This is a genomic window from Corallococcus macrosporus (assembly GCF_017302985.1).
GTDB classification, from domain to species: Bacteria; Myxococcota; Myxococcia; order Myxococcales; family Myxococcaceae; genus Corallococcus; species Corallococcus macrosporus_A.
Genome location: NZ_JAFIMU010000002.1, coordinates 745,256 through 975,941 on the forward strand (window position 1 = coordinate 745,256; position 230,686 = coordinate 975,941).

163 protein-coding genes and 1 pseudogene (2 of these 164 cut by a window edge) are annotated in these 230,686 nt (G+C 71.3%); 72 read left to right on the forward strand and 92 right to left on the reverse strand.

Annotated features, from left to right (window positions below; genetic code table 11):
* From JYK02_RS03505 to JYK02_RS03535, 7 genes are all read right to left on the reverse strand, one after another.
* On the reverse strand, positions 1–166 hold the start of the coding sequence (locus tag JYK02_RS03505) for a hypothetical protein (RefSeq protein WP_242588311.1). It extends 587 nt beyond the left edge of the window; only the first 166 of its 753 coding nucleotides appear in the window; its start codon is at positions 164–166; its stop codon lies beyond the left edge, outside the window.
* A 53-nt stretch (positions 167–219) separates the two neighbouring features.
* On the reverse strand, positions 220–2,652 hold the full coding sequence (locus JYK02_RS03510) for an ABC transporter permease (RefSeq protein WP_207048418.1): 2,433 nt from the start codon (positions 2,650–2,652) through the stop codon (positions 220–222).
* Between the two features lie 187 nt (positions 2,653–2,839).
* Positions 2,840–5,635 (reverse strand): PQQ-dependent sugar dehydrogenase, encoded by a 2,796-nt coding sequence (locus tag JYK02_RS03515; RefSeq protein ID WP_207048419.1) that lies wholly within the window; start codon positions 5,633–5,635, stop codon positions 2,840–2,842.
* Between the two features lie 40 nt (positions 5,636–5,675).
* The gene (locus JYK02_RS03520) at positions 5,676–6,215 is read right to left on the reverse strand and encodes a hypothetical protein (protein ID WP_207048420.1); all 540 of its coding nucleotides are present in this window, start codon (positions 6,213–6,215) and stop codon (positions 5,676–5,678) included.
* 85 nt (positions 6,216–6,300) lie between these two features.
* Positions 6,301–6,837, reverse strand: a complete 537-nt coding sequence (locus tag JYK02_RS03525; protein ID WP_207048421.1) for a hypothetical protein — start codon at positions 6,835–6,837, stop codon at positions 6,301–6,303.
* Positions 6,838–7,031: 194 nt separating this feature from the next.
* Positions 7,032–7,586, reverse strand: coding sequence for a hypothetical protein (locus tag JYK02_RS03530; protein ID WP_207048422.1), 555 nt, complete (start codon positions 7,584–7,586; stop codon positions 7,032–7,034).
* Positions 7,587–7,664: 78 nt separating this feature from the next.
* Positions 7,665–8,903 (reverse strand): citrate/2-methylcitrate synthase, encoded by a 1,239-nt coding sequence (locus tag JYK02_RS03535; protein WP_347402416.1) that lies wholly within the window; start codon positions 8,901–8,903, stop codon positions 7,665–7,667.
* 173 nt (positions 8,904–9,076) lie between these two features.
* Between JYK02_RS03535 and JYK02_RS03540 the strand changes: the two genes are divergently transcribed.
* Both JYK02_RS03540 and JYK02_RS03545 read left to right on the forward strand, forming a co-directional pair.
* On the forward strand, positions 9,077–9,853 hold the full coding sequence (locus JYK02_RS03540) for a class I SAM-dependent methyltransferase (protein ID WP_207048424.1): 777 nt from the start codon (positions 9,077–9,079) through the stop codon (positions 9,851–9,853).
* A gap of 69 nt (positions 9,854–9,922) precedes the next feature.
* On the forward strand, positions 9,923–11,260 hold the full coding sequence (locus JYK02_RS03545) for an alpha/beta hydrolase family protein (protein ID WP_207048425.1): 1,338 nt from the start codon (positions 9,923–9,925) through the stop codon (positions 11,258–11,260).
* Here JYK02_RS03545 and JYK02_RS03550 read toward each other — a convergent pair.
* Together JYK02_RS03550 and JYK02_RS03555 are read right to left on the reverse strand one after the other, a co-directional pair.
* Positions 11,257–12,282, reverse strand: a complete 1,026-nt coding sequence (locus JYK02_RS03550; protein ID WP_207048426.1) for a prephenate dehydrogenase/arogenate dehydrogenase family protein — start codon at positions 12,280–12,282, stop codon at positions 11,257–11,259. The genes JYK02_RS03545 and JYK02_RS03550 overlap by 4 nt on opposite strands.
* 102 nt (positions 12,283–12,384) lie before the next feature.
* Positions 12,385–13,887: a hypothetical protein gene (locus tag JYK02_RS03555; RefSeq protein WP_207048427.1), complete on the reverse strand. Its 1,503-nt coding sequence runs from the start codon at positions 13,885–13,887 to the stop codon at positions 12,385–12,387.
* Positions 13,888–14,352: 465 nt separating this feature from the next.
* Here JYK02_RS03555 and fusA point away from each other — a divergent pair, with 465 nt between their 5' ends.
* Together fusA and JYK02_RS03565 are read left to right on the forward strand one after the other, a co-directional pair.
* Positions 14,353–16,458: an elongation factor G gene (fusA, locus tag JYK02_RS03560; RefSeq protein WP_207048428.1), complete on the forward strand. Its 2,106-nt coding sequence runs from the start codon at positions 14,353–14,355 to the stop codon at positions 16,456–16,458.
* 125 nt (positions 16,459–16,583) lie between these two features.
* Complete coding sequence (locus JYK02_RS03565) at positions 16,584–17,846, forward strand: sigma-70 family RNA polymerase sigma factor (protein WP_207048429.1); 1,263 nt, start codon at positions 16,584–16,586, stop codon at positions 17,844–17,846.
* 75 nt (positions 17,847–17,921) lie between these two features.
* On the opposite strand, the gene JYK02_RS03570 is transcribed toward JYK02_RS03565, so the two are convergent.
* Positions 17,922–20,084 carry a DUF4082 domain-containing protein gene (locus JYK02_RS03570; RefSeq protein ID WP_242588312.1) on the reverse strand — a complete coding sequence of 721 codons (2,163 nt, stop codon included), beginning with the start codon at positions 20,082–20,084 and terminating at the stop codon, positions 17,922–17,924.
* A gap of 146 nt (positions 20,085–20,230) precedes the next feature.
* On the reverse strand, positions 20,231–20,959 hold the full coding sequence (locus JYK02_RS03575) for a hypothetical protein (protein WP_207048431.1): 729 nt from the start codon (positions 20,957–20,959) through the stop codon (positions 20,231–20,233).
* A gap of 382 nt (positions 20,960–21,341) precedes the next feature.
* Between JYK02_RS03575 and JYK02_RS03580 the strand changes: the two genes are divergently transcribed.
* Both JYK02_RS03580 and JYK02_RS03585 read left to right on the forward strand, forming a co-directional pair.
* On the forward strand, positions 21,342–22,481 hold the full coding sequence (locus tag JYK02_RS03580; protein WP_207048432.1) for a glycosyltransferase: 1,140 nt from the start codon (positions 21,342–21,344) through the stop codon (positions 22,479–22,481).
* 20 nt (positions 22,482–22,501) lie between these two features.
* Positions 22,502–23,641, forward strand: a complete 1,140-nt coding sequence (locus JYK02_RS03585; RefSeq protein ID WP_207048433.1) for a glycosyltransferase — start codon at positions 22,502–22,504, stop codon at positions 23,639–23,641.
* A 507-nt stretch (positions 23,642–24,148) separates the two neighbouring features.
* Here JYK02_RS03585 and JYK02_RS03590 read toward each other — a convergent pair.
* Positions 24,149–25,393: a glycosyltransferase gene (locus tag JYK02_RS03590; RefSeq protein WP_207048434.1), complete on the reverse strand. Its 1,245-nt coding sequence runs from the start codon at positions 25,391–25,393 to the stop codon at positions 24,149–24,151.
* A 294-nt stretch (positions 25,394–25,687) separates the two neighbouring features.
* On the opposite strand from JYK02_RS03590, the gene JYK02_RS03595 reads away from it, so the two are divergent.
* The 5 genes from JYK02_RS03595 (at position 25,688) to JYK02_RS03615 (ending at position 33,847) form a co-directional block, all read left to right on the forward strand.
* Entirely contained in the window at positions 25,688–27,508 is a 1,821-nt protein-coding gene (locus tag JYK02_RS03595) for an aminopeptidase P family protein (protein WP_207048435.1), read from the forward strand.
* A 118-nt stretch (positions 27,509–27,626) separates the two neighbouring features.
* Positions 27,627–27,956 (forward strand): hypothetical protein, encoded by a 330-nt coding sequence (locus JYK02_RS03600; RefSeq protein WP_207048436.1) that lies wholly within the window; start codon positions 27,627–27,629, stop codon positions 27,954–27,956.
* Positions 27,957–28,027: 71 nt separating this feature from the next.
* Positions 28,028–28,390 (forward strand): hypothetical protein, encoded by a 363-nt coding sequence (locus JYK02_RS03605; RefSeq protein ID WP_207048437.1) that lies wholly within the window; start codon positions 28,028–28,030, stop codon positions 28,388–28,390.
* Positions 28,391–28,637: 247 nt separating this feature from the next.
* Entirely contained in the window at positions 28,638–31,991 is a 3,354-nt protein-coding gene (locus tag JYK02_RS03610; protein WP_207048438.1) for a Dauer Up-regulated, read from the forward strand.
* A gap of 242 nt (positions 31,992–32,233) precedes the next feature.
* Positions 32,234–33,847, forward strand: a complete 1,614-nt coding sequence (locus JYK02_RS03615; RefSeq protein WP_207048439.1) for a peptidoglycan-binding protein — start codon at positions 32,234–32,236, stop codon at positions 33,845–33,847.
* A 64-nt stretch (positions 33,848–33,911) separates the two neighbouring features.
* Here JYK02_RS03615 and JYK02_RS03620 read toward each other — a convergent pair whose 3' ends face one another.
* From JYK02_RS03620 to JYK02_RS03665, 10 genes are all read right to left on the reverse strand, one after another.
* Entirely contained in the window at positions 33,912–34,496 is a 585-nt protein-coding gene (locus JYK02_RS03620) for a TetR/AcrR family transcriptional regulator (RefSeq protein WP_207048440.1), read from the reverse strand.
* A 63-nt stretch (positions 34,497–34,559) separates the two neighbouring features.
* On the reverse strand, positions 34,560–35,753 hold the full coding sequence (locus tag JYK02_RS03625) for a toxin-antitoxin system YwqK family antitoxin (RefSeq protein WP_207048441.1): 1,194 nt from the start codon (positions 35,751–35,753) through the stop codon (positions 34,560–34,562).
* A gap of 93 nt (positions 35,754–35,846) precedes the next feature.
* Entirely contained in the window at positions 35,847–37,229 is a 1,383-nt protein-coding gene (locus JYK02_RS03630; RefSeq protein WP_207048442.1) for a hypothetical protein, read from the reverse strand.
* 132 nt (positions 37,230–37,361) lie between these two features.
* Entirely contained in the window at positions 37,362–38,591 is a 1,230-nt protein-coding gene (locus JYK02_RS03635) for a S8 family serine peptidase (protein ID WP_207048443.1), read from the reverse strand.
* 65 nt (positions 38,592–38,656) lie between these two features.
* Positions 38,657–39,586 (reverse strand): LysR family transcriptional regulator, encoded by a 930-nt coding sequence (locus JYK02_RS03640; protein ID WP_207048444.1) that lies wholly within the window; start codon positions 39,584–39,586, stop codon positions 38,657–38,659.
* A 24-nt stretch (positions 39,587–39,610) separates the two neighbouring features.
* On the reverse strand, positions 39,611–40,282 hold the full coding sequence (locus JYK02_RS03645) for an O-methyltransferase (protein WP_207048445.1): 672 nt from the start codon (positions 40,280–40,282) through the stop codon (positions 39,611–39,613).
* A gap of 83 nt (positions 40,283–40,365) precedes the next feature.
* Complete coding sequence (locus JYK02_RS03650; protein ID WP_207048446.1) at positions 40,366–42,522, reverse strand: M13 family metallopeptidase; 2,157 nt, start codon at positions 42,520–42,522, stop codon at positions 40,366–40,368.
* A gap of 113 nt (positions 42,523–42,635) precedes the next feature.
* Positions 42,636–45,101 carry a PQQ-dependent sugar dehydrogenase gene (locus JYK02_RS03655; RefSeq protein WP_207048447.1) on the reverse strand — a complete coding sequence of 822 codons (2,466 nt, stop codon included), beginning with the start codon at positions 45,099–45,101 and terminating at the stop codon, positions 42,636–42,638.
* Positions 45,102–45,219: 118 nt separating this feature from the next.
* On the reverse strand, positions 45,220–45,714 hold the full coding sequence (locus JYK02_RS03660) for a DUF2243 domain-containing protein (RefSeq protein WP_207048448.1): 495 nt from the start codon (positions 45,712–45,714) through the stop codon (positions 45,220–45,222).
* A complete protein-coding gene (locus JYK02_RS03665) occupies positions 45,711–45,911 on the reverse strand; it encodes a hypothetical protein (protein ID WP_207048449.1) in 201 nt (66 codons plus the stop codon). Before JYK02_RS03665 ends, JYK02_RS03660 begins: the two co-directional genes overlap by 4 nt.
* Before the next feature lie 172 nt (positions 45,912–46,083).
* Here JYK02_RS03665 and JYK02_RS03670 point away from each other — a divergent pair, with 172 nt between their 5' ends.
* Both JYK02_RS03670 and JYK02_RS03675 read left to right on the forward strand, forming a co-directional pair.
* Entirely contained in the window at positions 46,084–47,649 is a 1,566-nt protein-coding gene (locus JYK02_RS03670) for a CocE/NonD family hydrolase (protein WP_207048450.1), read from the forward strand.
* Positions 47,650–47,740: 91 nt separating this feature from the next.
* A complete protein-coding gene (locus JYK02_RS03675) occupies positions 47,741–49,348 on the forward strand; it encodes a hypothetical protein (RefSeq protein WP_207048451.1) in 1,608 nt (535 codons plus the stop codon).
* Positions 49,349–49,377: 29 nt separating this feature from the next.
* On the opposite strand, the gene JYK02_RS03680 is transcribed toward JYK02_RS03675, so the two are convergent.
* The 22 genes from JYK02_RS03680 to JYK02_RS03785 all read right to left on the reverse strand — a co-directional run bounded on the left by JYK02_RS03680 (position 49,378) and on the right by JYK02_RS03785 (position 71,418).
* A complete protein-coding gene (locus JYK02_RS03680; protein WP_207048452.1) occupies positions 49,378–49,809 on the reverse strand; it encodes an excinuclease ATPase subunit in 432 nt (143 codons plus the stop codon).
* Positions 49,810–49,825: 16 nt separating this feature from the next.
* Positions 49,826–51,064, reverse strand: a complete 1,239-nt coding sequence (locus JYK02_RS03685) for a beta-ketoacyl-ACP synthase (protein WP_207048453.1) — start codon at positions 51,062–51,064, stop codon at positions 49,826–49,828.
* Positions 51,061–51,792 carry a 3-oxoacyl-ACP reductase FabG gene (gene fabG / locus JYK02_RS03690; protein WP_207048454.1) on the reverse strand — a complete coding sequence of 244 codons (732 nt, stop codon included), beginning with the start codon at positions 51,790–51,792 and terminating at the stop codon, positions 51,061–51,063. The genes JYK02_RS03685 and fabG overlap by 4 nt, the downstream gene beginning before the upstream one ends.
* Positions 51,785–52,252, reverse strand: coding sequence for a hotdog family protein (locus JYK02_RS03695; protein ID WP_207048455.1), 468 nt, complete (start codon positions 52,250–52,252; stop codon positions 51,785–51,787). The genes fabG and JYK02_RS03695 overlap by 8 nt, the downstream gene beginning before the upstream one ends.
* A complete protein-coding gene (locus JYK02_RS03700) occupies positions 52,249–53,427 on the reverse strand; it encodes a beta-ketoacyl-ACP synthase (RefSeq protein WP_207048456.1) in 1,179 nt (392 codons plus the stop codon). Before JYK02_RS03700 ends, JYK02_RS03695 begins: the two co-directional genes overlap by 4 nt.
* A gap of 6 nt (positions 53,428–53,433) precedes the next feature.
* Positions 53,434–54,003, reverse strand: coding sequence for a DUF3261 domain-containing protein (locus tag JYK02_RS03705; protein WP_207048457.1), 570 nt, complete (start codon positions 54,001–54,003; stop codon positions 53,434–53,436).
* Complete coding sequence (locus tag JYK02_RS03710; protein ID WP_207048458.1) at positions 53,991–55,220, reverse strand: NAD(P)/FAD-dependent oxidoreductase; 1,230 nt, start codon at positions 55,218–55,220, stop codon at positions 53,991–53,993. The genes JYK02_RS03705 and JYK02_RS03710 overlap by 13 nt, the downstream gene beginning before the upstream one ends.
* Positions 55,217–57,514 (reverse strand): MMPL family transporter, encoded by a 2,298-nt coding sequence (locus tag JYK02_RS03715; RefSeq protein ID WP_207048459.1) that lies wholly within the window; start codon positions 57,512–57,514, stop codon positions 55,217–55,219. Before JYK02_RS03715 ends, JYK02_RS03710 begins: the two co-directional genes overlap by 4 nt.
* Positions 57,504–58,112 carry an outer membrane lipoprotein carrier protein LolA gene (locus tag JYK02_RS03720; RefSeq protein ID WP_207048460.1) on the reverse strand — a complete coding sequence of 203 codons (609 nt, stop codon included), beginning with the start codon at positions 58,110–58,112 and terminating at the stop codon, positions 57,504–57,506. Before JYK02_RS03720 ends, JYK02_RS03715 begins: the two co-directional genes overlap by 11 nt.
* The gene (locus JYK02_RS03725) at positions 58,109–58,528 is read right to left on the reverse strand and encodes an acyl-CoA thioesterase (RefSeq protein ID WP_120549231.1); all 420 of its coding nucleotides are present in this window, start codon (positions 58,526–58,528) and stop codon (positions 58,109–58,111) included. The genes JYK02_RS03720 and JYK02_RS03725 overlap by 4 nt, the downstream gene beginning before the upstream one ends.
* Positions 58,518–60,077 (reverse strand): HAL/PAL/TAL family ammonia-lyase, encoded by a 1,560-nt coding sequence (locus JYK02_RS03730; protein ID WP_207048461.1) that lies wholly within the window; start codon positions 60,075–60,077, stop codon positions 58,518–58,520. Before JYK02_RS03730 ends, JYK02_RS03725 begins: the two co-directional genes overlap by 11 nt.
* Positions 60,049–60,996, reverse strand: a complete 948-nt coding sequence (locus JYK02_RS03735) for an acyltransferase (RefSeq protein ID WP_207048462.1) — start codon at positions 60,994–60,996, stop codon at positions 60,049–60,051. Before JYK02_RS03735 ends, JYK02_RS03730 begins: the two co-directional genes overlap by 29 nt.
* Positions 60,993–61,730 (reverse strand): glycosyltransferase family 2 protein, encoded by a 738-nt coding sequence (locus tag JYK02_RS03740; protein WP_207048463.1) that lies wholly within the window; start codon positions 61,728–61,730, stop codon positions 60,993–60,995. The genes JYK02_RS03735 and JYK02_RS03740 overlap by 4 nt, the downstream gene beginning before the upstream one ends.
* Positions 61,727–63,430, reverse strand: a complete 1,704-nt coding sequence (locus JYK02_RS03745) for an AMP-binding protein (RefSeq protein ID WP_207048464.1) — start codon at positions 63,428–63,430, stop codon at positions 61,727–61,729. The genes JYK02_RS03740 and JYK02_RS03745 overlap by 4 nt, the downstream gene beginning before the upstream one ends.
* Complete coding sequence (locus JYK02_RS03750) at positions 63,423–63,974, reverse strand: hypothetical protein (RefSeq protein WP_207048465.1); 552 nt, start codon at positions 63,972–63,974, stop codon at positions 63,423–63,425. The genes JYK02_RS03745 and JYK02_RS03750 overlap by 8 nt, the downstream gene beginning before the upstream one ends.
* Entirely contained in the window at positions 63,971–64,231 is a 261-nt protein-coding gene (locus JYK02_RS03755; protein ID WP_120528038.1) for an acyl carrier protein, read from the reverse strand. Before JYK02_RS03755 ends, JYK02_RS03750 begins: the two co-directional genes overlap by 4 nt.
* A gap of 37 nt (positions 64,232–64,268) precedes the next feature.
* On the reverse strand, positions 64,269–64,532 hold the full coding sequence (locus JYK02_RS03760) for a phosphopantetheine-binding protein (RefSeq protein ID WP_207048466.1): 264 nt from the start codon (positions 64,530–64,532) through the stop codon (positions 64,269–64,271).
* Entirely contained in the window at positions 64,519–65,298 is a 780-nt protein-coding gene (locus JYK02_RS03765) for a lysophospholipid acyltransferase family protein (RefSeq protein WP_207048467.1), read from the reverse strand. Before JYK02_RS03765 ends, JYK02_RS03760 begins: the two co-directional genes overlap by 14 nt.
* Positions 65,291–66,034: a beta-ketoacyl synthase chain length factor gene (locus tag JYK02_RS03770; protein ID WP_347402417.1), complete on the reverse strand. Its 744-nt coding sequence runs from the start codon at positions 66,032–66,034 to the stop codon at positions 65,291–65,293. The genes JYK02_RS03765 and JYK02_RS03770 overlap by 8 nt, the downstream gene beginning before the upstream one ends.
* A 350-nt stretch (positions 66,035–66,384) precedes the next feature.
* Positions 66,385–67,044, reverse strand: coding sequence for a malonate decarboxylase holo-[acyl-carrier-protein] synthase (mdcG, locus tag JYK02_RS03775; RefSeq protein ID WP_207048468.1), 660 nt, complete (start codon positions 67,042–67,044; stop codon positions 66,385–66,387).
* Positions 67,045–67,310: 266 nt separating this feature from the next.
* The gene (locus JYK02_RS03780; protein WP_207048469.1) at positions 67,311–68,864 is read right to left on the reverse strand and encodes a DUF6541 family protein; all 1,554 of its coding nucleotides are present in this window, start codon (positions 68,862–68,864) and stop codon (positions 67,311–67,313) included.
* A 70-nt stretch (positions 68,865–68,934) separates the two neighbouring features.
* Positions 68,935–71,418 (reverse strand): ribonuclease H-like domain-containing protein, encoded by a 2,484-nt coding sequence (locus tag JYK02_RS03785; protein WP_207048470.1) that lies wholly within the window; start codon positions 71,416–71,418, stop codon positions 68,935–68,937.
* Positions 71,419–71,610: 192 nt separating this feature from the next.
* On the opposite strand from JYK02_RS03785, the gene JYK02_RS03790 reads away from it, so the two are divergent.
* Positions 71,611–72,246, forward strand: coding sequence for a helix-turn-helix transcriptional regulator (locus JYK02_RS03790; RefSeq protein WP_207048471.1), 636 nt, complete (start codon positions 71,611–71,613; stop codon positions 72,244–72,246).
* 48 nt (positions 72,247–72,294) lie between these two features.
* Here JYK02_RS03790 and JYK02_RS03795 read toward each other — a convergent pair whose 3' ends face one another.
* Positions 72,295–72,819, reverse strand: coding sequence for a phage tail protein (locus tag JYK02_RS03795; protein ID WP_207048472.1), 525 nt, complete (start codon positions 72,817–72,819; stop codon positions 72,295–72,297).
* A gap of 186 nt (positions 72,820–73,005) precedes the next feature.
* Between JYK02_RS03795 and JYK02_RS40330 the strand changes: the two genes are divergently transcribed.
* Positions 73,006–75,006 (forward strand): collagen-like protein, encoded by a 2,001-nt coding sequence (locus tag JYK02_RS40330; RefSeq protein WP_277991223.1) that lies wholly within the window; start codon positions 73,006–73,008, stop codon positions 75,004–75,006.
* A 27-nt stretch (positions 75,007–75,033) separates the two neighbouring features.
* Here the strand turns inward: JYK02_RS40330 and JYK02_RS03810 are convergent, their stop codons facing one another.
* Positions 75,034–75,543: a GNAT family N-acetyltransferase gene (locus tag JYK02_RS03810; RefSeq protein WP_207048473.1), complete on the reverse strand. Its 510-nt coding sequence runs from the start codon at positions 75,541–75,543 to the stop codon at positions 75,034–75,036.
* A 271-nt stretch (positions 75,544–75,814) separates the two neighbouring features.
* On the opposite strand from JYK02_RS03810, the gene JYK02_RS03815 reads away from it, so the two are divergent.
* The 3 genes from JYK02_RS03815 to JYK02_RS03825 all read left to right on the forward strand — a co-directional run bounded on the left by JYK02_RS03815 (position 75,815) and on the right by JYK02_RS03825 (position 78,944).
* A complete protein-coding gene (locus tag JYK02_RS03815) occupies positions 75,815–77,311 on the forward strand; it encodes a flavin-containing monooxygenase (protein ID WP_347402418.1) in 1,497 nt (498 codons plus the stop codon).
* Between the two features lie 91 nt (positions 77,312–77,402).
* Complete coding sequence (locus tag JYK02_RS03820) at positions 77,403–78,254, forward strand: hypothetical protein (RefSeq protein WP_207048475.1); 852 nt, start codon at positions 77,403–77,405, stop codon at positions 78,252–78,254.
* Between the two features lie 96 nt (positions 78,255–78,350).
* A complete protein-coding gene (locus JYK02_RS03825) occupies positions 78,351–78,944 on the forward strand; it encodes a hypothetical protein (RefSeq protein WP_207048476.1) in 594 nt (197 codons plus the stop codon).
* Positions 78,945–78,953: 9 nt separating this feature from the next.
* Here JYK02_RS03825 and JYK02_RS03830 read toward each other — a convergent pair whose 3' ends face one another.
* Positions 78,954–79,430 carry a DUF6321 domain-containing protein gene (locus JYK02_RS03830; protein ID WP_207048477.1) on the reverse strand — a complete coding sequence of 159 codons (477 nt, stop codon included), beginning with the start codon at positions 79,428–79,430 and terminating at the stop codon, positions 78,954–78,956.
* A gap of 93 nt (positions 79,431–79,523) precedes the next feature.
* Complete coding sequence (locus tag JYK02_RS40720; RefSeq protein WP_207048478.1) at positions 79,524–80,936, reverse strand: S41 family peptidase; 1,413 nt, start codon at positions 80,934–80,936, stop codon at positions 79,524–79,526.
* Between the two features lie 118 nt (positions 80,937–81,054).
* Between JYK02_RS40720 and JYK02_RS03840 the strand changes: the two genes are divergently transcribed.
* The 3 genes from JYK02_RS03840 (at position 81,055) to JYK02_RS03850 (ending at position 84,796) form a co-directional block, all read left to right on the forward strand.
* The gene (locus tag JYK02_RS03840; protein WP_431603466.1) at positions 81,055–83,091 is read left to right on the forward strand and encodes a carbon starvation CstA family protein; all 2,037 of its coding nucleotides are present in this window, start codon (positions 81,055–81,057) and stop codon (positions 83,089–83,091) included.
* On the forward strand, positions 83,088–83,288 hold the full coding sequence (locus JYK02_RS03845) for a CstA-like transporter-associated (seleno)protein (protein WP_207048480.1): 201 nt from the start codon (positions 83,088–83,090) through the stop codon (positions 83,286–83,288). The genes JYK02_RS03840 and JYK02_RS03845 overlap by 4 nt, the downstream gene beginning before the upstream one ends.
* 86 nt (positions 83,289–83,374) lie before the next feature.
* Positions 83,375–84,796 (forward strand): RICIN domain-containing protein, encoded by a 1,422-nt coding sequence (locus tag JYK02_RS03850; protein ID WP_207048481.1) that lies wholly within the window; start codon positions 83,375–83,377, stop codon positions 84,794–84,796.
* Positions 84,797–84,834: 38 nt separating this feature from the next.
* Here the strand turns inward: JYK02_RS03850 and JYK02_RS03855 are convergent, their stop codons facing one another.
* The 5 genes from JYK02_RS03855 to JYK02_RS03875 form a co-directional block, all read right to left on the reverse strand.
* Complete coding sequence (locus JYK02_RS03855; RefSeq protein WP_207048482.1) at positions 84,835–95,139, reverse strand: non-ribosomal peptide synthetase; 10,305 nt, start codon at positions 95,137–95,139, stop codon at positions 84,835–84,837.
* A gap of 12 nt (positions 95,140–95,151) precedes the next feature.
* The gene (locus tag JYK02_RS03860) at positions 95,152–96,390 is read right to left on the reverse strand and encodes an MFS transporter (RefSeq protein WP_207048483.1); all 1,239 of its coding nucleotides are present in this window, start codon (positions 96,388–96,390) and stop codon (positions 95,152–95,154) included.
* 94 nt (positions 96,391–96,484) lie between these two features.
* On the reverse strand, positions 96,485–97,561 hold the full coding sequence (locus tag JYK02_RS03865; protein ID WP_207048484.1) for an ATP-binding response regulator: 1,077 nt from the start codon (positions 97,559–97,561) through the stop codon (positions 96,485–96,487).
* The gene (locus JYK02_RS03870) at positions 97,558–99,027 is read right to left on the reverse strand and encodes an ATPase domain-containing protein (protein WP_207048485.1); all 1,470 of its coding nucleotides are present in this window, start codon (positions 99,025–99,027) and stop codon (positions 97,558–97,560) included. Before JYK02_RS03870 ends, JYK02_RS03865 begins: the two co-directional genes overlap by 4 nt.
* A gap of 227 nt (positions 99,028–99,254) precedes the next feature.
* On the reverse strand, positions 99,255–100,595 hold the full coding sequence (locus JYK02_RS03875) for an MFS transporter (RefSeq protein WP_207048486.1): 1,341 nt from the start codon (positions 100,593–100,595) through the stop codon (positions 99,255–99,257).
* Positions 100,596–100,762: 167 nt separating this feature from the next.
* Between JYK02_RS03875 and JYK02_RS03880 the strand changes: the two genes are divergently transcribed.
* From JYK02_RS03880 to JYK02_RS03895, 4 genes are all read left to right on the forward strand, one after another.
* Complete coding sequence (locus JYK02_RS03880) at positions 100,763–102,028, forward strand: serine/threonine-protein kinase (RefSeq protein ID WP_207048487.1); 1,266 nt, start codon at positions 100,763–100,765, stop codon at positions 102,026–102,028.
* 43 nt (positions 102,029–102,071) lie between these two features.
* Positions 102,072–103,151, forward strand: coding sequence for a PEGA domain-containing protein (locus JYK02_RS03885; RefSeq protein ID WP_207048488.1), 1,080 nt, complete (start codon positions 102,072–102,074; stop codon positions 103,149–103,151).
* Between the two features lie 79 nt (positions 103,152–103,230).
* The gene (locus tag JYK02_RS03890; protein WP_347402419.1) at positions 103,231–105,255 is read left to right on the forward strand and encodes a TonB-dependent receptor plug domain-containing protein; all 2,025 of its coding nucleotides are present in this window, start codon (positions 103,231–103,233) and stop codon (positions 105,253–105,255) included.
* Between the two features lie 71 nt (positions 105,256–105,326).
* On the forward strand, positions 105,327–108,272 hold the full coding sequence (locus JYK02_RS03895) for a DEAD/DEAH box helicase (RefSeq protein WP_207048490.1): 2,946 nt from the start codon (positions 105,327–105,329) through the stop codon (positions 108,270–108,272).
* Between the two features lie 9 nt (positions 108,273–108,281).
* Here JYK02_RS03895 and JYK02_RS03900 read toward each other — a convergent pair whose 3' ends face one another.
* From JYK02_RS03900 to JYK02_RS03920, 5 genes and pseudogenes are all read right to left on the reverse strand, one after another.
* Positions 108,282–109,034: a DUF5953 family protein gene (locus JYK02_RS03900; RefSeq protein WP_207048677.1), complete on the reverse strand. Its 753-nt coding sequence runs from the start codon at positions 109,032–109,034 to the stop codon at positions 108,282–108,284.
* Positions 109,031–109,957: pseudogene (locus JYK02_RS03905) on the reverse strand (DUF6310 domain-containing protein). The gene JYK02_RS03900 and the pseudogene JYK02_RS03905 overlap by 4 nt, the downstream one beginning before the upstream one ends.
* 8 nt (positions 109,958–109,965) lie before the next feature.
* Positions 109,966–110,367, reverse strand: coding sequence for an arsenate reductase ArsC (locus tag JYK02_RS03910; protein WP_207048491.1), 402 nt, complete (start codon positions 110,365–110,367; stop codon positions 109,966–109,968).
* 24 nt (positions 110,368–110,391) lie between these two features.
* Complete coding sequence (locus JYK02_RS03915) at positions 110,392–111,495, reverse strand: winged helix DNA-binding domain-containing protein (RefSeq protein WP_207048492.1); 1,104 nt, start codon at positions 111,493–111,495, stop codon at positions 110,392–110,394.
* Between the two features lie 23 nt (positions 111,496–111,518).
* The gene (locus JYK02_RS03920) at positions 111,519–112,481 is read right to left on the reverse strand and encodes a TIGR03885 family FMN-dependent LLM class oxidoreductase (RefSeq protein WP_207048493.1); all 963 of its coding nucleotides are present in this window, start codon (positions 112,479–112,481) and stop codon (positions 111,519–111,521) included.
* A 155-nt stretch (positions 112,482–112,636) separates the two neighbouring features.
* On the opposite strand from JYK02_RS03920, the gene JYK02_RS03925 reads away from it, so the two are divergent.
* Positions 112,637–114,301 carry an alpha-amylase family protein gene (locus tag JYK02_RS03925; RefSeq protein WP_207048494.1) on the forward strand — a complete coding sequence of 555 codons (1,665 nt, stop codon included), beginning with the start codon at positions 112,637–112,639 and terminating at the stop codon, positions 114,299–114,301.
* A 43-nt stretch (positions 114,302–114,344) separates the two neighbouring features.
* On the opposite strand, the gene JYK02_RS03930 is transcribed toward JYK02_RS03925, so the two are convergent.
* Positions 114,345–116,972, reverse strand: a complete 2,628-nt coding sequence (locus JYK02_RS03930; RefSeq protein WP_207048495.1) for a M12 family metallopeptidase — start codon at positions 116,970–116,972, stop codon at positions 114,345–114,347.
* 180 nt (positions 116,973–117,152) lie between these two features.
* Between JYK02_RS03930 and JYK02_RS03935 the strand changes: the two genes are divergently transcribed.
* From JYK02_RS03935 to JYK02_RS03965, 7 genes are all read left to right on the forward strand, one after another.
* The gene (locus tag JYK02_RS03935; protein WP_207048496.1) at positions 117,153–117,863 is read left to right on the forward strand and encodes a CPBP family glutamic-type intramembrane protease; all 711 of its coding nucleotides are present in this window, start codon (positions 117,153–117,155) and stop codon (positions 117,861–117,863) included.
* 50 nt (positions 117,864–117,913) lie between these two features.
* Positions 117,914–119,575 carry a DUF262 domain-containing protein gene (locus JYK02_RS03940; protein ID WP_207048497.1) on the forward strand — a complete coding sequence of 554 codons (1,662 nt, stop codon included), beginning with the start codon at positions 117,914–117,916 and terminating at the stop codon, positions 119,573–119,575.
* A 1-nt stretch (position 119,576) separates the two neighbouring features.
* On the forward strand, positions 119,577–121,574 hold the full coding sequence (locus JYK02_RS39465) for a HipA domain-containing protein (RefSeq protein WP_242588314.1): 1,998 nt from the start codon (positions 119,577–119,579) through the stop codon (positions 121,572–121,574).
* Positions 121,575–121,628: 54 nt separating this feature from the next.
* Positions 121,629–123,485: an OPT family oligopeptide transporter gene (locus JYK02_RS03950; protein WP_207048498.1), complete on the forward strand. Its 1,857-nt coding sequence runs from the start codon at positions 121,629–121,631 to the stop codon at positions 123,483–123,485.
* Between the two features lie 15 nt (positions 123,486–123,500).
* Positions 123,501–127,478: a serine/threonine-protein kinase PknK gene (locus JYK02_RS03955; RefSeq protein WP_207048499.1), complete on the forward strand. Its 3,978-nt coding sequence runs from the start codon at positions 123,501–123,503 to the stop codon at positions 127,476–127,478.
* Between the two features lie 119 nt (positions 127,479–127,597).
* Positions 127,598–129,151: a hypothetical protein gene (locus JYK02_RS03960; protein WP_207048500.1), complete on the forward strand. Its 1,554-nt coding sequence runs from the start codon at positions 127,598–127,600 to the stop codon at positions 129,149–129,151.
* A gap of 3 nt (positions 129,152–129,154) precedes the next feature.
* Positions 129,155–130,570 carry a serine/threonine-protein kinase gene (locus JYK02_RS03965; protein ID WP_207048501.1) on the forward strand — a complete coding sequence of 472 codons (1,416 nt, stop codon included), beginning with the start codon at positions 129,155–129,157 and terminating at the stop codon, positions 130,568–130,570.
* A gap of 7 nt (positions 130,571–130,577) precedes the next feature.
* Here JYK02_RS03965 and JYK02_RS03970 read toward each other — a convergent pair whose 3' ends face one another.
* The 5 genes from JYK02_RS03970 to JYK02_RS03990 form a co-directional block, all read right to left on the reverse strand.
* Positions 130,578–131,993 carry a sigma 54-interacting transcriptional regulator gene (locus JYK02_RS03970; RefSeq protein ID WP_242588315.1) on the reverse strand — a complete coding sequence of 472 codons (1,416 nt, stop codon included), beginning with the start codon at positions 131,991–131,993 and terminating at the stop codon, positions 130,578–130,580.
* A 90-nt stretch (positions 131,994–132,083) separates the two neighbouring features.
* A complete protein-coding gene (locus JYK02_RS03975) occupies positions 132,084–132,881 on the reverse strand; it encodes a ZIP family metal transporter (protein ID WP_207048502.1) in 798 nt (265 codons plus the stop codon).
* A gap of 104 nt (positions 132,882–132,985) precedes the next feature.
* Positions 132,986–133,966, reverse strand: a complete 981-nt coding sequence (locus tag JYK02_RS03980; protein WP_207048503.1) for a HEAT repeat domain-containing protein — start codon at positions 133,964–133,966, stop codon at positions 132,986–132,988.
* The gene (locus JYK02_RS03985; RefSeq protein ID WP_207048504.1) at positions 133,966–135,132 is read right to left on the reverse strand and encodes a HEAT repeat domain-containing protein; all 1,167 of its coding nucleotides are present in this window, start codon (positions 135,130–135,132) and stop codon (positions 133,966–133,968) included. Before JYK02_RS03985 ends, JYK02_RS03980 begins: the two co-directional genes overlap by 1 nt.
* Before the next feature lie 92 nt (positions 135,133–135,224).
* A complete protein-coding gene (locus JYK02_RS03990) occupies positions 135,225–135,770 on the reverse strand; it encodes a peptidase M23 (RefSeq protein WP_207048505.1) in 546 nt (181 codons plus the stop codon).
* Between the two features lie 279 nt (positions 135,771–136,049).
* On the opposite strand from JYK02_RS03990, the gene JYK02_RS03995 reads away from it, so the two are divergent.
* The 4 genes from JYK02_RS03995 to JYK02_RS04010 all read left to right on the forward strand — a co-directional run bounded on the left by JYK02_RS03995 (position 136,050) and on the right by JYK02_RS04010 (position 140,401).
* Complete coding sequence (locus JYK02_RS03995; protein WP_207048506.1) at positions 136,050–137,570, forward strand: M91 family zinc metallopeptidase; 1,521 nt, start codon at positions 136,050–136,052, stop codon at positions 137,568–137,570.
* A 10-nt stretch (positions 137,571–137,580) separates the two neighbouring features.
* On the forward strand, positions 137,581–138,252 hold the full coding sequence (locus JYK02_RS04000) for a hypothetical protein (protein ID WP_207048507.1): 672 nt from the start codon (positions 137,581–137,583) through the stop codon (positions 138,250–138,252).
* Between the two features lie 18 nt (positions 138,253–138,270).
* On the forward strand, positions 138,271–139,092 hold the full coding sequence (locus tag JYK02_RS04005) for a fused MFS/spermidine synthase (protein WP_207048508.1): 822 nt from the start codon (positions 138,271–138,273) through the stop codon (positions 139,090–139,092).
* Between the two features lie 109 nt (positions 139,093–139,201).
* Positions 139,202–140,401: an NAD(P)H-dependent flavin oxidoreductase gene (locus JYK02_RS04010; RefSeq protein WP_207048509.1), complete on the forward strand. Its 1,200-nt coding sequence runs from the start codon at positions 139,202–139,204 to the stop codon at positions 140,399–140,401.
* On the opposite strand, the gene JYK02_RS04015 is transcribed toward JYK02_RS04010, so the two are convergent.
* The 4 genes from JYK02_RS04015 to JYK02_RS04030 form a co-directional block, all read right to left on the reverse strand.
* Positions 140,398–142,020: a serine/threonine-protein kinase gene (locus tag JYK02_RS04015; protein WP_347402420.1), complete on the reverse strand. Its 1,623-nt coding sequence runs from the start codon at positions 142,018–142,020 to the stop codon at positions 140,398–140,400. The two genes, JYK02_RS04010 and JYK02_RS04015, sit on opposite strands and share 4 nt — an antisense overlap.
* Before the next feature lie 36 nt (positions 142,021–142,056).
* A complete protein-coding gene (locus JYK02_RS04020) occupies positions 142,057–144,201 on the reverse strand; it encodes a serine/threonine-protein kinase (protein ID WP_242588316.1) in 2,145 nt (714 codons plus the stop codon).
* A gap of 112 nt (positions 144,202–144,313) precedes the next feature.
* Positions 144,314–146,128, reverse strand: coding sequence for a serine/threonine-protein kinase (locus tag JYK02_RS04025; protein ID WP_207048510.1), 1,815 nt, complete (start codon positions 146,126–146,128; stop codon positions 144,314–144,316).
* 154 nt (positions 146,129–146,282) lie between these two features.
* The gene (locus JYK02_RS04030) at positions 146,283–148,118 is read right to left on the reverse strand and encodes a serine/threonine-protein kinase (RefSeq protein WP_207048511.1); all 1,836 of its coding nucleotides are present in this window, start codon (positions 148,116–148,118) and stop codon (positions 146,283–146,285) included.
* A gap of 252 nt (positions 148,119–148,370) precedes the next feature.
* On the opposite strand from JYK02_RS04030, the gene JYK02_RS04035 reads away from it, so the two are divergent.
* The 4 genes from JYK02_RS04035 (at position 148,371) to JYK02_RS04050 (ending at position 154,421) form a co-directional block, all read left to right on the forward strand.
* Positions 148,371–150,731 carry a GMC family oxidoreductase N-terminal domain-containing protein gene (locus JYK02_RS04035; RefSeq protein ID WP_207048512.1) on the forward strand — a complete coding sequence of 787 codons (2,361 nt, stop codon included), beginning with the start codon at positions 148,371–148,373 and terminating at the stop codon, positions 150,729–150,731.
* Between the two features lie 18 nt (positions 150,732–150,749).
* Positions 150,750–152,291, forward strand: coding sequence for an FAD-dependent oxidoreductase (locus tag JYK02_RS04040; RefSeq protein ID WP_207048513.1), 1,542 nt, complete (start codon positions 150,750–150,752; stop codon positions 152,289–152,291).
* Positions 152,281–153,387 (forward strand): alpha/beta fold hydrolase, encoded by a 1,107-nt coding sequence (locus JYK02_RS04045; protein WP_242588317.1) that lies wholly within the window; start codon positions 152,281–152,283, stop codon positions 153,385–153,387. Before JYK02_RS04040 ends, JYK02_RS04045 begins: the two co-directional genes overlap by 11 nt.
* Positions 153,388–153,515: 128 nt before the next feature.
* Positions 153,516–154,421 carry an NADP-dependent oxidoreductase gene (locus tag JYK02_RS04050; protein ID WP_207048514.1) on the forward strand — a complete coding sequence of 302 codons (906 nt, stop codon included), beginning with the start codon at positions 153,516–153,518 and terminating at the stop codon, positions 154,419–154,421.
* A gap of 10 nt (positions 154,422–154,431) precedes the next feature.
* On the opposite strand, the gene JYK02_RS04055 is transcribed toward JYK02_RS04050, so the two are convergent.
* On the reverse strand, positions 154,432–156,192 hold the full coding sequence (locus JYK02_RS04055; protein WP_347402421.1) for an RluA family pseudouridine synthase: 1,761 nt from the start codon (positions 156,190–156,192) through the stop codon (positions 154,432–154,434).
* A 281-nt stretch (positions 156,193–156,473) separates the two neighbouring features.
* Between JYK02_RS04055 and JYK02_RS04060 the strand changes: the two genes are divergently transcribed.
* From JYK02_RS04060 to JYK02_RS04085, 6 genes are all read left to right on the forward strand, one after another.
* Positions 156,474–157,172 (forward strand): hypothetical protein, encoded by a 699-nt coding sequence (locus JYK02_RS04060; protein WP_207048516.1) that lies wholly within the window; start codon positions 156,474–156,476, stop codon positions 157,170–157,172.
* 229 nt (positions 157,173–157,401) lie between these two features.
* Complete coding sequence (locus JYK02_RS04065) at positions 157,402–158,544, forward strand: FAD-dependent oxidoreductase (protein WP_207048517.1); 1,143 nt, start codon at positions 157,402–157,404, stop codon at positions 158,542–158,544.
* A 114-nt stretch (positions 158,545–158,658) separates the two neighbouring features.
* A complete protein-coding gene (locus JYK02_RS04070) occupies positions 158,659–160,275 on the forward strand; it encodes an LVIVD repeat-containing protein (RefSeq protein WP_207048518.1) in 1,617 nt (538 codons plus the stop codon).
* Between the two features lie 30 nt (positions 160,276–160,305).
* Positions 160,306–161,607: a glycoside hydrolase family 2 TIM barrel-domain containing protein gene (locus tag JYK02_RS04075; RefSeq protein ID WP_207048519.1), complete on the forward strand. Its 1,302-nt coding sequence runs from the start codon at positions 160,306–160,308 to the stop codon at positions 161,605–161,607.
* A gap of 129 nt (positions 161,608–161,736) precedes the next feature.
* A complete protein-coding gene (locus tag JYK02_RS04080; RefSeq protein WP_207048520.1) occupies positions 161,737–162,756 on the forward strand; it encodes a hypothetical protein in 1,020 nt (339 codons plus the stop codon).
* Between the two features lie 129 nt (positions 162,757–162,885).
* The gene (locus JYK02_RS04085) at positions 162,886–164,016 is read left to right on the forward strand and encodes a tetratricopeptide repeat protein (protein WP_207048521.1); all 1,131 of its coding nucleotides are present in this window, start codon (positions 162,886–162,888) and stop codon (positions 164,014–164,016) included.
* Between the two features lie 10 nt (positions 164,017–164,026).
* Here JYK02_RS04085 and JYK02_RS04090 read toward each other — a convergent pair whose 3' ends face one another.
* The 4 genes from JYK02_RS04090 to JYK02_RS04105 form a co-directional block, all read right to left on the reverse strand.
* Positions 164,027–166,537, reverse strand: coding sequence for a hypothetical protein (locus JYK02_RS04090; protein ID WP_207048522.1), 2,511 nt, complete (start codon positions 166,535–166,537; stop codon positions 164,027–164,029).
* A 109-nt stretch (positions 166,538–166,646) separates the two neighbouring features.
* Positions 166,647–168,794 carry an FUSC family protein gene (locus JYK02_RS04095; protein WP_207048523.1) on the reverse strand — a complete coding sequence of 716 codons (2,148 nt, stop codon included), beginning with the start codon at positions 168,792–168,794 and terminating at the stop codon, positions 166,647–166,649.
* Between the two features lie 151 nt (positions 168,795–168,945).
* Positions 168,946–170,022, reverse strand: a complete 1,077-nt coding sequence (locus tag JYK02_RS04100) for a hypothetical protein (protein ID WP_207048524.1) — start codon at positions 170,020–170,022, stop codon at positions 168,946–168,948.
* 133 nt (positions 170,023–170,155) lie between these two features.
* Complete coding sequence (locus tag JYK02_RS04105) at positions 170,156–170,716, reverse strand: DUF2378 family protein (RefSeq protein WP_120529154.1); 561 nt, start codon at positions 170,714–170,716, stop codon at positions 170,156–170,158.
* A 211-nt stretch (positions 170,717–170,927) separates the two neighbouring features.
* On the opposite strand from JYK02_RS04105, the gene JYK02_RS04110 reads away from it, so the two are divergent.
* From JYK02_RS04110 to JYK02_RS04120, 3 genes are all read left to right on the forward strand, one after another.
* Positions 170,928–172,373: a hypothetical protein gene (locus tag JYK02_RS04110; protein ID WP_207048525.1), complete on the forward strand. Its 1,446-nt coding sequence runs from the start codon at positions 170,928–170,930 to the stop codon at positions 172,371–172,373.
* 94 nt (positions 172,374–172,467) lie between these two features.
* On the forward strand, positions 172,468–173,334 hold the full coding sequence (locus JYK02_RS04115; protein ID WP_207048526.1) for an ATP adenylyltransferase: 867 nt from the start codon (positions 172,468–172,470) through the stop codon (positions 173,332–173,334).
* A gap of 64 nt (positions 173,335–173,398) precedes the next feature.
* Complete coding sequence (locus tag JYK02_RS04120; RefSeq protein ID WP_207048527.1) at positions 173,399–174,211, forward strand: SAM-dependent methyltransferase; 813 nt, start codon at positions 173,399–173,401, stop codon at positions 174,209–174,211.
* Here the strand turns inward: JYK02_RS04120 and JYK02_RS04125 are convergent.
* Positions 174,192–175,406, reverse strand: a complete 1,215-nt coding sequence (locus tag JYK02_RS04125) for an MFS transporter (RefSeq protein WP_207048528.1) — start codon at positions 175,404–175,406, stop codon at positions 174,192–174,194. The genes JYK02_RS04120 and JYK02_RS04125 overlap by 20 nt on opposite strands.
* Before the next feature lie 13 nt (positions 175,407–175,419).
* On the reverse strand, positions 175,420–175,956 hold the full coding sequence (locus JYK02_RS04130; RefSeq protein ID WP_207048693.1) for a hypothetical protein: 537 nt from the start codon (positions 175,954–175,956) through the stop codon (positions 175,420–175,422).
* Between the two features lie 146 nt (positions 175,957–176,102).
* Between JYK02_RS04130 and JYK02_RS04135 the strand changes: the two genes are divergently transcribed.
* The 4 genes from JYK02_RS04135 to JYK02_RS04150 all read left to right on the forward strand — a co-directional run bounded on the left by JYK02_RS04135 (position 176,103) and on the right by JYK02_RS04150 (position 179,580).
* On the forward strand, positions 176,103–176,615 hold the full coding sequence (locus tag JYK02_RS04135) for an RNA polymerase sigma factor (RefSeq protein ID WP_207048529.1): 513 nt from the start codon (positions 176,103–176,105) through the stop codon (positions 176,613–176,615).
* Positions 176,608–177,327, forward strand: coding sequence for a hypothetical protein (locus JYK02_RS04140; RefSeq protein ID WP_207048530.1), 720 nt, complete (start codon positions 176,608–176,610; stop codon positions 177,325–177,327). Before JYK02_RS04135 ends, JYK02_RS04140 begins: the two co-directional genes overlap by 8 nt.
* The gene (locus JYK02_RS04145) at positions 177,324–178,952 is read left to right on the forward strand and encodes a caspase family protein (RefSeq protein WP_207048531.1); all 1,629 of its coding nucleotides are present in this window, start codon (positions 177,324–177,326) and stop codon (positions 178,950–178,952) included. Before JYK02_RS04140 ends, JYK02_RS04145 begins: the two co-directional genes overlap by 4 nt.
* Positions 178,953–179,019: 67 nt before the next feature.
* The gene (locus JYK02_RS04150) at positions 179,020–179,580 is read left to right on the forward strand and encodes a sce7726 family protein (RefSeq protein WP_207048532.1); all 561 of its coding nucleotides are present in this window, start codon (positions 179,020–179,022) and stop codon (positions 179,578–179,580) included.
* On the opposite strand, the gene JYK02_RS04155 is transcribed toward JYK02_RS04150, so the two are convergent.
* Entirely contained in the window at positions 179,558–179,947 is a 390-nt protein-coding gene (locus JYK02_RS04155; RefSeq protein ID WP_277991257.1) for a beta family protein, read from the reverse strand. The two genes, JYK02_RS04150 and JYK02_RS04155, sit on opposite strands and share 23 nt — an antisense overlap.
* A 1,277-nt stretch (positions 179,948–181,224) precedes the next feature.
* Between JYK02_RS04155 and JYK02_RS04160 the strand changes: the two genes are divergently transcribed.
* Complete coding sequence (locus tag JYK02_RS04160) at positions 181,225–181,734, forward strand: formylmethanofuran dehydrogenase subunit E family protein (protein ID WP_207048534.1); 510 nt, start codon at positions 181,225–181,227, stop codon at positions 181,732–181,734.
* 5 nt (positions 181,735–181,739) lie between these two features.
* Here JYK02_RS04160 and JYK02_RS04165 read toward each other — a convergent pair whose 3' ends face one another.
* Positions 181,740–182,120 carry a DUF1304 domain-containing protein gene (locus tag JYK02_RS04165; protein WP_207048535.1) on the reverse strand — a complete coding sequence of 127 codons (381 nt, stop codon included), beginning with the start codon at positions 182,118–182,120 and terminating at the stop codon, positions 181,740–181,742.
* Positions 182,121–182,212: 92 nt separating this feature from the next.
* Between JYK02_RS04165 and JYK02_RS04170 the strand changes: the two genes are divergently transcribed.
* The 4 genes from JYK02_RS04170 to JYK02_RS04185 all read left to right on the forward strand — a co-directional run bounded on the left by JYK02_RS04170 (position 182,213) and on the right by JYK02_RS04185 (position 186,228).
* Positions 182,213–182,806 (forward strand): TetR family transcriptional regulator, encoded by a 594-nt coding sequence (locus tag JYK02_RS04170; RefSeq protein WP_207048536.1) that lies wholly within the window; start codon positions 182,213–182,215, stop codon positions 182,804–182,806.
* An 84-nt stretch (positions 182,807–182,890) separates the two neighbouring features.
* Positions 182,891–184,276: an ATP-dependent RNA helicase DbpA gene (gene dbpA, locus JYK02_RS04175; RefSeq protein ID WP_207048537.1), complete on the forward strand. Its 1,386-nt coding sequence runs from the start codon at positions 182,891–182,893 to the stop codon at positions 184,274–184,276.
* A 58-nt stretch (positions 184,277–184,334) separates the two neighbouring features.
* Positions 184,335–185,543, forward strand: a complete 1,209-nt coding sequence (locus tag JYK02_RS04180; RefSeq protein WP_207048538.1) for a tetratricopeptide repeat protein — start codon at positions 184,335–184,337, stop codon at positions 185,541–185,543.
* Between the two features lie 13 nt (positions 185,544–185,556).
* Positions 185,557–186,228 (forward strand): macro domain-containing protein, encoded by a 672-nt coding sequence (locus JYK02_RS04185; protein ID WP_207048539.1) that lies wholly within the window; start codon positions 185,557–185,559, stop codon positions 186,226–186,228.
* On the opposite strand, the gene JYK02_RS04190 is transcribed toward JYK02_RS04185, so the two are convergent.
* The 3 genes from JYK02_RS04190 to JYK02_RS04200 form a co-directional block, all read right to left on the reverse strand.
* On the reverse strand, positions 186,219–186,902 hold the full coding sequence (locus JYK02_RS04190; RefSeq protein WP_242588318.1) for an abortive infection system antitoxin AbiGi family protein: 684 nt from the start codon (positions 186,900–186,902) through the stop codon (positions 186,219–186,221). The genes JYK02_RS04185 and JYK02_RS04190 overlap by 10 nt on opposite strands.
* 128 nt (positions 186,903–187,030) lie before the next feature.
* Positions 187,031–188,284 (reverse strand): amino acid permease, encoded by a 1,254-nt coding sequence (locus tag JYK02_RS04195; protein ID WP_207048682.1) that lies wholly within the window; start codon positions 188,282–188,284, stop codon positions 187,031–187,033.
* Between the two features lie 89 nt (positions 188,285–188,373).
* The gene (locus tag JYK02_RS04200) at positions 188,374–188,907 is read right to left on the reverse strand and encodes a hypothetical protein (protein ID WP_207048541.1); all 534 of its coding nucleotides are present in this window, start codon (positions 188,905–188,907) and stop codon (positions 188,374–188,376) included.
* A gap of 95 nt (positions 188,908–189,002) precedes the next feature.
* On the opposite strand from JYK02_RS04200, the gene JYK02_RS04205 reads away from it, so the two are divergent.
* Positions 189,003–190,133 (forward strand): hypothetical protein, encoded by a 1,131-nt coding sequence (locus JYK02_RS04205; protein ID WP_207048542.1) that lies wholly within the window; start codon positions 189,003–189,005, stop codon positions 190,131–190,133.
* Here the strand turns inward: JYK02_RS04205 and JYK02_RS04210 are convergent.
* Complete coding sequence (locus JYK02_RS04210) at positions 190,117–191,166, reverse strand: GNAT family N-acetyltransferase (protein WP_207048543.1); 1,050 nt, start codon at positions 191,164–191,166, stop codon at positions 190,117–190,119. The two genes, JYK02_RS04205 and JYK02_RS04210, sit on opposite strands and share 17 nt — an antisense overlap.
* Before the next feature lie 220 nt (positions 191,167–191,386).
* On the reverse strand, positions 191,387–192,388 hold the full coding sequence (locus JYK02_RS04215) for an endonuclease/exonuclease/phosphatase family protein (RefSeq protein WP_207048544.1): 1,002 nt from the start codon (positions 192,386–192,388) through the stop codon (positions 191,387–191,389).
* A 307-nt stretch (positions 192,389–192,695) separates the two neighbouring features.
* On the opposite strand from JYK02_RS04215, the gene JYK02_RS04220 reads away from it, so the two are divergent.
* Positions 192,696–194,249: a DUF4153 domain-containing protein gene (locus JYK02_RS04220; RefSeq protein ID WP_207048545.1), complete on the forward strand. Its 1,554-nt coding sequence runs from the start codon at positions 192,696–192,698 to the stop codon at positions 194,247–194,249.
* A gap of 25 nt (positions 194,250–194,274) precedes the next feature.
* A complete protein-coding gene (locus JYK02_RS04225) occupies positions 194,275–195,159 on the forward strand; it encodes an EamA family transporter (protein ID WP_207048546.1) in 885 nt (294 codons plus the stop codon).
* Positions 195,160–195,175: 16 nt separating this feature from the next.
* Here the strand turns inward: JYK02_RS04225 and JYK02_RS04230 are convergent, their stop codons facing one another.
* From JYK02_RS04230 to JYK02_RS04240, 3 genes are all read right to left on the reverse strand, one after another.
* Complete coding sequence (locus JYK02_RS04230) at positions 195,176–197,875, reverse strand: DUF7507 domain-containing protein (protein ID WP_207048547.1); 2,700 nt, start codon at positions 197,873–197,875, stop codon at positions 195,176–195,178.
* 201 nt (positions 197,876–198,076) lie between these two features.
* Positions 198,077–199,267: a cysteine desulfurase-like protein gene (locus JYK02_RS04235; protein ID WP_207048548.1), complete on the reverse strand. Its 1,191-nt coding sequence runs from the start codon at positions 199,265–199,267 to the stop codon at positions 198,077–198,079.
* A gap of 41 nt (positions 199,268–199,308) precedes the next feature.
* The gene (locus JYK02_RS04240; protein WP_207048549.1) at positions 199,309–199,923 is read right to left on the reverse strand and encodes a CAP domain-containing protein; all 615 of its coding nucleotides are present in this window, start codon (positions 199,921–199,923) and stop codon (positions 199,309–199,311) included.
* 162 nt (positions 199,924–200,085) lie between these two features.
* Here JYK02_RS04240 and JYK02_RS04245 point away from each other — a divergent pair, with 162 nt between their 5' ends.
* The 4 genes from JYK02_RS04245 to JYK02_RS04260 all read left to right on the forward strand — a co-directional run bounded on the left by JYK02_RS04245 (position 200,086) and on the right by JYK02_RS04260 (position 203,685).
* The gene (locus JYK02_RS04245; RefSeq protein ID WP_347402422.1) at positions 200,086–200,556 is read left to right on the forward strand and encodes a putative toxin-antitoxin system toxin component, PIN family; all 471 of its coding nucleotides are present in this window, start codon (positions 200,086–200,088) and stop codon (positions 200,554–200,556) included.
* Between the two features lie 96 nt (positions 200,557–200,652).
* Complete coding sequence (locus JYK02_RS04250) at positions 200,653–202,056, forward strand: penicillin-insensitive murein endopeptidase (RefSeq protein WP_207048550.1); 1,404 nt, start codon at positions 200,653–200,655, stop codon at positions 202,054–202,056.
* 16 nt (positions 202,057–202,072) lie between these two features.
* Positions 202,073–202,786, forward strand: coding sequence for a purine-nucleoside phosphorylase (gene deoD, locus JYK02_RS04255; RefSeq protein WP_207048551.1), 714 nt, complete (start codon positions 202,073–202,075; stop codon positions 202,784–202,786).
* 11 nt (positions 202,787–202,797) lie between these two features.
* Positions 202,798–203,685 carry an alpha-ketoglutarate-dependent dioxygenase AlkB gene (locus JYK02_RS04260; protein WP_207048552.1) on the forward strand — a complete coding sequence of 296 codons (888 nt, stop codon included), beginning with the start codon at positions 202,798–202,800 and terminating at the stop codon, positions 203,683–203,685.
* Between the two features lie 643 nt (positions 203,686–204,328).
* Here the strand turns inward: JYK02_RS04260 and JYK02_RS04265 are convergent.
* Complete coding sequence (locus tag JYK02_RS04265) at positions 204,329–206,794, reverse strand: RIO1 family regulatory kinase/ATPase (protein WP_207048553.1); 2,466 nt, start codon at positions 206,792–206,794, stop codon at positions 204,329–204,331.
* 297 nt (positions 206,795–207,091) lie between these two features.
* Between JYK02_RS04265 and JYK02_RS04270 the strand changes: the two genes are divergently transcribed.
* Together JYK02_RS04270 and JYK02_RS04275 are read left to right on the forward strand one after the other, a co-directional pair.
* Positions 207,092–207,838, forward strand: coding sequence for a L,D-transpeptidase family protein (locus JYK02_RS04270; RefSeq protein WP_207048554.1), 747 nt, complete (start codon positions 207,092–207,094; stop codon positions 207,836–207,838).
* 64 nt (positions 207,839–207,902) lie between these two features.
* Positions 207,903–209,390 (forward strand): amidase, encoded by a 1,488-nt coding sequence (locus JYK02_RS04275; protein WP_207048555.1) that lies wholly within the window; start codon positions 207,903–207,905, stop codon positions 209,388–209,390.
* Between the two features lies 1 nt (position 209,391).
* Here the strand turns inward: JYK02_RS04275 and JYK02_RS40725 are convergent, their stop codons facing one another.
* On the reverse strand, positions 209,392–210,783 hold the full coding sequence (locus tag JYK02_RS40725; RefSeq protein ID WP_347402423.1) for a TonB C-terminal domain-containing protein: 1,392 nt from the start codon (positions 210,781–210,783) through the stop codon (positions 209,392–209,394).
* 128 nt (positions 210,784–210,911) lie between these two features.
* On the opposite strand from JYK02_RS40725, the gene JYK02_RS04285 reads away from it, so the two are divergent.
* From JYK02_RS04285 to JYK02_RS04300, 4 genes are all read left to right on the forward strand, one after another.
* On the forward strand, positions 210,912–214,172 hold the full coding sequence (locus JYK02_RS04285) for a tetratricopeptide repeat protein (protein ID WP_242588319.1): 3,261 nt from the start codon (positions 210,912–210,914) through the stop codon (positions 214,170–214,172).
* 46 nt (positions 214,173–214,218) lie between these two features.
* Positions 214,219–215,085 carry an NAD-dependent protein deacetylase gene (locus JYK02_RS04290; protein WP_207048556.1) on the forward strand — a complete coding sequence of 289 codons (867 nt, stop codon included), beginning with the start codon at positions 214,219–214,221 and terminating at the stop codon, positions 215,083–215,085.
* A gap of 156 nt (positions 215,086–215,241) precedes the next feature.
* Complete coding sequence (locus JYK02_RS04295; protein WP_207048557.1) at positions 215,242–217,260, forward strand: protein kinase domain-containing protein; 2,019 nt, start codon at positions 215,242–215,244, stop codon at positions 217,258–217,260.
* Positions 217,261–217,266: 6 nt separating this feature from the next.
* Positions 217,267–218,805 carry an adenylate/guanylate cyclase domain-containing protein gene (locus tag JYK02_RS04300; protein WP_207048558.1) on the forward strand — a complete coding sequence of 513 codons (1,539 nt, stop codon included), beginning with the start codon at positions 217,267–217,269 and terminating at the stop codon, positions 218,803–218,805.
* A 3-nt stretch (positions 218,806–218,808) separates the two neighbouring features.
* Here the strand turns inward: JYK02_RS04300 and JYK02_RS04305 are convergent, their stop codons facing one another.
* From JYK02_RS04305 to JYK02_RS04325, 5 genes are all read right to left on the reverse strand, one after another.
* The gene (locus tag JYK02_RS04305) at positions 218,809–219,489 is read right to left on the reverse strand and encodes a Crp/Fnr family transcriptional regulator (protein WP_207048559.1); all 681 of its coding nucleotides are present in this window, start codon (positions 219,487–219,489) and stop codon (positions 218,809–218,811) included.
* 418 nt (positions 219,490–219,907) lie between these two features.
* Entirely contained in the window at positions 219,908–222,343 is a 2,436-nt protein-coding gene (locus JYK02_RS04310) for a penicillin acylase family protein (protein ID WP_207048560.1), read from the reverse strand.
* Positions 222,340–223,746, reverse strand: coding sequence for an MFS transporter (locus tag JYK02_RS04315; RefSeq protein ID WP_207048561.1), 1,407 nt, complete (start codon positions 223,744–223,746; stop codon positions 222,340–222,342). The genes JYK02_RS04310 and JYK02_RS04315 overlap by 4 nt, the downstream gene beginning before the upstream one ends.
* Positions 223,747–223,838: 92 nt before the next feature.
* Complete coding sequence (locus JYK02_RS04320; protein ID WP_207048562.1) at positions 223,839–228,392, reverse strand: type I polyketide synthase; 4,554 nt, start codon at positions 228,390–228,392, stop codon at positions 223,839–223,841.
* Positions 228,385–230,686, reverse strand: partial view of a non-ribosomal peptide synthetase gene (locus JYK02_RS04325; protein ID WP_207048563.1) — the 3' portion only. 1,022 nt of this gene lie beyond the right edge of the window; the window shows 2,302 of its 3,324 coding nt (coding positions 1,023–3,324); its start codon lies beyond the right edge, outside the window — the gene reads right to left on this strand; the stop codon is at positions 228,385–228,387. The genes JYK02_RS04320 and JYK02_RS04325 overlap by 8 nt, the downstream gene beginning before the upstream one ends.

Below are 230,686 nucleotides of genomic sequence, written 5' to 3' on the forward strand. Positions count from 1 at the left end.
CCAGGTCATCCGGAATCGTGTCTGAGCCCGAGATGACAGTCGGGACGTTCTCGTGCGGCCATGGCCCGGGCGCCACAGCGAGGTCGAACCGGCCCTCCAGGATGGGCAGCTCGGAGCGGAGGAAGTAGTGGCGACGGCCCGCGCATCCCAGGGCCAGCAAGAACAAGAGGGTGCGGGTCCGTCGCAATCCGGGCATGGCTCTTTCAGGATAGCGGGCCGTCAGTCCGCGCGGAGCACGACCGCGGGGGGCACGTTCGCGGCCCTCCGCGCGGGCAGCAGGGCCGCGAGGAAGGCCACGGCTCCGAGCACCGCCACCACCAGTCCGTAGGTGAGCGGATCCGTGGGCCGCACCCCGTTGAGCAGGTGTGACAACGCGCGGCTGGCTCCCCACGCGAGCCCCAACCCCAGCACGAGCCCCACCGCCGTGAGCCGCAGGTAGTGGCTCAACACCATCCCCATGAGCTGGCCCGCTCGCGCTCCCAATGCCATGCGGATGCCCAGCTCGCGCGTGCGCTGCACCACCGCGTAGGCCACCACCCCGTAGAGCCCCACCGCCGCCAGCACCAGCGCCACGCCCGCGAAGAGGCTCGCCAGCAGCAGATAGAAGCGCAGCGGCGCCACCGTCGCATCCACCACCGACGCCAGCGTCCGCACGCTGCCCACCGCGAGGTTCGCGTCCATCGCGCGAACCTCCGTGCGCACCGCCCTGGCCAGCGCGAGCGGCTCCCCGGAGGTGCGCAGCACCAGCGTCATGTCCGTGGAGCGCGCCTGCTCATAGGGCACGTACACCTCCGGCGCGGCGGGCACCGCCAGCCCCTCCGTCGCCAGGTTCGCCACCACCCCCACCACCCGGCCCCCGAACGCGCCGTTGCCCCAGTCCATGTCCGTGTCCACGGTGCGGCCCAACGGATCCTCTCCCGGCCAGAAGCGCCGCGCCGCCTCCGCGTTGATCAACACCGCGCGCCCTCCCGCGCCCCGGTCCTCCGGCAAGAGTCCCCGGCCGCGAAGCACCGGCACGCGCAGCGCCTCCAGCGCCCCCGGCGTGACGATGCGGATGCTGGCCTGCCAGGGCTCCGTTCCCGGCGGCACCGGCCGCGTCGGATCGCGCACCGCGAGCGTCCAGCGCTTGCCCTCCATGGGCAGCGCGTTCACCACGCCCGCGGCCTCCACGCCGGGCAGGGCCCGCAGCCGCTCGAGCAGCGCGTCATAGAACGCCGCGGGCGCCGCGCCGCCAAAGGCATAGCGGATGGGCGGCAGGTCGAGCTTCACCGTCAACACGCCCTCGGACCGGAAGCCCGGGTCGATGCGCCGCAGGTGCACGAAGCTGCGCAGGAGCAGCCCCGCGCTCACCAGCAGCAGCACCGCCAGCGCCGTCTCCGCCACGATGAGCGCCGCGCGGGTGCGGTGGTGGTGCGCGGCGCCTCCCGCGCCCTCGCCCGTGGTCCTGAGCACGCGCGCCAGCTCCACCCGCGACGTCTGCCACGCGGGCACCAGCCCGAAGAGGAGCGTGGTGAACACCGACAGGCCCGCGGTGAACGCCAGCACCGTGCCGTCGAGCGACACCTCGTCGATGCGCGGAATGTCCCGGGGCCCGAACGCCGCCAGCGCATCCAGTGCCCACATGGCCGCGAGCAGCCCCGCCACGCCGCCCAGCACCGACAGGAGCGTGCTCTCCATCAGCAGCTCCCGCGCGATGCGCCCCCGGCTGGCGCCCAACGCCAGACGCACGGACGTCTCTCCCTCGCGCGACGCGGCCCGCGCCAGCAGGAGGTGCATGAGGTTGGCGCACGCGATGAGCAGCACCAGCCCCACCGCGCCCAGCATCAGCAGCAGCGAGGGGCGCACCGGGCCCAGCAGCACGTCGCGCAGCGGCTCCACGCTCGCGCCCATGTCCGCGTTCGTCGCCGGGTACCGCGCCGCCAGGCTCCGCGCCACCGCCGAGGCCTCCTCCCTCGCCCGCGCGAGGCTCACGCCCGGTGCCAGCCGTCCGTACACCTCCAGCCAGTGCGCGCCGCGCGCCTCCGGCTTCGTCATGGACTCGTCCTGGACCAGCGGCGTCCACAGCTCCGCGCGCGAGGGGAAGTCGAACCCCGGCGCCATCACGCCCACCACCGTCCACGGCAGGGGCCCGCCCAGGTTCAGCGTGCGTCCCAGCACGTCCGGGCTGCCGCCAAAGCGGCGCTGCCAGAGCGAATAGGACAGCACCGCGACCTGCGGCGCCCCCGGCGCGTCATCCCCCGCCTGGAGCGCGCGGCCCAGCTGCACCCGGGGCCCCAGCACCTGGAAGAACCCGGCCGTCACCAGCCCGGCCTGCACCTTCATGGGCGAGGCCTCCGTGCGGTCCGCGCCGAGCGTCACCATCGCGGGGGCCACGCCGATGAGCCCCTCGAAGGACCGCGTCTGTTCGCGCAGGTCCACCAGGTCCGGCGGCGAGGTGAGCCCCGCGCCCTGCCGGCCCACGCTGAACAGCCGCACGAGCCGCGCGTCGTCGTGCAGGGGCAACGGCCGCAGCAGCACCGCGTGCACCACGCTGAAGATGGCGACGTTGGCGCCGATGCCCAGCGCCAGCGTGGCCACCGCCACGACGGTGAAGGTGGGGCTGCCGCGCAGCCGCCGCAGCGCGAGCCGGAGGTCCTGGAGGAGGGAGGCCATGTCGGACGCCTTGAGCATGGCGCATGCCACGGGGGCCGGGACAGCCACTCCCGGGCGACAGGGGGATGAACCCCTCACGTCGCTGACCGGCGCTGGGAATCCGCATCCCGCATCCGGACACGCCGGAAGGAGAACGGGAGGGCGTCCAGCACGGGCGCCCTCCCGTTGTTGCGTCAGGAGCTGGGGCTCACTCCGCGCGCGACCGCTTGCGACGGGCCGCCAGCGCGGCGAGCGCCAGCCACGCGAGCGGGGCCACCGGGGCCGCACCGCAGCCGCAGCCGGAGTCCTCCTCGGGCAGGGGCTTGCTCGTGCCCGAGCCGGCATCCGTGCCCGAGCCGGCATCCGTGCCCGAGCCGGCATCCGTGCCCGAGCCGGCATCCGTGCCCGAGCCGGCATCCATACCCGTGCCGGCATCCGGCTGCCCCGGCTCGCAGCTTCCGTCCCCGACGCAGACCGTCGCCGTGGCCTCGGCCTGGGCGCCGTTCGTGTCCACCACGACGAAGCGCACGATGTGCGGGCCCGGCGTCAGGCCCGTGGTGTCCCAGCGGTTGTGCGTGCCCCCGAAGTGGAAGTGATTGTCCGAACGGACGTCCGTGTATTGCAGCGTGCCGTCCACGTAGAACTCGGCGCGGGTGCAGCCCACGTCGTCCACGCAGTCGCCGAAGAACTCCGCCATGGCGCCGGACACGCGCTCGCCCTGGGTGGGGCGGGTGAGGACGGCGCTCGGCGCCGCATTCGCCTTCGTGACGATGCTGAAGGTCTGCTCCGCGTCCGGAGGCACGCCATTGGCCACGCGCACGCGCACGTCCACCGTGCCCGCCGCCGGGGGCGTCCAGGTGATGAGGCCGGTGACCGGGTCGATGCTCATGCCCTGCGGCACCGCGCCCTCCAGCGAATAGGTGGGCTCCGGCCGGCCCACCGCCTCCACGTCGTAGCGGTACGCGATGCCCACCACGGCGGTGGTGACGGGCGTGGAGGAGAGGGCGGGCGCGAGCGGCTCGTCGTCCGCCTCCACGGCCTCCAGCGTGCGCGCGTCCAGGCCCGGCATGGCGACCGTGATGGTGGCCACGCCGTCCACGTTGTCCGCGTCCTGCGCGGCCTGGAGCGTGACCGTCTGCGCCGTGCTCCAGTTGGAGACGGTGAACGGGAGCGTGCCCCCGGAGGTCACGGTGACGTCCGTGTCTCCCTGGGTGGGCGCCAGGGTGACGGTGACGTTCGAAGAGGGCCGCGCGGACAGGGCCACGGTGAAGGTCGCGGTGCCTCCCTCGGGCACGGAGACCCGGGCGGTGGACAGCACCAGCCGGGGCGAGTTGTTGTCGATGGTGGTGGCCACCACCGCCTCGTCCGCCATCCCCTCCGAGGTCACGGTGAAGGTGGCGGTGTCCGCGACCGCGTCCGCGTCCTCCACCGCCTCGAGCAGGACGACCTGCGGCGTGCTCCAGTCCTGCGGAGAGAAGGTGAGGGTGTCACCGCCCAGGACGCGCAGGTCCTCGGAGCCACCCATGGCCCGGGCCACGCGCACCGTCACGGGCGCGGCCGGCGCCTGGGCCAGCCGCACGGTGAAGGTCGCGCGGCCTCCCTCCATCAGCCGCAGGTGGAGTCCCGACACGACCAGCTTCTGGACGGTCGCCGTGGGCGTCACCCGCCGCACCACACCGTTGGTGTACCCGAGCGCGTAGAGCGCGCCGTCCGGCCCCACGCTCAGGTCCACGTTGGAGGTGAACTCCTTCCCCCACTCGTCCACCGTCGCCACCGAGTCGTCGGCCGCGAGCGTGGCGCGCGTCACCTGCCCGGTGTTGAAGTCGCCGAAGAAGTAGTTGCCGCGGTACTCCGGCGGGAAGAGGGTCGCGTCGTAGAAGGTGCCGCCGGTGATGGAGCCGCCCAGCCGCTGCGTCGTCGCGCTGCCCCCGCCACTCGTCGCATCCGGCAGGCCCGGCTGGGCCACGGTGAACGTGGTGGTGCCGGGCGCGTTGTTGGCGCTGGCGACGTAGAGGGTGCCGTTGAAGCTCGAGTTCCCGACGCCCGCGACGGTGAGCCGCTCCCCCTTGCGGAAGCCGTGCGACTCCGCGGTGGTGAAGGTCGTGACGCCGCCGCTGCGCACCGCGCCCGTGGCGGTGACGGAGCGCGTCTCCGTCCCGTTGGTGCGGTACTTGATGACAGGGGTGATGTAGTCGTTCCCGAGCGGCTGGTTGTTCTCGTAGTCGTCGTAGCCGGCGTGGCTGCGCCGGTTCACGACGAAGACCTGCTCGTAGTTCGTGCCCACGCCGTTGACCCACATCCGGCCGTTTCTGGGCTGGAACGTGAAGGTGAACGGATTGCGGAGGCCGCGCGCCCAGACGTATTCGTTGTTGGGACCGACGCCGTCGTTGAAGGGGTTGTCATTGGCGGGCGTGCCGTCCAGGTTCGCGCGGCCCACCTTGGCCGCCAGTGACGTCAGGTCCGCGTCCACGCCGGTGCCGTTGCCCAGGTCGCCAATGGACCAGTAGAGCTTGCCGTCCGGTCCGAAGCCCAGCCCGCCGCCGTCGTGGTTCTCACCACGCGTGGGCAGCTTCGTGACGACCTCCGTGCGCGCGATGCCCGTGCCGTTGGAGTCCGTGTAGCGGACGATGCGCTGCTCGGAAGGGGAGACGGTGACGAAGAAGTAGACGTACCGGTTGACCACGTAGTTCGGGTCGAACGCGATGCCGATGAGCCCGCACTCACTGTTGGTGTGGACCGAGGGCTCCGTGGCGAACGTGCGGGTCACCAGCGTAGAGGTGCCCGGCTGCGTCTCCAGCACGCCGTCCTTCAGGGCCACCGTCCGCACCACGCCGTTCTTCAGCGTGATGAACAGGCGCCCCGAACCATCCGGTGCCCACGCCATGCCCGTCGCCGGCGTCAGTTGGTTGGACGAATAGTTCGTTTCCACGAAGCCGGGCACTTCCGCCCGGGCTGGCGAGGACAGCATCAGGAACAGCAGTGAGGCCATGAGGGGGGTCCGCATGGCTCTGAACCTACCGCACCCGCAGTGCAGTCCGAGGGCCCTACCGCGTCGCGGTGAAGTTCCGCTGGATGAGGCACTTCAAGGCCGTGTTCTCGGTGGAGACGAGCTCCAGCACGTACTCACCCTCGATGACCGAGCGGTCGGTGGAGGAGCTGGGCGAGGGCGCGGCCACCGTCGAGGTGATGCGGACGGTGCGATCGAGCTTCTTGTCCGTGAGGCGCTGCCCGACGGCGAAGTCGAGCTTCCGGGACGGCTCGCCCGAGTAGTAGGTCGACAGCGTGATGCCGTCGAGCGTCGCCGTGATGTAGCCATTGGCTTCTTCCAGCACGAGCGGCCCCTGGGGCACACCCGCGCCCCAGGTCTCGCATTGTCCGCCCGGAGGCGAGGGATCCGCGAACTGGAGCTGATAGGTGCCTCCGATGTCGCAGCCCTCTTCACAGTCCGGAACCGAGCTGCTGCCACAGCCCGGGTTCCCCATGCCGCTGCCCATCGTCATCATGCCCACGGCGAGCAGCACGGGGACGCGGAGGAACGTGAGGGCCTTCGGGGAACGGGCGCTGCGCGGGGACCTGGTGTGCATGGACGACTCCGGGTGGAAGCAGGGAGGCGTGAGGATAGCCCAGACGCCCGCACCCCTTCTCACCCGGAGTCCGTCGTGCTTCACGTCACAGCGTGACGCTGCCGGACACCACCTGGGTGAACTTGCAGGGGATGTCGCTGGAGAGCGTGGCGCAGGTGGACGGCTGCGCCGGGGTCCACGTGGTGGCGTTCAGCTTGATGGCCGCCTGAGCGCGCTGACGATAGACGCCCGGGACGTTGGGCGTGGGGTTCGCCGTCTGGCCGCCGAAGTCGGTGTTCGTCTCCGGCCAGCAGCTGCGGCTGCCCTCCACCGCCGTCCAGGTCACGGTGCCCGTGCTGCTCACCGAGCGCTTCTCCACGATGGAGCAGATGTAGATGATGGGGTAGTCCTGGTCGCAATCCCAGGCGGACGCCTGGGCGCTGATGGGACCGCCCACGTCGTACGTATAGGGCTTCGTCGCTTCCACCACGCACGTCGTGCCCGGGATGGCCTTCGTCACTTCGGACCGCACCTGCGCGACGTCGCCTCCGGCGGGGGCCGGCTCCTTCGCTTCCGGCGCGGGACCGCAGGCGCTGAAGGCAAGGGCCACCACGGCGAGGCTGTACGTCTTGAACTTGAACATGGGGGAGTGTCTCGGGGGATGAGAGGTCTGAACGCGCGGCCACCGCTCCTCGCTTGAATCCCATGCATGTCCATGGGTTCCATGTCAGGAACGATTAGCGCGCCAGAAAGGTAAAACCTTTCATCCCCTGTCGTCCACCCACGCGCCGTGCAAGGGCATGGGTGGACGCCCCGTGAAGTCACGGTGGGGTGACGTCAGGGCCTGCGGGACGCCACGCTGGGCGCGGCGGTCATGGCCTGGCTGAGCTTGCGGGTGCCGGCCGAGAAGGCGCCCCGTGCGACCTCCTGCCCGGAGGTGCTCAGCACCTGGGCGAACACACGGTCAAAGCCCTTCTTGAGTCCCATGGACTCGTGGGGTTCGCCCTTGGAGTCGGCGACCATGTAGAGCGACGTGTCCAGCTCCGCGGGAGGCGCCTCGCCCTTTTCACGGAAGAGGTCCTTCATGGCGGTGAGCGACTCGTTGTGGCTCTTGCGGATCTCCCCGCGCGCCATGCCCTTGAAGAGCCCCGGGACGTCGCGCAGGTCCACGTGGATGACGACGATGGGCTTCTTCTCACGGACTTCATAGAGGAACTGGGAGGCATGCTGGCGCAGCTCCTCCCGGGTGCCCTTGTTGGCGTACAGCACCAGGGTGGGGCGGCCCTGCCCGATGGGGACCTCCTTGCCGAACACGTCCTTGAGCTCAGAAGCGGTGGCCGGGAGGGCTCCCAACAATCCGAGCAGGCAGGTCAGCAGTGCGGTCTTCTTCATGCAGTGGCTCCAGAAGGTGAACAGACGCATTGGGTCCACCAACAGCGCCATGTCACTCCTGAATCCCCACGAATGGATTCAATCCTCCGGGGGCGATGAGGGGCCGACGAAGCGAGCCCTGGGGCGCAGCAGGTGTCCCTGCTCGCGCTGCTCCATCACATGTGCCACCCAGCCCGCCGCGCGCCCCACGGCGAACACCGTCGCGGCGGCGCCCTTGGGCAAGCCCAGCGCCTCCGCCAGCATCACCAGTCCCACCTCCATCGACGGCGCGGGATGTCCCCCGTCGCGCATCACCTCCACCAGCGCGGAGCCCACGCGGACCGCTCGCGCGTCCGGGCGCAGCTCCCGCGCGGCGAGGATGAGCGGGGGCGTGCGTGGATCTCCCTGGGGATACAGCCGGTGGCCGAAACCCGGCACCGCTTCGCCCCGTTCGAGGTACGTGGCCACCGCCTCCTTCGCCTGCTCCGGACGGCCCACCTCCGCGAGGAGCGCCTCCACCCGGTCGCACGCGCCCCCGTGTTTCGCGCCGGAGAGCGCCGCCATCGCCGCGCTCACGCACGCGTACAGGTCCGCGCCGGAGGAGGCCGTCACCCGGGCGGCGAACGTCGACACGTTCAGCTCATGGTCCGCGCAGAGCACCAGGGCCTGGTTCAACACGGCGGGAGCGTGTGATGAGCGGGCGTCCCACGCGCGCGCCAGCGAATCCGCCACCGTCCCTTCGCGCAAGGCGAGCTCCACGCGCTCCGGCGCCCGGGCCGCGCACACCCACGCCGCCAGGTGACGCAGCAGGCTCCGGGCCCGTGCGAGCTCCTGGTCCGGTGGCGCGGCGAAGCGCACCGTGTCCCGTGCGCCCAGCAGGGACACCAGCGTCGCCAGCACCTCCGCGGGAGGTGTGCCCTGGGGCAGGAGCGCCGCCAGCGCGGAAGGCGGGAAGGGCATGGGCGGCCTGGGCCACGTCGTGTCCCGCCGCTTCGGCAGCACGCCGGACCAGAGCAGCTCCGCCACGTCCTCGAAGGAGCACCCTTGCGTGGCCAGCTCCACCGCGGAGTGGAGTCCCCGGTACGCCAGGCCTCGCGCCTCCACGCGCGACACGGCCGAGTCGATGACGGGCTCCCCCCACAGCAGCGCTCCCGCCGCGACCGCCGCGTGTCCCGCTCTTGCGTCGTGGCGGACCTTCAGCCGCTCCAGGTCCGCGCGCGCGTAGCGGTTCTCCTTCGTTCCCGGCACCGGCACGCACCGCACCAGGCCCCGGCTCACGTAGGTGTAGAGCGTCGCGAGCTTCACGCCGAGCAGCGCCGCGGCCTCGCTCGCGGACACCAGGGCTTCCTCGCGCTCAGGTCGATGGTCGAATCGAGATTGAGAGCGTCCACCCCGGCGTCTATCCATGATCCACCCACCTCCTGGAAGCAGAGTGTCGACGCGGCGCGGACGCGCTGTCGACGTGTCTTTCCTCATGGATGCGTGGAGCCCCGGACACAGGAGGACATGCCATGCAGGTGGACTTTGGCCGCACGTCGGAGGACTACGCCCGGCACCGCGCCGGCTTCCCGGACGCCTTCTTCGAGCGCCTGCTGCGGGAGGGCGTCTTCCATCCTGGCCAGCGTGTCCTGGACCTGGGCGCGGGCACGGGCACGATCGCGCGGGGACTGGCGAGGCGCGGGGGCGACGTCACCGCGCTCGACCTCTCCGCGTCCATGCTGGACTCGGCCCGGCGGCTTGCTCACGAGGAGGGGCTGACCATCGACTTCCGCGTGGCGCCCGCGGAGCGGACCGGGCTGCCTTCGGGCGCCTTCGGGCTGGTGACGGCCGGCACGTGCTGGCACTGGTTCGACCGCGCCGCCGCGGCCCGCGAGGCCTTCCGGGTGCTGGCGCCCGGGGGACGGCTGGTCATCGCGCACTTCGACTGGCTGCCCTTGCCGGGCAACGTCGTGGAGGTCGTCCACACCCTCATCGACACCTTCAATCCCTCACAGGTCGCGCCCTACGTCAGCTTCGGGCACGACGCGGGCATCTACCCGCGCTGGTTCGCGGACGCCGCCTCGGCGGGCTTCACCGGCCTGGAGTCCTTCACCTTCGACACCGTCGTCCATTACTCGCATGAGGCGTGGATGGGCCGGGTGCGGGCCAGCGCGAAGGTGGGGCCGGTGCTGCCTCCGGACGCCGCCGCGCGCTTCGACGTCGCGCACGCGAAGCTCCTCGAGGAGCGCTTCCCGGACGCACCGCTCGCCGTGCCCCACCGCGTGTTCGCCTTGCTGGCCACGCGCTGAGCGGGTGACAGAAAGCATGGCCCCCGGTGTTCGACCCGCCAGCATCCACTTCGCTGGAGGTCACAGACCATGGGCATCTCATTGGACCGTCGCTCCCTCATCCAGGCCAGCCTGGGTTTGACCGGAGGGCTCGCGCTCCTCCGGGGCTCTCCGGCCAGCGCGGCGGGACGGCCGTCCACGAATGCTACCGCCGCCGAGGAGCCCCGGCCCTGGTGGGAGCTGGGGTTGATGGCGGACCCCATCATGGAGAGCCAGCTCCTGCACTTCCTGGCGGGGACCTACAGCGCCCAGTCGGACATCAGCGAGGTGCTGGACACCGCGACCCGCATCGTCGCGGGGGATGACTGGAGCTGGCCCAACGAGTGGGTCCGCACCGCCGACCGCATCCGCGCCATGGGCGACACGAGCCTGGCCCGCCGTCACCCCATCAGCGCGGGCAATGCCTACCTGCGCGCCGCCAACTACTACCGCGCCGCGCTCATCCACCACCCGGAGCCCACCCACCCGAGCGTGGTCGCCACCGGGCGCAAGGCGGTGGACGCCTACAACAAGGCGCTCCCGCTGCTGAGGATTCCGGGCACGCCCGTGCGCATCCCGTACGAGGGCACCACGCTGCCCGGCTACTTCTTCCGCGCCCCGAGCGCCCGGAGCATCGCGCCGCTGCTCATCTTCCAGCAGGGCCGCGACGCGTGGCCGGAGGAGTCCAAGTACGTCATCGACGCGGCGCTCGCGCGCGGCTACCACTGCCTCATCGTGCACGCGCCCGGCCAGGGCATGGCCATCCGCGAGCAGGGGCTGCCCTTCCGCCACGACTGGGAGAACGTCATCCGGCCGGTGGTGGACTTCGCGCTGTGCATCGCGGGCGTGGACTCGCGGCGCATCGCGCTCCTGGGCTGGAGCATGGGCGGCGCCCTGGTGCCGCGCGCCGCCGCGTTCGAGCGGCGCATCAAGATCCTCATCCCCAACCCCGGCGTCCTTAACTGGGGCGATTCCTCCTTCGAGCAGTTCAACATGTACTTCCCGGAGGTGATGCCGCTGCTCGACAGCGACCCCCAGGCCTTCGACGCGGCCATGGCGCAGCTCATGGAGCAGGTGTTCCTCTACCGCTGGTACATGAAGGACTCGATGTCCAAGCACGGCGTCAGCACGCCGTCGGCCCTGCTCTTCGAGCTGCGCCGGTTCAACAACGAGCCTGTCGTCCACCGCATCCGCTGCCGCACGCTGGTGATGGATGGCACCGCGGAGGCCTTCTCCCAGGGCCAGGCCCAGCTGCTCTTCGACGCGCTGGAGTGCCCGAAGGACTACATGCTCTTCACCGCCGGGGACACGGGGCTCTTGCACTGCCAGGAGGGCGCGCAGGCCGTCGCCAACCACCGGATGTTCGACTGGCTGGACGAGTACCTCTAGCGCAGACCGCTGCCCAGCACCGCGCGGAAGACGGCCTCCACCTCCTGCGCGTCGGCCCCCAGCTCGCGGGCCCACGCGCGGCGCACGGCGAGCAGCGCCTCGAAGAGCGCGGGCTCGTTGCCGGAGGCCTGCGCGCGGCGCTGACGGCGGGCCAGCTCCTCGCGGCGGGCGAGCAGCTCCACCAGCTCCCGGTCGAGCGCGTCGAGGTGCTCGCGCGGCTCCCGGGGCGCGGGAGCCGCGGGCTCCAGTCCAGGCACGGCGATGCCCGAGGCCCTGGGCTCCTCCACGGAGGGCGCGGCCTGCAGGTCGCGGTGGATGCCCTGGAGCGCCGCGAGCAGCCGCCCGCGTGCCTCCGTTGCGAAGGGGTTCTCCTGCTGGATGGCGTTGAAGAGGTGGCCCGCGTCCGCGCGCACCGTCTCGATGGTGCGCGACAGCGCCTTGAAGCTGGCCGGCGCGAAGGGCACGTCCGCCGCCGCGCCGGAGTCCACCATCCCCTTGGCCACGAAGAACGTGAGGGCGTGCGTGCGCGCCATCACCCGGTCATGGCCTTCCGGCGTCTGCTCGATCACCTCGCAGCCCAGCCCCTCGTAGAAGCGCCGCGCGCGCGGGGCCGCCTCCGGATGCAGCGGGTTGGGGCAGAGCACGACGCGCATGGGGCGCTCGGCCATGGCCAGGCTCAAGGGGCCGAAGAGTGGATGCGTCCCCACCCAGGGCACCTGCGTGCCCAGCACCTCCGTCAGCGCCTCCACGGGCTTCACCTTCACGCTGCCCACGTCCAGCACCAGGTGCTCCGGCCGCAGGTGGGGCTTGAGGGCGCGCAGCACGTCCTGCATCTGGGGCACCGGCACGGCCACCACGACCAGCTCCGCGCCCGCCAGCAGCTCCGGCAGCGAGTGCGCGCGAAGCGGCTGCGGGATGTCCGCCACCGGGTCCAGGGCGCGGTGCTCCACGCCCACCGCCTCCAGCAGTGTTCCCAGCGCGCGTCCAAAACGTCCGTATCCCACGAGGGCGACATGCGGCATGCGCCGGAGTCTACGCGGGCCCGTGGGGGGATGGACGACCGCCGGACCCCCCGTGAAGAGGGGCCCGGCGGGGGAGGACCTGCCGGGGTGGCAGGCCGGGGACTACCGGGCGCGGACCATATCCGCGGTGAGGCAGGCGTCGGTCTTCTCCGGGACGACGAAGAAGGGCTGCTGGCGGCTCAGGCCCTGCGTGGTGCCCAGCCAACCGTCGCCAATCTGGTTGGCGCCGTCGTACACCAGGGCCAGCCAGTCATGCTGCGACGCGGGGAAGAAGTCCACGCTGTCGGAGTCGCGGTTGAAGTTGTAGGCGAAGGACGCGGCCTGGATGACGCCGCTGCCGTTGATGTCCAGGTTCGCGCTCGCGGTGCCGGCGCGCTGCACGCCGTTGATGCGCACGCCGATGTGGGCCAGGTCCGCCTCCGTGGTGGGGGCGACGGGCGCGAAGGCGGAGACCTCGTTGACGGACGCCTCGCTGACGGACGCGACGCGCACGCGCGAGTAGTCCAGCACGCCGTCCGTACCGTCGATGCGCAGGCCGAAGGTCTGGTACTCGTAGTTCATCACGCTCAGGTAGTTGGGCTTGTAGTTGGCGTCGTCGTTGCCGCCGTGCCGCAGGCCGATGTTGTGCCCCAGCTCGTGCATGAGCGTGCCGGCCTGCTGCAGCTCCGTGCCGCCCGGCGTGGACCAGCCGCCCAGCGTCACGATGAGGTCATGGCCGGGGATGCCGCGCGACAGGCCGCTGGAGCTCGTCGTGCCGTAGGTGTTCGCGAACAGCGCGTAGTGGAAGAAGGGCGCCCGGCGCGAGGCGAAGTACTTGCTCTTGATGGTATCGACGCCCACCCAGCCGGTGTCCAGGTTGGAGATGACGTCCGCGGCGGCGATCTGCGAGTCCAGCACCAGGTGCAGCGCGATGCCCGTGGTGCCGTTGGGGTTGGAGACGGGCGCGTTGGCGAAGGCCGTCGTCACGCGGTCCAGCGCCGCCTGCGTGGGCTTGCGGTCCGCGTAGTAGTCCACCTCCACGAAGACGTCCTTCTTACGCGGATCCGCGCCCCAGTAGTGCAGGTCCACGCCGCCGTAGCCGTACAGCTCCGCGAGGTCGCTGATGCGGTCGCCGTCCGTGTCGGAGCTGTTGGGGTTGGTGCCGTACTGGGACTCGGCCGCGTCGCAGACGCCGTCGCTGTCGGCGTCCGGCGCGAAGAGCGCGCACAGGTACACGGGCTGCACGGCGGAGATGTCGTAGCTGTTCCCGTCCTGCGTCACCGTCTCGTACTTGGGCCGGTGGTAGACCGTGACGGAGCGGTAGCCCGTGCGCGAGTAGACGAGCCGCAGGGCCTCCTCGCCGGAGGCCGGCATGATGATCTGGATGTGGTCCTCGCCGTTGTGGTTGCCGTACGCGTCGAAGACGTAGAGGCCGGACGAGTCCGTCTTCTGGAACGTGGGGTTGGTCCCGCAGCCGTTGCCGGAGCAGATGCCGGAGGCGACGGTCACCGTCACGTCCTGCACGGCGCTGCCGGAAGCCGCATCGTAGATGTAACCGTAGACACACCCGTTCAGGCCGACGAGCGCCATGGACGCCGTCAGAAGGCTCTTGTGAAACGTGGACATGCTTTCCCCCTCGGAGGATTCAGGGGCTGGCGTCTGGCGCCAACCGCCACGTCTACGGCGCGCGCGGCGGATATTCTTTCCGGGGATTTATTTCCCGTCGGATTGACAGGCAGGGGGTCGTGTTTTACTTGTAAGGAGTCATGAGGCCCGTCTCCTTCACTGCCCTGCCGACCCTGAGCGCGTTCGCGCCGGCGGCGGACGTGCGCCTCGCCCCCCGTCACGAGGTTCTGCTCGATATTTGAGCAGGCGGACCGGAAGTCTCCGGTGCGCGCCGTGGCTGGTTGCCCGCGTGCCGTGAGCCCCGTCTCCGCCCGAGAAGTCCCCGGAGTGCCCTCGTGTGCCCTCGCGCGTCCCTGGACGCGTGCGCGCCTGAGGCCTGCCCCGGGCTGATTCCTCTCATCCAACCGGCGTCTCAATCCAATACACCCGCGGGCCTCGCTGCCCGGACGGGAACGGGAGTCTTCCATGTCTCGCACCACGCGCATCGAGCGGTACCGCAACATCGGCATCATGGCCCACATCGACGCGGGCAAGACGACGCTCACCGAGCGCGTCCTCTTCTTCACCGGCCGCATCCACTCCACGGGAGAGGTGCACACGGGCTCCACGGAGATGGACTGGATGGAGCAGGAGAAGAAGCGCGGCATCACCATCACGTCCGCGGCGACGACGGCCTTCTGGCAGCCGCGTCACGGGCGCGAGGCGGGCGTGCCCCACCGCATCAACATCCTGGACACGCCGGGCCACGTGGACTTCACCATCGAGGTGGAGCGCTCGCTGCGCGTGCTGGACGGCGCGGTGGCGGTGTTCGACGCCAGCCAGGGCGTGGAGCCGCAGTCGGAGACGGTGTGGCGCCAGGCGGACCGCTACGGCGTCCCGCGCATCGCGTTCATCAACAAGATGGACAAGGTGGGCGCGGACTTCGGCCTGAGCGTGCAGTCCATGGTGGACCGGCTGGGCGTGCGCCCGGTGGCCGTGCAGTGGCCCGTGGGCGACGGCGCGGACTTCCAGGGGCTCGTGGACCTGGTGCGCATGCGGATGGTGCGCTTCCAGGGCGACGACGGCGGCTTTGACGATGGCGCGCCCGTGCCGCCGGAGCTGATGGAAGCGGTGCGGCCGTACCGCATGCGCCTCATCGAGGAGTGCGCGGACGTGGACGCGGGCGTGATGGAGAAGTTCGTGGACGGGCGGGTGGAGGACATCACCGCGGAGGAGCTGGAGCGCGCGCTGCGCTCGGGCACCCTGTCGCGGACCCTGGTGCCGGTGCTGTGCGGGTCGGCCTTCAAGAAGAAGGGAGTGCAGATGCTCTTGGATGCGGTCGTCAGCTACCTGCCGTCGCCCGCGGACGTGGCCACCGTGGAGGGCTTTGCGCCCGTCACCGGCGAGCGCGTCAGCCGTCCGGTGTCGGACTCGGGTCCGCCAGCGGCCCTGGCGTTCAAGCTGATGAGCGACAAGGCCGTGGGCGGCATCGTCTTCCTGCGGGTGTACTCGGGCACGCTGCGCGCGGGCACCGTCCTGCTCAACCCCGTCACGGGGCGCAAGGAGCGGGTGGGGCGCCTGATGTTCATGCACGCCAACCGCCGCGAGGAGGTGGCGGAGGTGCACGCGGGCGACCTGTGCGCGGCGCTGGGGCTCAAGGGCGTGCGCACGGGCGACACGCTGTGCGACCCGGAGGCGCCGGTGGTGCTGGAGGCGTTGAACGTGATGGAGCCCGTGGTGCAGCTCGCCGTGGAGGCGCGCTCCCCCGCGGAGCTGCCGAAGTTGGAAGAGGGCCTGCAACGGCTGGCGGCGGAGGACCCGTCGCTGCGCCTGGGCGTGGACCCGGAGAGCGGCCAGGTGCTGCTGTCCGGCATGGGTGAGCTGCACCTGGAGGTGGTCGTGGACCGGTTGAGGACGGAGTTCGGCGTGGAGGCGCGCGTGGGACAGCCGAAGGTGGCGTACCGCGACACGCTCCGGGGCGCGGTGCGCCAGGAGTACCGCCACGTCCGCCAGTCCGGCGGGCCCGGACAGTACGCGCGCGTGGTGCTGGACGTGGGGCCGGCGCCGCGAGGGGCGGGGCTCGTCTTCGTGGACGCCACCAAGGGCGGCACCATCCCCCGGGAGCTGGTGCCCGCGATTGAAAAGGGCGTGGCCGGCGCCATGGCGCGGGGCGTGCGCGAGGGCGTGCCGCTGGTGGACGTGGAGGTGCGGCTGGTGGATGGGGACACGCACGTGAAGGACAGCACGCCGCAGGCGTTCGCGGTGGCGGGCTCGCTGGCACTCCAGGAGGCCGCCCGGCGCGTGGGCGTGCAGGGGCTGGAGCCGGTGATGGAGGTGGAGGTGGTGACGCCGGAGGAGTTCCTGGGCGACGTGCTGGGTGACCTGGCGTCGCGGCGGGGACGGGTGCTGGGGATGGAGGCGAAGGGCCCGGCGCGGTGCGTGTCCGCGCGGGTGCCCATGGCACGCCTGTTCGGCTACGTGACGGCGCTGCGCGGCCGCACGCAGGGACGCGCCCAGGCCAGCATGCGCCTGGGGACGTACGAGCCGGTGCCGGAGGCGGCCAGCGCCACCCACGCCGAGGCGCGGGCCTGAGGTGACGGCCCCGGGCTTCTCCCACGAGGGGGAGGCCCGGGGCCGTGTTGTTTCCTGAAGGGAAATCGCCCCCCGTGTCGATTTCCGGGGCGCCCATTCGACGTGCATTTGATTGAGTTCGCGCCGTGACGGTTTCCAAGGCGCAGGCCGCGGTGCACGCGGTGTGGAGAATCGAGTCCGCCCGGCTCATCGCCGGGCTTGCGCGCATGGTGCGCGACGTGGGGCAGGCGGAGGAGCTGGCGCAGGACGCGCTGGTGGCGGCGTTGGAGAAGTGGCCGGTGTCGGGCGTGCCGGAGAACCCGGGCGCGTGGCTCATGGCCACCGCGAAGCGCCGCGCCATCGACGAGATGCGCCGTCACAAGCTGCTCGCGCGCAAGCACGAGGAGCTGGGCCACGGGCTGGAGGAGGCGGAGGTGCCAGACCTGGACGCGGCCCTGGACGACGACGTCGGAGACGACCTCCTGCGCCTCATCTTCACGTCCTGCCACCCGGTGCTGTCCCCGGAGGCGCGCGTGGCGCTCACGCTGCGGCTGTTGGGCGGCCTGACGACGGATGAGATTGCCCGCGCGTTCCTGGTGCCGGAGCCCACGGTGGCCCAGCGCATCGTGCGGGCCAAGCGGACGCTGGCGGAGAAGGGCGTCCCCTTCGAAGTGCCCCGGGGCGAGGAGTTGGCGGCGCGGCTCGCGTCGGTGCTGGAGGTCATCTACCTCATCTTCAACGAGGGCTACGCCGCCACCGCGGGCGACGGCTGGATGCGCCCGGAGCTCTGCCAGGACGCGCTGCGCCTGGGCCGCATCCTGGCGGAGCTGGCGCCGGGTGAGCCGGAGGTGCACGGGCTGGTGGCGCTGATGGAGATCCAGGCGTCGCGGGCCCGGGCGCGGGTGGGGCCCTCCGGGGAGCCCGTGCTGCTGCTGGAGCAGAACCGCGCGCTGTGGGATCAGCTCCTCATCCGCCGCGGGCTCGCGGCGCTGGAGCGCGCGGAGAAGGCGGGCGCGGCGGGGCCGTACGTGTTGCAGGCCTCCATCGCCGCGTGCCACGCGCGGGCTCGCACGCCGGAGGAGACGGACTGGCCCCGCATCGCGGCGCTCTACACGGTGCTCGCGCGGCTCACGCCGTCACCGGTGGTGGAGCTGAACCGCGCCGTCGCCCTGTCCATGGCGTTCGGTCCCGCGACGGGCTTGGAGCTGGTGGATCAGCTCGTGGCCGAGCCGTCGCTCAAGCACTACCACCTGCTGCCCGCCGTGCGCGGCGACCTGCTCCAGAAGCTGGGACGTCTGAAGGAAGCCAGGGCGGAGTTCGAGCGGGCCGCGTCGCTCACGCGCAACGCGAAGGAGCAGGCGCTGCTGCGCTCGCGTGCCGCCGCGTGCGCGGGTGAGAAGCCGTCTTAGCCACGTCGCGGCACCCAGGAGCAGGGAGCGGCGGGCATCCGTGAAGCATGCCCGCCCTCCCTTCACGTCACGCGCTCAGGGGAGCGGCGACAGCTCCAGGTTGTCGAAGTTCGTGTCCCAGCCGTTGGACGTCTTCACGGTGAGCACCGAGCAGGGCGTAGTCCAGGTCGGCACCAGGTGCGTAATCGCCCCCGCCGTCAGGGGGAAGGTGATGGCGGGCTGGTCGAGGCAGCTCAGCGTGACCGTGGCGCCGGTGTCCCACGTGAAGGCATCCAGGCCCAGGACGCGCCGCTGGCCCAGGAAGGACAGGTTGGCCTGGGTGAGGCCGCCGCCGTTGAAGGAGATGCTCTTCGTGTCGAACCCGCCCCAGGGCGACGCGATGTACCAGCGGTTGAGGCCGAACTGGACGGGGCCGTGCGTGCCGTTGAAGGTCTCGTCCTGTCCGGGGAAGGTGTCGAAGGTGACGAGGTTGGTGGACGGGCCCACGGGGATGGGCAGCGCGTGGGTGTTGTTGCCGGGCACGAAGTCCGCCTGCGTGGCGGAGATGGTGGCCTGGCTGGTGAACGTCCCGGTGCCGAAGGGGATGGCCTCCACGTGGATGGTGAAGCTGCCGCCCGGCGGCAGGGTGGGGGCGCCGCACTGCAGGTCGCTGAAGAACCCGCAGTGGCTGCCGCTCATGCCCGGCGCGTTCGCGGAGTAGAAGAAGTAGTTCAGGCCCGCGGGGATCGGGACGTCGAGCACGACGTCCGTGGCGGTCGCCGGGCCGTTGTTCGTCACGGTGATGTCGTAGAGGAGCAGGTCACCGTTGGCGCCCGTACCGGCGGGGAACGACTGCGTCACGGCCAGGTCCGCCGTCGCGGGACCGCCCGGCGCCGAGGGGACGAACGTCACGTCCACCCAGAAGTTGGTGTTGAGCCACGCCTCCGTGGGGAACGCGCTGCCGTTGAGGTTGCGCACGCCGTTGCCGCCCGCCGCCACGGTGGAGGGCGCGTGCAGCGGGGGCATGTCCACGCCCGCGGTGCTGAAGTAGTTCGGGGTGATGGCGTAGCGCCCGCCCGTGGCGAAGTACGACACGACATAGGTCGTGTTCGCGGTCAGGCTCACCGGCGCGGGGAAGGACAGCTCACGCCAGCCGAAGCCCGTCTCCGCGGGCGTCGTCTCCGTGGTGGCCAGCAGCGTGCCGGTGGCGCTCCACAGGTGGCCCACGTGCGGGCCGTTGTCGGTGCTGCCCTTGTAGTAGCGGACCTTCGTCACCGTGCCCGCCACGTCGGTGCGGAACTTCACGCCGACCTCCGCGGGGGTGGTGTCGGCGTTCTCGAACTGCGGGTCGCCCGTCACGCTGTTCCACAGGCTGCAGGGGTTGCAGGCCATGTTCGCCAGCGTGGTGCCGAGGACGATGGTGGAGGACGGGCTGAGGTTGCCGGCGGCGTCACGTCCGCGCACGGCGTAGTTGTAGCTGGTGGAGGGCGTCAGGCCGGTGTCGCGGAAGCGCGTGGTGGTGCCGGGCAGCTCCGCGATGAGCTCGTTGTTGCGGTACACCAGGTGCCAGCGGGCGTTGCCCTGCGTCTCGCCCGTGCCGTCCACGGACGCGTACCAGGTCAGGTCGATGGCGGTCGGCGAGTTGGCCACGGCGGTGACGTTGGTGGGCGCGCGCGGGGCCGTGGTGTCGTTGGGCTGGAAGGCCACGTCCACCCAGTAGTTGCTCGCGTTGAAGGAGCTCGTCGGGAAGCCGCTGGTGCTGCCGTAGCGGTAGAGGCCGTTGCTGGTCGCCTCGGCGTGCAGGGGCGGCACGTCCAGCGCGGTGGCGAAGCCATTGCCCGTCACCGCGTAGTGCCCGGCGGGCGCGTAGTACGAGACGACGTAGTTCGTGTCCGCCGCGATGGTGACCGGCGTGGTGAAGCGCGCCTCCTGCCAGCCGGAGGCCGTCTCGTTCTGGAACGTCACGGTGGCCAGCAGCGAACCGGACGCCGTCCACAGGCTGCCGGTGTGCGTGCCCGTGTTGCCCGGGCCCTTGTAGAAGCGCACGCCCATGATCCGCCCGGGCGCGTCGCTGCGGAAGCGCACGCCCAGCTCCACCGCGCCGCTGTCGTCCGCGGCCGCGACGGCCGGGACCGCGGTGGTGCCCAGCAGCGACCGCTCACCGGCCAGCAGCGGCTGCGCGGCCGCCGTGGCCTCCGGTGTCTCCGGAGTGGCCGTTTCCGCGGGCGCACAGCCCGCCTGAATCCAGGTGATACCCAATACGAATGTCGTGACCCATCGTGATGCACGTCGAAGCACGTCGGACTCCTTGTCTGGGAAAGCCGGACGTGGGTTCGCACAGTGTCAACCTGGAATTCAAGTGTTCCATGAGTGGTCGACATTTCTTGCGTGGCTGACGCCGTGTCTCACGGTGCTCGCGACAATTCCGCCAGGAATTGAAACAACGCCGCCTGTTCGGATGGGAGGGCCAGCAACCATGTATGGCCCTGGCCCGGCACCTCGCGCGTCTCCAGTCTCAGCTCGGCCGTGCGCCAGGATTCACTCGCGGTCCTCCACAAGGGCGCGCTGCCATCCGTCTCACCGATGAACGACAGGATGGGCACCCGGGCATGCGCGGCGGTCCGGGGCGGGGTGTGTTCATCGCCTTGTGACAGACGCGGGGCGCCAGCGATGAGGACCAGCGCCCGGAAGGCCTCGGGACGCGCGGCCCACAGCTCCAGCGCCATCTGCGCGCCCGCGCTGAAGCCCAGGAGCACCGGCCGCTCCGCGTCCACGCCAGGGACCCGAGCCACTTCTGGCAGCGTGCCGAGCATCATCCGGTTCGCGTCCGCGCCGCTCCAGCCCTCCGCGTGCTGGCGGGGGAACGTCAGCAGCGCGAAGCCCTGATCCGCGAAGGCCCCGGCCAGGGGCTCCACCAGCGTCAGTCCATCCGAGCCTGTCGGATGCAGCCAGACCACCAGGCGGTGCGGGTGTTCCGGGGTGGCCTGCCCGGAGACGAAGAGGCGGTAGGGCAGTCCGTTGGCGGGAGCGCCCGTCCGCGTCGGAGAGGCCGTCTCCACGGGCGTCCCGGGCACGGTGGCGCACGCGGTGGCCAGGGCCATGGCCAGGAGGACACGGAGGGGCTTCAGGCTCATGCGGTGGGAAGCCTCCTGGCCGGGACGGACGCCTTCAGTCCAGCAGGGCTTGGAGGGTGCTCGCCAGCATGAGGAGGAGGATCCGCCACGCGACGCCCTTTCGCTTCCGGCCGCGTTGAACCCCCGTGACGTGCTCTTGCGCAGTCGTGATCGGGCAAATCCAAGCAGGGGCTCCGGTGGGGGCCCCCGGGGGCCTGTAGGCGTTGGAGGCACACGAGTCTTCCGCGGGACGGAAGCCTGGGGCAAACGGGCTGCTTCTCCTCTGGGAGATGCCGCGTCTTCACTCGTGGCGAAGGACCTTCCACTGCCGGACATCCGCGGGGGCGCCGGGCGCTCGCGGGGGGTTGTGGGCCTGGGGCGCGTGCCTAGCTTGCCGGCGTCCATGACGAACGAACTGCACCCGACGGCGCGGCCTACGCGCGTGGCTCACGTGATGTATGGCCTGGAGATGGGCGGACTCGAACAGCTGGTGGTCCGGCTGTCCCAGCATGGCCGCGAGCGGGGCATCGAATCCGTGGTGCTGGCCCTGGGGCCGGACGGTCCGGTGCGCGAGCTGCTCCAGCGCGTCAACGTCCCCACGGTGTGGCTGGGAGGCCTGGCGGGCATGACGCCCACGGCCATCCGCCGGCTGGCCCAGGAGGTGGACGCCTTTGGCGCCGACGTGGTCCACGGCCACGACGTGGGGCCCTGGCTCAACGCCGTCGCCACCCGGACGCTGCGTCCGCGCACGCCCGTGCTGGGCACCTTCCACCAGACGGTCGAGCCGCAGGGCAAGCTGCGCCCCGCCGCCATGGCCGCCGCGATGTTCACCCAGTCCCTGGTCGCGTGCGGCAGTGAAGTGCGCGCCAGCCTGGAGCGCTGGAGCCCGAAGCTGCTGTCGAACGTGGTCACCATCGAGAACGGCGTGCCGCTGGAGGTCGCCACGGGCGACGAGGCCCGCCGGGCCGCCCGTGAGCGCCTGGGCCTGCCGCAGGACGCCACCGTGGTGGGCTACCTGGGCCGCCTCTCCGAGGAGAAGGGCCCGGACCTCCTGGTGGACGCCTTCCTGCGCCACTTCGCGGACGCGAAGGACACGCACCTGGTGATGATTGGCCCCGGCCCGATGGAGGCCTCGCTGCGCGCTCGAGCCGCCGCGTCGCCGCTGGCCGGACGGGTGCACTTCACGGGCGCGCTGCTGGAGGCGAGCAAGCTGCTGCCCGCGTTCGACGTCTACGTGCAGCCGTCCCGCCGTGAGGGCCGCTCGCTGTCGCTGCTGGAGGCGATGGCGGTGGGGCTGCCTACGGTGTCGCACGCCATCCCTGCCATTCAGGAGGTGCACCGCGATGGCCAGACGGCGCTGCTCGTGCCGTCCGGAGACGTGGATGCGCTCGCGGGCGCGGTGAAGCGCCTGGCCCACGACGCGGAGCTGCGTTCGCGCCTGGGTGAGGCCGCGAAGCGCGAGGTGCAGCGCTACTCGCTGTCCACGATGGTGGACACGTACGCGAAGCTCTATCGGGGTGCCGCGGCTCGCGCGCAGGCGTGAGCGGCACGGGAGAACGACGGGTGCCGCACTCCACCATCCTCCATGTGCGCAGCACCTGCGGCCTGTACGGCGCGGAGCGGGCGCTGCTGTCGCTGGCCGCGTCGACGCCGCAGCCGTGGCGGGCGCAGGTGTGCAGCCTCGTGTCGCCCGGACGGGTGGACGTGTTGTCGGGCGCGGCGCGTGAGCAGGGGCTGGACGCGCTGACGCTGGAGGTGCCCGGCCGCTTCAGCGCGATGGCCGTGGCCACGCTCGCCTCGGAGGTCCGCCGCCGGGGCGTGGGGTTGCTGCACGCGCATGACTACAAGTCGCTCACGCTGGGCGCCGCCGCGAGCGCGCTCGCCGGAGTGCCGCTGGTGGCCACGTACCACGGAGACACCGGTGCCACGCCCGCGTTGATTGCCTACGAAGGGCTGGCGCGAGTGCTGGGCAACTGCACGAGCGCGGTGGCCGCGGTGTCGCGCGAGCTGACCGCGCGCCTGCGCCGCTACGTCCACCGCTCGCCGGTGGTCTACATCCCCAACGCGCTGCCTCTGTCGGAGCCGTGCACGGAGGAGGAGCGTCTCCAGGCTCGCGAGTCCCTGGGGCTGGCGCCGGAGGGGGCCGTCATCGCGCTGGTGGGCCGCCTGTCGGTGGAGAAGGGGCCGCAGGTCCTGCTGGACGCGATGCAGCGCCTGTCCAGGACACCCGGAGCCACGGTGCCCACGCTGCTGCTGGTGGGCGATGGTCCGCTGCGCGAGTCGCTGGAGGCGCAGGCGCAGGGACTGCCGGTGCGCTTCCTGGGATTCCGCTCGGAGGTGCGCAGCGTGTACGCCGCGGCGGACGCGGTGGTGATGCCTTCGCTGAGGGAAGGCATGCCGCTGGTCGCGCTGGAGGCGATGGCGCTGGGACGGCCCCTGGTGGCGTCCGGAGTCGGAGAGCTGCCCCACGTGCTGGGCACGGGGCGCGGGCTCGTGGTGCCACCGGGAGATGCGGGAACGTTGGCCTCCGCGCTGGCGGGGCTGCTGGCCGCGCCGGGTTGGAGGGCGCGGATGGCGCAGGCCGCGCGGGAGTACGTCGTGGCCCATCACGCGCCGGAGCGGATGGCGAATCGGTACATCGAATCGCTCTACCTGCCCGCGCTCATGGATCAGCCTCACGCCCAGGCGGCCGCCGCCGGGTAGGGCAAGCCCCTGGCATTCTCCTGCCTCGGTCGGGCCCGCGGTCGGTGCCCACCGCACCCTGCAAGGAGGCTCAAGCGGCTCCTGCCCCATCGGCGATGGCCCCAGGCTCCAGACCCGCATGCGGTCCGCCTTCCGCCCGGCCTGGCCCAACTGGTCCGACAGTCGGACCAGTTCGTGAGCCGCACGTCCAAACCGGTCGGGCTGTAGGACAGGTTCGTGCGCCGCTCGTCCAAGCCGGTCCGGCTGTAGGGCCAGTTCGGACGCCGCGCGTCCAAGCCGGTCCAGCTTTAGGACCAGTCCGTGAGCCGCTCGTCGAAACCGGTCAGGCTGTCGGACCAGTCCATGAGCCGCTCGTCGAAACCGGTCAGGCTGTCGGACCAGTCCATGAGCCGCGCGCCCAAACTGGTCCGACTGTCGGACCGGTTCGTGGGCTGGCCGGCCAGTGGTGCGTCACCCCGTTCATTCCTGTAGGCGTGCGGCGCAACCCCACCGCACGCCCGGGAAGGCTCAGGCGGCCTGCGTCCCCGAGGGCTTCTGCCCGCTACCGCCGGTGCCCGACGCGCTCAGGTAGAGGTCGCCCAGGCCCGCGCCGATGCCGTCCCAGGCGAAGGCCTCCGCCATGCGCCGGGCGTTGTCCGCGAGCTTCTTGCAGAGGGCCGGATCATTCCGCAGCCGGCGCAGCGCGGCGGCGAACTCCTGCGGGGACTCCGCGAGCAGCACGTGCTGCCCCTCCACCACCGGCAAGCCCTCCACCGCGAGGCGCGTGGCCACCACGGGCACTCCCGCCGCCGCGGCTTCCAGCACCTTGAGACGCGTTCCACTGCCCGCGCGCAGCGGGATGGCCGTCGCCAGCGCTCGCGCCAGGTACGGGGCCACCGACGGCACCGAACCCGTCACCACCAGCCGCTCGTTCTCCAGCGCGCGCACGGACGCGGGCGGACTGCGGCCCACCACCATGAGCTTGCTGGTCGCCAGGTCCGCCGACACCAGCGGCCACACCTCGCGCGCCAAGAGCAGCACCGCGTCTTCATTGGGCCACCAGTCCATGGAGCCCACGAAGACCAAATCGTCGCCCGCGGCCTCGCGGGGCGCGAAGTCCGGCAGCTTCACGCCGTTGGGCACCACGTGCACCCGCTTCGCCCCCAGCGAGCGCAGCTGCTGGGCGTCCACGTCCGAGCACGCCAGCACCGTGTCCGCCTGGCTCACGCACTCGCGCTCCAGCCGCTCCACCCGCTTGAACTGCCAGTTCAGGAACGCCCGCAGCGGCGGAGAGCTCAGCGGCGCCATCCGCGCGAGCAGCTGGCTCTCCACATTGTGCTCGTCGATGACCATGTGCGCGGCCGGGTTGAGCTTCCGCGCCAGCGGCAACAGCTGCGCCATGTGCAGGTGGTCGAAGTGGATGATGTCGAAGGGGCCGCGCTCCGCCAGCACCCGGCGCAGCGCGTCCTGCAGGCCCTGGCGCGCGAAGCGGACGTAGGTGAGCGGCGTGCCCCGCAGGAAGGCCCGCGTGCTGTTCAGCGTCTCCCGAGGCGCCACGCGCGGCAGGTCCACCAGGTGCAGCCTGGAGGCCGGCACGCCCAGCTCTCCCAGCCAGCGCTTGAAGCCCTCGGCGTCGTTGCCCGCCCGGTGCACCGCGAACACGTCGAGCTCGAAGCGCGAGGCAAGGGCACGCACCAGCTCGAGCGTGCGCAGGGTGCCGCCCGTATCCGAAGGCAGCGGAACGTAGGGAAGGATGGCGAGTACGCGTCGCACGGTGGAAAACCAGACCTGCTCAGGAGACGGGTGGACCTGGGCCGCGTGCTCCTCACCACGGCCACCGGCTTGGTAAGCACCTGCGCGCCATGGGCCCAGGGCCCCGCCGCGCTTTCCCGTCAATGGACAACAGATCGCGGATCCCCCACCCAATGGGATGCCGCACCGCGTCTTCCGAGCGACAGCAGGATTCCCGGGAGTCTGGGCCCAGGGGGCACCCGGTGTGCGAGGGCCTCGAAAAGGCGCGCCGTTTCCGGCATGAGGACGCCGAGCAGCGCAACGACGGAGGAAGCCATGGGCCTGGGGCAGACGCAGGGGGCCGCGGCGCGCGAGCGCATCGCGCGGCTGCGGCAGGTGATGCGGGAGCGCGGTGTGGCGGCGGTCTGGGTGCCGACGAGCGACCCGCACCTGTCCACCTACCTGCCGGGCCGCTGGAAGGGCCGGGAGTGGGCGTCTGGCTTCACCGGCTCGCTGGCCACGCTGGTGGTGACTGCGGACTACGCGGGCCTGTGGGTGGACAGCCGCTACTGGGACCAGGCGGACGCCCAGCTGAAGGGCAGCGGCATCGCGACGGTGCGTACGACGAACGCGCCCGGGCAGTCACACCTGGACTGGCTGGCCGCGAACGTGCCGCCGGGGCAGGTGGTGGCGGTGGACGGAGCGGTGCTGGGCCTGGGCCAGGCGCGCTCGGCGGCCACGCAGTTGTCGGCGGCGGGGCTGGTGCTGCGCACGGACCTGGACGTGGTGGCGGAGGCCTGGGCGGACCGGCCGTCCCTGCCCGCCGCACCCGTGTACTCGCACGCGCTGTCCCCGGTGTCGCGCACCGACAAGCTGCGGGCCGTGCGCGCGGAGATGGGCGTGCTGGGCGCGACGCACCACTTCATCTCCACGCTGGATGACGTCGCGTGGCTGACCAACCTGCGCGGCGCGGACGTGGACTACATCCCGGTGTTCCTGGCGCACCTGCTGGTGGAGCCCGGCGGGGCCCGCCTGTTCATCGGCGCGGGCAAGGTGCCGGACGCGCTGCGCGCCGAGCTGGAGGCGGACGGCATCACCCTCCATCCCTACGACGAGGCGGCCCGCGCGCTGGGGGCGCTGCCGGAGGGGACGCGGCTGCTCGTGGATCCGCGGCGCATCACCCACGGGCTGCGGCAGGCGGTGGGCAAGGGCGTGAGCGTGGTGGAGGGGCTCAACCCGTCCACCGTGGCCAAGTCGCGCAAGACGGACGCGGAGCTGGCGCACTTCCGCAACGCGATGGAGCAGGACGGCGCGGCGCTGTGCGCGTTCTTCGCCTGGTTCGAGTCCGCGCTGGGCCGCGAGCCCATCACCGAGCTGACCGTCGACGAGCGCCTCTCCGCGGAGCGGGCGCGGCGCCCGGGCTTCGTGTCGCTCAGCTTCTCCACCATCGCCGCGTTCAACGCGAACGCCGCGATGCCGCACTACCGCGCGACGCAGGCCTCGCACGCGACGGTGTGCCTGCCGGGACAGAAGCCGCGGGGCCTGCTGCTCATCGACTCCGGCGGGCAGTACACGTCCGGCACCACGGACATCACCCGCGTGGTGCCCGTGGGGGAGCCCTCGGCGGAGCAGCGGCGCGACTTCACGCTGGTGCTGCGCGGGATGATCAACCTGTCCCGGGCCCGCTTCCCGAAGGGGACGCGCTCCCCGAACCTGGACGCGCTGGCGCGGGCGCCGCTGTGGGCGGAGGGGCTGGACTACGGCCACGGCACGGGCCACGGCGTGGGCTTCTTCCTCAACGTGCACGAGGGGCCGCACGGCGTCTCCCCGACGATGCCCAATGACCTCACCACGGCGCTGGAGCCGGGGATGATCACCTCCAACGAGCCCGGCCTCTACCGCCCGGGCCGCTGGGGCATCCGCATCGAGAACCTCATCGCCGCGGTGCCGGACCAGAAGACGGAGTTCGGCGACTTCCTGCGCTTCGAGACGCTGAGCCTCTGCCCCATCGACACGCGGCTGGTGGAGAAGGCCTTGCTGTCGCGGGAGGAGACGGACTGGCTCAATGCCTATCACGCCACCGTGCGCGAGCGGCTCCAGCCCCACGTCGAAGGCGCGGCGCGCGACTGGCTGCTCCAGCGCACCCAGCCGCTCTGAAGCCACGCTGCTCACGGCCGGACGGAAGGACAGACACGGCCCTGGACGCGCTGGCCCGGCGGCGCGCATGCTGGGCCGCGCGGGGGGCCGGCCCCGCATGGGATGGGAAGGACTTCGCATGCGATTGACCCGAGTGCTGTTCCCCCTGCTGGCCATCCTCCCCCTCCTCGCCTGCGGCGACAGCGAGGGCGGGGTGGGGGAGAGCTGCGGCGATGAAGGCTGTGATTCCGGCCTCACCTGCCGCAGGGACTTCCCCGGCACCTTCTGCGCGCAGGACTGCACCGAGGAAGGGGCGGGCGGCGGCTGTCCGTCCGGCACGCTGTGCACGCGCCAGCTCGACACGCTGATGTGCTCGCCCGTCTGCGACTCCGAGTCCGACTGCCGCGAGAGCTTCGCCTGCAACGGCGTCAGCAACACGAACCTCAAGGCCTGTCAGGTCAAGCTGTAGGCCCCGGCCCCACGGACAGTGTCCGCTGGCGGGGAGTAGCCAGCCGCCGGGACATGGGATGGATTGGGCCCATGGCCTCGTCCCCGTCGTCCCACCGCTGGATGCTGACCGCCTTCCTCGTCTGGCTCCCCGGGCTCGTGCACGTCTTCCCGCTGCTGGGCGTCTACATGCTGATGTTCAACAAGGCCTACGCCCTGGCCTTGTTCGTCGGCTTCGCCCTCACCGGGCTCGCCCTGGGCCTCATCCAGGGGCTCACGCGCGGCCCACGGGCGCTGTGGGTCACCCCGGCGTCCTTCGTCGTGGGGTGGTCACCGCTGGCGCTGCTCATGGCCCTGAACGCCCCCTTCAACGTCGCGTGGACGCTGACCCTGTTCACCTCCGCCGGGTGCGTGGGCCTGGGGCAGTGGATGCTCCGCTCAGAAGACCGGGCCTGAGGCACCCCGGAGGGCATGACGCGGCCGGACAGGGGCTGGGCGGCTCCCGTGAAAATCCATAGCGTCCGCTATGCCTTCCCGCGTCATGCGGGACCTTCGCGATCCATGTAACCCGCGGAGCGGCAATGGCGTATCGCCTCCATCGCCCCGGGATTCGTGCGAACGCGGAGAAGCCAGCAACATTCGACGCGAAATGTAGAGAATCCCGAGGACTTTCTCGGTTCTTGAAAAGGTAGGAGTTCCGCCCATGTCCACCCCCATCGATAGTGCCGCCGCCGCCGCCGCCGCTGCTGCCCGTGCCGCCGCCGAAGCCGCCGCTCGCGCCGCCGCGGAAGCCGCTGCTCGCGCCGCCGCCGCCGCCGCGAAGGCCGCCGCCGAGGCCGCCGCGAAGGCCGCCGCCGAGGCCGCCGCGAAGCAGCAGGCGAAGCAGCCGTCGGTGAAGCTCTTCCAGCGGGACGAGTTCTCCTCAGGGGGCCCGCAGAACCGCAACGGGGTGAACCGGCTGACGGGGGAGACGACCTCGCCGTTCGCCACGCCGCTCACCTCCAATGGCAGCGCGCGTCCCGTCAGCGGCCCGGTGCAGCAGAACGTCGCGGCCCCGGCGGCGGACCCGAAGCCGCCCCACGCGGAGGCGCTGCCCGACAAGGCGGAGGACCTGCCCAAGCTCTTCCCGGAGCTGAAGGACAAGAAGAAGGAGGACCTGCAGAAGGCCTACGACTCGCTCAACAAGCTGGGCACCGGTTCCTTCTCGGAGAAGGCCACCGCCCTGGGCGAGCTGGCGTCGCAGTTCCCGGAGACGGTCCCCAACGCGCTGGAGCGCCTGGGCGTCAAGGACGACAAGCTGGCGAAGCTGGCCACCAACTCCGACGCGCTCACCTCCCTGGGCAAGCTGACGGACCCCAAGGCGAGCACCGTGGACAAGGCGCAGGCCGCCCTCACCCTGGCGAAGGCCACCGGTGACACCTTCGCGCCGGCGGACCTCAAGGGCGTGCTGGACACCACGCTCAAGGGCCTGCCCGCCGCGGAGAAGCTGGTGGGCGCCATCGGCAAGTGGACGGACCCCAACGCCTCCGCCACCGACAAGGCCACCGCCACGCTGGAGCTGGGCAAGGCGCTCAAGGACTTCGCCGGGGACAAGTTCCCGGCGCTCTCCAATGACCTGCGCAAGCTGGACGGGTCGCTGCGCGCCGCGGGCTCCGCCATCACCCTGGCGGACCCCAACGCCTCCACGCAGGACAAGGCGCTGGCCGCCGCGCAGTTGCTGGCGGAGGTGCCCGACCTCAAGAAGGACCTCAAGGCCTTCACGGAGGTCCTCAAGAACGCGGGCGTGAAGAACGCGCAGGACGTGGCCCAGCAGGGCACGCAGCTGGCCAACGTGAAGGTGAAGGGGCTGGATCCGCAGCTGGCCTCCAAGCTCACGCCGGATCAGCTGAAGAAGCTGGAGGCCGCGGCCACCAGGCTGGGCGGTCCGGAGTCGCTGGAGGGCGCGCTCAAGGGCATCAGCGACCCTAAGGCCCTGGACAACCTGGTGGGCCAGCTGGGCAAGGCGGACGCCGCGGCCGGCAAGCGGATGGTGAGCGCGCTGGCCGGCATGGAGCACAAGGTCCTCAACGAGGTCCTGTCGGATCCGAAGACCACCGAGCAGTTCGCGAAGCTCGCGGGCAAGCTGGATGACGACGCCGGCAAGGTGCTGTCCAAGCTGGTGACGGACATGGACTCCGGCGCGCTCAAGGCGCTGCTCAAGTTCACCGACGGCGTCGGCGCGGACGCGCTCAACACCACCGTGAAGGGCCTGGGGCCGCTGCTGGACAAGGCGGGCAGCAAGCTCGTGGGCCAGGGCCTCAAGGTGATGGACAAGGTGCTGGGCAAGATCGGCGTGGAGGTCACCGCCGACGTGGCCGGCAAGGTCTTCAAGAACCTGGCGAAGGTCGTCCCGGTGGCGGGCGCCATCCCCAACGCCATCGACGCGGTGAAGTACGAGAAGGAGTCGCTGGAGCTGCACGGCAAGAACAACGACCTGGGCTACTTCGCGCACACCGCCGCGGTGCTGAACACCGCGGACGGGGCCCTGGGCATCGCCCTGGACCTCACCGGCGTGGGCGTGGCCGTGGACGTGGGCGCCAGCGTGCTGCTGGGCGCCGCCGAGCTGGCGATGGACATCGGCTTCAGCCAGGAGAAGGAGAAGTTCGAGGCCGACCCCAAGGGCTACGAGGCCCCGGACTGGATGAGGGCCGTGAACGTGGCGGCCGCCGCCGCGCAGGGCCCCGCGGGCATTGCGCACATGGCCGCGTACTACGGGCCCGAAGGGGCCGCGCAGCTCATCCAGTGGGGCATCGAGAAGGGCGCGAAGGGCGCCGTGAAGGCCGCCGAGTTCGTCGGCGTGTCGCAGGCGGAGCTGGCCGGCGATGGCCTCAAGGGCGCCGCGAAGGTCATCCACAAGCTGGCGGACGTGGTGCGCAACCCGTCCAAGTACGGCGAGGCCGCGGCGAAGGCGGCCTCGGAGGCCTTCAACACCGCCATCGAGAAGGGCGGTGAGCTGGCGAAGGAGGCGAAGCAGGTCCTCGACGGCGTCATCGACGGGGCGAAGAAGCTGGGGGAGAAGGGGCTGGAGACGCTGAAGTACATCGCCCAGAACCCGGGCGAGGCCGCGAAGAAGGCGCTCGACGGCATCAAGAGCGTGGTGGACAAGGGCCTGGACCTGGCCACGGACGCGGGCAAGGCGCTCTACAAGCAGGCCGTCTCCACGCTCAACGACCTGAAGGCCGGCTACGACAAGCTCACCGGCGCCGCGAAGGAGAAGGCGAAGGAGCTCATCGACGGGGCGACGAAGCTCGTCTCCAACACGGTGAACAAGGCCAAGGAGCTGGGCGAGAAGGGCCTGGAGCTGCTGGCCTGGACGGCCCAGAACCCGGGCGAGGCCGCGGCCAAGGCGAAGGAGGCCATTGGCGACGCCCTGGCCAAGGGCGGCGAGCTGGCAAAGAAGGCCTGGGGCGCCGTGAAGGACCTGGGCGCCAAGGGCGCCGAGCTGGCGGAGGGCTTGGTGAAGGGCCTGGCCAACGCGGGCGAGAAGGCCGTGGAGACGCTCAAGTACATCGCCCAGAACCCCGGCGATGCGCTCGCCGAGGCTGGCAAGTGGGTGGGCGGCGCGCTGTCGGACATGGCCCGCAAGGGCGGCGAGCTGGCCACCAAGGCGGCCGGCGCCCTCAAGGACTTCATCGACAACCGCGTGACGTGGGCCACGGACTTCGCGCGGGATCTGCTCAAGGACGGCGTGGAGTCGTTCAAGAACGTCGCCAAGGCCTGGAAGGACAACCTCTCGGAGGGCGGCAAGGCGGTGCTCGTCGCCCTGGCGGACCTGCAGGACGCGGGCGTGGACGCGCTCAAGGACCTGGCCGGCGTGGGGGGCCAGCTGGCGGAGGCCGCCGTGGGCCACCTGGGCGACCTGGCGAAGAAGGGCATCGACGTCGCCAAGGACGCGCTGGGCGCGCTGGCGGACCTGCCCGGCGAGGTGGGGGACCTGGCCGGCGACGTCTTCAGCGGCGTGAAGGACTTCCTCGGCGACCTCGTCCCGGACGACATCCCGGGCATCCCGGGCATCTGATTCGCCGCGTCACGGACCTGTAGCAGCCGACGGGGTCTGTTCCTTCACGGGAACAGGCCCCGTCTGCATTTGAGGGGTCATTGTTACCCGGTCGTGACAAACCCACAGACAAGACAAGTTTGAGCGGAAAATTCCGAACTGGTTAAACTGCAAGATCTTTATTTCCGGATCTCGCGCAACTCGCCGGGAGACGCCTGGATAATCGGGGCAGGAATCACAGCCGCCACCGAGGAATCCCCCGCATGAGCCTCAACGCGACCACGTCCCAGCGCACGAACTCCGTCTATTCGAACCGTTCCCAGGCTGTGACGCCGAGCGCGGTTCGCAACGGCGCGAACCCCAACGCCATCCTGTCGCAGTACCAGCCGACGGGAGCCTCGGCGCGCACGGCGCGGCAGGACGGGTTGCAGCCCGGCGTGGCCGCATCGCAGAAGATGGCGCAGGCGGACCTGGGCCGGCTGCAGCAGTTCAAGGGCAACATCGAGGCGGCGGCGGCGAAGCACGGCCTGCCCCCCGCGCTGCTGGCGGCCATCGCGAGCCGCGAGTCCCGCGCGGGCGGCGCGCTGGACCGCACGGGCCACGGCGACGGCGGCAACGGCTTCGGCGTGATGCAGGTGGATCACCGCTACCACCAGACGCAGGGCGGCCCCACCAGCGCGCAGCACATCGACCAGGCGGCGGGCATCCTCAAGGGCTACCTCAACGACGTGAAGAAGGCGCACCCGGACTGGCCGGAGGCGCAGCAGCTGCGCGGCGCGGTGGCCGCGTACAACTCGGGCCCGGGCAACGTGCGCACCCTCCAGGGCATGGATGTGGGCACCACGGGCAATGACTACTCCAACGACGTGTGGGCGCGCGCGCAGGCGCTGGCGCCGCACTTCGGCGGTGCCGCGAACAGCACCGGCACCAACACCAACACCCCGACGCGCCCGTCGCAGACCGCCGACACCTTCGAGCCCTCGGCCACGCAGCGGCCGATGCGCTGGACGGCCGCGCCCTCGATGGACCAGGTGAAGGTGCGTGGCAACAACCTGCGCGAGGGCATGCAGGGCCCGGCGGTGAAGCAGCTCCAGCAGATGCTGGGCGTCCCGGCGGACGGCAAGTTCGGCCCCGTGACGAAGAAGGCCGTGGAGGACTTCCAGCGGGCCAACGGTGTGCGCGCGGGCAACAACCTGGGCCAGGTCGGCCCGGACACGCTCAACGCGCTGCAGGGCAAGCGCCCCGGTGGCACGAACACCACGGGCGGCACGAACTCCACCGGTGGCACGAACACCACGGGCGGCACGAACACCACGGGCGGCACGAACTCCACGCAGGGCACGAACAACAACGGCGCGGTGCTGGGCAACGGCGTCCGCATCGACACGAACAACGCCACGCTGAAGAAGCTGGCCACGTCGCGCCTGAACAACGGCCAGACGGGCTACTGCGTGCGCACCACGCTGGACAACATGAGCCGGCTGGGCATCCCGAACACGCCGGCGGCGACGGGCAACGACCCGAACAACCCCCGCGGCGGCATGGCGCAGATGCTGCGCAACGGCTGGGAGTCCATCCCGTTCCCGGGCGCGCAGCAGAAGGCCATCAAGAGCCCCTACGGCAACGCCACCGCGAACGTCGTGTCCGCGGACCAGTACCGCAAGCTCGTCGCGGACGGGAAGGTGCCGGACGGCGCCATCATCTTCCAGTCGCGCCACGGCTGGGACTACAGCGGCGGCTCCAAGGGCAACGACATGGGCATCGTGCGCAACGGCGGCAAGACGACCCACAACTACCAGGACATGAACTCCATCATCTACTCGGACTGCAAGGAGGTCGTCATCCTGGTCCCGAAGGGCGCCATCCAGCGCGACTGATGCGCGGATGAGCTGAGCCGTCCAGAAGCCCGGCCCGCGCAAGGTGACGCGGGGCCGGGCTTTCTCATGCGCGGTCGCCGGTCAGCAGCTCCGCGCCCAGCTTCTTCGCCGCGTCCAGGAACTCGTCTCCCAGCTTCGTGCCGCGCACCGCGCGCGACAGCGACAGCGCGCCGTACATGAGCGCGATGGCGGCCAGCGCCTTCTCCCGGCGCCGCGCCCCCAAGGGCAGCAGCTCCGCGTACGACTGGACGAACTCCTGGAGCTCCGCCTCCAGCGCGCCCCGGTAGGGCTCCCCCGCGCGCGACACCTCCGCGGCGATGCTGGGCAAAGGACACGTGGGCGTGACGGCGTCGCGGTGCTGGCGCGACAGGTAGCGCTGCAGGACCTTCAGCGCGGGCGCGTCCGGCGCGTCCTCCTTCGCCTTCTTCAGGAGCGCGTTCCACACCGTGCGCGCGGTGCCCCGGAGGGTCTCCGTGAACAGGTGCTCCTTCGAGTCGAAGTGCCCGTAGAAGCCGCCCACCGTGAGCCCGGCGCCCTTCATCACGTCCATGATGGAGCTCGCCTGGATGCCACGTTCCAGGAGCAACGTGGCGGCGGACGCGAGGATGGCGTCGTGCGACTTCTGCTTCTGCTCCGTCTTCTGGGTCATGATGGATGATGGCAGTAATATTGCCGTCATCCTCCGTCAAGGCGGCGCTCCCTCGCGCCCCTGCTACTTCTTCTTCTTGCGCGAGCCGTCCTCGTAGAAGGCCTCGTCCTCCACCAGCCCGCCGTCGGGTTCCCAGCGCTTGCGCTCGGTGACGCGGCCCTTCACCCACTGCGAGTCCTCGATGAGGGTGCCGTTCTCCGCCCACACCTGGCGGCGGCCTTCGGCCTTGCCCTTCACGTAGTGCTCGCGGCTCTCCGGTCCGCCGTCCGGGAGGAAGGTCTCCGTGACGCCATCGGAGTCGAAGCCGTTGTGGAACTCGCCTTTAATCAGGTTGCGCCGCTCGCGCAGGGAGCCGTCGTCCTCGAAGAAGGACTCCACCGCGCGCTCGCCCGTCACCACGAGCTCATGCTTGCGCTCGCCGTTCTGGAAGTACTCCACGCGCTTCACCTGCTGGCGGCCCTTCCAGGTGACGACCTGCTTCTTGCCGCCGTCGCTGAAGAACTCCGTCTCGTCGCCGTCCCGCTCGCCCTGGGCCCAGGTCGTGGAGCTGAGGGCCTTGCCGGCGGAGTACCGCGTGCTCACGCCGTGGAGCACGCCCGCGGAGAACGCGTTCGTCGCGGTGCGCTGCCCGTCCTTGTCGAAGAGCTCCGTCACGCCTTCGCGCCGCCCGTCCTTCAACTGGATGACGGCGCGCTTCTGTCCGTTCGGGTGGAAGAACACGAGCGGCGAGGGCCCCTTCCAGACGCAGTCCTTGAGGCCCGCCTCCCAGGAGGAGCGCAGGCCGCAACCCGCCTTGGTGAGCCGCCCCTCCTCGTCGTAGTCCGCGTAGGTGCTCTTCGCGTCGTCCGGCTGACGGTCCACGCGCCGGGACACCTTGCCGTTGGGGTGGTAGCGCAGCGACTCGCCCTGCTCGTTGTCGTCCACGTAATGGCTGGTCTCCACCAGCCGGCCGTCCTCGTAGCGCTTGAAGCCGCCGTGGCGCTTGCCGGCCTTGTACTCCTGCTCCACGGCGCGGCCGTCGGACCAGCGGCGCACCTCCCAGCCGTCCTGCTGGCCGTTCTTGAACGCGACGGTGTGCGTCTCCTTCTTCGTGTCCTCGTCCACGCAGCGCACGGTGCCGGTGAGCTTCGCGGTGGAGCTGCCGTTGTCCAGGTTGATGGGCTTGCCCTGGAACGAGCAGCGCTCGATGGCCCACGCGGGCGCGGAGAACAGGGGCACGGACAGCACGAGGAGACGCATCACGGAAGGCGCACGCATGGAGGACTCACGGAAGGGAAAAACGGCTTCCGGGCCCACACCCGCCACGAAGCGTGGCGAGGGGGCCCGGAAGGGGGCTGCGAGGAGAAGAGGCTACTCGAAGGTCCAGGCGAGCCGACCCGTCCCCGGGCCGATGCGGGTGTTGCCCGCCGCGATGTCGCTGCCGCGCACCCAGCCCGTCCTGCCGTCCATCGGGTCGGTGACCAGGTACTCGCGGTTGGCGCCCTGGCCGCGCACGTCGGACATCACCATCGCGTGGCCGCCACCGCCGCTCCATTGGACGGCGAAGGGCACGTCCACGCCGTCGCGCAGCAGCCGGTCCGCGCGGTCCAGCGCGCCCTGACGCGCCTGGGGCGAGTCGGGGATGGTCTGGGTCGCGTAGGTGCGGTTGCTGCTGGGGGAGACGCCCCGGTTGAACATGTCCCGCATCGCGTCCGGGGAGACGCCCAGGCTGTCGCCCGTGCCGCCCTGGCGGGGCCGCGCGATGCCGCCGTTGTTCTCCAGCACGCGCCGCTGCTCGCGGCCGATGTTCGTGTTCGCGTCCAGGCTGTGGATGGGCTCGCGGTGCATCCGGCGCGCGTAAACGGGGTCCGCGTCCGCGTGGGCGACCTGCGCCGCGGTGGGCGCGCACGAGTCGTCGAAGCGCTGCTGGAGCGCGCCCGCGCCCGCGTTCACGTCGATGGCGGTGGACTGGTTGATGAGCGTGGCGCGCGGCGTGCCCGCGATGTCCCGGGCGAAGCGCGTCACCTCGTCCATGTCCGAGGTCGTGTCGCCGAAGAAGTTGCGCACGCGGTCGAGCGCGCCGGGCGCCGTCATCTCCTGGCTGCGCGCCCCCACGGCCTTGAGGATGAGCGAGCGCTCCGTCTGCACGTCCGCGTTGGGCACCGGCTGGCCGTCGCGCGTGCCCGCGTTGCGCAGGGCGCCCTGGAGCGCGTTGAAGTCCTCGCCCGTCATGCCCACCATGGCGCTGGCCGCGGCGCGCGCCTGGGCCGGACCCAGGATGCCTTCCTGGCCCGCCGCGCCGGTGCCACGCGGCTCCGCCACGCCGCGCGTCAGCGTCTCCACCGTGTCCATGCTCAGCCGGGCCGGACGCGCGGCCTGCATCGCGGACAGGTCCAGGAACGTGCGCGTGGCGCGGTCCGCGTTGGGCGTGTTGAGGACGTGCTGGTTCAGGAACTGCGTGGCGCGCTCGCGCTCGGGCGCCGGCATCGCGGAGAGGCGGGCCTGGAGGGCGGTGTTCGTCTCCGGCTGCAGCGGCTCCGCGCGCGTGTTGGCGGCGGGCGCGGCCGGCTGCGTGGCGGGGGGCGGCGTCGCGCGCTGGGTGCGGCCGCGGCGGCCAATCTCGCCGCCGTCCGCCTGGAACGTGTCGTTCCTGGCGTAGCCCAGCGACGGAGCAATGGGCGCGCGCGGCGCGACGGGCTGCGACTCGGGCAGGCGCGTCTGCGGGACACCAGCGGCTGGAATGCGGACGGACACGGACTTCCCCCTCTGCACAAAACTGGAACCCCCGGATTGTCTCACGGGGGTGGGGGAAGTTGCGTCCGCGCCGGAAAAAACCTCCCGGCCTGTGTGTGCCGGAGACCTACCCGGCGTGAGGGCCGGGGAGGATCAGCGCGAGGCGACGGGCTGCGTCTCGGGCTTGGGCTCGACGGTGGCCTTGGCGGCGGCGATGGCGGCCTCGATGTCCAGCTTGCCGCCGGTGATGACCTTGCCCTTGAGGTCCGGGTCCTGCTGGACCGTCTTGAGGATGAGGTCACGCACCTGCACGGCGGTCAGGTCCGGGTTCTCCGCGAACATGCGCGCGGCGGTGGCGGCCACGGTGGGGGTGGCCATGGAGGTGCCGCTCATCTCCTCCCAGTCGTTGCCGGGCACGGTGCTGAGGACGTCCTCGCCCACGGCGGCCAGGTCCACCACCTTGTCGCCGTGCGACGAGAAGCGGGCCAGCTTGTCGTTGTTTCGGTCCATGGACGCCACGGTGAGGACGTTGGGCAGGTCCACGTTGGCGGGCATGTCCGGCACGTTGTTCATGTTGCTGCCGTTGCCGTTGGCGGTGGCGGCCAGCAGCAGGATGTCCGCGTCCGCCAGCTTCTGGATGGCGGCCTCCCAGCGCTTCTGGGACGCGGCGTCGCGGTAGGAGTCACCGAAGCTCGCGTTGGCGGCGCGGATGTTCACGCCGTGCTCGGTCTTCATCTTGACCAGGTAGTCCACCGAGCGCTCGAAGTTGGTGAGCAGGTCCGCGCCGTCGTACAGGCCGCCCACGCTGAGAATCTTCGCCTTGCCCGCGGCGATGCCGGTGTTGCCCTCGCCGTTGTCCTCGGCGGCGATGATGCCCGCCACGTGCGTGCCGTGGTCCGTGCCGTCGCCCTTGAACGGGTCGCCCTTGCCGGTGCCCACGTTGAAGCCGTGGATGTCGTCCGCGATGCCGTTGTTGTCGTTGTCGACGCCGTCCCCGTCCACCTCACCGGGGTTCGTCCACATCGCGTCGTCCAGGTCGGTGTGCTTGTAGTCCACGCCGCCGTCGATGACCGCGATGACCGGCTCGCCCGTGAGCTTGGGCTTCGGCTGCGACGGGTCCACCTTCTTCGCGTCGACGGCCTTGTTCGCGTCCGGCTTCACCGCGACGTTGGCGCCGCCGAAGGTGAAGGCCGACGCCGGCACGCTGGCGCCCGGGGGCGTGGGGCGGCCCGTCGGGCGGTCCACGAAGTTGGAGGGCCGCGCACCCTGGGTGTCGAAGCCGTCGCGCACCGTCAGCGGCTTCGCCTTGGGTGCCTGGGCGCGGGAGGTGTCCGTGCGGGCGGTGGGGGCAATGGAGGCGGGCGACTTGCGGTTGATTTCCATGGTGTTCCTCCGTGGGGGGATGCGGAGCGGACCTACCGACTCCCACATTGTCGCAGCGCGCTGTTTTAAGTTGCGCCTCCATGTTTTTTGGGAGGACGCACGGGCGCCTCGCAGAGTGCCTTCACTGTCCGCCGCAGCCAGACGTGCGCGGGGTCGTGGTCGAAGCGGGGGTGCCACGCCTGAGCGACGGTGACGCGCGGCAGGGGCAGCGGCACGGGGCGCTCCTTGACGGGCATCAGCGCCGCCACCGCGCGGGCGAAACCGCCGTTCACGACCGTGACGGCCTCTGTCTCCGCGACGAACGCCGCCGCGGCGAGCAGGTTGGGCACCACCGCCGTCACCCGTCGCGTGTGGCCGTGCTGCTCCAGCACGTCGTCCAGTGGGGTGCGCAGCTTGCCCCGCCGTGACACGCCGACGTGCTCGGCGCGGGCGAAGCGCTCCAGCGTCAGCCGTCCTCGCGCGAGCGGCGACGCCCGCCCCACCAGGCACATGAAGCTCTCCTCGCCCAGCTTCTGCACGCGGATCTCCGGCCCCAGCGCGCCCTGCACGCCGATGTCCAGGTCCACCTCGCCGTCGCGCAGGGACTCCACGTCCTCCGCTCCCTCCGGCACGAAGCGCAGCGTCACGCCGGGCGCTTCGGCGCGCGCCCGCTGGTGGAGCGCGGTGCCCAGCAGCGGGATGACGCCGTCGTTCACCCGCAGCGTCAGCGTGCGCGTCAGCGCTTCCGGTGCGGTGGGCGTGCCCGGCGCGAGCAGCGCGGTGGCCTCCCGCACCACGGCGCGCACCTGCTCCTGGAGCGCCAGGGCCCGGGGCGTGGGGACCAGCCCGCGCCCCGCGCGCACCAGCACCGGGTCTCCCAGCGCGGTGCGGATGCGGGTGAGCGTGCGGCTCATGGCGGGCGCGCTCAGCCCCAGCCGGTCCGCGGCGCGCGCCACGCTGCCCTCTCGCAGGAGGGCATCGAGCGCCACGAGCAGGTTGAGGTCCAGGTCCGCCATCCGGGCCATCCTAGCCGCGCGTCTTCACGCGGCGCGCACGGCGAAGAGGCAGTCGTCGTCCTCCCAGGGCAGGGGCACGGTGACGTAGCCGTGCTCCGGCCGCGCCAGGTGCGCCGCGAACGCCGGGCTCATCTTCACGTTGTCCGCGACCAGCAGGGCCCCGGGCCCCAGCTTCGGCTCCAGAAGCCGCAACAGCGGCAGGTAGAGCGGCTTCGCGCCGTCGAAGAGCACCAGGTCGATGCCGTCCGGCACGTCCGTGCGCAGCGTCTCCAGCGCGTCGCCCACGCGGAACTCCACCAGGTCCACGAGCCCCGCCTGGGTGAGGTGCTCCTTCGCGCGGCGCACCTTGGAGGCCTCGTACTCCGTGGTGATGATCCGGCCGCCGCCGCCGTCGCGCAGCGCCGCCGCCAGGTGCACCGTGGAGATGCCGAAGGACGTGCCGAACTCCACCACCGTGCGGGCGCGGCGCGCGCGGGTGAGCGCGTAGAGCAGCTGCCCCAGCTTCTCCGACACGGGCAGGTACGCCTCCGCGACGCTCGCGTAGAAGGCGCGGGGGTCGTTGTCCAGCCGGGCCCTGCGCTCTTCCGCGGGGAGGGCGCTGAAGGGCGCGAGCACGGCGGCGTCCGTCTTGCGCGCGTCCGCGAAGAGGTGGGTGAGCAGCGAGGCGACAGGGGGCGAATGCAGGGTCGTGGTCATGCCCCCACCGTGCGCCCGCGCCGCGCCATGCACCAGTGCACCGGACGCACGGACTTCGTGCGCCCGGTGCGGGGATGCTTCGGCTACCAGACCTTCACGCGCTGCTCCGGCTTCAGGTAGAGGCCCTGGCCGGGCTTCACGTCGAACGCCGGGTACCACGCATCCAGGTTGCGCACGGTGGCCGCGCGGTACATGCCGGGCGAGTGCCCATCCGTCACGAGCAGCCGGCGCAGCATCGGCTCGCGGAACTTGTTGCGCCACGCCTGGGCGAAGCCCATGAAGAAGCGCTGCTCACCCGTGAAGCCGTCCAGCGTGGGCGCGGGCTTGCCGTCCAGGGACATCTGGTAGGCGTCATGCGCGATGGACAGGCCCGCCACGTCGGCGATGTTCTCGCCCAGCGTCAGCTCGCCGTTCACGTTCATGTCGGGCAGGGGCTTGTACGCGCTGAACTGGGCGGACAGCGCCTGGCCCGCGGCCTTGAACTGCTCCAGGTCCTTGGGCGTCCACCAGTTGGCCAGCTTGCCCTTCGCGTCGAACTGCGCGCCCACGTCGTCGAAGCTGTGGACGATTTCGTGGCCGATGACGGAGCCGATGCCGCCGTAGTTCACCGCCGGATCCGCGTTCGGGTCGAAGAAGGGCGGCTGGAGGATGGCGGCCGGGAAGATGATGGAGTTCTGCTGCGGCGAGTTGAGCGCGTTGACCTCCTGGGGCGTCATGAACCACTCCTTGCGGTCCACGGGCTTGCCCAGCTTGGCCAGGTTGCGCTGGTGGTCGAAGAGCTCCGCGCGCTCCGCGTTGCCGAAGGCGTCGCCCTTCACGATTTCCAGACCGGAGTAGTCACGCCAGGTGTCCGGGTGGCCAATGCCCACCTGCACCGTGCCCAGCTTCTCCTTGGCGCGGGCCTTGGTCTCCGGCGACATCCACTCGAGCGCGTCGATGTGGCGGCCCAGCGCGGCCAGGATGTTGCGCACCATCACGTCCGCCTCGGCCTTGGCGGCGGGCGGGAAGTGCTTCTCCACGTAGCGCTTGCCCACGGCCTCGCCCATGGCGCCGTTGGTGAAGTCCACGCCGCGCTTCCAGCGCGGGCGCAGTTGCTGCGCGCCGGACATGGTGCGGCCGTTGAAGTCGAAGCCCGCGTCCACGAAGGGCTTGGACAGGACCGAGGCGTTGCGCAGGATGGTGTGGAAGGACAGGTAGTCCTTCCAGGCCTGGATGGGCTCGCTGCCCACGAGCTTCGCGATGCCGGTGATGGCGGACGGCTGCCAGACGATGAAGTCCTTCTGGGACGCGAGGCCCGCGCTGGCGAAGTACGCGGCCCAGTCCATGCCGGGCGCCTTCTTCGCGAAGTCCGTCTGCTTCCAGGGGTTGTTCACCTTGGCGACGTCCTGCGTGTCCTGGGCCGCCCAGTGGATCTGGGCAATCTTCTTCTCCAAACCGAAGATGGCGCGGGCCTTGGCCTCCGCGTCGGCGATGCCCGCGTTCTTCAGCTGGATGGCGATGTGCTGCTGGTACTTCTCCCGCACCTCTTTGAAGCGCGGCGTGTCCTTCAGGTAGAAGTCGCGGTCCGGCAGGCCCAGGCCACCCTGGAGGAGGTAGGCCGCGTAGCGGCTGGGGTCGTTCAGGTCCTCCGCCACCCACAGGCCCAGCAGGCGCTCCGTGGTGGCCTGCCCGGTGTTGAGCGGATCCACGTCGCTGCGCAGCGTGGTGCCCAGCAGCGAGGCCAGGTCCTTGCGGTTGGCGACCGCGGAGATGCGGTCCAGCTCCGGCTTGAGCGGCGTGGCGCCGCGGGCGTCGATGGCGGCCTCGTCGATGATGCTGGAGTAGAAGTCGCCCAGCTTGCGCTCCTCGCTGCCGGCGGGGGCGTCCGACTTCGCGGCGGCCTCCAGCAGCTCGCGCGTCTGCTGTGCGGCGTCATCGGACAGCCGCGAGAACATGCCGTAGGAGGAGCGGTCGGGAGGAATCTCCGTGTTGTCCACCCACTTGCCGTTGACGTAGCGGTAGAAGTCGTCGCCGGGCGCCACGGACGTGTCCATGCCCGGCGTGTCGACGCCGAAGCTCCCGTAGTGCGGCTTGGGAGCGGCGGGGGCCGCGGGCGCGGGGGCCGGGGTGGCGGCGGCCTGGGCCTGCGGCGGGGACTTCTCCGCGGGCGCGGTGGAGGCGCACGCGGTGATGAGCGCGGACGCACAGACGCCGAGCGTCATGCGCGCGGCGCCAAACGGCGGTCTGGAACGGAACGACATGGAGGCTCCTGGAAGTGCCCGAACGGGGTGGCGCACTCTGGCGCACGCGGGCCCGTCTCCAACAGCCCAAACGTCGGTTTCATCCCAGCCATTTCATTCCAGCCGCCCGGGCCCTAGCGATACCAGCGCAGGCCGGCCACGGCATCGCCCCCGTGCTCGTAGTACTCCATGACCACGGAGTGCTCGCCGGCGGTCATCCAGCGGCCCACGAAGTAGCTGGTGGTGGACTGGTCCTTCCACCCGTCGATGACGCGCGAGCCGTCCACGAACACCCGGACGCCGTCATCCGCCTGGGCGATGAAGTAGTACAGGTCCGACACGAAGTAGAACCGCCCCGTCCAGCGCACGGAGAAGTCGTCGGGCCCCACCTCCGGCACGGGGCTGCCCGTGCCCCAGAAGTTTTCGAGCGGCGCCGACTCGCATCGCACCCTCGCCGGGGAGCCCTCCAGGTCGCGGTTGCCGAAGTACTCCGCGCGGTACTGGCCGGGGGGGCACTCCAGGGGGGCGACGGGGTCGAAGAAGGCCGTGTAGCTGGCGCCGTCCGGGCCCACCTGGATGACGTGCTCCGCGGCACCGCCGTCGGACCACTCGCGGAACCCGAAGACGCCTTGCGGCGAGGGCGCGCGCAGGGTGTGCGTGGAGCCGACGATGACCGGGAGCACCCGGGGCGCCGGTGCGCTCGTGCCGTCGAACACCAGCTCCAGCCCCGGCGGTGACGTCTGGAGCGTCAGCTGCACGAGCAGCGGGTCCACGGTGATCATCCAACTGCTCGTCAGCCCGGTGGAGCTCATCGCGGTCAGCTTGAGATCGAAGTGCACCTCGTCGCCGTGGTCCGGCACGGTGAAGGATCCGGTCACGCCCGTGCTCGTGGAGTACGGGTGGGTGTGGCAGCCGCCCGCGGTGCAGTGGCGCAGGGTGACGGTCCACCTCAACCGGTCGCCGGGAATGGGGCCCTCGTTGGGGTCCACCGCCGAGCCCGAGTAGGTCACCACGTCGCCGACCTTGAAGCGGTACGTCGGCGGGGGCGACTGGATGGTCACGACGGGCAGCACGTTGCCCACGACGGTGCTCACCGCGGCGGAGTGGCTGCCCCCGCGTCCGTCGCTGACGGTCAGCCGGGCCACGTAGAAGCCGGCGGTTGTGTACGTGTGCTCCGGGGAGGGCAGCGTCGACACGGGGGAGTTGTCCCCGAAGTCCCAGCGGTACTGGAGCGCGTCCCCGTCCGGGTCGCTGGAGCCCGCGCTGGAGAAGCGCACGAGCAGGGGCGGCTGACCCCGGCGCGGCGTGGACGAGGCCACGGCCACGGGCGGCGTGTTGCCCGCCGTGTAGCGGATGCGGCGCAGCTCGCCGGCGACGACGTCCACGAAGAAGAGGTTGGAGTCCGGCCCGAAGCCCAGCTCCACCAGCCCGCCCACGCCGGTCGCGAACACCGTCACGCTGTCGGGCACGAGCTGATCATTCGCATCCACTCTCAGGGTTCGGATCCACTGCTGGCTGTAGTCGCCGAAGAAGTAGGCGCCCCGCCACGCCTCCGGGTACGCCATGCCGGTGTAGAAGCCGCCCCCCGTCGCCGTCTGTCCCACGCCGTGATCCCAGACATACAGCGGAGGCCGCACCGCGCCGGGCCCCCGGGCATAGAGCGCCTGACAGACGGACTTGGATTCGTAGCCGCGCTGGCGGAAGTTGCCCTCGTAGCAGGGCCAGCCCAGGTTCGCCCCCGGCGCCGCGACGTTGATCTCCTCGTAGGTGTTCCAGCCGACGTCGCCCAGGTAGGGCATGGAGGTGCCCGGGCGCAGGCTGAAGCGATAGGGATTGCGCAGCCCCAGCGCCCACACCTTCGAGCGGTTGGCCCCGGCGTCCCCGTTCCAGAACGGGTTCGAGCCCACGCCCGCGCCCGTGCGCGTGATGTGCAGGACCTTGCCCGCGAGGGAGTCCAGGCTCTGCGCCCGCAGGGCGTCGTCGTCCACCGCGTCGAAGCTGGCCGCGTCGCCCGTCGTCACGAAGAGGGTGCCGTCCGGCGCGAACCGGACGGTGCCCACGGAGTGCGAAGCGCTGTCCGAGGGAATGCAGTCCGCTCCCAGGGGAAGGTCGTTGCAGGAGGCCCCCACCGCGGTGCCGAGCAGGACAAGCTCGCTCGTGGGCGAGGCCATGTCGCCCACGGCGGTGTAGCGCGCCAGCCGCGCCGTCTTGGGGCCGGCGTCATCCGTGTCGTCGTCGTCATAGGTGTAGAGCAGGTAGACGAAGCCGTTGGTGGCGAAGGCCGGGTCCACCGCCAGCCCCAGCAGCCCGCGGTCATGGTGCGAGTTCACCCGGCCACGGATGTCGATGAAGGGCACGGGCTGGAGGACGCCGTCCTTGAAGCGCCGGACCACGCCCTCCTTCTCCGCGATGAGGAGGCTGCCGTCGGGGAGGTTCGCGAACGTCGTCGGGTATTGCAGGCCGGTGACGACGGGCTCGGAGGAGAAGCCCTCCGGGAGGGTGAGAGGCGCCAGGGGTTGGGCTCCGGCGAGGGACCCTCCACCCAGACAGAGCGCCAGCAGGACAACGAGGCAAGGCGGACAGCGTCGCGGTGACGGCATGGAAGGGTCCCCCGGGTGCGGGCCCGTCCCGCGAGGCGGGAAGCTGTCACTGCGCCGCCCGTTGGCCATCCGTCCCCCAAGACCCGGGTGGCTGTCCGCCAATGCGCGATGGCTCGGCCTACGGCGCGATGACGCCACCCCGGGGGATGACGTCCTCACGGCCCGCGCGGATCAGCGCGCCGCCCGCGAGCAGCAGGGCCAGCCCGAAGAAGAGGAAGCCCACGTCCCAGGCGGTCTGCGAGGGGCCGGTGCGCACGTGGTGCACGCCGAGGAGCTGGTGGTCGATGAGTCCTTCGACGACGTTGAAGAGGCCCCAGCCGCCCAGGAGGCAGCCGGCGAAGGTGCGCGTGGACCACGGCACGTCCGACCTGAGCCCCGCGCGCCAGAGCAGCACCAGGCCGCTGAAGGTCATGAGCCAGGTGAAGGCGTGAAAGAGGCCATCCCAGAACATATTCACCTTGGCGTTCACCAGCGTGTCCGGCGGCAGGTGGCTGGAGAGCATGTTGTGCCATTGGAGCAGCTGGTGCAGGAGGATGCCGTCGACGAAGCCTCCCAGCCCCACGCCCAGCATCACGCCCGCGGAGAGCAGCGGCCCCCGGTGCATCCGGCTCATCGCTCACGCCCCAGGAAGTGCAGCGGCACCACGACGCACAGGACGACGCCGAAGGGCAGCAGCGTGATGGCCAGCCGGCCCCAGAAGTGGTCGTTGAAGATGCCGGCCTGCACCGCGGGACGGCACGTCTCGCAGGCGAGGGCCGTGCCGCTCGTGAGCAGTGTGCTGGAGAACAGGAGGGCGCGGAGCCTTCGCATGCGATGTTCCTTGGTTCTGGCTACCGTAAGGGATTGAGCCAACCGGGAGCCGCATGACTCCAGCCGCGTGTCGTCCTGCATACACAGTCCATCCCGCGCGCCTTCGACATGCTGGGACAGAAGCTGCTTTGAAATGACAATCATCGCGCTTGGAATGGAAAGAGGTGTCTCAATGGCGTTGAAGCCCGCTGCGTGGTGCACGCGTCTGCCCGTGGTCCTGCTGCTCCTGCTGTTGCCGCTCACGAGCATGGCCCTGCCGACGACCGGCTTCCGGTTCGTCGACATCCCCATGAGCGACGGCACCGTGCTCAAGGCCAACTACATCGCGCCCACCACGCCGGGCCCGCATCCGGCGGTGGTCTTCATCTCGAGTTGGGGACTCAACGACCTGGAGTACCTGGCCCAGGCCAACGCGCTGGCGCAGAAGGGCTACGTGGCGCTGTCGTACACGCCGCGCGGCTTCTGGGCCTCCGGCGGCGGCATTGATACGGCCGGCCCGGCGGACATCGCGGACACCTCGCGCGTCCTGGACTGGATGGTCGCCAACACGACGGCGAATGGCTCGCGCATCGGGCTCGCTGGCGTCTCGTATGGCGCGGGCATCGCGCTCATCGCCTCCGGCTTCGATGCTCGCGTGAAGGCGGTGGCGGCGCTCTCCGGATGGTCGGACCTGGTGGCGTCGCTGTTCGGCGGCGAGACGCGGCGTCCGCAGGCGGTGGCGCTGCTCGACCTGGCCGCGACGCTGCTGGGCCGCCCCAGCCCGGAGCTGCGCACGACCATCAACAACTACTTCGCCAACCAGGACATCGAGTCCATCAAGGCCTGGGGCCGCGTGCGCTCGGCGGCCACGTACATCAGCTGGATCAACACCAACAAGCCCGCCATCCTGATGGCCAACGCCTACGGTGACAGCCTCTTCCCGCCCAACCAACTGGTGTCGTTCTACGGCCAGCTCTCCGGCCCCAAGCGGCTGGAGTTCGCGCCGGGTGACCACGCCGTCGTGGAGGCCACGGGCCTGCTGGGCCTGCCCAACCATGTCTGGGGCAGCGTGACGCGCTGGATGGACCAGTACGTCGCGGGCGTGGACACCGGCATCTCCCGCGAGGCGCCCGTCGTGCTGCGCACCTACGACGGTGACGTGGAGGGCTATGCGTCGTGGGCCCAGGTCTCGCGCGGCTCGCAGCGCTTCGGCCTGGGCGCCATCCGCCTGCTGGATGGCACGGGTACCCTGGGCGGCTCGCCCACCTTGAGCGGCTCGCGGGTCGTCTGGTCCGGCTTCGACACCTCCGCCGACGCGGGCGTGGCGCTCCTGACCAACGGGCTCCAGGCGCTGACGGGCATCCCGCCCGTGGTGTGGCTGCCGGGCGTGAACCGCCTCAACGCGGGCGTCTGGACGTCGTCGCTCACCACGAGCGGCGTCTCCATCCGTGGCTCGGCGGTCCTGCGCCTGCGCGTCACGCCCTCCACCGCGTCAGGCACCGTCGTCGCCTACCTGTACGACGTGGCCGGTGACTACGGCGGCCTCATCACCCACGTGCCCCTGAGCTGGAAGGGCGCGACGCCGGGCGTGCCGCTCGACCTGGACCTGGCGTTCCCCGCCACCGCGTACGACGTCCCCGTGCTGCACCGGCTGGCGCTCGTCGTGGACACGGAGGACCCGCTCTACCTGGACGCGAACAGCACGGGCGCGACGGTGTCGTTCGGCGGGCCGTCCTGGCTGGACCTGCCGCTGCGCTGAAGTCCTTGGCGCGGGGACGGAAGGGCGCGCGTGACAGGCGCCCTCCGTCGTTCCAGCGGGCCTGCCCGGTGTGTTAACGCTCCCGGCGCCCATGGGAACCGCCGTCTCGGAACGCACCCGCGTCGCCCTGCTCGTCCTCGTTGGCAGCGTGCTGGCCCTGCTGCTGTCGCACCACCCCGCCATCCTGTCCGGGCTGCGCCTGGTGCAGGGGGACGAGGGCGACGTGCGCTTCAACCACTACGTCCTGGAGCACGGCTGGCGCTTCGTGTCCGGCGACCCGGCGCACGCGCGCTTCTGGGATCCGCCGATGTTCTACCCGGAGCCCAACGTCGCCGCGTACTCCGACGTGCTCCTGGGCGTGGCGCCGTTCTACTGGGTGTGGCGCATCCTCGGCCTGGGCGCGGACCTGTCGTGGCAGGCGTGGGCGCTCACCATGGCCGTGCTGAACTACGCCGCGGCGGTGTGGCTGCTGCGGCGCGGGTTCGGCCTGCGCGCGTTCCCGGCGGTGGTGGGCGCGGTGCTCTTCACGGCGGGCGCGCCGCGCATCAACCAGCTCAACCACCCGCAGCTCGAAGGGCAGTTCTTCGCGCTCCTCGCCGTGGGCGCGGTGGTGGCGCTGACGCGGCCGGAGACGGACCGGCGGCGCGGGGTGGCGTGGGCCGCGCTGCTGGTGGGCGCGTTCGTGGCCCAGCTCTACGCGGGCTTCTACTGGGGCTGGTTCCTCTTCTTCTTCCTGCTCCTGGCGTTCATCGCCGGGCTCGCCTTCCGGGACACGCGCGGCCCACTGCTGACGGCGCTGCGCCGCCACCTCCCGGCGCTCGTGGGCTTTGGCGTCGTGGGGCTGGCGCTGCTCGCGCCGCTCGTTTTGCACTCGCGTCAGGCCATTGGCACGGTGGGCCTGCGCAGCTTCGGCGAAGTCTCACCCATGGTGCCGCGCATCTGGAGCTGGTTCTACCTGGGCCAGGACAGCTGGCTGTACGGCTGGACGAACGGCTTCTCCAAGTTCCAGCGCATGCCCGTGGCGTGGGAGCACCGGCTGGGCTTCGGCTTCGTCACGCCGGTGCTCGCGGGCATCGGCCTGTGGAAGGCGCGCTCACGGCCCGCCGTGCGGCTGCTGCTCGTCGTGACGGTGGCCACGGTGCTGCTCGCCTCGCGCTACACCGGCGGCGTCACGCCCTGGTGGCTCGTCTTCCACGGCGTGCCCGGAGCGGCGGCCATCCGCGCCCTGGCCCGCATCGGCATGTGGCTGCTGGTGCCCGCGGGCGTGGGGCTGGCGCTCTACCTCCAGCGGCAGTGGGACGCCGGCCGCGCGGCGCTGGCGGTGGGGCTGGGAGCGCTGTGCCTGCTGGAGCAGGGGCTCACGGGCCCCGTCTACGACCGGCACGAGGCCCGCGCGGACGTGGAGGCGGTGGCCGCGCGCATCCCGTCCGGCTGCGCGACCTTCTTCTACGCGCCGACGTCCGGCGAGTCGCAGGAGTGGAAGTACAACCTGGACGCCGTGTGGGCGTCCTGCGAGCACGGCGTGCCCACGGTGAATGGCTACTCCGGCAACTACCCGCAGGGGTGGAAGCTCCAGGACAACCGCCGCTTCAACCCGGAGGCCGCCGCGCGCATCGACCGCGACCTGGAGGCCTGGATGCGCTCGCGGAACCTGGCGCCGGAGAGTGTCTGCCGCATCGAGGTGCCGGCGCGGCGGTAGCGGCCGCCGCGCCCGGGCAGGACGGCGGACTACTTCGCGATGGTGGCGTAGTCGCCCTTGAGCGCGACGCCGGTGACGAAGCTGCCGGCGTGGCACTCAATCTCGGTGGCGCTCTTGAACTCCACCTTCTTGTAGTAGCTGACGATGTGGACCACCGCGTTGGCGCCGTTCTTCTTCGCGCCCTCCTGCAGTGCGATGAGCGCGGAGAGGGCGGCCCACTTGCAGGCGTAGTCGTCCGACTTGCCCACGCCGTTGGTCTTCTTGTTCGCGGTGTCGCTGCCCAGCGTCTTGAGCACGTTGGGCGTCTTCGCGCCCTCCATGAAGAACTTCACCGAGCCGTCCAGCTTCTGCTTGGCTTCCGGCAGGGCCATCACGTCCGCCAGCTTGATCTTCGTCACGTCGTCGCGCGCCAGGGCGGGGGTGGCGGCAATCAGGGCCAGCAACAGGAGGGCTTTCTTCATCGCGAGGTCTCCAGCGTCAGGGCCAGCGGCGGAAGATCAACGACGTGTTGATGCCGCCGAAGGCGAAGTTGTTGCTCATCACCAGGTCCGTCTGCAAAGCACGTCCCTCGCCCATGACATAGTCCAGCGGCGCGCACTTCGGATCCACGGAGTCCGCCGTCAGGTGCAGCGTCGGCGCGAACCAGTCCGAGCGCATCATCTGGATGCTCATCCACGCCTCCAGCGCGCCGCAGGCCCCCAGCGTGTGGCCCATGTAGCTCTTGAGGCTGGAGATGGCGACCTTCTCCCCGAAGACCATCTTCGTCGCCGCGCTCTCCGCCACGTCGCCCGTGTCCGTCGCCGTGCCGTGCGCGTTGACGTACGGAATGGCGGAAGCGGGCACGCCCGCGTCCTCCAGCGCCAGCCGCATGGCCTCCGCCATGGTGTCCGCGTTGGGCTGCGTGACGTGACGGCCGTCGCTGTTGGTGCCGTAGCCCAGCACCTCCGCGTGGATGGTCGCGCCGCGCGCCTTCGCGTGCTCCAGCTCCTCCAGCACCAGCGTGCACGCGCCCTCGCCCAGCACCAGGCCGTCGCGCTGGGCGTGGAAGGGGCGGGGGGACTGGTGCGGCGCTTCGTTGTGCTTCGTGCTGGTGGCGAACAGCGTGTCGAACACCGCCGCGCCCGTGGCGTCCAGCTCCTCCGCGCCGCCCGCGAGCATCGCCACCTGGCGGCCCAGCTTGATGGCCTCGTACGCGTAGCCGATGCCCTGGCTGCCGGAGGTGCACGCGCTGGACGTGGTGACGATGCGCCCGGTGACGCCGAAGAAGACGCCGATGTTCACCGCCGCCGTATGGGACATCATCCGCAGGTATGTCGTCGCGGTGATGCCCTCCGTCGTCTTGTGGGTGATCATCTTGCCGAAGTCGCCCATGTTCTCCGGCGTGCCCGCGGAGGACCCGTAGGCGATGCCCATCCTGCCCCCCTTCACCAGGGGGCTGCCCAGCAGGCCCGCGTCCTGGAGCGCCAGCTCGCTGGCCCGCGTCGCCATCAGGGCCACGCGGCCCATGGTGCGCGTCGTCTTGCGCGAGTACGTGGACGGCGGCAATTCAAACGGCAGGGCGGGCGCGCCCAGCCGCGTGTTCAGGCCTTCGTATTCCTTCCAGGGCTCCATGACCTGGACGGCGTTCTGGCGCGCACGCAGCCGCGCCTCGACCGTCTTCCAGTCGTGTCCCAGCGGGCTCAGCGCACCGACTCCGGTGACCACCACGCGCTTCATCCGATCATCCCCCCGTTCACCGAAATCACCTGCCGCGTGATGTAGGCCGCATCCTCCGCCATGAGGAAGCTCACCGCGGCGGCGACCTCCTCGGGCCTGCCCATCCGGCGGGCGGGGATGATCTTCAGCGCTTCTTCCAGCACTTCCGGAGGCACCATCTCCGTGTCGATGAGGCCCGGCGCCACGCAGTTGACGGTGATGTTGCGCTTGGCCAGTTCCACCGCCAGGGCCTTCGTCGCGCCGATGATGCCCGCCTTCGCGGCGCTGTAGTTCACCTGGCCGCGGTTGCCCATGAGCCCGGACACGGACGCCAGCGTGACGATGCGGCCCGGCTTCTTGCGGCGCACCAGCGGCATCGTGAGCGGGTTGAGCACGTTGTAGAAGGCGTCCAGGTTGGTGTGGATGACGCTGTCCCACTCCTCGGACGTCATGGCGGGGAAGGCGTTGTCGCGAGCGATGCCCGCGTTGCACACCACGCCGTAGTAGCAGCCGTGGGCCTCCACGTCGGCCAGCAGCGCGGCCTGCGTGCCCGCGCGGTCCGCCACGTCGAACTGGAGCACGCGCGCCTCGCGGCCCGCCTCGCGCACCTGCGCGGCCACGGCGTCCGCCTCGTCCCGCTTGCTGCGGCAGTGCACCACGACGTCGTAGCCGTCGCGGGCCAGGCGCAGCGCGATGGCGCGGCCGATGCCCCGGCTGGAGCCCGTCACCAGCACCGTCTTGTCACCCATCTGTGTTGCCCCTTCCCAGGTCCTGGCCCGGTTGCGGCTCGTAGACCGTCAGCGCCGCCGTGGCCACCTGCTCCGTCCCGATGCGCAGGGTGCAGTCGAACTGGCCCAGCCCATTGTCCGCGGAGAACTGGCGGTGGACCTCCACGCGCAGGGTCTCCCCCAGCTTGAAGACGGGGCGGCTGCACTCGTAGCGGCGCGTGCCCAGGAGGAAGCCCACCCGGGGCGTGCCGCCACGCCGGCGCGCGTGCCACCCGGCCCAGGCGGCCACGGCCTGCGCCATGTACTCGATGCCCACCCAGCCGCCCACGACGCCGTCGGAGAAGAAGAGGCTGTCCTCGCGCACGGTGACCTCCGCGACGAGCGAGTCCGTGTCGCCCTCCAGGGCGCGGTCGAGCAGCCGCATGCGCCCCTCGTGGGGCACCAGCGCCTCGATGGGCTCGTTGATGACGATGCGCATCATGCGCGCTCCAGCACGAGGGCCGCGTTGCTGCCCCCGAAGGCGAACGAGTTGCTCAACACGCGCTGCACCGGACGCCCCAGCGCCTCGCCCGGCTTCACCAGCGACAGCGCCGGCAGCGAGGGGTCCACGGCCCCGTCCCAGAAGTGCCCGGGCAGCCGGCCCTCCGGGTTGTCCACGAGCGTGAGGTACGCGAACGCCGCCTCCAGCGCGCCCGCGGCCCCCAGCGTGTGGCCGGTGAGCGGCTTGGTGGAGCTGGCCTTCACGTCCGGCCCCAGCAGCGCGTGCACCGCGCGGCTCTCCATGGCGTCGTTCTGCACCGTCGCGGTGCCGTGCAGGTTCACGTAGTCCACCTGCTCCGGCGAAAGGCCCGCGCGCTTCAGGGCCTCCTGGATGGCGGCGATGGCGCCCTTGCCGCCGGGCTCCGGCGCGGAGATGTGGTGCGCGTCGGAGGACTCGCCCCAGCCGGACAGGCGCACCGGCCCCGGCTCGCGCGTCATCAGGAAGAGCGCCGCGGCTTCACCGATGTTGATGCCGTGGCGGTGGACGCTCATCGGGTTGCAGCGCTCCTCGCTCACGGAGTCCAGCGCGCGGAAGCCCGCGATGGTGAAGCGGCACAGCGAGTCCACGCCGCCCGTCAGCACCGCGTCCACGGTGCCCGCGCGCAGCATCCGCGCCGCGCTGGACAGGGCCTTGGCGCTGGAGGAGCACGCGGTGGAGATGACGTAGGCCGGGCCGCCCACGCCCAGCACGTGCGTGAGCGCCATCGCCGGGGAGCCCAGCTCCTGCTGGTGCAGGTGGAAGCGCGAGGGCAACGCCCCCGTGGTCAGGTGGCTGACCATGGCGGTCTCGCTCTCACCGATGCCGGAGGTGCTGGTGCCCAGCACCACCGCCACGCGCGCGGGGCCGAAGCGGGCGAGCGCGGCGTCCACGGCGGGGCGCACCTGCTCCAACGCGGTGAGCAGCAGCGCGTTGTTGCGGCTGTGCTGCGAAGGGGGCAGGGCGTCCTGGGCCGCGAGCGGGGACGTGACGGCGCCCAGGTGCAGCGGGCGGTCCGCGTAGCCCTCCAGCGAAGTGACGCCGGAGACGGTGTCCGCGAACAGGGCGCGGGCCACCTCCTGCTTCCCGGAGCCCAACGCGCAGACGAGGCCCAGTTGATTGAGGAAGACAGGAGGCATGGGGTGTCACTCGTCCGCGCCGCGCGATTCGATGGTGAGCTGGTAGTGCTCGGACAGGTTGGTGAGCTGCGTGCGCCCTTCCCAGCGCGGTACGCCATCGTAGCGCACCGTCACCCATTCCCTGCCGTTCTTCGACAGGGAGCGGCGTCCCGGGCCATCCTCCAGCGTCCAGCCGGCGGGCAGGGCGGCGCGCACGGCGTCGGCCGGCCAGTAGACGAGCTGCACGTCCCGGAGCACCAGGGCGGAGTCGAACTGGGCGGGCAGACGGGAGTCCCGCTCCTCGTCCAGCTTCGTGCCGTCCCAACGCAGGGTGAGGATGCGCTGCCCCATGGCCAGCCCCGCCAACTGAAGCGAGGCCGGGTCCACTTCCATCAAGGCCTCCAGGGAGCGGGGGCCTCCCGGGTCCTGCTCGTGCGCGAACACCAGCCGCTGCGCCAGGCTCACGGACGCCCCGAAGGCGGCGGGGGCCAGGCGCAGCTCCGGCAGGGGCTCGCCAGGGGCGGCGGGCCTCGGCCGGGGCGTGCTGGTGCAGGCCACGAGGCCCGCGACGAGCAGGGCGGGAATCAGGCCGCGCACAGGGCCTCGAGCACGCCCAGGCGCCGCTTGCTCTCCGCGACGTAGGGGTTGTTCTTGTCCCACGCGTAGCCGGCGAGGATGGCGGAGATCATCCGGCGCACGTCCTCGGACGGGTTGGGGTGGAAGATGACGTTCTGGAAGCCGCCCTCGTACCAGGACTCCACGAAGGTGCGGAACGTGTCCACGCCCGCCTTGAGCGGCTTCGCGTACGCGGTCTCCCAGTCCACCTTCTCCCCCGCGAACTCCCGGGCGATGCAGGCCGACGCGAGGCTCGCGGACTTCACGGCGATGGTGACGCCCGAGGAGAACACCGGGTCCAGGAACTCACCCGCGTTGCCCAGCAGCGCGAAGCCCGGGCCCCACAGCGACTTCACGTTGGCCGCGTAGCCGGTGAGCTTGCGCGCGGGCGTGTCCCAGACGGCGTCCTTCAGGAGGTTCTGCAGCGACGGCGCCTCCTTGACGATGGCCTGCAGCCGCTCCGTGTCCGTGCCGGTGTACTGGTCCAGGTATTCCTTCTTCGCGACCACCCCCAGCGAGCAGCGGCCGTCGGAGAAGGGGATGGTCCAGTACCAGACGTGCACGTGCTCCGGGTGCGTGGTGACGCGGATCTTGTTCCGGTCGAAGGTGCCCGGCGGGACGTTGTCCACGACGTGCGTGAAGATGGCGCCGCGCACGGGGAAGTCCGACGGCGTCTCCAGGTTCAACAGGCGCGGCAGCACACGGCCAAAGCCGCTCGCGTCCAGGACGAAGCGCGCCTTCACGCGGTACGTCTCGCCTTCGGCAGAGCGCGCCGTCACCTCCGGCTGCCCGCTGGCGAAGTCCACGCTCAGCACCTCGTGGCGGAAGCGCACGGTGGCGCCCTTCTTCTCCGCGGCGTGGGCCAGGAGCTGGTCGAAGCGGGCGCGCTGCACCTGGTAGGTGGTGCCCCAGCCGGGGCTGAACTTGTCGCGGAAGTCGAAGTCCGTGTACCTGCCGGCGCGCTCGAAGGCCGCGCCGTTCTTGTACTGGAAGCCCGCCTCCACCACGTCCTGGAGGAAGCCGGCCTCCTCGATGTACTGCATGCTCTGCGGCAGCAGGCTCTCGCCAATGGAGAAGCGAGGGAACTGCTCGCGCTCCAGCACGAGGACGTCACGGCCCTGCTTGCGAAGAATGCCCGCCGCGACGGAGCCCGAGGGGCCCGCGCCAATGATGAGGATGTCCGTCGTTTCAGTTTTCATGTGTGGCTCTTCTGGGGTGGAAGTCGGAAACAGGGGGTGAGGATCCAGATGGTGACCTCGCCCAGCAGCATGGCGAGGCCGAAGGAGCGCAGCGCGGGCGTGGCGGACAGGCCCAGGAGCCCGAAGGACAGGAGCGTGCTCACGCCGGCCAGCGCCACCGCGAGCCACGCGGAGCCGTCACCGGGGTGCTCCAGCAGGAAGATGCCGTAGTCCACGCCCATGCCCAGCAGCAGCACCAGCCCGAGCACGGTGAAGAGCTGCAGCGGCGCGCCCACCCAGCCGAAGATGGCGAGCGTCAGGAGCGTGCCCAGCACGGACGGAATCCACGCGCGCCACGCCTGGCGCCCGAAGCGCGCCACCAGGGTGAGCAGCACCGCGATGTACCCCGCGACGATGAGCCCGCCCATGATGCGGCGGTAGCGGCTGAGCAGGCCTGAAATCTCCGCCGTCTTGTCCACCCAGCGGATGCCCTCCAGGCCGTGCGCCACCTCTTCCAGCCGGGGCAGCACCTTGGGGTCGTTGAGGCCGCGCAGCATGAGGACGCTGTACTGCGCCTTGCCCAGCGTCCCCAGCCACTGCTGCCGGATGGCGCCCGCGGCGGGGCCCGACAGGAAGCGCGAGGGCGTGAGCGGTTCAGGGGAAAACGCGGCGCGCTCGGGGGCCTCACCGGTGGAGGCGCTGACGGCGGCGACCGCCTGTCCCTCCGCGCGGGCGCTCAGGGCGGCGTCCTCGCGCTGCTGCGCCTCGGACGGGAGCCAGTCGGACACGGCGCGGTAGCCCGCGAACACCTTCTGGGCGACGAGCGCGTCCAGCTTCGTCTTGAGCAGGGCCTCGCGCGCGAGCACCTGCTCGTCGCTGTCGCCCTGCACGAGGAAGAACTGCGCCGGGCTGGGCAGCCCCAGCAGGCGCCCCAGCTCGCGCTGATCCGCGATGAGGTTGGGAGGCGCGCCCTGCAACTGGCGCAGGTCGTCGCGGGGCTCCAGCTTCCAGATGCCCACGGCCACCAGCACCGTCAGGACCGCGCCGGAGAGCCACCAGGCCGGGGTGGACGCGACGCGCGGCCAGCGGGTGATGGACGCGGAGAAGCGCTCGGAGAACGACGTGACGGGCAGGGCGCCCGTGTCCAGCGACGGGAACCAGCACACCACGGTGAGGAACGCGGCGGTGAGGCCGGCGGCGGAGAACACCGCCATCTGCCGCAGGCCCGGGAAGGGCGCGACGCCCAGCGCCAGGTACGCCACCACGCTGGTGACGAGCGCGAGCACCATGCCCGGCAACAGCGAGCGCATCACCGGCCCGCGCTCCGACGGGGCCTTGCCCTGGCGCGCGGCGAAGTAGTGGAAGCCGTAGTCCTCCGCCACGCCGACCAGGCTGGAGCCGAAGACGAGCGTGAGCAGGTGCACCCGCTCGAAGACGAGCGCGGTGACGGTGAGCGCCACCGCGCAGCCCAGCGTGAGCGACACGCCCACGAGGAGGATGGGCCGCAGCGAGCGGAAGGTGAGCCAGACGAGGAGGAGCACCGCCGCCAGCGACCCGAAGCCGATGGTGGACATCTCCCAGCTCGCCTGCGCCGCGGCGGCCTCCGCGTACAGCGGCACGCCCGCGGCGACGAGCCGCCCGCCGGGCACCGCGGCCTCCACCTTCGCCCGCGCCCGCTCCACCGCGGCGGTGACGCGCGAGCCGTCCCCCAGCGCGAAGGCGGACACCTTGCTCTTCCACGTGAGGAGCACCCACTCGCGGCCCTCGCCGGACAGCCACAGCCGGCCGTCGCGGGGACGGGCGGACGTCTCCGCCGCGCGGGCCTGCCACCAGTCCTGCCACAGGCCCAGCGGATCCGCGTTCCAGTCCGTCAGCCGCGCGCCCGCGGGCTGGTACAGCTTCATCAGCGCCGTGCCGCCCAGTTCCTCCGGCGTCGCGCGTGAGAGCCACTGGCGCTGCGCGGGCGTGAGCAGCCTGTCTCTGTACGGGCGGTAGAAGTCCACCGCCTGCTCCAGCGCGGAGGTGTCCACCACCGCCGGCTCCAGCAGGTCCGAGGACTCCGACAGCACGTGGCTCGCTTCATCCGCGGCGCGCTGAGCGGAGGGCCAGTCCTTCGCGCCCACCAGCAGCACCACCTGCCGTCCGGCATCGTCCGCCAGCTTGCGCGTGGCGGCGTCCACCTCCGGCGCCTGCTCGTCCTCCGGCAGGAGCGCGAGCACGTCGGTGTCCAGGCGCGCCGAGCGCCAGAACTGCACCTGGTGCACGCCCACGGCGAGCACCACCAGCGCCCAGAGGATGGCCAGCTTATTTGCCAAGGCGTTCCGCTTCCGTGGCGTCGGGGGGAGGCGTCTGTGCCAGCTGCTCGAACGTGATGACGCTGCTGTCGCCACGCGTCTCGTCCAACTGCACCTGGCGCACGTACCCGTCACCCTCCAGCCGGATGTGCTTGAAGACGCGCGCGAGCCCCGCGTCCGTGGGCGTCAGCTCCAGCTTCCAGCCGGCGGTGCCCACGAGCGCGCCCTCCACCTTGAAGCGCTTCTGGAGCGACGCGACGTCGCCGGACAGCAGCGCGAAGAGCAGTTCGTTCACCGCCGCCAGCGCGGGCTCCTTGGTGGAGTCCAGGTGGTACGCCGCGCCGCCCGCGCCCTGCTCGGCGCTCAGCGACTTGCGCGTGAGCGTCAGGGTGGAGGCGAACGGCGTGCGCGTGTTCCACAGCACGCCCTGGTCGCGCGCGAGGAGGAAGTCCCCCTTGGACACGAGCGGCTTCTTGAAGCCCGCCACGCTCTTCTTCTGTTCGAACTGGCCGCGCACCAGCGGCGCGTCCACCAGCCGCGCGCGCACGTCCTTCACCAGGTCCGCGGCGTGGGCGCTGACGGACAGGAGCGACAGCATCAACACGAGGAAGGGCTTCATTCCGGCCTCACTCCCAGCTTCTGCCAGAGGACTTCCGGACAGACGTATTCCATCTCACCTGTCTTCAACGACACGGCGACCTGGATGGTGTGGGCCTGGTTCACCTTGCGGCCGGTGTCCGCGTCGCGCAGCAGGTAGTCGAAGCGCAGCCGGTTCTCCCACTCGGTGATTTCGGCGCGCACGATGATGCGCTGCTTGTAGCGGATGGGGGAGACGTACTTGAGCTTCATCTCCACCACGGGCCAGCCGTAGCCGGACTCGCGCATCTGCGGCCAGTCGTAGTCGTGCTTGCGCAGGATGACGGCGCGCGCCAGCTCCAGGTACTTCACGTAGTGGCCGTGCCAGACGATCTCCATCATGTCGAGGTCGTGGAACGCCGGGTCAATCAGCAGCTCGCAGCTCAGGTCAGGCTTCATGCAGCCTCCACTCCCGGCGGCGGATGGCCGTGAGCAGGCCCTGCAGCTCGCCGTCCAGCGCGCGGTCCTCCACCAGCAGGGGGATGCGCGCCTCCAGGTCCGCCTGCATCGCGGCCAGGGCGGGGCCGGGCTTCGCGTCCGCGTCCAGCCGCTGGCGCAGGGTGACGCCCTGGCGCGCGGCGATGAGCATGGCCGCGGCCACCTGCTCCGTCAGCTCCAGCACGCGCAGGCAGTCGCGCGCGGCGATGGTGCCCATGCTCACCTTGTCCTGGTTGTGGCACTCGGTGGAGCGGGAGAAGACGGACGCGGGCATGGTCTGCTTCAGCGCCTCGGCGGTCCACGCGGAGACGCTGATCTGCGCCGCCTTGAGGCCGTGGTTGATGGCCGCGCGGGCACCCGTGGACGCGGAGAGGTTCGCGGGCAGCCCGTGGTTGAAGCGCGGGTCCACCAGCAGCGCGAGCTGACGGTCCAGCAGGTCCGCCACGTTGGCCACCGCGTTCTTCAGCCCGTCCATGGCGAAGGCGATGTGGCCGCCGTAGAAGTGGCCGCCGTGCAGCACCCGCTCTCCGTCGGGGTCGATGAGCGGGTTGTCGTTGGCGCTGTTCAGCTCGTTCTCGATGAGCGTGCGGAAATAGGGCAGCGCGTCCTCGAGCACGCCGATGACGTGCGGCGCGCAGCGCAGCGAGTACCGGTCCTGGAGCCGCTGCTCGTTGCGCGGCGGCCGGTCCGACACGAGGTCCGCGCGCAGCCGGGCCGCGACGCGCTGCTGGCCGGCGTGGGGCTTCGCCGCGAAGAGCGTCTCGTCGAAGTGGTGCGCGTTGCCGGCGCTCGCCAGCACGTTGAACGCCGTGAGCCGCGTGGCGAGCCGGGACAGGTACTCCGCACGCTCCCACGCCAGGCACGCCAGGGCCGTCATCACGGCGGTGCCGTTCATGATGGCCAGGCCTTCCTTCGGCCGCAGCTTGAGGGGAGCGATGCCCAGTTCCTTCAGCACCTGCGCCGCGGGCTTGCGCTCGCCCCGGTGCCACACGTCGCGCTCGCCGCAGAGCACCGCCGCCACGTAGGACAGGGGCGTCAGGTCGCCGGACGCGCCCACGGACCCCTCCGCGGGAATCATGGGGAGCACGTCGTGCTTGAGCAGCAGCTCCAGTTGGGTGAGCAGCGGCACGCCCACGCCGGAGAAGCCCTGCGACAGCGACGCCAGCCGCGTGGCCAGCACCGCGCGCGTCTCCTCGGGCGTGAGGAACCGGCCCGCACCGATGCCGTGGTACGTGTAGAGGTGGTGCGGCAGCTCCGCCACCAGCGCGGGCGGGATGGACACCGTCACGGAGTCGCCGTAGCCGGTGGTGACGCCGTAGATGACGCCGTCCTCCGCCAGCAGGCGGTCCAGGAACGCGGCGCCCTTGGCGATGCGCTGGCGGAAGGCCGGGGCCGTGCCCAGCTCCGCCGGGCGCTCGCGGCGCGACAGCGCGCCCACGTCCTCGAGCGTCAGCCGGGTGCCGTCGAAGCGGACCGGGGTGTCAGAAAGTTGGGGGCTTCGCGGAGACATGCACCTGATCCCAGAAGGGAAAGAAGTTGAACCAGTCGTAGGGGGCGCGCTTCAGCAGCGCCGTCACCCGGCCCGCGTAGTGCTGGGCACATTCAGTGAGCGCTGCCTCGCGCTTGCCCCGGGGCAGCACGACGCGCTCGAAGAGGCGCTCGAAGTGGATGGTGTAACCGTCGCCCTCATGGATGCAGCCCAGCAGGTAGAGCGGACACTTGAGCAGCGCCGCCAGCACGTACGGGCCCACCGGAAATGGCGCCGGGTGGCCGAGGAAGTCGACGCGCACGGTCTGCGCGGAATTCACCGGGATGCGGTCCCCCGCGATGACCACGAACTCGCCCGCCTCCACGCGCTCGTTCAGCGCGACGGCGGTGGCGGGGCCCATGTCGGTGACTTCCATCAGGCGGAAGTCGTTCTCCGGGTTGAGGCGCTTGAGCAGGCGGTTGAACTGCTCCGCGTGCAGCGTGTGCACCAGGATGTTGAGCTTCACCTCGCCCCGGCGCTCCGCCATGGTGCGGCACAGCTCCAGGCAGCCCATGTGCGCGGTGACGATGACGCCGCCCCGGCCGGACGTCGCAACCTGGTAGAACTCCTCGCGGCCCTCGGTGCGGACGCTCTCGAAGCGGTAGCGCCCGCTCACCGCGAGCAGCTTGTCCAGCATGGTCTCCGCGAACATCAGCACGTGGCGCACGCTGTCGCGCCAGCGGGGCGCGTGCCCCAGGGCCCCCGTCGCGGCCTGCATCCGCTCCAGGTATTCGCGCGACGCCTGACGCAGCGCCGGGCGCCGGAGCCAGTTCACCAGCACCACCGGGTAGAGGCAGACGCGGAACGGCCAGCGGCCCAGCAGCCGGTGGATCCAGTACAGGAGCCAGATGCCAGCGACGAAGGTGGTCTCCCCCATCTCCGCCCAGTGGCGGGACTTCATTTCGCCACCTTCCGCCAGAGGAGCACCGGCAGCCGCCCCAGCATCCCGAAGAAGAGCCGGGCGTGCATGCCGGAGATGCGCACGTTGTCCCAGAGCACGTCGAAGTGGGAGATGCCGTCGGTGGGGTAGCGCACCTGGGTGGGCTGATTGAGGATGTGCATGCCGCGCCAGAACAGGCGCACCAGCACCTCCACGTCGAAGTCCATTCGCTTGCCAATCTTCACCGAGTCGATGAGCGCCACGGTGGGCTTGAGCGGATACACGCGGAAGCCGCACATGGAGTCGCGGATGGCGAAGGACAGCGTGTTGATCCACACCCAGATGTGCGTGGCGTAGCGGCCGTACAGCCGGCCCTTGGGCACGGACTCGTCGTAGACGGGGGTGCCGCACACCAGCGTGTCCGGCTGTGCCTTCGCCAGCGCCAGGAAGCGCGGGATGTCGTTGGCGTTGTGCTGGCCGTCCGCGTCGATTTGCAGCGCGTGGCTGTAGCCCCGCTCCAGCGCCGAGCGCAGGCCCGCCATCATCGCGCCGCCCTTGCCCTCGTTCTGGGGCAGGCGGACCACGGCGACGTGCTCGCTGTCCTCGCGCGCCAGGCCGTCCAGCACCGCCGCGCAGCCGGGCTCGCTGCCGTCATCCACCAGCACGCAGGGCAGCCCGTGCTCGCGAACCGCCTTCACCACCGCGCCCACGGCCTCGCCGTGGTTGTAGACCGGAATCACCGCGCAGACCTTCATCCCGCCTGTCCCCCCAACACGATGCGGCCGCTGGCGTGCGAGCCCGCGGCCGACGTCAACTTGAACCCCAGCCGCCCGGACTCCTTCGCCCAGGTGAGCTCCACCGTCAGCTTCGTGCCGGGGGCAATGACCTGCTGGAACTTCAGCGTCTCCAGCCGCAGGAAGTCCGGCGGCAGCGCGAAGTGCTCGCGTCCCAGGAGGAGCGCCCACTCCAACTGCACGACGCCGGGCAGGATGGGCGAGCCCGGGAAGTGCCCGTCGAAGTACGGCGAGTTCGCGGGGACCTCCACTTCGAGCAGCGCGCGTTCGGCGGAGCGCTCCAGCACGCGGAACGGGGGACGCTTCGGGTCGAAGAGCGCGGCGAGCGCCGCCTCGGTGGATTTGCCCTGGGAGTTGACCGGCATGGCCTCCAGATACCGGAACCGGCGCGGCAAGGCACTGGACTCGAAATGCGGGGCCAGCTTCTCGCGCAGCGCCTGGCTCAGGGAGCGCCTGCCCCCCGCCTCCTGGAGCCGCCAGCCATCCGCGTCCGGCACGCCCACGACGGCCAGGATGACCCGGTGCCCCTCCGTGAGCGGCAGCACGCGCGCCTCGCGCAGGAGCCCTCCGGCCACCAGCGTCCGCTCCATGGCGGAGAGCGACACGCGCTTCTCCTCCAGCTTGAGCAGCCGGTCGCGGCGTCCCAGCAGCTCGAAGCCGCCGGGCACGGGCCGCGCGCGGTCCTCCGTGGTGAACCAGTCGTCCGAGGGCAGGTGCGGTGAGCGGACGCGGAGGGCGTCCTCGTCGGCGCGGACCTCCACGCCCGGCATCGTGCGCCACGACGCGGTGTCGTCCGTGTCGCGCCGGCGCCACGCGACGCCGCCTGTCTCCGAGCTGCCGTAGACCTCCACCGGCGCGCGGCCCAGCAGGTCTCGGCAGGACTCCAGCGCTTCGGGGGTGAGCGGCCCACCGGAGGAGAACAGCCCGCGCAGGTTCCCGCGCACGGCGGCCCAGTCCAGCGTCGGCGGCAGCCGCTTCAGGTGCGCGGGGCTGGCCACCAGCAGGCCCGGCCCGGTCTGGAGCGCGGCCAGGATGTCCTCCGGATAGGGCAGGGCGTTCGCGTCGAACGGACGGCCCGACGTCAGCGGCCACAGCACCCGGAACAGCAGGCCGTAGATGTGCTGGTGCGACACGGTGGCCAGCACCGGCACGTCCCCCACGTCCGCGTCGAACAGCGCGCCCAGCGTGGCCACCTCGGTGGACAGCTGCGACAGGCGCTTGGGGATGGCGGTGGGCTCCCCGCTGGAGCCCGACGTGTAGACCACCAGCGCGGCCAGCGAGGGCGGGAGCGGCTGGAGCGCGAGGGCGCTCTCATCGCCATCCGCGAGCGGCGTCAGGGCCGTCATGGCTTGGGGTGCCCGGCCGGCGAAGCCGTCCACGTGGGCCTTCAGCGCGTCCAGCGTGGCGGGGCGCGCGTCCGCGGGCAGGTAGACGCACGCGCCCGCGTGCCACGCGCCCAGCAGCGCGGTGGCGAAGTCGAAGGTGTCCTCGCTGAAGAGGGCGAAGCGCTGGCCGCCGTGCGCCGCGAAGGCCGCGCGCCAGCCGGCGACCCGGGCGCGGAACGCACCGAAGTCCCGCATGCCGTCCTCGCACCGCGCCACGGGGTACCGGGAAGGACGGCCGTGGGCGAGGAGGTGTTCGAGCGCGAGCGGCTCAGCCATGGGCGTGCCGTGCGCGCACCCGCTGCCGCACCACCCACTCGCCCGCGAACAGCAGGCCCATGAGGCCGTAGGCGATGAGGCCATTGTAGAGCGCCCAGGTCGCGTCGCTCGCGAAGAGCGCCGTGGTGAGCGCGAGCGCACCGTTGAGGACGAAGAAGCCGCACCACACCTGTGTCACCCGGCGCGTGTAGGCCACGCCGGACGGCGGCAGGTCCTTCTCCCGGATCCGCGCCAGGCGCTCGATGACGCTGGGCGGATACACCAGGCTGGTGAGGAATACGGTGAGCAGCACCGCGTTCACCAGCACGGGGTAGAGCTTCAGGGGCAGCGCGTTGTTGCCCAGCATGCTGGAGCCCGCGAGCACCAGGGCACCCACGGCGGCCGCGAGCCACATCTTCTCCCGCGTGGCCACCGCGCGCACCACCGCCATGGCCGCCAGGGGCAGCGCCATCCAGCGGGGCTCGAAGTGGCCCAGGCCCAGATAGACGAGCGGCGGGTAGGCGAGGCTCAAGAGCCCCAACAGCACCGGACGCAGACGCTTCACGCTGCCGCGGAGTCGCTGCCGAGCAGCCCGTACAGCGCGTCCACCACGTCCTGCAGCGTGCGCACCGAGCGGAACACCTCCGGCGGAACGCGCTGGCCGGCCACCGGCTTCAAGCGCACCAGCAGGTCGATGGCGTCAATGCTGTCGATGTCCAGGTCGTCGTGCAGCCGCGCCTCCGGGATGATGCGCGACGGCTCGATGTCGAAGGTTTCCTGGAGGATGGCGCTCAGGCGCTCGAACAGCTCGTGCTTCGTCATGGGGTGACTCCTCACTTTTGGGTTTTAGAAGGGAGCTTCAGGACCGGGTACGGTGGGTGCTGACGAAATCCGCGAGGGCTCGAACGCTGGCGAAGTGACGGCGATTCTCCTTGGAGTCGCTCGCCAGCACGACGCCATAGGACTTCTGCAGCGCGAGGCCGAGCTCCAGCGCGTCGATGGAGTCCAACCCCAGGCCCTCGACGAACAGCGGAGCCGCCGGATCAATGTCCTCCGGCTTCACGTCCTCGAGGTTCAGCGTCTCGATGACCAGCCGCTTTATTTCCTGCTCAAGCTCCAACATGCCCTTGGCTCCCCCTGGAGAAATGGTCGTGCAAACGGGTGGTGAGCTGGCGCGCGGCCTTCGCCGCCTCGCCCGCGTCCACGTCCTGGGACGACACGTGGATGTCGTCCTCGACGCGAATGACGTAGTGCATGGGCCTTTCGGGCACCTTCCACCAGGGCATGCCCTTGGTGAGGCCCCGCGGCTCGCACTGGATGATGACCGGCGTGATGTCGCAGGGGCCGCGCACCGCGATGTTGGCGGCGCCGCGCTGCAACTGCATGGTCCCGTCCAGCGGCGTGCGCGAGCCCTCCGGGAAGATGATGAGGTTGTTGCCGGCCTTCACGGACGCGATGCAGTCCTGGATGAGCCCGGGCCCGGAGTCGTTGCACAGGTAGCGCGTGGCCCGGATGGGGCCGCGCGTGAACGGGTTGTTCGCCAGGCTCGCCTTCACCACGCAGTCCGCGTTGGGGACCAGCGAGATGAGGAACACCACGTCGATGAGCGACGGGTGGTTGGCCAGGATGAGCAGCCCGGAGCGCGCCAGCTTCTCCACGCCCTGCAGCTCGTAGCGCAGCACGCCCAGAAAGCGCATGTAGCCGATGAAGAAGCGGAACGTGTGGTGCACCGCCAGCCGCGCCAGCCGCTGCTGCCGCTTGGGCTCCCGCACGAACAGCGCGAGCAGCGGGAAGTAGAGGAGGCGCAGCGCGAGCCCGCCCAGCCCGAAGGTGGCGAAGGACAGTCCGGTGGCGAAGATGCGCCACAGCCGGTTGAGCTTCTCAAGCATGGCGTTCCCACCGCCAGCGCCGGGCGCCCGCGGCGTGCTCCCACCGCGAGGCTCCGGAGACGAGGAAGCGCAGGGCGCGCAGGTCCGCCGGGAGCGCGTCGGGCTCCTGCCGCGTGACGGGCGCGTCGGAGGGAGTGGTCGCGCAGCCCAGGTGGATGGCGTCCGGGCCGGTGCTGGCGGACAGGAGACACGCCCACGCGTGGGGGAACGCCACGTCCCGGGAGAAGTGCTCCCAGGGGGTGGGCACGGGCTCGTCGTAGACGACGACCATCACCCGGGGGACGCCGTCGGACAGCAGGCCGCACGCCTCCGTGAAGGCGGCCTCCACCGTCTCCTCGCCCGCGGCGATGGCGCTGTACGAGGACGTGTCGCCCCGCGCGATGGAGTAGAGCGCGCCGATGGCGTTGTGCACCGACAGGCTGAAGGACGTGGGGGACAGCGGCTCCGAGCGCGCCAGCTGCGTCAGGAGTTCCACCGAGCGGGCCAGGTCCCCGTAACGCGACGCGAAGAGGACGGGCGCGTCCGGCGCGTCCACGTGCGCGTCATACGCCGTCTGCAACGCGATGCGTCCCAGCCGGTCCACCCGACGGCGCATCATCGCGGGCATCGCGGAGAGCGCGGGCGTACCGTCGGCCGGGAGCGGGTGAGGCGTCGCGAGCCACGTTTCCCAGGAGGCAGGGTTGACGAGGCCGGGGGCCCATGCGGCCCAGCGCTGTACGGAGAATCCCATCATCATCGTGACGGGAGGCCCCCAAGCGCTCCCAAAGACAACCTTTACCAAACCATTCACAGGGAGACAATTGGCCGCCCCGTCCAAGGGGCCCGGAAGCCAGGAGGCCGTCCTGCTGCCTGCCCTGCGGCCGTTGCAACCCCATGGACTTGTTGACGAAACGCGCAACGGCGGCTCCGGTTTCAGGTTCTTGCAGGTTTGTCCAGGGGTGACGCGCCCCGGTCCTCCCGCAGGTCTGAAAAAACCCTGTGAGGCATTCGGGGTGGCGGGTGGAAACGGGTCGTGGCCGCGCGCTGCGTGACGTGGCCGCGACCGCGTGTATTCACGCGGAGCGACACGCCGCCGGGGCCTGGGGGCTACGACTCCGTGGGGAAGAGGGCGCGCAGCTCGCGGAGCGTGCGGGTGGTGGCGCCCCGGGGACCGGTGACCCAGATGCGCTCGGGCTCCAGCGCCAGCTCGCGCCAGGACACGGCGCCGCCGTCGGGCAGCAGCACCTCGCCGTCCAGGCGCACCACCGAGTGGCGCCGGGACACCGCCTCCAGCCCGAACAGCAGCCGCTCCACGTCCGACCAGCGCGCGGGGGCGAAGAGCAGGTCCACGTCCGACAGCGGCCGCACGAAGGGCACGCCCGAGCGGTGCTGCCAGGCCAGCGAGCCGAAGACGCCCACCGTCAGGTCCAGCGCGGTGCCCAGGGCGGTGACGTCGTCCAGCGCGGGCCCCCAGGTTTCCGGGGCGGAGGGGCGCGCCTCCTCCACCGTGGGCGGCGGCAGCCGGCGCTCCACGGCGGGCAGGGCCAGGTGCAGCGACAGGTGGCGGCGGTCGGGCAGGGTGAGCGTCAAGCGCAGCTCGTCGTCCTTGTCCGGCATGTCCTGGCGGGCGACGGCGAAGGGCCGGCCCTGCTCCCGCCACGCGGTCGCGTGCACGACGACGTCCGGGAGCAGTGGGGTGCGCAGGTGCTCCGCCCAGCCGGCGCCCAGGTACACCCAGTCGTGCCGCACCGGACGTTCACCGTCCATCAGCGGGCGTCTCCTTGGGCCGGGTGGACCACGGGCTTCCTTCCGCGGCGCGGGACGGGGCCAACCCCCGGGGCTCGCGGTCGCGGAAGGGGAACGCAGGACGTCACTGCCCGATTCATTACCCGGATTCACGCGTCCGGTGGGGCCCAACCTGCACGACACGGCACGAGAGCGCCCGGTCCGGCGCCTCTCCCCGGAAATCCGGGTGGGAGCCGCGCGCACGCATGAGGGGTTCCCCTGAGGGCGCCCTGGCGACGTGAGGGGGGCTAGCGGGGCTTCTGGAGGATGGGGCTCACGGCGCTCACGTGCTGGCGGCGCATGTCGATGAGGATGTCGTAGTTGCGCGGCTCGGGGGCGACGGGGCCGGCGGCGAAGCGGTAGAGGCCGCTGACGTCGCGCTCCCGGGGAAAGCGCTCCTTCACCAGGGCCTTGAGCATCTCCTTGGCCACCCACTCCGCGTCCACGGAGACGGAGCCGAACTCGTCCAGGTAGTGGAACGGCGCGGTGGAGTCCGACTGCCGGGCGGTGAGGACGAAGACGCGGGGCTTGCGGTCCGGGACGACGAGGCTGGCGCCCTGCTCCATCAGCGCCAGCTCCCGGCCCTGGGGCAGGGCGAACAGCTCCAGGGACTGCTCGTGCGCGAGCAAGGCGCTGAAGGCGACGAACGCGGTGAGCAGCGCCGTGGCCATGCGCGGGCCGTGCTTCGGCCAGATGGTGCCCAGGTTCACCAGCGACGCGGCGAAGAACACCGCCCACACGCCGGTGAGCGCGTTGAGCGTGCGGTAGGTGGGCCACCGCTCCCCGGCGAGGAAGCTCACCGAGTACGCCGCGCCCGACAGCGCCACCAGCGCCAGCAGCCAGCGCCCCACGCCCCCCAGCCCCGAGCGGCGGCCCTCCACGGCGACGCCCACGCCCAGGAGGGTCAGCGTCAGCACCACCATGGCCCGGTAGCCGTCCATGTCGCCCACCGGCGCCTCGTTGAGCGCGGACAGCGCGAGCGCGTTGGGGAACACGTGCGTGAGCGCCCAGACGGTCTTGTCCACCCAGTGCTTCTCGAAGGTGAGCCGGGGCGAGGGCGGGAAGACGCCCGTCTTGAACAGCACCTGGGTGACGACGTACGCGAGCGCCAGACCGGCGCCCATCACCAGCAGGTGCTTGAGCATCCAGCGCGCGGTGGCCTTCAGCGACACGTCGCGGTGCACCACCAGCGACGCCGCCAGCAGCACCGCGGAGAACAGCCCGCTCACCTGATAGATGAGCGTCGCGGTGGCCATGCAGCCCACCGCGGCCAGCGCGAGCGGCCACCGGACGGGGGCGTCCTCCTGCGGCGGGCCCATGGCGCGGCGGGCGAAGGCGAACGCCCCCAGGCCCAGCATCAGCGCCACCGCCTGCGGCCAGCAGATGCCCCAGTTGGCGATGACCTGCGCGGACGGCGTCACCGTGAGGAACCCCGCCAGGAGCGCCGCGGAGCCCGTCCTCCAACCCTCCCTGCGCAGGAGCAGGAACACCGCCGCCGCGAGCACGCCCAGGCCCGCGACGCCCATGAGGCGCAAGCCCATCAATCCGTCGATGCCACCGGCCGCCTTCGCGGACGCCTCCAGCATCCAGCCATAGAGCGGACGGCCCTGCGAGGCGCAGACGCGCAGGATTTTCCCCGGCTCCTCGCGCGCCTCGCGGAGGATGGCGTAGTCGTCACGCAGGCCATAGCGGTGGATGACCGCGCTCCAGTAGATGAGCCAGGGAAGCAGGAGCAGCAGGGCCACGGTGCCGGGAACCACCAGCGCGCGCGGCGTGGGACGCGTCATCAACGAGAAGGCCATCGAGGTTGACGCAACGTAGCAGAACCCTCCCCACGCCTCCCGGAAGAACCGGGACACGACAACGTTCCAGTCATGGTGACAAGGGCGGGGCTCCAACCACCGGGGCGTCTTCACCGAACTCCGGGCCCGTGGGTTCCCGGATGACGTTGAGCACGGGCCGCGCGTCCGCGAGGGACGGGGTGAAGAGGGAGGGCTGGTCGGGGTCCGCGAACACCGTGGCGAAGTCCTCCGGGGTGAGGGCTCGCGCGAGCCGGGCCGCGAACGAGTCCTTGAGCAGGCGCACGTAGTACTCGACGTCGTAGTCGCGCGCGTCGTCGCCGGCCGGGTCGCCCGGGGCGGGCCGCGGTCCGGGTTCGCCGTCCTCCGCGTCCGCCTCCGGGAGCAGGCCCGCGCGGCCGCCGGTGGCGCGGTAGATGCGCACGCGCTCGCCCAGGGACCAGTGCTCGCGGCCATTGGTGAGCAGCGCTTCGTACGGCAGCTCCCGGCGCTGCTTGCGCGTGGCCAGGTACTGCGAGGGGGACTTGGTCAGCCGCACCTGCGCGGAGACCTCGAAGGTGGGCACCTGGCGGCGGCGCAGCGCCATCACCGCGTCCACGTAGGTGTCACGCACGGCGCGCACGTCGCCGGCCAGGAGGTGCTGGAGGGCGCGGCGCAGGAAGTCCTCTCCGTACGGCTCCGCGCGGCTGGAGCGGAATGCCACACCGCGCAGCAAGAGCGGCCCGGCGTAGGGCTGGAGCGCGTAGTTCTTCGGTTCGTGCGACAGCATGGCGGCGTAGCGCCCGTCGAACTCCAGCCGCACGCGCGGCGGCAGCAGGGCCGCGACCTCCGACACCACGCGGCGCTCGTCGGCCTCCGTCCAGTCCTCCGGCACCGCGAAGTAGACGCCGTCCGTGTCGGCCTCCAGCAGCGTCACGCCCCGGTGCGCCAGCTCGCGGCACAGCAGGCCCAGCAGCTCGCGCCCGCGCCGCGTCACCTCGTTGGCGGCGTGCACGTCGGAGAAGCGGGTGAGGCCCACCGCGCCCAGGTAGCCGTAGGCGGAGTTGATGAGGATCTTCATCGCCGCGGAGAACGCCTCGTGCGTGTGGCGCTCCGCAGAACGGGGTGGGGCCTTCTTCGCCTTCGCCTTCGCGTCCAGGCGTTGATCCACCAGCCGGTCCACCAGCGCGAGCAGCGCGTTCAGCCGGTCTCGCCGCGGGCCGATGCGGTACTCGCGCATGAGCGACGGATAGAGGCTGGCCACGTCCGCCTTCACCACGTGGCGCGCGACGCCGGTGGCGAACAGGTGCAGCGCCGCGCCGCTGTGGGACGTGCCGTCACCGGTCTCATGCGAGGGCAGCGCCGCGCCCGAGCGCACGTAGGCGCGCACCAGCAGCGGATCCAACACGCCCGTCGCGGGCCCCGCGTCCGCCAGCCGCTCGTAGCGCCGGGGGGCCATGCGCGCGAGCGCGAACGCCGCGCCGCCCAGCAGGTGCGCCAGCCCCGCGGCCTCCGTCACGTCCTCGCGCGCGTAGCGGCGCACGCGCTCGGGGTCCTTGAGGAAGACGTCATGGATGCGCGCGCCGGGGATGAGCTCGCGGTCGGGCCCGGACAGGCCCAGGTGCCGCGCCACCGCCTTGAGGCCATGGCCGGGCAGGTCGCGCGCGGAGAAGTCGTGGCGGCGCACGGCGTCCAGCGTGTCGATGAACTCGCGGCCGGGGACGGTGTAGCGCGCGCGGCGCATGGGGTCCGCGTCCCGGCCTCCGGGGCCCCGGTACAGCGCGGCGCCTCTCGCGGAAGGGCGGTGGCGCAGGCCCGGCAGCCCCGCGCGGCCCAGCGCCAGCGGCACGTTCAGCCGCTTCGCGCGCTGGTCCAGGAAGGGCAGGTCGAAGCCGTGCAGGTTGTGGTTCTCCACCACGTCGGGGTCGGCCTCGCGGATGCGCGCAACCAGCCGGCGCAGCAGGTCCGCTTCCCCTTCGTCGCCATCCGCCGTCACCTCCAGCGTCTCCGCGCGGCCGTCCGGGTCCCTCAGCGCGACCAGGAAGATGCGGTCCTTCGACGGGTCCAGCCCGGTGGTCTCCAGGTCGAACTGGAGCCGGCGCAGGTCGTCGAAGACGAGGTCGCGGAAGTACGTGCGCCCGGTGGCCACCAGGTACTGCTCCTCCGGAGGCAGCACCAGCGCCGCGGCCGGGCCCAGGTCACGCAGGTGGCCCACGCGTTGATCCAACCGCTTCGACGCGCCCTTGAGCACCGCGGACGCGAGCGCGCGGCCGTCCTCCGCGCTGACGACGAAGCGCAGCGCGCCGGGCCCCTCCAGCTCCCGGTACGTCATGGCTCCGGGCATGGGCGGCGCGCCCTCGGGCCGCAGCGCGTCGCCCAGGTGCTCCAGGTCCTGGAGCGACGCGAGCAGCACCCAGGGCCGGTACCTCGCGTCCTCGCGCAGCCGCGCGTGCGTGCCCGGCTGCCGCTTCCAGACGAAGGCGCGCCCATCCGGCTCCGCCCACACGGACACGATGCCCGGCGTGGGGTCCCATCCCCACAACCACTCGTCCTCCAGCGGATGGGGCGGCGGGACCATGGGCGGGGACTCGGGGGACGGAAGGCTTGGCGCGCGGACGCTGCTCCTGGCGCTCTTAGGCGCGCGGGTGCCCGCTTCGCAAGGGTGGGCGGACAGGAGCGGCGTGGCGCTGTCGGAAGGGCTTCGCATCGCTGGGGCTCGGCCCCAGCTTGAGGCGCATGGCTGACAGCGGTATGTCAGGATACAGCGGCCATGCAACGCACCGAGCGACTCTTCGCCCTCGCGGAGTACCTGAGGGGCCGGCGCACCGGCGTCACCGCGGAGGTGCTGGCCGAGCGCTTCAGCGTGACGGTGCGGACCATCTACCGGGACCTGGACGCCTTGCGCGCCGCGGCGCTGCCGGTGGGCGCGGAGCGGGGCCGGGGCGGTGGCTACGCGCTGGACCGGGGCTACAGCCTGCCGCCGGTGAACTTCACCGCGCGCGAGGCGGCGCTGGTGGTGGCGCTGGGCCGCTTCGCCATCGACATGCGGCTGCTGCCCTTCACGGGGACGCTGGAGTCGGCGCTCGACAAGGTCCGCTCCGCGCTGTCCACGTCCGCGCAGCGCGAGCTGCTGGCCCGGCTGCGCGAGCTGACGTTCCTGGGCGTGCCATCGCTGCCCACGCGCAAGCCCGTGCGAGAAGCACTGGAGCGCGCGTGGTTCGAGCGCCAGCCGCTGCGCATCACCTACGTGGACAGCAACTTCCTGGAGACGGTGCGCGAGGTGCGCGTCGAGTCCGTGGTGATGGACCGGCACGAGACGCGGCTGGACGCGGTGGACCTCGCGTCCGGCGAGCGGCGGCACTTCCGGCTGGACCGCATCACCCGCGCGGAGGTGGTGGGCACCTGAGCCGCGCGACCCCGCGCCGTCGCACGGGAGCGGGGCCGGCCGGGGCGGTCAGCCGTGCGAGGGGAAGATGCCCTCCATCGCGATGATGAAGTTCACGACCGTGTACGGGTTCTGGATGGGCACGGGCTGGCTGCCGCCGGCGATGCCCACGGACTGCGGGCCCATCACCGTGCTGGGGGTCGTGACGTAGGGCGTGGGGGTGGTGCCCGCGGGATAGGCGGCGAGGTACGCGCCCTCCGGGCTCTCCGTGTTGCCCTCCTGCATGCTGGCCATCAGCGGGTGGGTGTGCGCGGGCATCTGCGTGGAGATGAGCGTCACCGCCGGCGTGCCGGACGCCTCCCCCAGGGTGTGCGGTGCCAGGCCCGGGCCCTGGCCGGGAGCCATGGGGAAGCGGCCCCGCATGTCCGGCAGCGCGAACGTCGTCCTGCCGTCGCCGCCGTACGTCGTGCCCAGGATGGCGAAGAGGGCCTGGTTCTGCGCGATGGACAGCAGCGCACCGTTGCAAAAGGCCCAACCCCGCGGCGCGAAGTCGCCTCCAAACATCCGGATCTCTCCGAGGAACGGCTCAGACATGGTGCCCCCTGGTGTGACTGTGGGTGTTGGTCGTTGAACAGACCATGGGCGGCACCTCCGGTGAAAGAGCGCGGCGCGTCATCAGACAAACCAACCCTGCGTGTGCGAAGCTTCACAATCCGTAGCGGCCCCTTTTTCCTACGCCGCACGTCGCCGCACCGCTTGTCGTTGGGGAGGACCTGTTCCATGTCGCTTCGAGCCTTCATGCCCTTTCGTGGGGCGTTCTCTCGTTTTCGCGTGGTGTCGCTTTGCGCGACGTTGATGGTGTCCGCCTGCACGGAAGGCACGGGTGATGGCCCGGCGGGACCCGAGGGTCCTCCGGGGCCCGCGGGCGCGACGGGCCCCCAGGGACCGGCCGGCCCGCAGGGTGAGAAGGGCGCGACGGGCGAGCCCGGCCTGATGGGGCCCCAGGGGCCGCAGGGCCTGTCGGGTATGGGTGCTCCGGGTCCTCAAGGGCCGCAGGGCGTGCAGGGACCGGCGGGCGCGACGGGCCCCCAGGGGCCCATGGGCCTGATGGGGCCCATGGGGCCGCAGGGCAATGTGGGGCCGATGGGGCCCGCGGGCGCGAAGGGAGACACGGGCCCCGCGGGACCCAAGGGCGACACGGGCTCGACGGGCCCCACGGGTGACGTCGGTCCGGCGGGACCGGCGGGCGCGAAGGGAGACACGGGCGCGACGGGCCCCGCGGGCGCGACGGGCGCCACCGGTGCGACGGGTCCTGCGGGCGCGGTCGGTCCGGCGGGTCCGGAGGGGCCGAAGGGCGACACCGGCGCGGTAGGCCCCATCGGCCCTGCTGGCGCGAAGGGAGACACGGGCGCGACAGGTCCCATGGGCGCGACAGGCCCCACCGGTGCGACGGGTCCCGCGGGCGCGGTGGGTCCGGCGGGTGCGAAGGGTGACAAGGGCGACACGGGCGCGACAGGCCCCACCGGTGCGACGGGTCCTGCCGGCGCCGTCGGTCCGGCGGGCGCGAAGGGCGACACGGGCGCGGCGGGCCCCACGGGCGCCACGGGGCCTGCGGGCGCGGTCGGACCGGCGGGCGCGAAGGGAGACAAGGGCGACACTGGCGCGGCGGGTCCCACGGGAGCGACAGGGCCTGCGGGCGCGGTCGGGCCCGCGGGCGCGACCGGTCCGGCGGGGCCTGCGGGCGCGGCGGGCCCCACGGGCGCGACCGGTGCGACCGGCCCTGTGGGGGCGACCGGCCCCGCGGGACCGCAGGGACCGACGGGCGCCGCGGGTCCGCAAGGGCCGCAGGGACCGTCGGGCACGCAAGGGCTCTACGGTGATGGCTCGGCGGGCGCGTTCAACGTGGGCGTGGGGCAGACGGTGGATCTCACCAGTGCCTCGGCGGCGTCCATGCTGCCCTCGGGCTTCAACCTTCAGTTCACCACCATCAACATCGCGGGAACGCTCAGGGTCCCCAGCGGCACGGTGCTGCGCTCGACGGGAGACATCACCGTGAGCGGCCGGATTGACGTAGATCCAGGCGCGGAGGATGTCGGCAACGGCGAAGCGCCCACGGGTGTCGCCCGGACGGCGGCAACCAACTACAACGGCGGCGCGGGGCTGACGTCGTTCCAGGGTGCCCAGGTGCGCCGGGTTCAGTCGGCTTCGGGCGGAGCTGGTGCGCGCATCTACGCTGGTGCCGGAGGTGGCGCGGGCGGTGGCGCGCTGCTGCTGGCTTCGCGCAGCAACATCCGCATCGTCACAGGGGCCAACATCAACGCGAGCGGACAGGACGGCGTGAGTACAGCCGTTACGAACGTATCCGTTGTGGGCACAGGTGGAGGGGGGGGCGGCATTGTGTTGGTCGCGGCGAAGGGGAACATCACGCTTGGCGGCACCATCCGTGTTCAGGGCGGTAACGGCTCTAACGGCTATGATGGCAATGGCGGCTCGGGTGAAGGCGGAGGAGGAGGTGGTGGTGGTGGCATTGTTCACTTCATCTCCTCCACGGCCCCCAGTGTGACGGGCTCCGTGGTAACGGCGGGAGGCGCGGCGGGAGCCAACGATCTGGGTGTCAACAGCGCAGCTCCGGGTGGTGGTGGCGGTGGCAGCGGCGGCAACGGAGGCAACGGAGGTGGTACCGTCCCGACCACGACGACGATCGTGAACCCCTCCGCAGGCACGGGCGGCTACTTCCTCCAGACGATCGCCCCGGAGCCGGAGTCGCTGCTGGGCCTGTGAGCACGGGCCGTCACGGGACCGGCGTGCTCACCTGACGCCGGTTCCGGAGTCGCCCTCCGGAGCCCGCCACTCCAGCTCCAGGTAGGGCGACGTCGCGTCGCCTCCCGGCACGGGCGTGAAGCCGTGCCGGGTGTAGAGCCGCAGCGCCGGGTTGGCGCGCGTGACGTGCAGCCGCACGGGCACCCGCGCCCGCGCTGCCTCCGCTTGAAGCCCGTTCAAGAGCCACGTGCCCAGGCCGCGTCCCCGATGCGTGGGGAGCAGGGCCATGTCCACCAGCAGCACCTCCGTGGGCGTGCGCACGAGCCACTGGCGGCCCACGGGAGCCCCGTCCACTTCGACGAGGGCATGGCCCTCCGAGGGGTACTTCGCCGCGTAGTGGCGGGCTTGAGCCTGGTACTGCATGCGCAGGAACAGCTCCGCCTGCGCGGGCGGCCAGCCCCAGGCGGCCAGCTCCTGTTCGCGCGTGCTCGCGTAGAGCGTGAAGAGGAACGCGTCGTCCTGGGGCGTGACGGGGCGCAGACGTGGCGCGAGGGGCACGGTGGGTCCTTCCGCGTTGCCCGAGGGGCATCGATCCACGGACCATGGACCCTAGCGCATGCATCCTCCTCCCTGAGCCCCGCCGGCGCCCGCCCACTTCGAACTGGTCCGACAGTCGGACCAGTTGAAGAACCTCGGGCCGGGGGCCCGCTCCCTCCCCACGCCGGAAACCTGTCCGACCCGCAGACAGGTTGGGACCGCGCCGGGCGGGCGGTGTACAGCATGAAGAGAGGGGGGCCCGGTGCGCCCCCGTCGCCAGGAGGTCCCGCCGGTGTCGTCCCGTCTTCCTCAACACGTGCGCGTCGCCATCGTGGGCGCGGGCTTCGCAGGGCTGGGCATGGCCATCCGGCTGAAACAGGACGGCATCGACGACTTCGTCATCCTGGAGCGCGCCGCCGAGGTGGGCGGCGTCTGGCGCGACAACGTCTATCCCGGCATCGCGTGCGACGTGCAGTCGCTGCTGTACTCGTTCTCCTTCGCCCCGAACCCCGGCTGGTCGCGCGTCTACTCGCCCGGCTGGGAGATCCAGGCATACCTGCGCGACTGCGTTGAGCGCTTCCAGCTCACGCCCTTCCTGCGCTTCGGGCACGCGGTCCTCTCCGCGAAGTGGGACCCGGCGACGCGCCGCTGGGGGGTGGAGACGTCCCAGGGCACCCTCACCGCGGACGTCTTCGTGACCGCGGTGGGCGCGCTGAGCGAGCCCATCATCCCGCACCTGCCCGGCCTGGAGCGCTTCCGGGGCAAGGTGATGCACTCGGCGAGGTGGGACCCGGGCCACGCGCTGGCTGGACGCAACGTGGGCGTGGTGGGCACGGGGGCTTCGGCGGCGCAGATCGTGCCGGCCATCCAGCCGGAGGTCGGCCGGCTCGTCCTCTTCCAGCGTACGCCCGCGTGGGTGCTGCCCCGGGGGGACAAGCCCATCAGCGGCCCGCGTCGCGCGCTGTACCGGCGGGTGCCGGGCGTGCGGTGGCTCTTTCGCGAAGGGCTGCGCCTGTTGCGCGAGGCCCTGGCCGTGGGCTTCCAGCACCCGTGGATCCTCCGGCTCGGGCAGCGGTTCGCGCTCCGGCACCTGCGCCAGGTGGTGACGGACCCCGCGCTGCGGGACCGGCTCACGCCCCGGTACACCATGGGCTGCAAGCGCGTCATCGTCTCCGACGACTACCTGCCGGCCCTCACGCGCCCCAACGTGGAGGTCGTCACGTCCCCCCTCCGCGAGGTGCGCGAGGACGCCGTCGTCACCGGGGACGGCGCCGTGCACCCGGTGGACACGCTCATCTTCGGCACCGGCTTCCAGCCGACGGACATGCCGCTGGGCCACCACATCCAGGGGCGTGAGGGGCGTACGCTCGCGCAGGTGTGGGCGGGCAGCCCGAAGGCGTACCTGGGCATCACCGTGAGCGGTTTCCCCAACCTCTTCCTCCTGCAGGGGCCCAACACCAACCTGGGCCACACGTCCGTGATCCTCATGATGGAGGCCCAGCTGGACCACGTGCTGGGCGCACTGCGTTACCTGGACGCGCGCGGCGCCGCCGCCGTGGAGCCTGATCCCGGCGTGCAGGACGCCTTCATCCGGGACCTGGACGCGCGCATGTCCCGCACGGTCTGGAGCCAGGGCGGCTGCCGGAGCTGGTACCTGGACGCCACGGGTCGCAACTCCGCCCTCTGGCCCGGCACCACCTCCTCCTTCCGCCGCCGGGTGGAGCACTTCGAGCCCTCCGAGTACGTCACGCTCCCCCGGCCGGTCTCCCGCCTACCCGCACGGTCCTGATGCCGTGCGTCATGGGGCGGCCTCGCAACTCCCGGAGGCTTCCGGCGATAATCCAGGCAAAGCAGCACTTGTTTCTCTGGGGAGAGAAGCCATGGGGGTTGACGGAATTGGCCGCGGCGGCGCACGCCCGGTGGTGAGCACGGATGCTTCGCAGAACGCACGGCCGGTGGTGAGCCCCCGTCCGCAGACGAACGCGAACCCGGTCGGTGACTTCTTCAAGGACTCCTTCGACAAGGCCAAGAGCACCGGCGGCGTCATTGGCGGCGTCATCGGTAGCGTGCTGGGCGGCCCGGTGGGCGGCATCATCGGCGGCCAGGTGGGCGGCGCCATCAGCGACGCCATCCAGGCCTCCAAGGACGCGGCGAAGCTGAAGGAGACGAAGGACGTCCTGAAGAACTCGCCCACGGGCGCGGCGGCCGTGAAGTACATGGAGGACCACAACATCCCGGTGGAGTTCGCCGACGGTGGTGGCTCCTACTGGGACGGCAACAAGATCGTCATCGACCGCAGCCAGGACCCGCAGGAAGCGGCCCTGACGCTGGTGCATGAGATCAACCACGCGAAGGCGACCATCGACGGTCCCCGCGCGGATGTGCAGAACCAGACGCGCGACGACTACGTGAACACGCTCCTCAACGAGGAGACGCGCGGCACGGTGGACAGCATCCGGGCCAAGAACGAGCTGGTCGCCGCGGGCGACAACGTCACCGCCACCTTCCCGCTGGAGGCCGAGTACAACGCGGCCTCGAAGAAGGCCATCGACGAGGCGAAGGCGAAGGACCCGTCGCTCACCGAAGCGCAACTGCGTGAAATCGGTGACAAGGCGGGATACGATGCGGTCCTCAACGGCTTCAAGACGGGCGCGGTGGTGACCAGCACCAACGGTCAGAACTATCCCGACTACTACGGCCAGGGCTGGGACGCGGCGCACCCGTCACGCTAAATGCATCGTGTCCTCGTCGCAGCCTTGTGGGTGATGGCCACCACGCACTGTGACACGGCCCGGCCCGCGAAGGCCGGGACCCAGGAGGAACCGAAGGTGAATGCGGACGCCGAGACGTTGCAGCGCATCGAGCGGGTGGACCCGGTGCACGCCGGGACCATCCAGCAGAACCTGGCGGCCACGGCCTTCACGCGCCAGCCGCTGGGCTTCTACCAGCGCTTCCAGCTGGTGACGGTGGACGTGCGGCTGCCTCACCGGGCGCTGCGCTTCAAGTACGCGGACGACGGCAAGGTCGCGGTCAACCTCACGCCGGCCACCGCCGAGGCCATCTACAAGGTCAACCAGGACGAGTCGCTGAGCCTGGAGGCCGCGGAGGTGCCCGCCTACCTGCGCTTCTTCGTGGAGAACACCGAGGGCGGCAAGCGCCGCCTGGTGGAGCGCGCGGAGGACGTGCAGTGGCTGCCCGCCACCAACACGGACCCGGCGCTCGGTGCGCGCAAGGCGGAGGCCGTCGCGAAGCTGCACCCCGTGAAGGTCTCCGACAGCGCGGAGGGCTTCCAGGCGTCCGCGCTGGTGCTCGTGGGCAACCAGCTGCTCGCGTGTGACTTCACCGTGCGCAAGGGCGGCAAGGTCCAGCTCGTGAAGCAGGAAGTGGCGGCGGAGTCGCTGCCCGTGCCCGCCGTCCGCTGAGGCCGCCGCTCAGGCCTTCTTCGTGCGCTTGCGCGTCGCGGTCTTCCTCGCGGTGGCGGGCGCACGCTTCTTCGTCGTCGCACGGCGGGCCGCCACGGCGGTCCGCGTCTTCTTCGCGCCGGAGCGCTTGGCGGCGGGCTTCGCGCGCTCCTGCGTCGCGTGGTAGTGCTCCAGCAGCTTCGTGCCCTTGGCGGCCAGCCGCTTCGCTCCGGCGGTGTCCTTGGGCACGGGCTCTCCCCACGCACGGGCGGAGAGGGCGAGGCGCGTGGGCTCTCCCTTGTCATCCACCATGGGCCCACGCGGGTGGGTGAAGTGGCGGCGCAGGAAGCTGCCCTTGCGGCGCATCTTCTCCGGCGTGTCCGCCTTGCCCTTCACGCCGGGCTTGAGGTTCGCGCCCTCCTTCTCGTGGAACCACTCGCGGCCCGCCTCCGTGAGGCCACCCTTCGGATCCTTCAGGCGCTTCCGGGTCGGGGAACGGGTCGGCATCGGGCGTGCTCCTCTCGGACTGCGGTGGACGCTTGCGCAAGAGAGGTAGGTCTTCCCGGCCGTGATGGCATGCGGCGAATGGCCGCCTGCTCCCTACGGCGTGGGCTTCGCCTCCGGGGGCACGAGTGAATCCGCCAGCGCACGGATGGCGCGCGCATGGGCGTGCCAGAGGTCCTTGCCGTCGAAGACGGCCAGCGGACGCTGGGGCGGAAGTCCTCGCGCCTCGAAGTCCTGGCCCGTCATGTCGGTGTAGTGCTCGTTCGACAGGTGGACCGTCCATCCATTGGGCAGCGGCTTGACGAGCATGTCCGAGAACGCGCCCCGCGTGGCCGTGCCCACCTGGACGACGTTCGGCAGCGCGCGCAGGGCCAGCACGAGGACCTCGCCCGCGCTGACGGTGACGTCGCTCGTCACCACGTACACCGGCCCGTGGAAGGACGGACGCCGTGTGGGCTGGAGGGTGAACACCTGGGGCGGGACGTCCTTCGCGCCCGTCGCCCACTTCGTGTACGCGCGCCGGGGTTGATCCGTGAAGCGCTCCGCGATGGCGCGGGCGACGGCGTCGTGGCCGCCCCGGTTGTTGCTCACGTCCAGGATGAGCGCTTCCGCGCCCGCGAAGGCCGTCAGCGCTTCATCCAGCACCGGCTCCAGCGCCGCCAGCTCCCGGGCCAGCGTGGGCGTCTGGCCTTCCGCTTCGGGCACGAAGCCGCCCATCGTCAGCACGTTGAGATAGGCGACGCGAGGCGCGGCGAAGCCCCAGAGGACGCGCTGGTTCGCGACGTGGTGGCCCTCACCGCGCAGCACCGTCTGGAGGATGCCGTCGCGGTATGCGCGCATCCATTCCCGCTGCACCTCCCGCACGGGACGCGACGTAACCACGGCGGCCTGCTCCAGCACCGCGAACGTCCCCGTGGGATGGGCCTCGTACGTCAGCGTGTCCGCGAGCAGCTCCACGTGCGCGTCGTTCAGCGAACGGAGCGCGTCCGCGAAGAGGGTGAACAGCGCGCGGGCGTCCATGTCCTGCGTCACCCGCGAGCGCTGCGCATCCAGGCGGGCCAGCCAGTCCGGGTCTCGCTGGGGAAACGAGGCGTAGTGCTCCGCGAAGGTCGCCCGGAACACGTCGAAGAGCTCCCGCGCGCTCCAGGCACGGTGCGTGTCGCAGTCGGCGGGCAGGGCGGCCAGCCGGTCGAAGCGGTAGCGCGTCTCGCCCGGCGCGGAGAGGAAGTCCCGCACGTCCGCGGAGGGCCCCGGCTCCTGGAACCCGAACAGCTCCTGGAGCTCCTCGGACGACGACGGATCCGGATAGCACCCTGCGGCCGTCTCATGGTGCAGGCGAAGGCCCCCGGGCGTCACCGTGAGCAGCCACCCGTAGCCTCGCGAGCGCCACACGCCGTTCGCGTCCGGGGCGTCGCGCTTCGCCGTGGCTTGCGGCGTGGCGCACGCGGCCAGCAGGCCCGCGAGGACGAGGGAAATGACCCTGTGCCGACTTCCTCCACCACCGGACACCCGGCCTGGAGCGCGACGGGAGGAGGCGGGCCGTACGCTATAAACCCTGCGCGGGGTGGGGGTGGACTGCCCGCCGACGGGAGACATCATGGGTGGAGTCGCTCGGAAGTTGGGATGGGTGGCCTTGGCCCTGGCGGGCGCCTTCAGCCTGGGCGTGGTGGCACTGCACCGGGGCGAGTCCATCAGCGCCATCTGGCTCGTGGTCGCTTCGGTCGCGGTGTTCATGCTGGGATATCGTTTCTACGGCCGTTTCATTGCCGAAAAAGCGCTCCAGGTGGACCCCACGCGCGCCACCCCCGCCGAGCGCCGCAACGACGGCCTGGACTACGTGCCCACCGACCGATGGGTCGTCTTCGGCCACCACTTCGCGGCCATCGCGGGCGCGGGCCCGCTGGTGGGCCCGGTGCTGGCGGCGCAGATGGGCTACCTGCCCGGCACGCTGTGGATATTGGCGGGCGTGGTGGTGGCCGGCGCGGTGCAGGACTTCGTGACGCTGTTCCTCTCCGTGCGCCGCGACGGCAAGTCGCTGGGCGACATGGTGCGCATGGAGCTGGGGCCCGCGGCCGGTGTGACGGCGATGGTGGGCGTGCTGATGATCATGATGATCATCCTCGCGGTGCTGGCGCTGGTGGTCGTGAAGGCCCTGACGCACAGCCCCTGGGGCACCTTCACCGTCGCGATGACCATCCCCATCGCGGTGATGATGGGCCTGTACCTGCGCTACGTGCGGCCCGGCAAGGTGCTGGAGGTGTCCATCGTCGGCTTCGTGCTCCTGATGCTCAGCATCTGGCTGGGCGGCCAGGTGTCCGAGTCCGGCACCTGGGCCCCCTGGTTCACCTTCGACAGCCGCACGCTGGCGTGGCTGCTCATCAGCTACGGGTTCTGCGCGGCAGTGCTGCCGGTGTGGCTGCTGCTCGCGCCGCGCGACTACCTGTCCACCTTCCTGAAGATTGGCACCGTGCTGCTCCTGGCGGTGGGCATCGTGCTGGCGGCGCCGCACATGAAGATGCCGGCGGTGACGCGGTTCGTGGACGGCTCCGGGCCGGTGTTCTCCGGCAGCCTGTTCCCGTTCCTCTTCATCACCATCGCGTGCGGCGCGGTGTCCGGGTGGCACTCGCTCATCGCCTCCGGCACCACGCCGAAGATGCTCGCCACGGAGGGGGACGCGAAGCTCGTGGGCTACGGCGCCATGCTGATGGAGGCGTTCGTGGCCATCATGGCGCTCATCGCCGCGTCGGTGCTGGAGCCCGGCGTCTACTTCGCCATGAACTCGCCCGCGGCACTCATCGGCACCACCGCGACGCAGGCGGCGACGACGCTCAGCCAGTGGGGCTTCGTCATCACCCCGGAGATGCTGGAGCAGACGGCGCGCGACATCGGTGAGACGACCATCCTGTCTCGCGCGGGCGGCGCGCCCACCCTCGCGGTGGGCATGGCGCAGATCCTCCATGGCCTGGTGTCGGGCCAGGGGATGATGGCCTTCTGGTACCACTACGCCATCCTCTTCGAGGCCCTCTTCATCCTCACCACCGTGGACGCCGGCACGCGCGTGGGGCGCTTCATGATTCAAGAGCTGGCGGGCCTGGTGTACGCGCCGCTCAAGCGCACGGAGTCCTGGGGCGCGAACCTGCTGGCCACCGCGCTGTGCGTCGCCGCCTGGGGTTACTTCCTCTACCAGGGCGTGGTGGATCCGCTGGGAGGCATCAACACGCTGTGGCCGCTGTTCGGCATCGCCAACCAGATGCTCGCCGCGGTGGCGCTGACGCTGGGCTGCGTGGCACTGGTGAAGATGAAGCGCGAGCGCTACGTGTGGGTGCCCGGCATCCCCGCCGCGTGGCTGGTGCTGTGCACCGTCACCGCCGGCTTCCAGAAGGTCTTCGGCGGCGACGTGCGCGTGAGCTTCGTGGCCCACGCGCGGGCCTTCTCCCAGGCGGTCGCCGAAGGGCGCGTCATCGCCCCCGCGAAGTCCGTGGAGGAGATGGAGGCCATCATCCGAAATGACTACCTGGATGCCGCCCTCACCGTGTTCTTCATGGTCGTCGTCATCGCGACGGTGCTCTTCGGCGTGCGCGCCGCGCTCCGGGCCCGGCGCTCGCCGGAGGCCACCTCGCACGAGACGCCCTACGTGGCCGCGGCCCTCCCGGTGAAGCCGTGAAGCTCCCGCATGCGCTCCAGCACGGCTGGCGCCAGGCCGTGCGCACCGCACGCGCGATGATTGGCGTGCCGGACTACGACACCTACGTCGCCCACATGCGCCGTCACCATCCGGACCGCGCGGTGATGACCTACGCGGAGTTTTTCAACGACCGCCTCCAGGCCCGCTACCGCGCCGGAGGCGGCCGGTGCTGCTGAGGTGATGAGTCGTTGAGTCTTCCAGACAAAACTGCTTAGTGGGTTTTACGGGTCAAGCCCGTTCAACCTCTTCGCAGGAGTCTGCCGTGTCTCGTACCTCGACGCCGTTCCGGACGTGGGCGCTGGGCGCCGTGTTGCTGGCATCAGTGGGAGGCTGCTCGGGGGCGGAGGACGCTCCTGCCACTGGTGAGCCCATGGGAGCGGTGGCGTCGGCCGCGCTGTCGACGCGCGTGGTGGGCTACCTGCCGACGTGGGCGGGGGACGTGAACACGTTGCAGTACTCGAAGCTTTCGCACATCAACTACGCGTTCGCGCTGCCTACGGCGTCCGGCGGGCTCACGGGCGTGAGCAGCTCTGACGCGCGGCTGCGCTCGCTGGTGACGCTGGCGCATGCGCAGGGCGTGAAGGTGCTCATTGCCGTCGGCGGTTGGAACGACGGCAACGACAGCGGCTTCGAGCAGATGGCCGCCAACGCGACCGCGCGCACGGCGTTCGTGAACAACGTGGTGAACTTCGTCAACGCGGCCGGGCTGGACGGCGTGGACATCGACTGGGAGTACCCGGACCCGGGCACGTCGGGGAGCAACTACGCGCTGCTGATGAACCAGCTGGGCACCGCGATGCACAGCCGCGGCAAGCTGCTCACGGCGGCGGTGGTGGCCAACGGCTACACGGGTGGCGGCGTGCCGGCGTCGGTGTTCAACGACGTCGATTTCCTCAACATCATGGCCTACGACGGCGGGCAGCCGCATTCGACGTATGACCTGGCGGTCCAGTCGCTGAACTACTGGAAGGGGCGCGGGCTGCCGGCGTCCAAGGCGGTGCTGGGCGTGCCGTTCTACGGGCGCTCGCCGTCGAGCTACGTGGGGTACTCGGAGCTCGTCGCTCGCGACCCGCAGGCGCCGTACAAGGACAACGTCGGCGACGTCTATTACAACGGCATCGCGACCATCCAGGCGAAGACGCAGCTGGGGAAGCAGAACGGCGGCGTGATGATCTGGGAGCTGTCCCAGGACACGTCCGGGAGCACGTCGCTGCTCAACGCCATCTACTCCGTGGCGCAGGGCACGGGCGGCGGCACTGGGACGTACCGGCTGGTGAACAAGGCCTCCGGGCGCTGCGTGGACATCAGCGGTCCCAGCACGGCGGACGGCGCCATCATCCACCAGTGGGCCTGCCACACGGGCACGAGCCAGCAGTGGTCCATGGAGGCGACGGACAGCGGCTACTACCGCTTCGTGTCGCGCTACAGCGGCAAGGCGCTGGACGTGAAGGACGTGAGCACCGCGGACGGCGCGGGGCTCCAGCAGTGGGGTTACGGTGGCGGGAGCAACCAGCAGTTCAAGCCCGTGAACCTGGGCAACGGCTACTACCGGCTGGAGGCCCGCCACAGCGGCAAGGTGCTGGACGTGACGGGCTGCCTGCAGGGCAGCGGTGACGGGACGCTGCTCCAGCAGTGGACCTGGTCCAACAACGACTGCCAGCAGTTCCGGATGGAAGCGCTGTAGTCGTCACCGGGGCGGGGCGGGCGTCCGTGCCGGCCCCGTCACTCCGGACGTGCCTTCGCGAGGGCGTCACCCAGCTTCGCGGCCAGCACCTTGAGGTGGGGAGGCTTGAGGAAGGAGTAGTGGTCGCCGGGCACCGTGTGCACGTCCAGCCCGCCGGGCGCGTAGGCGGCCCAGCCGTGATCCCAGCGCGAGCCCTCCGCTTCGAACAGCGTGAAGGGCCCGCTGGCCGGAGGCGGTTCGTAGACCCAGGCCGCGTTCAGGTGTGTCTCGAACGCGTGGCGAAGCTTGCGCAGCGACTGCTCCGCGGCGAACAGGGGCTGGCTTGCGGCTTCCAGCGCCTCCATCCACTGGCTCGGAGACAGGCCGTCGTTCGGCGGCAGCGGCTGGCCCGACGCGCGCAGCAGGTCCTCCAGGAACAGTGCGCTCAGTCGCGCCTTCGCGTTCACGTCGTCCGGGTTGCCGAAGTGCAGGCTCGCGGAAGAGTCGAGCAGCGCGAGCAGCGCCACCGTCTCTCCCTCGCGCCGCAGTTGGTGGGCCATCTCCCACGCGACGGCGCCTCCCATGGACCAGCCGCCCAGCAGGTAGGGGCCGTGGGGTTGGACCTCTCGCACCGCGCGCACGTATAGGGCCGCCATCTCCGGCACGGAGTCACAAGGCGGCTCCGCGCCGTCCAGACCACGGGCCTGGAGCCCATAGAAGGGCTGGTGGCGCCCCAGCGCCCGGGCCAGCTCCGCGTACGGCACGACGCTGCCTCCCACCGCGTGGACGCAGAAGAAGGGCCGCACTCCCTCCTGGCCCTTCTGGAGCGCGACCAGCGGTGTCCACGACGCGGCGTCCCGAAGCAGCCCCGCGAGGTGCTCCACGGTGGGGTTCTGGAAGAGCGCCGACACCGGCAGGGTCCGTCCCAGCCGGGCGCGGAGGGCCGACTGGAGGCGCAACGTCAGCAGCGAGTGTCCGCCCAGCTCGAAGAAGTTGTCGCGCACGCCGATGGGGTGCACGCCCAGCACCTCCTCCCAGATGCGCACGAGCTGCAGCTCCAGCGGCGTGCGGGGCCCCAGCAGCGGGGCCGCCGGTTCGCGTCCGCCCTCTGGCGTGGGCAGGGCCTTGCGGTTCACCTTGCCCGAGGGGGTCAGCGGCAGCCGCTCCATGGGCATCCAGCGCGACGGCACCATGTATTCCGGCAGCCGTTCCTTGAGGAAGCCGCGCAGCGCGGTGACATCCAGCGACTTCGGATCCGTCCCGACGACCCAGGCCACCAGCCGCTTCTGGCCGGCTCCGTCGTCGCGGGCATCGACGACGCAGTCGCGCACGGCCGGGTGCTGCGCGAGCGCCGCTTCAATCTCTCCCAGCTCGATGCGGAAGCCGCGCACCTTGAGCTGCGCGTCGCGCCGGCCCAGGTACTCCAGCGTGCCGTCCGGCAGGTGCCGCGCCCAGTCTCCCGTGCGGTACAGCCGGCCGCCCGGCGTCGCGCCGAGCGGATCCGGGATGAAGCGGTCGGCCGTGACGTCGGGCTGGTTCAGGTAGCCGCGGCCGACCTGGACGCCTCCGACGTACAGCTCGCCGGTGACGCCCCGGGGCACCGGCTGGAGGTTCGCGTCCAGCACGTACACGGGCACGTTGATCAACGGCCGGCCAATGGAGGGCAGCGCGGGCCACGCGTCCGCGTCCCCCTTCAGCGACAGCGACGTCACCGCGTGGGCCTCGGAGGGGCCGTAGTGGTTGTGCAGCACCGCGCCCGTGCGCTTCATGAAGCGGCGGATCGCGGGCGTCATTCGCAGTTGCTCTCCCGCCACCATGATCTCCCGCACGCGGTGGGGATGACGGCCCTCACGCTCCGCCACCTCCGCGAGGTTCTGGAGCGCGACGAAGGGCATGAAGAACCGCTCGATGCCCGTGTCCTCAAGGAGGGACAACAGCTGGCTCGGGTCGCGGCGCGTCTCTTCGTTGAGGAGCACCAGCTCACCGCCCGCGGCCCAGGTGGCGAAGAGCTCCTGGAAGGACACGTCGAAGCTGAGCGCGGAGAACTGGAGCGTGCGGGCCCCGGGCGCCACCGAGTCACCCAGTTGCCAGTGCAGCATGTTGACCAGCGCCTCGCGGTGCATCGCGATGCCCTTGGGCGTGCCGGTGCTGCCGGAGGTGAAGATGACGTAGGTGAGCGCCTGCGAGTTGCCCAGGAGCTCCGGCCGTGCGTCCGACTCGCGGGCCAGCGCGTCCGCCTGCGTGTCCAGCTCCAGCACCGCGTCGTTGCTCAGCACGTCGCGCAGCTCGCGCGTGGTGATCAGCACCGTCGCGCCCGAGGCCTGGAGCATCGCGGCCAGTCGCTCCGGCGGATAGGCCGGGTCGAGCGGCACGTAGGCGCCGCCCGCCTTGAGCGTGCCCAGCACCGCCACGGGCAGCTCCAGCGAGCGCCGCAGGTGGATGCCCACGCGGACGTCGGCCCCCACGCCGAGCTTGCGCAGGTGGTGCGCGAGCCGGTTCGAGCGCCGCTCCAGCTCGCCGTAGGTCAGCGTCGAATCCCCGAAACGCACCGCGACGGCATCCGGGATGCGCGTGGCGGTGGACTCGAAGAACGCGTGGGGCGCGGACACTGGCGGCCAGGCCACCTTCTGGTGGGCCCACGTCGCGAGCTGCCTCCGCTCGGCATCTCCGAGCATGGGCAGGGTGCCCAGGGCCGCGTCCGGCGCCGCGAGCGCGCTTTCGAGCAGGCGCGTGTAGTGGTCCGCGAAGCGCGCCACGGAGCCCCCGTCGAAGAGGGCGGTGTTGTACTCCCAGATGCTCGACCAGCCCTCCGGCGTCTCGCGCACGAAGAGGGTGAGGTCGAACTTCGCCATGCCCGGCTCGAAGGCCAGGGCGCTGACGGAGACGCCGGGCAGCTCCCAGGGCGCGCCGCCGTTCTGGAAGACGAACATGACCTGGAAGAGGGGCGGGCGGCTCAGGTCGCGCGTGGGGACCAGCGCGTCCACCAGTTGCTCGAAGGGCATGTCCTGGTGGGCATATGCGCCCAGGCAGGCCTCCCGCACGCGGTCCAGGAGCGCGCGGAAGCTGCGTGCGCCGGAGGCATCCACGCGCAGGGACAGCGTGTTGGTGAAGAATCCGATGAGGTTCTCCACCTGGAGCTGGCCGCGCCCCGCGATGGGCGTGCCGATGACGACGTCGTCCTGACCGCTGTGCCGCGCGAGCAGGGCGTGGAAGCCCGCGAGCAGCAACATGAACGGGGTGACGCCCGCGTCGCGCGCCAGGGACTGCACGGCGGTGGGGAGGGAGGAGGGCAGGGGACGCGACAACTGGAGGCCCTGGAAGGACTGCACGGCCGGCCGGGGGCGGTCGGTGGGCAGCTCCAGCGTCGGCGCGCCTTCCAGGTGGTGCTTCCACCACGCGCGCTGCGTCTCCAGCGTGTCGCCCGCCATCACCTGGCGCTGCCACGTGGCGAAGTCCGCGTACTGCACGGGCAGCGGCGGCAGGGAGCCCGATGCGCCCTGGTGCCGTGCCGTGTAGAGCGCCTTCAGCTCGCGCACCAGGATGTCGATGGACCAGAAGTCACACACGATGTGGTGCATGACCAGCAGCAGCGCGTGGTGATCCGGCGCGGTGCGAACGAGCGTCGCGCGCACCAGCGGGCCCCGCTCCAGGTCGAAGGGCTTCTTCACCTCCGCCTCCGCGCGCGAGCGCAGCAGCTCATCCCCGTCCAGGGCCTCGAGCGCGAGCGTGAACGGCCGGTGTTCCCGGACGTGCTGCACCGGGGTGCCCTCGTCGTCGCTGAACGTGGTCCTGAGGGCTTCGTGCCGCTCGACCAATGCATCCAGCGCGGCCTCCAGCGCCGGGACGTCCAGCGGACCGTCGAGCCGGAGGAAGAAGGGCACGTTGTACGCGCTTCCCTGCGGATCCAGCCGCGCGAGGAACCACAGGCGCTGCTGCGCGAAGGACAGGGGCCTTGGCTGTCCACGCGGCCCGGCGACGATGGGCGGCACCGGCGCACCCGGGCCTCCCTTCTTCAGGGCCTCCAGCCGCTCCGCGAACCGGGCCACCGTCGGGGCTTCGAGCAGCAGGCGCAGGGGCACCTCCTGCTGGAGCACGTCCCGCAGCCGCGACACCACCCGCGTGGCGAGGAGCGAGTGTCCGCCCAGCTCGAAGAAGTGGTCATGCGCGCCCACGCGAGGCACGCCCAGCAGCGGCGCCCACAGCTCCGCCACCAGGGACTCCCAGCCCTCGCGCGGCGCGACGTACCTGTCCGGGCCCGACCGCGTGTCCGGCGTGGGCAGGGCCTTGCGGTCCACCTTCCCCGACGGGGTCAGCGGCAGCCGTTCCAGCTTCACGAAGGCGGAGGGCAGCATGTGCGCCGGCAGCCGTGCGGCGAGCGAGGCGCGCAGCTCCCCCGTGTCCACCTTCGGGCCCACGACGTAGGCCACCAGCCGCTTGTCGCCGGGGACGTCCTCGCGCACGACGACGCCTGCCTGCTCCACGCCCGGTGAGGCCTTGAGCTCGGCTTCAATCTCGCCCGGCTCGATGCGGAAGCCGCGCACCTTCACCTGCGAGTCAGTGCGCCCCAGGAAGTCGAGGACGCCGTCCGGCCGCCACCGGACCCGGTCTCCCGTGCGGTACAGCCGCGCGCCCGGCGTGGCGCTGAACGGATGCGGCACGAAGCGCTCCGCGGTCTGCGCGGGCTGGTGCAGGTAGCCCCACGCGAGGCCGTCACCGCCCAGGTACAGCTCGCCCGCCACGCCCACCGGCACCGGTGCGCCCAGGGTGTCCAGCACGTACGCCTGCGTGTGGGTGATGGGCCGGCCGATGGGTACGGGGCGCCCGTCATCCACCGTGCCCTCCAGCGGATGGAACGTGGAGAAGGTGGTGTTCTCCGTGGGTCCGTAGACGTTGATGACGTCCCGGCCCGCCTCGCGCATCTGCCGCGCGGCCACGAGGGACATGGCTTCGCCGCCCGTCATCACCTGCCGCACGCGAGCGAGCGCCGGGGGCTGGAACATCGCCATCTGGTTGAAGAGGGCCGTGGTGATGAACAGCGTGGTGACGCCGTGGTGCTCCAGCGCGTGGGCCAGCTCCTCCAGCGAGGGCTGATGCGCCGGCATGACCACGAGCTTCGCGCCATGCACGAGCGCACCCCACAGCTCCAGCGTCGCCGCGTCGAAGGAGATGGGCGCCAACTGGAGCAGCACCTCCTCCGGGCCGAAGCGCGCGTACGTCGTGCCCTTCACCAGCCGGACCACGCCCCGGTGCGGGATGCACACGCCCTTGGGCCGGCCGGTGCTGCCGGACGTGTACATGACGTACGCCAGCGCCTCGGCCGGGAGGGTGACGCGCGGTGCTTGCGTGGACTCCCGCGCGAAGGCGTCCCATGAGGGCTCCAGTGTCACGACGCGCGCGTCCAGCTCCGCGAGCTTCGCCTCCTGGCCCGGCTGGACCAGCAGCACCGGCAGGCGCGTGTCCCGGGCCATGAAGAGGAGGCGTTCGGTGGGGTAGGCCGGATCCAACGGGACGTAGGCCCCTCCCGCCTTGAGGATGGCCAGCGTGGCCACGACCATCTCCAGCGAGCGGCCCGTGCACAGGCCCACCGGCGTGCCCGCGTCCACGCCCAACGCGCGCAGGTGATGCGCCAGTTGGTTCGCGCGCGCGTCGAGTTCTCCGTACGTGAGTTGACGGCCCTCGAACTCCACCGCGATGGCCTGGGGCGCGCGTGCGGCCTGTTCCTCGAAGAGCGCGGTCAGCGACGCGTCGCGCGGGTAGTCCGCGTGGGTGTCGTTCCAGGTGAACAGCAGTTGCTGGCGCTCTTCGTCCGAGAGCAACGGGAGCGTAGCGAGGGGCTGATCCAATCCAGCGACGGCGGCCGCGAGCAGGCGCGTGTAGTGCTCGGCCATGCGCGCGACGGTCGCTTCCTCGAAGAGCGCGGTGTTGTACTCCCAGACGAAGCCCAGGCCCTCGGGGGACTCCTGCGCGAAGAGGGTGAGGTCGAACTTCGCCATCCCCGTCTCCACGTCCAGCGGCGCCACGGACACGTCGGGCAGGGCGCTCGCGGCGGGGCCTCCGGCGTTCTGGAGCACGAACATCACCTGGAACAGCGGCGAGCGGCTGGGGTCGCGCTGGGGCTGGAGCGCGCTCACCAACTGTTCAAAGGGCAGGTCCTGGTGGGCGAAGGCCTCCAGCGTGATGTCCCGCACGCGGCCCACGAGGTCGCGGAAGCTCGCGTTCCGGGAGGCGGTGATGCGCAGGGGCACCGTGTTGATGAAGAAGCCGACCAGCCCCTCCAGCTCCTGACGCTCGCGGCCCGCGAGGGGCGCGCCGATGACGACGTCGTCCTGGCCGCTGTAGCGGGCGAGCAGGGCGTGGAAGCCCGCCAGCAGCAGCATGAAGGGCGTGGCGCCCTCGCGCTGGGCCAATGACTCCAGGGCCCGCGACAGCGCGGGCGACGCCTGCCGGGACAGGTGCGCGCCTTCGAAGGTCTGCACCGCCGGGCGCGGCCGGTCCGTGGGCAGCTCGAGGGACGTCGGCGCGTCCTGGAGCCGGTCCTTCCACCAGCCGAGCCGGGCCTCCATGCCGGCACCCGCCCAGGTCTGCCGCTGCCGGCGCGCGAAGTCCGCGGGCTGGATGGAGAGCGGGGGCAGCTCGGCCGCGGCGCCGCCGGTCGCTTCGCGGTAGAGCGCCGTCAGCTCACGCTCCACCACGCCCAATGACCAGCCGTCGCAGATGATGTGATGGAAGGTGACGAGCAGCGCGTGCTCTCCGTCGCGCACGCGCACCAGCGTCGCGCGCACGAGCGGCCCTCGGGCCAGGTCGAACGGAAGCCGCACCTCCGCCTCCGCGCGCCGCGCGAGCTCCGCCTCCGAATCCACCAGCTCGCGCCGCAGCGGCACGTCCAGCGCGGGGGCGATGCTCTGCACCGGCTGGCCATGGTGTTCCACGAAGGTGGTGCGCAGCGCTTCATGGCGCTGCACGAGCGTCTGGAGACTCCGCTCCAGCGCGCCGTCATCCAGCGGCCCCGTCCAGCGCGTGAACCAGGGCAGGTTGTACGAGAAGCCGTCCGGATCCATCCGGGTGAGGAACCACAGGCGCGCCTGGGCCGAGGACAGCGGCGGGACCTCGTCGCGCGGACGCGGAACGAGCGGCAGTTCCTCTCCGCCCGCCTTCGTCCTCAGCGAGGCCAGGTGCGCGGCCAGCTCCTCCACGGTGGGGTGCTCGAACAGCGCGCGCACGGGCAGCTCCACCTGGAGCCGGTCGCGCAGCCGCGCGGTCACCTGGGTCGCCAGCAGCGAGTGGCCCCCGCGCTCGAAGAAGTGATCCTCCGCGCCCACGCGCGGCAATCGCAGCAGCGCGGCGAAGACCTCCGCCACGTCCGTCTCCAGGGGCGTGCGAGGGGCCACGAAGGCCCGGCCCGCATCCGCGTCGTCGTCCGGAGCGGGCAGGGCGCGCCGGTCCAGCTTGCCGCTGGGGGTGAGCGGGAACGCATCCAGCAACACGAAGGCGGCGGGCACCATGTACTCCGGTAGCCGGTCACGCAGCACCGCCTTGAGCCCGCCCGCGTCCACGTCCGCTCCGGGCTGCGTCACCACGTAGGCCACCAGGTGCTTGCCCCTCGCCGCGTCCTCCCGCGCCACCACCGCGACGTCCTTCACGCCCGGCAGCTTCGCCACCGCCGCCTCCACCTCCGGCAGCTCGATGCGATAGCCGCGGATCTTCACCTGCGCGTCGCGCCGCCCCAGGAACTCCAGCGTGCCGTCCGGCAGGTACCGCGCGAAGTCGCCCGTGCGGTACCTCCGCGCGCCCGGATGCGGGCTCAGCGGATCCGGCATGAAGCGCTCCGCCGTCAGGTCCGGCCGGTGCTGGTAGCCACGCGCCAATCCCGCGCCGCCGATGAACAGCTCGCCCGCGACGCCCACGGGCACCGGCTCTCCGCGCGCGTCCAGCAGGTACGTGCGCGCGTTGGTGATGGTGCGGCCAATGGGCGGCAGGTCCGGCCACAAGTCCGGGTTGCCCTTCAGCACGTGGGCCGTGGCCGCGTGCGTCTCCGTGGGGCCGTAGTGGTTGTCCAGCACGCAGCCGTCCAGCGCGTGGAGCAGCCGCCGCAGCGCGGGCGTCATCCGGAGCTGCTCGCCCGCGGTGTTGATCTCCTTGAGCGACGTGGGCAGCAGGCCGTCGGAGTCCGCCACCTCCGCCAGGTGCTGCAGGGCGACGAACGGCAGGAAGATGCGCTCCACGCCCTGGTCGCGCATCAACGTGAGCAGGGCCCGGCCGTCGCGCCGCGTGTCCTCCGACACGAGCACCAGCTCACCGCCCGCCGCGAACGTGGGCAGCATCTCCTGGAAGCACACGTCGAAGCTCAGCGCGGAGAACTGGAGCGTGCGTCCCCGGGGCGCGGTGGAGCGGCGCACCTGCCACTGGATGAGGTTGAGCAGCGGGCGGTGCGGCATCGCCACGCCCTTGGGCACGCCCGTGGATCCGGACGTGAAGATGACGTAGGCCAGCGTGTCCGGCCCGCCCACGGGCTCCGGCGCGGTGTCCGGCGTGGAGAGGTCATCTTCCAAAAACAGCCGCTCCGCGCCACCCTCCGGCAGCCCCGCCGCCAGCGACCGGCGTGTCACGAGCACCTTGGCGCGCGACGTCTCCAGCATCAGCGCCAGCCGCTCCGGCGGATACGCCGGATCCAGCGGGCAGTAGGCCGCGCCCGACTTGAGGATGCCCAGCACGCCCACCGCCAGCTCCAGCGAGCGGTCCACGCACAGCCCCACCGCCGTGTCCGGCACCACGCCGCGCTGGCGCAGCGCATGGGCGACGCGGTTGGCGCGCCGGTCCAGCTCCGCGTACGTCAGGTGCTCGTCCCCGAAGCGCACGGCGATGGCGTCCGGGCTCCGGCGCACGCTGGCCTCGAAGAGGGCGTACACGCCGGACAGCACGGGCACGTCCGCGCCGGTGTCGTTCCAGTCCACCACCGCGCGCTCCCGCTCGCGCGGGGTCAGCAGCGGGAGCGCGGACACCGGGGACTCGGGCTTCGCGACGGCGCCCTCCAGCAGGCGCGCGTAGTGCGCGGCCATGCGCGCCATCGTCGCCTCGTCGAAGAGGTCGGCGTTGTACTCCCAGCGCGCCTCCATGCCGCTGGGGTCGTCGTAGAGGAAGAGGGTGATGTCGAAGCGCGCGACGCCGGGCTCGAAGTCCACCTCCGTCACGGTGAGGCCGGGCCACTTCAGCGCGGCCCACGGCGAGTTCACGTGCACGAACATCGCCTGGAACAGCGGCGAGCGGCTGGGGTCGCGCTGGGGCACGAGCAGGTCCACCAGTTGCTCGAAGGGCATGTCCGGGTGCGCGTACGCGCCCAGGCACACCTCGCGCACGCGGCCGAGCAGCGCGTGGAAGGACGGATCCCCGGACGTGTCCAGCCGCAGCGCCAGCGTGTTCGCGAAGAAGCCGATGAGCCGCTCCACCTCGCGCCGTCCGCGCCCCGCCACGGGCGTGCCCACCACCAGGTCCTCCTGCCCGCTGTAGCGGGACAGCAGCACCTGGAACGCCGCCAGCAGCGTCATGTACGGCGTGACGGCCGCCTTGCGGCTCAGCTCGCGGATGCCCGAGGCCAGGGCCGGAGGCATGGGCAGGCGGTACACCGCGCCCCGGGACGTCTGACGCGGCGGACGCGGCCGGTCCGTGGGCAGCTCCAGCGCGGGCGGTGCTCCGGCGAGCCGCCCCTTCCACCACGCGCGCTCGGCCTCCAGGAAGTCACCCGTGAGCATCTGCCGCTGCCAGTGCGCGAAGTCCGCGTACTGCGCGGGCAGCTCCGGCAGCCGGGGCGGCTCGTTCCGCGTGGCGGCGGTGTAGAGCGCGCTCAGCTCGCTCGCCATCCAGCCCAGCGACACCGCGTCGCAGACGATGTGGTGCGTGACGAAGAGCAGCGCGTGCGCGTCCGCCGACAGCCGCACCAGCGTGGCCCGCACCAGCGGCCCGCGCGCCAGGTCGAACGGCGTGCGCGCCTCGGCCTCCGCGTGCTCGCGCAGCGCCTGCTCCCTCGCGGCTTCGTCCAGGCCGCGCGCGGACAGGTCCTCGCGGCGGAGCGTCAGCGTCAGCGTGGGCGCGATGCGCTGCACTGGCTGGCCGTCCGCTTCCGCGAACGTGGTGCGCAGCGCTTCGTGCCGGGCCACGACGCCCTGGAGGGCCTGCTCCAGCGCCGCGACGTCCAGTGCGCCGGTGAGCCGCACGAAGAAGTAGACGTTGTACGTGGCGCTCGTGCCCTCCATCTGCGCCAGGAACCACAGGCGCTGCTGCATGAAGGACAGCGGCAGCGCCTGCGTCCTGGGGACGAGGGGCAGGGGAACGCGCTTCTTGCCCGGAGCAACCGGCGAGGAGGTCGTCATCGTGTGACTCCGTCAGGTCTCGTAGGCCGCGAAGCCGCGCGAGCGCAGCGTGCGCAGCAGGACGGTGAAGAGGAGGAATCCGAACGCCGCGCCCCCCATGACGGGCCGCACGCCCAGCCGGTCCGCGAGCGCGCCCTGCGACCACACGCCCACCGTGAAGCCGACGAAGAGCAGCATGGAGTTGAGGCTGGCGATGCGCGCCTGGAGCTCGCCGGACACGCGCGCCTGGCACAGCGTGGCCAGTCCCGTGAGCGTCAGCATGTACAGCGCCCCCAGCAGCAGCACCGCCGCCGTCGCCATCCCCAGCGATGGGGACCACCAGTACGCCGCCGCCACCGGGCCAATGAGCAGCAGGCTCACCTCCAAGAGCCTCGCGCGCCCCATCCGGTCCGCGAGCGTCCCCGCGCTCAGCGCCGCCAGGAGCGCGCCCGTGCCCTGCGCCGTCACCAGCATCGACGTGGCGCCCGCGTCCTGACCGAACACGCGGATGGCCATGACCGGCGCCAGCGCCGTGAACGGAGCGATGCAGATGGCGATGGCCAGCGTGCCGCCCATGGCCATGAGCAGCCCCTCGTCCGCCCGCGCCACCTGGAAGCCCCGAGCGATGCCCGCCCACACGCCCTCCGGCACCGCGGGCTTCGCGGCGGCCGGAGCCCCCCGCACGCCCAGGAGCGCCAGCATCACCGCGCCGAAGGAGAGCGTGTTGAGCAGCAGCACCCAGCCGATGTCCGCGTGCGCGATGATCAGCGCCGCCAGCGCCGGACCGCAGATGCGCCCCAGGTTGGCCTGCGCCGAGTTGAGGCTGAGCGCGCTGTGCAGATCCTCCTTCGGCACCGAGACAGCGATGAGCGCGGAGAACGCGGGCATGAACAGCGTGACGGCGCATCCGTTGAGGAACGAGATGACCGCCACCCACCGCACCGTGAGCCCGCCCGTGAAGGCCAGCGCCGCCAGCGTCCCCGCGAGCACCATCTGCACCAGCGCGCCCAGTGCCACCGTGCGCCGCCGGTCGAACCGGTCCCCCAGCGCGCCTCCCAGCGGCGAAAGCAGGATGGACGGCAGCCACGTCAGCGCCGCCACGCCGCCCGTCCACTCCGCCCGGCCCGTCACCTTCGTCACGTACACGCCCAGCGCCAGCACCTCCATCCACGTGCCGATGTTGGACAGCGCCGCGCCACCCCACAGGAAGGCGAAGTTGCGGTGCTTCAACGCGCGCAACGAGGACAGGCGAGGCGGTCGGGGCGTGGACACACTCGCTTTCTAATTCACCGAGAGCGCCGGGTGTTCACGGACTTCTGTGCTGGGCGGGTTGGAGGGAATTGCGGCGGAAACGTGCAGTGCTGCTTCAGTTCCTCCGGGGCAGACGGAGGGTGAAGGTGGAGCCCTCGCCCAGGGTGGAGCGGGCGGAGAGCGAGCCGCCGTGCAGCCTGGCGAGCGAGGCCGCGATGAAGAGGCCCAGGCCGTGGCCGCGTCCCCGGTCCTCGTCCGCGCGCTGGAAGCGGTCGAAGACGTGGGGCAGGGCGCTGGCGGGGATGCCCACGCCCCAGTCGCGCACGTGGATGAGGACCAGGCCCGGGTTGATGGTCACGCCCACTTCGATGTGTCGCGAGGTGCCGCTGTACTTCACCGCGTTGGAGAGCAGGTTGTTGAGCACCTGGCGCAGCCGCTCCGCGTCCAGCATCAGCGGCTCCAGCGGCTCCCCGTCGCGGAAGGTGAAGTCCATCTCCGGCTGCAGTTCGCGCCATTCCTGGACGAGGTCCTGGAGGAAGGGCACCAGCGACGTGGGCGCGAGCTTCAGCTCCAGCTTGCCGTCCGCCAGCCGGGAGGCGTCCAGGATGGACGTCACCAGCCCGTTCATCCGGTCCAACTGGCGCAGGACGGCCTCCGCGGAGCGGCGCTCGTCCTCGATGCCGCGCTTCTGGACCTTGCGCAGCAAGAGCTGCGTGTTGAGCCGCGCGGAGCTGAGCGGCGTCTTCAGCTCGTGCGCCACCCAGTTGAGCATCTCCTCGCGCGCCAGGCTCACGGAGCTGGATGGCTCGCGCGCGGCCGGAGCGGCGTCCGTCCGCTGCGCCGCGCGGTACTGGAGCGCGTTGCTCACGGCCTGCTCGAAGGTGGACAGGTCCACCGGCTTCGCGAGGAAGGTCTGCGCCGCTTCACGGCCCTGGGGCCGCGCCGCGCTCAAGAGCAGGAAGGGCACGTCGGACAGCGTGGGCTCGGAGCGCATGGCGTGCAGGAGCTGCATGCCGGTGCGCCGGGGCATCATGTGGTCGCTGACCACCAGGTCCGGCGTCTCCGTGCGCGCCAGCAGCAGCGCCTCCTCGCCGTTGTGCGCGCGGATCACGCGGTGGCCCAGGTCCTCCACCACCTCGGAGAAGACCTCCAGGAGCGCCTCTTCATCCTCCGCGATGAGGACCAGGCTCATTCACCCAGCCCTCCGATGCTGCTCCCCAGCGGGCGGGCCTGGCCTGTCAGCAGTCCCACTGCGGAGCGCACGGGCGCGAGCACCTTCACCCCGCTGTCCTTGATCTGGAACTCGCGCAGGTCGGCGGTGTACTCACTGTCCCGCATCTTGAGCACGGACAGGATGCGGTGCATCTGGCCGTGCAGCTCCACGTAGCGCAGGAGCAGCAGGTTCTCTCCCAGGATGGCCACCGGCGCGTCGTTGAAGTCCAGCTCCGTGCCGACGATCTTCGGCACCTCCCGGGTGAACAGGGAGGTGATGTTCCGGATGCGCAGCCGCATCGCGAGCGAGGCCATGAACATGCGCCGCCGCTCGGGGTCCAGGATGGACAGCTCCAGGTCCGTGAGCCCGTCCACCACCAGCCGCTGGACGCCGAGCGCGTCCACCTTGCGCAGGATGTCCCGGACGAGCACGTCCCCTTCCGCCTCCATGGGGGGCACGTAGTGGAAGAACAGCCGGGACTCCTCCAGCAGCGGGGTCACGTCCAGTCCCACGCGCCGTGCGCGCGCCGCGAGCATGGCGGGCGCGTCGAAGAAGGAGACGAAGAGCGACTTCTCCCCGTGGCGCGCGGCGTCCGCGGCGAAGTGCAGGGCGAGGATGGTCTTCCCGATGCCCATGCTGCCCGCGAGCATCGTGGTGCTGAGCTGCGGAAGCCCCCCGTGCATCAGCGCATCCAGCTCCGGCAGCCCGAAGCCCTTGCGAAGGAGCGTGGGGGGCTCGTCCTGGAAGGGCACCGGGGTGGCCTCCAGGCGCGGGATGAACTCCACGCCCTCCTCGTGGATGGTCATGGTGTGCTCACCGGTCAGGTGGGGCCGGCCGCGCAGCTTCACCACCTCCACCCGGCGCACCCGGCGCGAGCCGTGGGTCTGCACGGACAGGGACACGATGCCGTCCACCGTGGTGGCCTCCGGCAGCGCCATCAGCCGGTCCAGCGGGTACTCCGTGGTGAACAGGCCGATGCAGTTGCTGGCGGCCAGGCCGATGCCCAGCTCGTAGAGGAACTCGCGCAGCCGCGCCTCGTCCTGCCAGAGGTCCCGGATGGAGCGCAGCCCGTCGATGAAGAGCATGGCCGCGCCGCGCTCGCGCACCGTCTGCAGCAGCAGGTCCCGCGCTTCCTTGGGGCCCCGCTTGAGCGCGGAGTAGGCGCTGATGATGAAGATCTTCTCGCCCAGCAGCTCCGGCTTGAAGAAGTTGAAGCTGGACAGGGCCCCCATCAGCTTGTCGTGCGGCTCCGAGGTGACGGTCGCCAACACCACGGGGATGCCCCGCGCCGCGGCCTGGAAGGCCACCTGGCTGCACAGCACCGTCTTCCCGGATCCGGGCGTCCCGGTGACGATGAAGGACTGGCGCGGAGGGATGCCTCCGCCCAGGAGGACGTCGAAGCTGGGGATGCCGCTCTGGAAGAGGGCGGACTCACTGCTGGGCATTCCAGGTTCCGTCAGTCGGCGAGGAATTCATCGCGCGAGGCTTCCGCCGCTCGAAAGCGCGCGCCGGGACAAGATGCGCACGGCGAACAGGGCCCGCCCGAAGCGCCCTCCGTGTTGTTGCCGCATAACCGACACCTCCGGCGTGAGCCAGCCTTCCAGGCCCGCACCGGACGCGGAACGGCGTCGGGTGAACACCTCCGGCTCCTCAGGGAGCGGCCAGCCAGGCCTCAGCGCGAGGGCGTGGGGGGCGGCGCCGGGTCGCTCGCGCGGGCGGCGAAGCCCCGGGACCGCAGCAGCGCCACCGCCAGCCCCACCGCGCACACGCCGGAGACGTAGTGCGCGGGCGCGAGCGGGCTCTCTTTCATGGCCAGCGTGACGGCGAGCGGCGTGAGGCCGCCGAACAGCGCGTAGGCCACGTTGTAGGAGAACGACAGCCCGGAGAAGCGCACCGCCGGAGGGAAGGCGTGCACCATCACCGCGGGCACCACGCCCGCGACGCCCACGCAGAACCCCACGGCCGCGTAGAGCGGCACCAGGTGCTCCGGCGCGCTCGCCACGCCCCGGTAGAACAGCTGCGCGGCCACGAGCAGCACGCCCGAGCCGATGGCCATGGCCCGCGTCGCCCCCAGCCGGTCCGCCAGGAGCCCGTAGCAGACGCAGCCCACGGTGAGCGTGAGCGTGGCCACGCTGTTGGCCGCCAGCGCCCGCGCGGGCGGGATGCCGTGCAACTGCTGCATCAGCGTGGGCGTCATCAGGATGACCACGACGATGCCCGCCGTCAGCACCCAGGTGAAGATCATGGACACGACGACGGCGGGCGCGTGGCCCTGGAGCGCGGCCTTGAGCGGCAGCTCCTTCACCAGCGCCTTGCGCTGACGCATCTCCTCGAAGACGGGCGTCTCCTGGAGCCAGCGGCGCAGGAACACGGCGAGGAAGCCGAACACGCCGCCCACGACGAAGGGCACGCGCCAGCCGTACGCCATCACCTGCTCCGGCGTGAACGCGGTGTTGACCGCCGTGGCCACCAGCGACCCCAGCAGGATGCCCAGCGTGAGCCCGGAGGTGAGCGTCCCGCACGCCAGCCCCACGCGGTGCTCCGGCACGTGCTCGGAGACGAACACCCACGCGCCCGGCACCTCGCCGCCCACCGCCGCGCCCTGCAACAGCCGCAGCGTGAGCAGCAGGAGCGGCGCCGCGTACCCGGCGGTGGCGAACGTGGGCAGGAGGCCCATGCACAGCGTGGGCACCGACATCAGGAAGACGCTCAACGTGAACATCCGCTTGCGCCCGGTCCGGTCCCCGAAGTGGGCCATCACGATGCCGCCCAGCGGCCGCGCCAGGTAGCCCGCCGCGAACAGGCCGAACGTCTGCAATTGCCGCAGCCACTCCGCCGTCTCCGGCGGGAAGAACAGCCGCCCCATCACCGCCGTGAAGAACACGAAGATGATGAAGTCATAGAACTCCAGCGCGCCCCCCAGCGCCGCCAGCCCCAGGGTGCGGATGTCCTGGGCGGACAGGGGACGGGGAGCGGTCAGCGGAGACGGGGCGTCGGAGGAGGAGGTCGCCATGCGCTTGAGGACCGGGAGGATATGCCGGGACACCCCCCCGGGCCCCATCCGTTACGTTGTTAAAGCGTATTCACCGTAAAACCTGTTGACACGGTGTGCGAAACTTGTGAGCCGAGCGTGTCACCGGTATCTTCCCGGAATTACGAGTTCCGTCCGGGGAGTACAATTTGGACAGGGTTGACACCGCCACGCCGTCGCCGGCCGCCCCCGGAGTGGACATCCGCTTCGGCAAGTACCGCATGGTGCAGCGGCTGGCCGCGGGCGGCATGGCGCACATCTTCCTTGCGACCCTCGACGGGCCGGACGGCTTCTCCAAGGCGTGCGTCATCAAGCGCATCCTGCCGGAGTACGCGAACCTGGAGCCCTTCGCGCGGATGTTCGCGGACGAGGCGAAGGTGGCGGCGCTGCTGACGCACCCGAACATCGTGCAGGTGTTCGACTTCGGGAAGATCGACGGCCAGTACTACCTGGCGATGGAGTGGATTCAAGGCCAGTCGCTGGATCGCATCATGCGGCACGCGGCGGCGGCGAACATGCCGCTGGGCCCGCGCGTGACGGTGGACGTGGGCATCGCGATGTCGGACGCGCTGACGTACGCGCACGCGAAGACGCTGTCGGACGGGACGCCGCTGAAGCTGGTGCACCGGGACATCACGCCGGGCAACGTGCTGGTGTCGCGCGACGGCATCGTGAAGCTGGCGGACTTCGGCATCGTGAAGAGCTCCGTGAACCTGGAGCGCACGGTGGCCGGGGTGGTGAAGGGCAAGTACGCGTACATGTCCCCGGAGCAGATTACGAACCGGGAGCTGGACCACCGCTCGGACCTGTATTCGCTGGGCATCGTCCTCTACGAGCTGTCCACGGGGCGCCGGCTGTTCAAGCGCGACACGATGGAGGCCACCATCGTGGCCGCGTCGCAGGGGGACGTGCCGCCGCCGTCGAGGGTGGCGCCGGGTTTCCCGCCGGAGCTGGAGCGCATCCTGCTCAAGCTGCTGGCGAAGGACCCCGCGCAGCGCCACCAGACGGCGCGCGAGCTGCACGACGACCTGGAGCGCTACCGCACGGCGCAGCACTGGACATCCGGTGGCCGGGAGCTGGCGACGCTGATGGCCACGCTCTTTCCGCCGGACGCCTCCGGCCGGGTGTCCACCGCGGTGGCGGTGCCGGGCTCCATGCCGGGCTCGTCCAGCCTGGTGGGCTCGGGTGTCTCCAGCGCGCCGCAGGCGATGCCGGACCATGCGCTGGAGGTCCAGGAGTCCAGCGCGCTGGTGCCCACCGGCATGCTGCCCCGGAGCACCGGGACGGGCTCCACCACGGGCGTCATCCCGGCGCCGGAACAGCCGGCCGCGCCGGAGGCGTTCCCCTGGGCGCTGGCCGCGGCGGCGGGCGTGGCGCTGGCGGGCAGCGCGGTGTTCTGGCTGTTCATCGCGTGAAGGGCGGGCGCATCGTGTCGTCGTGGGAAGCGGGACAACGAACGTGAAGAATCAGAAGACCTGGGTCGCCGTCATCCTGCTGGGCACCGTGGCCGTGAACGCCGGGGCGTACCTGATGGTCCGCTCGCGCAAGGCCGCGCAGCCCGAGCCCGTCGCAGCGCGCCCTCCCGTCCCCACGCCCGACGTGGCCCCGCCGCCGCCGCCCGTGGCCGCGCCGTCGGAGGACGCGAACGCGGGGCTCGTCCGGGCGCTGCGCGCGTCGGGCCTGGCCGCGCTGGAGGACCGCGACTACGACCGCGCGGTGGCGCAGTTCACGGAGGCGCTCAAGCTGCGCCCCAACGACAAGGACAGCGATCTCACGCGCCTCTTGGGCATCGCCACCGACCTGCGCTCCCGCGGCCAGTCCCGCACCGCGCAGGCGCCCACGCCCCGGGAGCCGTCGCCCGGCCGCACGCCGCCCCGCACGCGCGCCGCGAAGCTCGCCGCCGCCCGGGCCGCGCGTGAGCAACAGCATGCCGCGGAGGCCGCTCCGCAGGAGGAGGCGAAGGGCGGGCTCCTGCTGGTGACGTCCACGCCGCCGGGCTTGGTGGTGATGGTGGACGGCAAGGCGCTGGACCTGACGCCCGCGCGGTTGCAGGTGTCCGCGGGCACGCACCGCGTGGTGCTCGCGCAGGGCGACCGCCGCCTGTACGAGGAGACGGTGGAGGTGGATGGGGACTCGGTGCGCTCGCTCAACCGCGACCTCTCCGCGGAGCTGACGCCGTCCGCGCCCAGGCCGGCCCCGGTGCCCGTGGCGGCCGTGGGGCCCGCGTCGCCCCCCGCCGCGACCGCGTCGCCCGCGGGTGGGCCCGCCCCGGCCCCGCGCACGCCGGAGTCCACGACGCCGCCGGAACCGTCCGTGGCCAAGGCCGCAGTGGCGCAGCGGGGCGACCTGGAGGTGACGTCGCCCGGGCTCTACGGCGAGGTGTGGATCAACGGCCGGCCGTATGGTTTTCCGCCCATCTCCGCGCAGGCGCTGCCCTCCGGCCCCGCGCGCGTGGAGGTCCGCGTCAACGGCGAGGTGAAGCGGCGCATGACGGTGGAGGTCGAGCCGGGCCGCAGCACCCGCGTGCGTGTGAAGTGAAATCAAGCTGATCCCCCCCGCATCCCCCCCTCTTTCGAGAAGGTTGTTTCGTATGGGTTTCACCAGACACGGGCGACGTGTGTGTGTATGGCTTGCGCTGCTGGGCGCGGGCACGGGCTTCGCGCAGACGGAGCCCACGCTGGATCCCGGACCGCCGGAGACGCCCTCCGTGGACGAGCAGCGCGAGGCCCAGCTGGAGGACGAGCCGGAGGTGCACAGCCAGGTGGCGTCCTTCGCCATCACGAAGCTGCACGACTCGCCGGCCGTGGTGACGGCCATCACCGCGGATGAAATCCGTGCCTCCGGCGCGCGCGACCTGATGGACGTGCTGCTCAACGTGCCCGGCTTCTTCTTCGGCGTGGACGTGCAGGGCACGGTGGGGCCGGGCTTCCGGGGCCTGTGGGGCCAGGAAGGCAAGGTGCTGCTCATCATCGACGGCAAGGAGATCAACGAGCAGCTCTACTCCACGATGCAACTGGGGCACGAGTTCCCGGTGGAGCTGATTGAACGCATCGAGGTCGTGCGCGGCCCCGGCTCCGTCATCTACGGCGGCAACGCGGAGCTGGCCGTCATCAACGTCATCACCCGCGGCATCCAGGGCAGCACGGACGCGCTGGCGGTGGGCACCTACGGGCAGCTGTCGCACGGCCTGGGCCGCCGCAGCCTCACGCTGTCCGGGCGCAAGGTCTTCGAGAGCGTGCCGGGCCTGAGCGCCTTCGCCTCCGCGTCGCTGGGGCAGGGGCAGCGCAGCGACGCCGTCTTCGAGGACTTCTACGGCGGCTCCGCGAGCATGAACGGCGCGTCGCGCATGGACCCCACGGTGGTGCAGGCCGGCGTGGGCTTCCGCGACCTTCAGCTGAGCGTGCTGTACCAGCGCCAGGACACGTCCTCGGTGGTCTCCGTGGACGAGGTGCTGCCCGCGCCCGCGGACACCGACTTCGAGTCCTTCCACGCCGAGCTGAGCGACCGCTTCCGGCCCACGGACCGCATTGAAATCATCCCCCGGCTGAACCTCACGCTGGGCGAGTCGTACCGGGACTCGGACCCGGACTCGGAGTTCTTCTACGACAAGCGCTACCGCCGCATCCGGGGCCGGGCGCTGGCGCGCTGGGCGGCGTTCGACTTCCTCCAGCTCACGGGCGGCGTGGACCTGGCGTTCGACCAGGGCCAGCTGCGGGGGCCCGCGGGCATCGGCCTTCAGGAGCCCTTCAACGGCGACGAGGACACCGTCTCCTACCGCAACGTCGCGGGCTTCGTGGAGGCGTACTCGGACAACCCCATCGCGACGGTGGTGGCGGGCGCGCGCTTCGAGGACCACAGCTTCTTCGGCAGCTCGTTCGTGCCGCGCCTGGTGCTGCTCAAGTCCTTCGGGCCGGTGAGCGGCAAGGCCCTCTACAGCCGCGCCTTCCGCGCGCCGGGCATCGAGAACATCTCCCTGGGTGACGACGTCCGGCCGGAGCGCACCACGGTGTACGAGCTGGAGGCCACGGTGCGCCTGGGCGAGGGCCAGACGTTCAGCGCCAACGCCTTCGACGTGGGCGTCACGGACCCCATCATCTACTCGTACGACGCGGACACGGGCTCGGAGGCGTACCGCAACCTGGGCCGCCTGGGCAGCCGGGGCATCGAGCTGGACTACCGGCTGCGCGGGCCGTGGGGCCGCGCGCAGGTGGGCTATTCCTTCTACCGGCCGGGCGGCCGCAACGACGTGGAGGACTACCTGGTCCCTGGCGAGCCCAAGGCCTTCACCGGCCTGCCCACGCACAAGGCGACGCTGACGGGCACGGCGAAGGTGCTGCCGTGGCTGTCCGTCAGCCCCACCGCCGTGCTGGTGGGCCAGCGCTTCGCCGTGGGCGCGCCGGACGAGGAGGGCAACTCGGAGGTCCAGACGCTGGCCCCCCGGCTGCTGCTCAACCTCTTCGTGCGCGCGGAGAACGTGGGGACGAAGGGACTGGAGATTGGCGCGGGCGTCTACAACCTGCTGGGCAGCGACTTCCGGGTGGCCCAGCCGTACAGCGGCGGCCACGCGCCCCTGCCGGTGTTCAGCCGGGAGTTCCTGGTGAAGCTCACGTACCTCTTCGAGCCGTCCTACGACGACGAGTAGCCTGGCCGTCGGACACAGCGCATCCGACGTTGCGCAAGGGCGTGGCGGGGCGTAGGGAAGCCGTCCCCGCCATGTCCGAGAACACCCAGCTCCTCGAAGCCGTCCGCAAAGAAGCCAAACCGGGACTCTGGTCCAGGGGCGTCAGCCTCGCGCGCGATGGCGCGGTGGCGCTCCAGTCGCGCACGGCCTCCGAAATCGAGCTGCGCGTGAAGGTGGCGGGCCGGGCGGTGGCCTTCACCGTCGTCCTCTACCCGGGCGACGAGGCGTGGGAGTGCGACTGCCCCAGCCCGGTGGACCCGTGCGAGCACGTGGTCGCGGGGGCCATCTCCCTGGACAAGGCGGAGAAGCAGGACGCGCCGCTGGAGGCGGTGGCGGAGCGCTGGTCGCGCGTCGTGTACCGCTTCACGCGCGTGGAGGGCGGGCTGCAGCTGCACCGCGTCCTCGCGCACGCGGACGGCACGGAGGAGCCGCTGGAGGACCTCACCGGGCGCCTCGCGAAGCCCCAGGCCGGCGTCACGCTGCAGGTGGAGCAGGTGGACCTGGTGATGGAGCGCCTCCTGGAGCGGCGCACCCGGGGGCCGCTGCTGGCGGAGAAGCTGGACGCGCTGCTGCGGGCGCTGGAGCCCGCGCGCAACGTGCTGCTGGACGGCCGGCCGGTGGCGGTGTCCAGCGAGGTGCTGCCTCCGCGCGCGAAGGTGGAGGACCGGGGCCAGCAGTGGGTCATCACCATCACGCGCGACCCACGCATCACGGAGGTGGTGAGCCCCGGCGTCGCGCTGACGGCGGAGTCGCTGGTGCGCCTGGGCGAGACGGCGATGACGGGCGCGTGGCTCCAGCACCTGCCGCTGGTGCGCACCTATTCGCCCGAGCAACTGGGCGAGCTGTCCGCGAAGATTTTGCCGGAGCTGGCGCGGCGCATGCCGGTGGACATGAAGAGCCGCCGCCTGCCGCCGCTGGACCGCGACCTGAAGCCGCGCATCCTGCTGGAGCTGAACCAGCTCACCCAGGGCCTGTCGGTGCTGCCCACGCTGGTGTACGGCGCGCCGCCGTCGGTGCGCATCGACAACGGGCGCATGGTGTACCTGCGCGGCGCGGTGCCGCTGCGCGACGAGGCCGCGGAGCAGAAGCTGCTCCACCAGCTGCGCGATGAGCTGAACCTGGTGCCCGGCCGCCGGCTGACGGTGCAGGGCCCGGAGATGATGCGCTTCGCGGACAAGCTGCGGAAGTTCCGGGGCGACCTGGGCGGCGACGCGGCGGGCATCGTCAGCCCGGACATGCGCCTCAAGCCGTCGCTGCGCGTGGAGGGCGGCGCGTCCGGCGCGGGCGTGCCGGAGGTGCGCTTCACGCTGGAGTTCGAGGTGGAGGGCGGCAAGGGCGGCGCGCGCACGGTGGACGCGGCCGCGGTGGTGCGGGCGTGGACGGAAGGGCTGGGGCTGGTGCCGCTGGAAGGGGGCGGCTGGGCGCCGCTGCCGCGCGCGTGGCTGGACAAGAACGGGCAGCGCGTCGCGGACCTGCTGGCCGCGCGTCAGGAGGACGGCCGTGTCGCGAACCACGCGCTGCCGGAGCTGACGCAGCTGTGTGAGTCGTTGGATCAGCCGCCGCCTCCGGGCCTGGACAGGCTGGCCCCGCTGGTCGAGGGCTTCGAGAAGCTGCCGCCGCCGGTGCTGCCCGCGGAGCTCAACGCCACGCTGCGCGCGTACCAGCAGCAGGGCGTGAGCTGGCTGTCGTTCCTCAAGGGCGCGGGGCTGGGCGGCATCCTCGCGGACGACATGGGTCTGGGAAAGACGCTCCAGACCATCTGCATCCTGGGCCCCAAATCGCTGGTGGTGTGCCCCACGAGCGTGCTGCCCAACTGGGTGGCGGAGCTGCAGCGCTTCCGGCCGTCGTTGAAGGTCTGCGTGTACCACGGCCCCGGCCGCAAGCTGGACCCCGCGGCGGACATCACGCTCACCACGTATGCGCTGTTGCGCCTGGATGCGCCGGTGCTGGGCGCGCCCACGTGGGAGGCGGTGGTGCTGGACGAGGCGCAGGCCATCAAGAACCCGGAGAGCCAGGTGTCGCGCGCGGCGTTCGGGCTCAAGGCGAACCTGCGGCTCGCGCTCAGCGGCACGCCGCTGGAGAACCGCCTGGATGAGCTCTGGAGCCTGATGCACTTCACCAACCCGGGCCTGCTGGGTGGCCGCCGCCAGTTCGAGGAGAAGACGGCGCAGCCCATCTCGGACGGCAAGCCCGGCGCGGCGGAAGGCCTGCGCCGCCGTATCCGTCCGTTCATCCTGCGGCGTCTCAAGCGGGACGTGGCCCCGGAGCTGCCGCCGCGCACGGACTCCGTGATGCACGTGCAGCTGGATGAGCGCGAGCGCTCCGTCTACGACGCGGTGATGGCCGCGACGCGCGCGGAGGTGGTGGCGCTGCTCAACGAGGGCGGCAGCGTGCTCAAGGCGCTGGAGGCGCTGCTCCGGCTGCGGCAGGCGGCCTGTCACTCGGCGCTGGTGCCGGGGCAGCACGCGAAGACGTCCTCCAAGGTGCAGACGCTGGTGGACGCGCTGGAGACGGCGGTGTCGGAGGGCCACAAGGCGCTGGTGTTCTCGCAGTGGACGTCGCTCTTGGACCTCATCGAGCCGGGGCTCAAGGAGGCGGGCATCGGCTTCGAGCGGCTGGATGGCGCGACGGCGAACCGGGGCGAGGTGACGGCCCGTTTCCAGGGCCAGGACGGCGCGCCGGTGTTGCTCATGTCGCTGAAGGCCGGAGGCACGGGCCTGAACCTCACGGCGGCGGACCACGTGTTCCTGATGGATCCGTGGTGGAACCCGGCGGTGGAGGCGCAGGCCGCGGACCGCGCGCACCGCATCGGGCAGGAGCGGCCGGTGATGGTCTACCGGCTGGTGTCGCAAGGCACGGTGGAGGAGAAGATCCTGGGCCTCCAGGAGAAGAAGCGGGCCCTGTTCGAAGCCGCGCTCAGCGAAGCCGCGGGCGCCGCCGCCATCACCCGCGAGGACCTGCTCCAGCTCTTCGCATGAGCTGGCGCATCACTTCGCGCGTCCACCGATTTCCGGGAAGCGCTCGTAGGCCTGCTTGAGCGCTTCCAGGTGGGCCGGGTCGTCCAGGTCGAGCGGCGTCTGCGTGAGCTGCACGACCCACCCGCCCGATGCCGTGCGCCGCGCCCGTGAAAGCAGCTCGGCGTCACGGCCCGGGTCCGGGAACCCGATGGCCTTCGCGGCCGCGGCTGACCAGTAGTTGAGCCAGCCCAGGAAGTAGGGCGTCTCGGGCCTGGGGCTCTTCTCTGGAAGGTCGAGCATGGGAAGCCCTCGGGGGGAGCGCTCCGGTCCATGCGGCGCGCGGCGGAACTGCCGCGCGACTTCCGAGCCGTAGCCATACGGCGACGCGTGTCCCCAGAACGACCGCGCTCCTTCCGCCATGGCCTCGAGTAACTCCGCCGCTGCCGCGATCACCGGCTCGTCCAACGGCAGTCCCGCATGCACTTCGAGCTGGGGTTGGCCACCTGGGCTGAAGAGTCCGGACCGTCCCCTGCCATTCACTGTCACGGGGTAGCGCTCGTCTCCGTTGCACACCATGGGGAATCCCCCGTCCTCGGTCCGCTCGGTGAGCCACACGTCTCGCTGCGGCAACGCAACGGGGCGCCCGCCTTCCGCGAGGCGCCACTCCAAGCGTAGGCCGGAGAGCGCCTGTTCCATTCCACGGACGACAGCGATCGTACGGCCGTCGTCATCCGAGAGCGCAGGCGCATAGACCGTGAGGGTGAGGGTTCTGCGCCTGTTCATCGCGTGCACCCCGTAACGACGACTTCGAGCGTGGGATCCGCGGCTTCCAGCGCTTCTTTGTGTGCCTCGGTACTCACGCCAACGACGAAGCGATATCCACAGGCCGCTGCGGCTCCTCGCTCCTTTGCGATTTGGACCAATTCCTTCTCAATCTCCTGATCCTGGATGAACCCGTTGTATGTGTCGAATCGGTGGGTCTTGATCTCCCACAGTACGCGCACGCCCACTTGCAGCGCGTCGAACCGTACTCCGTCGACGAGCACGTCCATTCCGGGATACCGGTTGTGCGGAAACCTGTCAGCGCACTTGTTGTGTGCGTCGTCCTCGCCCGCATGGGGAACAGGAACAGGTTCGCAGCTGGCGCGGCCGGTCCGGCTCGCGGACACGGGGGGCAACGGGGGTTGCCAGTCCTGTCCCTCTGGCTCTGGTTTCAGCTTGGGCTTTCACTCCTCTACAGCCTCGCGAGTTGCAACCTTCGTTCCTCGCGTGACTCCTGCTTCCTCGGGGTAGTGGTGGCGTAGCTCGTAGGCATCCAGTTCTTCCTTGATGGCGACGGCGACCACCACCACGCCCAGGACGATCACGGCGCCCACGGCGATTTCAGGAGCCGCCAGCACGCAGAACCCGAGTCCCACCGTCGCGGCATCCGCGGACGCGACCGTGCAACTTCCCGTGGTGTCGTGGAACTCGATCCGCTCGTGGTCGAGGGCCCGATAGCACCGCTCCACCAGCACCGGCCAGGGCTGGGAAGCCTCGCGAACAACACACCGGCCGCCGTCTTTCCAGGGCAGCGCCGCCGCTCGCTGGAGGTTGGCGACCCGGGGAGGCCGCGACGTCGGCGCAGGCGTCGTAGCGCATGCCGTGAGGAAGAAGAGCAGTGCGGCACAAGCGACAACGAGTCGCTCTGGGCCAGCGGCACGCATCGTGGAAGTCATCGAGCCCATGCCTCTCGTAGCAGAAGGTCCAATACCCGCGAGCGCACGTCGTCCCGGATCTCTCGCACGCGCTCCAGGGGCTTGCCCTTGGGGTCCTCCAGAGGCCAGTCACCCCGCTTCAAGCCAGGCACGAAGGGGCAGGCATCACCACATCCCATGGTGATGAGCCACTGGGCATCCCGGGCGAGCTCCTCCGTGAGGAGCTGGGGTCTGGCCTCCGACAGGTCGATGCCCACCTCCGCCATGACGGCCTGGACTTCGGGGTGCACTCGGGAGCCGGGCTGTGTCCCGGCGGAAACGGCATGCGCGCGCGTCGGGTCCGCCAGGGCGTTGAAGAAGGCCGCCGCCATCTGGGAGCGGCCGGCGTTGTGCACACAGGCGAAGATGACCTTCTTCATGGGGACGACTCCTGGGTTGGGCTGCTACTTCGCGAACGCCACCGCGACCTTCGTGGCCTCCGGGTCGCTGAAGCGCAGGAGGGCTTCTCCCTCCTGCACCAGCGACTCCTTCGCGGCCTTCTTCACGGGCTCGAAGGGCTTGCACACCAGCGTCGCGGCGCCCTTCTTTCGCTCGGTGCTCCAGGAGCCCGCGACGTAGCCGTCCACCAGGTACACGTTCAGCACGCGCAGGTTCTTCGTGGACAGCTTCTCGCGGTGCTCCTCGGGGACGACGCGGGTCCGGTCCGCGTGCGACAGGATGAGGTTGTCGAAGTCCGGCAGGAAGCGCACCGGCGCGGGCGTGTCCTCGGCCGGGCGCGGAGCCTTGGGCAAGTCGAAGAGGACGCGCTTCTTCTCGTCGCGGAACTCCACCAGCTTGCCTCGCACCTTCTCGAACGCGTCCTTCAGCGGCTTGATGCCGGACCAGGACTGCATGTCCGCCACCGTGGCGGGACCGAACGCCGCCAGGTAGCGCAGCACCAGCGGGGAAGGGTCCTCGTCCGTGGACAGCTTCTCGCCTAGCCAGGACTCCGCCAGCGTGAAGCCGGAACTCCCGGGCCAGCCCCACTCCTGCCCCTCCTCGGGGACCTGGACGAGCGGCAGCATCATCCGCGCGGCGAAGCCCATGGCCCGCTCGTCGCCGCCCACGTGGTGCTTCAGCAGGTGCGCGCGTACCTCCTCGAAGGTGCGGGGCTGCTCTTCAAGAAAGGGCTTCGCGGTGGCCAGCAGCGCGGGCAGGTCCAGCGCCGTGGCGCGCTCCTTCAGCACGGAGCCCATGGCCGCGTTGAGCAGGGGCTGGAAGAGGCCCCGGTAGCGCAGGTAATCCTTCGCGGTCATCAGGTGCAGCGTGCCGCGCATCATCGTGCCGCGCGCCAGCTCCCGCTTCAGCGCCAGCTTCGTGAGCTGCTCGCGCTGGAAGCCCTGGAGCCGGGACCACAGGGCCAGGTACGGCGGGCGCGCGAGCTGGGCTTGCAGCCCCACCAGGTGCTCGATGGCGCGGGGCACCGTCAGCTTCTCGCGCGTGAGCAGGAGCTGGCGCGCGAGCGTGGCTCGGTTGAGGGCTTGCGTGGACAGGACGTCGCTGGGCATGGGCCCAGCATAGCCAGCGGCCTTCAGCGCGTGAGGGCGGGAATCACCTTCGCGCCGAACGCGTCGATGAACGCGTCCTGGTCGCGGTTGACGTTGTGCAGGTACAGCCGGTCGAAGCCCAGGCGCAGGTCCTCGCCCAGCCAGTCCACGTGCTGCTGGAGGCTGCTGGAGACGCGCAGCGGGCCGTCCAGGTCATGCGGCTGCACCACGCTCGCGGCCTCCGCGAACTGCGCGGGCGTGCGCAGGTCCGTGAGGACGCTGTTGGAGAAGATGTTGGACGCCCACTGGTTGTAGGCGCCCTCGCGGGCCAGCTCGTCGTCCTTCGAGTACGACAGCTGCACCTTGAGGAACATCGGCTTGCCCTCGCCGCCGCCCTTGCGGAACGCGTCCACCACCTTCCGCAGCTCTTCCGGGGGCCGTGCGGTGGTGATGAGGCCGTCCGCCCAGCTCCCCACCCACTCGGCCGTCTTCGGCGTGACGGCGGCACCCACCAGCAGGGGCATGTCCCTGGGGCGCGTGTAGAGCCTGGCCTCCTCCACCGTGACGAGGCCCCGGTGTGTCACCGTCTCGCCGCGGAAGAGGGCGCGCATGATGTCCACGCACTCCTTCAGGCGCGCGTTGCGCAGGTCCTTCGCGGGCCAGCCGGTGCCGGTGATGGCCTCGTTGAGGTACTGGCCGCTGCCCAGCGCCATCCACGCGCGGCCGGGGAACATCTCGTTCAGGGTGCCCAGCGCCTGCGCGACGATGGCCGGGTGGTAGCGCTGGCCCGGCGCGGTGACGGAGCCGAAGGACAGCCGCGTGGTCGCGAGCGCGGCGCCCATGAACGCCCAGGCGAAGCCGCTCTGCCCCTGCGCCTCCGTCCACGGGTGGAAGTGGTCGGAGTTGAGCGCGGCCTGGAAGCCCGCGCCCTCCGCCTTCTGGGACAGGCGCAGGAGTTCACTGGGGGAGAACTGTTCGTGCGACGCGTGGAACCCGATGAGTGGCATGCAGGCGCCACCCTGGAGCGGGAGCCGTCCCGCCGCGAGGCCCGTCCTCGCGCGAGTGTTGGCTGAACGAAGTCCGCCTGCCCCCGGGTGTGGGGTTCCGCACGGCGGTCTCATCCGAACGGCCGGTGCACGCGAGGGAGGGCTAAACGGAAAGAATGATTGAAGACCTCTGGTACAAGAACGCGGTCGTCTACTGCCTCGACGTCGAGACCTTCATGGACGGCAACGGCGACGGCGTGGGGGACTTCAAGGGCCTCAAGCGCAAGCTGGACTACCTGGCGGGCCTGGGCATCACGTGTCTGTGGCTGTTGCCCTTCCAGCCCACGCCCAACCGCGACAACGGCTACGACATCAGCGACTACTACGGCGTGGATCCACGCCTGGGGGACCTGGGCGACTTCGTGGCCTTCACCCACGAGGCGAAGCTGCACGGCATCCGCGTCATCATCGACCTGGTGGTGAACCACACGTCGGATCAACACCCGTGGTTCCAGGCGGCGCGCAAGGACCCGGACAGCCCCTACCGCGACTACTACGTCTGGGCGAAGAAGAAGCCCAAGGACGCCAACAAGGGCATGGTCTTCCCGGGCGTGCAGGCCTCCACGTGGACGTACGACAAGGAGGCGCGCCTCTGGTACTTCCACCGCTTCTTCGACTACCAGCCCGACCTCAACGTCGCGAACCCGGAGGTGCGCGAGCAGATCCTCAAGATCATGGGGTTCTGGCTGGAGCTGGGCGTGTCCGGCTTCCGCGTGGACGCGGTGCCCTTCCTCGTCGAACTGAAGGGCGTGAAGAACCCGGACGTGAAGGACCCGTACAAGCTGCTGGAGGAGATGCGCGAGTTCCTGTCGTGGCGCAAGGGCGACGCCATCCTGCTCGCGGAAGCCAACGTCACCATGGACGAGGTGGTGGAGTTCTTCGGTGAAAACGACCGCATGCAGATGGTGTTCAACTTCCTGGCGAACCAGAACTTCTACCTGGCGCTCACGCGCGGGGACGTGACGCCGCTGGTGCAGGCCTTGAAGTCGTCACCGAAACTGCCGCACACGGCGCAGTGGGCGAACTTCCTGCGCAACCACGACGAGCTGGACCTGGGGCGCCTGTCGGACGAGGACCGGCTGGAGGTGTTCCAGGCGCTGGGGCCGGACAAGAGCATGCAGCTGTATGACCGCGGGCTGCGCCGCAGGTTCGCGTCCATGCTGGACGGGGACCGCCGCCGCATCGAGGTGGCCTACAGCCTGATGTTCTCGCTGCCGGGGACACCGGTGCTCTGGTACGGCGACGAATTGGGCATGGGGGAGAACCTGGCGCTGGTGGAGCGGCAGGCGGTGCGCACGCCCATGCAGTGGAGCCCGGAGCCGCACGGCGGCTTCACGCTGGCGGAGGCCCCGGTGAAGCCCCTGGTGTCGGACGGGCCCTTCGGCTTCCAGCACGTGAACGTGGCGCAGCAGCGGCGCGACCCGGCCTCGCAGCTCAACTGGACGGAGCGCATCATCCGCGCGCGCAAGGAATGCCCGGAGCTGGGCTGGGGCGCGTGGAAGGTGCTGCGCACGGGCAACAAGGGCGTGCTGGCCATCCGGTACGACTGGAAGGGCAACGCGCTGGTGGTGCTGCACAACCTGGCGTCGCGCCCCTGCACGGTGAAGCTGGACGTGGGCGGCGAGGAGCCGTGCACGCTCTTCAACGTGCTGAGCGAGGGCCACTCCCGGCCCTCGGATGACGGGCGCCACGTGCTGACCCTGGAGGGCTACGGCTACCGCTGGTTCCGCGTGGGGCTGGAGAACCCCGCGCGCAAGCACCGCGCGGAGCCGCTGCCCTGAACGAGAGGGAAGCGGCCCCGCCGGTGTCATCGCGTCCGAGGCTTCAGTTCATCTCCACCTTCTGGAAGAGCCGCTCCGGCGGAGCGACGCCGTCGGAGAAGTCCAGGATGGTGGTGTAGTAGGTGGGGTCCCACGCGGAGCCGTAGAGCACCTGGTCGTGGCCCAGGCCGCGGAAGTCACCCACCAGCATCCGGTTGGCCAGCACCGTCGGGTAGTAGCTCACGCCCTGCGCCTCGCTGTAGCGCACCTCGGCCGGCGCGACGCCGTCGAAGAAGTCCGCGATGAGCATGGCCGTGCCGGTGGTGCCGTTGTTCACGAGCAGGAGCTGATCATAGCCCAGGCCCCGGAAATCCCCCGCCGCCTGGTTGTCGTCCGCGTCCGTGAGGCCGTCGAACAGCGTGAAGGCTCCGGACATCTCCACGTAGCGCACCTGCGCCGGCGCCACGCCCGTGCTGAAGTCGAGGATCTTCACCCGCGCGCCCGCACCGGAGCGGTTGATGCAGAGCACCTGGTCGTAGCCCCGGTTCTGGAAGTCGCCCACGTAGAGCTTGTCGTCCGGCTCGGAGCAGTCCTCGAAGGAGTTCGGCATGCTCCAGGACTCGTGGTAGCCGGTTTCCGCGGGGGCGACGCCGTCGCTGAAGTCGTTGATCATCACGCGCCCGCCCGTGCCGGAGCGGTTGAAGAACAGCACCTGGTCGTGGCCCCGGTTCAGGAAGTCACCGGCGAGCTGCGTGTCCTCCGGGTCGTGCCAGCCGTTGAGCAGGCCGTTCTGTCCCCAGGACTCCAGGTAGCGCACCTCGGCGGGGGCCACGCCGTCGCGGAAGTCGGTGACCATCACCCGGCCGCCCATGCCGTCGTTGTTGATGAAGAGCATCTGGTCGTAGCCCAGGCCCCGGAAGTCACCCTGGAGCTTGATGTCGCTGGGGTTGTGCCAGCCGTCCAGCAGGGGCGATGCGCCCCAGTTCTCCCGGTAGTGGTAGTTGGGGAACCCGCCCGCGTTGACGTAGCCGGAGACCTCGACGCGCGGGCCATAACCCGACCCGTCGATGGCGATGAGCTGGTCGGAGCTGCCCGCGCCCGCGAAGACGCCCGCCTTGTAGACGGACGGCATGGCCAGCCGGAACGTCTTGGGCGCGTTGCCCAGCAGCGGGCTGTTGCGGCCCTGCTGATCCAACGCGTAGATGCGCAGCGTGTGGTCCTGCCCGTCCACGTAGACGTCCGGGATGCGGAAGGAGAAGCCGTTGGCGCCGGACACCATGGGGTAGGCGGCCTTCACGTCCGCGCGGTAGAGGTTCGCCACCACGTTGGCCACGGACGCCGGGTTGCCGTCGATGGAGTAGTAGACCGTGATGGACGCCGAGGGCGAGTCCAGGTCCAGCGCCCAGCCCGTCACCGTGCCGTCGCCGGCGACGTTGTCGAGCGTGCCGAACGCGCCCGGCAGGTTGAAGGTGCGCGGCGAGCCCGCGAGCAGCGGGTTGTGGATGCCCTGCACGTCGAGCCCGTAGACGTACATCGTGTGGTTCTGGCCGTCGCGGTAGTACGCGGGCACCGGGAAGTAGAACCCGTGGTTGCCCAGGATGCCGTCGTACGCGCTGTTGACGTCACCGCGCGCGACGTTCGCGGTCGCGGCGCCACCGAACGCTCCGGAGCCGGACGGCCCGTCGATGTAGAAGTGCACGCCCACGGAGACTTCCGGTGACGCGGTGTCGAACGTCCAGCCCTTCACGTAGCCGGTGGAGGTGATCTCCTCGAAGTTGCCCTTCATCTCACCCGGGTACATGGACGCGGCGGAGGCGACGTCACCCGCGCTCAGTCCGATGCGCTGGCCGATGGACTGGCCGCCCTTGGTGCGGATGGTCTGGAGCGTCGCGCCCGTCGCGGGGTCCGTCTTCCCGAACGCCGTGGCGCCGTAGTGCATGATGGACCCGTAGTCATAGGGCCCGAAGTTGTCGCCGTCGCTGATGTGCTGCTCGAAGTTGTGCTCCTTGCCGTCGAGGATGTTGTCCCAGAGGATCTCCACGAAGTCGTCGCGGAACTCGCGGCTCTGCTCGTGCCAGAAGCCGATGGCGTGCCCCAGTTCGTGGATGACGGCGCCCAGGCCGCACGCTCCCTCCAGCGTGATGAACTGCCGGCCGCCCTGGCGTCCCACGGCCGACGAGCAGCCCTGGCCCTTCACGAAGTAGACGTGGTCGGTGGACGAGGGCGTGCTGGCGGAGACGGGCACGAAGCGCAGGCCCGTCTTGCGCTGCCAGTGCCGGATGGCGTCGTTGATGACGTAGTTGTCGTCCAGCGAGCCGTAGACGTGCACGTACGGGACGACGCCGTTGGGCCAGCGCTTGCTGCTGCCGGTGACCTGGATGCTCTCCGCGGAGACGCGGTTGCCGGCCTGGGCCTTCACCTTCGGGGACTCGCGCTCCACGTCCTCCACGGTGCCCAGGATGATGTCGCCTTCGAAGACGGCCAGGCCGTTGACGGCCTCGTACTTCACCTCACGGGACTCGGCCTTGGGACCGATGCGGACCCACGCGGAGCGCACGCCGGAGATGGCGGGCGCCTGCGGGGCGGGCGTGGGCGGAGTGGGCTCGGCGGCGTCTTCAGGGCGGCAGGCGGTGCCAAGGCAGGCCACGGCCGTAAGCGCCCGGATGACCCGGGCGTGATGGGTGATGCGCATGTGGGAATCCCCCTCGTTGGGTGTCGCGGTGACTCGCGGTGCAATACGCAGGGACTCGCGAAAGCTGGCTGTGCGGTGGTGAAAGTTCCCGCGCTATGAGGTGCCTCCACCAGGAGCTCCGCGCCTCCTGAATCGCCGCTTGCCTCGCGTGTCGCGCCGCGCTGCGCGCTCGCGTTCGCCGTGCTGTTCGCCTGCTACGAAGCGCCGGAGGGGATTGGCGGAAGGCTGCTGGGGAGCTTCGCGGCGACGGCCGTGCTGATGCTGCTGTTCCACGCGGTGGCTTGGGGCGTGGGCCGGTGGCTGGGCTACCGCAATGGATTTCATGCGTATGCGTTGGAGTGGAGGGGCTCCGTGCTCGCGAGGGCGCTGGCGGTGATGCTGGTGCTCAAGCCCGTGTCCGTGCTGGTGGGCGTGTCCTTGGGCGTGCTGCGCGCGCAGCCCCTGGAGAAGCCGCTGATGGGGACGGCGCTGCTGGTGGCGGTGCTGGGCGTCCTCGTGTCCACGTTCGTGCCGTCGGTGGCGGAGGACATCGTGGCGCGAGGCTTCGGGTATCGCGCCTGGCCGGTGGCGGGGCAGGGGGCGGGCTACGTGTTCATGTCCGCGGGCGTGTTCGTGCTGACGCACGTGTACCGGTTGGGCAACGGTCCGCTGGAGTGGCTGATGTTGTTCTGCACGGGCCTGGCGTACGCGGCGGCGGTGGCCCGCACGGGCTCGCTGTGGGGCGCCGTGGGGCTGCACTGGGGATGGAACCTGGCGAACGGGCTGCTGGACCTGCAACTGGACGTCAACGCAGTGGGGCAGGGCGGTCGCGTGCTGTCCGCCGTGACGGGTCTGGTGGCGCTGGGGCTGGTGGTGCTGCTGCCCGCGAAGCGACGTGTTCCCACGGTGTAGGTGGCGGGTTCCGGAGCTTCGGGTTACAGACCCGGGGGAGGAGGCTCGCGATGCCCGCTCCCCTGACGCGGCGCCCGGAGACGAAGTCGTTCAGCATCGAGGACCTGCTCGACCGCGTGCGGCGTGGCGAGGTGCGCATCCCCGACTTCCAGCGCCCCCTGCGCTGGACCGCGGACGACGTGCGCGACCTGCTGGACAGCGTGTACCGGGGCTATCCCATCGGGACGCTGTTGTTCTGGCGCAAGGATGCTCCCGCCGCCAACGTCAGCTTCGGCCCCGTGCGCATCGACGCGCCCTCCACCAGCCAGGGCTTGTGGGCCGTGGACGGACAGCAGCGCGTGACGGCGCTGGCGGGCGTGCTGCTGCATCCGTCCTATGGGGACGACGCCGGCCGCGATGACTTCCACCTGTACTTCGACCTGGAGACGGAGGAGCTGCACCCGCCGCCGAAAGAGGGAGCGCCCCCGCCGCACTGGCTGCCGATGAACGAGGTGCTGGACAGCGAGTCGCTGCTCCACTGGCTCAACCGCTACCCGGACCGCGAGGCGCACCCGGAGCACCTGCGCGCCGCCATCCGCCTGGGCAAGGCCATCCGCGAGTACCAGGTGCCCGCGTACGTCGTGGACACCGCGGACGAGAAGGTCCTGCGCATCATCTTCAAGCGCCTCAACACCGCCGGCCGCCCGCTCACGGACGAAGAGGTGTTCAACGCGCTGTACGTGGGCTCGCGCTCGCTCAGCCTGGAGTCGGTGACCCAGGGGCTCAAGGAGCTGGGCTTCGGCAGCATCCCGGAGTCGCTGCTCCTGCGCGCCGTGCTCGCCGTGCGCGGCCTGGACTTCACGCGCGGCTACCAGGAACAGCTCAACCAGGACGACGAGCTCACGGAGACGGTCCGGCGCACGGACCGGGCGCTCCGCGACGCCATCGTGTTCCTCAAGCGCGACGCGTTCATCCCGCACCTCAAGCTGCTGCCCGCGCCGGAGAACTCGCTCGTCCTCCTGACGCGGTTCTTCCAACTGCACCCCGAACCGGCACCGCGTTCCCGTGAGCTGCTGTCCCGCTGGTTCTGGCGCCACATCGTCTTTGGCGGCTGGGAGCTGAAGCCCGCGGAAGCCCTTCAGGTCTTCGCGGCCATCCGCTCCGACGAGGAGCGCTCCCTCCAGACGCTGCTGGCGCAGGTGCCGCCTCCGCTCATCCGCTGGTGGATGGAGACGGGCCTGCCGGTCATGCCCCACGCCACCGTGAGGCCTCCGCTGGTCCTGCGCATCGCGATGCTGTCGCTCCAGCCGCGCCACCTGCTGACGGGCGCGGTGCTGGACCCGGCGGAGCTGCTGGAGCAGAAGGGCGAGGGCTTTCAGCTCCTCCTGCTCCCGGATGACGTGCGGTGGCGCACGCAGCGGGCCCAGGACCGCAGGACGGTCCGGCGCCTCATGGAAGGCACCTTCAACTACCTCTTCCATCCCCCGGTGGAGGGACGCTCCCTCCTGCAACTGCTCGAAGCACAGCCGCCTCCCAGCGAGGAACTGCTCCACAGCCACGGGCTCACGGCGGAGGCGCTGGCGTCCCTGCGGCGCGATGACGGCGCGTTCCTGTCCTTGCGCCAGGCCGTGCTGGAGCCCGTCCTGCGCCAGTTCATGGAGGCCCGCACGCGCTGGGACGAATCCGACCGGCCTTCGCTCCAGTCGATGATCATCGACGACGATGAGGACTGACATGGACCCCATGATTCCCGTGTCCACCACCGGCATCCTCGACGTCCTCATCGGGGACGTGCACGTCGGCACGCTCACGCTGCTCGCGGACGAGCGCATCGAGTTCAGCCTCTCCGAGGACTACCGACAGCGCTACCCGCGCCCCGTCCTGGGCCAGTTCTTCGAGGACGACCTGTCGCGCCGCCACACCAGCCGCATGCGGCTGCCGCCGTTCTTCTCCAACCTGCTGCCCGAAGGGCCGCTGCGCGACCTCATCTCCGAACGCCAGCACATCGCCCGCCAGCGCGAGTTCTTCTTCATCGCGCACCTGGGCGCGGACCTCTCCGGCGCCGTCATCGTCCGCCCCGCGGGCGAGCTCGCCGGCCACGACGCGCCGCTGGTGGACGTCCCCGCGGAGCCCGTGTCGGACGGAGAGCCGCTGCGCTTCTCGCTCGCGGGCGTGCAGCTCAAGTTCTCCATGCTCCGCCGCGACCGGGGCATGACGCTGCCCATGGGCGGCCTGGGCGGTGACTGGATCGTCAAGCTGCCGGACAACCGCTACGACCGCGTGCCGGAGAACGAGCTGTCCGTGATGACCTGGGCGCGCGCCACCGGCATCGACGTGCCGGAGCTCCAACTGCTCAAGGTGTCCGACCTGCACGGCCTGCCCGAGGGCATCACCCTGCGCGAGGACCTGGCGTACGCCATCCGCCGCTTCGACCGCCCGTCGCCGGGCCACCGCGTGCACATGGAGGACCTGGCGCAGGTGCTGGGGCTGTACTCCGACGAGAAGTACAAGAAGTACAACTACGAGACCATCGCCAACGTGCTGCTCAAGGTCGCGGGCCTGGACGCGCTCCAGGAGTTCCTGCGGCGGCTGGTGTTCATCATCGCGTGCGGCAACGGCGACGCGCACCACAAGAACTGGTCGCTCTACTACCCGGACGGCATGCGCCCCGTGCTGTCGCCCGCGTACGACTTCGTCTCCACCATCCAGTACATGCCGCAGGATCAGCTCGCGCTGAACCTGGCGAAGTCCAAGCGCTTCGAGGACGTGTCGCTCCAGAGCTTCGAGCGGCTGGCGCGCAAGCTGGGCCTGCGCGACGAGGACGTGCTCCCGGTGGTGACGGGCGCGGTGGAGGTCGCGCTCGACGCGTGGACCACGCTGCGCGCGGACCTGCCCATGCCGGAGCTCTTCAAGCAGCGCATCGAGGAGCACTGGAAGCGCGTCCCGCTCCTCCAGGGCAACGTGAAGCGCAGCGCGGGCGAGTTGCGCCAGACGGCCAACGCCTTCTTCACGCTCTACAGCGAGCTGCCCCGCCTGGGCCCCGGCAGCGACGACTGCACCCGCGAGGCGCTGCGCCGCCTGGCTCCGCCGCCGCCCTCGCCGCGCGTGCTGGACCTGGGCGCGGGCACCGGACGCCAGTCGCTGGTGCTCGCGCGCGAGCTGGGCACCCGCGTCACCGCCGTGGACCTGCACCGGCCCTATCTCGACCGGCTGGAGCGCGAGGCCCGCGAGCAGGGGCTGTCGGACACCATCGTCACGCGCCAGGAGGACATGGCCGCGCTGACGCTGCCGCCCGCGTCCTTCGACCTCATCTGGTCCGAGGGCGCCATCTACGTGGTGGGCTTCGGGCAGGGGCTGCGCCAGTGGCGGCCGCTGCTCGCGCCCGGAGGACAGGTGGCCGTCACCGAGTGCTCCTGGCTCACGGACGTGCGGCCTCCGGAGGCGGTGCGCTTCTGGTCCGCCGCGTATCCGTCCATGGCCAGCGTCGCCCAGAACCGAGCGACCGCGGAGGCGGCGGGCTTCACGGTGGTGGACACCTTCACGCTGCCCGCGTCCGCGTGGTGGGACGACTACTACACGCCGCTCCTCCATCGCATCGAGCGGCTGCGCCCCACAGCGGACGCGGCGCTGCGCGAGGTCATCGCGGCGGCGGAACAGGAGGTGAACCTGTACCGCCGCCACGGGGACAGCTACGGCTATGTCTTCTACCTGCTGCGCTCGCGCGAGCCGTGAGGCCTGACGGCGGTGGTGGCGCCGAAGGGGACGAACGGGGAGGATGGGCCGCTCATGCCGGCCCCCGCACCCCGCGCCGTCCCCGCAGGGGACACCCCCACCGACGCCTCGCTGACGCTGCTGAGCATCCCCGGGGCGACGCAGGCGGAGGTGGACACCTACTGGCTCAGGCACGTCTACCAGGGCGACCGGCTGCCCCAGCTCACGCTGCGAGCGGTGGCCCTGGGCGCGGGGCTGGGCGTGCTCACCTGCGCCACCAACCTCTACGCGGGCCTGAAGACGGGCGTGGCGTTCGGGGTGGCCGTCACCGCCGCGCTGCTCGCGTCCGCGACGCATGGCGCGCTCCGGCGCTTGAGTCCCCGGGGCGCGGGCGCGCCGCTGTCCCTGCTGGAGCTGGGCTGCGCGCAGACGGTGGCGTCGTCGGCGGGGTACGCGACGGGGGGCGCGCTCGTGTCGGTGCAGGGTGCGTGGCTGCTCACCACGGGGCACCACCTGCCCGGGGTGACGCTGCTGGCGTGGACGTTCCTGCTGTCCGCGCTGGGCGTCCTGTTCGCGGTGCCGCTCAAGCGACAGTTGGTGGACCGGGAGCAGCTTCCGTTCGCGTCCGGGACGGCGGCGGCGGCGACGGCTCGTGCGCTGCACGCGGGCGGTGAGGAGGCGGGGCCCCGGCTGCGGATGCTGGGCGTGGGTGGGTGGGTGGCGGGAGCGTTGACGCTCGCGCGCGATGGCTTCGGGCGCGTGCCGTATGCGTATGCGTTTCCCGGGACGCTGGGCGGGGTCTCGCTGGAGCGGCTGGGGTTCGCGCTGGAGACGGGGCTGATGCCGGTGGGCGGGGGGGCGCTGCTGGGCGTGCGCGTCACTGCCTCCATGTTGCTGGGGGCGCTCGTCGTCCATGGCGTCGTCGCGCCCCGGCTGATGGCCGCGGGCGTGGTGGCTCCGGACGGGGACTTCCTCGCGTGGGCGCTGTGGCCGGGCGCGGCGGCGCTCACCACCGCGTCGCTGTTGCAGTTCGCGCTCCAGGCGCGCGTGTGGGGCCGGGCGCTGAGTGGGCTCCGGGGCGGCGTGTCGCGGCAGGCGCCGCATCCGATTGAAGCGCTCCAGGTGCCCGGGCAGTGGTGGGTCGCGGGGATGCTGGTGCTGACGCCCGCGACGGTGGCGCTGGCGCGGGTGGGCTTCGACGTGCCGGTGCCGCACGCGCTGCTCGCGGTGGCGCTGTCGTTCGTGCTGTGCCTCATCTCCTGCCGCGTCACGGGTGAGACGGACGTGAGCCCGGTGGGCGCGCTGGGGCAGGTGACGCAGTTGACGTATGGCGTGCTGCTGCCGGGCGATGTGCGGGCGAACCTGGCGACGGCGGGCATCACGGTCAACGCGGCGTCCTCGTCCGCGGATCTGCTCACGGACCTGAAGGCGGGGCACCTGCTGGGTGCGAATCCGCGCCGCGTGTTCCTGGCGCAGCTCGTGGGATGTGTCGTCGGGGCGCTGGTGGTGGTGCCGCTGTTCTACCTGCTGGTGCCGGAGCCGTCCGTGCTGGGGTCGGAGCGCTTTCCCGCGCCGGCCGCGACGGTGACGGCGGGCGTGGCGCGGGTGCTGGCGTCGGGGCTGGGCGCGGTGTCGGTGGACCTGCGGATCGCCATGGCCTGGGCCGCGCTGGCGGCGGCCGTCCTCACGCTGGGCGAGCAGGCCTTGCCGGAGCGCTTCCGCCGCTGGACGCCGTCCGCCGTGGGAGTGGGGCTGGCGTGCCTGCTGCCTGCCTCCACGTGCCTGGGGTTCTTCCTGGGAGGGCTGGGGTGGGAGCTGGCCCGGAGGTGGCGGCCCGCGTCGGAGGGGCCGGGCGTGACGCTGGCGGCCGGGCTCATCGCGGGCGAGGGACTGGTAGGGGTGGGCATCGTGCTGGCGCGAGCGCTCTGGTAGCCTTCGGGCATCCGCATGCGCTGTCCGGTCTGCCACCGCCGCCTCGCTCCCGGCGCGGCGTGTCCCGTGAACGGCGTCGCCGCCGGGTCCGGTCTTCCCCTGGAGCCGCTGGCGATCCCCGACGTCCCCGGCCTGTCCGGCGCCGCCCTGTTGGGAGTGGGTGGATTCGCCCACGTCTTCACCGCGGTGCGCGAGGTGGACGGCCGCGAGGTGGCGCTCAAGGTGGGCCTGGGTCCGCACCATGCGCGCTTCGCCCATGAGGCGGAGGCGCTCCGGCGGGTGGGGCCGCCCACGGTGCCGGCGGTGCTGGAGGAGGGGCGGGTGGGAGGCCGGCCATTCCTGGTGCAGGAGCTGTTGCGAGGGCAGACGCTCGCGGCGTGGATGGCGGCGTTGCCGGGGACGGGTGCGGCGTCCGTGGCGCGGGTGCGGGAGCTGCTGACGGGGCTGTGTCCGGCGGTGGCGCGCGTGCATGCGGTGGGGCTCGCGCACCGGGACCTCAAGCCGGAGAACATCTTCCTGCGCGAGGGTGGAGCGCTGAGCCTGCTGGACTTCGGGCTCGCGAGGAGGATGGAGGACGGTCCCGCGGAGGAGGCGGGGAACCGCGCGGGCACGACGGTCTACATGGCGCCGGAGCAGTGCCTGGACGCGCGTGAAGCGGGCACGGCGGCGGACATCTACGCGCTGGGCGTGCTGCTCTTCGAGCTGCTCACGGGCTCGCCGCCGTTCAACGGCAGCGCGGACGAGGTGCGTGAAGGACACGTGAGCCAGCGTCCGCCGCGCGTGTCCGAGCGTGCGCGGATCCCGGTGGCGCTGGACGCGGTGGTGGCGCGGTGTCTGGCCAAGGAGCCCGCGGAACGGTACGCGAGCGCGGACGAAGTACTGGCCGCGTTCGAGGCCGCGTGCGCGGAAGTGCCCGCGCTGCCCGGTGTCAGTGAGAAGGACGCAAGGCCCGCGCAGGCGTCGACGACGTTCGCGGGCTCGCGTCCGGTGGCGGTGCTGGGCCTGCGCACGGCGGCGTCGGTGGAAGGGCTCGCGGCCACGCTGGAGCCCTTCGGCGGAGTGCTGGCGCGGGTCGCGGCCGGTGGGTACCTGATCGTCTTCTGTGAGTCGTTGTCCGCGGAGGCCAACGTGCGAGCGGGAGCGCTCGCGGCACGGAGGCTGGTGGAGTCCGGAGACGCATCGGCGGTCCTGCACGTCGCGGTGCTGTACGTGCATCCCGGCGCGGCACTGCCGCGAATCGCGGGCACCGCGCTGGAGCGGCCGGACACGTGGTGGGGAAGGGCACTCGCGCCGGGCGAAGTGCAGGTGACACCGGATGCAGCCGCGAGGCTTGAGCCCGGCTGGGTTGAGTCAGTTGAGAAGCAGGGCGGCAGGGAAGTCGGGCCCGCGAGTCGTGATCCTATCGCGCATGAGGCCCCCGCGGCTGGGAGCGCTGGGCTTGCGGAGCCGCGGGACAGCGAAGGAGCCGAGCGCGCGGCGACGCATGTCCCTGCACAACATGAGTTCCTCGTGCGGCCAACGGCTTCGGAGGGCGCGCGCACTCCGGCACTGCCTCCCGTGGGCCCTGTGCGCGAAGCCGGTACGGTCTTCCGGCTGCGCCTCCATGACGAGGAGGGGGCTCGCGCGGATGGGGAACCTCCTCCGTTCGTGGGCCGTGACGCGGTGCTGGATGTGCTGGTTTCGGATGCGACGCGGAGCCTTTCGTCCTCCGTGCCGGGGCTGGGCGTGCTCACGGGCGAAGTGGGGCATGGCAAGTCGCGGTTGCTCAAGGCGCTTGCGTCCCGGTTGGAGTCCGAAAGGCTTGCTCGCGTCGTGCGCCTTCGCGCTCCGCCTCCGGATGCTTCGGTGTCCGGCTCCCTGCTGGATGCACTGCGCGCTGTCGTGGGCCGTCCTTCCGCGGAGCCCCGGACCCTGGCCGATGCGCTCCTGGCTCAAGCCCGTGAAGCACCGCTCGTGCTGCTGCTGGATGATGCGCACCTCGCGGATCCCTTGAGCCTGGATGCGCTGGAGCGCGCCACGCTCGAAGGACCTCGGGCCCCGTTGTGGATTGGACTCGCGGGGCGCCCGTCGCTGCTGGGCTTGCGTCCCCACCTGGGCGAGCGCAGCGCTCACGCCTCCCGCCATCCGCTGCCGCCCCTTGCTCCCGAGGCGAGCCGCGCCGTGCTCGTCCACCTGCTGCGCCCGGCGGAGCACATCCCCGAGCCCGTGCTCGCTCGCCTGGAGCAATTGGCGCAGGGCGTGCCTCTGTCACTTGTCGAACTTGCTCGCGCACTCCGTGCCGCCGGGGCGCTGCGGTCCGCTCCGGGCGGTGGGTGGTACGTCGCCCCGGATGCGCTGCTGGATGTCTCCGTCACGCCGCTGTTTGAACGGCTGGCCCCTCGCGTGCTCGCGGGGCTTCCGGAAGTCCACCGCGTGCTTGCCCGGCTTTGCGCGGTGCTCGGTACGGAGGTGGACGTGGCGCGGGTGGACGCGGCCCTGCGTCACCTGACCACCGGGCCGGAGTTGTCCCGCGCGGCCTCACTGGACGCGGGCGCGGGCCTGCAACGGCTGTCTCGCGCGGGCCTCCTGCGTCCCTCGGGGCCGGGACGCTTCGCCTTCCGCCACCCGCTCCTGCGCGAAGCACTGGAGGCCCTGCTCCCTCCCGCGCCCCGGCGCGCCCTGCATGCCGCCGCGCTCAAGGCCAGCGTGGGCGAAGACGTGGCCGAACGCCGCCGCCGTGCCCACCACGCGGCGGTCTGCGGCGCCCACCTGGAAGCCGCTCGGGACTACCTCTCGCTGGCGGAGGAGGCGCGCGCCGGACACCTTCCCGTGGAAGCGGAGCAGCACTACACGCGCGCGCTCGCGCTCCTTCCGGAGTCCGACGACGCTCGCCGGGCCCAGGCGCTCGCGGGGCGCGGGAAGGTGCGCCATCGCCTCCAGCGCTTCCGTGAAAGCCTCGCGGACCTGTCCGCTGCTCGCACCCTGGCCCGCGCCCGGGGCGACGCGGCGCTCGAAGTGGACCTGCTGCTGGAAGAAGCCACCGCTCGTGACTGGATGGAGGACTCGGACGGTTCCGCCGCTTGCACGCGCGAAGCCCTCGACGCCATCGAGCCCCTGGACGCGCCGCGCCTGTCGCTCCGCTGTGGCCTCGCGCGCGGCCGCCTGCACGTGCGCCAGGGCGAGTGGGCCGCCGCGGCCCGCGTGCTCACGTCCACCGCGGAAGGCGCGGAGCGCGCCCGGGACCACGAGACGCTGGTCGTGTCCCTCGCGCTGCTGGGCGCCGCGCTCACGTTCCTCGACCGTGCCCCGGAAGCCGCCGCGCGCTTCGATGAGGCCCTGGAGCGCTGCGAGGCCGCGGGCGACGGACTCCACAAGGCCGCCGTGCTGAGCAACCGCGTCCTCCTGTGGCTCCGCCAGGGTGACGTGCCGCGCATGGAAGCGGACCTGCGCCGCGCCATGGTGCTGGGCCGCGAACTGGCCCACGCGCAGATGGAGCGCTGGTCCACGTTCAACTTGGCGGAGGTCCTCTACATGCAGGGCCGCCTGGATGAAGCCCTCCCCCTCGCGCAGCGAGCATACGAGCTGGGCGTGCGCTTCTTCCGCGAACATCCCGTGCCCGTGGACGCGCTGCTCATCGCCCGCATCCAGGCCGCCGCGGGAGACGAAGCGGGCGCGGCCCGGCAGCTCGCCTGGATCTCCCAGCGCTGTCCTCCCGAATCCCTACCACCCACCGCCATCATGCGGCGCCTCGTGGAGCTCCAGGTCCATCAACAGACCACCGGCGCCTTCCGTGCAACGGATTGGGACGCGCTCCACCTGGAAGCGGACGCGCTGGCCTCGCCGGACGAGAAGGCGGAGATCCTCCTGCAGGCCACCGGCATCGCTCGCCGCACGGGCGCCCTGGACGAAGCCCGCGCGTGGCTCGAGCGCGCAGCGCCCGCCGTCGCGGAAGCTCCGCTGTGGTCTACGTGTTTCCACGCACTGCGTGCCGCGCTCGCACCGGCAGCGCTGTAACGGGAAACGCTACACACGCCCGCGCCCGTAACCTTTCGCGCTACAGGGAGACAAGAAGGCCGCGCCTGGGGTTTCCTTCGCATCCGATTTCCGGATCCTTCCCAAGGAGTGTTCGCGCGATGGCCTCCTCCGTCCTCCGAGTCCCCTGGTGTTTCCTGTTGCTGGCCCTGACCGGCTGCGAGCCCTTGCTCCCGGATGGCGCCGACCCGAGTCCGCATGCCGGCGCGAAGCTCGGCACGAGCCAGTCGGACATCCGCATCGCCAACTCGCTCACGACGCAGGAGCTGGTGGTCAACGCCATCGCCGCGAACCACGACGCCAACACGGCGCTGGCCACGCACTCGCTGGAATCCCTCTTCGACCCCGACGTGATGGACTCCGGCGGTGAGGTCACGCTCATCCAGAACCAGCTGCGCGACCCGTTCGCGCAGCGCTTCATGGCGTACCTGGTGAGCTGTGCGCTGGACGAAGGAGAGAGCCTGGAATGGCTCGACCCCGCGGACTCGCAGCGCAAGGAGTGGGCGGGCTCCGCGGGTCTCTGCCCGTGGTGGCGCACGCAGGCGCCGGGCAATGCGTGCCTCAAGCGCGTGACGGCCTGCCTCCTGGCGCGCAACAACAGCCGGGGCTTCCGCGTGGAGCTGTCCATGCGCGGCGAGCTCTACGAGCCCGCCTACTCGGTCGCGGCGCCGTTCGCGCTGGATGCATGGACGAAGCCGCTGGAGCAACTGCCGACCGCGTCCGCGCCGCTGAGCAGCTCGGTGCCGTGCGATGAACAGACGCTGGGCGCGGGGCGCGACTGCGGCTGGTCGATGCACTCGGTGGGCTGGTGCCCCGCGGGTCAGACCATCTCCGTGGGCGCGGGCGGACCGCCGACCTGTCCCTCCGGCACGCCGCTGGGCTCCAGCACCGACGCGCGCATGATGCTGCGCGTGTGCCGGGGCATCGCCGGTTGCGACAGCGCCGACACGCGCCAGGTGGCCTCCAGCGAGGGCTGCACGGCCGGCTCCACGAACCCCCTGCCTTCCTCCGCGACGGACCCCTCCGTGAGCTTCACCTGCCCGGCGTCGGGCGGGTACTTCACGGTGATGACGGCGCCCTGGGACAGCAACGCGGAGGGCACGGCGAACGTGGGCGTCTCCGCTGGCGTGCAGGCCCCGCTCTCCGAGCGCGCCGTGTACCGGATCCGCGAAGGCGCCTTCTACGGCAACCTCTTCGGCAAGGACTCGCTGCGCGACGACATCAACGTGACCGTGACGCCGTCGGGGAAGCGGGACGTCTTCGAGGTCAACCGGCCGCCGTCCCCGCAGACGACGCCCATCTTCAAGAACCTCTACGCCTGCTACGACCCGGGTTGGGTGTACGGCATGGCGTACGCGACCTATCGCGTGTGCGCGCTGCCGGGCTCGAACGCGGACTGCGCGGCCAGGGTGACGGGACCGTGCTGGGGCAACGACACGGTGGCCACGCGCCGGTGCGACCTGCAGGACGGCCCGCTGCTGTCCGGCGACGGCGACTTCGAGAGGTGCCGGGACACGTCCAACACCGTCTGGATGGAACCCGTCACCGTCTTCCTCAACGGCGCGTGCGACCTGGTGGACGCGCAGCACCGCGACCTGTGCAAGCGCAGGACGGAACCCGCGCCGCCCCAGGACGGCTCGTCGGGCAAGCGCTAGCCCATGGCGGGTCACGGTGAGGAGGCGCTCTACGGTGAGGAGCTGCGGCCCGGCGCGCTCGTGGGCGAGTGGGTCGTGGACCGCGTCCAGGTCCAGGGCCCGGTGTCCGCGCTGTACCGGGCACGGCACGCGCGCTCCGGCGTGCCCGCGGCGCTGAAGGTGCTGCACCCGCAGGTGGCCGCCGCGGCGGTGGCGCTGCGGCGCTTCCGCCGTGAGGCGGCCACGCTGCAGCGGCTGAGCCACCCGCACATCGTCACGGTGCTGGGCTACGGCGAGCTGCCGGATGGCCGGCCCTTCATCGCCATGGAGTGGCTGGAGGGCCAGGACCTGGCGGCGGAGCTGGCCTCGCGCGGGCCGCTGTCCCCGCGCGAGGTGCTGGCGGTGATGGAGCAGGTGGGCGCGGCGCTGCGGGTGGCGCACGCGGCGGGCGTGGTGCACCGCGACCTGAAGGTGCAGAACGTGGTGCGGCTTGGGCCCGGACGCGGCGGCCCCGCCGTGAAGCTGGTGGACTTCGGCGTGGCGAAGGGGCTGGTGCCGGGCGCACCGGGCAGCTCGTCGCTCACGCACACCGGCGTGGTGCTGGGCACGCCGCTGTCCATGGCCCCGGAGCAGATCCGCGGCGAGGTGCCGGACGCGCGCACGGACCTGTACGCCGTGGGCGTGCTCCTCTTCCAACTGCTCACGGGCGTGCCGCCCTTCCAGGGCACCACGCGCCACGAGGTGGAGCAGCTGCACCTGCACGCGCCCCCGCCGCGTCCGGGCGAGCACGCGCCGGTGTCCGCCGCGCTGGATGCCGTGGTGCTGCGGTGTCTGCGCAAGGCGCGCGAGGAGCGCTACCCGGACGTGGACGCGCTGCTGGAGGACCTGCGGGGCGCGGTGCTGGGCGGCGCGGCGCCGGTGGAGGTGCCGCGCGCGGTGGGGCTGTACGTGGAGGCCCGGCTCACCGGCGAGCCCGGTCCCGCCGCGATGGAGGAACTGGACGCGGGCCTGGAGCGCGCGAGCACCCTGGCGCGAGAGGCCGGGCTGGAGGTGCGGGTGATGGGCGGCGCGTGCCTGCTCGCCGTCGCCAGCCTCCCGGACGACGTGCGTCGCGAGCGGGAGCTGCGGGCGCGGGTGCTGGACGTGGGGCTCGCGCTGTCGGGGCGGGACGCGTCTCCCGCGCGCTTCCTCGTCACCGTGCACGTGGACCGGCTGACGGCGCGCGAGGAGCCCCACGGCTGGGCGGACGGCGCGGCCTCCGCGTGGGACGCGGAGGGTGGGGAAGGGGGCCTGCTCCACCTGCCCGGCTGGGTGCGCGGCGACGGGGAGGCGGCCTCGCCCATCGTCACCGGCCCGGCGCTGCGGGGACTGGAGATGGACTTCGCCGCCAGCCTCCTGCCGGACGCCCCCGAGCGCTGGCGGCTCTCCTCCCGGCGCTAGCCGGGGGTCACGGCTTGATGCCGTGCCTGCGCAGGAGCCGGTAGAAGTGCACGCGGTCCATGCCGGCGGTGACGGCGGCCTGGGCCACCTTGCCCTGGTGCTTCTCCAGCAGCGCGCGCAGGTAGCGCCGCTCGAAGTCGTCCACCACGCGCCGGCGCTGCTCCGCGTACGGCCGCGACAGGTCCACCTCCAGCGGGCTGCCCTCCGGACGCGAGTCCTCCTCCGCCAGGGGCAGCGCGTCCTCGAACACCAGGCAGCGCTCCAGGTGGTTGCGCAGCTCGCGCACGTTGCCAGGCCACGCCGCGTGCCGCAGCCGCGACAGGAACTCCGGCGTGCGCAGCGCGCCCGTGCGCTCCGGGTCCGCGCCCAGCGACGCCAGGATGCCCGACACCAGCATGGGCAGGTCCTCCGGGCGCTGACGCAGCGACGGCATGGCGATTCTCAGCACCGCGAGCCGGAAGAACAGGTCGGAGCGGAAGCGGCCCGCGTTCACCTCCGCGCGCAGGTCGCGGTGCGTGGCCGCGATGAGCCGCACGTCCACCGGCTGGTACGTGTTGCTGCCCACCCGGCGGATCTCCCGGTTCTCCAGCACGCGCAGCAGCTTGGGCTGCAGCTCCGGGGGCAATTCGCCAATCTCGTCCAGGAAGACGGTGCCGCCGTCGGCCTCCTCGAAGACGCCCGCGCGCCGGTTCACCGCGCCGGTGAAGGAGCCCTTCTCATGGCCGAACAGCTCGCTCTCCAGGATGTGCGCGGGGATGGCGCCGCAGTCCACCACCAGGAACGCCGCGTCCTTGCGCCGGCTGGCCTGGTGGATGGCGAGCGCCGCCTGGCTCTTGCCCGTGCCCGTCTCTCCCTCCAGCAGCACCGTGACGTCGCGCGCGGAGGCCCGCTCCATCATCGCGAAGCAGCCGCGCATGGCCACGGACGTGCCCACCAGCGTGCCGAAGCGCGTCAGCTCCGACAGGGGCAGCCGGTTGCTCTCCGCGCTGAAGTCGAACCTCAGCACCACGCGGCCCAGCCGCAGCAGGCTGCCGCTGCGCAGGATGCCCTCCACCACCTGCACGCCGTCCACGATGACGCCGTTGAGGCTGTCCAGGTCCTTCACCTGCGGGCCCTTGGGCCCGATGCGCACCTCGCAGTGGAAGCGCGACACGGTGGAGTCCTCCACCGCGAAGTCGTTGAGCGGGTGCGAGCCCACCGAGCAGGTGTCCGCCGTGGACTCCCACACCGTGCCCGCGCCCGGGCCCTCCACCACGGACAGGCGGAAGCGGCGCACCGTGGGCAGGTCCCCCGGACGGCGGGCCTGCTCGTACGGCAGCGTCACGTGGAGCGCGGCATCCGCCCCATCTTCGTCCGGGCGGGCGCCCTTGTCCTTCGACTCCCCGGGGGGCCCGTCGATGCGGGTTCGATCCGACACAGACATGCGCTCGAAACTACCACGTCCGGGCCACCCGGGGCGGGGCAGCCGGGTGTCCTCCAGGACACAGAAGCGGCTCGCGCACAGGGCGGCGCGTCAGCTCAGCGTCACGTCCAGGAACATCATCAGCACGAAGCCCACCATCAGCCCCGCCGTGGCCTCCTTCGCGTACTCCTGGCGGTGGCTTTCGGGGATCATCTCGTCGCTGACGACGTACAGCATGGACCCGCCCGCGAACGCGAGCGCCCATGGCAGCACGCCCGACGCGAACGACGTGGCGAAGAACCCCACCAGCGCCGCCACCCCCTCCACCAGCCCCGTGTAGAGCGCCACCAGCACCGCCTGCTTGCGGCTGTACGCCACCCCCATCAGCGCCAGCGCGACGACGAAGCCCTCCGGGATGTCCTGCAGCCCGATGCCCACGAGGATGGGCGCGGCGATGGTCATGGAGCGGCTGCCCACGCCGGTGCCCACCGCCAGCCCCTCCGGGAAGTTGTGCAGCGCGATGGCCAGCACGAACAGCCAGATGCGCTTCATCCGCACCGCCTCCGCGTTGCCCTCCTGGCCCTTGATGAAGTGCTCATGCGGGATGAAGCGGTTGCACAGGTGCAGGAACAGGCCGCCCACCAGCATGCTGCCGCCCACGATGCAGGCGGGGAGGAAGCGCGACGTCGTGCGCTCCTCCACCAGGCGGATGGCGGGCACGATGAGCGAGAAGGCCGTGGCCGCGAGCATCACGCCCGCGCTGAAGCCCATCAGCACGTCCTTGGAGCGCTGGGAGATGCTGCGCGCGGCCAGGGCGGGCAGGGCGCCCAGGAAGGTGGACAGGACGGTGACGGCGCTGCCAACGAGCGCCAGGACGAGGGTGGACGAGCCGAAACCGCTGTCGGACATGGCCCTCCCAACCTGTCGCACTCCCCGGCGCCCGGCCACCTTTTCGGCGAAGGCCCGGCGCGGGGATGCCCGCCATGGAACAGCCAGCGTCCGTGGGCACGCACTCAGGGCATCAGGCGCTGCTTCTCCCGCAGGATGAGGTGCCACTCCTGGAGGTTGCGCTTGAGCGCGGACAGCCACGCGTCGATCTCCGGATCCAGGCGCGGATCCACGCCGCGCAGGGACTCCAGGAGCGGCCGTGCACCGGACTGGCCCAGCCGCGCCAGCCCCTCCAGCGCGGACTTGCGCACCGCGAGGTCGCTGTCGCTCTTGTACAGCGACGTGAGCGAGCGGCGCGCGCCCGCGGACTCGGAGCCGGGCACGCCGCCCAGCGCCTTCGCCGCCGCCGCGCGCAGGCCCGCGTCCTCCGAGCGCAGCTGCTGGGTGAGCTTGCGCACCGCCTCCGGGCTCGCGGCCTCCATGGAGACCTCCCCGAGCAGGCGCTTCGCCACCGCCGGGTCGTCCGAGGCCGCCGCGACCTTCACCGCGGCCTCCGCCAGCTCCGGGTTGTGGCCGAAGTAGATGCCGGCGCTCTCCGTCACCAGGTTCTCCACCACCGCCTGGCGCACCTCCGGCGCGCTGTCGCGCACCAGTTGCTCGTAGGTGACGACGCCCCCGTTCTTCGCCATGAACTCCACCGATGGCGAGCCCTGGAGCGCGCGCACCGCCGCGGCGCGCAGGCCCGGGTCCACGTCCTGGCTCGCGCGGGAGAGCAGCGGCTGGAGCAGCTCCGGCTTCTGCGCGTTGCTCGCCTTGGTGGCCAGCGCCGCGCCCACGGCCTCCAGCACGGCGGGGTCGCGCTCCTCGCTCACCACGCGGCCCAGGGCCTCCGGCGGCAGCGCGATGGCGGCCTCCTTCAGGCGCAGCCGCGCGTACTTCCGGTACGCGGGCGAGCCCGTCTTCATGGCGACGCGCACCTCGTCCAGCATGCCCTCCACCGTGCAGGCCGTCTTCGTGGGGACGGCCACGGGCGCGCCCTGCGCCAGCGCCAGGCCGGGCAGGAGCGACAGCCAGAGCAGGCGGGCCTTCATCGTTCGGAAGCCCATCAGTGCGGCGCTCCTTCCTCGACCACGCAGTCGTGGTGTTCCTTCTTGCCCGCCCAGATGCGCGCGAAGTCCGTCGTGCCGGTGGCGTACAGCGCCTTGAAGTCCAGGTAGTCCTGCCGCAGGCGCGGGTCCTTGCGCGCGAACTCCTCCACCAGGGGCAGGGCGTCCGCGCCGGCCGCGCGCACCGCGAAGCGCAGGAAGGCCCATCTCACGCACAGGTCCTGCTCGCCGTCGAACGCGGCGCGGTAGGCGGCCAGGGCCTTCTGCGGATCCTCGGTGACGGCGAGCCGGAAGGCGGCCATCTCGCGCACGTCGCGCTCCTTGTCGGTGCGCATCACCTTGGCCAGCGCGTCGATGGAGTCCGGATCCAGGAGCGGGTCGGAGTACGACGGCATCTCCAGCGCGAGCAGCCGCACGGCCGTGTCGTCCGACGTGGTGCCGATGTCCAGCAGGTCCTTCCAGTACGGCGCATACGTGCCGGTGCGCTCGTAGTCCTCCTTCATCACCCGGCCCAGCGTGCGCGTGGCCACCCACGCCGCGGAGTCCGCGGACTCATCCAGCGCGATGGCCTTGATGCGGCCCCGCGTCTCCGGCGTGAAGCGGTGCTGCGTCTCCAGCGCGTCCAGGACGGCGGCGCGGTCCTGCGTGAACAGCGACTTGTTCTCCGCCACCGCCAACAGCTTCTCCGTGACGCGCGGGTGGCGCACGGCGGGCGCGGCCTTGAGGGCCTCCAGGTAGATGGACGGCTCCGGCGGCGCTCCCTTCGCCGCCCACTCCACCAACTGGAGCCCGCGGTCCGGATCATTCCCCACGAGCTCCGTCAGGCGCTCCTGGAGGTAGGCCACCAGCGCGGTGTCGCGCGCCTGGATGGCGGCGGCCACGGCGGCGTGCAGCGACTCCAGCGTCGCGGAGCGGTCCAGCGCGGCCAGCCCGTCCCAGCACCCGGGCATCGGAATCTCCTCGCGCGGTCCGGTGCGCGCGGAGGGCGGAGGGCCCGAGGCGGCGGCATCGCCGGTGACAGCGGAGGGCGCGGAAGGCTGCGCCGCGACGGGCTGCGAGGGACCGGCGCCATCGGGACCGGCCGCGCTCCGCAGCCACACGACGCCCAGGGCGACGAGGAGGACGAGGCCGGCGAGCGCGACCTTGAAGTGGGGACGGGAGGTCATGTCGAAGGGAGGCTCACGCTTGAGGGGAAGAGGACGGTGGGGACGTGAAGCCGGGCAGGGGACATGCGGCCCCCGCCCGGCGGACCCGCGGGCTACAGCGTGGGAACGCCCAGCCGGTTGTTGCAGTAGGCGTTGGTGCCGCACGTGGTGCCGACGCTGGTGTACCAGGCCGACTTGCGCGTGCCGTACTGCCGGTTGTCCGCGTGCACGTGCGGGCCGGTGGCGTTGCCCGTGCCGCCCACGAGCCCCAGCGCGCAGCGGTCGCACGTCTTCGTGCCGGAGCTGACGTTGGCGTAGAAGTGCAGCTGGCGGAAGTCCCAGCCGTTCGCGCCGGACACCACGTAGTAGTTGCCCGCGCCTCCGTTGCACGTGGAGCCGTAGCAGGCCCCCGCGCAACCGCCGTAGTAGTAATAGTAGTAGTTGCCCACCAGCATGCCGCGGTGGTTCCACTCGCCGCAGGTACCGTTCCCGATATCCAGCGCCGTGTGGCTGCTCCCGGTGCAGCTGTAATACGTGGTCGAGTTCACGTAGGCCGCCGTGTCGCAGATGGGGCCGTTCGCCGTGGCCGCCACTCCCGGACTGGCCCACGCCGCGGCGGCCAACGCCACCCCGGCGGACAGCAACGTCTTCAGCTTCATGCGGTGCTCCCTCCCGTCATCCGCCCTCCGTATCCCCGCGAATGGGGGGTGGGCGGCGAAGCTGTAATACATGAAATTCCCGCCTTGATCTCGAAATTCGAGAATTGAGAAGTACAACGATTCCAGGGACTTCCGTGCCGCGCCGTGTCGTTCTGGGCCAGGCGACGCAACTGGCGGCAAACGTTCACGACAATCTGGAATGTCGGCGTTCGTCCGACCCCTGGCGCTTTCGTCGCCGGGACTACTGGCCGGGTGTCCCCGTCACCTGGGAGAAGCGACATGACCACGATTGGAAAGCCCGGCTCGCGCCCCGCGTCCCCCCTGACCTCTCAGCCGGTGCAGACGCCCGTGGCGCCCGCGAAGCCCAACGCGGTGAAGGCCGCCGTCACGCAGCGGATGTCGGACGGCTTCGACGCGGGCCCCCGCACGGCGGCGCGTCCCCAGGTGCTGAAGGAGGTCCGCACCACCGAGACGGCGCTGAAGAAGGACAAGGACGGCGGCGGCCTCTTCGGCGGCATCGCTTCGACGCTGGGCTCGGCCATCGACAAGGTCGCCAAGGGCGTGCAGAAGGCGCTCGCGCCGCAGGTGAGCACGAACGAGCAGGGCCGCACGGTGGTGGACCTGGGCATCGGCAACAACACCGCGACGGTGTCCCAGAACAAGGACGGCGGGCTCACCATCAAGTCCGGCAGTGACACGGTGACGCTCACCGCCGAGCAGGCCAAGGGCGCCATCATCAACGGCGGCGCGGGCAACGACTCCATCACCGTGGACGCGAGCGTCACGCAGGACCTCACCCTGGACGGCGGCGACGGCGACGACAAGCTCACCGGCGGCAAGGGCAACGACACGCTCGTCGGCGGCGCGGGCAACGACACCGTCATCGGCGGCGAGGGCAAGGACACGCTCCAGGGCCAGGACGGCGACGACTACCTGGAGGGCGGCGCGGGCGATGACCGCATCCTGGGTGGCGAGGGCCGCGACGTCCTCTACGGCCTGGACGGCAACGACTACGTGTCCGGCGGCAACGGCCGCGACTACATCGACGGCGGCGCGGGCAACGACCGGGCCTATGGCGGCGAAGGCGATGATCAGGTCATCGGCGGGCGCGGCAACGACACGCTGAGCGGCGGACGCGGCAACGACGCGGTGGCGGGCGGCGCGGGCACCGACAAGGTGTCGGGCGGCACGGGCACCGACAAGCTCTACGTCGAGGAGAATGAGACGACCGCCGACTCGGAGAAGGCCGAGCGCGAAATCGTCGACATGACGGACGCGGATCAGCGCGGCTCCTCCGTCTCCGTGACGGGCAGCGCGGAGTTTCAGGCGCGCGTGCAGTCGGACCTGGACGCGATGCGCTCGCTGCCCTCGGGCCAGGACCTGCTGGGCACGCTGGACAAGAGCGGCAAGAAGACGGTCATCCGCGAGACGGCCAGCGGCAACAGCGCGGGCGGCACGAACTTCAACGACGGCTTCATGAACGCGGACGGCACGCCGGGCAAGGGCACGGACGCGCAGGTGAACTACAACACCACGCGCATCTCGCTGGGCAGCGAGGAGTGGATGAACCGCCCGCCCGTCGTGGGCCTCTTCCACGAGCTGGTGCACGCCTCGGACATGAACAACGGCACGCTGGCGCTGGGCTCCAAGGACGGCACGCGCAACCTGGAGACCTCCGCGGTGGGCCTGCCCATCGACCTGGACCAGAACCCCGCCACGCCGGACGTGGTGCAGGGCGGCCGTCCCGGAGAGAACGTCCTGCGCGACGATCTGAACCTGCCCACCCGCCCGCGCTACTAGGATGCGCGGGATGAGGACGTTCCGCCGCGCCGGTGCCATCATGGGGCTGGCGCTCATCATGGGGTCGGGGTGCGCGCGGGCGCCGGAGCGGCCCGTGCCTGCTCCGGCGACCCCGGCGGACCCAGGAGGACAACGCGTGGCCCAGGCGGACGTGGAGCTGAAGGTGGAGTCGGTGGCGCGCGAGGCGGACACGCTCGCCGTCACCTACGCGGTGCACAACCGGACCTCGAAGGCCGTGCTGCTCGTGGACGGCCTGTGGGACGTGGGCTTCAGCGGCCACCTCACGCTGGCGCCCGAGCGGGCCTACGTGGACCTGTCCGGCGGCAAGGTGGTGCTCTCGCGCATGCTCCTGCCGGTGCCGGAGGACCTGGCGGTGGAGGCCCCGGAGGTCCCCGCCGTCACCCGCGTGGAGCCGGGCGCCACCGCGAACCGCCGCGCCGTGGTGCCGCTGCCCCTGCGCACCGCGCTGCCATACCCCACGGGCCCGGAGGAGACGCGCGAGCTGTCCGCCGTGCGCGAGGTGTCCCTGCGCGTGGGCTACCTGCCGGACGCGGACGCGGTGACGCTCGCGCAGGGCAAGGACTCGCAGGGCACGCCCGTCCAGACGCCCCGGTACGGGCCGGCGGTGACGGCGCAGCGGGTGCTGGACAGCGGTCCCCTGCCGGTGACGGGCGCGAAGTAGGGAGTCCGCGCCCTGGCCGTGGAGGACGAGCGCGATGACGGCTCCGGGCCCGTCATCGTCACCGAGGACGCGGAGGGACGCCGCTCGCTGCGCTTTGGCGACGGGGGCGCGCGACAGAGCGTCGTGTGGCCTGGCGAGCCCCTGCGGCTGGAGCTGCCGTACACGCGCATGTCGATGGTGGCGCTGGCGTTCGTGCCCCGGCCGGAGAACATCCTCGCCATCGGGCTGGGCGGCGGCTCCATCCCCATGTTCCTGCGCGCGGTGCTGCCGGACACGCACATCGACGTGGTGGAGGTGGACGCGGCGGTGGTGGACGCGGCGAAGGTCTACTGCGGCTTCCAGGAGGACGCGCTCCTGCGCACGCACGTGGCGGACGGGCGGGCCTTCATCGAAGCGGATGGGCCTCCCTATGACGTCATCATCCTGGATGCGTACGGGGCGGACCAGATTCCCGGGCACCTGTGCACGCGCGAGTTCCTGGGCGCGGTGCGCGCGCGGTTGACGCGGGGCGGCGCGGTGGTGAGCAACGTCTGGGAGTCGGCGGCGAACCCGCACTTCGACGCGATGGTGCGCACCTACCAGGTGAGCTTCCATGGCGTGTCCGTCTTCGAGGTCCCCACCAGCACCAACCGCATCCTGGTGGGGCTGGAAGGGCCCTCGCGGCTGACGCGCGAGGCGTTGGTGGAGCGGGCGCGCCGGGTGGAGCGGGAGCGGGGCCTGCCGTTCCGGCTGAGCACCCTGGTGGCGCAGCGCTACCGGCCCCTGACGCGGCGGCTGGGCCGGGGGCGGGTGTTGACGGACGCGGGGCTGGGGCCCGGCGGCCTCATCCCGGAGGAGTGAGGCCGCTCTGCTGGCCAGTGAGCACGGCCCCGCCCGGCCGCGGCTGAATCGGGTTGCGGCGCTGCTAATCTTGAAGGCTCGGTACGAGAGCATCCTTTCGGGAGACGCGATGAACGGCGCGAACGACGGACGACCCGGCCAGCCCTTGGGTTCCTCCGAGGACGAGGTGCCGCAGGCGGACGGCGAGGCCGAAGCCGCGGGCCTCGAGGCCGGTCCGAAGCCGAAGCCCATCTACGTGCTGGAGGGCAACACGCTGAAGACGCGGCTGACGCGGGACGTGGGCATCCACTATCCCTTCGTCGGCGCGGGCATGGCGTTCGTCGCCCTGCCGCCGCTGGTGGTGGCGGTGTCGGAGGCCGGAGGCCTGGGAATGCTGGGCACCGCGCCGGAGCCGCCGAGCGTGCTGGAAGCGCGGCTGAAGGCCATCCAGGCGGGCACGCAGCGCCCCTATGGCGTGAACTTCATCGTGGACAAGCTGGAGCCGCAAGGCTTCACGACGCGCGACCACGTGGACACCTGCATCGCGGCGAAGGTGCCGGTGGTGGTGTTCCACTGGGCCATGCCGCCGCGCGAGTGGATCCGCGCGCTCCAGGCCGCGGGGACGCGGGTCTGGGTGCAGGCGGGCACGGAGGACCTGGCGAGGCAGGCCCTGGACGCCGGGGTGGAGGGGCTCATCGCGCAGGGCCGGCAGGCGGGCGGGCGCAACCTGGGAAGCACGCCGACGCTGGCGTTGGTGAAGGCGTTCCGGAAGCTGACGGACGCGGTGCCGGTGCTGGCGGCGGGAGGCATCGCGGACGGGTTCAGCGCGGCGCGAGCGCTGCACCACGGCGCGGATGGCGTCTGGGTGGGCACGCGGCTGGTGGCGTCGGTGGAGGCGTACGCGCACCCGCTCTACAAGCAGCGGCTGGTGGACGGGGACGCGGGCGACACGACGCTGACGACGCTGTTCGGGCCGGAGTGGCCGGGCAAGCGCATGCGGGTAATCCGCAACCGCGTGGTGCGCGAGTGGGCGGGGCGCGAAGCCAGCGTACCGCCGCCGGCGGAGTCGGAGGCCATCGGGACGACGCGGCTGTTCCCCGGGGTGCTGGACGTGCAGTACGTGATGCCGAAGTTCAGCTCCTTCCTGCCGACGCCGGACACGCAAGGTGACCTGGAGGAGATGAGCCTCCCGGCCGGAGGCGCGAGCATGTCGCGAATCGACACCGTGCAGCCCGCGGGGCAGATCGTCGTGGAGATGATGGAGCGCGCCCGGAGACTGCTGGAGTCCCCGGAAGGGCTGGACGACGCGGACGAGGACGACCGGGGTTAGGGCGCGGGGAAGCGTTGTTCGAGGCGTCGCTTCCATGCGTCCAGCTTCTGCTGGCTCAATTCCAGGTCCATCTGCGTCTTGGCCTTGGAAATGCTGTCCATGATGTCCAGTTGTTCTTGGGAGTCCCTGTTGCTCATGGGGTCCCTGCCTCCGTTTCGCTTTCTCATCGTCGCGACGAAAGCCGAAATCTGACCGAGCAATTTGTTCTGCTGGGCCTCAAGGCTCGTCGATGGCTTGGGGGTCTTCTTCGGACCAGGCGGCTTGGGAGGTCTTCGCCCTCCATCCGACTTGTCGGGACCCGCATCGGGCTTATCAGGGCCCGCATCGGGTTCGTCGGGGCCTGCATCGGGCTCATCAGGACCCGCGTCGGCCATATGGATGACTGAAACCACCGGGATTTCGACAGGGGGCGGTGGCGGCACGGCGCGGAGCCGGATGACTCCAGCTCCCACGCTCAGCAGCACCAGCGCTCCGAGCAGCGCCCATCCAATGCCAGGCGGCTGGCGAATGGCCTTGAGCGCCTCTCGCGTGCTGGGCGTCAGGGAGTCGCCGGTTGGTGGCACGGGCTCAGGCTTCGCGACGGATGGCGCATGGGGCGCCGAGCGCAGGGGAATGCGCTTCAGTTGCTGACGCACGGCTTCAGCGGAATGCGGACGGGACGCGGGGTTCTTCGCGAGGAGCTGGAGCACCAGCGCGTCCACTTCCTTCGGCAGTCCCGCGAGGTGTGACGACGGCAGCGGCGGGGATTGCTCCAGGTGCGCGAACATCACCTGGACGGACTCACCCTGGAAGGGGCGCACGCCGGTGAGCAACTGGAACATCATCACGCCGGCCGCATACAGGTCCGTGGCCGGTCCCACGACGGTGTCGCCGCGGATCTGCTCGGGCGACATGAACTCCGGTGTGCCGAGGACCAGGCCATCCGCCGTCAGCGGGTTGTCGCGGGACTCCAACAACTTCGCGATGCCGAAGTCGACCAGCTTGACGGCGACCGGTGTCTCCGGCGCTTCCACGATGAAGACATTGGCGGGCTTCAGATCTCGGTGCACCACGCCCGCACGGTGCGCGGCGCCCAGCGCGGCGAGCATCTGATCCATGACCCAGACGACCGACTCCAGGTCCATGCGGCGCTTCCCTCGGACGAAATCCGAGAGAGGCCGTCCCTGGAGCAGCTCCATGGTGACGTAGGGGCGCTCATCCGGGAGCGTGCCAAAGCCGAAGATGTCGATGATGCCCGGGTGCCGGACGGCATTGACCGCGCGGGCCTCCAACAGCAGGCGCTGCACCTGCTGCTGTGACACCAACTCCATGCGCATGACCTTGATGGCGGCCTGCTTGCCAATGAGCGGGTGCTCGGCGCGGTACACCACGCCCATGCCGCCCGCGCCAATGCGCTCCTGGATGACGAACTCCCCCAACTGCATCCCCAACAGGGGATCCGGAGGCGCACTGGCCCGCGAAGAGGGCTTCGCGGCCGGTCTGGCACCGCTTCGGGAGGAGTTGGGATTTTTCATGGGGGCACGGGGGCGCGAACCATAGCCATGCGTTCCCAATGCTTTCAAACATCCGCTGATCAGCGCTTCCCGATGCTCAGGATCTCCTGGGATGGGGAGACCCACAGGGTCGTGCCTGACTTCCTTCGAGCGAAGAAATGATCAGAGCGGGAAGCGTGCCTTCAGCACGTCCATCCACTTGTAGGTGTCCATGTAGAGCTTCCCGCGATCGTCCGCGGTCAGCTCCTGGGAGGCGCGCTCATGGAACTTCCACAGCTCCCATTCGAGCCCCGACGCCTCGCTCGCCCCCTTCGTTCGGCGCCGGAATTCCTGGTCGTATTGCTCCAGTCGGTTCGCGAGCTTCACCTCATCCGCCGTGGCTCTTCTCGGCGTTGGCCGGGGACCCGAAGGAATCGCGTGCGGCCCTGGCAGGGGCGTAAAGGCTACTGGAGGCGGTGGTGCCGTCACGACCGGCGCGTTGGTGGAAGGCACCAGTTGATTGGTGACCTTTTCCCAGAGCTCGACCTTCACAAAAACGCGGTCGGCCTCCAGCTCAGTTTCCGTGCCGGCCGCCTCCTGAAAGAGAGCGAGAAGGCTGTTCAACAGGGCGGGTGGAGGGCTGCCATTGGAATTGCGGGCATAGAGGGCTTCGTAATTCTTGTTCAACCGCTTCGCCAGCAGCCTCTGGGTGTAGAAATCCTGTGGCAGCTCAGGCCGTGCGGCGCGCGCCACCGTGACAGGCTCAGGAGCCGGAGCCGGAGCCGAAGTGGATGGACCTTGGGGGGAAGTCTCCACCTCCGTCACATCGGTCACCGTGGCAAAGCCCTGGGGCTCGGTGGGCGGTTTCTGACCTGGCCCAGAGGTGGGCGGCTCCGGCGGTTGCTTGGACGGCCCCGGCTTGCGAGGGCCCTGCGAAGGTTGCGTTCTGCTGTGGGACTTGGGCGGATCCTTATCGACTTTCTCGGGGATCTTTTCCTTCTCCGTGGAGGGGTCGGTCGCGGTGGTGACCACGGTCGGAGGAGGTTCCGGAGGGAATGGCGGCTTATCGGGAGTGCCCGCGTCAGGCCTGGCCTCAACCGTTGGCTGCGCGGGAGGTTGTTCCACGGTCGCGGCCGGGCGGCTCAGCCACCACGCTCCGCTTCCAAGGCCCACGAGCAACGCCATGCCTCCCAGCATCCAGCCTCGGCTCGGCGTCTTGCGGAGGGCCTGGAGCGCCTCTGTCCCCACGTCTTCGGGATCCGCGACCGCCATGGGCGCACGGGTGGGGACACGGGCCACGGCTGGTTTCGGCGCGGGAGCAGGACTCGGCGCGGGCACCTTGGGCTTCAGGCCCGGAGGCCTCGCGAACGTCTGGGTTCGAGCCTCCGCCGGGATCCGCTGGAGCTGCTGCTGCACGGCCTCCGCGGAAGCCGGACGCAGGGTGGGGTCCTTCGCCAGCAACTGGAGCACCAGCGTGTCGAGCTCCGGGGGAATGCCTTCCGCGCGCGCGGAGGGCAGCGGCGGGATCTGATCGACGTGCGCGAACATCACCTGGACGGGATCGCCCTGGAACGGCCGCACGCCCGTCAGCATCTGGAACGCCATGATGCCCAGCGCATAGAGGTCCGTTGCCGGCCCCACGGTGCCGCCGCGGATCTGCTCCGGGGCCATGAACTCGGGCGTGCCCAGCACGGAACCATCAAGGGTCGTCGGGCTGTCCTTGCTCTCCAGCAGCTTGGCGATGCCGAAGTCCACCAGCTTGAGCGTGGGCGCCGCATTCGGCGGCTCCACCAGGAACACGTTCGCGGGCTTCAGGTCCCGGTGCACCACGCCCGCCCGGTGTGCCGCTCCGAGCGCGGAGAGGATCTGATCCAGCATCCAGAGGCTGGTGGGCACGTCCAGGCGCTTCCGGTCGGTCAGCAGCTCGGAAAGGGGCCGCCCCTCCAGCAACTCCATCACGACGTAGGAACGCCCGTCCGGGAGCGTGCCAAAGCCGAAGATGTCGATGATCCCGGGGTGCCGGATGGCATTGACCGCACGGGCTTCCACGAGCAGCCGCTCACGCAGCTTCGGAGACACAAGCTCCGCGCGAAGCACCTTGATGGCGGCCTGCTTCCCAATGAGGGAATGGGTGGCCCGGTAGACGACACCCATTCCTCCCGCGCCAATGCGCTCATCGACCGTGAAGTCTCCTATCTGCGAGGAGAGCAGCGGATCCGCGAGGGGCGTGGTGTCCGCCGACGAGGTCTTCCGCAAAGTGCGCGGCACCTCATCGGCGATGGAAGGACGGTGGGTTTTCATGAGGGAGCCCGCGAGCGAGCGGACCATACCCATGCATTTCCCCGGGTACCAAACAACGCACCGGCAAGCCGTTGGCTGGCAGCGGGTCGTGATTGACTGCCGGGGAGTGAGTCCATGCCCGCCAGGGTTTGGTCTCACCTCACTTCGGGAAGCGAGCCTTCAGCTGCTCCTGCCACGCGTCCAGCGCCTTGTTCACGTCCATGCGCTCGGTGCCGGTCTCTGCCTTCGCGGCGTCTGTGTAGAGGCCCACCAACTCGCGCGCGAGGTCCGGCGCGACGTCCTGACCCTGGGTTCGCTTGCGCAGCTCCGCGACCAGCTTGTCCAGGCGCTGGGCCAATCGCTGCTCGGAGGCATTGGTGCGGGGCAGGGTGGGCAGCGGAGGAATCACCAGTGGCGGGACCTTGGGCAGCTCCGGCACGACTGCCACCGGGGGCGCGTCGTGCTGCGCGATGCGCTGGGTCAATTCCTTCTCGATGCCGTCGAGCGCCTGATGGATGCGCGCGCGTTCGGAGTCCTTCGTCGCGTCCACGGCGGCGCGGTACTGCTGGATCAACTTGCCTCGCAGCGCTCCGTCCGTGTCCACGTCCTTCGCTCGTGCACGCTGTTGCTTGAACAAGCCAAACAACCTTCGCGCCAGCTTCTTCTCGGACGCTGTCTCGACCGGCAGTGGCGGCAATCCGGAGGCCTTGCCCTCCGTCTCCACTTCCTCGTGCGTCTCCTGCACGGGCTCGGTCTTCGTGACCGTCTCAGTCACCGGAACCACCGGCGCCGGTGCTTTGACCACGGGCGCAACGGGCACGGTCGGACGCTGCACCACGGGCGGAGGCGTTTCCGCGGGCCGCGTCAGCCACCAGAGCCCCGCGCCCATCACCACGACCCCGGCGACCACCGCCGCCGCCAGCGGTGCCACCTTCCGGCGGTCCGCGAGCAACGCAGCCAGGCCTGGCGGCCGGGGTGCCGTAGGGGATGTGGGCTCCTCCCGCTTCGTCACCGCCGGGACGCCCAGCCCCAACGTGCCAGGAGACCGTCCCAATGACAGCGCCTTCAACCGCTGACGTACGGCTTCCGCGGACGCAGGCCGCTTCGCCGGATCCTTCTCCATCAACTGGAGCACCAGCGCGTCGAGCTCCGGCGGAATGCCCTCCACCTTCGATGAAGGCCTCGGCGGGGCCTGTTCGACGTGCGCGAACATCACCTGCACGTTCTCACCCTGGAAGGGCCTCGCTCCGGTGAGCATCTGGAACGCCATGACGCCCAGCGCGTACAGGTCCGTGGCCGGGCCCACCGCGCCGCCGCGGATCTGCTCCGGGGCCATGAAGTCCGGCGTCCCCAGCACGGAGCCGTCCGCCAGCGTCAGGCCCTCGCGCGACTGCAACACCTTGGCGATGCCGAAGTCGACCAGCTTGAGCGTGGGCGGCGCGTCCGGCCGCTCCACCATGAACACGTTCGCCGGCTTCAGGTCCCGGTGCACCACGCTCGCCCGGTGCGCCGCCCCCAGCGGAGAGAGGATCTGCTCCAACATCCAGACCGTCGTCCCCACGTCCAGCCGTCCCCGCTCGTGCAGCACCGCCGCGAGCGACTGGCCTTGCAACAGCTCCATCACCACGTACGGCCGGCCGTCCGGCAGCTTTCCGAAGTTGAAGATGTCCAGGATGCCCGGGTGCCCGATGGCGTTGACCGACCGCGCCTCCACCACCAGCCGCTGCTCCTGCTCCGGCGACATCAGCTCCGCGCGCAGCACCTTGATGGCGGCCTGCTTGCCGATGATGGGGTGCTCGGCGCGGTACACCACGCCCATCCCGCCCGCGCCGATGCGCTCCTGGATGACGAACTCGCCCAACTGCGTCCCCAGCAGCGGATCCGCCTTCGGCGCCGTCGGTGCCAATGTCAGGGGCACCTCCCGCTCCGTCAGCGCCCGGTGTGCCCCCGTCTCCGGAATTCTTCTTGTCTTCATGGGAAAGCCCGTTTTCGAAGACAGTACCGTGAGCCAGGGACGCCGTCGCGTGCCCCGAAGGCTCGAGTTCTGTCCGCTCGTCCGCCAGGCGACTCAGGGTTTCCCGTACTTCCAGTGAGGCGGTCGTTTTCCTCCCGACCGCCCTCACCGAGGATCAGCGCGGGAGGCGCGCCGTCAGCCGCTCCTGCCATGCATCCAGGGCCTGATGCACGCTCATGCGCTCGGTGGCGGTCGTGGCGTTCGCCGCGGACCGGAAGATGTCCACGAGCTGCTTCGTCAGCTCCGGCGCGACGTCCTGGTTCTGCGTGCGCTTGCGCAGCTCCGCGACCAGCTTGTCCATGCGTTGGGCCAGCCGCTGCTCGGAGGCATTGCCCTGGGGCAGGGGGGGCAGCCTGGGAATCACAAGCGCCGGGACCCGGGGCGGCGCCGGAGGCGCGGCGGTTGCGACGGCGACACGCGCCGGGGGCGCATCGTGCAGTGCGATGCGCTGGGTCAATTCCTTCTCAAGGTCATCCAGCGCGACATGGATGCGCGTCCGCTCGGAGTCCGTCTTCGCTTCCGCGGCGGCCCGGTACTGCTGGAGCAGCCTGCCGCGCAGGACTCCCTCCGCATCCACGTCCTTCGACCGCGCCAGCAGCAGCTTGAACAGACCTGCCTGCCGCTGCTCCATCTTCTTCTCGGAGGCAGTCTCCGCCGGCAACGGTGGCAACTTCGTGGACTTCGCGAGGGTCGCTGTCGCGGTCTCCGCCTCCGTGGGCGCTGCTTCCTCGATGACCTCGGGCGGCACCTCGACAGGGGGCTGCGTCGCGGCGACCGGCGGCGGCTCCTCCGGAAGCGTGGGCCTCGCGTCCACCCGCACCGGCCCGGAAGGTCGCGGCGGCGCAATCACTTGCATCGGCTCCGCCTCCCGCGCCTGCGTCCCCCACCCGTAACCCACCCCCAGCATCGCCACCGCGGCGACCGCCGCCACCGCGAGGGATACTCCGCTCCGGCGTCCTGGCGGCTCGGCCCGCGCCTGCGGCTCCACCGGCGCATCCGGTTCCACGCTCCCGGACGGCATGGGGGGACGCGCCAGTCCCCGGAGCTTCAGCCGCACGGCCGTCGCGGTCGCGGGCCGCTTCGCGGGGTCCTTCGCCATCAACCGCGACACCAGGTCATCGAGCTCCGGCGGAATCCCTTCCACCCGCGACGACACGCGGGGCGGAACCTGCTCGACGTGCGCGAACATCACCTGCACGTTGTCACCCTGGAACGGCCGGGTGCCCGTGAGCATGTGGAACGCCATCACCCCCAGCGCGTACAGGTCCGCGGCCGGGCCCACCTCGCCGCCGCGAACCTGCTCCGGGGCCATGAAGTCCGGCGTCCCCAGCGTGGAACCGTCCGTCCGCGCCAGCGCGTCGTGCCCCTGCATCAGCTTGGCGATGCCGAAGTCCACCAGCTTGATCAACGGCGCCGCGTCCGGCTGCTCCATCAGGAACACGTTCGCGGGCTTCAGGTCCCGGTGCACCACCCCCGCCCGGTGCGCGGCCGCCAGCGCGGCCAGGACCTGCTCCAGCACCCAGGCCGTGGTTCCCACGTCCATCCGGCCCTGCTCGCGCATCCGGTCCGCGAGCGACTGGCCCTTCAGCAGCTCCATCACCACATACGGCCGGCAGTCCGGCAGCGTCCCGAAGTTGAAGATGTCCAGCACGCCCGGATGCCGGATGGCGTTCACCGCCCGCGCCTCCACCAGCAGCCGCTGCTCCTGCTCCGGGGACACCAGCTCCGCGCGCATCACCTTGATGGCCGCGTGCTTGCCAATCAGCGGGTGCTCCGCCCGGTAGACGACCCCCATCCCGCCCGCGCCCACGCGCTCCCGGATGACGAACTCACCAATCTGGGACCCCACCAGCGGATCCACCGTCGCCAGGGCCTCCGCGGGGGCTTCGTCCGTCCGCGCGCCAGGTGCCGCCGCCGCTGAGAAGGGTTCGTGCTCCAGGGCCGGTCGCATGGGGTCGGATGCTATCGGTCCGGATCCATGACGTCCCGCGTCCAAATGCGCCGGCTGCCCGCCCGGCCGCTGGTGGATCCGCGCTGTTCAAGGAATGCGGTTCTTCAGAGCGAAAAAGTCTGATCCACGGAGGGGGTGGGGCCTCAAGGAAACGGGGTGGACCCGTTGTAGAGTCAGGTCCGTCCTTTCCTGGACGTTCCCGGGTCGCGCTTCCGGATCCCTGCTCCCCAGGGACCGCACCCGAGGGGGAACATGGCACCGGCATACGACGCCCTGGTCATCGGCACCGGGTTTGGCGGCGCGGTGGCGGCCTGTCGGCTCGCGCAGGCGGGCCTGACCGTGCGCGTGCTCGAACGCGGACTGCGCTACCAGAAGGGCAGCTTTCCACGCGACTTCGAGGACCCCCGCAACGGCTGGCTGTATCAGCACCGGCAGGGCCTCTTCGACATCAAGCTGCTCAAGGGCATGAGCATCGTGCAGGCCGCGGGGTACGGCGGCGGCTCGCTCATCTACGCGAACGTGCACCTGCGCCCGCCCGCGGAGGTGTTCGCGTCCGGGTGGCCGGAGGGCTACAGCCGGGAGGCATTGGATCCGTATTACGACCTGGTCGCGCACATGCTGGACGTGCAGCCCATCACGGCTTCCGCGCGCGGCCTGCCGCCCAAGACGAAGCGGATGCAGGAGGTAGCGAAGAAGCTGGGCCGCGAGGCGCAGTTCTTCCACCCGAACCTCGCCGTGCGCTTCACCCCCGCGGGCGAGCCGATGCCCAACAAGTTCGGCGTGCTCCAGGAGGGCTGCAACTACTGCGGCGAGTGCGACATCGGCTGCAACCGCCGCGCGAAGAACACCCTGGACCTGAACTACCTGGCCGTCGCGGAACAGCGCGGCGCGGAGGTGACGACGCAGGCGGAAGTGACGCGCATCGAGCCCCTGTCTCCGGGCTACCGCGTCACCTTCACCGACCACGCCAGCGCCGGCATGCAGCGCACCGTGGACGCGCGCCGCGTCTTCCTGTGCGCGGGCGCGGTGAACACCACGGAGCTCTTGCTGCGCAACCGCGACGTGCTCGGCACGCTGCCGGACCTGAGCGCGCGGCTGGGGGCGCGCTATTCCGCCAACGGGGACTTCCTCGCGTTCGCCTTCGACACGAAGGAGCCGTGGGACCCCGCGGTGGGGCCCACCATCACCACCGGCATGGTGGTGGAGGAGGGGCAGGGCAAGGACAAGACCTGGTTCCTCTTCCAGGAGGGCGGGCACCCGGTGCAGGCGGCGGGGCTGATGATGGCCATGGACCCGGACCGCGCGATGACGCTGCCCGCGGACCTGCTCCAGCGCGAGCTGGTGAAGGTGCTGCGCACGCGCTCCAAGGAGATGTCCGCCATCGAGAACGAGCGCGGCCGCTTCCAGGCCGTGTTCCTGGCCATGGGCCGGGACAAGGCCAACGGCCGGCTGTCGCTGTCGCCGATTACGCGCGAGCTCCAGGTGCAGTGGGACGTGCCCGCGAACCTGCCGCTGTACCGCACGCAGGAGCAGCTGTGCGAGGACGTGGCCCGCGCGCTGGGCACGCGCGCCGCGTACAACCCGCTCTGGGAGCGGCTGCACCTGCCGGTGTCCGTGCACAACCTGGGCGGCTGCGCGATGGCGGACGAGCCCGCGTACGGCGTCCTCAAGCCGGACGGCGAGGTGCACGGCTATCCCGGCCTGTATGTGATGGACGGCGCCGCGCTGCCGGTGGGCATCGGCGTCAACCCGTCCTCCAGCATCGCCGCGGTGGCCGAGCGCAACGTGGAGCAGGTCATCCGCCAGGTGAAGGACGCGCCGGGCTGGGTGGCGCCGGAGCGCGCGCCGGTGAAGACCGCGCCGGCGTACCCGCCTCGCGCCAGCATGCGGATGATGCCGGAGGTGGAGACGGTGGCCCCGCCGGTGGTGCCGGGGACGGATCCGCTGGGCGACGTGGTGATTCCGCCCGGCGGCACGGTGGCGTCTCCCACGCCGGTGGTGGGCCTGCGCTTCACGGAGCGGATGAAGGGCTTCCTCCAGCCCGGGCATCCGGCGCCGGACGACTTCGCCGGGGCGGCGCGGGCGGGGCAGCGCTCGGGCGCGGCGGCGGACTTCGTCGTCACCATCACGCTGCCCAACCTGGACCGCTTCCTCGCGCAGGAGGCGCACGGCGGCATCGTGCAGGGCACGTTGAACGTGCGCGGCTTCACGCCGCCCGGAGGCGCGCCGGTGGAGAACGGCGTCTTCAACCTCTTCGTGGGCACGGAGCGCTTCTACGAGCGGCGCATGCTGTACCTGCTGCCCTTCACCGGCGTGGACGGCCAGCCGTACCTCCTGGATGGCTACAAGGAGGTCAACGACGACGCGGGCTTCGACGTGTGGAGTGACACGTCCACGCTCTACACCGTGCTGCGCAAGGGCCACGAGCGCTCCGGCCCCGTCGTGGCCAGCGGCATCATCCGCCTGCACCTGCCGGACTTCCTCCAGCAGCTCACCACGTTCTCCGTGCTGGGCACGTCGTCGCCGCTGAAGCAGGCGGACGCGATGCGGCGCTTTGGCGGCATGTTCATGGGCACGCTGTGGGACGTCTTCGCCCGCGCGAAGTTCGACTGAGGGGGACACACCGTGGGCATGGCGAAGCGGTACGACGTGGTGGTGGTGGGCTCCGGCTTCGGTGGCTCCATCACCGCGTTGCGGCTGGCGCAGGCGGGCAAGTCCGTGGCGGTGCTGGAGCGGGGCCGCCGGTACGCCCCGGGCCAGTTCCCTCGCGACATCACGCGCGCGGACGAGCTGCTCTGGCACCACCCCGTCCGCCCGGAGGCGCGAGGGCTCTACGACGTGCGCTTCCTGTCCGGCATCGGCACGGTGACGGCGAGCGGCGTGGGCGGCGGGTCGCTCATCTACGCCAACGTGCACGTGCGGCCGGACCCCATCGTCTTCGACCATCCGCGCTGGCCCCGGGGCTTCTCCCGCGAGGCGTTGGATCCGTATTACGACAAGGTCGCGCGCGAGCTGGACGTGAAGCCGTTCCCCGCGTCCATCCCGCTGAAGAAGCGCGACCTGTTCCAGCAGGCCGCCCAGCGCATGGGCCGCAAGACGTTCGATCCGGACGAGGCCGTCTCCTGGACGGAGCCCTCCGCCCCGGGCCGCAAGGCGTGTCAGCGCTGCGCGGAGTGCGAGTTCGGCTGCCAGCACGGCGCGAAGAACACCCTGGACCTCACCTACCTGGCGCGCGCGGAGAAGCTGGGCGCCACGGTGTGGCCGGGCCTGTCCGTGTCCCACGTGCAGCGCGTCGCGGGCGGCTACCGCGTGCACTTCAAGGACCTGGCCACCGGGGAGAAGACGTCCGTGGAGGGCAGCCGCGTGGTGCTGTCCGCCGGGGCGCTGGGCACGGTGGAAATCCTGCTGCGCAGCCGCGACCGGGCCCGCACGCTGCCCCTGGTGAGCGAGTGGCTGGGCAAGGGCTACTCCGGCAACGGCGACTTCCTGGGCTCGCTGCACGGCAGCCGTGAGCAGATCATGCCGTGGGAGGGGCCGGACGTGGCCACGGTGATGCGCTTCTTCGACGCCGCGCCGCGCTTCACGATGGTGACGGCCACGTTCAACCAGCCGGCGACGGCGGTGCTCGCGGGGATGGGACAGCCCCGGCTGGGATTGCTGGGCGGTGTGGGGTCCCCGCTGTGGACGAAGCTGTGGCCGCTGATGCACGGCGCGTTCGCCAAGGGGCTGTTCAACAAGCCGCTGGGCACCGGCGTGGACCCCTCGCGCACGAGCAACCTGTTCGCCATTGGCCAGGACAACGCCAACGGGCACATGGTGCTCAAGGGCGACCGGCTGGACATCGAGTGGGACTACGCGAACGAGAACGTGGCCCTGGTGAACCGGATGACGGACGCGATGCGGGAGCTGGCGTCGCAGTACGGCGGCACGTTCGCGCCGCTCGTCACCTGGGAGCTGTTCCGCCGGCCGTTCACGGTGCACTCGCTGGGTGGGGCGCACCTGGCGGAGTCGCCGGCGCGGGGCGTCGTGTCGAAGGAAGGCGAAGTGTTCAACTACCCCGGACTGTACGTGGCGGATGGCTCCGTCATCCCCACGTCCATCGGTTTCCATCCGGTGATGACCATCAGCGCGGTGGCCGAGCGCATCGCGGAGGCGGTGGCCCATGGCTTTTGATTACCGAAGCGGCGCGGCGGTGTCGCGGACCCTGTCGCAGGACGTGACCCTCAAGGGCATGCCCGTCCCGGAGCGGTACGACTTCCTCGCGGGCGACGGCGTCCCCCTGAAGCTCACCCGCTACGTGGGGGGCACGAAGGGGCCGGTGCTGCTGGTGCACGGCGCGGGCGTGTGGAGCGGCATGTTCATGCTGCCCACGCTCAAGGAGAACTTCGTCCAGCACCTGGTGCGCCACGGCTACGACACGTGGCTGCTGGACTGGCGCGCCAGCGTGCAGCTGCCCCTGCGTCAGTTCACCTTGGACGACGCGGCGGACCACGACATGCCGGCGGCGGTGCGGCGCGTGCGCGAAATCACCGGCGCGGACTCGGTGCAGGCGGTGGTGCACTGCGCGGGCTCCGCGGCGTTCTTCATGTCCATGGCCGCGGGGCACCTGCCGGACGTGCGCACGGTGGTGGCGTCGCAGGTGGCGCTGCACCACCACACGCCGGCCACCACGCGCTTCAAGGCGCTCTTGCGCGTGCCGGAGCTGCTGGACGCGGGGCTGGACTCGCTCACGCCGGATGACGCGTCCCGCACGCCGCTGTTCCAGGCCGCGTTCACCAAGGTGTCGAGCCTCCTGCGGATGGAGTGTGACAGCCCGGTGTGCCACCGGCTGTCGTTCATGTACGGCCGGCTGTACCGGCACGCCCGGCTCAATACGGAAACGCACGCGCGGCTGGAGGAGCAGTTTGGCCGGTGCAACCTGCTGACGTTCCGCCACCTGGGACAGCTGGCGCGCGGCGGCCACGCGGCGAAGTTCGACTACGGCCGCGCGGGCAACCTGGCGCGCTACGGACAGGCGCGTCCGCCGGACTACCTGGACCCGGAGCCCTTCCAGCGGCCCATCACGTTCGTCTCCAGCGAGCAGAACCGCACCTACCTGCCGTCGTCCACGGAGCGCACCTTCCAGTGGCTGCGTGAGGCCAACGGTGCCCGCTGGTACCAGCGCCGCATGCTGCCGGGCTACGGCCACCTGGACACGTTCATGGGAAGCACCGCCGCCGAGGACACCTATCCGGTGCTGCGCGAGGCGCTGGAGTTCCAGCCCCGCTGACGCCGTCCGCTTCCAGGGGAGCAGGAGGCGGAGCGACCGGCCGCCGACGATGGCGGCCCCCTTGCCGGTGCTTACCGTTGGGCCGTCGTGGGAGTTCTCTTCCCTCGCTCGCCTGCGTGGAGGCCCGGATGAAAGCGGTCGTGCTGAAAGGCTATGGGGACGTGGATGTGCTCGCGGTGCAGGACATGCCCGAGCCGAAGGTTGGGCCGGGCGAGGTGAAGGTCCGCGTCACCGCCGCGAGCATCAACCCGGTGGACTGGAAGATCCGCCGGGGGGACATGAAGGGGCGGATGGACCTGAAGTTCCCCGCCATCCTCGGGCGCGACGTGTCCGGCGAGGTCGTGGAGGTCGGCACGGGCGTGGAGACCTTCGAGCCGGGTGACCGCGTGATGGGGCTGGTGAACGCCGGCTACGCGGAGACGGTGGTCGCGCCCACGGAGTGCTGGGCGAAGGTGCCCGACACCCTGGACCTGCAGGACGCCGCCGCGCTGCCGCTGGTGACGCTGACGGGCACGCAGCTCATTGAAGAGCACGTGCGTCCCTCGAAGGGGGACACGGTGCTCGTCACGGGGGCGCTGGGGGCGGTGGGGCGCTCGGCCATCTTCGCGGCGCGGGCGCGGGGCGCGCGCATCTGGGCGGGTGTGCGCAGCAAGCAGGTGGACGAGGCCCGGAAGCTGGGCGTGGAAGGCGTCGTCGCGCTGGATGATCCGAAGGACATCGCGAGGCTGCCCACGCTGGACGCGGTGGCGGATACGGTGGGCGGTGACGCCGTGGCGGCGGTGCTCGACAAGGTGAAGCACGGTGGGACGGTGGGCAGCGTTCTGGGGGAGCCGAAGGGCGCGAAGGAGAAGGGGCTCACCGTGCGCAGCTTCATGGCGCATCCGGATGCGCACCGGCTGGAGCAGATTGCCCAGAGCGCGGCGAAGGGCGACCTGGTGATTCCCATCAGCCGGACCTTCAAGCTGGATGAAGCGCGCGAGGCCCAGAAGGTCGCGGAGCAGGGCGGCATGGGCAAGGTGCTGCTCGTCAACTGACGCGTGCGCCTCAGAACGGGGCGGCGCGGGTGAAGGACACGCGCTGCCCCGTCGCAGGGTGCATGAACGACAGCGTCTCGGCGTGCAGGTGCAGACGGAGGCCCGCGTGTCCGTACAGCGGGTCTCCCACGATGGGCGCGCCCAGGCCCTGCGGGTGCGCCGCGTGGACGCGGAGTTGGTGGGTGCGGCCGGTGCGCGGGTGGAAGGCCACGCGCGTGTGGCCTGCTTCGCGGCGGAGGACCTCCCAGTCCGTGACCGCGGGCTTGCCATGCACGGGGTCGACGATCTGGCGCGGACGGTCGTCCAGGTCGACACGGAGGGGCAGGGTGATGGTGCCGGAGTCCCCCTGCACGGGGCCGTCGATGAGCGCCACGTAGCGCTTGGCCACGTCGCGGTGGAGGAACTGGCGCTGAAGCGACGCGTGCGTGCGGCTGTCGAGCGCCGCCACGAGCAGCCCGGATGTGTCGAGGTCCAGCCGGTGTGCGAGCAGCGGGCCCGTGGCGTGCGGATACCGTGAGCGCAGGCGCGTGAGCACCGAGTCCAGCAGTGATGCGTCCCGGCCCGGCACGGACAGCAGGCCGCAGGGCTTGTCGATGACGACGAGCCACGCGTCCTCGAAGACGATGGAGAGCTCCGGAGTGGGCGCGGGCGGTGGGACGAAGACACGCGGCGCGGAGACCTCCAGGCCCTCCAGCATGAACGGCAGCAGGGGGCCGCACTTGTCGCGGCAAGCCGGATAGAACGCGCCCTGGATGCGGCCGCCGGAAGCGGGCGGCGTGCCCCACCAGAACTCCGCGAGCGCCACTGGCTGGAGCCCATGCGCGAAGGCATGGGCAAGCAGCTTCGCGCCCGCGCAGTCACCCGCGCCGGAGGGAGGCTCCGCGCCACCGTAGAGCGAGCGCAAGGGGCGGGTTTCTCCGCGAGCGTTGGTGATGGCGTAGGTGTCGTGGAACTGCTTCATGAAGCCGCGCGAGACGATGCGCCGCAGCCGGTCCAGGGCACGCACGCGGCGCTCTGCCTTCGCACGGGCAGGGGCAAGCTGGCGCCGCGCCTCTTCCTGCGCCGCGTCCCACCGGCGCTTCTCCGCCTTGTCGCCCCGGCTCTCCTGGTCGAGCGCATGCAGTGCCTGTGCGCGTTCAGCCTCCGTGAGCGCATGGGCAGTGGGCTCCTCCTGATTGAGCGCATGCGGTGCCTGCGCGCGCTCCGTCTCCGTGAGCGCATGGGCAGTGGGCTCCTGATTGAGCGCATGTGGTGCCTGCGCGCGCTCAGTCTCCGTGCGCCTCTGCATGGCCAGGATCGCCGCGCGGCGTTCGTGGCGCTGACGGCGGCGGGCTTCATGGCGCAGGCGCATGGCCTCTCGCTCCGCGGCCTCGCGCGCCTGGCGGGCGTCGTCATCTTCTCGCAGGCGGCGCAGTTCCTCGGAAGCACTCCATGCTTCGGCTCGGGCCAGCAGGGCCTTCACCGTGGCATCAGCCACCGGCTCCACGCGAGCGCGTGCTTCGCGGTCGAACACAGGAGGCACGAAGCCGGGCACGTCCCAGCGCCCCGCGAGCATCGCGGAGAAGGCTCGCAGCACGCCGAAGGTCCCATTCGGCCGCCGCACCACGAGCACCCCGAACATCTTCCCGCCGTCGGGCCCCTGGAGGACGTCGCTGTCCAGCCCGGGCGCGATGACGCCTTCGCGAAGCGTGGCCTTCAGTGACTCCGCGGCCCGACGCGCGAGGGCGTGCGGGCCCACGGCGTCGAAGGGGCTCGGGAAGGCTCCCGGCACTTCGTCCGCCCGGGGCGCCGGTTCGAGTGCGGTGACAAGCGGGTCCACGGCGCCGGAGTAGCACGAAACCGAAGGTGTGCCCCACCGGTCCTGGAGGCCAGGCGGGCAGGCTGGCTGTCATTGCAATGCCATGTCAGGCTCTCGGGCCCCGTATGCGCCCTTCATCCGCAATGCTGCTCTTGATGGTCCTTGCCACGACTCCGGCGGCCGCCGGGGAGCCACCATCCCCCAACAAGGACGCCTGTCCATCGGGGTTCCGCGTCGTGGTGGATCCCCAGGATTTGAAGAAGCAGCTGCGCGCCGCGAAGACGACCGCTGGCTTGCGCAAGCTCCTCCACCCGCTGGGATTGGGCTCCGCGTGGGAGCGGCTGGAGTGCTTGAAGGTGGACGGGCCGGCGTCCGCGCAGCTCGACGTCTTCCGTGCACGCATCCTGTCCGCGGACGCGCAGGACGTCGTCCTCCAGGCCCGAGGACACCTGTGTGAGGGGATGAAGCTGCTGGCGGGGGTGGTGCTTCATCCGCTCAGCGGAAAGAACACCTTCTGCGCCATCCCGATGGAGTTCCTGCCGGGTGCGGCGGAGGGCGAGTCCCTTCGCGTCGTGTTCTCCTTCGAGAACCTCACCGACCCGGTGCGGCAGGTCTTCCGGGTCGAGAGGACCGAATCGGACGCGCGCAACGAGGACCAGACGTTGTCGTACTGGGAGGCGCATGAGGGCCAATTGCGCTCCATCTTCACCATCAAGTCGGGAAGCCACATGGGCTTTGTCAACGGCGGGACCGACGTGAAGGTCACGCCGGTGGGCGACACGTTTCCTCGCGTCCTCGAGATCAAGGAGTCCAGCACGAATTGCGGCCGGTTCATCGACATGCCCTCGGGCGAGAGCGTCTATGACTCCAGTTGCACCGACGCCGCGAACGAGGCGCGCATGTGCTACCGCCGCAAGTCACCCGGTGCCCCAGGCGTCTACGACAAGTGCTAGGGGCTGCCCCTGTCGGCCTCGGGCCTCTCCGGGCGGCGGCGCTCCTTGCGACGTTGGCGCGCATGCTGTAGGTCTGGATCCGTCGCGAAAAGCGACCGCCGTGGCTTCGTGGCGGTCAAGCACACGTCGAGCCCGAGGGGCCCGGCCAGCGTCTCCACAGCAACCGCCCGATGCGTCGGGCCTGCCGCATCCGCACGACGTCGTGTGGCTGCGACCCCAGGAGCGCTGCATGCGAAGTCCAGTCACCATCATTGGCGCAGGTCTCGGCGGGCTCATGCTCGCGCGGGTTCTGTATCTGCACGGCGTTCCGGCGCGGATCTACGAGGCTGAAGCCTCAGCCTCGGCGAGGGCCCAGGGCGGGCTGCTCGATATCCACGACTACAACGGTCAGGTCGCGCTGAAGGCCGCCCGCCTGTTCGAGGGCTTCCTGAAGCTCGTACGACCGAGCGAGGACGCCAAGCGCGTGACGGACAAGCAGGGCGTCGTGCTGTTCGATGATCCGGGCGGGCATGGCGACCAGCGCCCGGAGGTCGACCGAGGCGAGCTGCGTCGGCTGCTCATCGAGTCCCTGCCGGCCGACACCATCGTCTGGGGTAGCAAGGTGACGTCGGTGGCGGCGCTCGGCGGCGGGCGGCATGTCGTTGGTTTCGCCAACGGAAAGGCCGTGACGACCGAGGTGCTGGTGGGCGCCGACGGGGCCTGGTCCCAAGTGCGGGCCCTGCTTTCGGCGGCGAGGCCGATCTACTCGGGAACCTGCTTCATCGAGACCGTGCTGGCCGATGGCGACAGCCGTTTCCCGGCAAGCGCCGAGGCGATCGGCAGCGGCACCCTGATGGCCGTGGCGCCGGCACAGGGCATCCTGGCGCATCGCTACGCGGATGGGACCCTGCGCACATACGCCGCTTTGAACCGGCCAGAGGCGTGGGTGGAAGCCCTGCGCGGGAAGGGCTTCAAGGCGCGGCTGGATGCGGTGGCTGAGGCGTTCGAAGGGTGGGCGCCGACGCTCACGACGCTGATCGCGCAGAGCGACGCCGAGCCACTGCTGCGGCCGATCCATGCTCTGCCAATCGATCATCGATGGGACCGGACGCCGGGCGTGACCCTGGTCGGCGACGCGGCACACCTGATGTCGCCGTTCGCGGGCGAAGGAGCGAACCTCGCCCTGCTCGACGGGGCGGAACTGGGGGCGGCGCTGGTGGCGCGCCCGGGCGGCGTCGAAGGGGCGCTGGCGGCGTATGAGGCGGCGCTGTTTTCGCGCAGTGCTCGGGTGGCGGGGGAGTCGGCGCGCAATCTGACGCGGTTCTTCGACGAAACCGCGCCGGCCGGCGTCGTTGAACTGTTCAGCCGTCGAGGGCAGGTGGCTGGAGGCTGACCCTGAGTGCGTGAACGGGAATGCGCGATCCATGCACCGCTGCATGTCACTTCAGGTGAGGGATCGGGCGGGGTGGGAACGTTAGGCTGGAGCCCTTCTCTGACGAGGCCTCCCATGACAAGCCTTCTGCGGACGCTGTGGGTCATCCTGGCGCTCCAGCTCCTTCCCGGATGCGAGGACACACCCCCACGCCCCTCCTTCGACGCGGGGACCCCGGATGCCGGCCCCTATGTCTGGGACGGCACCTACACCGAGCTGGAGGAGCACGGAGACTGGGTGGATCGAGGCCCCTTCGCGCCGTGCGACTTCGATTCGCGGGACGCGTCCAGCAGCGCCTGCGAAGAGCTGTCCCGCTTCGATGTCTCGAATTGCGATCCGGCGGCGCTCGCCAGGCTTCCGCAGGAGGGCATCTACCTGGCCAACACCCGGGATGAGCGACGCCTGGAGGACGGGGGCACCCGCATCAGCACCGGCCCTGTCGGCTTCCAGCTCCGGAGCGACGGAGGCACGAGCACCTTGTTCGACGAGCCGCTCCGCTTCCGGGACACCCAGGACGGGCGCTTCTCCCTCACCGGGACCAACACGCGCACGAGCGTCACCATGACCCTGGTGGGCTGTCAGCCGCCCGCGCCGGACGTCATCACCGGCTGCTTCGCCTCCTGTCGCCGGGGGAAATTGTCGCAGCAGGGCACCTTCGAGGCCCACCGCGTCGCCCACTGGGCGGGCGAGCCCGAGTCCTCCGGCGGGTTGACGCTGCTCTCGGAGCGTCACGTCGCGCAGGGGCAGCCCGTGGATGTCTATGTCGCCCTGGACCACGCCTACGTCGTCTCGCTCCCCTACCAGGGCCGCGAAGGCGGGCTCACCGTCTTCGACGTGCGCGACCCGAAGAATCCCATCCTCACGACCACCATCAGCCTGCCCGGAGACAACTTCTGGAATGGCGTCTGGGCCTGGGGGAATGCCCTCTACGTGGCCAGCAGCAGCAGGGGCGTCAACGTCTACGACCTCTCCAACCCCGCGCTGCCTGTCTTCGTGCGGAGCCTGCCGACGGGGGCGTTTGGCGCCCACACGGTGCTCGTCGACGGCGGGCGGCTCTACGCCATGGTCCCCAACACCGGCACGTACGTCTACGACGTGTCCCAGCCGCTGGCTCCCGCGCTGCGGACCCTCATCACCATCCCCGGGGACTTCGACTCCGGGGGCCCGCATGACGCGTTCGTGTATGAGAACCGCCTGTACATCAGCAACGCCTTTGGCGGCTACGGGGTGATGGATGTCACGAACCTGGATGACGTGCGCTACCTGGGCCTGTACCCGCGCCCGGATCTCGGCTTCGCGCACCACAGCGCGGTGGGGACCTTCGCCGGCCGCACCCTCGCCTTCGAAGGAGGAGAGTTCCACAGCTCCCACCTGCGCGTGCTCGACGTCACCGACCCGGCCCGCATCGTGAAGCTGGGCGAGTTCCGGATGCGGCCCGTCACGTCCATCCACAACCTCATCCTGCGCGGGACCCGGCTCTACGTGGCCTGGTACCACGAGGGCCTTCGGGTGCTGGACGTGTCCAATCCCACGCGGCCCACGCAGGTGGCGCATTACAACACCTTTCGCGAGAGCGACCCCCAGCGGGGCGACAGCATCTTCGAAGGTGTCTATGGCGTCCGCATCCCCGGCGACGGGCACGTGTATGTGGTGGACTCATCGCGGGGACTGCTCGTCTTCAACGAGCTGTAAGGGCGGGGAGTCCCTAGACTCTCCGCTTCCATGGCCACTGCCCGCTCCTTCGCCGCTGGCGTCCTGTTGTTGACCGCGCTCCTGTTCACCTGGGGCGCGGAAGCCCGTACCGCCATCGTGAAGGCAGGGGAGGGGTGGAAGCTGGAGTTGGATGGAAAGCCCTACGCCGCCAAGGGCGTGACGTTCACTGGCACGGGCGGGCCCGCGAACTTCGACAGGGATTGCGAACAGCTGCGCGCCCTGGGCGTCAACACGCTGCGCACCTGGGGCACCGGTGAGGAGACGCCCGCGCTGCTCGATGCCGCGCACAAGCATGGCCTGCGCGTGCTGGTGGGGCTGTGGCTGCGGCCGGGTCGTCCGGGCATGGAGAACGATGACGCCTTCGACTACGTGCGCGACTCGAAGGGCCGTGAGGCGCAGCTCCAGGCCACGGTCGCCCAGGTGCGCCGCTTCAAGGACCATCCGGCGGTGCTCGCGTGGGGACTGGGCAACGAGGTCATCCTCAATTCACCGGATGAGCCGTCGAAGGTCGCCTACGCGCGCTTCCTGGAGAAGGTCGTCCGCGCGGTGAAGAAGGTGGACACCGGCCACCCGGTGCTCTCCGTGGATGCGTGGACGCTGGGCGTGCCGCTCTGGGAGAAGTACGTCCCCTCGCTGGATGCGTATGGCTTGAATGTCTACGGCCGGGGCATCCACGCACTGGCGGACGCGGTGAAGCAGGCCGGTGGTCGCAAGCCGTGGTTCATCACCGAGTTCGGCGCGCAGGGGGAATGGGAAGCCCCCAAGGATGCGCGCGGCCTGCCCGTGGAGCCGGCAGACGGGGAGAAGTACGCCGTCATCGTGGACGGCTGGCGCAATGCCCTGGCGCCACACGTCCAGGCGGGCCGGTGTCTGGGATTGTTCGTGTTCAACTACAGCGCGACGCTGGACCACGGAGGGCTGTGGCTGGGCATGCTGTCCGGCACCTCCAAGAGGCCGGCGTGGCACGCGGTGCGAGAGGCGTACACCGGCACGAAGCCAGAGCCCGCGCTGCCGGTGCCGGTGCGCCTGGAGGTGCGGGGCGTGGAGAAGGGTTGGGCGGACGTGGCGTTCGACGTCACCTCCACCCCGCCGCTGGACGTGTCCTTCGCCTACAACCTCCGGGGCGCGGCGACCCGAGCGGAGCGCGACCGCGTGACCGTGCTGGAGTCCCGAAAGGGAGCGACGCCCGGCACGTGGCGCGTGCGCCTGCCTTCCGTGACAGGGGCCATCAAGCTGTACGGGCTGGCGAAGGACGGCGCGGGGAACCTGGCCGCCGCTACCACGTCGTTGGCGATTCCGGCGGCGCCCTGAGTCGATGCGGTACAGTCCGGCGCCATGTCCTGGCGTCTGCTGTGCTTCTTCCTGCTGTGCCTTTCAACGGGGTGTAGTCACTATGGCCTGCCCCCGGCCACTGCGAGTCATGGTCATCTGGCGTTGGCCATGGATGCCTACCCGCGAAGCCCGGGCGCCTACGAGCATGACGTGGTCCAGGCCGCGAACCTGGGGATCACCACGACGAGCGAGCTCACCTCCTCGAATGGCCCTGCCGTGGAGCTGGAGCCCGACCAGGCGCCCCAGGTCTTCGAGAGGGTCGTCCAGCTCCTGAAGGGGAATCCCTCGGACGCCGAGCTGCTTCGTGCCTTGGACGACCTGCGGGCCGCATGTGACGCCGACCACGAGCAGGCGTGCGTGTTCTTGCGCGAGCAGGTGCGGCCCGCGGTCAGACTCGAAGGAACGCTGGTGCGTCCCATCGGGGAGGCGCGGTTCGTCACGGCTCTCCAGTACGCGGTGCTCATCGTCGGCTGCCGGCTGGAGGTGGATGGCCGCTTGCGCGCGTGTCAGGTCATCGAGAACGGGCCGGACCATGAAGCGGAGCGCCTCATCGCGCAGCTCGCCGCGCACCGGTACACGCCGGTGATGCTGGCGGGCCATCCGGTCAGTGGCCCGTATTTCCTCTCCTACGATCTCAACTACAGCGACAACAGGGCGCCGGACCTGTCCACGGAGCAGAAGCTGGAGTGGGCCCGGAAGCGGGTGGGGTGGTCCCCCACGAGCACCTCGGCCTGGACCAACCTGGCCGCGCAGCTCGCGGTCCATGCACCGGAGCATCCGCATTATCCCAGGGCGCTGGCCCGGGCCTATGCGCTGGCGCCCCGGTACTGGTGGACCGCCACGGAGATGGCCTGGCAGCGCCTCCAGGCGGGACGGCACGCCGATGCGCTGAAGGCCCTGCGCCCCGCCATCCGCCGCTCCTCGATGGGGGAACACCCCAATCCCTATGTGCTGGAGACCGCGGCCGCCGCGCACTTCGGGCTGAACCAGTGCACGACGGCGTTGGCGGAACAGCGCAAGGCCGTGGAGCTGCTGCCGAAGGAATGGCCCGTGCCGGAGCGGGAGCGCTTCCAGCGCAAGCTCCAGGATTACCAGACCGCCTGCGCCAGGTCCCCGGCTGCTCCCTGACCGCACGCGCTCAGGGTTTGGACGGCAGGTCCTCCGGGAACTGCTCCAGGATACAAAGCCTTGCGCCGTCATGGGGTGCGCTCCGCGTTCATTCCAGACGGCGCGGCTTCATGGCTAGAGTCCGGCGCCATGCGTTGGCCTCTCCTCGTTCTCTCCCTGCTGGTGGTCTCTACCGGCTGTGCCCACCGGCTGCGCCCGTCCGACCTGCCGCCACCCATGGCGAGCCATGGGCACCTGACCTTGGCCATGGGTGCCTTCCTGCGGGACCCGGCTTCCTACGAGAAGCAGGTCGCGCGGAACCCGGTCCTCGCCGGTGGCATCTCCTCGCGGACTCCTGTGGATGCTCCGGTCCTGGAACTGGAGGCCGGACAGGCTCCTGGCGTCTTCAACGAAGCCGTCCGGACCCTGGCGGGAAAGCCCACCGAGGCACAGGTCGTTCAGGCCTTGGGCGATCTCCAGGCAGCTTGCGACGCGGACCACGAGCAGGCGTGCCAGTTCCTGAAGAAGCAGAGCCTCCCACCGGAGCAGATCCGGGGTTGGGTGACCCACCCCAAGGAGCGAAGCCGGTCCTTCACGAGCGAGTACGCCGTGGTCATCCTGCAATGCCGCATCGACGTGGATGGGCATGTGCGGGACTGCCGGGTCATCGAGGATGGCTCCGGGCAACCCTCCCGGCACTTCATCGCGCAGCTGGGGGAAAGCCGCTACCGGCCTTGGACCCTGGCAGGACACGCCGCGACCACCGTGTATGGCTTTACCTTCAACCTCCGGTACGGAGGCCCCGCCGATGAGGAGCTTTCGCTGGAGCAGCGGTTGGGCTGGGCGCGGCTGCGGGTGGCCCATTTCCCCCAGAGCGGCGGGGCCTGGGCCAACCTTGCGATGCAGCTCGCCGTCCACACGCCGGAGGATCCGGACTACCCGAAGGTGCTCGCACAGGCCCATGCCCTGGCGCCCAACTTCCGGTGGACGGCGACGGAGATGGCCTGGCACCGCGTGCAGGCCGGGCAATACGCCGCGGCCCTGATGGCGCTGCGCCCGGTGATCCGCCGCTCCGTGATGGGGGAGCACCCCAACCCCTACGTGCTGGAGACCGCCGCCGCCGCGCACTTCGGGCTGAACCAGTGTCCCGAAGCGCTGGCGCAACAGCAGAAGGCCGTGGAATTGCTGCCGGCGGAGTGGCTTGCGCCGGAGCGGGAGCGTTTCCATCGCAAGCTCCAGGACTACCAGACCGCCTGCGCCTCGCCGCCAACAGCCCCCTGAACTCCTGCGCTCAGGGCTTGGACGGCAGGTCCTCCGGGAACTGCCGCTTCCAGTCCTGCGCGAGGTTGGCATTGGCCTTCAGCGCGGCGTCCCGGTCCGCGCGGGCCTGGGCCGACGCCGGGTCCTTCATGCGCAGGAGCGCCGCGCGCAGCAGCCGGGCCTCGGCCCAGTTCGGACGCTCCTGGAGCAGTGCTTCCGCTCGCGCGAGTCCCCTGGACACGAGTGATTCCGGGTCCTGCTTCGCGGCCTTTCGCGCTGCCGCCCACTCCCGGAACAGGTGTCCTTCCTCCAGACGGACGTCCTGATTCGAGGGCTCGATCTTGAGGGCCTCCGCGTAGTTCTGCTCCGCGCCCTTGAACTGCTCCTCCGCCTTCTGAGGATCCGTGCGCGCCGAATAGCGGGCCATCAGGCGGAAGTACTCGCCAGAGGCCCGGTGATGCACGACGCGATCCCGGGTGAGGAGCCGCAGCCATTCGCCCTCTTCGTATTGACGCGTGAGCGTGGGCTCCGGATCGCGGCCCTGCTCCAGCAGGTGGCGCGCCTGGAGGTGGTCCACCTTCTCGAGGCCCGCGTATCGCTCATCCTTCTGCGCCTGCAGGAAGGGCCGGGTCTGGCGGTAGAGCGCTTCCGCCCGGGCCGCTGCCTCGGTGGGGTCCGCTCCCCGGCGCCAGGTGTACTCCGCTCGCGCCACGTGGACCGCCGCCTGTCCGAAGGTTCCCTGGGTGGGGGACAGCTTCGTCGCCTGGACGTAGGCCGCCTCCGCATGGCCAAGCAATGCGGTGGGATCGCCCCCGCGTTCCCAGGTCTCCTTCGCCTGCTCCAGCTTGATCCGCCCCAGCTCGGCATGAAGGTCGGGATGGCTGGCGCCATGGGTGAAGGCGGCCCCGATGACGGATGCGGCCTTTTCCAGCGTCGGCCCGGCGTCTTCCCCTCGGGCCCGTTGCAGCCCGGCCTGTGCCACGCGGATGCGCGCTTCCAGCAGCCACACCTCGGAGGCCCGCATGTTGACCCGGACGGCCTTCTCCCAGGCGGCCTCTGCCTGCTCCAGGTCCGCGCGCGCGTCCTTCGTCGCTGGATCCATCGCCCGGGCCAGGAGCAGCTCTCCCATCCGGACCCAGTACGCCGGGACGCGCGCCTCGAGCGCGAGCGCGCTCCGGTAGGCTTCGATGGCTTGGTCCCGTTGCTGCGCGGCAGGCGACTCGGGCTTGCGCCTTGTGAACTGGGTGAGGTGGTCCGTCCAGGCACGCAGGAGCCGGGCGCGCAGCAGGTGGTACGCGAAGTCCTGCTCGGACGGCGGCGTGGTCTCCAGCAGCTCCAGGGCATCCTTGAGCCGGTAGCCTCCATCGGTGTTCTTTCTCGTGGCTTCCTCCGTCTCCTGCACCAACGCCCGGCTCCACTCCGCGCGGCCACAGGTGCTCGCCGCATCCAGGTCCAGGACGTGCTTCGCGGCCTGGATGGCGTCCTGGAGCAGGGCTCCCGGGAAGGGCTCGTCGCGGTCCGGGCGCTCCGCCACCGTGTTGAGGAAGCGCGCCTTCTCGCAGGCGAACCCGGCGTTGCCGGGATCCACCCGGGCGGCCAGGTCCAGCGCCTCGACGCCCCACTGCGCCGGGCCCGGGTCTCCTCCGGACAGGAGCAGCACGGCGCCGGAGAAGTCGGGGCGGGTGAGGTTCATCGCGGCGGTCTCGAAGCGCGCGCGAGCCAGGTAGGCCGGAGCGAGGCTCTCCGCGGTGGTCGCGGCCTCCGTGAGCACCTGGCGTCCGGCCATCAGGTCCTCGCGGGCGTGGACCTTGTCATCCTGCTTCCAGCGTTGCGCGGCGCGCAGCAGGAACACGTCCGCGCGCAGCAACCGCGCCTCCACGAACCACGGATACCGGCTGCCCACGGACTCCAGGCTCGCAATCGCCGCGTCCAGGCGGCCCTCGTGCAACGCGATGAGCGCCGCGCCGAAGTCCGCCGACGGAACCTCCGCCCCCGCGGCCTGTCGCAGCAGCGTGAGCACCGGCTCCCGGTACTGGCGCTCGACGTCCTCCTCCCGCACCTTGCGTTCATCCGCGTCCGGGGTGGCCACCGCCGCCAGCCGCAGCATGCGGTAGTGCTCGCTCAGGGCCTGGGCCCGGGCCCACGCCACGTGGGGCTTGCGGAAGCCCGCGTTCCAGGCGGCCTCCAGGTGCGTCCGCGCCTCCGCGTCCTGGCCCAGCGCGCGCGCGCCGCACCCGAGCGCGTAGTGACCGGGCCCCTGCGCCGCGAGACCGCCGAGTGCCAGCTCCTTCGACAGCGTCTCCATCCAGCCACGCAGCTCCGCCTGCTCCGCGCGCACGTCGTGCAGCCGGGCCAGGCCCACCGCTCGCGCCCGTGCCTCGATGCGCTCGGCTGCTTCGGTGAAGTGCGACGCCCAGGAGGCGTCCCGCCGGACCGGTGAGGTGGAGGCGCAGGCGGATGCCGCGACGAGCAGCAGGACCTGCGAGGCCCACACCGCGAGCCTGGGCCATCCTGCGGTCGAGTCGTTCTGGGAAGCTTTCAAGTCGACGGCTCCAGGTGTGCTCCGGAACAGGTTTCATCCCAGGATACGCAGCCTCGTGTCATCACGGGTTGTTCACGGAAGCCTCATGCGTCCAGCCGTCTCCGCTGCGTCAGCGCAGCGACGGGTCCTCGCTGATCCGCGCCACCGCGCCGTGCAGGATGCCCAGTTGCCGGGGCACGCGCTCCAGCAGCGCGCCCAGCACCGGGTCGTCGCTCGTGCGTGGCAGCGCCAGGGCGGGCAGGGGCGGGGGCTCGCGGCGCTCCTGCAACGCGCGGGCGAGCAGCTCCAGGCTGTCGCTGGCCCGCTGCGCCAACTGCTGCGGCAGCACCGACGTCGTCCTCCCCTCGAAGCGCCCCGTGCCCAGCGCCGTCACCGCCAGCGCGAACCTCCGTGCGTAGGTGAGCAGCGCCATGCCCGGCTCCAGGTGCCGGGGCGGGCCCCGGTACTCCGTCATCAACCGCTGGAAGGAGGACTCCGCCTCCAGCAGCGCCTGATCCAGACGCAGGCGCTCCTCGTTCACCGCCGGCTCCGTGCCGCTCCGGTGCGTGACCAGTTGTTGCAGATACCTCCCGTCCGCGCGCAGGGCGGAGGCCGCCGCGTCCGGGAAGCGGCGGCGCTCCGGGCTGGGCCACAGCGTCCAGGAGCCCACCAGCGCCAGCGTCCCCGCGATGAGCACCCCCAGCGAGCGCTGCGACGCCACCGTCCAGTCCCCGGAGCTGAGCGTGGCCATCAGCAGATAGTCCGGCGTGAGCAGGATTTGAAACGCACCGAAGTTCAGCGGCAGCAGCGCCACGGAGATGGCCGTCAGCGCGCTGATGACGCCAATCATCAGCGGCGGCGTGTGCACCGTCGTCGCGATGAGCGCCGCCAGGCTCGCGCCCACCAGCGTCCCCAGCGTGCGCTGGAGCACGCGCTCCTCCGTGCTGCCCGCGTAGGGCTGGAGGATGGAGATGACCACGAGGCTCACCCAGTGCGCGTCGCCCACCTGCAACGCCTGGGTCAGCCCCAGCGCCGCCGTGGCCACCATCCCCGTGCGCAGCGCGTGCCGCAGCACCACCGAGTCCCGGTGCAGGTGGTCCCTGAGCGGCTGCCACGGGGAGCGCCCCGGTGCCTTCTTCCCGCCTCCCACCGTCCCCTTGCCACGCGCCGGCACCGGGTCGCCGAAGAGCAGGCCCGACGCCGTCTCGTGCGCCACGCCCGAGTACTCGCGCAGCCGGTCCAGCAGCGTGGCCACGTGCGTGGACAGCGGCCCCTCCGTGATGTGCCGCACCGACGGCGCGGCCATCCTCGCGGGCTGCCGTCCACGGCGGGGCTTGAGGGCCCGCCGGGGCGGTGCGCGCATGCCCTCGTTGCGCTCCTGCACCAGCGCCCGCGCCACCCACAGGTCCATCGCGGCGAAGGCCTCGCACAGCCGCGCCACCCGCTCGCGCGTCGCGTGCAGGTGCGGATCCCGCCCCACGACCTGCATCGCCTCCGCCAGCGCGCTGAGCAGCGCCACCATCGGCTCCGCCAGCTCCACCAGCACCAGCAGGTGCTCGCCGCGCCGGGACTCGTCCGGCCTCCCGCGCCGCGTGGCCGCGAGCACCCCGCGCGCCCGTTCGATGTCCGGGCGGATCCGCGCATGGCGCTTCAGCCCTTCCGCCCAGGCGTCGGGCGTGGCTCCCTCCAGCGTCGCTTCACGCAGCTCCTCCGCCGCGGTCGCGAGCCCCGCGTACACCTCCGCCACGGCCCGGCGCGCGGGACGGTAGGGCCTCAGCGGCCACAAGAGCAGCGACAGCGCCATCGCCCACAGGCCGCCCAGGAGCAGCGCGGCTCCTCGCAACACCGTCTCCCGCAGCGAGGACGCGGGCGCGCCCAGCGACACGACGAAGATGACGGCGAGCTGTCCACCCACGGAGCCCGCCGTCTCGCCGTAGCTGCGCGCGAAGTTCGCCGCCGTGACGCCCAGCAGCAGCAGCGTGGCGTCCACCAGGTACGTGCGCCCCGCGGGCGCGGCGAGCAGGCCGACCAGCGCCCCCAGCACCGTCACCACGCCCATGACGCGCGCCCGCACGCGATACGAGCCGCCCTTGTCCGCGAGTGTGACGAGCAGCCCCGTGAGGCCCGCCCAGCTCGCCTCCGGCACGGTGAGCAGATAGGACAGACACAGGGGCAGGGCGGTGGCGACGGCGGCCCGGATGCCCGCCCACAGGGCCGGTCTTCCGGGCTCCACCCGGAAGAGCGACTGGAGGTGTCTCAGCAGCCGGTGATGGGGCATGGGGGAGCGTCGGGCCGTCACCCCAGAGGGTGGCCACGGCCGTCCCCTTCCACAGCCAGGGGCGGCTCCTCCCGCCGGAACCCGGCCAGCACCCCGGGCCCGGGCACGCCAGTCACTCCCTCCCGGAAGTCCGGGGCAGGCGTCCCTGGCTTCAGCCCGTCCCCAGGGCCGGCGCGTCGCCGGGCGCGTCCTCCGCTTCGAGCGCGGTGCCGTCCCACGGGATGTAGCGCACGCCCGGCATCGCCTCCGGGCCGTGGAACTCCAGCGCGCCCACGGTGGACGTGAGCTTCCGCGTGGGCCGCCACGCCGCGAACGGATGGGGGCGGGAGAAGAGCTGCACCTCGCACCGGGCCACGTCGCTCTGGGCCACCAGCACGTCCCAGCCCGTGGGGTCGCGGTACGCGTAGCCCACCAGCGTGCGCGGGTCGCACCACGCGCGGCCCTCCAGGGCCACGGTGGCGGACGCGGCGCGGAAGGACAGCTCCCCGGACGCGGGCGACGTCACGCTCGACATGAGCACGTGGGGCATTTCGTGGAACGTGTGCTCGGCGTCGCTCGTGCGCAGGTAGATGGGCGTCAGCTGGGGGTGGCCGCGCTTGCGCTTCGCGCGCACCGCCATGATCTCCAGCCGCGCGGCTTCGTCCTCGCGGAAGCGCGGGCAGTACAGCCACGTCAGCTCCTCCAGCCGCCGGTGGCCCCACAGGTGCTTCTGCAGGCCGGGCGCGCCCTTCACGTCGATGCGCTCGCCGTCCACCGTCACCGTGCCTTCGAAGATGACGTCGTCGTGCACGTGGGCCACGTGCGTGGGCAGGGGCAGCATCGCGGTGCCGCGCGGCTCACGGCGCACCGGCGCGGAGGCTCCACCCTGGAAGCGCAGGTCCCACGCGATCGCGTGACCGCCGCTGGCCACCTGGCCGTGGCAGTGCCCGGGCGTCAGCTCCGAGTCCGCGATGCGCACGCCGCCGGTGGGCAGCGCCGTGAAGGCGGAGACCGGGTGGATGGCCTTGAGCGCCACCGCGGGCCGGTCGCTCGACGCGCAGTCGAACGCGGCCGCCCACATCGTGGCGCGAGGCTCGCCGCCGCTGCCCGGCGCGGGGGTGAACAGGGTGTAGCGCAACCACCAGGCACGGTCGCCGCCCGGGTCGAGCACCACCAGGAACCAGATTTCGAAGAACCCCCGCTGATGACCGTTCCAGCGCGGCAGGTTGGCGCGCTCGCTCGACGGCATTTGGATGAAGCCCCCTCTTGCGCGGCCGTTCACGGCCCGGACGCCGCGCCCAGGCCTTCACGCTGGCAGATGGGGCCCGGTGCGAGCAAGGGGCCCCGGGGTCGCGGATCCGACGAGGGGGGACGAAGCGGACTCAGGAGCCGGGGGCGCCCCAGGACACGCGGTACGTGACGCTGTCGTCGTCGAACTGGACGACGTCCACCTGCGTGGCCGGGCCGCTGGCGGCGCGCACCGTGGCCAGCATCACGCCCTGCTTGAAGTAGCGCAGCAGGCCGGGCTCGTTGAGCCACAGGTCCGCCTCGCGCTCGCCGCGCTCGGTGATGCGCACCTCGGTGTAGTTGTTGCCGGTGCGGAAGCTGTGCTGCGTGCGCAGGAGCATCCGCTTGGGCCCGATGAGCCGCAGCACGCCCAAGAGCGCCCGGCCCACCATCGTGTCGCGGTAGCCGTCGATCATCCGCTCGCCGAGCATCCGCCACGCCACCGGATCCGGCTGCTCCGGGTGGAGCGTCTTCGCCGTCAGCGCCACACAGCGCGTCCACGTGTCCAGCGAGTACGCCGGCTGCAGGGGCCGGTCCAGGTCCAGCCCCTCCTTGCGCAACTGCTCCTTGAGGGCGAAGGGCACCTTCCCGGAAAGTCCCCGGACGAAGAGTCCTTCGACGATGGTCGGGAATACGAGTTTCTCGGCGGTGGCCATGGGGCCATTCCGCCCAGCACCGCTGGTTCTGGTCAAGACCTACCGCCCGGGTGGCGTCCAACGCTCGAAAGCGTGGTCGCCCTCCGGGACCATTTCCGTGCCGTTCCCGCGCCCGTGAAACATCGCGCGTGTCCGTGTAATTCACGCAAGGTGTGTAAACACTCCCTCACCTCACCGGGCGCGGGCATCTGGTAGCGTCCGGAGCGCCCCGATGACGTCCCGTGTCCTGACGTGCCTGCTGCTGTCCGTGTTGTGCGCGCTTCCCGCGGCGGGTGCCCGTCCGGTGCCCGCGCCGGCCGCGGAGGGGATGGCGATGCTCCAGCGGATGGACACCGCGCGGGTCCAGGGCAGCCCCAGCACGCTGCGCACGGAGCTGGACGCGCAGGAGGCGAAGGCGCCCAAGGACCCGATGCCGCGGGTGTACCGGGCCTTCCTCGCGCTGCCCTCCGACGAGAGCTTCGCCGAGTTCAAGGCGCTGGCCGTGGTGTACCCGGAGAACCCGTGGCCGTTCGTGGGCATGGGGCTGGTGTACGTGCGCTGGGGCATGTTGAAGGACGCGGCCGCGCCGCTGGAGACCGCGCGCAAGGTGGTGCCCGGCTTCGCGCCCGCGCTCTGGGCGGACGGCCTGCGCCTCCAGGCGGAGGGCAAGGCTCCGGAAGCCGAGGCCCGGCTGCGCGAGGCGCTGACGAAGCTGGACGTGCCGCGCTTCCGCACGGACCTGGCGCTGCTCTTGGCGGGAAGGCCCGGCGGCGCGGCCGAGGCGCGGACGCTGCTGGTGCGCTCGGTGAAGGACTGGCCCGAGCAGCCGGAGGCGCTCCAGGTGCTGTCGCGGCTGGCCCGCGAGGCCGGGGACGCGAAGGCGGGTGCGGAGGCCGGGGCGCTGCTCGTCGCGCTCCAGCCGCACGACCGCGAGGCGCACCGGCGGCAGGCGGACGCGTGGCTCGCGGCGGGGGACAAGGCGCAGGCGGTGAAGATGCTGGAGCGCTACGCGACGCTTGGGGGCGCGGAGCCGGCGGTGCTCGCCACCTGGGTGCGGCTCAACGTGGCGCTCAACCGCCCGGACGACGAGGCGAAGGCGCTGGTGCGCCTGGCCGCCGCGACGCCGAAGGATCCGGAGCCGCTCTTGCGGCTGGCCACGCTGGCGGAAGGAAAGCAGGACGCGGCCGGCACCGAGGCGAGGTTGGACCAGGCGGCGGCGCTCGCGCCCCAGCGCGCGGACATCCAGGTGCGGCGGGCGCGGCTGCTCCTCAAGCAGGAGCGCTACTTCGAGGCCGTGGCGGCGTACCGCGCGGCGCTCGCCGCCCCGGAGCGGCCCGTGCCCGAGGCGGCGGAGGAGGCCGCGCAGCTGAGCAAGAAGCTGCGGCTGCCCGCGGCGCCCGCGAAGGGCACGGTGGAGCAGATCTACGACCGCGTGTCGCTGGGGCTGGTGGCGCTGTACCTGGAGCACCTGATGGAGAAGCCGGACCTCAAGGGCAACCTGAAGGTGCGCGTGGACCTGGACCCCACCGGCAAGGCCACGAACGTGGTGGTGCTCTACGACAGCCTCCAGGACGTGCTCATCACCCACCACGCGCACGTCGCCTTCATGGACGCCCAGTACCCCCCGGGCAGTCCGTCACCGGAATACCAGTACGTCTTCCGTCCGCCTCCGCGCTGAGGCGAACATCGCGGCGCTTCCGCGACCGGAAGCGGGTTGACGCTGGCGGCGCCGGACGGCACAGACTCCAGGCCTCACGACAGGAGAGCCGCCCGTGAACGCCGCACCGCTGACGCCCGCCGCCCTGTGGCCCCGCACGCTGGCCGTCACGCGGCACGCGCTGGAGACCGGGGCGCTCCAGCCCATCGCCACCGAAGCGCGCACGCTGCCCATCGCGAACACGACGTTCCAGGTGCGCGTGCTGGGGCGGGTGGCGCTCAAGGAGCGCAAGCGGCCGGCGCCGCCCGCGGGCTCGGAGCCGTTCAACCCGTTCGCGAACCCGGAGCCGGACCTCGTGCTGGGGGACGTGCCGCCTTCGCACGTGTGCCTGCTCAACAAGTTCAACGTCGTGGAGCATCACCTGCTGCTGGTGACGCGGGCCTTCGAGTCGCAGGACGCGCTGCTGACGCTCGCGGACTTCGACGCGCTCTCCACGTGCCTGGAGGGGCTGGACGGGCTGGCCTTCTACAACGCGGGGGAGATGGCCGGCGCGAGCCAGCGCCACAAGCACCTGCAACTGGTGCCGCCCCTGGGGCCGGACGGCAAACGCGCGCCGGTGGAGGCGCTGCTCCCCCCGCTGCCCGGCCCGGGCCGCGTCATCGCCGTGGAGGCGCTGCCGTTCGCGCACCTCCTGGCGGGCCTGGGGCCGTGGGGCGCGCCGGGGCAGGGCGAGCGGATGCTGGCGGCCTACCGGCTCCTGCGGGAGGCAATGGGACTGGAGGAGCACTCGCCGTACAACCTGCTCGTCACGCGGGACTGGATGCTGCTGGTGCCCCGCGGCCGCGCGGAAGCCCTGGGCGTCAACGTCAACGCGCTGGGCTTCGCGGGTTCGCTGCTGGTGCGCACGCCGGAGCAGTTCGACGCGGTCGCCGCGCTGGGGCCGTTGGAATTGCTGCGCCAGGTCGCGGGCGTCACTTCGTAGGACGTGTGCAACCTCGCGAGCGGACCGGCACAATACCCGGGACACAGGCTCACGGAGCGACCCCATGGATGTGAATGAGCTGGCCCGCGTGCCGGGCGTGAATCCCCAGGTTCCCGACGCGGCGCGCATCTACGACTACACGCTGGGCGGCACCCACAACTTCGAGGCGGACCGGCAGGCGGCGGAGTACATGTTCTCGCTGCTGCCCTCCACGCGGAAGTGGGTGCGGATGCTGCGCGCGTGCCTCCAGGCCGCGGCGAAGCGGCTGTCCGACGAGGGCTTCACGCACTGGGTGGACTTCGCGTCCGGCCTGCCCACCAACGACCACGTGCACGGCGTGCTGCCGCCGGACGTGAAGGTGCTCTATTCGGACATCAACCCGCTGACGATGGCGCAGGCGCGCGTGCTCCTGGGGAACGACCCGCGCGTGCGCTATCTGGAGTGCGACATCCGCCAGGCGAGGTCCTTCCTGGAGCGCCCCGACGTGCGCGACTTCCTGGGCGGCGAGCGCAAGGTGGCCATCGGCGCCAATGGCATCACCGTGTTCCTCAAGGCGGAGGAGAACCAGAAGTTCTTCCGCGACCTGTACGACTGGGCCGCGCCGGGCTCCAGGCTGTTCACCACGTTCGAGACGAAGGACCCCGCGAAGACGACGCCCCAGTGGGAGCAGTTCGTGGGCATGTTCCAGAAGATGGGGGAGACCTTCGAGCTGTTCTCCCTGCCCGAGTACCTCAAGCTGTGCGAGCCGTGGACCCCCGGTCCTGGCGGCGTCCAGCCGGTGAGCCGGTTCCTGGGGCTGCCCGAGGACTACATCACCGAGGAGGACCGCCAGGGCGTGGGCATCGAGTTCTACGCGGTCATCCTGGAGAAGAAGTAGCCGCCTTCGCGCGGTAGCGCAGCCCGACGAGCGCCGCGACGAAGCCCGCCGCGGCGCCCACGCACAGCGCCTGGCGCGGACCGAACGTGTCCGCGACCCACCCGACGATGGGCGCCCCCAGCGGCGTGCCGCCCAGCGCGATGGCCAGCAGGATGGCGAGCACGCGCCCGCGCATCGACGGGGCGGTGGACAGCTGCACCAGGCTGTTCGCGGTGGTGGTGAACGTCTGCGCCGACACGCCGATGACGACGAGCATGACGCCGAAGAGCGCGTAGACCGGCATCACCGCGGCGAGCAGCAGCCCGGCGCCGAACACCGCGGCCCCGACGACCAGCAGGCCGATGCGCGGCTGCGCGCGCCGCGCGGAGAGCAGCGCGCCCGTCACCGAGCCCATGGCCATGATGGACGTCAGGAGCCCGTAGCCGCTCGCGCCCTGGGCGAAGACGCTCACCGACATGGTGGAGATGAAGATGGGGAAGTTGAGCCCGAACGTGCCGATGAGGAAGAACATGATCAGCACCGCCTTCAGGTCGGGCCGCTTCCAGACGTAGGCGAAGCCCTCCAGGAGGCCCCCTCGCGTGCCCGCCGCCCGGTCCCGCACGTGAAGCTCGTTCGTGCGCAGCAGGCTCAGCGACCCGAGCACCGCGCCGAACGACGCCGCGTTGATGACGAACATCCACCCGGAGCCCACCCAGGAGATGAGCACCCCCGCGATGGCGGGCCCCAGCATGCGCGCGGCGTGGAACGAGGTGGAGTTGAGCGCCACGGCGTTGGAGAGGTCCTCCTCGCCCACCAGCTCCGCCACGAACGTCTGGCGCGCGGGGGCGTCGAACGCGGTGACGCAGCCCAGGAGGAACGCGAACACGTCGACGTGCCACAGCCGCACGTGCCCCCAGAGCGTGAGCAGGCCCAGGCCCAGCGCCAGCGCCCCCAGGGTCGCCTGCGTGGCGAACAGGAGCTTGCGGCGGTCCAGGTGATCCGCCGCGAAGCCCGTCAGGGGGAGCAGCAGCACCTGCGGCGCGAACTGGAGCGCCATCACCACGCCCACGGCCGTGGCGTTGTTGTGGGTGAGCTGGGTGAGGACGAGCCAGTCCTGGGCCGTGCGCTGCATCCACGTGCCCACGTTGGACACGATGGCCCCGGCCGCCCACGTCCGGTAGTTGTAGCCGCGCAGCGACCGGAACGTGCCCGTCATCCCGGTGGGTATCTCACCCGCACGACTCGCCCGCCAGCGCGCAGCGCGTGGACGCACAGGGCGTGAATGGAGGGTTGGAGCCGCAGCCCGAGGGCGCGCACACGCAGGTCGTGACCCGGTGGGTGGACGGGTCGCAGCACGGCTCGTAGCTGGGGGGCGTCTGGGGGCCGGCGTCCACGCCCGCGTCGGTGCCGGCGTCGGTGGCCGTTCCCGCGTCGGTGCTGGTGCCTGCGTCGATGCTGGTGCCCGCGTCCGTGGCGGTGCCCCCGTCTTGGATGACGACGCCACCGTCGGTGTCCGCGCCGCCGGCGTCCTGGCTCCCCTGGACGGAGCCGCAGCTCTGGCTGAGCGATACCGTGCAGGTGCCGGCCGCGCAGGCCCGGAAGGTCGTGTCGCAGACCTCGGCCTCTTCACAGAGGCAGGTGTCCACCTGGCCGCCCACGCAGCAGACGGCCCAGGACGCCTCGCCGATGAGCGATGGGTCCTCGTAGAGCGGGTCGAAGCACGCGGCGAGGAGCGCGAGGAGGGAGGCGAGGACGATTCGTTTCACGGCGCTTGGGACACCCGGTGCGGCCGGCCTGGGACATGCCGCCGGGGTGCGACTAATATCCCACGGCCCATCGCGAACGCGATGCGATGTCCCAGGCCGCCGGGGCCGGGTGTCTCAAGGACGAAAAGGAAGGTCGGACCAGGCGGATGGGGAGCGGGCTCGATGCGGAGGAGCTCAGGCAGCTCTACGAGCGCTTCGCGCCCGTGGTGCACCGTCGCGCGCTCGCGCTGCTGGGACGCGATGCCGATGCGTGGGACATCGTTCAAGAGGTCTTCGAGCGCATGCTGACGGCGGGAGCGCGGTTCCGACGGGAGGCCCGTCCGATGACGTACGTGTACCGCGTCACCACCAACCTGTGCCTCAACGCGCTGCGTTCGCGCCAACTGCGGGAGCCGGCCCTGCTGGAGGCCCCCGAGGCCGCGGCGCTGACCCCCAGCCAGTGGGAGGCCGCGGACTTCATCCGCCACCTCGTGGGGCGGATGGGCGAGCGCGAACTGGAAGTGGCCACGCTGCACTTCTTCGACGGGCTGACCCAGGAGGAGATCGCCGGGATGCTGGACGTGTCGCGAAAGACGATCGTCCGCGACCTGGACTCCATCCGGAAGAAGGCGGCGGAGCTGGGGCGGCTGCCGGAAGCGCTGGAGGCGGGGCGTGGCTGAGCACCTTTCAAGGCTGGAGCTGGATGAGTGGCTCGCGGGGCTGGACACATCAGGCCGCGCGGAGCGGCACCTGGCGGCCTGTCCGGCCTGCGAGCAGGTTGCCGGGCAACTGCGGCAGGCGCGGGCATCGAGCCTGGCCGAGCCCCGAGCGAAGGCGGTGCTGGCGAGGCTGGAGGAGAAGCGGGCCCGGGCCGTGAAGCCCCGCTGGAGCTGGGGCGTCCCGCTGGTGGCGGCGTTGGCGGTGGGGCTCGCGCTGGTCGTCTACGTGCCGCGAGGGACGGAGGACGGCGTGCGGTTGAAGGGCACCGTGGCGCTGCGGCTCATGTCCGAGCAGGGCGCGACGGTGCTGGACGCGAGGCCCGGCGAACGCGTGACGCTGGCGGTGGGCACGGGGCCGTACCGGAACGTGCTGGTGCTCGCGGTGGATGAGGCGGGAGCGGTGGATCGGCTCTGGCCACGGGAAGGCGCGACGAGTGGCACGGTGGCGCCGGGAGCGGAGGTGAAGCTGTCCCCGCCGCTGGAGGTGACGCCGGGGTCGGTGGCGCTGCATGCGTTCTTCTCGGATGCGCCGCTGGATGTGGATCAGGCAGGTGCCGCGCTCACGTCGAGCATCGCGGAGGCTCGCGCGAAGGGGCAGGCGCCGTTGGACGTGGCGACGCCCGGCGACATCGGGAAGGCCCAGGCGCGTACGCTGCTGAGGGTCGTGCCGTGAGGCGGGCGCTGGGCCTGGGCATCCGGGTGCTCACGGTGCTGGGCCCGCTCCGCGGGACCGCCGATGCGGGGGCTCCGCGCCGCTGGGCGTTGGGCATCCAGCTGTTCGCGGTGCTGCTCACGATGCTGGGCCCGCTCCGGGCCGCGGCCGTAGAGGAAGCGCCGCGCCGCTGGGCGCTGGTCGTGGGGGAGAACCAGGGCCTGGCCGGCGAGGAGCGGCTGCGCTTCGCGGAAGCCGATGCGCAGCGGATGCGCGAGGTGCTCCAGGAAGTGGGCACCGTGCCGCCGGAGCGGACGGTGACGCTGCTGGGCGCGGATGCCGCGACGCTGCGGGAGGCCCTGCAGGGCTTCCGGGCGCGGCTCGCGGTGGAGGCCTCGTCGCGGGATTGGCTGTTGCTGTACGTGTCGTCGCACGCGGGTGACGGCAGCCTGCACCTGCGCGGCACCGAGCTTCCGATGCGCGAGTTGGTGGACTTCCTCAAGGGCGCGCCGGTGGGCGTGGGGCTGCTCATCCTGGACTCCTGCCGCTCCGGCGTGGCCACGCGCCTCAAGGGCCTCAAGCCCGTGGCCGCGCCTGTCACGATGGAGGCCTCGGACCTGGAGGGACGGGTCGTCATCAGCGCATCGGGCGCGGATGAGTACGCGCAGGAGTCGGATGCGCTGCAGGGCTCGTTCTTCACGCACCACCTGGCGGTGGGACTGCGCGGCGCTGCGGATGCCTCGCGCGATGGACGCGTCACGCTGGAGGAGGCCTACCGCTACGCCTACGCGCGGACGCTGGAGTCCACGCTCGTGTCACCCGGAGGCGTGCAGCGCCCCACGTTCCGGATGGACCTGCGTGGACGCGGCGAGCTGGTCCTCTCCGAACCCCAGCAGGCACGCGGCCGGCTGACGCTCGACGTGAAGACGCCGGGCCGCTGGCTCGTGGTGGCGTCGGAGAGCGGGTCGCTGGTGGCGGAGCTGGAGAAGGGCGAAGGCCCCACGACGCTGGCCGTGGCGCCCGGCGCGTACCGGCTGCTGCTGCGCGCGGATGAAGGCTACCTGGAGCGGTCGGTGACGGTGCCGCTCAACGGAACCGTCTCCGTGGGCGGCACGCACCTGGAAGAGGCCGCGCGGCTGCGGCTCGCGCGCAAGGGCGGAGCGGGGTCGTCGCTGCTGCTCGCGGTGGGACCGTCGCTGACGTCGGGCCTCGTGGCGGGCCTGTCGTCCATCGCGGGCCTGGACGTGCGTCTGGTGCGCGAAGGACGGCTGTTCTCCGGCGTGGACACGTCGAGCCTGGGGCTTGCGGTGCGCCGGGGCACGGGCAGCGGAGTGTCCTTCCAGCAGACGGAGCTGGAGCTGCGCCTGGGCGCGGGGCCCCACTGGCAGCACGGCGCCTGGACGTTCAGCGGCGCGCTGGAGGCGGGGGCGCTGGCCGTCTTCCAGACCCGCATTCCGGAAGAGGAAGAAGCCCGCTTCGGGCTTGAGCCGCTGGCGCTCGTCACCGGAGGCGTGCGGCTGGAGGTGCGAAGCCGCCTGTCCATGCTCCTGAGCGCCTCCGCCGGAGGCGTCATGGCCCGACGGGACTCCGGCACGGCGCTGGTGCCCAGGGCCTCCGCGTCCCTGATGATCGGCTACGCGCTCTAGCCTGATTCATCGAATTCTTCCGATCGCGTCAGCCAGTCCGTGGCCATAGACTTCGAAGCCGCCCACCATGCGTGACTTCGATGTGCGACAGGCCCTCACGGCGAGCCTCAAGGCGGCCCACGCGGGTGAGCCCGGAACCCTCATCCGTGAGGAACTGGGGTTGGAGCACGGCCAGGTCTTCGTGGACGTGGCCGTCATCAATGGCGAACTCCATGGTTACGAACTGAAGAGTGAACGGGACACGTTGGCACGTCTGCCTCGACAGGTTGAGGCGTACAGCGCGGTGCTCGACAGGGCCACGCTCGTCGTCAGTACCCGTCATGTCGAACAGGCCATCGGTCTCGTTCCCGCATGGTGGGGCATCAAGACGGCCGCGACCCAACGTGATGGTTCCGTCAAGCTTCGGCATTTGCGCAAGGCACGACGCAATCCCCAGCAGCAGATGCCGGCCATGGTTCGGTTGCTCTGGCGTGACGAGGCGCTGAGTCTTCTGGAGTCTCTGGGCGCTGCCAAGGGATTGCGGAGCAATCCTCGGAAGATGCTCTACGAGCGCGTGGTGGAACTGCTGCCTGCCGAAGCGCTGCGCGCGGAGGTCCGCAGGCTTCTCAAGGTACGTGAAGACTGGTGAGCTGCTTCAGCACCTTCGCGATGTGATGGTTCGTTCCCATCCTGCGCCATACTCCCGGGCTTCCGGGCGTCTCGGCGCCTCCGGCGCATCCGAAGATGTAGTCGTCACCCTTGCTGAAGGTGCGCCCGGAATAGCACTCGTGCTCCATCAGGTATGTCGCCAGCCCGGTGTATTGGTCATAGCCGTGCCGTTTGAGGGCTTCGCCACGGACCACCAGCCAGTGGTCATTCGCCGTGTGGCGGATGTTGGGACTTCCAGGATGCATGGCCGCGTCATGTGGAGGAAGCAGGACTCCCTGGATAGCGTAGTCGCCGTAGTTGGACAGCTGCACCAACGCCGACGCCTTCAGGGCAAGGCTCTGCCACAGGAGTTAGTCCGCCCTCAGCATCTTCGTCGGCAATTCAATGGTTGATTGAGCTTCGCCCGAAGACTGGCCGTCTCTATGCATGAGTAGAAGATGCTCGGCTAGCTGACGCCTAAGCTGTACGTTGCACCCGTGCCACGATTCGCCGAATTTGAAGAGAAGGAGTTTGAGGGTCCGCTGAACGCTCAGTTGGGCCTTGGCGCACCCATGTGGTCGCCGGGGCAGGTGCTCGAAGCAGTCGTAGGATTCGACGTTGCCTTGAGAGTTCAATCTGCAGTTTTCTGGGCGCAGCAAGGATTCTCAGCTCCCCCCCAGGGGGCTGTCATCATTCCTTCCTGGTGGCCATGGGCCATCGCACGTCTGGCTGTGCGGGTTCGTCGCCCGCCACCATTTCGCCTCAATCTATTCCTACAGTACAAGCGTCCGGAGTACCTCCACGGGGCCCAAGCAAGTGAGTGGTCTAAGTGGAAGCAGTCCTACTACCGGTTCTGGATTGAAACCCACCAGCAGAACGCGCTGGATGCCTGCACTAAGGCGCTTGGGGCAAATGGGCTTGTCGCCTATGCGAGTCCGGCCTTTCACTCTCGCGTCGATCTCTTTCGGCACGTTGAGGCTCGAACTCTCCGGGCGAACACCCACTTCGCGCCAGCCTCACGCCTGACTGGGCACGGTCGTTACACGTACGTAGACGCTGCAACGCCGGGTAAGGCGCACAGCGAGGTGGTGGAGGTGGCGCCCTTGCGTTTCTTAAGTGGTGGCGACGGAGATGCTCCTCCGCCAGCACCGCAGGGAGGCGATGACAACCGGCAGCCGAGGGAGTTGCTTGAGGCTGCGCGTCGCGCAGCCGAAGCAGCCATTGCGTCAAGTCCGCAGATCGTTGGGAACGAGGTGCTCTTTAGCGCTGCTGTTCAGCGCGCGAACGAGTTCCTTCGTGCGGTGCCCCCACCCGTACTGGAAGACGACGATCCACCGGTGCAAAATTTTGTATTTGCTGCCACCTTCTCATGGATGTCAGGCATACGATGGGCAATCATCTAATCCCCTTCAGGGAAGTTACTGAAGAGTGATGGGATGCCGCCATGGGTGAGATACTTCTCATGACGAGGCGGCCGAGGCGGCAGACGGCAGAACAGTTGGAGGAGCGCCGGTTGGAGGTAGTCTGGGCGCTGAATAGTGGGCGCTACACGCAGGCGGCGATTGCGCGTCAGTTGAGCGTGAGTCCGAGCAGCACCCACTGCTTCCGGGTAGGACCCTCTGCCTTTCCTTATCCGGAGCCCCTCATGTCCGTGCGCCGCCGTCTCCTGCTCTCCGTCACGCTGGGCCTCACCCTGGGCTGCGCGAGCACGAAGCCCACCGCGACCCCGCCCGCTGAACCGGGCGCACTGGAGCGGGTGGCGCTGGTGCATGGCGGCGCGGGGCCGTGGGCCGTCGCGGGCTACCGGATGGGCGAGCACGCGCTCCATCAGCTGGGCCTGCCCCGGGGCAGCTTCAAGCTGGAGGCTATCCATCACAGCCCGGCGCAGGTCCAATACACCTGCGTCGCGGACGGAGCAGCGGCGGCCACCGGGTCCAGCCTGGGCAAGCTCAACCTGTCGCTCGTCACAGCGCCCGCGCCGGAGGACACCTCGACCACGTTCCGCAACCGCGACACCGGCCAGTCACTTACGCTGCGCCCGTCCTCGAGCTTCGGGCAGCGCTTCCGCGACGTGCCACGCGAGAAGCTGGGTGAAGCGGGCCGGGTCGTCCTCACCCTGCTGGACGCGGACGTCTTCGAAACCGTCGTGCCCTGAAACCGTTATCGGAAGACCACGAGCGACAGGGCCAGCAGCGGCAGGGCGCCCTGGACGATGCTGGCCCGGAGGAAGCGCCGGTCGGTGCTCAGCAGCACCACCGCCGCCAGCAGCATGCACGCGCAGCCGAACACCACGGCCGTCACGCCCGACGTCTCCCACGCCGTGTGCACCAGCACCACGCCCACCAGCACGCCCAGCGCGAGGAACAGGTTGTAGAACCCCTGGTTGAACGCCATCCCCTTCAGCACGTCCGCGTCCGCCTGCGACTTCACCCCGAACCGCTGCCACACCGCCGGCCGCGAGAAGACGAGGCTCTCCATCACGAAGAACAACACGTGGATGAGCGCGGCGATGACCGCGAAGACCTGTGCCAGTGGCGACATGATGACTCCCCCTCCGGGGTTGGGTTATTCTGAACCAGTCAGTTCCGAAATCATATTGAAACGGTCAGTTCAGAATTGTCAAGGAGGGTGACGTGGCGAGGACGCGGGCGTTCGACGAGACAGAGGCGGTGCGGGCGGCGCTGGGGGTGTTCTGGTCGCGCGGCTACGAGGCGACGTCGCTGTCGGACCTGGAGGCCGCGACAGGGCTGAACCGCTCCAGCCTGTACCAGACGTTCGACAGCAAGCGCGGGCTGTTCGCGCGGGCCATCACGCTGTATCTCGAGGAGGTCATCGGGCCTCGGCTGGGTGTCTTCACGAAGGACGCGCCGGGCCTCGCGCAGGTGACGGAGTACTTCGAAGCGCTCGCGACCACGATGGCCAGCGCGCCGCCGGCCCTGACCAAGCGGGGCTGCCTGCTGGTGAATACGGCGACGGAGCTGGGCCCCCACGATGCGGAGGCCCGGCAGGCGGTGGAGGACTACCGGGCGCTCCTGCGCGGCCACCTGACGCGGGCCCTGGAGGGCGCGGCGCGGGCGGGCGTGCTGCCTCGCAAGACGGTGGCCCGCCGGGTGGAGCTGCTTTTGGGCGCGGTAATCGGGGTGCTCGTCACGGCCCGCGTGGACCCGGGCGCCGCGGCGAAGCTGGCCCAGGCGACGGCGGGCGAGGTTGCGGGCTGGGCGGGGTAGGGGGCCGGGCTTGTCCGGCGTGGGAAGGCTGGTACAAGGGCGCGTTCTCCCGAGGCGTCCGTGCCTCCGTTCCCCGAGGCTCCGATGGAATTCTCCGCGCTCGCGCTGTCACCCCCGCTGCTCCAGGTGCTGGAGGAGCTGGAGTTCAAGACCGCCACCCCCATCCAGGCGCAGAGCATCCCGGTGCTGTTGCAGGGCAGGGATCTGGTGGGCCAGGCGCGCACGGGCAGCGGGAAGACGGCGGCGTTCGCGCTGCCCATCCTCCAGAAGGTGAAGCTCACGCAGGACCGGCGGCTCCAGGCGCTGGTGCTCTGCCCGACGCGCGAATTGTGCGCGCAGGTGGCGGGGGAGATCCGCAGGCTGGCGCGCCGGATGCCGGGGCTCCAGGTACTGGCGCTCGCGGGTGGGCAGCCCATCCGGCCTCAGGTGGAGGCGCTGGAGAAGGGCGTGCACATCGGCGTGGGGACGCCCGGGCGCATCATGGACCTGCTGGACCGCGAGGTGCTGGACACGCGGCACCTGGCCACGGTGGTGCTGGATGAAGCGGACCGCATGCTGGACATGGGATTTCGCGAGGACATGGAGCGGGTGCTGGGCGCCACTCCCGCGAAGCGGCAGACGGTGCTCTTCTCCGCGACGTTCCCGGACGACATCGAGAAGCTGAGCCGCGCGTTCCAGAAGGACCCCGTGCGCGTGTCGCTGGCGCAGGAGGAGTCCGCGCCGGACATCCAGCAGGTGGCGTACGCGTGCACGCCGGAGGAGAAGCAGGCGCTGCTCCTGCGGCTCCTGCGCCAGTACCAGCCGGCCTCCGCCATCGTGTTCTGCAACTTCAAGGCGGTGGTGGTGGAGCTGACGCGAGCGCTGGTGCAGGCGGGCGTGAGCGCGGACGGGTTGCAGGGGGACCTGGAGCAGTTCGACCGGGACCGGGTGATGGCGAAGTTCCGCAATCACAGCACCCGCGTGCTGGTGGCCACGGACGTGGCGGGCCGGGGCATCGACGTGGAGGCGCTGGACGCGGTGGTGAACTACGAGCTGCCGCAGCAGCCGGAGGCGTACGTGCACCGCATCGGCCGCACGGGGCGCGCGGGCCGGCGCGGGCTGGCGCTGTCGCTGGTGACGCGCTCGGACAGCCGCAAGGTGGAGGACATCGAGGCGACGACGGGCGTGAAGCTGGAGAAGGGGGACGTGGACGCGCTGGTGCCGGAGAACGCGCCGGGCGTGTCGCTCATCTCCGGCTGGGAGACGCTGTCTATCTCCGCGGGGCGCAAGGACAAGATGCGGCCCGGAGACATCCTGGGCGCGCTCACGGGCGAGGCGGGCGGCTTGAAGGCGGAGGACGTGGGCAAGATTGAGATCCATGACCACCACGCCTTCGTCGCCGTCTCCAAGCGTGTGGTGAAGGTGGCGTTCCAGCGGCTGAGCGAGGGCCGCATCAAGGGCCGCAAGCACCGCATCGAGCGGGTGCGGTGAGGGTTTGATGATGGAACGGTGATGAACGGGGCCTGAGGGCGCGTGAGAGATTGCCCCCATGCCCCGAAGCCTCGTGTGTCTGGTGTTGTTGACCCTGAGCGTGGCGTGCAGGACCGCCGCGCCCGTCGCTCCCGATGCCGTCCAGGTGGCCCGGACGCCCGCCGCGGCGGAGTGGGAGAAGCGGCTGGACGCGGTCCGGTTCGCTCCCGCGAGCCCTGCCCAGCAGCAGACCTTCGCTCAAATCCAAAGAGAGCTGGAGGCCGCCGTCCAGAAGGACCCGGCGGACGCGCACCTGCATTACCTGCTGGGGCGCGTGTATTTCTATCAGGAGCGCGACGCGGAGGCGGCGCGGGAGCTCGATAGGGCCCTGGAGCTGGCGCCCGAGGTCGCCGAATACCACTACCTCAAGGGGTATTTTTTCGGGGTCGTTCAAGACAGGCAGGGGGCCATCGCGGAGCTGACCCGGGCGACGGAGCTGGCGCCCCGGGTGGCGAAGTACCAGGCCGTCCTGGGGGAGACGTTGTTGACTGTGGACGAGGCCAGGGCCGTGACTGCCTTCCTGCGAGCGCTCGAGCTGGAGCCAGACAACGCCCTGTCGGCGGGCTACCTCGGCCTGATGCTCCTGGCGCAGGGCAAGGAGGAGGAGGGGCTCCGATGGCTGGCCAAGACCACGACCCAGTCGCCGAGCAATCCGATGACCCAGTACAACATCGCGCAGGCCTACCAGAACCACGGGGACCACGAGCGAGCGCTGGCGCACTTCCAGGCCGCTGCCCGGGACATGCCCGAGGACTGGCGCACGCTCGCGAAGCTGGTGCAGGAGCATGAGGCGTTGAAGCAGTTCAAGGAGCGCGACGCCGCGCGCGCCAGGCTGTTGAAGCTGAACGACGAGGGCAAGGTGGACAGCCCCTTCTTCGTCCGCGAGCAGTTCCAGGAGGGCGCGGCGAAGGTGATGGTGACGGAGCACTTCAAGCTCGAGGGGGACTGGGCCGTCCGCTACACCTTCCACGTGGAGGAGGCCCGGCCAGGAGCCGCGCCCGTGGAGTGGCGCCTGAGCCTGGGCTCGTACGCGTTCACCAACGAGCTGCGGCCGCCCGGCGTCACGGAGCGGACCTTCCACTTCGACGGCTACGAAGCGGACCACTCACACCTGACCTTCGCCTTCTTCCGCGGAGAGCCCTCCTACGAGGACACGCGCAAGCTGGCGGTGGCCGTCCTCCGAGGAGAGGTGAAGCCCGTGTCGGGCACCCGCTTCAACCGCGAGTAGGATGCGGTCCGCCATGACGACCACGATTCAACTCCACCTGCGAGACCTGGGACGTGCACTGGTGGAAGCGTGGCGCCGTGAGTTCGACGGCGTTCCAGGTGTCACCGTCTCGCAGGGAGACATCTTCTCGGAGCGCGCGGGCACGGTGTCCGCTTCGGATCCCATCGACGTGCGCGCGGACGCGGTGGTGAGCCCGGCGAACAGCTTCGGGTTCATGGATGGCGGCATCGACGCCGTCTATACGTACCAACTGGGCCCCCAGGTCCAGGAGCGGCTGCGGGAACTGCTGGCGAAGGAGCACGGCGGAGAGCTGCCCGTGGGGCAGGCGGTGCTGGTCCCCACGGGGCGCTCGGAAATCCCCTGGTGCATCAGTGCTCCCACGATGCGAGTTCCCGCGGACGTCAGCGACACGGTGAACGCCTACCTCGCGTTCCGTGCCGCGCTGCGCGCCGTCCTCGCCCACAACGCCACGGCGAAGACGCCCATCCGGACCGTGCTGTGTCCTGGCCTCGGGACTGCCGTGGGGCGGATGCCGCCAGAGCGCTGCGCGCGTCAGATGAAGGAGGCCTGGGTGCGCACCGTGATGGGCAGGCCGGCCATTCCCCACTCACTGCGCCAGGCCGCCGAGGACGACTTCCGGCTCCGCGTCGAACCGGCGCAGGAGCGCGTCAGTCATCAGCCCTGAACGCTCTTGCGCTCCGCTGTTACTGGCGGCTCCGCGTGCTTCGCCAGCGCCTCCATGATCTGATCCGCCTTCCAGCCGGGGTCCAGCACGGGGCAGAAGTAGCCCGGGCCCGCGCGCTCTCGCACGGCCCAGGCGAAGAAGTCCCGGGCCAGGGTGTGGACCTCTTCCGGGAGGAAGAGCGCCGCGACGTCGTACTCCGTGAAGCGCAGCAGGCCCGGGACTCGCCACTCGCGCTCCCAGTCGAAGCGGTAGCTGTAGGGCGCGTTGTGCGCGTCACCCTGGATGTCCACGAAGGGCGTCACCGCCCAGACGGGCTCCTTGTGCGGCTCCTTCGCCGCCAGCGCCTGGTCCAACTGGTGCTTCATCGCCAGGTGCGCCGGGGAGCCGTACTGCACGTACCAGACGGGCCCTCCGCCCTGCGACAGGATGAAGCTCTTGCGGAAGGCGATGCCGTACAGGCTCCGGCGCTGCACCAGCCTCCCGAGTTGGTCGAGCGGGATCTCGCTGAAGCACACCGAGCGGTGCCGGTCCGCCACCACCGCCTCCCGCCTCGCGATGCCAAAACCCTCCGCGCCCGGGATGAGCGTGCGCGCTCCCAGGATGCTCATCATGTTCTGGTACGCGTCGTGGTACGGGGGCCCGGGCTTCGTGAAGTGCACCACGAAGTCAGACATGTCCCGCCACTGCGCATTCGCCTGATACCCGAGCATCGCCTCGCGAGTCTCCCGGCCCGGTCACCCCTTCGCAACACAACGTGCCGGGTTGTCCCCAGGCCTGCCCGCCCTCCGGACGTGCGAAGGCGTCAGGGCAGGCGGGCGGGCGCCGGCTCCCTCGGCCGCGACAGCCGCATCAGCGCCAGCCCCGCCAGCACCGCGACGGCGGCCACCGCCGCCTCGCGCGCGCTCGCGCCGAAGGCCACCAGCGTGAGGCCCAGCACCAGCGTGGGCACCGCGAGCAGCGCGTGCACCGGCCGCAGGTCCCGCTCCCGCCGCAAGGCCAGCACCGCGAGCGCCGCCGCCGTGACACCGAACTGCATCAGCACCGCGATGGCGGAGAGCGCGAAGAGCTCCGACAGGTCGCCCAGGTTCACGAACCCCAGCACCAGCGCCCACGTCACCGCGAGCGCCCGCATGGGCACGCCCGTCGCGGACATGCGCTCCAGCCCGAACAGCGCCCGCTCCCCGGACGCCAGCGCCGACAGGTAGCGCGGCGTCGTCACCATCATCCCCACGCAGATGCCCAGCGCGGACACGCTGGTGCCCGCGCCCACCAGCCGCTCCAGCCCCGCGCCACCCCACACGCCCGCCGCCTGCGCCAGCGGCGCGCCCGCGTGCGCCAGGTCCGGCAGCGCCGCCACGCACGCCCACACGAGCCCCACGTAGAACAGCATCGCCAGCAGCAGCGAACCCACCGTCGCCATGGGCACCGTGCGCTCCGACGCGCGCACCTGCCCGGCGATGACCGGGACGATTTCGAAGCCCTGGTAGGCGAACATCACCGTCAGGCCCGCCTTCAGCCAGGACGCTCCCGTGGCGGGCAGCGGTGGCGACACCTGCGCGGCCGGCAGGAAGAAGAACGCGCCCAGCAGCGCCGCCAGCGGCAGGAGCTTGAGCACCGTGAGCGCCGTCCACGTCCTCGCGGACACGCGGATGCCGGAGGCCACCAGCGCCGCCAGCCCCGTCACCAGCGCGGAGGCCAGCAGCCGCTCGCCCACGGGGCCTCCCAGGCCCACCGACGGCGCCACGGCCCGCGCCAGGCCCGCCATCACCGCGGACGTGCTCAGGAAGGCGCTGACGTAGGCCACCCAGCCGACGAGGAACGACACGCGCTCGCCGAACGCCGCTCTCGCGAACACCACCGGCCCGCCATCCGAGTCGAACCGCCGGCCGAGCACCGCGAACGCGAACGCCACCGGCACCAGCGCGAGCCCCGTCAGCGCGAAGGCCCACACCGCGCCCAGGCCGGGCGCCTGCGCGGCGACCTCCGCGGGCGCGAAGAAGATGCCGACGCCCACGATGCCGTTGACGCCCAGGGCCAGCAGTTGGAACGGCCCGATGGTGCGCTCGGGCGCGACGCCGGAGGGAAGGGTGGACACGGCCCGGACTTCACTACACCCGCGCCCCGCGCACCATCACCCTGCACGCTTCACGGATGGGACAGCAGCACGCTCAGCGCGGCCATGCGCCCGGACGCGGACTCCTTCTCCAGGGACCTGGGGATGGCGACGAGCACGTCGTTCTCTCGCGTGTCGCCGCAGGCGCGCGTGCCCCGGTAGTGCTTGCGGTCTCGCTCGATGATGAGGTTGTAGCCGCACGGCCCCACCGACCCCGTCAGCGCGTCCGGGCTGAGCGTCAGGGTCGACGGCTGGCCCGCGAAGGTGCCCATGGCCTCCACCACGTCCGGACGCTCGCGCACGGTGAGGTCCACCGGCTTCTGGTCCACGGTGCCCTGGATGCGCCGGTCCGACAGCTTCAGGTCCACGGGCCGCTGGAAGGCCTGGCCCTGCAGGGCGTTGTCTGTCATTCGCAGCCGCAGGTCCGGGCCCTGGAGACCCTGCGCGTCGACGCTCGCACGCACGGTCGTATGGGGCGTGCGCAGCTCCACGGTGTCGTTGCTCTTCGCCAGAGCGGATCCGCCCGCGAGCAGGGCGGCAACGGTGAGGATGCGAGCGGTTCTCATGCCTCAAAGCTGGGGCATCGGACCACGCGCCACCAGGGCCACACTCCGGCTGCTCGGCGGGCAGCACGCGGCGGCCTCGTGATATCCGTTCGGGCGTGTCCCGCACGCGCCTGCTGGCCCTCCTCGTCGCACTCGTCGCCCTCCTGGTCGCAGCCTGGCAGCGCTCCCGCGCCGTCGAGCGGCTGGGCCAGGACTTCGACGAGGCGGTCTACCTGCCCATCGCCTTCACCTATGCCGGGATGCTGGACGCGGGGCGCTGGGGCGACATCGGCGCGCTGCGCGAGAACTTCGAGCACCCGCCGCTGGTGAAGCTGCTCTTCGCGGAGACCGTGCGGGTGACGGGCGCTCCCGAGCCCGACTGGTCGGACGTGCCCATGGGCCGGCCCATCCCGGACGCCGCGCGCCCGGTGTTCCGCGCGACGCGGAGCCTGTCGGCGGTGGCCGGGGTGCTCCAGGTGGGGCTCGTGGCGCTGGTGGATCCGCTGGCCGCGCTGCTGCTCGCGTGGGACCCGTACCACACGAAGTACACGTCCCAGGCGTACCTGGAGGCGGTGCCGGGGCTCCTCGCGCTGCTCGCGATGCTCGCCTTCGAGCGCGCCCGGCGCGGGGGCTTCACGCCGGGATGGACCGCGGTGTCCGGCGCGCTGCTCGGGCTGGCGGCGGCGGGGAAGTATCCGTATGGCCTGGTGGGCGGGCTCACGTTCCTGCCGTTCCTGGTGGCGGGCGCGCGCACGCGGTGGCGTCCGTGGGCCGCCATGGTCGTGTCCACGGCGGCGGCCTTCATCCTCGTGAACCCCGCGCTGTGGTCGTCGCCGTTCGCGCTGCTGTGGGAGTCCATCACGTTCCACTGGAACTATTCGCACAACGAGCACGTGCGCCGCGCCGCGCTGCCCTGGTACCAGCCGCTCGCGTTCCTCACGGACAACTGGCTGTCGGCCTCCGACCCGGGCATCTACCTCACGCACTTCAACGCCCGCGCGCTGCTGGCGCTGGCGGGGGTGGGCCTGCCCGGGACGTGGCGCGAGCGGCCCGTGTGGGCGGTGGGCGCCGTCGTGGGGCTGGTGTTCCTGCTGCTGTGGAACACCAAGTGGCCGCAGTACCTGCTGCTCGTGATTCCCTCGCTGTGCGTCTGCGCGGGCAGGGGCGTGCGGACCCTGGCCAGCGGCGTCGTGTGGCTCTACCGCAAGGTCCAGGGCTCGCGCTCCCGCGTCAGCGCAGGTGCGTGAAGACGCACGGGTCCGCGGGCAGGTCCAGGTCGCAGGTGGGCAAAAGGCACGTCACCTGCGCGCGCCGGGGCATGGGCACCCAGCCCGAGCGGCACAGCAGGGACACCGGCGTGCCGGGCCCGCGCAGCATGCCCGCGCACGCCACGCCCCGCTGCTCCATGTCCTGCATGGCCACCTGGAGCAGCCGCTGCCGGTCCTCCATGGACACGGAGTCGTGGAAGGCCATCAGGTCCACCACCTCCGCGGTGAGCTCCCCCACGCCTGTCATCAGCAGGCTGTGGGAGCTGATGAGCCCGCGCACCTCGCCGTCCTGCTCCAGCACGAAGGTGCGCGGCACGTCGCGGTACTGGAGCTGCGCGGCCAGTTGCTCGGTCGTGTACGTGTAGCCCAGCGTCACCGGGCGCAGCATGTCGTGGACCAGCGTCGTGCAGCGGCCCAGGTCCGCGGGCTGATAGGGGCGGATGCCCTCGCGGTCCGCCTCGCGGAAGCGGTGCCGCAGGAAGGGATGGGCCAGCGTGAACAGCCGCCGCTCGTTGTCCGTGAAGGACCAACGCGCGAGCGCACGCGCATCAAAGGCATACATCCACATCCCGAGCCCCCCGAAGCGGCGCGTGTTCCACGTCCGGCGCCAGAAGGCCGGCGGGCGGGGCTCCGTGGTCGTGAAGCCCAGGGTGAGCCGCGCCGCGCGGTCCTGGTGCCGCCGGAGCATCTCCCGCGCCAGCTTCGCGCCAATGCCCTGTCCGCGATGGGAGTTCGTGACGGTGGCCCGGAGTCCATAGCTGCCGTCCACTTCCGTGCGTCCCAGGCGGATCCTCGCGGGCTCCGCGAAGAGGGTGCCCACCAGCGTCTTCCCCTCGTACGCGGCCAGCAGGTAGTCGCGCGGCGCCTGGCCGCCCCGGAACAGGCGCCAGTCGCAGAAGCGCTTGTCCCAGACGGGCAGCGGCGCGCTCTTGCCATAGGTGGACTGCCAGACGCGGTTGAGGAACCAGGACGCCTCGGAGGCGTCGCCGTCGAAGGTGCGCACCTCAATCATGGCTTGCCCCCGGGGACGGGTTTCCGGAGCGCGAAGCCTCGCCATGAGCTTGCTTTCATGGCGATGAAGGTAGGGAGGGCGGCCGTGCTGGAAAGCGGCTGCCGTGGACGGTTACGTCCTGGCTGTCATTGCGGCGTCAATGCCAGCCGTTGGGCGTGTGGTGTCCCACAGGCACCACGCCAGGAGGGCGGGGGAGTGTGTGAAGCCCGCCGTCCCGCGCTCACTGCTGGGAGGCCGTGAGCGCGAAGTCCGCGTACACCGCGCCGTGGTCGGAGCCGCCGTAGCCGTTGCCGTCGCGCGCCACGCGGAAGGAGCCCGGCACGTAGGCGCCGCCTGCGTTCGGAGCGAGGTAGAGGTGGTCGATGGCCTGACCCTGGCCGGAATAGACATACGTCCACGTCTCGTTCACCGGCCGGTCCTTCGCGACGCGCAGGTGGGCCCGGTCCAGGGCGTTGAGGGGCTCGGAGCCGGGGACGTCGTTGAGGTCTCCGCCAAGCACGACCAGCGCGGAGGGGAACTCCCTCGCCGAATCCAGGAGGATCTCCCGCGAGGCATTGGCTTCCGCGAGGCGGCGGCCGGGATCGTCGTCCACCTTGGAGCGGAAGTGCGCCGCGAAGACGATGACGCGCGCGCCGTCCACGTCCAGGTGCACCTCCAGCAGGTCGCGCGAGAAGCGGGTGGCCGAGCCGTCCGGCCGGTAGATGTACTGGCTGCGGTGGCTGCGCACTTCGATGATGGGGAAGCGGGACAGCACGGCCACGTCCACCGACGCCGCGGTGAAGGTCTCACCCAGCTTCGAGTACGGGAACTGCGGGACCCGGCCGCGGAGCCCGTCCAGCGACGCCTGCGTTTCAATCTCCTCCAGCATCACGATGTCCGCGTTGAGCGCGGTGATGGCGCGGCCGAGCTGATCCACCTGCGCCGCGAACTGCTCCGCGGTGGGCAGCTCCTCGTAGTTGGAGCCGCCGCAGGAGCCGGTGTCGCAGACCGTGTCGAAGAGGCGGTGCACGTTGAACGCCGCGATGCGCACGCGGGCGCCGGAAGGGACGGGCGTTCCGCTGTCGGGCTGCGGGCAGTTGCCGGGGACGCAGGCGCCCGCGTCCGGCACCGACAGGGGCTGGGAGGAGAGGCCGTCACAGCCCGCCAAGACGAGCACCGCGCCCCACAGGGCGAGGTTCGAGCGGAGACGGAGGCGGAAGGGGGGCCGCGGCGAGGGTGACATCGGCGTGGCAACCTATCACCGCGTCTCCTCATGGGCCGGGAAGACCGGCCCGGAGTGTCCGACGACGCGGCGCGGCTCGCTCCCAGGGGCTGTGTGCGAGGACTCCCGGTGCCGGTGCGGTGGACCCCGGGTGGAGGCTGCTTCGCGGTCGCTCCTGGCGCGTGGGGGCGCCGACCGGCCACGCGAGGGCGGGCGCCGTTCGGCGTGGAAGCGCGACCGCTCGCCCCCGAGGTCCCCTGGCGTGCCGCCGGGCGTGTGCATCCTGCCGTCATGTGGGGCGCGCACGCGCCCTCGAGGTGCCGACGCCATGAACCCGTCCGTTCCCATGTCCCCCCTGCCTTCTTCTCCCGCCCCCTCCGTCGCGGCACCGGCCCGGCCGCTGCTGCCCTGGGTGCGCGCCCCGCGCCGGATGCTGGCGCTGTCGCTCGGCCTGGGCGTGTTCGCGGAGGTCCTGCTCCACCGGGAGCGCTGGGGTGTGGGCTTCCCGCTCATGGTGGCCGCGCTGGTGGGCGCGCTCGCGTGGCTGGGGGGCCGTGAAGGCTGGCAGCGCGCGCGGCCCAATGCATGGCTGCTGGCGCCGCTGGGGCTGGTCAGCGCCTTCGTGGCGATGCGGGACAGCTCCTGGCTCCTGGCGCTCAACGTGCTGACGGCGGGCGTGCTCCTGATGCTGCTCTCGCACTTCTGGGCCGCGGGCCGCGTGGAGCGGCTGGGGCTCACCGACTACGTGCTCGTCTTCTTCGGCTCCGCCGCCCAGAGCCTGCTCTATCCACCGGCGCTCGTCCGCGAGAGCGTGGACGTGCGCGGCCTCAAGACGCACTCGCGTCTTCTGGGAGCGCTGTCACGGGGCCTGTTGCTGACGCTGCCGGTGCTGCTCGTGTTCGGGCTGCTGCTCGAATCAGCGGATGGGGTCTTCTCCTCCACCATGCAGCGGCTGCTGTCGTTCGACCTGGGGGTGGACGTGTTGATCGCGCGCGCCGTCGGCGTGGGGTTCAGCGCGTGCATCGCGGCGGGCGTGCTGGGACATGCGCTGCGCCGCCGCGCCTCGAAGGAGCTGGGGGACGCGGAGGTGACGGCCGCCACGCCGCGCCTGGGTTACATCGAAGCGCTCATGCTCATCTTCGCCGTGAGCGCGTTGTTCTTCGTCTTCGCGGCCTTCCAGGTGTCGTACCTGTTCATCGGTGACGCGACGTCGCCCGCGGCCGGCTACACCTTCGCGGAGTACGCGCGGCGCGGCTTCTTCGAGCTGGTGGTCGTCGCCTCGCTGACGCTGGCGCTGGTCATGGCCCTGACGCGCTGGACGCGCCGTGAGACGCGCGCGGCGCAGACCGTCTTCCGTGCGGGGACGTCGCTGATGGTGGCGCTGACGCTGGTCATCCTCGCGTCGGCGATGCGGCGCCTGTCGCTGTACGAGGATGCGTTCGGTTACACGCTGCTGCGGGTGCACACGCATGTCTTCATGGTGGCGCTGGGCGCGGCGCTGACCTGGCGCGCGGTGACGCTGTGGTGGAAGCCGGAGCGCTTCGCGGTGGGTGCCTTCGCCACGGCGCTGGGCGCGGTTCTCGTGCTCAACTTCCTCAACCCGGAGGCGTTCATCGTCCGCCACAACCTGGAGCGGTATGCGCGCACGGGTTCGTTGGACACCGAAATGTTCTACGACCTGTCCGCGGACGCCGTCCCCGGGCTCGTCCAGGGGCTCTCCATCGCCTCGGAGGGGTACCAGGGGCCCCTGATGAACCTCCTGACGGAGCACCAGGACCGGCTGTCGCAGGGGGACGCGGTGCCGGAGTGGAATCTCTCCCGCTTCCTCGCCCGCCGCGCACTGCTGCGGACAGGAGCCTGGAGTGCGCCCGTGAATCCGTGAGGCCCCCTGGCTAGATTGCGGCGCCATGAGCGAAGTCGCCGGACGCCGTGCCTCCCCCCTGCCTCCCATTCCCGCGGTCCTCATCGCCGTGGTGAGCGTGCAGGGGGGCGCCGCGCTCGCGAAGGGGCTCTTCCCCGTCCTGGGCGCGGTGGGCGCCGCGGGGCTGCGGCTGGTGCTCGCATCGGTGATGCTGCTGGCGTGGTTCCGGCCCTCGCTGACGCGCTACACGCGGGCGCAGTGGGCGGCCATCGTGCCGTATGGCGTGGCGCTGGGCGTGATGAACCTCACGTACTACCTGTCCATCGCGCGCATCCCGCTGGGGCTCGCGGTGACGCTGGAGTTCGTGGGGCCCTTCGTGCTCGCGGTGGTGGGCTCGCGCAAGGCGCTGGACTTCCTCTGGGTGCTCTTCGCGGCGACGGGCATCGTGCTGATCACCCCGTGGACGGCGCGGCCCGGCGGGTTGGATCCGCTGGGCGTGGTGCTGGCGCTGACTGCGGGGGCGTGCTGGGCGCTCTACATCCTGATGGGCGGAAGGCTGTCGCGCCGCGTGCCGGAAGGGCAGGGCGTGGCGGCGGGCATGGTGGTGGCCATGCTGACGGTGCTGCCCTTCATGCTGAAGGAGGGGCACCTGGAGCGGCTGACGCCGGGCCTCTTCGCGGCGGGCCTGGGCGTGGCGCTCCTGTCCAGCGCGCTGCCGTACACCCTGGAGATGCTGGCGCTGGGCCAGCTCTCCAGCCGCACCTTCGGCATCCTGATGAGCCTGGAGCCCGGAGTCGCGACCGTGGTGGGCTGGCTGTTCCTGCGCGAGCACCTCACCCCCCTGCAATGGCTGGCGGTCGCGCTGGTGAGCATCGCGTCCGCGGGAGCGACGCTGACGGCGAAGCGGCTCCCTCCGCCCGTGGAGGCGTGAGCGGGTTGGGCCTTGCTCACTGTTTCGGGCCAATCACTGGAGCGCTAGGTTCTCCAATGGCGAAGTAGCCGGGGGGCGGGTTGCCGTTGTGGGCCAGCGCATAGGCCCTGGCCGCTGCCGCCTGCTGCTTGACCGAGTCCAGGTCCGCCGGGCACTGGCTGCCGGGCACGACCACGGTCTGGACACTGACGCCCACCTTGCCTCCTGAGTCCGTGGCTTTGAGGACGATCAAATAGACCCGCCCGTTGCCACCCACCACGCGCTCCGCTCGCAAGCGCAGCGTGCCCGGAGCGATGTCCCTGGCGTCCGGCGAATGGACGACGCCGGGGCTGGTGAGGGTCTGGTCATCCTCGTCGCCGAACACAGACACCTGGAGCGTGGCCCCAGGACAGTTGTCCTTCACGTGGCCCTTGAGTCCGACATCGAGCAGCTTGCTGTTCGGGGGCCAGAGTGAGGAGGTGGCGACCGAGGAGGTCACCATGGGCGCCGGGTTGGAGGCGCGCGTCAGCACCGTCGCCGTGTTGTTGCCGGGCGCGCCGTCGGGTGTGTCGGAGCTGACGGTGGCCGAGTTGATGATGCTCGTCCCGTCCGCCACGTCGCAGTTGACCCTCGCGACGAGGGTGATGGTCGCCGTCGTGGAGGGTGCCAGGGAGGCGAAGTGGATGCCGCGGTTCCTGCCGGCTCCGCCACAGCTCCCGCCCTGATCCGCGGAGCATGAGACGAAAGTGGTCGAGGCGGGCAGCGTGTCCGTGACGACGACGTTCGTGGCGGTGGCCGGCCCCTTGTTGGTGAGTGTCAGGGTATAGGTCACGTCCTGGCCGGTGAGCACCTCCGGCGCGGGGCTGGCCTGTTTGCTGAGTTGCAGGTCGGCATTGGCATCGGAGAGCAGCACATAGACGCGGGCCGAGCCGGCCGCAGGGCCCGCCGCCAGGTCTTCACTCCGAGCGCCGACGAGGGCGGTGTCGCCGCTGAGCGCCACCGACCAACCGGATTCGCCATTGGCCGCGTCGGTGACGGTGAGCTTCTCCTGCCTGAGCCACGTCGTGCCGCTGCGCACGAAGACGTAGGCCGCGCCGACAATCGACTCGTCGACGTAGGGTGCCCCGACGAGGGCGGTGTCGCCGCTGATCGCCACCGAGAAGCCGAAGAGATCACTCGCTCCCGAGTCGTTGGCGGTGAGCTTCGCCTGCTCGCTCCATGTCGTGCCGCTGCGCACGAAGACGTAGGCCGCGCCGGCATACGAGACGTTGCTCCGGGCGCCGACGAGGGCGGTGTCTCCGCTGATCGCCACGGACTCGCCGAAGTAACGCCCGGACACCGGGTCGCTGATGGTGAGCTTCGCCTGTTCGCTCCACGTCGTGCCGCTGCGCACGAAGACGTGGGCCGCGCCGGCACCGGTATTGGCGTCCGCGCTGAGCGCGCCGACGAGGGCGGTGTCGCCGCTGAGTGCCACCGACCAGCTGAACTGCTCAAAGGCCACGGGGTCGCTGGGGGTGAGCTTCGCCTGCTGGCTCCACGTCGTGCCGCCGCGCACGAAGACGTAGGCCGCGCCGGAACTGGAGTTGTCGCCGGAAATGCTGACAGCGCTCACGAGGGCGGTGTCACCGCTGAGCACCACCGACCAGCCGAACTGCATGTTGAGCTCCGAGTCGCTGGGGGTGAGCTCCACCAGTTGGCTCCACGTCGTGCCGCTGCGCACGAAGACGTAGGCCGTGCCGGTGACGCCCGTCGCCGTTTCGTGGCCAGGCGCGCCGATGACGGCGGTGTCACCGCTGAGCGACACCGAGAAGCCAAAGGCATTCCCGGCCCCCGCGTCGCTGGGGATGAGCTTCGCCTGTTCGCTCCACGTCGTGCCGCTGCGCACGAAGACATAGACCGAGCCGGCGCTCTCTCCCGCCGCCGTGTCGTGGAAGGGAGCGCCGACGATGGCGGTGTCGCCGCTGAGTGACACCGAGAAGCCGAAGTAACTCTCGGCCCCCGCGTCGCTGGCGGTGAGCTTCGCCTGCTCGGTGGCGATGAGGAGGTCGAGGCTCACCGGGTAGGCCGCGCCGCGGTCATCCACCTCCAGTCGCACTTCGTCCCGGACGAGGCGCATCCGGGCCGGCAGCCGGTGGCCCCTGGCATCGATGGCTGCGAGCCTGCCGTGGCTCAACACCCGTTCGCCGTTCGCGTCCACGAAGGCCAGCTTCTCGGGGTCCGCCTGGAGCACGGCACGCAGGGGGCCACTCACCCCCAGGCGGAGCACCAGCGCTTCTCCCGGCATCCTTCCCGCTGGCGGCGTCGCCAGCGTGAAGCGTTGCTCGAGACCCTGGCGCGTGTTGACGTACTCCTCGGTCAGAGGCCCGCGCAGGTATCCGATGCGGTTGTCACGGACGACCCGCTCGGCCGCCGCCACTGGCTGCATCTGCTCGCCGTAGCCGTAGCCGCGCAGGCTCATGTGCCATTGCCAGGAGCCGGCCGAGGGCCCGCGCGCCGCCAGGTGCAAGCCCGCGTCGGTGAAGGTGACGCCAAAACCCTGGGCAGGGTTGGACGACCGATAATCCTGAATCCGATACAGGGACTTCTCGAGCGCCCCGCGCAGTGCTGGCGGGAGGTCGGGCTGCTCCAGGTGGCGAGCGGCGGAGGGGACGGCCCTCGCCGTGACTCCCGCATCCGCCACGCCGGCCAGCGTGAGCGCCAGGAAGAGGCAGACCGATGCCCCCCTGAAGAGAAGCATCGGAGCGGTGATCACGCGAGCTGCGCGGTCGTTCCAGGCATTTGACATGGCGGGCAGGGTGGGGCGGGGCCGCCGGCATCGGCAAGCCCCTGCTCCCCGCGGTGTCTTTCATTGGCATGCCCTTCATCCCGGGGGGCTTGGAGGTGCTCACGGGAAGCGACTGGCTCGTCCGCTGGCCTTGGTGGACGCGCGCGTCAGGCCTCAGGGGAGCGAGTCCAGCGCCGCGAGCAGCCGTCCCACGTCCTCCGCCGTGTTGTAGTGCAGCAGCGAGGCGCGCACCGCGCCGTCGGGCATCAGCCCCAGCGCCTGCGCCGCCATCGTCGCGTAGTAGTGCCCCGCGGCGACGCCCACGCCCTGTTCCGCCAGGTGCTCGGCCACTGCGCGCGGCGTGAGGCCCGTCACGTTGAAGCAGAACGTCGCCACGCGCCCTTCGGACGTCTTCGGTCCGTAGAGCCGCACGCGCGGGTGCCGCGACAGCTGCTCCAGCGCGGCCTCCAGCAGCGGCTGCTCCAGCTGCGTGATGCGCTGGAAGGCCCGCGTCAATCCCTCGCGTCCCGGCTGGCCACCGCCCAGCACGTCGCGCAGGTAGCGCAGCGAGCCCAGCCAGCCCGCCCAGCCTTCATGGTTCGCCGTGCCCGGCTCGAACTTCTGCGGGCCGTCATCCGGCATGAACCACAGCTTGTCCGCCGGCAGCCCCGCGAGCAGCTCGCGCCGCACGAACAGACAGCCCAGGTGCGGACCGAAGACCTTGTAGGGAGAGAACACCGCGAAGTCCGCGCCCCACGCGCGCACGTCCGGCAGGTGGTGCGGGCTGGAGTGCACCGCGTCCACGAACAGCCACGCGCCCACGCCGTGCGCCACCTCCGCCGCGGCGGCCACGTCCGGCGTCGCGCCCACGGAGTTCGCCGCCGCCGACACCGCCACCAGCCGCGTGCGCGGAGTGACGAGCTTGCGCAGCTCCGCCGCCTCCAGCCGGCCCTCCGGCCAGCTCGCGCGCCAGGTGGTCACCTTCACGCCCTGCGCTTCCAGCGCGCGCCACGGGGCCGCGTTGGATTCGTGCTCCAGCTCGGAGATGACCACCTCGTCGCCCGCCTGGAAGAGGCGTGAGAGCGCCCGGCCCACCTGGAAGGTGAACGCGGTGGCGCTGGGTCCGAGCATCACCTCGTCGGGCCGGCAATTGAGGAACTCCGCCGTCTCCTCGCGCGCGCGGGCCTTGAGCGCGGTGGCCACGCGGGAGGCGGCGTAGGGCTGGCCCACGTTGCAGCTGCCGCCTGAGAGGAATTGATGGATGGCGTCGATGCAGTGCGTGGGCACCTGCGCGCCCGCGGCGTTGTCCAGGTAGCTGAAGCCGTACCGCAGGGCGGGGAAGTGCTCGGCGAAGGGGGAGGGCATGGGGCGCGCAGCATAGCCCTCCGCCCTCCCTCCCGCTGGGACTACGGCGTGCCGAAGTCCTGCGTCCAGTAGGCCTTGTAGCTGCTGGACGGTGCGTTGAAGTAGCCGATGCCCGTCTGCTTCAGCGCGCCGTTCATGATGTTGTTGCAGTGGCCCGTGCTGGCCATCCAGCCGTTCACCACCGCCAGCGGCGTGCTGTAGCCCGCGGCGATGTTCTCCGCCGCCGTCCGGTAGCTGTAGCCCGCGGACGCCATGCGCTGCCACGGCGTGGAGCCGTTGGAGCCCGTGTGGCTGAAGAAGTTGTTCGTGCCCATGTCCTTGGAGTGCTTGCGCGCCGCACAGCGCAGCAGGTTGTTGTTGACGAGCGCCCCCACCGCCGGCTTCGCCACACCGCCACAGGTGGCGCCCGCCGCGCGGCGCTGGTTGATGAGCGTGAGCACCTCGTTCTCGAATGCCACCCAGGCCGGGTCCCACGTCGTCACGTCGTCGCAGTACGCCGCGCTCGTGCTCAACCCGTTGCCGGCGACCTGCGTCTGCATCGGCGGCATCACGGCGCCTTCACCCTGCCACGAGGGCGCCTCCTCGCCGCCACAGCCACCCAGCAGGGCAGCGGCGCTCAGCAAACTCAGACACAGGGAACGGGACGTGGGCTTCATGGACAGACCTTTCACCGGCGGGGGCCGGTCAGGGGGAGGGGTTCAGTGAGATGCATCTTTGTCCATGATTTCTGCTTTTGCCATGGACCCTCCGTGCATTGTGATTGATGGGTGCGTGGGCCGGGTTGTGTGGGCGGTGTTGGTGACGGAAAGTTCCTTCCCGTGAAGACGCCTTCCGCTGCGCCTGCCATTCGTTCCGTGGTGCTGGACACCAACGTGGTGCTGGACGTGTTCGTCTACGACGACGCGTTCACGCGGCCGTTGAAGGAGGCGCTGCGTTCAGGCGCGCTGACGGCGTGGGCGGACCGGCACACGCTGAAGGAGCTGGCGCTGGTGCTCGCCTATCCCTCGTTCAAGCTGACGTCGGACGCGCAGCGGGCGGTGCGTGATGCGTACGGCGCGCTCGTGCAGGTCGCGGACGGCGAGGGGACTCCGGTGGCACTGCCGCCATGCAGGGACCGGGATGATCAGAAGTTCCTCGCGCTGGCCGCTCGCGCGGGCGCCGCGTGGCTGGTGAGCAAGGACAAGCGCGTGCTGTCCATGGGCGGCGGGCGGCGGCTGCCGTTCGACGTGCTCACGCCACGCCGTGCGTCGCAGGTGCTGGAGGCGGAAGGCTTCACGCGGAGCGTTTGAGACAGGCATGAAGCAGGCAGGCAGGGGTGCGTACGCGCAGTCAAAATCGTGCTCCGCGCTTGGTGGCCTGGGCATCTCGGGTCATCCTTCGGCCCGGTGCGTTCCTCACTCCTGATCCTCCTGCTCTGCGCCGGCTGTGCCGCGCGTGTCGTCACCCCCGTCCCGGCGCCCGCTCCGGCTCCGGCCCAGGCCGCGTCAGCGACGCCGCCCGTGGAGACTCCGGCCGCGGCGCCGCCCGCGCAGGCCACGGCTCCGGGTGCGGCCCCGCAGGCCACGCCTCCGGTCACCGCGTCCGGTGCTCCCGCCGCGATGCCGTCCCCGGCGGAGGTGGCCGCCGTCGTCACCGACGCCGCCGTGCGTGAGAACCCCTGCCCCGTGGAGCCGGAGGAGGAAGAGGACGAGGCCACCGCCGCCACCGACGACGAAGGCGTGAGCGAAGAGGGCGAGATGCAGGCGCCGCTCGCGCCCGCCGCGCCCTCGGGGCCGGTGTACACCGCGGACCTGTCCGACGAGGCGCTCACCGAGGCGTGGAAGAAGGACCCGTCCACGCTGGGCTCCATGTCCATCGGCTTCGTGGAGAGCGGCCGGCAGATCAACAGCGTGCGCGTGCCGGATGACAAGGATTGGCTCGTGGTGTCGCCGGAGATCGCCTACGGCACGAAGGAGACGGTGGACTACGTGGCCGCCGCCATCCACGCGGTGCGCGCGCAGTACCCGAACGTGCCCCCGCTGCGCGTCAACCGCCTGTCCACCAAGGACGGCGGCTACCTGCGCCCGCACAAGAGCCACCAGAACGGCCGCGACGTGGACTTCGGCTTCTACTACCCGACGGCGGAGCCGGTGCGGGAGCGCGAGCGCGAGCGCTACATCGACGTGGCCATGAACTGGGCGCTGGTGCGCTCGCTGGTGGTGAACACCGACGTGCAGATGATCCTCGTGGACAAGCGCGTGCAGAAGGTCCTGTACGACTACGCGCTGTCCATTGGCGAGGACAAGGCGTGGCTGGATTCGCTGTTCAACGCGGGCTTCAACTCGCTCATCAAGCACGCGCGCCGGCACCGCGACCACTTCCACGTGCGCTTCTTCAACGGCCGCGCGCAGGAGCTGGGCCGCCGGGTGGCGCCGCTGCTGGCGCTGCAGCCGGACCAGAACCTCATGATGTACAAGGTCCGCAACGGGGACACGCTGGGCGGCATCGCGATGCGCCACAACTCCAGCGTGGTGGCCATCAAGAAGGCCAACCGGATGCGCAACACGTTCCTGAGCATCGGCCGGCGGCTGGTGATTCCGCTGAAGGGGCCATGCACGCACTGCCCCATCCCTCCGCCGGTGCAGCTGCCGCCGCGCCGGATGCCTCCGCAGACGCAGGCCCCCGCTTTGGTGAACACGTCGCCCGCGGCTTCGGGCAAGCTGCCCAACCCGTGTACTCCCGCCGCACCGGCACCGACGCCGGTGGCCGTCCCCACGGGTGCTCCGTCCGGTCTGTCGACCGCGCGCTGAAAGGGCTTCAGGTTCCATGGCAACTCCGCACATCTCCGCGTCTCCCGGTGACTTCGCCGAAGTGGTCCTCATGCCGGGCGACCCGCTCCGGGCGCGCTACATCTCCGAGCGCTTCCTGGAGAACGCGCGCCCCGTCACGTCGGTGCGCAACATGCTGGGCTTCACCGGCACCTTCCGGGGCAAGCGGCTGTCGGTGATGGGGCACGGCATGGGCGTGCCGTCCATCTCCATCTACGCGACGGAGCTGGTGCGGACCTACGGCGCGAAGGTGCTCATCCGCGTGGGCAGCTGCGGCGCGCTGCGCACGGACGTGAAGCTGCGCGACGTCATCGTGGCGATGGGCGCGGGCACGGACTCCAACGTGAACCGCATGCGCGCCATGGGTCACGACTTCCCGGCGGTGGCGGACTTCACGCTGGCGCGGCGCGCGGTGGAGGCGGCGGAGAAGCGCAACAAGCCGGTGCGCGTGGGCAACGTCTTCACGTCCGACCTGTTCTACCACCCGCAGGAAGCGCTCAACGCGACGCTGGCGAAGATGGGCATCCTGGCGGTGGAGATGGAGATCGCCGGCCTGTACGGCGTGGCGGCGGAGTTCGGCGCGCGGGCGCTGGCGCTGCTCACGGTGTCGGACCACATCCTGACCGGCGAGCACCTGTCGCCGGAGGACCGTCAGACGACGTTCGACGAGATGATCGAGCTGGCGTTCGACGTGGCCGCCTCCGAGGCATAAGGGACCGAGTCATGGCCTTGCCTCCCCGCAGGGGCCCGGGTTCCCCGCTGGCGCGCAAGGCCGCGCAGCGCACGCCCGGCCACCACTACAACGCGAGCTTCCTGTCCTCGACGGACCGCGCGGAGATATTGGCGTGGTTGGGCACGCTGCATCCGCTATGGGAGGAGCGCTACTCGAAGCACTTCCCGCCGCCGGAGGGGCAGCAACAGCGTCGGTTGCTGCGGCCGGTGTACTGGCTGGGCAACTGGCAGTTCGCGTGTCTGGACTACTACCGGCCTCCGAAGGGCGTGAAGGACCGCTGCGTGAAGGCGGAGCCATTCCCGGCGGTGCTGGAGCGGCAGATCGTGAAGGTGGAGGCGCTGGCGCGGCGGATGTTCCGGGGCCCGGACATGCCGCAGGGCTGGCACCTCAACACGTGCCTGGTGAACTTCTACGGCAGCCGGTTGGAGGACGGCCGCTGGGTGGACACCGCGCGAGTGGGTGAGCACAAGGACTTCGAGCCGGGCCCGGTGGCGTCGCTGTCGCTGGGCGAGCGCGCGCTCATCCAGTTCGTCACGTCCACGCGGCCCGGCGAGCGCGACGCGGTGGTGTTGGAGCAGTGGCTGGACGACGGGTCGCTGCAGCTCTTTGGCGGGGCGCAGTGGAAGGACCAGACGTTCCACCGGGTGCAGCGGGTGGATACGCGCGCGGGCCACGTGATGCCGCCGGAGCTGCCGGACTTCCGCACGCGGCGCATCAACCTGACGTTCCGCTACGTGCCGGACGCGCACGTGACGCCGTTCGCGGCGCTGAGCGCGGAGGCCCGCGAGGACGTGCGGCCGTACATGGCGACGCTCGCGAAGGGCAGCCGCTTCTTCCGCGACGAGCTGGCACACGAACAGCCGGCGAAGGCGGAGTAGGGCGCGGCCGCGGCCCGGTTGGGGGAAGTCCCCGCCACGGCGCTTGATGCGGCCGGTCAGCCAGCCAGGGAGGGCGGCGGTCTCAACTGGTCCGACAGTTGGACCAGTCAGCGCGGCCCGGTCGGAGCGGAAGTCCCTGGCGCGGCGGCTGACGCGGCCCCTCCCCAGGCTGGATGACTGGGCTGGTCCAAACCTGTCCGATAGTCGGACAGGTTTCTCGGCCCGGTCACCGCGAAGGACTCAGGCGTGGCTGATGCGGTCGGTCACACAGCCAGGGAGCGCGGTGGTCCCAACTGGTCCGACTGTCGGACCAGATGGCGCGGCTTGGCCGGAGCGGGGGGCCAGGCACAGTGGCTGAGGCGCCAAGGCGGACCGGACAGGCTCTCACGGGGCCCCAGGCGGCACTGCTGACGCGGCCGGTTCGACAGCCGGGACCGGTGGTGTCTCAACGGGTCCGACAGTCGGACCAGTTCGTGCGGCCCGGTCGGAGCGGAAGTCCCTGGCGCGGCGGCTGACGCTGCCAGCCAGCCCGGGAGGGCGGCGGTCTCAACTGGTCCGACTGTCGGACCAGTTCGTGTGCTGCGCCTTCGATGGGGGGCCTCGGGACCAAGCGGCCCCGAGGACGGATTTCAGGACCGGTAGCTCAGGTGGAGCCCGTCTCGGGGTTCGAGGACGAGGTCGCAGGCGGGCGGGCCACGTAGCTCACCTGGGGGGCGGCACCCCGGGAAGAACGTCCCCCTCCGCGCTCGGCGCCCTGTCGGGGCATCCGGGGCCCGTTGTTGGGCAGGTTTCCGCGTGCCTCGCGAGGACCCGGGCCTTGGCTCCGGCCGTTCTGGCGCGACTCGTCGTCCTGCTGCGGCCGGCCGTTCATTCGCGGCTCGCCGTTCTGCTGCGGGGCGCCGTCCTGGAAGGAGCCGTTGTTGCGCGGCGGTCGGCCGTTCATCCGGGGGCCGCCATTGCGCTGCTGGCCGTTCATCCCGGCTGTGTCCTGTGCCTGCCGCGCCGGAGCTTCGGCCGTCCAGTCGCCGCCGTCCTGCCGGGGCTGGCCGCTCGTGCGCGACTGCGCCTCCGTGCCCTCCTGCCGGGGTCCACCGTTCTGCTGCGCCCGGCCATTCGCGCGCCACTCGCCGCGCGGCGGTCGGCCGTTCTGGCGTGGCTCGCCGTTCTGCTGCGGCCGGCCGTTCTGCCGAGGCCCCTGGCCGTTCGCGCCCGGCTCGCCGTGAGGCTGTCCGTTCATGCGCGACTCGGTGCCATGCGGCTGACCGTTCTGACCTTGCGGCGCCTGTCCGTTCAGGCCTGGCTCCCGGCCAGGGGGCTGGCCGTTCATGCGCGGCTGACCGTTCTGCCGCTGTGAACCATTCTGCCGCTGCGGGCGCTGACCGTTTTCACCGTACGGCTGGCCGTTCATGCGCTGCTGGCCGTTCTCACCATGCGGCTGGCCGTTCAGGCGCTGAGAACCGTTCTGACGGTGCTGGGCCTGATCGTTCTCACCGTAGGGCTGGCCGTCGACACGCTGCTGGCCGCTTTCACCGTGCGGCTGGCCGTTCATCCGCGGCTGACCATCCTGGTACGGCTGGCCGTTCGTGCGCTGCTGGCCATTCTCACCGCGCCGCTGGCCGTTCGTGCGCTGCTGGCCGCTTTCACCGTGCGGCTGGCCGTTCATCCGCTGCGGGCCATTCTCACCGCGCTGCTGGCCGTTCATGCGCTGCGGGCCATTCTGTCGCTGCTGGCCGTTCATGCGCTGCGGGGCCTGGCCATTCTCGCCGTGCGGCTGGCCGTTCAGGTGCTGCTGGCTGTTCTCTCCGTTCGGCTGGCCGTTCATTCGCGGCTCGCCGTTGGGGGCTCGCGGCGGACGTCCATCGCGGCGTGGCTCGTTGCGCGGGTTGCCGTTGCGTGGCCCTCCCTGCTGGGGCCGGCCGTTCGCTCGCGCATCGGCTTGTGCGGCTGGAGGATTCGCTCCCTGTGCCGGCGCGCCGTTTCGCGGGGCTCCCTGCTGCGGACGCCCGGCGTTTGCGTTGGGCCGGTTGTTGTTGCCCGCTGCCTGCTGCGGTCCCGTGTTTCCGGGCCTCGGCGCATTGCCGTTGCGCGGCGGCGGCTTTCCTCCGAACCCACCCCGACGGCGCCCATCCCTCGGGCTCTGCGTGACGACCGGCCTGCCGCGCTCGCCGCCACCCTGGCGCAGCACCAGGGCTTCCAGCGCGCGCAGCTCCGCCTCCTCCGCGCTGAGCCCTTCCTCCACCTCCACCGCCGCCACGGGCGCCGGGGCCGGGCGGAACTCGTTGCGCCGGGGCTGCTCCTCCAGCGGATAGCGCTCCTGCCGGAAACCCTGCCGGCCCGGGCCGCCCTGCTTGCGCGGCGCCTCTCGGAACGTGCCCGACGGCACGAAGTCCGGCGTCAGGTCGCGCCGCACGTACGCGTTCCAGATTTCACCCGTGTCGCCCGCACGGCCCGCCAGCCGGGTGGAGAAGCCCGCCAGGTACTGCCGCACGTTGTCCAGGTCGCGGCGGAAGTAGAACTCCGCCTGGCTGTTGCGCGCCGCCGCCACCGTCTGCGGAAAGTCGATGATGGTCGGCCCGTTGCCGCTCATCAGGATGTTGTAGGGCGACAGGTCCCCGTGAATCAGGTCCGCGCACAGGGTGCGAATCACCTGGGCCCGCAGGTCCAGGTAGAGGGCCTCGGCCTCCTCGGGCGTCTGGGGCGGGGCCTCCACGAGCCGGGGCGCGGGCTGTCCTTCCGCGTCCAGCACCAGCTCCATCAGGAGGATGCCCTCGTAGAACATCACCGGCGTGGGCACGCGCACGCCCTGCGCGTGCAGCTTGTAGAGCGAGTCCGCCTCCGCGTTCTTCCACGCCTCTTCCGCGGCGGCCTGCCCGAAGCGGCTGCCCTTCTCCATGGCGCGGCGCGTGCGCGAGTTGCGCACCTCGCGGCCTTCCTTGTAGCCGGCGTTGTTGCGGAAGTTGCGCTCGTGGCGCTCCTTGTACAGCTTCGCTGCGACGACCTGGCCGGCGTGCTGGACCAGCCACACCTCCGCCTCCTTCCCCGTCTTCAGCTGGCCGATGACGGCGTCGATGATGCCGTCGGCGAGGAGGGTCTCGAGGGAGTCATTCATTCTTAGGCAAAAGGCCGGAACGGCACGGGGCGAGGAGCTTCAGTCGCTGCGCACACCGGCGGCCCCTGCTCGCCATGATGCACGTTGGAGATGAGAACACCGGGCAGGCCCTGGTTTCCATCGCCGTCACGCTGAACGTCATCCAGAAGGCCCACGAACCGCTTGCTAGCAGCTTGGGAAGCAGGGGGCCAGGGGTGCCCCCGTCCCGGTATCCTGTTCGCCGTCCATCCCTGCCCCGGGGACCGGATTGACGTCCGCGGGCGTCCTACCGGTTTTTCCACAAGGAGCGCTCTGCCCATGAAGGTCCTGCTCGCATGGGGTGTCCTGCTGGCCTCGCTGTGCGCCCACGCCGAGGACCGGGTCGCGGAGGCCCGGAAGCGGCAGACGGCCGGCCTGGTCCAGCTCTTCAAGGAGGCGGGGCTGTCCTGGCCCCCACAGGAGCTCTACCTCCGGGCCTTCAAGGCCGAGCGCGAGCTGGAGGCCTGGGCGGGGCAGAAGGGCCAGCCGCTCGTGAAGGTGCGCACCTTCCCCATCTGCGCGGCCTCCGGCGAGCCAGGCCCGAAGCGGGCCTTTGGCGACCTCCAGGTCCCGGAGGGCTTCTACACGGTGGACCTCTTCAACCCGAAGAGCGCGTACCACCTGTCCATGCGGGTGAGCTACCCGAACGCGCTGGACCGCAAGCTGGGCGCGGCCAACCCCGGGGGGGACATCTACATCCACGGCGACTGCGTCAGCATCGGGTGCATGGCCATCGAGAACGGCCCCATCGAGGCGCTCTACGTGATGGTGTCCGAGGCCCGCGCGCGCATGGGCCGCGACGTGCCGGTGCACGTGTTCCCGCGCCGGCTGGACGCGGCGGGGCTCGCGGCGCTGGAGGCCCTCTCCGGCGTCCCCGACGCACACAAGGCCTTCTGGCGCGGCCTGGAGCCGGGCTACCGCTTCTTCGAGGAGTCCCGGCGTCCCCCTCGGGTGAAGGTGGATGCGGCCGCGTCCGCCTACGTGGTGACGCCCGCGCTCCCGGTGCGGGAAGCCCGGGCGCGCTGAGGAGCTGGTAGAACCCTGGAGGTGCCGGGCGACCGGCGCAGGCCCTCGGGGGAAGGAAGCGCACATGAAATCGTCTGTCTCGCCACAGGAGTCCGGAGCGCGTCCGCTGGTGTCCCTCACGACCACAGAGCTGGCCGCGGCCCTGCGTGAGCGCCGGGGCAGCGCGGTGGAGGCGCTGGATGCGTTCCTCGCCCGAGCGCGCCAGCTCAACCCCGCGCTCAACGCGGTGGTGACGTGGAACGAGGCCCCGGCCCGGAAGCGGGCGGAGGCGGCGGACGCGGCGCTGGCCCGGGGCGAGCTGTGGGGCCCCCTGCATGGCGTTCCCTTCACGGTGAAGGACGCGTTCAGCACCCAGGGGCTGCGCACGACGTCCGCCCATCCGGCCCTGGCCGAGTACGTGCCCGCGCGGGACGCGACCGTGGTGGCCCGGCTCCAGGCCGCGGGGGCCATCCTCTTCGGCAAGACGAACCTGCCGCCGTTCGCCGGGGACTTCCAGACGGACGGGCCGCTCTGGGGCCGGACGAACAATCCCCACGACCTGGGGCGCACGCCGGGCGGCTCCAGCGGCGGCGCGGCGGCGGCGGTCGCGGCGGGGCTCACCCCGTTCGAGGTGGGCAGCGACATCGGCGGCTCCATCCGGCAGCCGGCGCACTACTGCGGCGTCGTGGGCATCAAGCCCACGGAGCACCGCGTCTCCACCTTCGGCCACATCCCGGACGCGCCGGGCGGGCCTCGCCACGTGCGCCACATGGCGTGCGCGGGGCCGCTGGCGCGCTCGGTGGCGGACGTGCGGCTCATCCTGTCGCTCATCGAAGGCGCGGATCCGTCCGCTCCGGAGGTGCCGCCCGTCGTGCCGGTGGGCGCCGCGAAGCCCCGGGCATTGAAGGGGCTGAGGCTGGCGTGGGCGGACACGCTGGGGCCCTTCCAGGCGGACCGCGAGACGCGGGAGCTGCTCCAGCGCTTCACCGCCGCCGCGCGCGCGGAGGGCGCCGTGGTGGAGCAGGCGGTGCCGCCGGGGCAGGACTTCGCGGACCTCGTGGAGGTGTGGGGGCTGATGGAGGGCGGCGAGGTGGGCGCGCCCCTGGATCCGCCCGTGCGCGAGGGCTACCGGGGGCAGTTCCTCCCGCTGGAGCGCGACCTGCTGGCGAAGGCCATCGTGCAGGGCACGCATCTGGACATGACGGGCTATGGCGCGGCGCTCACCCGGCGCGACGGGCACATCGCGCTGCTGGAGGACTTCCTGGCCGGTTGGGACGCGTGGCTCGTGCCGGTGGCGATGACGGCCGCGCCGGTGCACACGCCCTTCGGTGCTCCGGTGGAGGTGGACGGCGTGTCCCGCCCCTACCTGGAGGCCTTTGGCGGGTTCACCAGCCTGTTCAATGCGACGGGGAGCCCTGTCGTGGTGTTCCCGATGGGGCACACGTCAGCGGGGCTGCCGGTGGGCGTGCAGCTCGTGGGACGGCGGTGGGCGGACGGGGCGCTGCTCGACGTGGCGGAGGCGCTGCTGCCCCTGGGCGGTGGCGTGCGGTGGCCCTCGGCGTTCGCGCCTTGAGTCAGTAGACGCGCAGCAGGCGCGAGCGGCATTCGAAGTGCGGGTTGCGCACGTCGATGACGTAGACCTCGCCGGTCGTCTCATCGAAGTTGCCGGCGAGCAGCCCCGCCGCGGCCAGGGCGGCGAGGTAGACGTTGTCCGTGCCCTTCTTCATTTCGCTGACCTTGCGCACGTAGACGACGCGGCCCTCCACGGACCACACGCTGCGGATGCCGTCGGTGTGCACGCCCATGGCATCCGGGGGCGGCGGGGGGAACTTCCCCAGCGCGGGAGGGACGGACTGGAGCACGTAGTCGTCGTAGGCGCGGTTGCCGCTGCGGCTGATGAGCTTCACCTCGCGCAGCGTGCCGTCCGCTCCCTGGAGCAGCTCCAGCGTGACGATGAGCTTCATGGTGCTCACGCCGTGGGCGAAGTCCTGGAGCTCCTCGCCCGCCTGGGTGAGGCCGCGCAGCCGGTTGTAGCCGGGTTCGTTCCGGGCTCGCCGCGCGATGAGCTCGCCCGGCTTGGGAGCCTGCCGGGGCCCGGGAATGTTGCCGGGGGCGCCGGTGGCGCCGAACTGCCGGGCCCTCTCCGCGTAGGCGTACAGCATCTGCTTGGGGAAGCTGGGCATGTCGAAGAGCGGAGGCGCGTCCATCTGCTTCTCCAACTGTGCGCGCAGCTTGCCGAAGTAGGGGTGCACCCGGCCGGTGTCCACGCGGTCACGGGCGCGGCGCTCATCGACGATGCCCTGCACGCGCTCGGACACGAGCGCACGCTCGTCGGCGAGCCGGGACTCCGCGGACAGGCTCGGGTCACCGGGGCGCAGCGTGCGGCCTCCGCCCCGCGAGTTCTCCGGCGTGGAGATGATCACCCCGCCGCTCAAGCCCGGTGACGGCAGCAGGCTCGAGGGAAGGGTGCCCGGAGGCGAGCGAGGTGCCTCCGCCGTGGGCCGGTCCCCGTCCGGAGCCGGCTCGCGGGTCGCGATGCCGGAGAGGGGAACGTCGGCCGCGGGAGGGCGCGGGGCATCAGAGGGAGGCGACGGGGGCTCGCGCGTCGCGGTCGCTGGCGGTGTCGCGGCCGGTGGGACCTCGGGTGGTGCGCTCGGCTCCGATGGAGGCGGCGTGGGCTCCGGTGGCTCCCGTGTCGCCACGGCTGGAGGCGGCGTGGGCTCCGGGGGAGCGCGCGTCGGCGTGGGCTCCGGTGGCTCCCGCTCCGCTACGGCCGGAGGCGGTGGGGTGGGTTCGCTCTTCGTCGGCGCGCGCGGCTTCGGGGGCTCCCGCGTCGCCACCGGGGGCGGCGAGGCGGGCTCCTGGACCGGTGGAGTCGTGGCCGCGACGGAGGGCGCGGTGATGATTTCCACCTCGACCGTCTTCGCGCGCGGCCGGGCCGAGCTGCCGGTGGACGACGGCTCCACGGTCCATAACAGCCCGAACACGAGCACGTGCAGCACCAGGGAGATCAGCCCGGCCCATCCGAGTTGTCGCAGGCGCCGCATGCTCGGACGCTTCCAGAAAGGCCCTCCTGTCACAACGAAATGCACACATGCGTTCGCGAACCGACGTCCCTCCCGCCGAGCAGGCAACCCTTCAACGGCTGGAACGTCCCCAGGGTGACTCGACGCAGGCCGTGACTCCTGCTGTGCTGCCGCCCCTCCGCGTGCCTCCCATGCCCCTCGCCTGTCTGGACGAAACCACGTTCATGGACCTCCTGCTCGGGACGCTGCCTCCCGACAGGGCCGCGCTCGTCGACGAGCACCTGGACACCTGCCCCTCCTGCCGGCGCATGGTGTCCGAGGCGCTGAAGGTGCAGCCGCCCGCCACCGCCGGGTCCACCCCGGAGCCCGCTCCCGAGGAGGAGGTCCTCGACAGCCAACTGGCGACGCTGGCCGTGGACCCATGGCGCGGAAAGAAGCCGCGCCTGCGCCTGCCCACGCCGCCGCTCGCGCGCGGCACCGCGGTGGGCCGCTACCTCATCCTGGAGATGCTGGGCGTGGGCGGGATGAGCGTCGTGTACGCCGCCTATGACCCGGAGCTGGACCGCCGCGTCGCGCTCAAGCTGCTTCAGGTGGAAGCGCTGGGGCTGGGCGCGGAGGCCGGCCGCTCGCAGGTGCTGCGCGAGGCGCAGGCCATGGCCCGCGTCTCCCACCCGCACGTCGTCTCCGTCTTCGACGTGGGCACCTTCGGCCGGCAGGTCTTCCTGGCCATGGAGCTGGTGGACGCGCACACGCTGCGCAAGTGGGAGCACGACGGGCCCCACCCGTGGCGCCAGGTGGTGGAGGTCTTCGTCGCCGTGGCCCGGGGGCTCGCCGCGGCGCACGCGGTGGGCGTCGTGCACGGCGACGTGAAGCCGGAGAACATCCTCGTCGGCCAGGACGGCCGCGTGCGCGTCACCGACTTCGGCCTGTCGCGCTTCATGGCCAGCCCCCTGGCTCCTCCGGTCACGCCTGGAGGCCCCGCGCGTCCTCGCGCCATGGAGGGCGGCACGCCCGCGTACATGGCCCCGGAGCAGTTCCCGCCCGAGGAGCGCACCGACGCGCGCAGCGACCAGTTCGGCTTCTGCGTCGCGCTCTACGAGGGGCTCTACGGCGAGCGCCCCTTCGCGGGCTCCACGGTGGAGGAGCTGTCCCAGGCGGTGCACGCGGGCCGCGTGAAGAGCGTGCCCCGGCACTCCGGCGTGCCGCAGTGGCTGCGCAAGGTGGTGCTGAAGGGCCTGTCGGTGAAGCCCGAGGACCGGCACGCGTCCATGGAGGCGCTCATCGCCGCGCTGCAGGCGGACCCCGCGTCGCTCCGGACGCGGCGGCTGCGCGTGGCCGGGGCGTCGCTGCTGCTGTTGTCCGCGGTGGGCCTCACGCACGTGCTCCACGGCCGCGACCCCACGGGCTGCGAGGGCGCCGCGCGCGCCATGGACGGCGTGTGGGACGCCCCCCGGCAGCAGGCGGTGGAGGCGGCCTTCGTCGGCACCCAGCGCCGCTTCGCGCACGACGCCTTCCGCCACGTGCGCCGCAGCCTGGACGCGTACACCGCCGCGTGGGTAACGACGCGCACGGCGGCCTGCGAGGCCACCCGCGTGCGGCACGAGCAGAGCGAGGCGGTGATGGCGCTGCGCATGCGCTGCCTGGACGCGCGGCTGGCGGACGTGGCCGCGCTCACGCAGTTGTTCACGCAGGCGGATCCGGACCTCGTGGAGCGGGCGCCCCGCGCGGTGGAGGGGCTGGCGCCGCTGGCGGGCTGCTCGGACGTGGAGGCGCTGACGTCGCGGGGCCACTCCTCGCCGGATGACGCCGCCGCGAGGGACCGGACCGTCGCGCTGCTCCAGGCGCTGGTGGACGCCCGGGCCCTGCGCGCCGCCGGCCGCTATTCGCAGGGCGTGGCGCGCGTGGAGCCCGTGGCCCAGGCCGCTCGCGCCGCGGGGGACTGGTCCGGCGCCGCGGACGCGCTGCTCTTGCTCGCGGAATTGAAGGACGGGGCAGGGGACTACCGGGGCGCGGAGGCCACGGTGCTCCAGGCCGCGTGGAGCGCGGAGGCCGGCCGCAATGACGACGCCGCCGCCCGGGCATGGACGCTGGCGGTGCGCATCACGGGTGAGCGGCTGGACCACTACGCGCAAGGGCAGCAGGCCGCGGAGCGCGCCAGCGCCGCGGTGGAGCGGCTGGGCGGCAGCAGGGAGCTGGCCGGAGCGCTCGCGATGAACCTGGGCCGGCTCCTGTCCCGCCAGGGCCGCTACCCGGAGGCCCACGAGCAGCTCACCCGCGCGCTGTCCTTCCTGGAGAAGCGCTTCGGCCCGGAGGCCCTGGAGGTCGCGGACGTGCGCGTGGAGCTGGGCACCGTGCGCCGCTCGCAGGGGCGCGCGGAGGAGGCCCTGGGCCTGTACGAGCGCGCCCTGGGCACCGTGCGCGGCTCGCTGGGGCCCGAGCATCCGGACGTGGCGCGCATCCGCCTGGAGCAGGCCAGCGTGCGCTGGCAGCAGGGGGACTTCGTGCAGTCGGAGCGGCTGGCCCGGGGCGCGCTGGCGCTGCTGGAGCGGTCGCTGGGACAGGACCACCCGCAGGTGGCGGACGCGCTCAACAGCCTGGCCCTGGCGCTGCAGTACCAGGGCAAGCGCGAGGAGGCGCTGCCCCTCTACGAGCGCGCGCTCCACATCGCCGAGACGACGGAGGGGCGCGACAGCTCCACCGTGGCCATCATCGTCAACAACATCGGCACGCTGCTGGTGCACCTGGGCCGGCTGGAGGAGGCCACCCAGCGCTTCGCCACCGCCATCGAGCAGGTGGAGAAGAGCCTGGGCCCGGACCACCCCACGCTGGCGCTGGTGCTCCGTGGCATGGGCCAGACGCTCAGCTACCGCAACCAGCCGGATCAGGCCCTGCCGTACTTCCAGCGCGCCGCCGCGCTCCAGACGTCCCTGCCGGACGACGTGAACGGCGGCTGGACGGGCGCCCTGGTGGACCTGGGGCGCACGTACATGGTGCTGGGCCGTCCGCGCGAGGCGCTGGCCCCGCTGGAGCAGGCCGTCGCGGGCTGGGAGCGCGCCCGTCCCCGTCCGGCCGAGCGCCCCGCCGCGCGCTACATGCTGGGCCGCGCCCTCTGGGACGCGAAGCAGGACCCGGCCCGCGCGGTGCGGCTCGTCGCCGAGGCCCGCCAGGAGGCCGCCGCGCTGCCCGACGAGGAGTCCTCCGTGCCGGAGCTCCGCCAGGCGATGGACCGGTGGATCGCCAGGCTGCCCCCCGGCGCGCGCAAGGACCTCAAGGCCGCCATGGCCACCCCGAAGCCCGCGGACCCCTCCCGGGACGCCCTCACCCGGTGAGGGCTCGCAGGCGGGCACGAGGGGGCCACGTTATACGGAGGGTGGAATGACGCTCCTCTCGGACTCCCCCGTCGCCGCCCTGCCGCCCGAAGCGGGCGTGGACGCCCTGACCTCGCTCTTGCGCGGACGCCGCGTCGTGGTGCTCACCGGCGCCGGATGCAGCACCGAGTCCGGCATCCCCGACTACCGGGGCCCGGAGACGCGCCACAAGGTGCGCAACCCCATCCAGCACCGCGAGTTCCTGCACAAGCCGGAGGTGCGCCAGCGCTACTGGGCGCGCAGCCTGCTGGGCTGGCCGCGCTTCACCTCCGCGCGCCCCAACGAGGCCCACTTCGCGCTGGCGGCGCTGGAGAAGGCGGGCGTGGTGCCCGGCCTCATCACCCAGAACGTGGACGGCCTGCACCACGCGGCCGGCAGTGAGCGCGTGCTGGAGCTGCACGGCGCGCTGTCGCGGGTGCGCTGTCTGGCGTGCGGCGCGCAGGAGCCCCGCGCGTCGCTCCAGGCGCGGATGCTGGGCCTCAACCCGGACTTCGCGCACGCCGTCGTGGAGCTGCGTCCGGACGGCGACGCGGAGCTGTCCGCGGAGGCCGTGGACGGCTTCCACGTCCCCGCGTGTACGCGCTGCGGCGGGACGCTGAAGCCGGACGTGGTGTTCTTCGGGGACAACGTCGCGGCGCCGCTGGTGGAGGACGCGTTCGCGCTGGTGGAGGAGGGGGACGCGCTCCTGGTGGTGGGCTCGTCGCTGACGGTCTACTCCGGCTACCGCTTCGTCAAACGCGCCGCGGACCGGCACCTGCCCATCGGCATCCTCAACATCGGGGAGAGCCGGGGCGACGCCCTGGCGGATGTGCGCGTGGAGGCGAGGGCGGGTGACGTGCTGCCCCGGCTCGCCCAGGCGCTGACCCGCGCCTGACGCTCCCCCTCCCACACCGGGCGTGCGGCCGGGCCCCCGCGGCTCCGGGGTGGCGGCACTGAATGGGCACACCCGGGAGAGGGGCCAGGTGTGCCATCATCCCGGCTTCGCGGGGCACGTGCGCCAGGCCGTGCCCGGGACGGAGACACAGGGCCGATGGACACCGGACGCCCACTGGGCGGCAGGTACGCGCTGGAGCGCAGGATTGGCGGCGGTGGCATGGGCGCCATCTGGCGGGCCGTCGACCTGCAACTCCAGCGGCACGTGGCCCTCAAGCTCATCGCCTCCGACGTCGTCGCGCGCACGCCGGAGGCGCACCGCCACTTCGAGCAGGAAGCGCAGGCCGTGGCCCGGCTGCGCCACCCGCACGTGGTGCAGGTGCATGACTCCGGCGTGGACGGCGGCGTGCCGTACATCGTCATGGAGCTGCTGGAGGGCGAGGACCTGGAGACGCGCCTCACCCAGCAGGGGCGTCTGTCCCCGGCCCGCGTGGCCGCGCTCGTCACGCCGGTGGCCCGGGCCCTGGCGGCGGCGCACGCTGCGGGACTCGTCCACCGCGACCTGAAGCCCGCCAACCTCTTCCTCGCCCACGTGGACGGCGAGGAGGTGGTGAAGGTGCTCGACTTCGGGCTCGCGCGCTCGCTGCTGCCCACGGGCGCGCCCGCGCAGGCGGAGGGGCTCACCGGCACGCTGCGCTACATGAGCCCGGAGCAGCTGCGCGCGGATCCGGACCTGGACGCGCGGGCGGACCTCTGGTCGCTCGCGGTGGTGCTCTACCGCGCGCTCACCGGCCAGTTCCCCTACGGGCCGGAGTCCGTGGGGGCCCTCTTGCGCGGCACCTTCCACCCGCCCGCGGTGCCCGTGTCGCAGCTGGTGCCGGAGCTGGGCGCGGGCGGGGACGCCTTCTTCCAGCGCGCGCTGCACCCGAAGCCGGAGCAGCGCTTCACCTCCGCGCGTGAGCTGGCCGCCGCCTTCGTCGCGCTGGTGGAGGCGGGCCGCGCTGGCCAGGCCGCCACGGTGCTGGTGGTGGACGACGAGCCGGACGTGGAGGTGCTCATGCGCCAGCGCTTCCGCAGGCACGTGCGCGACGGCGTCTACCGCTTCGTCTTCGCCCGCGACGGCGAGGAGGCCCTGGAGGCGCTGCGCCAGCACCCGGACACGCACGCGGTGCTGTGCGACCTGAACATGCCGCGCATGGACGGACTCACCTTCCTGTCGCGCGTGGGCGAGGTGGATCCGCTGGTGAAGGTGGTCATCGTCTCCGCGTACGGCGACATGCCCAACCTGCGCACGGCGATGAACCGGGGCGCGTTCGACTTCCTCGTGAAGCCGGTGGACCTGGACGACCTGGAGTCCACGCTGGCCAAGACGGTGCGCCACGTGGCGGAGCTGCGCCGCGCGGTGCGCTCCACGGAGGAGAACGCGCTGCTGCGCATGTTCGTGCACGGCGGCATCGTGGACCGGGTGCTGCCGCTGGTGCGCGGCCCCGGCGGGCTCGCGGGCGAGCAGCTGGACGCCACGGTGGCCTTCCTCGACGTCGCGGACTTCACCGCCGTCACCCGCCAGCACGCGCCGGAGTCCGCGTTGCGCCGGCTCAACGCCAACTTCGAGGTCATCCTCCCGGAGCTGGAGTCGCGCGGCGGCGTGGTGGACAAGTTCCTGGGGGACGCGGTGATGGCCGTCTTCCAGGGCGAGGGCCACGTGTCGCGCGCGCTGGACGCGTGCCTCGCGGTGAAGCAGCGGCTGCAGGGCCTGGCGTGGAGCGGCGGCGATGCGTCCCCGTACGCCCACGGCGTCTGCATGGGCGTGGACACCGGGCCGGTCGTCTCAGGCAACGTGGGCGCGGCCGGGCGCGGGCGCCTGGACCACACGGTGCTGGGGGACGTGGTGAACACCGCGGCCCGCCTGGCCACCGTGGCCGCGCGCGACCAGGTGCTGGTGAGCGAGACGCTGGCCGCCCGGCTCGCGGACGCCTTCGACTGCCGCGCCGCCGGAGAGCGGCACCTGCCCGGGCCTGGAGGCCAGCCGCTCGGCGTGCGCGAGGTGGTGGCCCGCCGGGGCAGCCAGTCCGCGTCCTCCGCGGACGCCACCTCCGAACAGGTGGCCCCCGCCGTCCTGGAGGCGCCCGCACCCGCGCCCCGGCCCGGGGCCTTCACGGCCAAGGGACCCACCTGACGCCCGATGCGCCTCGTCCTCAACCCAGGCCAGGTGGATGAACGGGTGGTGATGCTGCCAGAGGGCACCACCACCATCGGCCGCACGGAGGAGAACGGCATCCGCGTGCCGCACCCCAGCCTGTCCCGGCGCCACGCGCGGCTGGAGCGCGCGGGCGGGCGCGTGGTGCTGGTGGACCTGGACAGCAAGAACGGCAGCTTCGTGGGGCCGCACCGCGTCTCCCGCCAGGAGCTGGGCCACGGCCAGTCCTTCCGCTGCGGCGAGGTGTGGTTCCGGCTGGTGTCCCTGGACACGCCGCTGCCGGACGGCTGGGGCCCGCTGCGCACGCAGCCCCTGGAGACGCGCTTCTCCGGCGGGCCCATGGAGGCGCTGCTCGACACGCGCTCGCCGGACCGCACCCGCGACAAGCTCCAGGTGCTCCTCAAGGTGGGCCAGATTCTGTCGTCTCCGGGCCCGGTGGACGGGCTGTTGGAGCGCGTGGTGCAGCTCGTCTTTCAAATCTGGGCGGTGGACCGGGCGGCGGTGCTGCTGGTGGACCGCGAGACGGGGGCGCTGGTGCCGCGCGTGTCCCGGGGCGCGCGGGGTGGGGCGCTGCCGGAGCGCTTCTTCAGCCAGCACATCGTGGACTACGTGCACTCGCGCGGCGTTGCGGCCCTCTTCACCGACGCGAAGGACGACGCGCGGCTGCAGGGCGCGGACTCCGTCTTCCGCCAGTCCATCCGCGCCTCGCTGTGCGTGCCTCTACGCACGCGCGACTCGGTGCTGGGCGTGCTGTACCTGGACAGCCTCACGCAGGGCGGCCTCTTCACCGACGAGGACCTGGAGTTCCTCACCGCCTTCGCCAACCAGGCCGCCATCGCCCTGGACCACGCGCACCTGGCGCGGCGGCTGGAGGAGGAGGCGGTGCTCCGCAACGCCTACCAGCGCTTCTTCCCGCCGGACGTCGTGCGCCAGCTCAAGGCGCTCCGGGGCGTACCGCTGGAGGTGCGCGAGGCGAACGTCACCATCCTCTTCTCCGACATCACCGGCTTCACCGCCATGTCCTCGCGCCTCAAGCCCCGGCAGGTGGTGGACATGCTCAACGCGTACTTCCCGGTGATGGCGGACATCGTCTTCCGCCACGAGGGCACGCTGGAGAAGTACATCGGCGACGCGCTGATGGCCGTGTGGGGCGCCCCCTTCGCCCGGCCGGACGACGCGGACCGGGCCGTGCGCGCGGCCATGGAGATGCAACACGCCCTGGCCGCCCTCAACGCCCGCTGGCGGGAGGAGGGCACGCCGGAGATTCAAGTGCACATCGGGCTCAACTCCGGCCCGGTGGCCGCGGGCAACATCGGCTCGGAGCGCTACCTTCAGTACGCCACCGTGGGAGACGCCACCAACGTGGCGGCCCGCGTGTGCGGCGTCGCGCGCCCCGGCGAGGTCCTCCTCACGGACGCCACGCGCGCCCTGCTGGACGCGGACGCCTTCGCGCTGGAGCCGCTGGACCCCGTGCGGGTGAAGGGCCGCGAGGAGCCCCTGTCCCTCTTCCGCGTGCGCGGCTGACGGCTACTCCGCGTCCTGTCCCAGCCGCTCCGGCTGGAGGAGGACGATCTGCCCGCCCTCGAAGCTGAGCATCCCCTCGCGCACGTAGTAGCGCAGCCACTTGTTCACGCTCTCGCGAGTGACGCCGCACAGGTTGGCCAGCTCGGACTGCGTGAGCTTCGGGGTGATGACCAGCCCTTCCGGGGATGGCTTTCCCTGGGTCTTCGCCAGCTCCAGCAGCACCCGCACCAAACGCGAGCGCGCGTCCAGGAAGGCCGAGTCGTACACGAGCTGCGTCGTGCGCCGCACCAGCCGGCTCATGTTCGCCAGGAGCGCCAGGCTCACCTGCGGCCGCGTCTCCAGGTAGCGCCGGAAGTCCTCGCGCTGGAGCGTCAGCAGATGCGCCTCCTCGCGCGCCATCGCGTCGGTGGAGCGCACCTCGCCGTCCAGGAGCGACAGCTCCCCAAAGGCGTCCCCCCGGTCCAGCAGCGCCAGGGTGATTTCGCGCCCCTCGCTGGAGGAGAGCCGGATGGCCACCTGGCCTCTCCGGATGATGAACAGCGCGGTGCCTACGTCCCCCCGGTGGAAGATGACCTCCCCTCGGGCGAAACGCCGGGGCTGGAGGAGCGACGACATGTTCTCCAGGTCCTCCCGGCCGAGGCTTTCGAACATGGGGATTTCGGCCAGCAGCTGCGCGTAGGACATGAGGGGGACGCCATTGTGCCTGGATTCCGGGGATACAGGTAGGGAAGCCTCCCATCCAGGCCCGGCGGACAAGTCCGGCCGGTGTGAACGCCTTCACACACAGCTTGTGGGCCGCTTCACAGATCGAAACAGGGGGTCCCGGTACTGTTCCTTCATCGCAGCACGGGAAGCAGGGGGGCCCGCGCAGCAGCGACACGGTGAGTCAGGGAGTCGGGGGACTTCCTAACCCACCGCGACATGCGCGGGAAATGGGGGGGACCGCAGGGGCTGGCACATAGAAGGGGGAAGCGTCGAGTTTCTGAGGGGGAACTCGACGCGAATACGAGTGCCGGCTCCCGCTGGAGCCTGAAAAGCAATGGACCCGGGCCTGGAGGCCCGCCGCTCCGGGGGGAGTGGCGGCCTTCAAGTCCGGGTTGTTTTATTTGGCCAGGGCCACCGCGGGCGTGAGCGTCAGCGTGGCCTCGCGGTGCTGCTCCACCGCCTGGCGCGTGTGGAGCATGGGGTGGAACTCCACCTTGCGGTTGAGCTCCATCAGGTCATCCCGGTGCTTGTGGAACAGGTGCTCCGTCTGTCCCGGCGCGTGGATGGACACGGAGCGCGACAGGTCCGCCAGGTCGACAATCATCCGCAGCGCGGTGCCGTGGACGACCTTGAAGGGGCGGGCCCAGAGGAACGACGCCCCGTCCACGGAGTAGTTGTCACCCCGGGCCGGCAGCGTGCGGCTGTTGAAGACGCGCCGGATGGGGCCGGGGATGGCGGGCCCGCCCAGCGGCTGGTGCGCGTAGGTGAGCTGGTGCACCTGGCCCCAGGCCCAACCTTCCGTCTTCGGGCCGTACGTCTTCACCAGCCACGCGGTGGCCGCCGTCAGCGCCGCGCGGAGGATGTCGTCGCGCGTCTCCTTCTCCGGCGTCTTCGGGTCGTCCCACCAGTCGCTGTCCGGCTGGGACATCTGGCCGATGACGAAGGGCATGTGCAGGCTGCCGTGCCGCTCGTACTGGCCCATGAGGTACTCGGACACCAGCGACGGCTCCAGCTTGTGCTGGAGCAGCTTGCGCAGCACCTCGATGTACCAGGCCTGGAACACCGTGGCGCCCACGGCCTCCGGCTCGAAGCGCAGGTCCCACGCCTTCAGCGCGTCCACCGCCTGGCGCTGGGTGTCGTCGGCCGGCAGCGCCGCCGCCAGGAAGTAGGGGCGCAGCGTCTCCGCGGGCAGCGAGTACGTCTCCGCCTGGATGTCCCGCATCGTCTGCACGCTGTGCTGCGTGCCCGCCTCCAGCAGGTCGGTGATGCGCTTGGCGCGGTAGCCCGGGAACCAGTTGTGCGCGATGAGGTGCGGGTAGTCGTCGGAGGTGATCTTGTTGTTCGCCGTGGCCGCGTAGCCCGCGGGCGGGTTGAAGGACGCGGGCAGCTCCTCGAAGGGGATGAAGCCCGTCCACTCCGACTCGCCCGTCCAGCCCGGCATGGGGATGAGGCCCTGGTGGCCCTGGCGGATGGGAATCTTCCCCGTCGCCTGGTACCCGATGTTGCCGGCCGTGTCCGCGTACACGAAGTTCTGGCCCGGTCCCTCCCAGGCCTTCATCGCGCCGCGGAAGGACTCCCAGTCCTGCGCCAGGTTGAGCTTCAGCACGGCGTTGATGAGCGGCTGGCATTCCCGGTGCGCCCACTTGAGGGACATCGGCTCGCCGTCCTTCATCTCGTCCGCCATCACCTTGTTCATCAGCGGGCCGTGCCGGGTGCTCTTCACTTCAATCACCACGGGGGCGGCGCCCTTCACGGGAATCTCTTCCCGGCGCACGTCCAGGTCGTGCCAGGTGCCCTGGTAGAGGTACTGCTTGGGCGCCTTCGGGTCGTCCAGCTTCTCGATGTAGAAGTCCTGGGTGTCCGGCCCCAGGTTGGACATGCCCCAGGCCACCTTCCCGTTGTGGCCGACGATGAGCATGGGCACGCCGGGCAGGGAGAAGCCCACGTGCTGGAAGCGGCCGCCGTGCAGGCCGTTCTCGTACCAGGTGGACGGCATGCCCAGCGGGATGTGCACGTCGTTGGCGAGCAGCGGCTGGCCGCTCTTCGTGCGCTGGCCGTGCACCACCCAGTTGTTGCTGCCGGAGACGATGTTGGGGTCGCCCATCACCGCGTCCACGCTGTCCAGGCCGGACATCGTCTTCACGGACTTGAGGCCCGGCAGGCGCGCCTCCTTCGGGACGATGAGCGGCGTCTGCGGCGCGTTCTGCGGCAGCAGCGCGTTGGCCACCTCCTCACCCACCGCCGCCACCAGCCGCGCGCGGAACAGCTCGATGCGGTGGTTGCCGCCCAGCATCATCGCCAGCAGGTTGCCGCGCGCGAGCGAGTCCACCGGCGTCCAGGGCGCGGGGTCCGTGCTCATGACGGTGAACTCGTAGGGCAGCGGCTCCGCGGCGATGCGCGCGTTGATGCCCGCGCTGTAGGCCTCCAGGATGGCGCGCGCGTCCGCGTCCACCTGCGCCCAGGCGCGCTCGGCCAGGTGGCGCAGGCCCATGGTGCGCAGGAACTCGTCCGCGGGCACCAGCATGGGGCCCAGCAGGCTCGCGAGCCGGCCATCCACCAGCCGGCGGCCCATCTCCATCTGCCACATCCGGTCCTGCCCGTGCACATAGCCCTGGGCGAAGAACAGGTCGTGCTCGTCGCTGGCGAAGATGTGCGGCACGCCCCACGTGTCGCGCAGCACCTCCACCTTGCCGTGCAGGCCGGGCAGCGTGAGCTGTCCTTCCGCGCGAGGCCAGCGGCGGCGGGCAAGCCACGGCCCCACGCCCGGGGCGGCCACGGCCATGGCGGACGGCAACATGCGCAGCATGCGCAGGACCTGGGAGAAGGCACTCATGACGCGGAGGCTCCGGCGGTGGGGGCGGTCGGCGGGGGGGCGGCGGCGGTGTCCGGGGTGGCGCCCCCGTCAGGCAGGGCGTCCGGCAGCTCGCGGTCCAGGTTGCGCAGGCGCGGGTTGGTCCACGCGAACGCGACGTTCAAGAGCGTCATCAGCCCCAGGACGATGAAGATGACGGCGATGCCGCGCCCCGGGCCCACGCCCAGGAGGCGGCCCATGCTGCCGGCGAGCACGCCGCCCGGGGCCATGGCCGGCTCGAAGAGGTCGTCCGCGAGCGGGCCCGCGATGAGGCTGGCGAACGGCGACATGCACAGGGTGACCATCCGCTTCACGGCCGCGGCGCGGCCCTGGAGGTCCGCCGGAATCTTGCGCTGCCAGATGGACTGGGTGCTGGCCACCATGGGCGGCATGGTGAACAGGTAGAGCGCGGCGGCGGTGGCCACCAGCGGCACGCTGGGCGACGGCGCGGCCATGAAGAGCACCAGGCCGGAGACGATCTGGAACCCCAGGATGCCGTGCAGCTGGTTCTTGGGGCCGCCCCACACGCCCATGCCGACGGCGCCCAGGAGCGCCCCCACGCCCGCCACCGACGCGATGATGCCCAGCGTGGAGATGTCCGTGAAGGCCAGCACCAGCGGGGTGATGAGCAGCACCACCAGGTCCATGCACAGCACGGCCACGACGGTGAAGCCCAGCAGCGCCACGAGCCCCCTGCGGGTGCTGATGAAGCTCCAGCCCTGCTTCATCTCCGCGAGGATGGACCCCTTGCCCTGCTGCCCCTCCACGGAGACCGGGGGACGCGGGAAGCGGACCATCAGCAGGGTGATGATGGCGATGGTGAAGCTGCAGACGTCCACGGACAGCACGCCCACCAGGCCCACGCTGTCGATGAGCGCTCCGGCGATGATGGGGGAGAGGATCTGGCTGGCGCCGCTGGCCACCTCCGCCATGGCGTTGGCGCGGCCCAGGTGCTGCTTGGGCACGAGCAGCGTCACCGTGGCGAAGAAGGCCGGCCAGCGGAAGGCGCCGAAGCACGCGCCAAAGGACACGGGCAGGTAGAAGTGCCAGGCCTGGAGCTTGATGAGGCCTTTGCTGTCCGCCAGCACCAGGCCGAAGATGATGAGCGTGCTGAGGCCGTTGCCCATGTCCGCCAGGAGCATGGCGCGGCGGCGGTCCCACCGGTCGATGAGCGTTCCCGCGAGCGGCGCCAGGATGACCATGGGCGCGAACGCGAAGAAGGACAGGAGCGCGAACTGCGTGGTGGAGCGCGTGTCCAGGAACACCTTGGCGCCCACGCCGAACGCCGTGAGGCCCGAGCCCAGGATCGAGATGAGCTGACCAAACCAGGTGATCCAGAAGACCCGCATGGGCTGGGTGATGGTCAGGCGTTGCGCGAGGCTCATTCCACGTCTCTTTTCTCCTGGGGGGCAGGAGGTTCAAGGGCCCGCGCACGGTACTACGGGAGTGCGCGCGGGCCCGGCGTTGCTAGGGGAAATCAGCCCTGCTCCAGCTCCGCGAGCATGGCTTCCAGGGCTTCCGGGTCGAGCTGGCTGGCGCTCGCCTCCACGATGGCCACCGTCATCACCTCCACGGTGGGGGACTCGAAGAGGGCGCGCATGGACAGCTCGACCTGGAAGGTCTCGCGGATGCGCGACAGGAGCTGCACGCCCAGCAGCGAGTGGCCACCCAGTTCGAAGAAGTTGTCGGTGATGCCCACGGACTCCACGCCCAGCAGGTCCTGCCAGAGCGCGGCGACCTTCTCCTCGGTTTCGTCGCGCGGGGCGACGAAGACGTTGGCGAGCGGAGGCCGCGGGTGCTTGCCGCTGGCGCTGCCGCCCGTGCGGGTCGTGGAGGCGCCGTCGCGCGCCACCTGGAGCCGGGCCTCCAGCGAGCCTCGGGACGCGAGGAAGCGGCCGCCGGCGGGCTGGGTGAGCAGCGCGCGCAGGAGGCGGAAGCCCTCGGCGGGCGGGATGACGGCGTCGGGCCGGAAGCCCTCGCCCACGCCCCACACGTCCCAGTCCACGGTGTACCAGCGGGTGCCGCCAAGCCGGGCCTGCCGGGCCGCCAGCGCGTCCATGCCGGCGTGCGCCGCCGCCACCGCGCTGACCGCCATGCCGCCCAGCACCACGGTGAGGGAGGACTGCACCACGACGAAGTCCGGATGGCGCGACGCCAGCGCCTCCGCCAGCTGCGTGAGGCCCCCGAAGCGGCCGGCGAGCAGCGGGGTGGTGGCCTCCGGCGTGGACTCGTCCACGGAGATGCGGGTGGCCATGCCGCCGTCACCCGCCGCGTAGAAGACGCCGTCGACGCGGCCGAACTTCGCCTCCGCCACCTGGAGCGCCTTGTCGAGCTGACCGGGCACGCCCGCGTCCGCGCGAAGCGCCAGCACCTGCGCGCCCGCCTGCTCCAGCGTGCGCATGCGCTCGATGGCCCTGGACGTCGCGTCCTGGGCGTCATGGCCCGCGCGCCACGCGTCCCACTCCCCGGGAGCGGGGAGCGTGCGGCGCGACAGCAGCACGAGCTTCGGCTTCACGGCATGCGTGAGCTGCTCCGCGAGCGCGAGCCCCACGCGGCCCAGGCCACCGACGATGACGTAGACGCCGCCCTCCTTGAGGCCCGTGGGCTGCGCGGCGTCGGAGTCCGGAGTGCCCGGGACCTCGATGGGCTCGAACGCCTCGACATGGCGGTACGGGCCGCGCAGCGCGACCACCGCTTCCTTGCCGGTGGCCAGCTCCGTCACCAGCCGCTCCAGCCATGGGCCGGACGCGGACTCGTCCGGCGCGGGCCAGGTGACGTCGACGGCGCGCACGGTGATGCCGGGGTACTCCTGTGGCAGGACGCGGCTCGCGCCCACGGCGGCCGCCTGCCAGGGCAGCAGCGGCTCCTCGCCCGTGACGTCCTGGGCGCCGGTGGTCACCACGTCCAGCGTGAGGGGCGCCTTCGCCGCGCCCGGACCCACCGCCTTCGCCAGCGCGAGCAGTCCGTGGAACGACGTCGCGAGCCCCGCCTCCAGGTCCTGCGGCGCCTTCACCAGCGGCCACAGGTACGCGACGTGCGCGGGCGTCCACTCCTCACCGCGCAGCCGCTCCAGGTGCTCGCTCACCGCGTCCGGCGAGGCCACGTCCACGGCGAAGCGCTTCGTCACCGGATCCGACGCGCCCTGACCCGCGACCAGCGACACCACGTCCGCGCCCGCCTGGCGCAGCCGCTCCGACACGCGCGCGGCCACCGGCGTGTCCGCCTCCAGCACCAGCCAGCGCTGACCCGCCAGCGATGGGACCCGAGGCGACGCGCGCGTGCGCGGCCACGACGGGACGGTCAGCTCCACGCCCTGCGCCGGAGCCGCCCGCGCGGCGGTGGCTGCGCGGGGCAGCGCAGGGGGCGGACCCTTGAGCAGGTCGTAGCGCTCGCGCTGGAAGGGGTAGGCGGGCAGGGGGATGCGGCGGCGGGACTCGCCCTTGTAGACGCGGCCGGCCACCGTCTTCGCGCCCGCGAGCCACAGCTTCGCGAACGCGTCCGTGGCGTGCGTGAGCGCGTCCTGCTGGGCGTCGCGCGGCGCGGGCAGCGTCGTGAGGATGGCGGGGAACGTGCCCTCCTTCGCGTTGCGGCGCACCAGCGTCGCCAGCGCGTTGCCGGGACCGACCTCCAGGAAGACGTGCTCGGGGTCGTTCAACAGCAGCGTCGCCGAGTCCTGGAAGCGCACGGCGTCGCGCAGGTGGCGCGCCCAGTACGCCGGGCTCACCGCGTCCTCGGGCGTCACCCAGGTGCCGGTGACGTTGGACAGGTAGAGGTCCTTGGGCTCCTTGCGCGCGACCTTCGCCACCGCCTGGCGGAACTCCTCGACGATGGGGTCCATCATCGTGGAGTGGAACGCGTGCGACGTGTGCAGCCGCGACACCTCCACCTTCTGGGCCTCCAGCTTCGCCTGGAGCGCGTCCACCGCGTCGGTGGGGCCCGCGACCACGGTGAAGCCCGGCGCGTTCACGGCCGCCACGGAGATGCGCGCGTCCATCAGCGGCGCCAGCGCCTCCGGCGTCAGCCGCACGGACAGCATGGCGCCCGCGGGCAGCGACTGCATCAGCCGGCCGCGCGTGGCCACCAGCGCCAGCGCGTCGTCCAGGCTGAACACGCCCGACAGGCACGCGGCCACGTACTCACCGATGCTGTGGCCCACCATCGCCTGCGGCGTCACGCCCCAGGACGCCCAGAGCTTCGCCAGCGCGTACTCGATGACGAACAGCGCGGGCTGCGTGAGCGACGTCTGCTTGAGCTGCTCGGTGGCCTTCTCGCGCCCGTCCGCGGGCGGATGGAGCACCGTGCGCAGGTCCAGCCCCAGGTGGGGCTTCAGCTTCTCCGCGCACGCGTCCACCTCCGTGCGGAAGACGGGCTCCTGCTCGTAGAGGCCCCGGCCCATGTCCACGTACTGCGAACCCTGACCGGAGAAGAGGAACACCACCGGCCGGCGCGTGTTGAGGCCGGAGCCGCCCAGGAGCCGCCGGGCGTCCCGCAGCGCCGCCTTCGCGTCCGCGACGTCCTTCACCACCACCGCGCGGCGGTGCTCGTGCGCGTGGCGGCCCACCTGGAGCGTGTACGCCACGTCCGCCAGGTTCACGTTCGGATGCGAGTCCAGGTGCGCGGCCAGTTGCTCCGTCGCCGCGTCCAGCGCCGCGGGCGTGCGGCCGGACAGGGGCAGCACATGCCACGCGCGGCGCGACGGCGCGGGGGCGGCGGTCTTCGGGGCCTCCTCCAGGATGACGTGCGTGTTGGTGCCGCCGATGCCGAAGGCGCTCACGCCCGCGCGGCGCGGCCCGTTCGTGGACGTCCACGGCCGGGGCTGCGAGGGCACGAAGAAGGGCCCCGCGTCGAAGTCGATGACGGGGTTGGGCTTCTCGAAGTGGGGGCTCGCGGGAATCTCGCCGTGCTCCATGGCGAGCACCGTCTTCACCACGCCCGCGATGCCGGCGGCCGCGTCCAGGTGGCCGATGGCCGCCTTGAGCGAGCCCAGCGCCACGCGCTTCTGGCCCGTCTCCTTGCCGCCGAAGGCCTGGTTGAGCGCGGCCACCTCTATCGGGTCGCCCAGCGGGGTGCCCGTCGCGTGGGCCTCCACGTACTGGATGTCGTCCGGGGTGACGCCGGAGATGGCGAGCGCCTCCGCGATGACCGCGGCCTGGCCCTCCACGCTGGGCGCGGTGAAGCCCACCTTGCCCGCGCCGTCGTTGTTCACCGCCGTGCCCAGCAGCACGCCGTGGATGGTGTCGCCGTCCTTCAGCGCGTCCGACAGCCGCTTGAGCACCACCACCGCCGCGCCCGCTCCGCGCACGGTGCCGTTGGCCTTCGCGTCGAACGCGCGGCAGTAGCCGTCCGGCGAGAAGATCATCCCCTCCTGGTAGAGGTAGCCCGCCGTCTGCGGGAAGGACACGGACGAGCCGCCCGCGAGCGCCATGTCGCTCTCTCCGGACAGCAGGCTCTGGCACGCCAGGTGGAGCGCCACCAGCGAGCTGGAGCACGCCGTCTGCACCGTCGCCGCGGGGCCGCGCAGGCCCAGCCGGTGGGACACGCGCGTGGCCACGTAGTCCTTGTCGTTGGCCAGCATCACGCCGAACGAGCCGGCCGTGTCCATCAGGTCCGGCTGCCGCGTCAGCGCGCGCAGGAGGTACGAGCTGAGGCTCACGCTCGCGTAGACGGCCACCGCGCCCTTGAAGCGCGTCGGGTCATAGCCGGCGTTGTCCAGCGACTCCCACGCGCACTCCATGAAGATGCGCTGCTGGGGGTCCATCAGCTCCGCCTCGCGCGGGCTGTAGCCGAAGAGGCCCGCGTCGAAGTCCGTCGCGCCCTCCAGCACGTAGCTGGAGCGCACCCACTGCGGATGGGCGCGCAGGGCCTGCGGCACGCCCGCGTCGTCCAGCTCCGCGTCCGAGGGCACTCGGCGCGCGTCGCCGCCGCGCCGGAGCATCTCCCAGAAGCCCTCCAGCGTCTTCGCACCCGGGAAGCGGCCCGCCAGGCCGACGATCGCGATGCGCTCCTCGCCACCACCCACTGCGTCACTCATCCGCGTCTCCATCCGTTTCCACCCGACCGCGCGAGGCCACCGCGCGGCGGTTGACCGTGCGTCGCGCCTCGGCACGGGAGCGGCCCGCCTGCGCCGCGTCCTCCGAGGGCGTGTCCTCCCGGCGCGACAGCCGCGCCGCCAGCGCCCGCACGGTGGGGTACTGGAAGAGGTCCGTGAGCGCCAGCGTCACGCCGAGTTCCGCCGTGAGCCGCCGGTGCAACTGGAGCGCGAGCAGCGAGTTGCCGCCCAGCTCGAAGAAGGGGTCGTCCATGCCCACCCGCTCCACGTGGAGCAGGTCCTTCCAGGCCTGGGCGATCTGCTGCTCGATGGCCGTCCCCGGCGCCACGAAGGGGCGCGAGGGATCCGTCCCACCCAGCTCCGGCGCGGGCAGTGCCTTGCGGTCCGCCTTGCCGTTGGGGCTGAGCGGCATGCGCTCCAGCACCACGACGTTGGACGGGACCATGTACTCGGGCAGCCGCTCCAGCAGGAAGGTGCGCAGCGCCGCGGCCTCCGGCTTCGCGTCCTTGCCGGTGACGTAGGCCACCAGCCGCTTCTGGCCCGGCCGGTCCTCGCGCGCGAGCACCACCGCCTGGCGCACCGTGGGGTGCTTCTCCAGCGACGACTCGATTTCGCCCAGTTCGATGCGCAGACCGCGGATCTTCACCTGGAAGTCCGCGCGGCCCAGGTACTCGATTTCGCCGTCCGGCAGCCACCGGGCCACGTCGCCCGTGCGGTACATGCGCGCGCCCGGCACCGTCGCGTAGGGGTCGGGGATGAAGCGCTCGGCCGTCAGCGAGGGCCGCGCGAGGTAGCCGCGCCCCACCTGCACGCCGCCGATGTACAGCTCGCCCGCCGCGCCCTGCGGCACCGGCTGGAGCTCCGAGTCCAGGATGCGGATCTGCGTGTTGTCCACCGGCCGGCCAATGGGCACGGAGCGGCGGCCGTCGTTCGCCTTGCACGCGTGGAACGTCACGTCCACCGCGGCCTCGGTGGGGCCGTAGAGGTTGTGGAGCCCCGCGCCGGGAAGCGTGCGCAGGCACAGCTCCTTCAGCTCCAGGGGCAGCGCCTCACCGCTGCACACCACGCGCTGGAGCGACGTGCACTCCGCCACGCCCGGCTCGTCCAGGAACGCCTGGAGCATGGAGGGCACGAAGTGCAGCGTGGTGACGGACGCGGAGGCAATCAGCGCCTTCAGGTAGCCCGGGTCCTGGTGCCCGCCGGGCTTCGCGACGACCAGCTTCGCGCCCGTCATCAGCGGCCAGAAGAACTCCCAGACGGACACGTCGAAGCTGAACGGCGTCTTCTGGAGCACCACGTCCCGAGGCGTGAGCCCGTACGCGGACTGCATCCACAAGAGGCGGTTCACCACCGGGCCGTGGGCGTTCATCGCGCCCTTGGGGCGGCCCGTGCTGCCGGACGTGAAGATGATGTACGCCAGCGAGTCCGGCATGGCCGTAGGCACAGGCGCCGTGGTGGGCTCGCGGGCAATCTCCTCCCAGCCTGTGTCCAGCTTCACCACCGTCGCGCCGGACGCCGGCAGCCGCGGCAACAACCGCTCCTGCACCAGCAGCACCGGCGGACGCGCGTCCTCCAGCATCCAGCCCAGGCGCTCCTGCGGGTAGCCGGGGTCCAGCGGCACGTAGGCGCCGCCCGCCTTCAGCGTGCCCAGCAGGCCCACCACCATCTCCAGCGACCGCTCCACGCACAGGCCCACGCGCACTTCCGGGCCCACGCCGTGCTTGCGCAGCGCGTGCGCGAGCTGGTTCGCGCGGGCATCCAGCTCGCGGTAGGTGAGGTGGCTGCCCTCGAGCTCCAGGGCGACGGCGTCCGGCGTGCGCGCCACCTGCGCCTCGATGAGCGAGGTGAGCGTCGCGCCCTTCGGGTGCGTGACGGCCGTGTCGTTCCAGCCGTTCATCACGCGCTGGCGCTCGGCGTCGGGCAACAGCGGCAGGTGGGAGATGCGCACGTCCGGCTGCGCGACGATGCCCTCCAGCAGCGTGAGGTAGTGGCCCAGCAGCCGCTCCGCCGTCGAGCGCTCGAAGAGGTCGGTGCTGTACTCGGCGGTGACGCGCAGGCCCTGCGGCAGGTCCACCAGCAAGAGCGACAGGTCGTACTTCGTCGTGCCGGTGTCCACCGGCTTCGCCTCCATCACCACGCCCGGGGCCTCCAGGGCCGGCATGGGCGCGTTCTGCAGGACGAACATCACCTGGAAGATGGGCGAGTGGCTGAGGTGCCGCTCCGGCTTGAGCGCGTCCACCAGCCGCTCGAAGGGGATGTCCTGGTGCGCGTACGCG

Coding starts and splice junctions, on each gene's coding strand:
- JYK02_RS03555 (WP_207048427.1), bottom strand. CDS start 13,887: ATGTCCACGTTTCACAAGAGCCTTCTGACGGCGTCCATGGCGCTCGTC.
- JYK02_RS03985 (WP_207048504.1), bottom strand. CDS start 135,132: ATGACCTCCCGTCCCCACTTCAAGGTCGCGCTCGCCGGCCTCGTCCTC.
- JYK02_RS04305 (WP_207048559.1), bottom strand. CDS start 219,489: ATGTCCTACGCGCAGCTGCTGGCCGAAATCCCCATGTTCGAAAGCCTC.
- JYK02_RS03660 (WP_207048448.1), bottom strand. CDS start 45,714: ATGAGCCGGATGCACCGGGGGCCGCTGCTCTCCGCGGGCGTGATGCTG.
- JYK02_RS04290 (WP_207048556.1), top strand. CDS start 214,219: ATGACGCTCCTCTCGGACTCCCCCGTCGCCGCCCTGCCGCCCGAAGCG.
- JYK02_RS03950 (WP_207048498.1), top strand. CDS start 121,629: ATGCCGGCCCCCGCACCCCGCGCCGTCCCCGCAGGGGACACCCCCACC.
- JYK02_RS03970 (WP_242588315.1), bottom strand. CDS start 131,993: ATGTCTGTGTCGGATCGAACCCGCATCGACGGGCCCCCCGGGGAGTCG.
- JYK02_RS03765 (WP_207048467.1), bottom strand. CDS start 65,298: ATGCTTGAGAAGCTCAACCGGCTGTGGCGCATCTTCGCCACCGGACTG.
- JYK02_RS03700 (WP_207048456.1), bottom strand. CDS start 53,427: ATGCCTCCTGTCTTCCTCAATCAACTGGGCCTCGTCTGCGCGTTGGGC.
- JYK02_RS03745 (WP_207048464.1), bottom strand. CDS start 63,430: ATGGCTGAGCCGCTCGCGCTCGAACACCTCCTCGCCCACGGCCGTCCT.
- JYK02_RS03785 (WP_207048470.1), bottom strand. CDS start 71,418: ATGGTCCCGCCGCCCCATCCGCTGGAGGACGAGTGGTTGTGGGGATGG.
- JYK02_RS04160 (WP_207048534.1), top strand. CDS start 181,225: ATGTCCGTGCGCCGCCGTCTCCTGCTCTCCGTCACGCTGGGCCTCACC.
- JYK02_RS03665 (WP_207048449.1), bottom strand. CDS start 45,911: ATGCGAAGGCTCCGCGCCCTCCTGTTCTCCAGCACACTGCTCACGAGC.
- JYK02_RS04230 (WP_207048547.1), bottom strand. CDS start 197,875: ATGCTTCTCTTCAGGGGGGCATCGGTCTGCCTCTTCCTGGCGCTCACG.
- JYK02_RS03965 (WP_207048501.1), top strand. CDS start 129,155: ATGGCGGGTCACGGTGAGGAGGCGCTCTACGGTGAGGAGCTGCGGCCC.
- JYK02_RS03920 (WP_207048493.1), bottom strand. CDS start 112,481: ATGCCACTCATCGGGTTCCACGCGTCGCACGAACAGTTCTCCCCCAGT.
- JYK02_RS03515 (WP_207048419.1), bottom strand. CDS start 5,635: ATGCGGACCCCCCTCATGGCCTCACTGCTGTTCCTGATGCTGTCCTCG.
- JYK02_RS04225 (WP_207048546.1), top strand. CDS start 194,275: ATGAGCGAAGTCGCCGGACGCCGTGCCTCCCCCCTGCCTCCCATTCCC.
- JYK02_RS04210 (WP_207048543.1), bottom strand. CDS start 191,166: ATGATTGAGGTGCGCACCTTCGACGGCGACGCCTCCGAGGCGTCCTGG.
- JYK02_RS03855 (WP_207048482.1), bottom strand. CDS start 95,139: ATGACGACCTCCTCGCCGGTTGCTCCGGGCAAGAAGCGCGTTCCCCTG.
- JYK02_RS03875 (WP_207048486.1), bottom strand. CDS start 100,595: ATGGCGACCTCCTCCTCCGACGCCCCGTCTCCGCTGACCGCTCCCCGT.
- JYK02_RS04065 (WP_207048517.1), top strand. CDS start 157,402: ATGCGAAGTCCAGTCACCATCATTGGCGCAGGTCTCGGCGGGCTCATG.
- JYK02_RS04200 (WP_207048541.1), bottom strand. CDS start 188,907: ATGAGAACCGCTCGCATCCTCACCGTTGCCGCCCTGCTCGCGGGCGGA.
- JYK02_RS04270 (WP_207048554.1), top strand. CDS start 207,092: ATGAAGGTCCTGCTCGCATGGGGTGTCCTGCTGGCCTCGCTGTGCGCC.
- JYK02_RS03720 (WP_207048460.1), bottom strand. CDS start 58,112: ATGAAGCCCTTCCTCGTGTTGATGCTGTCGCTCCTGTCCGTCAGCGCC.
- JYK02_RS03735 (WP_207048462.1), bottom strand. CDS start 60,996: ATGAAGTCCCGCCACTGGGCGGAGATGGGGGAGACCACCTTCGTCGCT.
- JYK02_RS04310 (WP_207048560.1), bottom strand. CDS start 222,343: ATGAGTGCCTTCTCCCAGGTCCTGCGCATGCTGCGCATGTTGCCGTCC.
- JYK02_RS04075 (WP_207048519.1), top strand. CDS start 160,306: ATGGCCACTGCCCGCTCCTTCGCCGCTGGCGTCCTGTTGTTGACCGCG.
- mdcG (WP_207048468.1), bottom strand. CDS start 67,044: ATGGACGGTGAACGTCCGGTGCGGCACGACTGGGTGTACCTGGGCGCC.
- JYK02_RS03625 (WP_207048441.1), bottom strand. CDS start 35,753: ATGCGTGCGCCTTCCGTGATGCGTCTCCTCGTGCTGTCCGTGCCCCTG.
- JYK02_RS04035 (WP_207048512.1), top strand. CDS start 148,371: ATGGCACCGGCATACGACGCCCTGGTCATCGGCACCGGGTTTGGCGGC.
- JYK02_RS04315 (WP_207048561.1), bottom strand. CDS start 223,746: ATGAGCCTCGCGCAACGCCTGACCATCACCCAGCCCATGCGGGTCTTC.
- dbpA (WP_207048537.1), top strand. CDS start 182,891: ATGGAATTCTCCGCGCTCGCGCTGTCACCCCCGCTGCTCCAGGTGCTG.
- JYK02_RS03550 (WP_207048426.1), bottom strand. CDS start 12,282: ATGCCGCATGTCGCCCTCGTGGGATACGGACGTTTTGGACGCGCGCTG.
- JYK02_RS04045 (WP_242588317.1), top strand. CDS start 152,281: ATGGCTTTTGATTACCGAAGCGGCGCGGCGGTGTCGCGGACCCTGTCG.
- JYK02_RS04300 (WP_207048558.1), top strand. CDS start 217,267: ATGCGCCTCGTCCTCAACCCAGGCCAGGTGGATGAACGGGTGGTGATG.
- JYK02_RS03655 (WP_207048447.1), bottom strand. CDS start 45,101: ATGCCGTCACCGCGACGCTGTCCGCCTTGCCTCGTTGTCCTGCTGGCG.
- deoD (WP_207048551.1), top strand. CDS start 202,073: ATGGCAACTCCGCACATCTCCGCGTCTCCCGGTGACTTCGCCGAAGTG.
- JYK02_RS03915 (WP_207048492.1), bottom strand. CDS start 111,495: ATGCCCAGCGACGTCCTGTCCACGCAAGCCCTCAACCGAGCCACGCTC.
- JYK02_RS04135 (WP_207048529.1), top strand. CDS start 176,103: ATGGGGAGCGGGCTCGATGCGGAGGAGCTCAGGCAGCTCTACGAGCGC.
- JYK02_RS04105 (WP_120529154.1), bottom strand. CDS start 170,716: ATGGCCACCGCCGAGAAACTCGTATTCCCGACCATCGTCGAAGGACTC.
- JYK02_RS03730 (WP_207048461.1), bottom strand. CDS start 60,077: ATGTCTCCGCGAAGCCCCCAACTTTCTGACACCCCGGTCCGCTTCGAC.
- JYK02_RS03600 (WP_207048436.1), top strand. CDS start 27,627: ATGCGATTGACCCGAGTGCTGTTCCCCCTGCTGGCCATCCTCCCCCTC.
- JYK02_RS03780 (WP_207048469.1), bottom strand. CDS start 68,864: ATGGCCTTCTCGTTGATGACGCGTCCCACGCCGCGCGCGCTGGTGGTT.
- JYK02_RS03930 (WP_207048495.1), bottom strand. CDS start 116,972: ATGCGCATCACCCATCACGCCCGGGTCATCCGGGCGCTTACGGCCGTG.
- JYK02_RS03925 (WP_207048494.1), top strand. CDS start 112,637: ATGATTGAAGACCTCTGGTACAAGAACGCGGTCGTCTACTGCCTCGAC.
- JYK02_RS03540 (WP_207048424.1), top strand. CDS start 9,077: ATGCAGGTGGACTTTGGCCGCACGTCGGAGGACTACGCCCGGCACCGC.
- JYK02_RS40330 (WP_277991223.1), top strand. CDS start 73,006: ATGTCGCTTCGAGCCTTCATGCCCTTTCGTGGGGCGTTCTCTCGTTTT.
- JYK02_RS03595 (WP_207048435.1), top strand. CDS start 25,688: ATGGGCCTGGGGCAGACGCAGGGGGCCGCGGCGCGCGAGCGCATCGCG.
- JYK02_RS04295 (WP_207048557.1), top strand. CDS start 215,242: ATGGACACCGGACGCCCACTGGGCGGCAGGTACGCGCTGGAGCGCAGG.
- JYK02_RS03670 (WP_207048450.1), top strand. CDS start 46,084: ATGGCGTTGAAGCCCGCTGCGTGGTGCACGCGTCTGCCCGTGGTCCTG.
- JYK02_RS04100 (WP_207048524.1), bottom strand. CDS start 170,022: ATGCCGTCGAGCGAGCGCGCCAACCTGCCGCGCTGGAACGGTCATCAG.
- JYK02_RS04120 (WP_207048527.1), top strand. CDS start 173,399: ATGGATGTGAATGAGCTGGCCCGCGTGCCGGGCGTGAATCCCCAGGTT.
- JYK02_RS03755 (WP_120528038.1), bottom strand. CDS start 64,231: ATGACGAAGCACGAGCTGTTCGAGCGCCTGAGCGCCATCCTCCAGGAA.
- JYK02_RS04050 (WP_207048514.1), top strand. CDS start 153,516: ATGAAAGCGGTCGTGCTGAAAGGCTATGGGGACGTGGATGTGCTCGCG.
- JYK02_RS04320 (WP_207048562.1), bottom strand. CDS start 228,392: ATGAGTGACGCAGTGGGTGGTGGCGAGGAGCGCATCGCGATCGTCGGC.
- JYK02_RS03645 (WP_207048445.1), bottom strand. CDS start 40,282: ATGACCACGACCCTGCATTCGCCCCCTGTCGCCTCGCTGCTCACCCAC.
- JYK02_RS04240 (WP_207048549.1), bottom strand. CDS start 199,923: ATGAAGCCCACGTCCCGTTCCCTGTGTCTGAGTTTGCTGAGCGCCGCT.
- JYK02_RS04085 (WP_207048521.1), top strand. CDS start 162,886: ATGCGTTGGCCTCTCCTCGTTCTCTCCCTGCTGGTGGTCTCTACCGGC.
- JYK02_RS03685 (WP_207048453.1), bottom strand. CDS start 51,064: ATGAAGCGCGTGGTGGTCACCGGAGTCGGTGCGCTGAGCCCGCTGGGA.
- JYK02_RS03910 (WP_207048491.1), bottom strand. CDS start 110,367: ATGAAGAAGGTCATCTTCGCCTGTGTGCACAACGCCGGCCGCTCCCAG.
- JYK02_RS03680 (WP_207048452.1), bottom strand. CDS start 49,809: ATGAAGAAAGCCCTCCTGTTGCTGGCCCTGATTGCCGCCACCCCCGCC.
- JYK02_RS04190 (WP_242588318.1), bottom strand. CDS start 186,902: ATGTCTGACTTCGTGGTGCACTTCACGAAGCCCGGGCCCCCGTACCAC.
- JYK02_RS03695 (WP_207048455.1), bottom strand. CDS start 52,252: ATGATGCGCATCGTCATCAACGAGCCCATCGAGGCGCTGGTGCCCCAC.
- JYK02_RS03510 (WP_207048418.1), bottom strand. CDS start 2,652: ATGGCCTCCCTCCTCCAGGACCTCCGGCTCGCGCTGCGGCGGCTGCGC.
- JYK02_RS03760 (WP_207048466.1), bottom strand. CDS start 64,532: ATGTTGGAGCTTGAGCAGGAAATAAAGCGGCTGGTCATCGAGACGCTG.
- JYK02_RS04275 (WP_207048555.1), top strand. CDS start 207,903: ATGAAATCGTCTGTCTCGCCACAGGAGTCCGGAGCGCGTCCGCTGGTG.
- JYK02_RS39465 (WP_242588314.1), top strand. CDS start 119,577: ATGGACCCCATGATTCCCGTGTCCACCACCGGCATCCTCGACGTCCTC.
- JYK02_RS04180 (WP_207048538.1), top strand. CDS start 184,335: ATGCCCCGAAGCCTCGTGTGTCTGGTGTTGTTGACCCTGAGCGTGGCG.
- JYK02_RS03795 (WP_207048472.1), bottom strand. CDS start 72,819: ATGTCTGAGCCGTTCCTCGGAGAGATCCGGATGTTTGGAGGCGACTTC.
- JYK02_RS04080 (WP_207048520.1), top strand. CDS start 161,737: ATGGATGCCTACCCGCGAAGCCCGGGCGCCTACGAGCATGACGTGGTC.
- JYK02_RS03520 (WP_207048420.1), bottom strand. CDS start 6,215: ATGCACACCAGGTCCCCGCGCAGCGCCCGTTCCCCGAAGGCCCTCACG.
- JYK02_RS03940 (WP_207048497.1), top strand. CDS start 117,914: ATGCCCGCTCCCCTGACGCGGCGCCCGGAGACGAAGTCGTTCAGCATC.
- JYK02_RS03545 (WP_207048425.1), top strand. CDS start 9,923: ATGGGCATCTCATTGGACCGTCGCTCCCTCATCCAGGCCAGCCTGGGT.
- JYK02_RS03635 (WP_207048443.1), bottom strand. CDS start 38,591: ATGGAAATCAACCGCAAGTCGCCCGCCTCCATTGCCCCCACCGCCCGC.
- JYK02_RS04020 (WP_242588316.1), bottom strand. CDS start 144,201: ATGGTCCGCTCGCTCGCGGGCTCCCTCATGAAAACCCACCGTCCTTCC.
- JYK02_RS03865 (WP_207048484.1), bottom strand. CDS start 97,561: ATGAGCCTGGTCCTCATCGCGGAGGATGAAGAGGCGCTCCTGGAGGTC.
- JYK02_RS03820 (WP_207048475.1), top strand. CDS start 77,403: ATGGGGGTTGACGGAATTGGCCGCGGCGGCGCACGCCCGGTGGTGAGC.
- JYK02_RS04150 (WP_207048532.1), top strand. CDS start 179,020: ATGCGTGACTTCGATGTGCGACAGGCCCTCACGGCGAGCCTCAAGGCG.
- JYK02_RS04165 (WP_207048535.1), bottom strand. CDS start 182,120: ATGTCGCCACTGGCACAGGTCTTCGCGGTCATCGCCGCGCTCATCCAC.
- JYK02_RS04260 (WP_207048552.1), top strand. CDS start 202,798: ATGGCCTTGCCTCCCCGCAGGGGCCCGGGTTCCCCGCTGGCGCGCAAG.
- JYK02_RS03975 (WP_207048502.1), bottom strand. CDS start 132,881: ATGTCCGACAGCGGTTTCGGCTCGTCCACCCTCGTCCTGGCGCTCGTT.
- JYK02_RS04185 (WP_207048539.1), top strand. CDS start 185,557: ATGACGACCACGATTCAACTCCACCTGCGAGACCTGGGACGTGCACTG.
- JYK02_RS03580 (WP_207048432.1), top strand. CDS start 21,342: ATGACGAACGAACTGCACCCGACGGCGCGGCCTACGCGCGTGGCTCAC.
- JYK02_RS04285 (WP_242588319.1), top strand. CDS start 210,912: ATGCGTTCGCGAACCGACGTCCCTCCCGCCGAGCAGGCAACCCTTCAA.
- JYK02_RS04040 (WP_207048513.1), top strand. CDS start 150,750: ATGGCGAAGCGGTACGACGTGGTGGTGGTGGGCTCCGGCTTCGGTGGC.
- JYK02_RS03615 (WP_207048439.1), top strand. CDS start 32,234: ATGAGCCTCAACGCGACCACGTCCCAGCGCACGAACTCCGTCTATTCG.
- JYK02_RS03870 (WP_207048485.1), bottom strand. CDS start 99,027: ATGCCCAGCAGTGAGTCCGCCCTCTTCCAGAGCGGCATCCCCAGCTTC.
- JYK02_RS03900 (WP_207048677.1), bottom strand. CDS start 109,034: ATGAACAGGCGCAGAACCCTCACCCTCACGGTCTATGCGCCTGCGCTC.
- JYK02_RS04265 (WP_207048553.1), bottom strand. CDS start 206,794: ATGAATGACTCCCTCGAGACCCTCCTCGCCGACGGCATCATCGACGCC.
- JYK02_RS03955 (WP_207048499.1), top strand. CDS start 123,501: ATGCGCTGTCCGGTCTGCCACCGCCGCCTCGCTCCCGGCGCGGCGTGT.
- JYK02_RS03830 (WP_207048477.1), bottom strand. CDS start 79,430: ATGCCGACCCGTTCCCCGACCCGGAAGCGCCTGAAGGATCCGAAGGGT.
- JYK02_RS03980 (WP_207048503.1), bottom strand. CDS start 133,966: ATGGGCTTCCGAACGATGAAGGCCCGCCTGCTCTGGCTGTCGCTCCTG.
- fusA (WP_207048428.1), top strand. CDS start 14,353: ATGTCTCGCACCACGCGCATCGAGCGGTACCGCAACATCGGCATCATG.
- JYK02_RS03995 (WP_207048506.1), top strand. CDS start 136,050: ATGACCACGATTGGAAAGCCCGGCTCGCGCCCCGCGTCCCCCCTGACC.
- JYK02_RS04010 (WP_207048509.1), top strand. CDS start 139,202: ATGAACGGCGCGAACGACGGACGACCCGGCCAGCCCTTGGGTTCCTCC.
- fabG (WP_207048454.1), bottom strand. CDS start 51,792: ATGGGTGACAAGACGGTGCTGGTGACGGGCTCCAGCCGGGGCATCGGC.
- JYK02_RS03530 (WP_207048422.1), bottom strand. CDS start 7,586: ATGAAGAAGACCGCACTGCTGACCTGCCTGCTCGGATTGTTGGGAGCC.
- JYK02_RS04025 (WP_207048510.1), bottom strand. CDS start 146,128: ATGAAGACAAGAAGAATTCCGGAGACGGGGGCACACCGGGCGCTGACG.
- JYK02_RS03740 (WP_207048463.1), bottom strand. CDS start 61,730: ATGAAGGTCTGCGCGGTGATTCCGGTCTACAACCACGGCGAGGCCGTG.
- JYK02_RS03790 (WP_207048471.1), top strand. CDS start 71,611: ATGCAACGCACCGAGCGACTCTTCGCCCTCGCGGAGTACCTGAGGGGC.
- JYK02_RS04125 (WP_207048528.1), bottom strand. CDS start 175,406: ATGACGGGCACGTTCCGGTCGCTGCGCGGCTACAACTACCGGACGTGG.
- JYK02_RS03525 (WP_207048421.1), bottom strand. CDS start 6,837: ATGTTCAAGTTCAAGACGTACAGCCTCGCCGTGGTGGCCCTTGCCTTC.
- JYK02_RS03575 (WP_207048431.1), bottom strand. CDS start 20,959: ATGAGCCTGAAGCCCCTCCGTGTCCTCCTGGCCATGGCCCTGGCCACC.
- JYK02_RS04215 (WP_207048544.1), bottom strand. CDS start 192,388: ATGTCACCCTCGCCGCGGCCCCCCTTCCGCCTCCGTCTCCGCTCGAAC.
- JYK02_RS03640 (WP_207048444.1), bottom strand. CDS start 39,586: ATGGCGGACCTGGACCTCAACCTGCTCGTGGCGCTCGATGCCCTCCTG.
- JYK02_RS03725 (WP_120549231.1), bottom strand. CDS start 58,528: ATGAAGCCTGACCTGAGCTGCGAGCTGCTGATTGACCCGGCGTTCCAC.
- JYK02_RS03770 (WP_347402417.1), bottom strand. CDS start 66,034: ATGATGATGGGATTCTCCGTACAGCGCTGGGCCGCATGGGCCCCCGGC.
- JYK02_RS04000 (WP_207048507.1), top strand. CDS start 137,581: ATGAGGACGTTCCGCCGCGCCGGTGCCATCATGGGGCTGGCGCTCATC.
- JYK02_RS03620 (WP_207048440.1), bottom strand. CDS start 34,496: ATGACCCAGAAGACGGAGCAGAAGCAGAAGTCGCACGACGCCATCCTC.
- JYK02_RS04030 (WP_207048511.1), bottom strand. CDS start 148,118: ATGCGACCGGCCCTGGAGCACGAACCCTTCTCAGCGGCGGCGGCACCT.
- JYK02_RS04235 (WP_207048548.1), bottom strand. CDS start 199,267: ATGCCCTCCCCCTTCGCCGAGCACTTCCCCGCCCTGCGGTACGGCTTC.
- JYK02_RS03960 (WP_207048500.1), top strand. CDS start 127,598: ATGGCCTCCTCCGTCCTCCGAGTCCCCTGGTGTTTCCTGTTGCTGGCC.
- JYK02_RS03675 (WP_207048451.1), top strand. CDS start 47,741: ATGGGAACCGCCGTCTCGGAACGCACCCGCGTCGCCCTGCTCGTCCTC.
- JYK02_RS03605 (WP_207048437.1), top strand. CDS start 28,028: ATGGCCTCGTCCCCGTCGTCCCACCGCTGGATGCTGACCGCCTTCCTC.
- JYK02_RS04110 (WP_207048525.1), top strand. CDS start 170,928: ATGACGTCCCGTGTCCTGACGTGCCTGCTGCTGTCCGTGTTGTGCGCG.
- JYK02_RS04095 (WP_207048523.1), bottom strand. CDS start 168,794: ATGCCCCATCACCGGCTGCTGAGACACCTCCAGTCGCTCTTCCGGGTG.
- JYK02_RS03895 (WP_207048490.1), top strand. CDS start 105,327: ATGTCCGAGAACACCCAGCTCCTCGAAGCCGTCCGCAAAGAAGCCAAA.
- JYK02_RS04220 (WP_207048545.1), top strand. CDS start 192,696: ATGAACCCGTCCGTTCCCATGTCCCCCCTGCCTTCTTCTCCCGCCCCC.
- JYK02_RS04070 (WP_207048518.1), top strand. CDS start 158,659: ATGACAAGCCTTCTGCGGACGCTGTGGGTCATCCTGGCGCTCCAGCTC.
- JYK02_RS03610 (WP_207048438.1), top strand. CDS start 28,638: ATGTCCACCCCCATCGATAGTGCCGCCGCCGCCGCCGCCGCTGCTGCC.
- JYK02_RS03990 (WP_207048505.1), bottom strand. CDS start 135,770: ATGAAGCTGAAGACGTTGCTGTCCGCCGGGGTGGCGTTGGCCGCCGCG.
- JYK02_RS03710 (WP_207048458.1), bottom strand. CDS start 55,220: ATGAAAACTGAAACGACGGACATCCTCATCATTGGCGCGGGCCCCTCG.
- JYK02_RS03650 (WP_207048446.1), bottom strand. CDS start 42,522: ATGTCGTTCCGTTCCAGACCGCCGTTTGGCGCCGCGCGCATGACGCTC.